This is a genomic window from Microbacterium sp. GXF0217 (assembly GCF_054798195.1).
Window position 1 is genome coordinate 167,504 of sequence record NZ_JBSJZG010000004.1, and the last position, 222,042, is coordinate 389,545.

The following is a 222,042-nucleotide window of genomic DNA, read 5'->3' on the forward strand; positions in this document are numbered from 1 at the left end:
TGGGCGGCGACAGCGGCCGGGTCGGGCGTCCGGCGCGCGCCGCGGTAACCGCCCGGTGGCGGCAGCGGTGGGGCGCCGTCGGAGTTCGTGACGTACCGGGCGCGCTGCTGATCCGGATCTACCATGGCCTGTCCGTCCCCGAGCCCGAACCGTCGCCGTCCTCGTTCTCCTGGCGCTCCTCGCGGCCCTGGTTCAGGCGGTCCTCGATGTCTCCGAGCTGATCGTCGCTGGGGCCTTCCTGCTCCGGCTGCTCCTGCGGCTCCTCGCCCTCGCCGCTGTCCTGCTGCTGCTCCTGCTGCTTCTGCTTGAGCCGCTCCTCGGTCTCGACGAGTGTGTCGCCCATGCTGCGCTCCGGGTCGGAGGACTGCTCGTCGGCCTCTGGGTCGCCGCACTCCGGAGGCGTCTCCAGCGTGACCGTGAGCGCCTCGGCGTACAGCTCGGCCGCGCCGGCGCCGTCGCCCTCGTCGCGCGCCGCGTCGCCCATCTGCTCGATCACGAGCGCGAGGTTGACGCGCACGCCGCAGACCTCGAGGCCGTGCGCGAGGGGTAGCGCCTCCTCGAACTTCGCGCGCGCTTCGGGGAGTTGCAGCGAACCGGCGAGCCCGACTCCGACGTTGAACGGCGCCTTGTACGGCTCGAACCAGTTCAGGAACTCCTGTCCCTGCCCTGCGCGGATCGTCCCCTCGTAGTCGCCGACGACGTACGAGGTGATCGACTGGTGCGCGAACGCGTACATGCTGAGCAGCTTGCCGGTGAACAGCAGCGCGGCGATCGTGAGCGGGAGGGTTCCGATCGCGATCCACTTCCGGATGCTGCGGCGCCGCCGGTTCGCGGCCAGCAGCGCGGCGGCGGCATCCGCCGTCGAGGGAGCGGGCGTGGGAGCTGGAGCGGTCACCGGTCACCTCCCTGGCGCACGGACAGGCCGCGCAGACGCGCCACGCGTGCTGTCGCGACGGCGAGCTCGACCGCGAGCAGGAGCACCATCACGGCCGCGGCGATCCAGTACAGCTCGATGACGTTGCCCACCTCGCCGGAATCGGCGTAGTTCGTGGTCGTCGTGGGTGCCTCCGGCAGGTCGATCGCGGCATCCGCTGTCCGGTGCTGGTACGGGATGCCGAGGTCGTCCGCGATCGTCTGCAGATTGCCCTCGTCGATCACCGACAGTGCGTCGGCACCCTGGTACTGGATGTACGAGCCGCCGGAGTCGCCGAGGGACGTGTCCCGCATGGGGCCGCCCTCGCCGCTGCCGTATCCGAGCACGGAACCGCCGTCGGTGAACTCGGCGCTCGCCGCGAACGATTCGGGTTCGGTGGACGCGGTCTGCTCGCCGTCGCCGAAGTAGAACACCATGCGCGCGCGATCCGGCGACGCGGATGCCGCGTTCTGCAGCGTGTCGGCCACCAGGGTGTTGGCGACGCCGATCGACGACCCCTGCGACTGCGACGTGACCTCCGGGCGCAGCACCTCCATGGCGGACGCGAGAGCCGTGGTGTCGGTGGTCAACGGCATCCGCAGATCGGCTGTCGCGTCGAACGTGACCAGGGCGAAGCGGGCGCCGGGGTACTCATCGATGATCGACTGCACGTCGGCGCGGACGCCGTTCAGGCGCGGCTCGTCGCCGTCCCAGTCCTCGGCCACGATGCTCGCGGTCGTGTCGACGACCAGCACGATGTCGGTGTCGGTCGCGAGGGTCTGGCTCGTCCCGCCCGGGATGCCGGGGCGCAGCAGCAGGGCGCAGCACGCCAGGACGAGGAGGAGTCGCCCGACCCAGAGCAGCCGGGCCCGCAGACCCGGCGCCTTGACCAGGCAGAGCACGGCGACCGCCGCGAGCGGGAGGCAGATCAGGGCGATCAGCCACGGGTTCAGAACGGGCTGGAAGATCACAGTCGCACCCTCCACAGCACCACGATGAGGCCGAGCACGGGGAGCACGAGCAGCACGATCCAGAGGTTCGGCTGATCGCTCCACACGACCTGCGCCTGCCCCTGGAGCTCGGTCGCCTCCTGCTCCTGCACCTGCGTGACAACGTCGTCGACCGTGGTGGTCTCGCGCAACCCGAAGGCCGCGCCGCCGGTGGCCTCGGCGGCGGCGATCAGCTCGGCGCTGGGTCCGGCGTCCTTGCCCTCGACCGGGTTGAGCGCGAACACGCGGATCTGCTGGGATGCCGCGTACGCCGCCGCCTCGTCGAGGGTGACGATCGACGCGCCGTTGACCTCGTTGTCCGTGGCGAGGATGATCGACCGGCTGCGTTCATCTCCCTCGTGGTCGAAGCCCATCGCGCAGGAGGTGAGCCCATCGCCGATGAGCGAGGCGCCTGGGCCGTTGAGCGTGCCGACCCAGTGCTCCGGCACGTCCTGGGCATAGTCGAAGCTCTCGCGGATGCGCTGCAGATGCTCGCGGACGAAGTCGTAGTCGTCCGTCAGCGGAAAGATCTGCACGGCCGAGCTGTTGAAGATCGTCAGCCCGATGCGCTCGCCCTCGAAATCGTCGAGCAGCTCCTCGAAGACCGTCAGCACCTCGACGTCGACGTCGCTCATGGAACCGGAGACGTCAAGGCACAGCATGATGTCGCGGCTGGTGTTGACGGGCTGGATGGTCTGCGACGACATGGGCCTGGCCGCGACGACGCCGGCCAGCAGCACCGTCACCGAGGCGAGCGCGAGGAGGCCGGCGAGCGCCATGGCGCGCCGCCGCACGGCCTGTCGGAACGACGGCAGAGTGCGCAGTCGCTCGGCGCGGGCGATCGGAGCGGCGTCGGCCGCGGCATCCGCTCGGCGACGGCGGAAGCCGACCAGGAGCCCGATGACGACGCCCGCCAGCGCGGCGACGAGGGCGCCGATGAGCATCCAGAGGTTCGCTAGTTCCATGCCGTCACCACCGTTCGCGCGGCGGCGAGGCCCGCGGCCGGGTCGATCGCCGGGCCGCGGCGGAACACGCTCGGGTAGTAGTGCCGGTGCAGGGCATCGATGAGAGCCGGGTGGACGCCGAGGGCGATGAGATCGTCGAGTGCGAGCACGGGGGCCTCGACGCCGCTGTACTCGTTGACGAACGCGCGCACCGTGCGGCTGAGCTCGAGATTGGTGCGCTTGGCGTCGAACTCGCCGCTCGCGTACGACGCCTCGATCCGATCGATCTGCTGCAGGTACTCGGTGCGCAGCACCGCGAGCACCTCCTCGGTCCGCGTCGGCCCGAGCGGGGCAGCGCCGGGGATCTCCAGGCGGCGCCGCGGCCGGGTGAGGGCGACGACGAGCCAGGCCGCCAGGATCAGCAGGCCCAGGATGCCGAGGGCGAGCAGCATCCAACCCCAGCCGTACTGGGCGGGAGGGTAGAGCTCGTCAGAACCGGACATTGGCCCTCCGGTTCAGCATGCGCAGGAGGTCGGTGACGGCGTCGTCCTGCGTGTTCAGGTCGACGCGGCTGATCTCGAGCCGGTCGAGGAGCTGGTCGCGGCGGGCGGCATCCGCGGCGGCGCTCGCCGTCAGCTCGCGCACGATCGCCTCGTCGCCCTGGACGAAGTCCGGCACCTGCCAGCGGCTGTACACATCGGCGCGCACGCGTCCTGTGGTGTGATCGAGCACCGGATCGGCGTCGCGCAGCGCGATCCACAGCACGTCGTGCTGCACGCGCAATCGGCGCAGCAGCCGTTCGGTCTCGTCGGTCACCGGCGCCTCATCCGTGATGACGACGAGGATCATGCGCCGCGAGACGGTCCTGGCGACGTAGCTCAGCAGGCCGTCCCTGTCGCTGGGCGCCGAGCTGACGTCGACGGCGTGGTCGATGCGCCGGAGCGCGTGCTCGAGGGCCCCTTCGCTGCGCGCCGGTGCCATCCGACGGATGCCGGACGCGTCGCCGTGCACGACCGTGAAGTCGTCGCCGTGACGCAGCGACAGGATGCCGAGTGCTCCGGTCGCGAGGATCGCGAGTTCCTTCTTCGGCCGCTCGTCGTGCGCGAGCGCGGTCATGCCTCGTCCGGTGTCGACGACGAACATCACGGTGTGCATCCGCAGCGCCCTGTGGCGCTTGACCAGCGGCGTGCCCTGCTTCGCGGTGGCGCGCCAGTCGATGTCGCGCACCTGATCGCCGTACTCGTAGGCGCGCAGATCCTCGAAGTCGTGGCTGCGTCCGCGCATGAGCGACGCATACGCGCCGTCGAGCGCGTGCATCGACTTCTGCGACGAGTGGATGAAGAGCTTCGCCCTCACCCGCGTGATCAGGCTGGTCATGCGCTACGGGGTCGGCACCGCGGCGAAGATCTGGTCGATGATGTCCTCGCTGCGCACGCCCTCGGCATCCGCTTCGAACGTCAGCAGCACGCGGTGGCGCAGGACGAGATGGCGGAGCGTGCGGATGTCCTCGGGAACGACGTGCGTGCGTCCCATGAGCAGGGCGAGGGCTCTGGAGGCCTGCAGGAACGCGATCGAGGCTCGGGGGCTCGCGCCGTACTTGATGAGGCGGGCGCGCTCCTCGCCGATGTACGGGCCGGGGTTCCGCGTGACGTACGCGAGCTGGACGATGTAGTTGCGGATCGACGCGTCCACGTACACGCGGCTCGCGATGTCCTGCAGCTGCTCGATGTCGGCGAGCGAGACCGCGCTGCCGACATGACGGTCGGGGTCGAGCACGCCGGAGTCGATGCGGTTGAGGATCTCGAACTCCTCGGCGGGGCTCGGGTACTCGACGATCTCCTTGAGGAGGAAGCGGTCCATCTGCGCCTCGGGGAGCTCGTACGTGCCCTCCTGCTCGATGGGGTTCTGCGTCGCGATGACGAGGAATGGCCGAGGGAGGTGGTGCACCTCGCCGCCGATCGTGGTCTGGTGCTCCTGCATCGCCTCGAGCATGGCCGACTGCGTCTTGGCGCTGGAGCGGTTGATCTCGTCGAGCAGCACGAAGTTCGCGTGCACGGGGCCGAGCACGGTGCGGAAGGATCCGGTCGCGGCGTCGTAGATCTGGTTGCCGGTGATGTCGCTGGGAAGCAGATCAGGGGTGCACTGGATGCGCTTGAACTGCGCGCGGACCGTGTCGGCGAGCGTGCTGGCCGCCGTGGTCTTCGCGAGGCCGGGGACGCTCTCGAGCAGGATGTGCCCGCCCGCGATGAGCGAGATCAGCAGGCTCAGGCGCAACCGCTCCTGGCCGACCATCTTCGCGGAGTACGCGTCGGAGATGACCCGCAGGACCTCGGTCGCGTGCGCGAGTTCGGCATCCGTGGTCTGCGGCTTCCCCGATTTCCCAGAGTTCGCGCCCGAACTCCCTGAGCTCCCCAGTGAGCTCCCTGAGCCTGTCGAAGGGGGCATCGGCGGAGGAGGCGGGACCGCCGGGCCGCCGTTCGACGCGGGGTAGGGCTGGTTCATCTCGGTCTCCTCGCTCGCACCCGGGAGACACGTCGATGCCGTCCCCCGGGAAACAGCGTAACCCGCGGGTAGGGAAGGAGTCCGGCGGCCGACGTTCACGCGAACGGGGGATTCGCGCATGGGGGAGGGGGGGAACGTCGGCCGCCGAGTCTGGGGGGAGCGCTGGGTCAGCGGCTCCAGCCGTCGTCATCGCGACGGTCGTCATCATCGCCGTGGCGATGGTCATGGCGGTCGTCACCGCGGTCACGGCGGTCGTCGCCACGGTCACGGCGGTCGTCGCCGCGATCGTCGTCGCGACGATCGTCGTCATCGCCGCCGCGCCAGCCGTCTTCGCCGTCCTCGTCGCCGTCGGACGGGCTGTGCGGCTCGGGGTTGACGCGCGTCGGGCCGTTGTCGCCGTGATCGCGATCCGACTGATCGTCGTCGTCCGGCGTCGTCACGGGCGGGGCGACCGGTGTCGGTTCGGTGTACGCCTCGTATCCGTCGGAATCGTCCTCCTCCGGAACCTGCGGGGCCGGCGGAGGCACCGGCACGGCGGTGGCCACGGGCGTCTGCGCGGGAGTGCGGAGCGCTGTGCTCCGCTCGAGCGCTGGTTCGTCGGCTGCGACGACGTCGGTCACGACGCCTCCGGGGATCACCACGCTGGTCGAATCCGTGCTCGACGTGCCGAACGCGGATGCCACGGCTGGTGCAGTCACGACAGCCAGGCCGAGCGCACCGGCGACGGCAGTCGTCACCAGGGTCTTCCTGTTCATCGTTTCCTCCCCAGGCCGCGCTGAAGCGCTGCGTCTCGAATACCAGGATGCAGGACGCACCTAACAGCCGGGGTAAAGGAACATGAAAGCTCTTTTAGATCCGGAGGGATATGCTCCGGCATCCGCATCATCGACAATGGTTCCCATGTCCGTGCGCGAGTCGATCGCTCCCGACGCGCGCTTCGACGCCGCCGGGTTCTCGGTGCGCGCACGGCTGACGATCGTCATCACCCTCGTCGCCGCGCTCGGGATGCTGGCGGTCGGCCTGGCGGTCTACGCGGTCGAGCGCCATCGCATCACCGAGAGCGTGCAGGACCAGCTCCGCGCGGATCTGGAATCCACGCGCCTGATCGTCGGCACCCCGCCGGCCGGCGGATGGGCCGATGCGACCGATGCGCTCGCGAGCGTCATGCGCGTGCTCGTGCCGGGGGAGACGAGCGGATCGATGGGCCTGGTCGACGGTGAGGTCGCGCTCGTCCCTGGCGTGGGGCGCGCTGTCGACCCCAGTGCGGACGCGGACTTCGTCGCGCGCGTCGTCGACGAGACCGCCGGACGCGATGTCGTCGCCGGCGCATATCGCGAGAACGGGAAGGACTGGTCGTACCTCGCCGCTCCGATCGAGGTCTCGTCCGATCCCGATGCCACAGCCGTGTTCGTGATGGTCTACGACCTCGACCTGGAGTTCGGGGGGCTCGAACTGTCGGCCCGCGCCTACCTGATCACGGCGATCGCTGCGGTCGCGGTGATCGCGGCGGTCGCCTGGTTCGTCTCCACGCGGCTGCTGCGTCCGCTGCGCGAGATGCGCGAGATGGCCGAGCGCGTCTCGGCGCTGTCGCTCGACGAGCGCCTCCCGCTGCGCGGCCGCGACGACGTCTCGGGTCTCGCCCGCACGATGAACGGCATGCTCGACCGCATCGACGAGGCGATGGGCGCGCAGCGCCGACTGCTCGGCGACGTCGGCCACGAGCTGAAGACGCCGCTGACGATCGTGCACGGCTACCTCGACGTGATGGATGTGCGAGATCCCATCGACGTCGAGCACACGCGGCGGCTCGCAGTGGACGAGATCGAGCGCATGGGACGGCTCGTCGGCGACCTCGTCGACGTCGCGGTCCTGCTCGATGACGAGGGCCTTCGACGGGCGCGCGTCCCCGCGGGCGCCCTGCTGCGCACGATCGCGCAGAAGGCGACGATGATCGACGATGCGGATGTCACGCTCGGCGACGTCGCGGAAGCGGATGCCCAGATCGACGCGGCCCGCATCACACAGGCCATGCTGCAGCTCATCCAGAACGCGGCCACGCACGGCGGGGGTGCGGTCGAGCTCTCCTCCGAGCTCGTCGGCGGCACCCTGCTGCTCCAGGTCCGCGACCACGGTCGCGGCGTCCCCGATGACGACAAGCAGCGCATCTTCGAGCGGTTCCAGCGTCTTCAGGAGGGCGGCCGCGGCCCGGACGGCAGCGGCCTCGGGCTCAGCATCGTCCAGCTCATCGCCGAGCAGCACGGCGGCGAGGCGCTGGTCGCGGACGCGGACGGCGGCGGAGCGCTCTTCACGCTGAGCATCCCGATCTCGCCGCCGCCGGCATCCGGTGCGGGCGACGCCGATACGCTGGATCCGCAGGCGCGATCGACAGGAGACGAGTGAGATGCCCTCGATCCTGATCGCGGACGACGAACCGCGCATCGCCGGATTCCTCGAGAAGGGGCTGCGTGCGGCCGGCTTCGCCACGCGCGTCGCGAACAACGGCCGTCAGGCGCTCGAGCTCGCGCTCACGGACGAGTTCGACCTGCTCGTGCTCGATGTCAACATGCCGGAGATGACCGGCTTCGAGGTGCTCGAGCAGCTCAGGGGCTCCGGTTCTCAGCTGCCGATCATCATGCTCACCGTGCGCATCGAACTGCGCGACACCGTGGCCGGATTGGAGGGCGGGGCGGACGACTACATCGCGAAGCCGTTCCGCTTCGAAGAGCTGCTGGCGCGCGTCCGGCTGCGCATGCGGCAGACGCGGACGCCGACCACCAACGAGCTGACGCACGGCGACCTCGTGATCGACCTGTCCGCCCGGCGCGCCAGGATCGACGGCAGCGACATCGACCTCACCGCTCGGGAGTTCGCCCTCGCCGAGGAGTTCGTCCGCCACCCAGGCCAGGTGCTCAGCCGCGAAGTGCTCCTCAGCCGGATCTGGGGATACGACTTTGATCCGGGTTCCAACGTCGTCGACGTCTACATCGGCCATCTGCGCGGCAAGCTGGGGGCCGAGCGCATCGAGACGGTCCGCGGCATGGGCTACCGGATGCCGTGAGGCTCGTCAGGACGCCTCGGATCGGATGCCGCGGCGACGGCCGATCCAGACGACGAACGCGCCGACGGCGACGATGACCACGGCGATGCCGACGACATATCCGGCCACGCCGATGTACCCCTCCGGGACCTCATGCGGGTTGAGGAACGGATACGGATACCACCACGAGACGCCGGTGAGCGGCGCGGTGATGAACTCGGCCCGCACGAGCGTGTAGACGGCCCACGCGAGCGGGAACGCGGCGACGATCCACAGCGCCGACCAGGGCAGGCCGCGCCGCCGAGGGGCGAACAGCACGTCGAGCAGCATCACCAGCGGGATCACGACGTGCAGGGTCTCGTTGGTCCACACATCCGACAGGCCGGCGAGCGGGATGTTGCGCAGCAGGATGTTGTAGACGATGCCCGTGACGATCATGTACGTGCTCGTGCAGACGAGGAGCGTCGCGAGCCACGCCGGTTCGGCATCGGAGGTTCGCCGGTTCCACAGCATCCAGATCGCCCCGATCGCGAGCGCGACCGCCGCGAGGAGGTTGGAGAGGATCGTGAAATAGCTGAAGAAGTTCGTCACCACGGTGGGCAGGTGCGAGCCCCACTCGGTCTCGGAGGCGAGGGCGTTGGCGATGACGAGCCAGGCCTGCCTGGTGAGAGCGGCCGCGCCGAGCACCGCTCCCGCGAGCCGGACGTATGCCCACCAGTTCATATGCGCCTCCGCGCGTCAGCGTAGCGGGCGCCGCCTCGGATGCGTACGGAATCGGTCGCGGCGGTATGTCGCTAGAGCTGTTACAGCGACTCCTTCATCCCCGAGCTGGAAAATCGCGCGGGCGAGGTCTACCTCGCCGGCCGTGACCGTGGCATCCGAGATCCTGACGGTCGTCGCTCGAGATCAAGCGTCAGATGGCGGCGGGGCGGCTGGCAGAGCTCGGGAGCGCGCGACGGGTCATCTCCGAGCGCTGACCTGCGGAAAACGGGCTGTCCGTCCCCCTTCGATAGGATGGAGCCGCCCGAAGCGGGCCAGCTCATCGGCCGGTGCAAACCCGGCGAAAGCAAGGGGGTTCACCCATGCCAGGAATCGTTATCGTCGGCGTCCAGTGGGGCGATGAGGGCAAGGGGAAGGCGACCGACCTGCTCGGTGAGCGCACCGACTGGGTCGTGAAGTTCAACGGCGGCAACAACGCAGGGCACACGGTCGTCGTCGGCAATGAGAAGTACGCGCTGCACCTTCTGCCCTCCGGCATCCTCTCTCCCGGCGTGAACCCGGTCATCGGCAACGGCGTCGTGATCGACCTCGAGGTGCTCTTCCACGAGCTCGAGGCGCTGTCGGCTCGCGGCATCGACGTCTCGCGACTGCGCGTCAGTGCGAACGCGCACATCATCACGCAGTACCACCGCACGCTCGACAAGGTCACCGAGCGCTTCCTCGGCAAGCGTCAGATCGGTACGACCGGCCGCGGCATCGGTCCGGCGTACGCCGACAAGATCAATCGGGTCGGCATCCGCGTGCAGGATCTGTTCGACGAGAACATCCTGCGCCAGAAGGTCGAAGGCGCTCTGGATCAGAAGAACCACCTGCTGGTGAAGATCTTCAACCGCCGTGCGATCACCGCCGACGAGATCGTCGACGATCTGCTCTCCTACGCCGAGCGGCTGCGTCCCATGGTCGCAGACACCGGTCACCTCATCGACCAGGCGCTCGGTCGCGGCGAGGTCGTCGTGTTCGAGGGCGGCCAGGCCACGATGCTCGACGTCGACCACGGCACGTACCCGTTCGTCACGTCGTCGTCCGCCACGGCGGGTGGCGCGTCGACGGGCTCCGGTGTGGGGCCCGGCGCGCTCGACCGCATCGTCGGCATCGTCAAGGCGTACACGACGCGCGTGGGCTCCGGTCCGTTTCCGACTGAGCTGTTCGACGAGCAGGGCGAGTGGTTGCGCAAGCAGGGCTTCGAGTTCGGCACGACCACAGGTCGTCCGCGACGCGTCGGCTGGTACGACGCGCCCATCACGCGGTACGCGACGCGCATCAACGGCATCACCGACCTCGTGCTCACGAAGCTCGACATCCTCACAGGGCTCGAGCAGATCCCGGTGTGCGTCGCGTACGACGTCGACGGGGTGCGCTTCGACGATGTGCCGGTGAACCAGACCGATTTCCACCACGCCAAGCCGATTCTGGAGTACTTTCCCGGTTGGACCGAGGATATCTCGCAAGCGCGAACGTTCGAGGACCTGCCGCAGAACGCGCAAGACTACGTGCTCGCGCTCGAGAAGATGAGCGGCACCCGCCTCTCGGTGATCGGCGTCGGGCCTGCGCGCGATGAGATCATCGTGCGGCACGATCTGCTCGACTGATGACGCGGTTCTGGCTCGGCGGCTACGGCGCGGGCATGGACGGTTCGGCCGATGGCATCGGTCTGCTCGCCGGAGATGCGCAGGCCGCGACGGCGCTCTCGTATCGAGGTGCTGTCGCGGCGGCGCCGTCGCCGTCGTGGCTGGCTCGGCATCCGCGTCTCGACGTCGTCTATGCGGCGCTCGAAGGGGATGCCGCGGTACAGGCCTTCGTGCGCACCGGCGATGCGGCGCTCGCGCCGCTGGGGGATCGTGTTCCGGTCGGGCAGTTCGTGTGCCACCTCGCGGTCGCTCCGTCTGGTGCGTATCTGATCGCCTCCTGCTACGGGGATGGTCGGGTGGTGCGCATCGGGCTCGATGCCGAGGGGCGTCCGGTTCCGGATGCGGTCGACAAGGCGGCGGCGCTGCGTGCGGCGCTGTTCGGCGATGAGCGCGGCGAGGGGGATGGTGGGGCTGCTCGCACGGGCGCGGGGGCTGCGGCATCCGATCCGTATGAGACGCCGGTCGGCACAGAGCCGCGGGTCTCGCACGCGCATGCGGCGGCGGTTCTGCCTGATGGGCGCGTGGCGACGACGGATCTCGGATTCGATCTGGTGCGGTTCTGGCGCCCCACGGCGTCCGGGCTGGCGCTCGATCACGAGGTGGTGCTGCCGCGGGGGACGGGTCCGCGGCACATGGTCGTTCACCCGAGCGGTCATCTGCACGTCGTGACCGAGTACTCGTGCGAGGTCTTCACGCTGGCGGCCGGGCCGGATGGCACGTGGGCCGTCGTGTCCGCGACGCTCGCGAGCCCCGTCGCCGAGGTGGGGACGGATTTTCCGGCTGAGCTCGCTCGCAGCCGGGACGGTCACGTGCTCTACACCGCGCTGCGGGGCAGCAACACGATCGCCGCGCTGCGCGTGCATGGGTCGGGAGATCGGCTGGAGTCGATCGCGTTGGCGGATGCCGGTGTCGATTGGCCGCGTCATCACCTCGTGTTCGAGGGCAAGCTGGTCGTCGCCGGGCAGCGGTCCGACACGGTCGCGCTGCTGGATCTCGATGAGCGCACCGGGGTGCCGCTCGGCGTGCGGCACACTGCCCAGGTTCCGTCGCCGACGCACATTCTGCCGGTGCGCTGACCGCGTTCTGGTCGCCGGAGGCGACGCCGCATGGCTGGCATGGCTGGCATGGCTGGGCTGGGCTGGGCTGGGCTGGGCTGGGCTGGGCTGGGCTCGGCTTGGGCGGCTTGGGCGGCTTGGGCGGCTGAGTGCGTCTACGGTGCGTCTCGTACGCGTTCCGGTGCTCCGGCGCTGGCGCCGAGCGCGAGCCGACGTTCTCGCTTGCGCTCGCTACGGGCGGGGTACTCGATGCTCGCACGGGATGCGGCTTCCGCGGGGCTGCGCGTCGCCGGTCCGGTGCCTTCGTCGCCGACGCGGCCCTGTCAGCACCCTCGCGCCCAGGGTGCACCGGGGTGGTTAGGCGGCGAGTGTGTAGCGGGCGGTTCCGCCGAGGCGTGGTGTTTGTTGGGGGTCGATGTTCGGTGGTGGGATGAACCAGACTTTGGCGGTGGTGGTGCCGTCGATGTGAATGTTCCATCCGTTGTCGTGGATGCGGTGGTGGCAGTTGTCGCAGAGCAGGATGCCGTTGTCGAGGTTGGTTGTGCCGTGGTCGCGGTTCCACCAGTTGATGTGGTGTGCGCGGGTCATGGCGGGTGGGAGGGTGCACATGGCGCATCCGCCGTCTCGTTCGGTGAGGGCGAGGCGTTGGGTCCGGGTGAAGAGGCGTTTCTCTCTGCCCCAGTCGAGGATTTCGCTGTCCGAACCGAGGACGCAGGGGATGACGCCGCCGTTGGCGGCCATCTGGCGGGCGGTGCTGATGCTGATGGGGTGGTCGGTTCCGTCGATGGTCGCGTACCCGGTCCCGTGGGTGAGGTCTTCCAACCCGACGCGGACGATGACGGTGGCTCCGGCGAGGGCGGGGGCGCTGGTGTCGCAGCCGAGGGTGTGGGCGCAGAGGTCGGCGAGGGCGTCGGCCTGCAGGTGCGCGATGGTACGGTGGGCGGCGTCCGGGGCGTCGGGGTCGAGTGCGTTGGCTCGTGCGGCGAATACCGCGGTCACGTAGCCTTCGATGGCGGCTTTGATGGGGGCGGCGGTAGCGACGTCGATGTCTGCGGTGAGGTGCAGCCTCCCATCGCGTTCGCTCAGGAGGAGCCGGTTCTGGGCGCGGGCGGCTTCTTCCCGCGGGAAGACCCCGTCCGGATCCAAGTGCGCTTCCGCGCGGGTGAGCAGTCTGCGGACCTCGTCCAAGGACAGTCCTGCCGCTTTCTCGACGAGCAGTGCTTCGGCTTCGGCGACCCGGTCGGCGTCGATCGTGAGCCGCACCCGGTCCAGCAACCCGATGATGAGCCCCGCGGCCTGCGTCCCGAGCATCCCGCTGGCAAGCGCGGCCCGCACGGCCGGGTATTTCGCCGGGAGTCGTGCGCCGAGGAGGTCGGTGCGGGGTGCGGTCGCTTCTCCCACTTTCACCAGCCGGGTCGCGTCCCCGGTGGACCGGCCGGTCGCAGCCGCGACGAACTGTCCCGCGTTGCGGAACCCCTGCTCTTTCGCCAACGACTCCGCACCCAGCTCGGGTCGCGACTCCGACGCGATCCGAGCCGCGACCTCCGCCTCCAACCCGTCGATGAGCCGGTGCAGCACGGCCAGGGCGGCGTTCGCCTGCACCAGGGCTGCCCGGTCAAGGCCTGTCGCGTCCGCGGCATCCGACCACACCGCGTCGAGGCGGGTGACCGCCTCGTGCAGAGGATCCAGATGCGTCGTCGACATGCCTCCAGACTACGCCGAGGACACCGACAATGGAAGACATATACGAAAGATATCTTCGAATCTACGGGGATGCGTGCATCTCACATGCCCCCCACCCGCTGGATGCCGGGACGATAGCCGCATGACTGCGGAGCGGATCGCGCGTCTCCTCGCACGCAGGCCGAGAGCAGATACGCGCCGGGGACCACTTTCGTGATGGACACGATCCAGCTGCCCGGCAACTCCGGCACCTACCTCGACACGGCGTTCCACCGCTACGAGGGCGGGGCCGATCTCTCCGCCCTCGCCCTCGAGACGCTCGTCGACCTGCCGACCGAGGTGTTCCCCCTCGACGACGCACAGGAGCGCGGCATCCCGGCTTCGGTCTTCTTCGACCGCGACGTCCGGGGCAAGGCCGTGCTGCTGCACACCGGCCGCGACCGCCTCTTCGAACTTCGGAACGTTCCCCGTGCGCGCGTTCGCCCGAGTCCCCGCGGCTTGACCTCAAGCATTGTTGAGGTCCTAGCGTCCTCATCATGACATCGAGAACAGACGCGACGCCGACGGCGGCTCACTCAGCGGGCATCCTCAGCACCACCTACCTGTGGATCACGATCGGCGCGTGCGCGCTCGTGTTCCTCGGAGCCTTCGAATCCTTGGCCGTCACGACCGTGATGCCCTCGGTCAGCGCCGATCTCGACGGTGAGCGGCTGTACGCACTCGCGTTCGCCGGTCCGCTCGCGACCGGCGTCATCGGCATGGTGATCACCGGCAACTGGTCGGATCGCCGCGGACCCGTTGTTCCCCTGTACACCGCGGTCGCCGTCTTCGTGCTGGGGCTCCTCGTCGCGGGCCTCGCCCCGACCATGGAGGTCCTCGTCGCCGGGCGCTTCGCGCAGGGGCTCGGCAGCGGCGGCCTCATGGTCGCTCTCTACGTCGTCGTCGCCCGGGTCTACCCGCAGGCGCTCCACCCCGCGATCTTCGCCGGGTTCGCAGCGGCGTGGGTCATCCCGTCGCTCGTGGGCCCGACCATCGCCGGCCTCGTGGCCGAGCTCTGGGGCTGGCAGTGGGTCTTCCTCGGTGTGGTGGTCCTGGTCGTCGCCGCCCTGCTGATGGTGGTCCCGGCGCTGCGCGGGCTGCACGGCGGCGGAGATCTCACGACGCCGTGGGCGATCGGACGCCTGGGGTGGTCGGTGCTCGCCGCCCTCGCCGTCCTCGGCCTGAACCTGCTCGGCGACATCCCCGGCCCCGGCCCCGCACTCGCGGTCGTCGCGGCGGTCGTGGCGCTGATCGCCGTCCGCCCGCTCGTCCCCCGCGGAACTCTGCGCGCTCGTCGCGGGCTACCGTCCGTGATCCTCGTGCGAGGCATCGCCGCCGCGGCCTTCTTCGGCGCGCAGGTGTACCTGCCGTACCTCCTCACGGATCGGTACTCCCTCACGCCGACGCTCGCCGGTCTCGCCCTCACCGGCGGCGCCCTGGCCTGGTCGGCCGCGGCGACAGCGCAGGGCCGCTGGGGTGCGCGGCTGTCGAGCGTGACTGCCATCCGCGCCGGAACGATCCTCGTCCTCATCGGCATCGCTATCGTCCTGGTGACCGCGCCTCTCGGGCTGTCCGCCGTCCTGATCGCGGTCGCGTGGGTCGTGGCGGGGCTCGGAATGGGCCTGATGAGCCCGAGGACCAGCGCGCTCACGCTGGCGATGTCGACCCCGAAGACGCAGGGCTTCAACAGCTCAGCGATGACGGTCGCCGATTCGTTCGGAAGCGCGCTCGCCCTCGCGATCACGGGGACCGTGTTCACCTCGGTGGCGACTCTGCTCAATCCGTTCACGGCCGTGTTCGCGCTGGCCGTCGCCCTCGCGGTCGCCGCCGCCGTGCTTGCGCCACGCGTGCGCCCGGCCGTCGGCGAGACCCCGTCATCCGACGCCGCGGCGACGTAACCGGCAGCGCGTCGAACCTTACGGTTCGGGGACTTCCGGAACAACCCCCGTGACTCGGCGTTGCACTTGGACAAGACTGGGAAGGTGCAGCGGATGACAGAAGAGTACGACCTCATCGTGATCGGGGCGGGTCCCGTCGGCGAGAACGTGGCGGACCGGGCCGTGCAGGGCGGACTCACCGTCGTCATCGTCGAAAGCGAACTCGTCGGCGGCGAATGCTCGTACTGGGCGTGCATGCCGTCGAAGGCGCTGCTGCGCTCGGGCCAGGCGCTGCGCGCCGCCCTGCGCATCGCCGGCGCCGCCGAAGCCGTCACAGGCGCATTGGATGCCGAGGCGGTCCTCGCCCGTCGCAACTCGTTCACGAGCGACTGGTCGGATGCCGGTCAGGTGTCCTGGCTCGGCAAAGCCGGGATCGACCTGGCCCGCGGTCACGGCCGCATCACCGGTGAGCGCGAAGTCACCGTGACGGACGCGGATGGCGCCACCCGCGTCCTGCGCGCCCGTCATGCCGTCGCCATCAGCACGGGCACGGATGCCGTGATCCCCGGCATCCCCGGCCTCGCGGAGGCGAAGCCGTGGACGAGCCGCGAGGCGACCAGCGCGCAGGAGGTGCCTGGTTCGCTCGCCGTCATCGGCGGCGGCGTGGTCGCGGTCGAGATGGCCACCGCCTACGCCTCCCTCGGGTCGCACGTCACGGTGATCGCGCGCGGCGACATCCTGGGCTCGCTCGAGCCGTTCGCCGGCGAGCAGGTCGCAGCCGGGATGCGCGAGCTGGGCGTCGACGTGCGCACGAACACCGCGACCAGCCGCGTCGACCGCGACGAGAGCGGCGTCACGATCACCCTGGGCGACGGATCGACGGTCGTGGCCGACGAGGTCCTCGCCGCCACCGGCCGCCGCCCGCGCAGCGGTGACATCGGCCTCGAGAACGTCGACCTCGAACCGGGGCGGTACATCGACGTCGACGACACGCTCAGGGTGCCGGGCAGCGACTGGCTGTACGCCGTCGGCGACGTCAATGGACGCGTGCTGCTGACGCATCAGGGCAAGTACCAGGCCCGCGCGGCTGGCGACGTGATCGCCGCCCGCGCGCGGGGCGAGGACATCCACGACGACGCGTGGGGTCGGCACGTCGCGACCGCCGATCATCGTGCGGTGCCGCAGGTCGTCTTCTCCGACCCAGAGGTCGCCGCCGTCGGTCTGACGGCCGCCGCGGCGCAGGAGGCCGGTTTCGAGACCGCCGTCGTCGACTACGATCTCGGCTGGGTCGCCGGAGCGAGCCTTCACCAGGACGACTACCGCGGACAGGCCCGCATGGTGGTGGATGCCGAGCGCGACGTCATCCTCGGCATCACGTTCGTCGGTCCCGACGTCGCAGAGCTCCTGCAGGCCGCCACGATCGCGATCGCGGGAGAGGTGCCGATCTCGCGACTGTGGCACGCAGTGCCGGCGTATCCGACGGTGAGCGAGATCTGGCTCCGCCTGCTCGAGGAGTACGGTCGCCGGTCGGCGTGAGCCGATGGTCGGAAGAACCATCCGATCGGGCATCCGCTCCGAAGGCACAGAGATGAGAGGACGCACGTCGATGCCGCCGATCATGACGCGCCGAGGGACCAGACCCCCGGGTGTCTGTGGCGTCCCCTACGCTCAGAACCTGATCCGAGGAGGACAGAAATGAAGGCTGTACTCGCAGGAACCACGATCGCCGAGGCGGACGAGGGCGACCTGATCCGCATCGAGGGCAACTGGTACTTCCCGCCGGCATCCCTCGCGCCGGACGTCCTCGTCGAGAGCCCGACGCCCTACACGTGCCCGTGGAAGGGCGAGTGCCAGTACTACTCGGTGCGCGCGGGCGGCGACGTCCACGTCGACCGGGCCTGGGCCTACCCTCACCCGTACCCGTCTGCGTTCGATCGGGTGGGGCAGGACTTCTCCGGCTACGTCGCGTTCGCACCAGACGTCGACATCGCACCGTAGCCGCTCCCCGAACGACCGGAGACACCATCGCATGATCGAGTTCCGTTCCGTATCCAAGCGCTTCCCCGACGGCACGCTCGCCGTCGAGGACTTCAGCCTCGTGCTCCCCTCCCGCAAGACGACGGTGTTCGTCGGGTCGTCAGGATGCGGAAAGACGACGCTGCTGCGCATGATCAACCGGATGGTCGAGCCGACCGCGGGCGATGTCGAGATCGACGGGGACAGCGTGCTCGACGGCGACCCCGTCGCGCTGCGCCGTCGCATCGGCTACGTCATGCAGAACTCCGGCCTCATGCCGCACTTCACGGTGATCGACAACGTCGCGACCGTACTGCGCCTCACCGGCGTCGCGAAGAAGCCCGCTCGTGAGCGCGCGCTCGAGCTGCTCGACACGGTCGGCCTCGATCGAGCGCTCGCCGACCGTTACCCGAGCCAGCTCTCCGGTGGTCAGCAGCAACGCGTCGGTGTGGCCCGCGGGCTCGCCGCCGACCCGAACATCCTGCTCATGGACGAGCCGTTCGGCGCGGTCGACCCGATCGTGCGCGCCGATCTGCAGCAGGAGCTGATCCGACTGCAGCAGGAGCTCGACAAGACCGTGGTGTTCGTCACGCACGACATCGACGAGGCCTTCCTGCTGGGCGACCAGGTCGTGATCCTCGACAAGGGGGCGCGGATCGTGCAGGTCGGCACCCCGAGCGAGATCATCGAGAACCCGGCCGATGACTTCGTCGCCGCCTTCATCGGCGCCGAACGCGGACGCCGCGCGTTGCGCCTGAAGCACACGCCGCACGGCACGGTCGTGGTCGATTCGGAGGGGCGGACGCAGGGCGCTCTCATCGAGGACGGCGCATGACCTGGGTCTTCGACAATCTCGACCTCATCCTCGCGCTGAGCGTCGAGCACCTGCGGCAGAGCATCATCCCCATCGTGCTCGGCCTGGTGCTGTCGCTGCCGCTGGGGTGGGTCGCGTGGCGGTACAAGCTCGTCCGCGGTCCCCTCATCGTGCTCACCGGCCTGCTGTACACGATTCCGTCGCTCGCGCTGCTGATCCTGCTGCCTGCATCGCTCGGCTACTCGGCCACGAGCCCGTCCAACCTGATCCTCGCGCTGACCATCTACGCGGTGGCGATCCTGGTGCGCTCGGTCGCTGACGGTCTGGACTCGGTCGACGCCGCCGTCCGCCAGTCGGCCACCGCGGTGGGCTTCGGCGGCGCGCGGCGGTTCTGGACGGTCGACATCCCGCTCGCCGGCCCGGTCATCCTCGCCGGGCTGCGCGTGACCGCGGTGAGCACGATCTCGCTGGCCACGGTCGGCATCCTGATCGGCGTCGAGAACCTCGGGTACCTCTTCACCAACGGCCTGCAGCGCCGCATCATCGCCGAGGTGTTCGCCGGTATCCTCGCGGTCGTCCTGATCGCGCTCATCATCGATCTGCTGCTCGTGCTGGCCGGACGCCTGATGATGCCGTGGACGCGCGCGACCACCGCGACCAGACGCGTCGTCACACCGGTAAGGCCCGCCGCATGAACCTCTTCGCGGATGCGCTGGCCTGGCTGTTCTCCCCCGAGCGGCTGGAGGGTCCGTACGCCCTGCCGATCCTGCTCGGACAGCACCTGTACTACACGATCGTCTCCGTGCTCATCGCCGCCGCGATCGCCATTCCGGCTGGCTGGCTCATCGGGCACACCGGCCGGGGTCGTGAGATCGCCGTTGCGATCTCGGGCGCTGCACGCGCGATCCCGTCCTTCGGTCTGATGATCCTGCTCGTCCTGCTGCTCGGCGTGCTGCGCGTGCCCGAGGCAGCGATCATCACGTTCGTGATCCTGGCGATCCCGTCGCTGCTGGCCGGCGCCTACACCGGGCTCGAGGCGATCGACCGTCGCACGATCGACGCCGCACGAGCCGTGGGCATGACGCCGTGGCAGGTGTTCTGGAAGGTCGAGGTGCCGCTCGGGATGCCTCTGCTCGTCGGCGGCATCCGCGCAGCGCTCCTCCAGGTCATCGCCACCGTCACGATCGCCGCGTACGTCAACCTCGGCGGGCTCGGCTGGCCGATCATCCAGGGCATCCCGCTGCAACGATTCGACCAGGTGCTCGGCGGGGCGATCCTCGTCGCCCTCCTCGCGCTCATCACCGATCTGCTGATGGCCATCGCACAGCACGCGGCGGTGCCCACCGGCATCCGCGTCCAGCAGACCACCAGAGCCGGACGCCGGGCACGTACCACGGCGTCCGCCACCGCCTGAATCAGACCCCCCCAAGAGAGGAACACCATGTTCATCGCACGAAAGTCCCGCATCGCGCTCGCCGGTGTCGCGGCCGTCGCCGCGTCGCTCGTCCTGGCCGGATGCTCGAACAGCAACCCGCTCGAAGAACCGACCGACGAAGGATCCAGCGGCGGCGACACGATCGTCGTCGGCTCGCAGGCCTACTACTCGAACGAGATCGTCGCCGAGATCTACGCTCAGGCACTCGAGGCCGAAGGCTTCACGGTCGAGCGCCAGTTCAACATCGGCCAGCGCGACGCCTACATCCCCGAGCTCGAATCCGGCGCAGTCGACCTGTTCCCGGAGTACACCGGCAACCTGCTCGAGTTCTACGACGACGCAGCCACCGCGACCAGCCCGGACGACGTGTACGCCGCCCTCCAGGAGGCGCTCCCGGAGGAGCTCACCGCGCTCGACTACTCCGAGGCCAGCGACCAGGACACCTACACCGTCACGAAGGAGTTCGCCGAGGCCAACGGTCTCACCACGATCGCCGATCTCGCGAAGGTCACCACTCCCGTGACGCTCGGCGGCGCACCCGAACTGGAGCAGCGGCCCTACGGCCCGGCCGGCGCCAAGGAGGTCTACGGAGTCGACGTGGCGTTCTCGGCCACGGGCGAGACCACGCTCGAGTCGCTCCTGGCCGGCGAGATCCAGGTCGCCGACATCTACACCGCGGCGCCTGCGTTCCAGACCGAGGAGATCGTCGCGCTGGAGGACCCGGAGAACCTGATCCTCGCCTCGAACGTCGTGCCGATCGCGTCGACGGATGTCGCGGACGAGATCGCGGACGTCATCAATGCGGTCAGCGCCGAGCTCGGTGCCGATGACCTCGTCGCCCTCGGCGTCCAGAGCACCGAGGACCAGATGTCGCCGGACGACATCGCGTCGCAGTGGCTCGAGGACGCCGGCCTGAACTGATCGCACCCGCGAACAGACGATGCCCCGGAAGCCGCATGGCTTCCGGGGCATCGTTCGTCGTACGCGGCGCGCGCGTCAGAGCCGCGAGTCCTGCCGCGGCACCCAGACCTTCTTGATGATGATCAGGATGGATGCCGTGACCGGCACCGCGACCAGGGCACCGAGGAGCCCGAGCAGCGTACCGCCGACCATCGCCCCGATGACGACGAGCGACCCGGGCACCGACACCGCCTTGCTCATCACGCGCGGGGTGAGGAAGTACGCCTCGAACTGCATGTACACGAGGTAGATCGCGGCGAAGATGAGCGCGAGCAGCGGATCGCTGAACAGCGCGATGACCGAGCCGATCATCCAGAACAGCACCGATCCGACGAGCGGGATCAGCGTGATCAGGAAGGCGGTCACCGCCAGCAGCAGCGGGAACGGCAGACCGAGCACCGAGTACAGCAGGAGCACGACGAGCGAGTTGATGAATGCCAGCGTCACCATGCCCATGACGTATCCGCCGACCGAATCCGTGATCTGGTCGGTGATGATCTCGGTGTTCGCGCGGTCGCGGGCGGGCAGCAGACGCAGCATCGCCTGCTTCATGCCGGGCAGCGTCGCCACGAAGTAGATGATCAGCACGAGCACGATGATCGCGCCCGAGATGCCGCTCGCGATCGAGGCGCCCACCTGCAGTGCACCGCCGCCGATCGCGGCGATGTTGCCCGGATCGGTGAGGAAGCTCTGGACCTGACCGACCAGATCCTCGAAGTTGTCGCCGAACTGCGCCTCGAGCGTGGCGTACAGATCGCTCGACTGGAAGTCGCGGATCATGCCGGGGACATCCTGGACGAAGCTCGCGATCTGCTGGACGACCACGGGGACGACCGCCCAGATCACGAGACCGAGCAGCACGAGCAGCGAGACCAGTACGGTCACGAGCGCCCACGGCCGCGGCATCCGCTGCCGTTCGAGGAAGCGGACCGCAGGGTCGAGGCCCAGCGCGGCGAACAGCGCGAGCGCGATGTAGATCAGCACGGTCGACAGGTTCGTGATGGCGAGTCCGAGCGCGATCGCGGCGAGCCCGCCGAGGGTCACGAGGAAGCCGAACACGAACGGGCGGTCGATGCGCGTCCAGAACGACCGCGTCGACGGCGTCGGCTCGACGAACGGCCGAGTCGTGAGCTCGGGCTCCGGCTCGTGCTCGCGCTCCTCGCGACGGCGGCGCTTGGACGGCTTCTCGGCGACGGGAACGGAGTTCTCGGTCTCGTCCGCGGGAGTCTCGGTGCTCATCCGTTCACTCTAGGGGAGGGGCGATATCGTGGGGGATATGACAGATGACGCCGCCAGGAACGAACTGCTGCGCCTGCGCGCCAGCATCGACAACATCGACGCCGCCCTCATCTTCATGCTCGCCGAGCGCTTCCGCGCGACGCAGCAGGTCGGACTCCTCAAGGCGCAGCACGCCATGCCGGCATCCGACCCCTCGCGCGAAGAGCAGCAGGTCGCGCGTCTGCGCGCGCTCGCCGAAGAGGCGCACCTCGATCCGGAGTTCGCCGAGAAGTGGTTCAACTTCGTGGTCGCCGAGGTCATCCGTCACCACACCGAGGCAGCGGAAGGGCGCTGACCTCCGTCACTTCGACGTGCCCTGCGACACCGATCCCTGCAGCTGGCGCTGGAACAGGATGTACACGATCAGCACCGGGACGATCGTGATGATCACGGCGGCGAACATCTCACCGAAGTCGAGCGCGTAGCCCGCCGAGGACGCATAGGACGCCATTCCTTGTGAGAGCACGTACTTCGTCGGGTCCGTGTTCAACGAAATCGGCAGCAGGAACTGGTTCCACAGGCCGAGGAAGTTCATGATGGCCACGGCCGCCATCCCCGGCTTCGCCATGGGCAGCATCACCTGGAAGAACGTGCGCCACTCGCTCGCGCCGTCCACGTACGCGGCCTCCTGGATCTCGTACGGCAGCGACTTGAAGAACGAGAACAGGAAGAACACCGTGAACGGCAGCGCGAACGCGACGTAGGTGACGATGAGTCCTGGCAGCGTGTTCAGCAGCCCCATCCCCTGCAGGATGAAGAACAGCGGAACGATCGCGAGGAAGACCGGGAAGGTGAGCCCGGCGAGCATGAGGTAGTAGATGATCCGGCTCCCCGGCAGCGAGAACCGCGCCAGCACGTAGGCGCACATCGCACCCAGTACCATGACGAGCACGAGCGAGACGCCGACGACGATGATCGTGTTGATGAACATGCCGCCGAAGTTGTTGCCCACCCAGGCGTTGACGTAGTTCTCGAAGCTCCACTGCGCCGGCAGGCCGAACGGCGAGGCGAAGATCTCCTTGGTGGTCTTGAAGGAGCCGATGAAGGTCCACAGCATCGGCAGGATCACGACGAGCGACCAGATGGCCAGCACGACGTGGGATGCCCCGCCGACGGCCTTGTCGCTCGCGGTGGACTTCGCCGCGGCCCGTCGTGGCTTCGCCCTCGGGTCGATCGTGATCGCGGCGCGGGTGTCGACGCTCATGCGCGTCCTCCTTCATCCTTGCCGCCGATGAGGCGGAACACGCCGATCACGATCGCGGCGAACAGCAGGGTGATCACGGCGAGCACGACACCCATCGCGCTCGCCAGGCCGAACTGGCCCTTCTCGAACGCGGTGCGGAACAGGTACTGACTCATCACCAGCGTGCTGTTGCCAGGGCCGCCGGTGGAGTTGAGCCCTGCCATGTAGACGAAGGCATCCAGGGCGAGGATGCCGAGGTAGATGTACGCCGTCTGCACGTTGTCGCGGATCTGCGGGAGCAGGATCGAGGTGACGGTGCGGAAGCGCCCTGCGCCGTCGATGCGCGCGGCCTCCAGGGTCTCGCCGGGGATGCCCTTGATCGCGGCGATGAAGAGCACCATGTAGAAGCCGACCATGCTCCACACGATCACGAAGATCGTCGCGGCCATCGCGGTGCGCTCGTCGCCGAGCCAGGCGAAGCCGTTCGTGTCGATCCCGACGACGCCGAGCAGGCCGTTCAGCAGGCCGCTGGGCGTGTAGATCATGTTCCACAGGATCGCGATCACGATCGCGGGGATCACGTACGGGAAGAACGAGACCACCCGGTAGAAGCTCGACCCCGTCAGTCCCCGCACCTGGCCGTGGCTCGGGCCGCCGACCGTGATCATGCTCGCGAAGACCAGGGCGATCACGATCGTGATGAGCGGGACGACGATCGCCAGCAGCAGGTTGTTGCCCATCGCCTGCAGGAACGTCGGATCCCGGAAGAGTCGAACGAAGTTGTCGACGCCGACGAAGTCCATGGTCGGCGAGAAGCCGGTCCAGTTCGTCATCGCGTAGTAGACGGCCTGGATGAACGGCGAGATGACGAAGATCAGGAAGATCGCGACCGGGAGCCCCAGGAACACCAGCAGGAACGAGACGTAGTCGAACGTCATCCTGCGCCGCAGGCCCGCACGGGGCGCCTTGCGGCGTCCCGTGCGGGTGGTGACGACGGCCCTGGTGTCCAGGGCCGCGTCGACCGGGGGAGCGCTCAGGCTCATTTGATCTCGATCTTCTCGATGGAGCTGTCCTCGCGGATCTTGTCCGTCAGCGCCTGCAGCTGCGACGTGATCTCCTCGACCGTCATCTTGCCGTCCAGGAACGAGTTCCAGATCGGCAGCTGGTCGGAGTTCATGCCGTACAGGTTGAAGGACTTGATCGTGAACATGCCGGTTCCGGCGGCCGCGATCATCTCCACCTGCGACACGAGCGCCGTCGAACCGAATCCGTCCTCCGGCACGATGTCCTTCACGACGGTCGGCGCGAGCTTCTCCTTCGAGAACGCGGATGCCGCCTCCTTCGAGAGCATCGTGCGCAGCAGCTCCTTGCCACCGGCGACGTTCTTCGCCTTCGATGGCACGATGAACGGCTCGCCGGCCTCGGCCCGCATGAAGCCGGCCGGCGTCGTCGCATCGCCGTCGAGCGGCATCTCGCGCACGCCCATCATCTGGAAGTTGTCGGCGGTCGTCTTCTTCATCTCGTTCTCGATCCACGATCCAGACGGGTACAGCAGCGCCTCCTGGTCGAGGCTCCACTGCGACTGGGCCTGCGTGAACTGTGTGCCGCCACCGCCCGGCTTGACGAAGCCGGAGGCGATGAGGTCGTGCAGGATCGTCAGGATGGACTGCAGGGTCGGGTGCGACCAGCATCCCTCCTCCAGGTTCTCCAGCGGCAGGCGCACGTCGTCGCCGGACTGGATGACCGCGGAGTCGACGACGAAGGTCTGGTAGTAGGTCGCGGCCTCCTTGCCCCAGAGGAAGAGGTACTTGCCCTTCGCCTTGGCCGCCTCGCCGAGCGGCTTCAGGTCCTGCCAGGTCTGCGGCGGCTCCCAGCCGTTCTCCTCGAACAGGCTGCCGGAGTACCAGACGCCGTACGTGGTGAACACGTAGTTGAGAGCTGCGAACTTGTCGCCGAAGGTGCCGGGGGCCTTCACGCCGTCGAACAGGGTGTCGGCGATCTTCTGCCCCTCGAGGTTCTCGGCTTCGAGGACATCGCTGAGGTCCTCGAGCTGGTCGAGGATCGTGTTCCAGCCGATGGAGTTCGCGCCGGAGTTGTCGACCAGATCCGGCGGGTTGCCGCCGACGAAGCGGGGCTGCAGCTCCTGCGCGATCTTGGTGGATGCCGAGACCTTGGCGGTGACGCCATCGAGTGCGTCGTTGCCGGCCATGATCTTCGCGGCGTTCTCGACGTAGTCGACGCCGTAGCCGCCGTCGAAGATGACCGCGTCGACGGTCGAATTCGCGGCGACGCCGAACGGGTTGTCGGCGGTGACCTCGCCGGCGGGGCCGCTACCGCCGCCTCCGCCGCCGGGTGCGGCGCACGAGGCGAGGGACATGCCGAACGGCAGCAGCAGCGCCGTCGCTGCCGCTCCGCGCAGCAGAGTGCGGCGGCTGATGGAGGATTCGGTGAGTTCCATCTTCGTACCTTTCGTTGGGGCGTCGGTGGAGGCGCCGTGTTCTTGTTCGGGTTTCAGTCGCCGCGTCGGATGCGGCCGCGATAGCGGTCTTCGAGCACGGAGTTGTGCTCGTCGCCGCCGGGGATGTTGGCGGAGATGTACATGGGCGGCACCTCCCCGCGTTCGACGATCCGGTTCGCCGCACCGAGCGTCAGCAGCTGCGCGATGTACGCGCCGGTGATCGACGAGACCGCGCCGGCGCCGATGCTGCCGTCGAGTGCGAGGGTGGTGTCGCCGTACGGGGCGAGGTTGTCGATCACGACGTCGGCGACCTCGCTGAGCCGCCTGCCGGACGGATGCTTCGGCTGCACGCGCGCGGTGTGCTCGAGGCTCGTGACGGCGATCACCGTGTGTCCGCGCTCCTTGGCCCACAGTGCGGTGCCGACGATCGATCCGTTCACGCCCGAGTTCGACGCGATCATGAAGGCGTCGTGCTCGCCGACGGGCACGGTCGCCATGAGTTCGTCCACGACCCAGGGTTCGCGTTCGAGTGCCGCGGTGAGCACGCCGACCTCGCGTTCGCCATGGAGCACGATGTCGCGCAGGGCGAAGCGGTTGGTCGGGATCAGACCGCCCGCGCGCCCCGCGATCTCCATCGCGAACGCCTCGGAGTGTCCGGTGCCGAACGTGTGGATCACGCCGCCGGCATCGATGCACGCGACCATCAGATCGATCGCGGCATCGAGGGCGCCGCCTTCGGCATCCGCGGTGAGACGGGCCAGGCGCCGTGTCGTCTCATGGAGCAGATCGGCAGGGGCGGCGGTCATGCACCCACCTCCTGTGGTGTGGTCGCTCGAGCATCCGATGGGCGGGCCCGGCGGTGCGCGGACACCGCCATGGCGGTGGCGGCGAGCCGGGTCGCGGCCGAGTCGAACATCTGCTGGGCGATGAACAGGTAGAGCAGGTCGATCACGAACAGCTGCGCGTGCTTGACCGACATGTCGTCCGGGCGCAGGTAGCCGACCGGTGCCGCGGTCGTGATCGACACCGCGGCCACCTCGGCGATCCAGCTCTCGTCGTCGTGGGTGATGGCGATCGTGAAGGCGCCGGCCGCGCCGGCCTGATCGAGCATCTGGACGGTCTCCTCGGTCTGCCCCGTGCTGGAGACGCCGATCGCGACCGACTCGGCGCCCTGCAGCACGGCGCTGGCGAGGCCGTCGTGGACGTCGGCCCAGGCGTGCGCGCTTATGCCGATCCGGTGCAGTCGACGCTGGAACTCGTCGGCGATGCCCGCGCTGCCGCCGAGACCGTAGATGTCGACGTGGCGGCTGGCGGCGATCGCCTGCGCGGCCTGGTCGACGGCGACGAGGTCGATGCCTTCCGCCGTGGTCTCGAGCCCCCGTACATGTGCGTTCAAGAGGGTGCGGAGGATCTTCTCCGGCGCATCGGTCGGTGCGAACTCGGCCCCGATGTCGGTGTGCCAGGCCTGCTCGGTGCTGCCGCGCCCGAGCTCGGTCGCGATGGCGACGCGGAACTGCGTGTACCCGTCGAAGCCGAGCGACCGGCAGAAGCGGGTGACGCTCGCCGGCGAGCTGCCGGCCAGTTCGGCGAGCTCCGTGATCGTGCGTTCGACCGGCGCGGTCGGCTGCGAGATCACGAGATCCGCGATCTTCGACAGCGCGATCGGCATGCCGTCACGGCGCGCCGAGATGCGTCCGATGATCGCGCCGTTGTCGGCGTCCAAACTGCGTGGCACCATTGCCTCCAGAACTCGCCGCAGGAAGTTCACGTTGGAGTGAAAACTATTCTCACCGCGGACCGAGGTCAAGTTAGGACGCATAACAAATGGGTCACGACATGGTGATGATCGGCGTGGACGGCGGCGGCACGGCGACGCGCGCCGTGCTCACGACGCGGGACGGGCGCTGCCTCGGCTACGGGGTCGCCGGGCGCGGAAATCCGATCTCGGCCGGTGTCGAGCAGGCGGCCGGTGCGGTCCTGGACGCGGTCAGTGCCGCGGTGGCGATGTCCGGCCGGGCGATGGGTGACGTGTCCATGATCGCCGCGGCACTCGCGGGGCAGGCGGTGAACGGCGCGGGCGCCGCGCTTCTGCGCGCGCGACTGGAAGAGGCCGGCTTCGATGGCGCGCTCCGGTTCGAATCCGACCTGCTCGCGACGTACTTCAGCGGCACGGCCGCCGACTCCGGCTACGCGATCGTGTCCGGCACCGGTGCGTGCGCGATCCGCGTCGAAGACGGCCGGATCGTCGCGACGGCTGACGGCCTCGGCTGGCTGCTCGGCGATCGCGGCAGCGGGTACTGGATCGGACAGCGGGTCGCGAAGGCGGTGATCCGCGATCTCGACGACGCCGGGCCGGCGACCGCGCTCACGCCGCGGCTGCTCGAGCGGTGGGGCATCCAGTCGCACGTCACCCGATCGGCGGGGGCCGAGGGGCGCCCGCTCGCGCTCGAACAGCTCGTCACGACGCTGTACGCGCTGGTGCCGATCGAGCTGGCCGCGCTCGCGCCGCTCGCGTTCGATCATCCGGACGATCCGGTGGCCGCCGGCATCCTGCGCCGTGCCGGTGCGCACCTCGCCGACTCGCTCGTCGCGGTGCTCGCCGCACCAGGACCGCTCGTGATCGGGGGAAGCATCCTGTCGCGCCCAGGGGCGGTGCGCGACGCCTTCCACCGCCGACTGGGCGATGGTGCGGTCGTCGAAGTCAGCCCGGTGGCGGACGGCGCCGTCGGTGCTGCCGTGCTCGCGCTGCGTGCCGACGGCTGCTCCGTGACGCAGGACAGGCTCGACTGTCTCGTCGAAACCGTCGAACGCATGCGGTGACACCTCGTCCATGACCCTCCTCCTCGAGCATCTGACGCCATTCTATGATCTAATGCGTTAGAAACAATCAAAACTTTGCACAATCTCGATGAGGAGAGCCCGATGGTGGATTCGTCGCCCGGTGCGCACATGCGCGTGGAACTGCGGTCGCAACCCGAGACCTGGGCGCGCGCGGCGGAGATGCGCGCCGAGCAGCGCCGCCTCCCGGCGCACGGCGCCCGCATCGCCGTCGTCGGCTGCGGCACGAGCTGGTTCATCGCGCAGTCGTACGCGGCGCTGCGCGAGAGCGCTGGTCTCGGCGAGACCGATGCGTTCGCGGCATCCGAGGCCTTCGTCGATCGCGGCTACGACGCCGTCGTCGCGCTCACCCGCTCCGGAACCACGACCGAGGTGCTCGAGCTCACCGAGCGCATCACGGGCCGGCACACCGGGCGGGTGCCCGTCATCGGGGTGATCGGCGACCCGGCGTCTCCGCTGGTCGACCTGGTCGACGATGCAGTGCTGCTCCCGTTCGCCGACGAGCGCTCGGTCGTCCAGACCCGGTTCGCCACGACCGCGCTGGCGCTGTTCCGTGCCTCGCTGGGAGAGGACCTCACCCGCGCGATCGAAGACGCAGCGGCCGTGCTCGCCGAGCATCCGGATGCCGAGCTCACCACGGCCGAGCAGTACACGTTCCTCGGGCGCGGATGGACGATCGGGCTCGCGCACGAGGCCGCGCTCAAGCTGCGCGAATCGTCGCAGAGCTGGACCGAGTCGTACCCGTCGATGGACTACCGGCACGGCCCGATCGCGATCGCGGCGCCTGGACGCCTCACGTGGCAGTTCGGGGCGGCACCGGCGGGCCTCGCCGAGCAGGTGCAGGCGTCCGGCGGCCGGTTCGTCCAGCACGACATCGACCCGATGGCCGACCTCGCGCGTCTGCACCGCGTCGCTCTCGAGCGAGCGCTGCAGGCCGGCCTCGATCCGGATCTGCCGCGGGGCCTCACCCGCTCGGTGATCCTGGGCGCGTGAGCACGTCGTCGGGCGAGGGCACGGCCCCGATCGGCGCCGGTGCGCCGGTGCTGGCGTTCGACGTCGGCGGGACGGATGTGAAGTCCGCGCTCTTCGACGCCGACGGAGCAGCACTCGGTCTGCGGCGGACACCGACACCGCACCTCCGCGCTGACCCGGCCGCGGCGCTGATCCACGAGCTCGGCGTGCTGGCCGACGAGCTGCGGGTCCGGCATCCGCTCGTCGTGCCGCAGGCCGCCGGCATCGTGGTGCCCGGCATCGTCGACGCGGATGCCGGGGTGGGCGTCTTCGCGAGCAACCTGGGCTGGCGCGCTGCGCCGCTGCGCCGACTCGCTGAGGACCGCCTCGGGCTGTCGGTGGCGTTCGATCACGACGTCCGGACGGCGAGCTGGGCGGAGTACCGGCTGGGTGGGGCGCGCGGCCAGGCGAACGTCGTCGTGCTGATCGTCGGGACGGGGATAGCGGGGGCGATCCTCGTCGACGGCGTCCCGTACACCGCCAGCGGCTACGCCGGCGAGATCGGGCACTCGCCGATCGCGGACGGCCCGCTGTGCGCCTGCGGCGGGCGGGGGTGCCTGGAAGCAGTGGCCTCGGCGGGGGCGATCGTGCGCCGGTATGCCGCAGAGACCTCGACCGTGCCCGAGGGGGCGCGCGACGTCATCGCCCGTGCCGCGGCCGGCGACGCGGTGGCCGCGCGCATCTGGGATGAAGCGCTGGATGCTCTGACGCTCGCGCTCGCCCAGCTCACCGCCGTCCTCGCGCCGGACGCGATCGTCATCGGCGGAGGGCTGTCGCGCGCGGGCGGCGCCCTGTTCGACGAGGTGCGCACGCGTCTGGACGCGCGACTGAGCTTCCACCGCCGCCCCGAGCTGGTTCCGGCGCAGCTGCAGGGCGATGCCGGTCTGATCGGTGCAGCGCTGCGGGCGAGGGAGCGCGCATGATCCTCGCCGTGACCCCGAACCCCGCGGTCGATCTGACCTGGGTGGTCGAGAAGACGGAGATCGGCGGGACGCATCGCGCCGACGCGGCAGCAGTGCGCGCCGGCGGCAAGGGGGTCAACGTCACCAGGGTCGCGCATGCCGCCGGGTTCGCCGCGTCTGCGCTGAGCACATGCGGCGGGGCGACCGGTGCCGAACTGCGCGCGGAACTCGAGGCGAGCGGCGTGCCGCATCGGCTCGTCCCGGTCGCAGCTCCGACCCGTCGCAGCGCCGCCTGGGTGGATCGCTCGCTCGGCGACACGACGATCCTGAACGAGCGCGGGGCGAACCTTTCGGACGAGGAGTGGATGTGCGTGGTCGATGCTGTCCGCGAGGAGGTGACCGCGGCATCCGTGTTGGTGATCGCCGGAAGCCTGCCGCCTGGCGCGCCGCCTTGGCTGCTGCCCCAGCTCATCGGCCTCGGTGCGGGAATCGACGTGATCGTCGACACCGCGGGCCCTGGGCTGCTCGCGGCAGCGGATGCCGGGGCCGCTGTCCTCAAGCCCAATCGCGCCGAGATCGTCGAGGCCACAGGCATCGCGGATCCCGTCGCCGGCGCCCACGAACTGCTCCGCCGCGGTGCCGGTCTCGTGCTGCTCTCGCTCGGTTCAGAAGGGCTGTGCGCGATCGGCGATGATGTTCTGCTGCAGGCCCGGCTGCCCGAACCGCTGGCCGGCAACCCGACCGGCGCCGGTGACGCGGCGGTCGCGGCCGTCGCCTGCCTTCTGGATGCCGGCATCCGCGACACCGAGACGCTCCTGCGCCGCGCCACCGCGTGGTCGGCGGCCGCCGTGCTCATGCCGCTCGCGGGAGAGGTCTCGCCCTGCTGGCGAGAACTCGAACACGCACTCATCGTCGAGAAAACATTCGCCGCATGAGAAACCACGCCAGCGCCGGTTTCTCGCGCGCGGCGTGGTTTCTCGGCTTCCGCTCCCTGGGAAGGACTCCGCATGCCCCTCGTCCCCACCCGCGACCTCGTCGCCGAAGCCGTCGCCGCACGACGAGGCATCGGGGCGTTCAATGTGGTCCACCTCGAGACCGCCGAGGCGTTCGTTTCGGCATCCGAGGCCGCAGGACTGCCCGTCATCCTGCAGATCTCGCAGAACTGCGCCGACTACCACGGCGGGCTCGAGCCGATCGGCCTCGCGACGCTCGCGGTCGCGCGACGGGCCGAGACGCGCGTCGCCGTGCATCTCGATCATGCCGAGCGGCCGGAACTCGTCGATGAGGCGATCGATCTGGGATTCGGATCCGTGATGTTCGACGGCGGTGCGCTGCCCTACGACGAGAACGTCGCCCTCACCGCACAGGTGGCCGCCCGTGCTCGCGTCGCCGACGTCCACATCGAGGGCGAGCTCGGCGAGGTCGGCGGCAAGGACGGTGCGCACGCGCCCGGGATCCGGACGGATCCGGACGAGGCGCAGGCGTTCGTCGCCGCGACCGGGGTGGATGCCCTCGCCGTCGCGGTCGGCAGCTCGCACGCGATGACCGAGCGCAGCGCCGTGCTCGACATCGCGCTCATCCGCCGGTTGCACAGGGCACTCGATGTCCCGCTCGTGCTGCACGGATCGTCCGGCGTCCCGGATGCCGTTATCGTGGATGCCGTGCGCGCCGGTATGACGAAGATCAACGTCTCCACGCGCTTCAACGACGTCTTCACCGGCGCGATCAGGGAGCGGCTGGACGCGGACGCGACGCTCGTCGACTCGCGCCGGCACGTCGGACCCGCTCGTGCGGTGGTCGCCGCCGAAGCCGCCAGGATGCTGCGCCTGTTCGCTCTGACCGGAGCGGCGTGAAGCGCGCGGCGCGGCTGAGCGCGATCCTCGACCTGCTCGCCGCCGAGGGCGAGGTGACGATCGACCAGCTCGTCGAGCGATTCGGCGCATCGCCGGCGACGAGTCGGCGGGACCTGGACAGCCTCGCCGAACAGCGACTGCTGACCCGGACGCACGGCGGCGCGGTGGCACAGTCCGTGGCCTACGAACTGCCGGTGCGCTACAAGAGCCACCTGCGCACCGATGCGAAGGAGCGGATCGCGCGTGCAGCGGCCGCCCTCGTCGAACCCGGCGCGACCGTCGGACTCTCCGGCGGCACGACGACCACCGCGCTCGCCGCCGCGCTGGCCGCGCGCCAGGACCTCGGCGAGATCACCGTGGTCACGAACGCCGTCAACATCGCCGCCCAGCTCGCGACCCGGCCGGATATCAAGGTCGTCGTGACCGGCGGCGTGATCCATTCCCGCAGCTACGAGCTGGTCGGTCCGTTCGTCGAGCAGCTGCTCTCCGGCATCCACCTGGATGTCGCTTTCATCGGCGTGAACGGGATCTCGGCGGACACCGGAGCAACCACCCACGACGAGCGCGAGGCCGCCGTCAATCGGATGATGGCCCAGCGCGCCGAGCGGGCGGTGATCGTGGCCGACTCCGACAAGGTCGGAGCCGTCGCCTTCGCGCAGGTCGGCGATGCGACGCTCTTCCCACTGCTCATCACGGATGCGGGCATCGCCGATGCCGCGGCGGACGCACTGACCGACGCCGGATTCGGGATCCTGCGCGCGGAGTGAACCCAGTAGGGGCGCCGCGGTGTTCCCCGCGACGCCCCCCGAGCAGTCGATGTCGATCCTCTGCGCTCCCCAGCGCGCAACTCCCCAGTATCGAAGATCCCCGCGACCTCCCTCGCGCCTCCCCCTTTGGCGCTTCCGCGTGACATCGTCTGAACATCAAGAGCGGCATCCACCGGATCTGATACATCGAATCGAGAAATTCTTCCGGCGACTTCTCGCCCGGTGAGACGGCGGCTCTCAGAGGGCCGTTCCGTGCACTTGGAACGGCGTCCGCAGGCCGGTCGCATCGGATGCCGCGGCGAGCGCCACCGCGGGATCGTGACCCGCGCTGAGACCGGTGTGCACGGTGGCGAGCAGTTCGCTCGCCACGTCGTCCGCGACCACGGTCGGGGCGGCGATCACCGCGCGGGTGCCGGCGTGCAGCCACACCCGTGTCATCCCGAGCGCCTCCTCGCCCCAGCGCACGGACGAGCGGCCGAGCTCGCACGCGGACAGCACGACGGTGTCCGGAACGCGGGGGATCAGGTCCACGTCGTACCCGAACAGGGTTCCGTCGACGAGCTCGAACCCGGCGAACAGCGGATTGTCCACGGTGTGTCTGCCGTGGGCGGCGATGTGCAGGACGTCGACCCGGTCGGCGAGCGCCGTCACGGCATCCACCCGCGCATCCGATCCGATGAGCACGGTGGCGTCCCGCCAGGCGGACGCCGCGGCGTGCGTCTCCTCGGCCGCGCGCGGGACGCGCGGGCCGGCGGCGAATCCGGCCGATCGCGCGTTCCGTGCGGCGCCACGATCCTCGAACCAGCGCGACACGGAGGGGGCGAGCACGAAGGGGATCCCCGCCACCTGCGGGAGCATCCCCCAGGGGATGCCGCCGAGCGCGCCGGGGACGGTGAGGATGAGGCGGGACGCATCGCCTGCCACCGCGAGCACCGGTGCGAGCAGGGCGTCGCCGAGCACACGCATCCGCTCGTCCAGCGCCCCGCTGACGATCGCCGCCATCGGCCCGGAGCGCACCGCCGCGGCGACGTCGAGGTCGGCGCGCAGACCCCGGGTCGCCCGCTCCACGTCTGCCCAACGCAGCCGGACGATGCGGGCATCGCTCACCGTGGTGATCACGCACACCAGCTCGTCTCCGGTGAAGACGTAGGACAGCACGGCGGTGCCGGCGTCGAGGACAGCCCGCACCTCGTCGACCCCGACGCGGCGACGCGCGTCGCCGGCGCCGGTGGCCGTCCACTGCCGTTCGCGGACCCGGTCGCGCAGCGCGCGCACCTGAGGGTGCGTCGTCCATTCGCTTCCGGTCAGCTCGGCGCGCAGCATCCGCAGTTCTGCCAGATCGGATGCCAGGGTCGGGTCGTGCGGCGGGCGGACGGGGACGACCTGCTGGCTGAGATGCCTGGCTCGTTCCGACCAGTCGAACAGGATGCCTGGATCACCGCTCGCGGCCGCAGAGCGCAGCCCCTGGAAGATGAGCTGCGTGCCGTGCATCGCGACGGACGCCTGCAGGTCGAGCGCGCCGAACGAGCGCTGCCAGTCCGTGAGCAGGTCGAGCCCGTCGGCGACGTGCCGGCGCGACGCGGCACCGCGAGATCGGGCGGCGCGCGCTTCGGCGGCGCGCAGCCTCAGCGGGGTCGGGGCGTGACGAGGCATCCGCGGCAGGGGTTCCGGCGCGCGGCCGCTTCTGGCCGCCGCCACGGCAGCGCTCAACCGTACGGCGGTGGCCTCGGTGGGAAAACCCGCCTCTGTCAGTGCGGCGGCGGCGGCGGCGAACTCCTCATCGCGCGGCGGTGACCCTGAGGCCAGCAGCGCATCGAGTCGGACCGCTGTGCTGCGTGCGGCCCAGCTGTCGCTGCCCTGCGCGCCGAAGCGACGCGCCGCGGTCCCGGCGACTTTCGCTGCCCGTTCCGGATCGTGCTGCAGCAGCGATCGGGCGAGGTGGAACTCCGCCTCTGCCCTGGCCTGACGCATCTTCGCCGCGCCGAAGATCACGGCCACGGACTCGAGCAGATGCTCGGCTTCGTCCACGAGGCCTGCGTCGCGCAGCACCTCGGCGCGGTCGAGATCGCTCATGGCCGCGCTGACATCGGACTCGGCCGCGATCACCGGGCGCGAGCGCGCCATCAGATCGAGGGCAGCGAGCAGATCGCCCGCCAGCAGCGCGGCATAGCCGAGATTGTGCCGGGCTTCGGCTTCGGCGGCGGCATCCCCGGCCGATTCGTAGATCTCCGCGGCCCGTTCGAGGTCGGCGGTGCAGCTTTCGAGCGCACGCCGCTGCATGTGCACGAGCGAGCGGTTCATCAGACAGTTCGCCAGCGCGACACCCGAGAGCCCGTCCACCGCGCGGGTCAACAGGGTCTCGGCCTCATCGAGCCGCCCGGCCCTGGTGCAGATCAGCCCGAGCTGACCGGCGAGGATGGCTGTCGTCTCCGGACTGATGCCGTTGCTCGTGAGAGCCTCCCGCACGAGCGCTTCGCCCCCCGTCGGATCGCCGCTCTGCGCGAGCGCGTACGACATGCTGCCGGCGATGCGAGCTCGCAGATCGGCATCGGCGTCCGGTGCGGCGGCAGCGCGCGTGAGCAGACGGCGCGCCTGAGCGAAGCGCTGCGCGTCGAGCGCTTCGCGTCCCCGCTCCCAGAGCTCCCGGCCCGAATTCCCCATCCGTCCAGGATGCCGTGTTCCCGGCGCCCTCGCGAGCGCATGACGTCGTCGCCGTCACCGATCGTTCACCCGACGTTTCGTTACAAGTACGGCGGTCTCGTAATTCCCGGACACCTCCACGAGTTCGAATACAGGTGTTCTCGCAATTCCCCCCCATTCGAAAGGTTCCGCCATGCGCCGTTACACCCTCCCTGCGGTGGGCATGCTCGGTATTGCCGCCCTCGCCCTGACCGGCTGCCAGTCCCCGGAGGCGGACGCCGCCGACGCGGCTGACGCGCCCATCACGATCGCCACCCTGCCCGCATCCGACGACCCGACCCAGGAGAACCCCATCGAGGCTCTCGTCGAGCTGCTCGAGGCGGAGACCGGCCGCGAGGTCGAGGTCACGGACGTGCCCGATTACCTCAGCGTCGTCGAGGCGATCCGCAACGACCACGTCGACATCGGAATCATGAGCGGCTTCCCGTCCGCGCTCGCGGTCAACACCGGCGAGGTCGATGCGCTTCTCGCGTGGAAAGGCTCGGACGACCCGGTCTCCACGTGCGTCGTGCTGGAGGACTCCCCGATCCAGACGCTCGAGGACCTCGAGGGCAAGACCGTCGCCTTCGCCGACCAGGCGTCCAGCTCCGGCTACTTCATGCCCGTCTACATGCTGCACGAGGCGGGTCTCGAGCAGGGCGAGGACTACGAGGCGATCTTCGCCGGCGGGCACGAGGGCAGTTTCGCAGCCCTCGAACAGGGCCAGGTGGATGCCGCGTGCACGGCGATCATGCTGACCGAGCTGGGCGCACCGATGTTCCCGTTCGCGGATGGCGAGTGGCGCGGCGTCGGCGAGAGTCCGGCCATGGACGTGATGGGCACGGTCCTCGCCCGCCAGTCGCTGGACGACGAGACGCGCACGCAGCTGGAAGAGGCCCTGCCGAAGGCCTTCTCCGAGGAGAACGCCGAAGCGCTCGCCGCCTACAGCTCCTTCATCGGCCTCGAGGTCGAGATCGCACCGGACCCCAGCATCTTCTCCTCCTTCGCCGAGATCGCCTCGGTCGCGGGCGTCGAACTCGAGGACCTGGAATGAGGACGGTGACGACGACGGATGCCGCGGCGTCCGCGCCCCGTCCGACCGGCGTTCCGGTGACGGCGGCCGAACTGCGGCAGGCGCTGCCGCTCGTGACCGTGCGGGATCTGCGGGTGTCGTATGAGAAGAACGCCAAGCCGGTGCTCGACGGCGTCGACCTCGACCTCTTCCCCGGCGAGACCGTCGCCCTGCTCGGCGCCTCGGGCTCCGGCAAATCGACGCTCATGAAGAGCCTGACCGGATTCGCGCCGATCTCGGGCGGATCCGTCCGGGTCGCCGGCCACGACGTCACGAACCTCGCCCGCGGCGAACTGCGGACCCTGCGCAGCGAGGTCGGCCAGGTGTTCCAGCAGTTCAACCTCATCCCGCGGCTCAGCGTGCTCACGAACGTGCTCACCGGCGGCCTGCATGGCGCCGGTGCGATCAACCTCGTGGGCGGATTCTCCACGGCGCAGCGCACGAGGGCGCTCGAACTGCTCGACAGGGTCGGCATCGCGCACAAGGCCACCGAGCCCGCGCGTTCGCTCTCCGGCGGTCAGCAGCAGCGCGTCGCAATCGCCAGGGCGCTCATGCAGCAGCCGCGGGTGATCCTCGCGGACGAGCCGGTGGCGTCGCTCGATCCCAAGCTCGCCGGATCCGTGCTGCGCCTGCTGCGCGAGATCGCCACCGAGGATGGCATCCCGGTGCTGGTCAGCCTGCACGTGCTGCCGCTCGCGCTCGAGCACAGCGACCGCATCGTCGGCCTTAGGCACGGCGAGATGCTTGTCTCCGGTGCGACCGCTGACCTGGATGCCGACGCGCTGTCCGTGCTCTACGACGAGGAGGAAGACGATGACGACGAACACTGAGCCCCGTGCGCGGCGCGAGGCGCCGCAGCTGTCCGAAGCCGAGCGCGATCGCCTGGAGCGCGCGTTCCGGATCCCGCGGACGCGGTTCCTGATCGGCATCCCGGTGGCCATCGGCATCCTGCTGTGGTCGGCGAGCGGCGTCGGGTTCGACTTCGCCGCACTCGCCGACGGCACCGTCAACATGGCCGAGTTCATGTCGCGGCTGTTCCCGCCGGACTTCTCCGACATCGGAACGATCCTCGCGCTACTGGTCGAGACGCTGCAGATGGCGATCATCGCCACCGTTCTGGGTGCCGTGCTGTCGCTGGTCGTCGCGTTCGGCGCCTCGTCGAACATCGCGCCCAAATGGCTGTACTACCCCTCGCGCTGGGCGATGAACATCATCCGCTCGGTGCCGGACCTCGTGTTCGCGCTCATGTTCGTCTCGGCTGTCGGTCTCGGGCCGTTCGCCGGCATCCTCGCCATGACCCTCGGCTCGCTCGGCTCGATCGGCAAGATCTTCGCCGAGGCCATGGAATCGGTCGACGACGGCCCCATCGTGGCGATGCAGGCGGTCGGCGCATCGAAGCGGCAGATCATCCAGTACGGCATCCTGCCGCAGGCCGCACCTCTGCTGGTGTCCTACACGCTGCTGCTGTTCGAGGGGAATGTCCGAGGCGCGACGATCCTCGGGCTCGTCGGCGCCGGCGGCATCGGCCTCGAGCTCACCACGGCGATGCGGATGTACGACTACGGACACCTCAGCGCCATCATCATCTGCATCGTCGTGCTCGTCACGGCGATCGACCAGGGCAGCGCCCTCATCCGAAGGAGAATCACATGACCACCATCGAACTCACCCTGAGCGCTCCGGTGAACCTGCGCGACCTCGGAGGCATCGCCATCGACGGCGGCGTGCTGCGCGAAGGCGTCGCGATCCGCACGGACGACCTCGCCTACGTCACGCCCGAGGTGGCCACGGAGCTCGTCGCGAACGGCCTCACCGCGATCATCGACCTCCGCTCGCCGCTCGAGGTCGAGGTCACCGGCCGCGGTCCGCTCGGCGCGCACCCGATCGCGTACCACCACCTGCCACTCATCGCGGATGTCTCGCAGTCGCATGACGAGGAGGACTTCAGCCACGAGGGCATGGGGCGGATGTATCTGCGCATGGTCGAGGATGCCGCGCCGCAGCTCGTCGTCGCGCTGAACGTCATCGCCTACACCCCGGGTGCCGCGGCGTTCCACTGCGCTGCCGGCCGCGATCGCACCGGCGTCCTCGCCGCGATGCTGCTGCTCGCACTCGGTGCCGGCGACGACGACATCGTCGCGGACTACTCCCGCACGGGAGACAACATGGTCGCGATCATGACGCGCACCGCACCCGTGATGGGGCACATGTGGAAGGCGCTCGGCCACGATGTGGACGCGCTGAAGGCATCGACCGCGCTGCTGGAGGGCTCCATGGCGGTGTCGATGCGGGCGCTGCTCGCGGCGCTGCGCGAACGGCACGGAGACGCCCTGGCTCCCCTGCGGGCCGCAGGGCTGAGCGACGACACTGTGGCGAGGCTGCGCGAGCGGGCGCTGGTCGCATGACGACGACGGATGCCGGGACTGCGGTTCGCCGCGGCCCCGGCCGTCCGCGCGATGAGGACATCGACGTCCAGGTCATCGCTGCGACGCTCGCGCTCATCGACGCTGAGGACGAGGTGACGGTCTCGCGCGTGGTCGCGCGCAGCGGGGTGAGCCGCGCGGCGCTTTACCGGCGCTGGCCGTCGCTGACGGCTCTCATCGCCGCAGCGCTGGACGTGGGCCGCACCGTGCCGCCGGCCGTCCCCACCGACGGCGACCTCCGTGAGGCGGTGTTCACGGCTCTGCTGGGAGCCCCGACCTCCGTCACCGCTGCCGGTTACTCCGAGGTGCGGTTCCGTCAGCGGATCCGGCTCGTGATGGGAGATCGCGCGCTGCAGAAGGCGTACTGGGAATCGCACGTCTCGCGTCGCCGCGTACCAGTGGAGAACGCGTTCCGTGCGGGCATCGAGCGCGGCATCCTGCGCGCGGACCTCGATGTCGCAGCGTGCTTCGATGCGATCGCCGGTGCGGCGTACTACCAGATCGTCGTGCGCGGCGACGGCATGGACGCCCCCGGCACGCGCGAGCGCCTGCACACCGCGTTCGACGTGGTCTGGCGCGGCATGCAGGCGTGACGCCCGATCAGGACATCGGCGCGTCCGGGGGGAGGACCGCCAGCACGGCATCCACCGCTGCCTTCACTCCGGACGTCGGCACCTTCGTCGAGGCGTTGAGCGACGGGGCGAGCGCTGCCGCGATCCGGCCGGCCACGTACGGGGCGGCGAACGACGTGCCGCTCCACGCCGCGAACCCGCCGCGGTAGTCGTCCGGATCGACCGTCTGCCGGTCGAAGCCGTCGAGATCGGCCCTCGTGGCCGCCTGCGCTCCGCCCGTGAACGCGGGCGTCGTGGAGACGACCGCGGCACCGGGGGCGTACGTGCGCACCCACGGGCCGACGTTCGAGAACAGGGCCAGCGACCGAAGCGACGGATTCAACGCACCGACCGAGACGTGCGGCACGCCCTTGTCGCGCTGCAACCCGTTGTCCGCTCCCGGCCAGGCCCAGAGGGACGCCGGGAAGGCAGGGCGATCGACGGCGTCGTTGCCCGCGGAGCAGACGACGACCATTCCGGCCTCCCTCGCCGTGCGCAGCAGCTCGTACAGCGTCAGGGAGAAGCGGCCGTCGGTCGGTGTCTCGTGGTAGTACCCCAGCGAGAGATTGAGGACGTCGATCGGGTGGCCGTCCGCCTCGCCGGAGACCCACCTCCGGTGCAGCTCGATCACAGCGGCGAGCGAGGAGAGGAACGTGCTCTCATCGACGACGCCGAGGGAACCGGCCACCCGGATCGACACGAGATCGGCATCCGGCGCGGTCTGCCGCAGGATGCCGGCGATGAACGTGCCGTGGCCCGCGACGGCATCGATCTCACCGTCGAGCTGGCCGTACAGGTCGGGGTAGCGCTCGGGATCATCGTCCCCGATGAGTCCGATCGGCACGCCGTCCAGGGTGAGGCCCCGGGTCACGATCGTGTCGGGGAGCCAGGCGTGAATGCCGCAGCCGGTGTCCAGGACCGCGATCACCGCGCGACGACCGCCCTTCTTCGGGTGAGGCCCGCGGGCCGGCTCCGGACCGATCCAGGCGATCGGCTGGCGTCCGCCGCGGCCGGGCTCCAGATAGTCGTCCGTGCCCACGGATCCTGCCCCGCGGACGGGGTTGGACCGAGTGAACGGGTTGGATCGGGTGAACGGGTTGGAACGGGTGAACGGGTTGAGCCCGACCGGGTCGATCGACAGCACGTGCTCCAGGCTCGCCCGCGGCATCGGGCCGCCGCTGATCTTGCGAGCGCGCTGCAGCACCCGCCAGGCATCCGGGGCGATCGGTGATTCGCTGCCCTCCAGCTCGTCGGGTGTCGTCAGGTGCGCCCGACGGAGCCCAGGGACTCCGGGAAGGCTGTCCGTGCGCAGACCCGTGCGCACCAGATCGGCCTCCTCGAGGTTCAGCCGCCAGCCGAAGGAGCGGGCGGCGTCGGTGAGGATCTTCAGGTCGCGGTCATAGGCGCCCTGATCCTCCTCGAGTCGCTCGGCGATCAGCATCCGCGTCGGCAGATAGGCCGTGGGGTAGGCGCGGATCCCGTCGACGGGATCGATGCTCGGATCGAGCGCGGTGCCTCGAGGGATCGACCCCTCGGCTCTGTCCTGCCAGCTCCAGTTCCTCGGCTGATCCATGCGTGTCCCCTCCCGGCGGCACAGCCGCCGCGTTCATTCCCCCGTGGAGCTCACACCTCGAACTGAGGCGTGAGCAGATCCTTGGCGTCCCCTGCCGTGACCGCCTGCACGCGGCAGAGCCCCGGCGGCACATCCTCGAATGCGAACCGGCCGTGGTCGGCCGGCTGCGTGGTCCAGGTGCGTTCGCCCTGAGACAGGCGCACCTCCGAGGCATCGGTGTCGATCCACCCGTCGATGCGACGCCGCCCGTTCTCGGCGCGGCTGACATGCAGCAGCACCGTGGCCGAGCCGTCGCTGAACTGCATCGTCGTGGTCTCGGCATCGCCTCTGACCGGCGACTCGATGCCCTCCATCAGTGTGAGCAGCGCGTACTCGCGGGAGAGGTCGGCGACCGCGACCACCGCGACCATGCGGTCGGCGAGATCCGCCGGCATCGGGTCATGGAGGTCAGCGGCTGCCCTGAGGGCGGCGAACAGGTCGTCGTCGCTCATCGCGCACCCCCGGCATCCGTCAGCGCGGTGCGCAGTTTGGTCAGGCACCGTTGCCGCGTCGGGCCGATGCTTCCGATCGGCATGTCGAGGTCGGCGGCGATCTTCGCGTAGTCCGGCCGGTCGTCGAACGCCACCACGCGCAGCAGACGCTGACAGCGGTCGGTGAGCGTGGCGAGGGCGGTCCACAGGCGGGCGGCCTCATCGGCATCGGAGATGCGATCCTCGGTGGACTGCTCGTGCGGAAGCATCGGATCGAGCACCTCATCGGCCGTCGCCGTCGCGAGCCGGTGCTGCTTCGCGACCCGCCAGGCCTCACGGCGGGCCGTGACGGTCAGCCAGCCGGAGATCGCCTGCGGATCCGCAACCGATTCGTGACTGCGCACGAGGGCGAGCCACGTGGTCTGGACGACGTCCTCGGCGAGCGTGCGTTCGAGTCCGTACGCGCGCACGACATGCCAGAGCACGGGCGTCATCAGACGCACCAGCTCGTCCATGGCGCGCGCGTCGCCGGCACGCCAGTCAGCGAAGAGGGCTGCCGCGCGTTCCCAGCGCGCGGTGCCATCGCTGACGGCGCCTTCGGGGGAGGCGTCGGTCATGATGCTCATTGTGCTCACACCTACCAGGAGCAGGGCAAGAGCTTTCTGATACATGGACGGCGTCCGGATACCGTAAAGGGGTGATTCCCCTCGCGATACTCCTGTTCCTGAACGCCGCCTTCAACGTGATCGTGTGGCCCCGCTTCTACAAGCGGGTCGTGCAGGATCCCCGCGCGAGGGATGCCGAGGGCAGGCCGACTGCGTTCTTCAAGGTGCACGTGGTGCTCATCACGATCGCCCTGGTGCTCGCTCTCGTGTCGGCGATCGCCGGGGTGGCGGCGTTGGCGGGGGCGCTGTAGCCGGGCGGTGCGCGGTGCCGGTCTGGAAGGAGAATGCCGCCTTCCGGCCGGGAGAACCGGCGTTTCTCTTTCCCCCGAGCTCGCGGCGTGACCGCGTGTCAGGCACGGGCGACGGGCTGCTGCAGCTCGGTGACCCAGTCGGACTGATCGTCCGAGACCGCGCGGACGTACAGCTCCCGACACGGTCCGGACGGCACGAAGCCGCGCGCGACGATCTCGGTGTGGATCTGTTGCCAGCTCACGGCGATCCGATCCATGGACCCCAGGTGGATGCCGCAAATCGCCAGGTCGGATGCCGGAAGGTCGACGAGTTCGAACCCGTCGCGTGCCGAACCGGCGTACGCGTAGCCGGCGGTGACCTCCGTGCCCTCCTCCGTTGCCGAGTACTGGGCGATCGGCGTGGTCAGCGATCCCTTCTCGTCGCCGATGATGTCGGCGACCGCGTCGAAGGCGGGGCCGACCGCGCCGGCAACCTCGGACTGCGATGCGACGGTCGCGCGACGAGCCGCCAGGCGGACGGCGGGGAGGGGTTTCTCGATGATCTCGATGATGGACATCTGGTTCTCGCTTTCGATGAGGTGGAGCCGCCGTTCCACGTCGACGAGTCGTGCTGCCGCCAGCCGGTGCTCCTGCTCGACCTCGGCCCGGCGGATCCGCAGCAGGGCGCCGATGCGCTCGGCATCCACTCCCTGTTCGAGGATCAGGGCGATATCGTCGAGACCGAACCCGAGCTGGCGCAGCGCCACGATCCGATGCAGCCTGTCGAGCTGTGACGGATCGTACGAGCGGTAGCCGCTGAACTCGTCCACGTGGGCGGGTACGAGCAGCCCGGCGGTATCCCAGTGCCGCAACTGGCGGTGGGACACCTGGCCGATCTGCGCGAACGCTCCGATGGACAACATGCTTCTGTTCTCCCGCCTCACACGGTGTCAGAGTCAAGCATCCCAGGTCAGCGCATCTCGAACTGCTTCGCGTGCGCGGCCCAGCCCGCCTCGGCGGGGAGCGCGTGCAGACCCCGGTTCGCGACGGCCAGGACGACCGACACCGCGCAGAGAGCGGCGGCGAACAGGATCGTGTTCTGCCGCCCGACGAGCGTGAGGCCGAAGCCGGCGATGAGGGGCGCGAGCGGCATGGCGCCCATCCCGAGGACTCCGGCGGCGCTGTTCGCTCTGCCCAGCAGTTCGGTGGGCGTGGCCACCATGAAGTAGCCCATCATCGAGGCGTTCAACGCGGGCAGCAGGAAGACCGCCGCGCCGAGCACTGCCGTGATCCACCACGGGTTCTCGATCACCGAGACCGCCGCAGCGCCCACGGTGGCTGCGATCAGGCCGGTGATCGTCAGCGTGCCGGCCTTGACGCGGGGGACGAGCGCGGGGGCGACCAGCGCGCCGAGGAGCATGACCGCGCCGAGTCCCGCCGACAGCGATCCGATCGTGAGCTCGGAGTAGCCGGACTGCTGCAGTCCGTATACGACCGTGGTGATGGCGGCGTTGAAGCCGAGGTTGATGATCGTCGTGAGCAGCAGCACGCCGCGCAGGTCGGGGCGCGAGAACAACCAGGCGAACCCGTCGCGGATCTCGTGCCAGGCGTTCGGAGAAGCGGGAACATCGGCATCTGCGTCGGCGCCTCGGCCTGCGACGCGGCGTCCGGCGGACATCTCGTCCCGGTTCTCCGAGACGCCAACGGATGCCGCGACATCCGCCGACGCATCGGCAACGCCCTCGCGGCGGACGGAGCGCCGCAGCACCCATGCCGTGGCACCGGAGACGACGTACGCGAGCGTCATCGCGGCGCCGACGAGCCACGCTCCGACACCGAGCAGCAGACCGCCGAGCGGCCCGCCGGCCAGGCGCAGCGCGGCATCCCGCCCCTGGTTCGCCGCCTGCGCCCGACCCATCGTCTCGTCAGGGACGATCTCCTTCAGCGCGCTTTCGCCGGCGGGATCGAACAGCCCCGCGTGGATCATCATCAGCACTTCGATGATCAGGATCGTGGTGAAGGTCAGCGCGTCGGCGACGGCCAGCAGCGTGAAACCCGCCGCGAGGATCGTGGCGATGCCGGCGCCGAGCAGCATCAGTGCGAGGCGGCCGTGTCTGTCGGCGAGGACGCCGCCGTACAGCGTGGTGACGAGCCGCACGACCATGCCGACGCCGGCGATGGTGCCCGCCTGGGCCGGATCGTTCGTCACGGCGAGAGCGATGAGCGGGATCGCGAAACCCGCGAGCGACGCCGCCAGGCCCTTGCCGGTGTCGCTGATGAGCCAGAGCACGTACCGCGCGTTGCTCCAGAGTCCGGCGGGCTTCACTTCTGTCGTGGTCATGACCCCCACGATAGATTCGCAGGTTTATTTGCGCAAGTAAAATCGCGCAAATAAGGCTGGATAGACTTCCGACATGGCTGAGTCGACGGATGGCGGCGAGATCGCCGAGCGGACGATGACGACGGCGATGCTCAAGGTGTTCGCCAACCCGCTGCGTCGGCGGATCATGCGCGTGCTCGCCAAGCGCGAGTTCGTGCGTGCCGCCGACATCGCCGAGGATCTCGGGGAGCCGGCGAACAAGATCAGCTTCCACCTGCGGGTGATGGCGGATGCCGGGCTCATCGTCGAGGCGCCGGAACAGGCCAGGGACGGACGCGATCGCGTGTGGACGCCGATCAAGGACTCGTTGCGCGTCAGGGCCTCGACGACGGACCCCGACGATATGGCGTTGAGCGACGCTGTGATCGCCGCCCTCGCCGAGGATCACCTCGAGATGGTGCATCGCCTCGTGACGCACTCGACCTCGCTCGCTGCACAGGATCCGGCCGATCACGGGACCCTGAGCGTGAGCAATCTGAGTCTGACCGAGGTCGAGTACACGGCGCTGATGGACAAGCTCAACGCCGCCATCATCGACGCGGAGCGCACGCGCGACAAGGGCGCCGCCCACGCGCGCGTCTGGCAGATCGACATCGTCGCCGCTGACGACACGATCTGAGGGTCGGATGCCGCGGCATCCGACCCTCAGATCCGACCGTGCGCTTACGGAATCGTCCTCCGGAAAGCGAGGAACGAGATCACCGAGAGCACCGCCACGGCGACGAGGCCCCAGAGCGCAAGTCCCATCGCCCCGAGGTCGAGGATCCCGACCCAGACGTGACCCCAGAGCTCGAACCGCGTGGCGATGAAGATCAGCCCGAGGAGCACGAGGGCGATCGCGAAGCTCGCGATGATCAGGACCATCTGACCCCAGCTCTTGTAGATCGTCGCCCCGGTGAAGCCGATCAGGAAGAAGAACAGCGCGAGGGTGAAGTAGACCACGAAGGCTCCGAGCGGCCCTGCCTCCCACAGCCACGGCAGATAGAAGACGTACCCGTTCACGCCGTACCCGTTGGTGAGCAGCTCGATGCCGCCGCCGATCAGGAACAGCACCCCCATCAGCGCGCTGCCGAGGATCGCGGTGAGCAGTGTGCCGAGGAAGAACTCCCGCCGGGTGATGCTCATGGCCTGCGAGAACGGGAAGGTGAGGGTCATCGCCGACATCCCGATCGCGAAGAAGTACCACAGTGGCGCCTGGCCGCCACCGCCGTACTTGGGCTCATCGACGGGGATCATCGCGTAGATGAGCACCGAGATGACGACGGCGGCGCCGAGGATCATGAGCGGGTACCAGATGAAGGTCCCCTTGTTGATCAGCTGCAGTCGGATGACGTTGAGCGTGCGCATCAGCGGACCTCCTCCGTGGTCGATGCGGTGCCGGCTTTCTGGGTGAGTCGGACGACGAGCTGCTGCAGTGACACCGGTGCCAGATCCAGACCGGATGCCGCGATGCCGGCGCGTTCGTCGTCGGTGAGTGCGCCGAGCACGGTCACCGAGGCGACCCGGCCGAGCGCCTCGCGGTGCAGGATCTCGCGTCCGACGGCCCAGGCGTCCACCTTCTCGGCATCGCCGATGACGGTGACCGCGCGGTCGCGCACGGCATCCGTGTCCTCATTCAGCAGGATCTGACCGTTGTCGATGACGATGACCTTCTCGATGAGGTTGGAGACCTCGTCGATGAGATGCGAGGAGAGGATGATCGTCCGCGGGTGCTCGGCGTAGTCCTCGACCAGGCGGTCGTAGAAGATCTGCCTGGCCACGGCATCCAGTCCCAGATACGGCTCGTCGAAGAAGGTGATCTCGGCGCGGGAGGCCAGCCCGATGATCACGCCGACAGCCGAGAGCTGCCCGCGGGAGAGCTTCTTGATCGTCGTCTTCATGGGCAGCTGGAACTCGGCGATCAGTTCGTCGGCGAGTTCCTGGTCCCAGTTCTGGAAGAACAGGCTGGCAGCCTTGAACGCGTGCTTCGGATAGGCGTCGTCCGGATACTTCTGGCTCTCGCGTACGAAGCAGATCCGACCGAGCACATGCGCGTTCTCGTACGGGTGCTCGCCGAAGACCTTGACGGTGCCGGAGGACTCGAAGTTCTGCGCCGTGAGGATGGACATCAGCGTGGTCTTGCCTGCGCCGTTGCGGCCGAGCAGGCCGTAGATGGCACCGCCTTCGACCGACAGCGACACGTTGTCGAGCGCGCGCTTGTCCTTGTAGCGCTTGGAGAGGTTCTGCACCTCGATGACGGCGGTCATGCGGGGTTCTTCCCTTCTGTGGTGGTGGATGCTGCCGCGCGTTCGCGCAGCAGTGCGGCGAGGTCCTCTGCGCCGAGACCGAGGGTCCTGGCTTCGGCGAGGAGGGGATCGATGTAGCGGTCGGCGAACGCGGAGCGGCGCTCGCCGAGGAGCAGGTTGCGGGCGCCGGCGGTGACGAACATGCCGATGCCGCGTTGCTTGTACAGCACTCCCTTATCGGTGAGCATGGCGACTCCCTTGGCTGCGGTGGCGGGGTTGATCCGGTAGAAGGCGGCGAGTTCGTTGGTCGACGGAGCCTTGGACTCCTCCGCCAGCGAACCGTCGACGATCGAGTCCTCGATCTGCTCGGCGATCTGCAGGAAGAGCGCTTTGCCTTCTTCGATCACGATGCCTCCGGGTGGTTGGTGGGTTAGTTACTTGACTAGGTAACCATGAAACCTGGCCACGTGTCAAGGGACGTCAGGAATGGCGACCCCGGGTGTGGAACAGCAGTTCGCGGACGACCGGCTCGCCGAATCGGATGCCGGTGCCGACGGGGCGCGCGAACCGGGCGCCTAGGGTGGGGTGGTGTCCGAGTTCCCGTACGAGCGCCTGCGGCGCTTCCCCGACGTCGAAGCGCCGAACCTGCAGGCGCACGATGCGACCGATGTGCTGCTTGTCGAGCGGGGGATCGCCCTCGCCGCTGAGCGCGGACTGACCGGTGCCGACATCGCCGTGATCGGCGACGCGTACGGCGCGATCACGCTTGCCCTTGCCGATGACGGATTCGGGGGAATCCGCGTGCATCAGGACCTCGCCACCGGGCGGCGGGCGCTGCGTAACAACGCCGCCGCTCTCGGTGTGGGCCGACTTCCGGACGCTCACGGCGTGTCGGACGATATCGAGGGCGGACGCCCCGGGGGCCATCCGGAAGTCGGCACGGCGTTCGCACCGCACGAGCTGGATGCCGCGCTGCTGACCGGTGCTCGACTGGTCATGCTGCAGCTGCCGAAGGCGCTCGCCGAGCTCGAGGAGATCGCGGATGCCGTGGCCCGATGGTCCGCGGACGATGTCATCCTCGTGGCCGGCGGCCGCGTCAAGCACATGACCCTCGCGCAGAACGACGTGCTGGGTCGCTCGTTCGCGCGAGTGCAGCCGCAGCGCGCGGAGCGGAAGTCGCGCCTGATCATCGCCGACCAGTCCCGTGGCATGCCCGAGCCGCCGCCGTTCCCCGTGTTCGAGGAGCACGGAGAGTTTGGGCTGACCATCGCAGCGCACGGCGGCGCGTTCGCCGGTGCCCGGATCGACATCGGCACACGTGCGCTCCTCGAGGCGCTCGGCCGCGTCCCGTCCGCCGAGACCGTCGTCGACCTGGGCTGCGGCACCGGGGCGCTCGCCGCCGCCTACGCGCTCGCCCACCCCGATGCCCGCGTGATCGCCACGGATCGGTCGGCGGCGGCCGCGGCATCCGCTCGCGCGACCATGGCCGCGAACGGCCTCGCCGAGCGCGTCCTGGTCACGCAGGACGACGCAGGATCGGAGCTTCCGGATGCCTCGGCCGATATCGTGCTGCTCAACCCGCCGTTCCACCTCGGAACGAGCGTGCACACCGCCGCGGCGACGCGCCTCTTCGAGGCCGCAGCGCGCCTGCTGAAACCGGGCGGCGAGCTCTGGGCGGTGTACAACTCGACGCTCGCGTATCGGGCTGAACTGGCCCGTCTGATCGGGCCGACCGAGCAGGTGAATCGCACCGCGAAGTTCACTGTCACGCGCAGTTTCCGACGCTGAGCCGGATACGCGGATGCATCGCCTAAGTCCCCGTTCAGGCGACGATTCCGAGGGCATCCGACACGCCGTCGATTTGCCCTGACCAGCCATTTTGTTACGGTGGAAGGCGGGCATCATGCCCGAAGACCAGTCCGCGGGCGCGTCCTTCTTTCGATTCTGCAGCAGCTACGAAGAGGCGCGCACGTACGGTCGATGTTCTATGCGGTGGATCCGAAATCCGCCGCCTGTGCCGCCATGCAGCTCTGTCGAAACGGCCTTGTGAACATCACCCGGGCGCAACCGAAGCGGGCTCACCGAGACCCTGAAAACGGTGAGCCGCGGGGGAAACGTGACTGAAACCGCACTTGTTGCGCGCCATCTGTTCAAGGTATTCGGACGGAACCCGAATCAAGCCGTCCGCCGCCTGAAATCCGGCGAAACCCGTGACGACGTCCTCGACGCCGGAACCGCTGCCGTCATCGACGCCAGCTTCTCCGTCAACAAGGGCGAGATCTTCGTCATCATGGGCCTGTCGGGATCCGGCAAGTCCACCATCATCCGCATGCTGAACGGTCTGCACGACGCGACCGACGGCGACGTCACCGTCGGCGGCGACCAGATCACCGGCATCCCGGCATCGCGGCTCCGCGAGATCCGCCGCGACAAGGTGTCGATGGTGTTCCAGCACTTCGCACTGCTGCCGCACCGTACGGTCGCCGCGAACGTCGCCTACCCGCTCGAGCTCCGCGGGGTCGGCAAGACCGAGCGTCTCGCGAAGGCCGAAGAGGTCCTCGCGATGGTGGGGCTGCACGGCTGGGGGGACAAGCTCCCCTCGCAGCTCTCCGGTGGAATGCAGCAGCGCGTCGGCATCGCCCGCGCGCTCGCGGCCGACACCGAGATCCTGCTCATGGACGAGGCATTCAGTGCGCTCGACCCGCTCATCCGCCGTGAGATGCAGGAGCAACTGCTCGAACTGCAGCAGAAGTTGCAGAAGACGATCGTGTTCATCACGCACGACCTCAACGAGGCGATGTTCCTCGGCGATCGGATCGCGGTCATGCGCGACGGGCGGATCGTCCAGATCGGCACGCCGGAGGACATCCTCACCGATCCGGCCAACGACTACGTCGAGCAGTTCGTCCAGGACGTCGACCGCGCACGCGTGCTCACGGCCGCCAACGTCATGGAGCTGCCGCGTCCGGTGGTTGCCGAGACGACGGGCCCCCGCACGGCGCTGCGCCAGATGCGCGACGCCTACATGTCGGCGGCGTACGTGACCGGTCGCGACCGCAAGCTCGTCGGCATCGTCACCGACCGCGACGCGATCAAGCTCGTCCGCAAGGGCGAGACGTCGCTCGCCTCGATCCTCAAGCCCGTCCCGCAGAGCGTGGGCGAGGACGAGGTTCTGATGAACCTGTTCGTCCCCGCTGTGGAGTCTCCGCTTCCGCTGGCGGTCGTCGACGCGGACGGGCGCCTCGTCGGCGTCATCCCGCGCATCACCCTGCTCGCCGCCCTCGGCCCCGGCCCAGGGGCCACCGAGGAGATCACGCTTCCGCTCCGGCCCGTTCCGCAGGCCGAGATCGATGCCGTGCTCGATGAGGCGCAGGATGCCGCGGCCACCGCGGTCGAAGGTCAGGCTCCCGAGAAGGAGGTGCTGTGATGGATGGCTTCCGCATTCCGATCGGAGAGTGGGTCGCATCGGTCGTCGACTGGGTCAAGGACAACCTGGCCGCGCTCCTCGATGTGATCTCGTTCGTCGTCCGCTTCCTCGTCGACGGGCTGACCGACATCCTGGTCGGCACGCCGTTCCCGATCATGATCGTGATCTTCGCGCTCATCGCGTGGCTCGTCCGCTCGTGGCAGATGGCCGTCGGCACCGGCATCTCGTTCCTGGTCATCGTCTCGATGGGCCTGTGGGAACTGTCGATGCAGACGCTGGCGCTCGTCCTGGTGTCGGCGCTCGTGGCGATCGCCATCGCAGTCCCGCTGGGCATCTGGTCGGCGCGCAACGACACCGTCCGGATGATCCTGAAGCCGGTCCTCGACTTCATGCAGACCATGCCGGCCATGGTGTACCTGATCCCGGCGATCGTGTTCTTCAGCATCGGCGTCGTCCCCGGTCTCGTCGCGACCGTGATCTTCGCGCTGCCCCCCGGCGTGCGCCTCACCGAGCTCGGCATCCGCGGAGTCGACTCCGAGACCGTGGAAGCAGGGCAGGCCTTCGGTGCGAAGCCGGGTCAGATCCTGCGCGGCATCCAGCTGCCGCTCGCGATGCCGTCGATCATGGCCGGCGTCAACCAGGTCATCATGCTCTCGCTGTCGATGGTCGTCATCGCCGGTATGGCCGGTGCGGACGGACTCGGCAAGGAGGTCGTCCTGGCGATCTCGACCGTCAACACGGCCAAGGGCGTCGAGGCCGGCCTCGCCGTCGTGCTGATCGCGGTCTACCTCGACCGCGTCACCGCAGCCCTCGGCACGCCGAACGAGTACTCGTCGTCGCTGCTCGGGGCTCTCTCCCGGCGTCGTGCGGCACAGCAGATCCAGGCAGCGGATGCCGCGGCATCCGTCCCGGCCTGACACAGCACCACCTGAATCCATACGGAACGCACCACAGCATACGAAAGGAAGCACCATGAAGAAGTACCGGCACATCACAGCCGTCGCAGCACTCGGAGTCACCGCATCCCTCGCCCTCGCGGGGTGTGCGACGGGCTCCGACGACACCTCGGCCGGGGGCTCGGGCGAGGACAAGGGCACCATCACCCTCGGGTTCCTGCCCTCCTGGACGGACGGCCTGAGCATGGCGTACCTGCTCCAGGACCAGTTCGAGAAGCTCGGCTACGAGGTCGAGTTCGAAGAGCTCACCGAGGCGGGGCCGCTGTACACCGGCCTCGCGCAGGGCGACGTCGACATGTACCCGTCGGCCTGGCCCGAGGTCACGCACGCGTCCTACATGGAGCAGTACGGCGATGACCTCGAGGACCTCGGCGCGTACTACGAGAACGCCGTGCTGACCCTCGCCGTCCCCAGCTACACCGAGATCGACTCGATCGACGAGCTCAAGGGAAACGCCGACATGTTCGACGGCACGATCATCGGCATCGAGCCGGGCGCCGGTCTGACCGCGCAGACCCAGGACGTGGCGATGCCGGCCTACGGGCTGGACGGCGAGTACACGCTGCAGACGTCGTCGACCGCGGCCATGCTGACGGTGCTCGGCGAGGCGATCGACAACAAGGAGGACGTCGTCGTCACGCTGTGGAAGCCGTTCTGGGCGAACAGCTCGTACGACGTCAAGACGCTCGAGGACCCCGAGGGAGCCATGGGCACCCCCGAGACCCTCAACTTCGTCGGTCACAAGGGCTTCGCCGAGGAGTTCCCCGAGGCCGCTGAGCTGGTCGAGCAGATCAAGCTGGACGACGCGCAGTACGGGTCGCTCGAGGACCTCGTCGTGAACGAGTACGGCGAGGGTCAGGAAGCCGAAGCCGTGGATGCCTGGCTCGAGGAGAACGGCGACCAGTTCGACTGGGTCGTCTCCGAGTAACACCCTCCTGCGAAAGGGGGCTTCGCGGCTTCTGCTGCGAAGCCCCCTTCTGCATACCCCGGACACGCATACGCAACGGAAAGACTCTTACGGAACATGACGAAGCACGCACGCATCACCGCCGGCATCCTGACTCTCGGCCTCGGGGGTGCTCTCGCGCTCACCGGCTGCACCAGCGGCGGCGCGGCCGACGCATCCGACGACAGCAAGGGCACGATCACGATCGGGTTCCTGCCGTCCTGGACGGATGCGGTCAACAACGCCTACCTGCTCGAGGATCAGCTGACCAAGCTGGGGTACAACGTCGAACTGGAGACGCTCACCGAGCCGGGCATGCTCTACACCGCACTCGCGCAGGGCGACGTCGACATCTATCCGTCCGCATGGCCGGAGATCTCCCAGAAGGCGTTCATGGAGACCTACGGCGATGACCTCGAGGACCTCGGCACCTACTACGAGGGCGCGCAGGGCTTCCTCGCCGTGCCCGACTACATGGACGACATCGACTCGGTCGACGATCTCCACGGTCAGGGTGACCGCTTCGATGGTCGGATCTACACGATCGAGCCGGGTTCGGGAACGGCGACCATGGCCGCCGAGAAGCTCTTCCCCGAGCACGGGCTCGACGACGAGTACACGCTCACGTCGTCGTCTCTCGCCGCGATGCTGACGGTCGTCGACGATGCCGTCGAGTCGAAGGAGGACGTCGTGGTGACGCTCTGGAAGCCGTTCTGGGCCATCGAAGCGTACGGACTGAAGGAGCTCGAGGACCCGCGCAACGGGATGGGCGATCCAGAGGGGCTGCACTTCCTCGGACACAAGGGCTTCACCGAAGAGTTCCCCGAGGCAGCCGACCTGATCGGGCAGATCACACTCGATGACGAGCAGTACGGCTCGCTCGAGAACCTTGTCGTCAACGAGTACGGTTCCGGCAAGGAGCCCGAGGCCGTCGACGCCTGGCTCGAAGAGCATGGCGCGGACCTGGACTGGGTCGTCGCCGACTGAGCGGATCTCGGCGCGCGGGGGAGGAGCGTAGCCTTCTCGCATGGACGGTTTCGCGGCTGTCGACTTCTCCTTCGCGCGCGAGGTCCTGCAGCGGGGCATCGCGGCGCTGTACCTCGTCGCGTTCGTCTCGACGCTGAACCAGTTCCGCCCGCTGCTCGGCGAGCGCGGCCTGCTTCCGGCGCCTCAGCTGCTGGAGTGGGCCGGCTCGTCGGCGGCGCGGAAGCGGATGCTGCATCCGACGCTCTTCACCCGCATCCGTTACACCGACAAGCGGCTGGTCGCCTTGTGCGCGGCGGGCATCGTGTTCTCGGCCTCGCTCGTGATCGGCATCCCGCAGCAGGGGCCGAGCTGGGTGCCGATGCTGGCGTTCCTCGCACTGTGGGGCGGGTACATGTCCATCGCGAGCATCGGGCAGACGTTCTACTCGTTCGGGTGGGAGATGCTGCTGCTCGAGGCCGGGTTCCTCGCGGCGTTCCTCGGCTCGGTGCACGAGCCGCCGCCGACGGTCGTGATCGTGCTGTTCTGGTGGCTGGTGCTCCGGCTGGAGTTCGGCGCGGGAATGATCAAGATCCGCGGTGGACGGGAGTGGCGCGACCTGACGGCACTCACGTACCACCACGAGACGCAGCCCATGCCCGGCCCGCTCAGCCGGCAGGCGCATCTCCTGCCGCGGTGGTTCCATCAGGGCGAGGTGCTGGGCAACCACGTCGCTCAGCTCGTCGTGCCGTTCTTCCTCTTCGCGCCGATCCTGTCGCTGCTCCTGCCCGGGGCAGGTGCGCCCGCCCTCCTCATCGGAGCTGCTGCCGCCGCGATCGTCATCGCCACACAGCTCTGGCTCGTGCTGACGGGCAACTTCGCGTGGCTGAACTGGGCGACGATCGTGCTGGCGTTCTCGGCGATCGGAATCCCGGGCTCCGGGCGCGACGAGGCCATCCCGCTGTATTGGATCATCGCGACCGTCGCCGTCGGCATCCTGTACCTCGTGCTGAGCTGGCCGGCGCTGCGGAACCTGTTCGCCCGGCGTCAGCTCATGAACGCGAGCTTCAACCGGTGGCAGCTCGCGAACGCATACGGCGCGTTCGGCACCGTCACGAAGGAGCGGATCGAGATCGTCGTGGAGGGCACGACCGACGCCGACCCCGACTCGGCTGAATGGCGGGAGTACGCGTTCAAGGGCAAGCCTGGTGCGCTGCGCCGGGTGCCGGGACAGTTCGCGCCGTACCACCTGCGCCTGGACTGGCTCATGTGGTTCCTGCCGCTCGGACGATCGCTCGACGACTGGTTCACGATGTTCCTCGTTCGGCTGCTGGAGGCGGATGCCCCGACCCTGCGGCTGCTCGCCTCGGACCCATTCGGGGGTGAGCGTCCGCGGTGGGTGCGCGCGGTGTCGTACCGCTATCGGTTCGCCCCGCGCGGCGCGGGTGCTGTGTGGGTGCGCGATCGCCGTCGCGAAGTTATGGGCGCCGTCTCGCTGCGCTGAGGATCACCCCTGCACAGTTGCACGACCCGGGAACGGATGCCGGGGCAGAATCCGGTTCCCGGTCGTGCAGATGTACCGGGGTCGTGCAACTGTTCCTGCGGTCCGAGGGCCCGGCGACCCGAACGCCAGCAACCCGGGGCCTGCACCCCGGGGGCCTGCACCCCGGGGCCTGCACCCCGGGGCCTGCACCCCGGGGCCTGTACCCCGAACGTCGTGCGACCGTTGGCTTCGGTACAGTTGCACGACTCGGGAACGGTTGCACGGCGGATGCCGGCGTTCGGCCGTGCAGGTGTACCGGAGTCGTGCAACTGTGCCGGCGACCCGCGGGCCCCGACGCGAGGGTCGTGCAGGTGCACCCGGGACCCCGCCGCGGGATCCGACCGCTACGGCACGATCGAGTCGATGTAGCCGCCGTCGACGCGCACTGCGGCGCCCGTCGTCGCCGAGGCCAGAGGGGACGCCAGGTACGCGACCATGTTCGCGATCTCCTCCGGTTCGATCAGCCGCTGCAGTAGCGACTGCGGGCGGTGCAGCCGCATGAACTCGCGCTGGGCGTCCTCCCACGGCAGCGCCTGATCGACGAGTTCGTACACGAACGTCTCGACCCCGCCGGTGTGCGTCGGTCCGGCCAGCACGGAGTTCACCGTGACGCCCGTGCCTGCGGCATCCTTGGCGAAACCGCGCGAGACGGCCAGCAGAGCCGTCTTCGACATGCCGTAGTGGATCATCTCGGCGGGGATCACGACCGCGGAGTCGCTCGCGATGTTCAGCACGCGTCCCCAGCCGCGCTCCTTCATACCAGGCAGCGTCGCGCGGATCAGACGCACCGCCGCGAGGACGTTCACCTCGAAGTATCGGCGCCACTCGTCGTCGGAGATGGCGAGCGGGTCTTCGGACCCGAAGATGCCGAGGTTGTTCACCAGCACATCGACGGGTCCGGTCGCGGCGAGCACGGCATCCGTCCCGTCCGTCGTCGTGACGTCGCCCGGGGCCGCGACGAGGTCTCGATCGGCGTTCTGGGACTGGAGCTCGGTGATCACGGATGCCACGGACGAGGCGCTGCGTCCATTGACGGCCACGCGCGCCCCCGCATCCGCGAGCTGCGCGGCGATCGCGCGCCCGATGCCCTGGGTCGAGCCCGTGACGAGGGCGGTTCTGCCGGTGAGGTCGATGCGCATGGGAAGCCTTTCGTTGCTGCTGACCGTACGTGCAACGCATCGGACGCGCCAGACATGCCCGCCTCTGCTGAGCGCATCGCCGACGGGATGGCTGGGGATGCCGCGGCGATCGTCACCCACCACTTCGGTCTCGGCGGCACCGCCGAGGCCCTGATGGTCGCGAAGACGGAGCACGACTCGATGAAGGCGATCATCCACCCGCAGGCGTGAGCGACACGGGTTCACCCGTTGCGATCGACGCGTAGGCGGCCTCAGCGACGGCGATCGCGGCGACGCCGTCTGCGCCGGACACGCGGGCGTCGGCATCCTGTCGGATGGCAGCGACGAAGTCGGCGAGCTGGCTGAGGTACGGACTGTCGTTCGGAGACACCGGCGGCAGATGATCGGTCGCGGCGGATGCCGTGCCGGTGCGTGTCGCGGCATCCGCGGCGCTGTCGTACGTGATGCGGCCGAGGGACCCGACGATCTCGACGCCGGTACGGAACGTGGTGCCCGGTGCGCCCCAGGTCGCCTCCAGATGCGAGCGAGTGCCGTTCGCATGGTTCAGCGCGACCAGGGCGGTGACGGGCGCGGGCACGACATCGGCCTTCGTCGACGGATCCTGCGCCGCGGAGACGCTCACCACGGGGCCGGCGAGCCAGAGCGCCTGGTCGATGTCGTGGATCATGAGGTCGCGGATCACTCCGCCGCCGGTGCTCTCACGGAAGAACCAGGGAACCGTCGGCGCGGTCCCCCTCCGGAAGAGGCGCTGCGACGCCACCGCTCCGACAGCGCCGGCATCGATCTGCGCCTTGACCCTGGCGTACTCGGGGAAGTAGCGCACCACGTGCGCGGGGAACAGCCGCACGCCGCCGGCGGCTGCCGCATCGACGATGCGCTGGGCCTCGGCCGCGGTCGGCGCGAGCGGCTTCTCGCAGATGACGTGGACGCCCGCCTCGATAGCCGCGAGAGCGATGGCGGCATGCGTGCCGCTCGGCGTCACGATGTCGACGACGTCTACCGCGGCGAGCAGGGTCACGATGTCGGGAGCCGTGCTCATGCCGTACTCGGCGGCGAGTTCTTCGGCGCCGCTGTGCGACGCCACCGTCACGTGCGCACCCAGGGTCCGCCAGGCGTCCGCGTGGACGCGTGAGATGCCGCCGGCGCCGATGAGGCCGACTCGGATTTCGGAGGCGCTCACGCCGGCGTCATGCGCGCTCGTCGTCCCGACGCAGCGGCATCCGTTCCGGCTCGGGAGCGGATGCCGGGGCTGCGGGTTCCGGGGCCGCGGTGATCTCGCGGGCGACCTGGTTCTCGAGCACCTGCACCGCCTGATCCGAGAGCACGATCAGTCCGTCGAGTTCTTCGCGCACCCGCTTGTACGCGAGGTTGCGCTCGGCCTGCGTAGCGGTGTCGTCGACGGCGACCTTCAGCAGCTGCTGCGCGCGGTCCAGCTTCTTGCGCTCGGCCTCGGTGAAGGTCGAGTCGCGCAGCCGCCTGGCATCCTTCTCGGCCACTTCGAACGCGACGGCGTAGTTGCCGACGGCATCCAGATACTCGCCGACCTGCTGCTCGCTGATCTTGGCGTCTGCGGATGCCGGGCGCAGCGCATCCGCGGTCTTCTTGGCGCGCAGGAACGCGGCGGTCAACGGCTGGCGTCCGTCGCTCATCGCCGGGAAGGCGATGAGCTTGGCGACGTCGAGCTCGTAGTCCAGCCAGCGGGCGGTGATCTCGTCGTGTTCGGCGAAGAGGCGCTCGACCAACTGGTTCGGCGTGACCTGCGGCTGCGCGGGGATCTGCGTCGGAATCCGGGCCGTGACGGGCGCGGCCTGCCCGCGGGCGGCGATCTGAGCGGCCTTGATCTCACCCTTCATGCGGATGGTCTCGAGGCGCCGTTCGTGGCGCTGCTTCGAGGCGCGCTCCCACGCCTTGCCGAGGCCGCCGAGAACTCCCATGATCGGGAAGATCAGCCACCAATAGTCCCCGGCGAAGGTCCAGAAGCCCTGGAGGAACTCGTCCATGATGGCCTCAGCCTAGCCCTGCCGCTGTCCTCGTGAACCGCTCAGGCGCGGGAAAGCTCGCCGATCTTCGTGCCTTCTCTGTTCATCACGATGAGGGTGTCGCCGTCGAGCCGCGCCGTGCTCAGTCCTCGGAGCCAGTCGTCCACGCCCTGGCACGCCTTGAGGGTGGAGAAGAAGGATGCGATCTCGATCGAGTCGTCGACCACGGTGTACGTGCTGCTGATGCCGTTGCACCCGTCGGTGCCGGTCACCGTGCCCTCGGCGGTGAACTCGAGGAACGGCTGACCCGCGGCATCCGATCCCCAGCTGCCGACGACGTCCGGCTCGTCCGGCGAGGCCGTCGACGTCGGGGCGTCGGACGGTCCGTTCGCCGGTGCGCAGGCCGTCAGCAGAAGAGCGGCTGCGGCCACGACGATGGCCGTTCGGATGCGGTGCGAGGTCATGCGTCGATGCTACTCAACGTGAAGGAATTCGTAATCCGGGTACAACTACCCATTGGAGTCTGTGTGCAAGCTGTGTACCCTGAACGAGGTTTGTGTTTTCAGCGCGAGCCACTGCATGTTCTTCCGGAGCTGTCATAGGGGTACTCGACTCCGGCGGGGGGACACTGCGCATCATTCGCAGCGATAAAGGACTGTCATACATGACTAGAGGGATGGGGCGCCGCTCGCTGGCGCTGACTGCAGCCGCGACGCTGACGCTCGGAGGGCTCGTCTTCGCAGCTCCGGCCGTCGCCGCAGAGACAACGCCGACTCCGGACGCGAGCTCGACTCCGGCCGCGGAGAAGGCTTCCGCACCCAAGGAGACCGAGGCTCCGAAGACCGAGGTCACCGAGGACGAGGTCGCCGAGGCGGCAGAGGCGGCGGCCAAGGCCGACGTCGAGATCGTCGCCGTCGGCGTGAACGCCGCGGGTGATGACCTGATCCTCGTCACCGAGGACAGCATCAAGGCACCGGGCAGTGACGAGGCCATCGAGGCGTTCGCCGACGAACTGGACGTCACGGGTGCAGAGGTCATCACGACCTCGGCGCCGTTCGAGTCCTACGCCACGGGCGATGTCGTCGGCGGCCAGGGCTACGCGATGCTCGAAGAGACCCCTGAGGGCATCTACGCCTACGCGTGCTCCATCGGCTTCTCGGCGTTCACGCCCGAGGGCGACCCCGCCGTGATCAGTGCCGGTCACTGCGCGTTCAACGACGCCGGTGAGAAGTTCACCGACACGTACCTGACCATCCCGGGCGAGGAGCCCGCCGTCGACGGCGAGGGCTACGGATTCGTTGAGCCGCTCGAGCCCTTCGGTGAGTTCGGCTTCGCGCAGTACGGCGGCACCGGCAACTCCGAGGGTGCGGAGAACGACCCCAACTCGACCGACATCGCGGTCATCGACGTCGTCGATGGCTGGAACCCGAAGCCGGTCGTGACCGACTGGTCGACCGCAGGCGCGTCGCTGGACTCGCTCTCCGAGAGCACGACCCCGATCAAGGCGGTCGGCGAGCCCACCGTCGGTTCCGTGTCGAAGGCGGGTCGCACGACCGGTCTCACCACCGGCCAGATCAGCGCATCCGACGTTCTCGACGGATGGGCGCCGGTCGGAGGTCGCTGGGTCCGCGGCTTCTCGAGCGATGTCGGTTCCGACCACGGCGACTCCGGTGGAGCGGTCTTCCAGGGAAGCACCGCCGTCGGCGTGATCAGCGGCGGCAACGACACGATCACATGGGCGACCTCGCTCACCAAGGCTCTCGAGCACACCGACGGCTACACCGTCGCGCTCACGATCGACAAGCCGAAGATCGATGCGGGTGCGACGGCCGAGCGCGGCTCGACCATCACCGGCACCACGTCGACCAACGCCAAGTCCGTCATCATCACGCGTGATGGTGGCGAGCCCACGTCGGTCGACGTCGTGGACGGCGCGTTCAGCTTCAAGCTCCAGAACAAGGGCGACTTCACGTACACGTTCACCGCGGTCAACGGCTTCAGCCGCTCGGCCACCACGAACTGGGATGTCACGGTCGTTCCGCCGCCCGTTGCGGCTCCGGTCATCACGTCGCCGGCTGACGGCTCGACCGTCAGCGCCCCGCTCACGAGCATCAGCGGCACCGGCGTCGCCGGCAACACCGTCGAGGTCTCGCTGGGCACCGGCAACAGCGGTTCCGGCTTCCCGCCGGTCACCGTCGGCGAGGACGGCACCTGGACGATCGACGGCCTGAACGACACGAACTACGGCGAGTACACGATCACGGCGCAGCAGTTCCGCAACGCCGAGGAGTTCTCGGATGTCGTCAGCTCGACGTTCACCCTGGCACCGGCCGCACCGGCGATCACCTCGATCTTCAACGGTCAGGTCTTCGGCCCGACGGAGGGCCCGACGGGCCTGTCCGGCACCGGCATCGAAGGCGCCAGCATCAAGGTTGCTCTGAACGGCACGGATGCAGCCAACGCGATCAGCGCCCTCGCGGCCGAGAGCGGCAGCTACAGCGCGACGGTCGTCGATGGCGAGTGGAGCATCGAGTTCGACGCGGCTCTCGAGCCCGGTTCGTACACGGTCCGCGCCGTGCAGTCCGTCGACGGGGTCAACTCCGCCACGGCAGCTGAACTGGCCTTCTCGGTCTCGGCTGCGGCTCCCGCACCGGCTCCGGGCGGCAACGGCGGCGGCTCCGGCGGTGCTGAGGCTCCGTCCGACGGTGGCGATGGTGAGCTCGCGACCACCGGTATGGACACCATCGTCCCGCTGACGGCTTCGGCCGGAGCGATCGCGCTCATCGCGGCAGGCGTCATGCTGCTCGTGGTGCGTCGTCGCAAGCTCGTGCAGGACTGACGAGACTGACTGATCGAGGGGCGGGCGCCGTGAGGCGCTCGCCCCTTCGTCATGCCTGGAGCGGCGCGTCAGGCCCTTCGGGTCGCGCGCGTCATCGTCCCGACTTCTCGGCGCACGGCACGCACAGCTCCGCGAACTGTCGCGCCTGCAACCGCTCCGGCGGGATGCTGCGACCGCATGCCATGCAGACCCCGTAGGTGCCGGCATCCACTCGCGCCAGCGCGTCTTCGATCTGACGCAGCTCCGCCTGCGCGGCATCCGCGAGGCCGGTAAGCCGCGACCACTCCGACGACAGCGTCACGCCTTCAGGATCGTGCTCGTCATCATCCGTGGAGCCTTCGCGATCGTGCGTGAGCTGAGTCAGTGCAGCGATCGCCGACTCGGCCCGCGCGAGCGCATCGACGCGCAGCTGCTCGAGGCGGGCGCGCGGTTCGGCGGTCATACCGTCATCCTGCCGCACCGGCGCCGTCGAGTGGGTCGGGCGGCTGTGATCGCGCCGCCGGCGCGCGCTCAGCCGAGCAGGAGCGAGAGAACCGTCGCGCCGCCGCCGACCAGGATGAGCGCGGCGATCGTGACCCAGGCGGTGACCCGGATGCGCTTCTGGCGGCGCTCAGAGTAGATCGACAGGTCTTCGGCCTCTTCGTGCTTCTCGGTCATGATGTGCTCCTGGAGTTTCAGGCCGAGACCGACTCGGTCACGGTGGGGCCGAAGTAGCTGGGCAGTGTCGCCTGCGAGCGCTCGCGGAGCTCAGCGGCGGAGACGGTGAAGACGTCCTGCACCTCGAGCTGCGGCTCGGTGTCGGTGACGCCGATGCGCATCACGGGGTAGTCGCGTCCCTCGCAGAGGCCGCGGAACTTCACGTCGTCCTCGCGCGGCACGGTCACGATGACGCGTCCCGTCGACTCGGAGAACAGCGCGGTCGCGGCATCCACTCCGTCTCGCTCGATGATCTCGTTGAGCCAGACGCGAGCACCGACGCCGAAGCGCATGACGCCCTCGGCCAGTGCCTGGGCGAGGCCGCCCTCGGACAGGTCGTGCGCCGACGAGATCAGCCACTCGTCGCGGGCCGCTCCGATGAGACCGGCGAGGCGCTTCTCGGCGGCGAGGTCCACCTTCGGCGGCAGCCCGCCGAGGTGCGCGTGCACGGTCTCGGCCCACGCCGAACCCGAGAGCTCCGTCGACGTCGTGCCGAGCAGGTAGATGTTCTGGCCCTCGTCCTGCCATCCGGACGGGATGCGGCGCGAGACGTCGTCGATGAGGCCGAGCACGCCGACCAGCGGGGTCGGGTGGATCGGGACGTCACCGGTCTGGTTGTAGAACGAGACGTTGCCGCCCGTGACGGGCGTGCCCAGCTCGTAACAGCCGTCGGCGAGGCCGTCGACGGTCTGACCGAACTGCCACATGACCTCGGGGTTCTCGGGGGATCCGAAGTTCAGGCAGTCGGTGATCGCGGTCGGGGTGGCACCCGTGACGGCGACGTTGCGGTAGGCCTCGGCCAGGGCCAGCTGCGCGCCCGCGTACGGGTCGAGCTGGCAGTAGCGGCCGTTGGCGTCGGTCGCGATCGCGAAGCCGAGTCCGGACTCCTCGTCCACGCGGATCATGCCGGCGTCGTCGGGGAAGGCGAGCGCCGTGTTGCCGAGCACGTAGTAGTCGTACTGGTTCGTGATCCAGCGGGTGTCTGCGAGGTTCGGCGACGCGACCAGGTTCAGGAACTGGTCCTTCAACTCGGCAGGGTCGTTCGAGCGGGGCAGGTTCTCGGCGGCATCCGCCTGGAGGGCATCGATCCACGTCGGGTAGGCGACCGGGCGGTCGTAGACGGGGCCATCGACGGCCACGGTGGACGGATCGACGTCGACGATGCGCTCGCCCTGCCAGTCGATGATGAGGCGTCCGTCTCCGGTGACCTCGCCGAGGACACTGGTCTCGACCTCCCACTTGCCGACGACCTCGAGGAAGGCGTCCAGCTTCTCGGGGGCGACGATCGCCATCATGCGCTCCTGCGACTCCGACATGAGGATCTCCTCAGCGGTCAGCGTGGGGTCGCGCAGCAGCACGTTGTCGAGCGATACCTTCATGCCGCTGTTGCCGTTGGCCGCGAGCTCGCTGGTCGCGCACGAGATGCCGGCGGCACCGAGGTCCTGGATGGCCTCGACGAGTTCGCCGCGGTACAGCTCGAGGCAGCACTCGATGAGCACCTTCTCGGCGAACGGGTCGCCCACCTGGACGGCGGGGCGCTTGGTGGGGCCGCCATCGTCGAACGAGTCGGAGGCGAGGATGCTGGCGCCGCCGATGCCGTCTCCGCCGGTGCGGGCACCGAAGAGCACGACCTTGTTGCCGACGCCGGTGGCGTTCGCGAGCTTGAGGTCCTCGTGACGCAGGACGCCGACGGCGAGCGCGTTCACGAGCGGGTTGGCCTGGTAGACGGCGTCGAAGACGGTCTCTCCGCCGATGTTCGGAAGACCCAGGCAGTTGCCGTAGAAGCTGATGCCGGCAGTGACGCCGTGCACGACGCGGGCGGTGTCCGGGTGGTCGATCGCGCCGAAGCGGAGGGCATCCATGACGGCGACGGGGCGGGCGCCCATCGAGATGATGTCGCGGACGATGCCGCCGACGCCGGTGGCCGCGCCCTGGAAGGGCTCGATGAAGGAGGGGTGGTTGTGCGACTCGGCCTTGAACGTGACGGCCCAGCCCTCGCCGACGTCGACGACGCCCGCGTTCTGGCCCATGCCGACCATCAGGCGTTCCTTCATCTCGTCGGAGACCTTCTGGCCGAACCGGCGCAGGTAGTTCTTCGACGACTTGTACGAGCAGTGCTCCGACCACATCACCGAGTACATCGCCAGCTCGCCCGAGGTGGGGCGGCGGCCGAGGATCTCACGGATGCGGGCGTACTCGTCGTCCTTCAGACCGAGGGCGGCGTACGGCTGCTCCTTGTCGGGAGTGGCGACGGCGTTCTCGACGGAGTCGGGGACGTGCTGACGGGCGGATGCTTCAGGGGTGGTCACGCGCACTCCAAGGGAAAGGGCCGAGCGGGGCGAGTCCAGTCTACCGGCGCGGCGTCCTCCCGGTTTCAGCGGGTCGGACGCTGTGCTCGGCATCCGCGGACGGCCCTGCGATCAGGCGCTCCGGAGGTCACTTGCTCCTGCCGTTGCCCTTGCCGCTGCCTTCGCCGTTGTTGTTGCCCTCGCCGTTGTTGTTGCCCTTGCCCCGGTTCTCGTCGCCGTTGCCCTGGTTGGCCGTGCCGCTGCGGTCGTCGGCCTGCTCGATCACGACGTCGGCCGGCGCACCCTGACCGTCGTCGTCCGCATCCGTTGCCGTGTCTGTCGGCTCCGTCACGACGAGGGTCGTGCGCAGCGTCGTCGAGGCGGCGATCCGTCCGGGTTCGTTCGGCGACGGGACGAGGAAGGCGGCGCCGGCGATGAGAGCCGCGAGCGCCAGCCCGGTTGCGCCCAGCATCAGGTGCCGCCGCCGGCGGGTGCTGGATGCCGCGGGCGGGGTGGTGGGGACGGCGGCCGTTGCCGCGGGCAGTGCGGTGGTCGGCCCGGTCGGCGGGGACGGGTCGCCGGCGGGGGTCAGCGCCGCCACCTCGACAGCAGTCGGCCGCTCAGCCGGATCCAGTCGTGTCATCCGCTCCAGCAGGTCGCGCCACGGGTCGTCGACGGCATCCGGAATCGTCGGCGGCCGCAGCAGCCGAGCCATCGCCGCGGAGCGACCGGAGGAGCCCAGCTCCGGGTAGCCGGTCGTGCCGGTCAGGGCCGCGAGCGCGACCAGACCGAGGGAGAAGATGTCGACGGGGGTGCCGGGGTCGGCATCGCGCAGCTGCTCCGGCGCCATGTAGGCGAGAGTGCCGAGCACGATGCCGCGTCCGGTGGAGCGCGACCGATCGATCGCGCAGGCGATCCCGAAGTCGGCCAGCTTCGCCGCCCAGGGGATGCCGGGGTCGCCCGTGCGCGCCAGGAGTACGTTCGACGGTTTCACGTCGCGGTGGACGATCCCGGCCGCATGCGCGGCGGCGAGGCCGTCCGCGAGCTCTCGCGTGATGCCTGCGACTTGACGGGGCGCAAGCGGTCCGTCCGTGATGAGGTCCGCCAGCGTCGGCCCGTCGATGTACTCCATGACGAGGTACCTCGGACGATGCGGTTCGAGCTGTGCATCGAACAGCGTCACCAGCGACGGGTGGTTCAGCGATGCGAGCAGCGCCTTCTCGGTGTGCGCCCGGTCTCCCGAGCCCAGGATGTCGTGGCGGTCGTGGATCATCTTGATCGCCACGGTCCGTCCGAGATGGGTGTCCTCGGCGCGATAGACCGTCGACATCCCGCCCTTGCCGACGGGTTCCTCCAGAAGGTACCTGCTGTCCAGCAGGGCGGCCGTCGGCGATACGACTTCCAGCGTCATCGCGAACTCCTCGTGCGTGCATCCGGGTCATGCATCCGAGAGAAGCTATCGTCCATCGCGGTGATCGTCAGCGGCCTTGACGTCGCGGCGAAAGGATGATTCCGCGGTCCGCCTGGGTCACGGCCTGATATCGTCACGGTGCACGATGCGACCGAGCTCGACGACGTCGCCTGGTAGCTCCCAGTAGTGCAGACGTCGCGCGCCCTCGACGTTCTGCTCGACGCTCGAACGCATGCATCGGGCGCCGTCCTCGCGGACGACGTAGGCGTCGTCGCCGCCCTCTCCGCTGCGCAGCCGATGCAGCTCGCGCGCCGGGATCTCGCGGTCGCGTCCGGTGATCGCGTCCACGCAGGTGCGGATCGCCTTGCTCAGCTGGCTCTCATCGAGGCCCTCGAGGGAGTCGACGAAGTCCGCGCCGAGCGTGTATTCCCGCAGCGGCCATCGCCCTCGTTCTCCGGGTGCGGTGCGGTTGCCCCAGGTGCGGTCGATCTCGAACCGGATGCCGTCGGCCGTGGTGTCCACATGCGAGCGCTCAGCGGCCCGGCGGGCATCGCGCAGGGCCTGGCTCGTCTCGCGGCTGTCCGGTGCGGCATGGCCGGGCTTCGCCTCCGCGTTCGCGCGCTCGGCGGCCAGCTGTGAACGCAGACGTTCGTTCTCGAGGCCTAGCGCCGTGGACTCGGCGTCGGACGCCGTGCCGGACGCATCCGTCGTGCCGGACGCAGCCGCTGATCGGTGATCAGGCGCCGCGCCGCATGCAGGCGCAGTGTCGCCCGCTGCCGCCAGCCGGTGTGCAGACTCCGCCCCACCCGCCGTCGCCCCCTCGACGAGATCGCTCAGCGCCAGCAGGTCGGCTCGAAGGCGAGTGATCGCCCTCGCCAGCACCGCGACGTCGGCGCGAGTCGCATAGTCGTCGCGAGTCGGAACCACGGATGCCGAAACCACGGATGCCGCGATCACCGGCCCTGCCGCCGACGCGTCGGGCCCGGCATCCACCGCGGGTGCTGCCGCCGACGCGTCGGACTCGGCATCCGCCACCGGCTGGAGGTCTCGGACCTCGCTCGGCCAGGGCGCCCCGCCGACGACGAGCGGGAGGGCGGGGACCAGGGGCGCATCAGGGTCGGCATCCGTGCGGCTGAGCGCCAGCGGCCTGCCGGGGGACCGCACGACGCGTACACGGATGACGTCGCCCACCGCGAGCACGTCACCGACCGGCCCGACGCCGTCCAGCTCGCGGCGGAGATGCGCTGCGCGCGGCGCCCAGATGCTCGGCCACGATGTCGAACTGAGCGGACCACAGGGCCATCTCGCCGACTGCCGGCGATCCGCTCGAGTGGATAGCCGCTGAGCGGGGAGGTGAGGGTCATGGGGTGCCCTCGCCGGACAGCTCCTCATCGAGTTCGGAGTAGTCGGCGGTGATGGCGAAGGCTGAGGACGAGAGCGCTGCGGTCGATTCCCAGTACGAGAACACGGCATCGTGCAGCTCGTCGATGCGCCGGTTCAGCTCCGCCCTCAACTGGTTCCTGCCGATCGGGGCCTCGACGCCGGGGTCGTCGCCGATCAGGTTGGTGATGTCGAACTGGAGATCGAGGGCGGCCGTCGAGAAGGCGGATCCCGACTGGGAGAGCTCGGCGTGGAAGATGGCGACGTCTGTCACGAGATCACCCCCGGTCGTCGTGCGAGATCGTGGCGGCGCCACGTGCAGCTTCAGCCTAGGAGGTCGTGCCGGAAGCGGAAGGGGCAGTTCTGCCCGGACACGGTCGGCCGTTTGCCCGTCGTGCGCGCGGTTTCCGGCATCCTGTGCCAGCGTGTGAGGATGACCGACTCTCCGCACGCGCCCGAGGCGAAGCCCGGCCGGATGCTGCCGTTCGTGCTCGGTGTGCTCGGCGCGGTGCTCGGGCTGCTGCCGTGGGTGGTCGCCGGGACGCTGCCGCTGCAGAACCTCTGGGCGGCGCAGACTCTGCCGGAGGGCATGCCGTTCGTGCTGCTGCCGCTGAGTCAGTACTACGCGACGCTGCTGTTCTCGCTCGTGCTGCTCGGGGGTGTCTTCGCCGGCGTCGCCGTACGCGTGGCGCGGCGCCGCCGTGCGGTGTCCGTGTGGCCGGCGGCGCTGGGTGTCGCGCTCGTGCATGCGATCGCCGCGGTGCAGGGCTTCGTCGTGCTCGCCCGCGGCCTCGGGCTGACGGAGAGTGCGGCCGATACCCGCGCGGTGCTGTACTTCGGCGGGATGCTGGGCGGCACCGTCGTGGCGGCGCTGCTGGCGCAGCTGGGCCTGTGGATGACGTCGCATCCGTTGGTCCCGGTCGCGTCCCTCGGGATCGCGCTCGCCGCTGTGCCGTTCGGCACCTGGGCCGTGCGCTGGTTCTCGGCATTCGCCGGGCCGAGCGGGCCATGGATGGTCGTGTCGACCATCGGCTTCTGGCTACCGGCCGTGGTCGTGGGGGCGGCGCTGATCTGGTGCGGGGTGCGGCCGGTGGGTCGCCTCGCGGTGTGGGCGATCGCCCTGCTGTCGCTCTGGGTCGTGCCTGCGGTGTTCACGGCGATCGGGTACGGGCTCGGGATGCGGGTGCTGCAAGGCGATCTGCGCGAGATGGCCGAGGCGTCGATGCAGGTCTTCCCCGTCGCGTTGATGGAGATGTGGCGCCCGGTGGTGCTGGCCGTGCTGATCGCGGTGGTCGGCTCGATCGTGCGCCTGGCCGTCGCGAAGCGGTCGTCTCGTACGGCGGATGCCGCGGTCACATCGTGACCTGCGGCGTGCTGCTCGCACTGCGCCGCGGTCAGCCGCGCAGCAGCGCGCGCAGAGTCTGGATCGTGTCGGCATCCGTCGCGGTCTTGTCCGGCCGGTAGTGCTTCACGCGGGCGAAGCGCAGAGCGATGCCGCCGGGATAGCGCGGTGACCGCTGCACCCCGTCGATGGCGATCTCGACGACGAGCTCGGGGCGGAGGAAGACCGTCGAGGGCGACCGCGTGGTCTCGTAGGACGGGAACGTGTCGGTCTGCCACCGCAGCAGTTCGTCCGTGAGTCCTTTGAAGGTCTTGCCGACCATGACGTACCCGCCAGGGTCGCCGAATTCGCCGTCGGGATCGTACGCGCCGAGATGCAGGTTCGACAGCGTGCCTCGCCGTCGCCCGGAGCCCCATTCGGCGGCGAGCACGACGAGGTCGTAGGTGAGGACGGGTTTGACCTTGACCCAGGACTTTCCTCGTCGTCCCGCGGCGTAGGGGGAGTCGATCGCCTTGACGAGGACGCCCTCGTGTCCGGCGGCGAGGGCCTCGGCGGACAGCTGCTCGGCGGCCGCGGGGTCGGCGGTGATGATGCCCGGCATCCGCCATTCGCCGGCGACCCGGTCGAGCTCTGCGCGGCGGATCGACAGCGGTTCGTCGAGCAGGTCGTGCCCGTCGACGTGCAGCACATCGAAGAACCAGGGTCGGAGGGCGAGTTCGCGTGAGACGTCAGCGCCGAAGCGCGACATGGTCTGCTGGAAGGGTCGTGGACCGCCGTCCTCGTCGAGGGCCAGGGTCTCGCCGTCGAGGATGAGATCGTGTGCCGGCAGCGAGAGGACGATCTCGACGATCTCGGGAACGCGATGGGTGATGTCGGCGAGACTGCGCGTGTAGACGCCGACGTCGTCGCCGTGCCGATGGACCTGAATGCGCGCGCCGTCGAGCTTGTACTCGACGGATGCCTCACCGGTGATCTCGAGCGCCGCCGAGGGTGTCGCGGCGGTCGAGGCGAGCATCGGCAGGACCGGTCGCCCGACCTTCAGCCCGACGGCTTCGAGATCGTCCGCGCTGCCGGTGAGGGCGAGGACGGCGGTCTCGCCCAGGTCGCCGATGAGCATCGCCGCCCGCCGGACGAGTGCCACCGGCCGGTCGGATGCGCGGGCGATCGCATCGACCAGGACGCCGCCGAGGGCGCCGGTGCGCAGCTCGCCGAGCATGGCGCGGGCGAGGAGATCCCACTCCGCGGCGGTTGCGCGAGACGCGAGGTCGGTGAGGGTCGCCGTGCGGATGGCCGCCGATCCGGTGCCGGATGCCGCGGCGAGTGCATCGAGGGCCGCATCGACATCGGTGATCGTCAGGGTGGGGTCGTCGACGTGGGTGACGTCGAGCGCCGTGAGCCCGCGCCATCCGACGCCGAGCCGACCCTGTCGAGGGTTGGCGAGAAGCAGGCCGGTCAGTGGGGCGATCTCGCCCGGTTCGGCGCGGGTGAGCAGGCCGGAGAGCGCGGCGATCTTCGCGAGGCGCGACGACGTCGCGGCGACCTCTTCGGCGGTGGTGACGAGCTCGGCGAGCTTCATGAGGAGATTGTCGCACCGGGGTGGGACACCGAGGCCGGATTTTCGTGTCAAGGGGCTCTTCGCTCGGGGGCAGCCGACGTAGAAAGGAGGAAGAGAGAAGGGAAAACGGCATGGCTGCAGGCGATATCGAGACGTTCCACCGAGACGGCATCTGGTTCAACCGGATCGAGGGGGAGCCCCGCACTCTGGGGGCCAGCTTCACCTCGAAGGCGGAGGCCGCGAAGGTCGGACGCGGGGCGGCTGCGGCGCGCCAGGTGCAGCACACCGTGCGGACCGAGGAAGGCCCGTCGGCCGACGCGAACGTCTACGACCGGCATCCGCGGGAGTTCATGACCTGAGCGGTCGCGCGTCCCGTGGCGGCGTCGTGCCGACGTCATCCGCGGACACGAGACGTGCGCCGGCACGGAACCGTCATTAGATTGAATGTTCCCGCTTGCGAAGGAGCCCCCGCGTGCCCGAGATCCAGACCGCCGACGCGGCCCTGCATCCGTTCGATGCCAGGACCCGCTTCCAGCTCGATCGGCCAGAGAGCCGCAAGTGGAGCCTGCATCCGGGGCGCATCGGCGCCTGGGTCGCCGAGATGGACTTCGGGGTCGCGCCCGAGATCGCCGCGGCGATGCACCGCGCGATCGATGAGGAGAATCTCGGCTACCTGTCGCCTGCGCTGGCGGCGGAGCTGGGGGTCGCGACCGCCGACTGGATGAGTGCCGAGTACGGCTGGTCGATCGACCCGGAGCGCGTGCATCCGGTGTCCGACGTGATGGCCGTTCTGCGGGTCGCGGTCGAGGAATACGCGCCGGCCGGGTCGCCGGTGATCGTGCCGACACCGGCGTACATGCCGTTCCTGTCGTATCTGCCGACCATCGGCCATCCGGTGATCGAGGTGCCGGGTCGCGAGGTCGACGGTCGGTGGCAGCACGACCTGCAGCGCATCGACGAGGCGTTCGCCGCCGGCGCGCGCACCCTCGTGCTGTGCAACCCCCACAATCCGACAGGGACGGTCGCCGATCGGGCCGAGCTCGAGGCCATCGCCGAGATCGTTGAGCGGCACGGCGGGCGGGTGTTCGCCGACGAGATCCACGCGCCGCTGCGGTTCGATGAGCGGCCGTTCATCCCGTACGCGTCCGTCTCGGAGGCGACGGCCGCGCATACGCTCACCGGCACGAGCGCGTCGAAGGCATGGAACATCCCCGGCCTCAAGACCGCGCAGCTGATCACCTCGAACGATGCCGACCAGCAGATCTACCGTGGGTTCGGGTTCTCCGTGCAGCACGGCGCGGCGACGCTGGGCGTGGTGGCCTCGACGGCCGCGTACCGGTCGGGGAAGCCCTGGCTGGAGGGCGTGATCGACTACTTGGACGGCTCTCGATCGCTGCTCGGATCGCTCGTGTCGGAGCATCTGCCCGGAGCCGTGTACCGCGCGCCGGAGGCGACGTACATCGGTTGGATCGATACGAAGGCCCTCGGCATCCCCGGACCGCCCGCGGAGTTCTTCCGCGAGCAGGCCGGTGTCGTCCTCACCGAAGGCCGCCTGCTCGGGCGCGGATACGAGGACTTCGTGCGCGTGGTGTTCGCGACGCCGCGGCCGATTCTCGAGGAGGCGTTCGCGGCCATGGGCGAGGCCGTTCGGCGGGGGTGACCGCCGAACGGCCTCGCGGGCGGTGCTCCTAGAGCTCGACCTTCGCGTTCTCGCCGCCGTCGTACGGCTTTCCGGTGATCTTCGACTTCACGAAGCTGAACGCGCTCGCGATTGTTCCGCCAGGGCTGTCCCAGTACTCCACGGAATCGGCGGTGAACTTCAGCAGGCCGATGGAGGGGTCGTCCTGACCCTCGGGGAACCAGGCCTCCACCACCGGGTTCCACAGTTCTTCGATCTTCTGACGGTCGTCGACGAGTCGTGCCGTGCCGGAGAGCGACAGCCACGAATCGGAGGAGCTGAACGAGACGTTCGCGTCCGCGTCCGCGGCGAGGTCCGCCACGGGAGACGACAACTTCGAGACGAGGAACCACAGGTCGCCGTCGAACTCCGCCTCTTGGACGGTGAGCGGATGGGCGACCAGCTTGCCGTCGGTGTGCCGGGTGACGAACATCGCGAAGCGGAAGTCCTTGATGAGCTCGGCGACCTTCTTGCGCTCGTCGATCGTGTCAGTCATGGTGCCACCTTTCCCTGTCGTTGGATGCTGCACACGCAACGATGCCTGTTCGGCGGGAATGCGCCGAGGGGGTTGAGGGTGGGGCCGACAGCGGCTACGGGTGCGCGGCGATGCCCCGGATGGCTTACTGCACCGACCATCCGCCGTCCGACGCGAGGATCGCGCCGTTGATGTTCACGCCGTCGTCCGAGAGCAGGAAGGTGATCGACGCGGCCAGCTGCTCGGCCGTCGCAACGGTCGGGATCGCCTGCTGGAACGGGGCCAGACGTGCGGAGCCGTACTCCGACATGTTCGGAGGCATCGGGATGCCGGTGGCGACGCCACCAGGCGCGACCGAGTTCACGCGGATGCCCTTCGGTCCGTACATGAACGCGGCCGACTTGGTGACGCCGATGATGCCGTGCTTGCTCGCCGTGTAGGCGTTGCCGGATGCGTTGCCGCGGATGCCGGCCTCGCTGGAGACATTGAGGACCGACCCCGTGCCCGCCGCCTCCATGAGGGGCAGGACGGCGCGCATGAGTTTGAACGGCGCGGTCAGGTTGATGGCGATGACGCGGTCCCACACGGCATCCGTCGTCTCGCCGGCTGGCGAGAAGTCGTCGTTGATGCCGGCGATGTTGGCGAGGCCGTCGATGCGCTCGCCTGCGGCGGCGATGACGGCGTCGATGGCGTCCTGCTTCGTCAGGTCGCCCGCGACGGTGGTGATGTCGGCATCCGGAAGTTCGGCCTTGAGCACCTCGAGCTTGTCGGCGGCGATGTCGCTGGCGATGACGCGGCCGCCTTCGCGGGCGATGCGGGTCGCGGTGGCCTTGCCGATGCCGGATGCGGCGCCCGTGACGATCACGGTCTTGCCGGCGAAGCGGGCTCCGGTCGGAACCTCGGGGGCTGCCTCTTCGACAGGCAGCTCACCGTCGTTCGCGGAGCGGACGAGGTCGTCGACGATCGACTGCGGGAGCGCGCCCTGGCTCATCGCGACGAGCTGCTGCAGCGGCAGGCCGAGGACGGGGGTGAGGACTTCGGGGTCAGCGCCGGTCTTCTCGAACAGGCCGCGGATGAGCGGTCCGCCGGTCGGGTCGTTCAGCCATTCGCCGATGGTGGAGTGTGCGGTCAGGGCCATGTCTTCTCCTTGCTCGGGTATTTCGCAACGGTGCGTCTACTTATATTCCAGTCTACGCCTGGTTACGCTCGGAGGGTGCCTCGTCCTCGCAGTGAGAGAGCTCGCCAAGCCGTGCTGGCGGCAATGCGTCGCGCCGTGGCGGCGGACGGGTATGCGGCGGTCTCCATGGAGGGACTCGCCGAATCGGCCGGGGTGTCGAAGCAGACGATATATCGGTGGTGGCCGTCGAAGGCGGCGGTCCTCGGGGAGGCGCTTCTGGACGGCGAGCTTCCCGGCGCGGACGTCGCTCTCCCGCACTCCGCGGACCTCGAGGCCGACCTGCGGGCGTGGTTCTCGGCGATGTCGGCTGCCCTCGGCGATGCCGACGGTGTGGCGCTCGCGCGAGCGCTGATCGCCGTGACGGCGACGGATGCCGAACTGGGCGCCGCGCTGAACGAGAAGTTGGCCGCGCCGATCCGCGGATGGGTGTCGCAGCGGCTGGATCGGGCGATCGAGACCGGGGATGTGCGGCCGGATGTGGATGCCGCCGTGATCGCGGATCAGTTCGTAGCGATGGCCTCGTATGCGGCTCTTCAAGGGAAGGTGCTCGGGGCCGATCAGATGGATGCCGTCGTGGGGGTCCTGATGCGAGGGATCGCCCGATAGCTCGTTGACCCCCAAGCTCGCTGGGGCGTGGGAAACGGGGCGCGTGGAATTCTGAAAGCGGGGCGACGGCAGTTCTGGATGCGGTGGTACGGCTTGCGGAGTTCTAGGCCGTCGGTGACGCGGAGCCCCAGAGGGTCGCGTACTCGTCGCGCACCTGCGGCCAGACAACTAGGAGGCCACCTTCGACAGAGTGCACCGTTCGCGCGGTCGCAGCAAGCAGCACGAAATCGTGCATGATCGGACGACCCGAGCGATAGACCGTTCCGAGACGGTCATCACGCCCATGATCGGACAGATCGTGTAAGCCGTGAGCACCAGCCAACTCCGTGGACGAGGTGCTGCCTGCCAGCCAGCGCCTAGGGCTCGGTTCGCCCATCCCGCGCGATGCACGTGGCTCTCGGTTGCGAGGAGATACCGCTGTTCAGCTGAGACGAGCGGCGGAGGCGCGAGCCGTTCGGCGAGCACATAACTAACGAACCCCAGAAGGATCGCGAAGGCGACGTACGCAGCAGATGGCGGTTCAGACCAAATCATCACGGCTGCGACGCTGAGAATGACGGTCATGGCGAGTTGTAGAGCACGGGCGATCTTCCTGTTCCCCTCGGCGGAGTCGTCGTTCACGGGTTGGCCGCTGAGGGCCGCGAGCAAACTGAGGACCGTCGTGAAGAAGAGCAGTTCCGTCGAGTGCAGCGGACTGACGAACGTGTGCAGGAGCTGCAGCGAAACATCGATCGGAACCGTGAACGGAGGCAACGCCGACATCATCAGCACAGCGAAGACGATTGTGACGTTTCCAGCAGCCGCAGGCACGAACCACGCTGCGACTCTCTTGTTCAATGACGTTGCCTGTCCGCTCATGCACACGGGTTTAGCAGCAGGCGCCGACATCTCCATCGCACTACCGTTCTGCGCCATGATGGGAACGGCGCGCGTTCGGCGCCAGGGACAGGGGCATTCTTCGTGGTCAATCACGTCAACTTCATCTGGAACATCGCCGAGTCGCTGCGGGGGCCGTTCAAGCCGTCGGAGTACGGATCGGTGGTCTTGCCGTTCACGGTGCTGCGGCGTCTCGACGCAGTGCTGGCAGAGACGAAGTCGACGGTCGCCAACGTCGCCAAAGCGACCGAGACGATGCCTGATGTGCTGCGGCACCTGCGCCTGACGGAGGCTGCCGGCCACCAGTTCTACAACACGAGCACGTTCGACTTCGCGAAGCTCGTTGCCGACCCGCAAGATCTCCGGTCCAACTTCTCCGCCTACCTGGCCGGGTTCTCGGAGAACGTGCGCGACATCTTCGAGCGCTTCGAGTTCGAGAAGACGCTCAACAAGCTGGCCGAGAAGAACAAGCTCTACTCGGTGACGGAGAAGTTTGCGCAGGCCGACTTCCACCCCAACGTGGTCAGCAACATCGAGATGGGTCTCATCTTTGAGGAACTGATCCGGTGGGCCAACGAGCGCTCGAACGAGACCGCGGGTGATCACTACACGCCCCGCGAAGTGATCGCACTGATGGTGCAGTTGCTGTTCGCGCTCGACGACGACGCGTTGTCGAAGTCAGGTGTGGTGCGTTCGATCTACGACCCGACGGCGGGCACTGGCGGGATGCTGTCGGTCGCGGACGAGTACCTGCGGAAGATGAACCCCGACATTCAGTTGAACCTGTACGGGCAGGACTACAACGACGCCTCCTACGCGATCTGCAAGGCCGACATGGTCATCAAGGGGCAGGATGTCGACAACATCGCGCTTGGCGACACTCTCACCGAGGATGCCTTCGACGAGAAGAAGTTCGACTACGGGCTCTCCAACCCGCCGTTCGGTGTCGATTGGAAAGACCAGCGCGCCTACGTCGACGAGGAGCACGCACGCCTGGGGTTCAACGGGCGCTTCGGGCCCGGCACCCCCGCGGTCAGCGATGGGGCGATGCTCTTCTTGCTGCACCTGGTGTCGAAGATGCGCAAGAGGGAAGACGGCGGATCTCGCGTCGCGATCGTTCTCAACGGGTCACCGCTGTTCTCCGGTGGTGCCGGCGGTGGCGAGTCGAACATCCGCAAATGGCTGCTCGACAACGACCTCGTTGAGGCGATCATCGGGCTGCCAAAGGACATGTTCTACAACACCGGCATCTCCACCTACATCTGGGTGCTCACCAACCGTAAGGACAATGACCGCCAGGGCCAGGTGCAGCTCATCGACGGTCGCGAGATGAAGGAGAAGCTGCGCAAGGGCCTCGGCTCGAAGCGCAACGAACTTTCGACTCACAACATCAAGGACCTCGTCACCCTTTACGCCGGATTCGAGGACGGCGAGCACTCGAAGATCTTCCGCAACGAGGATTTCCTGTACCGGACGATCACGGTCGAACGCCCGCTCAAGCTCAACTGGCAGGCCACCCCCGAACGGATCGATGCGGTCTTCGCGGCGAAGGCGGTGCAGAAGCTCAAGGAAGCGGATGCTAATGCACTGCGGGCCACGCTCAACCGACTGGGCTCAGACACGGTGTGGAAGAACCGGGGCGCGTTCCAGAAGGCGTTGAAGGATGCCGCGAAGGTCGAAGGTCTCGCCCTCCCGGCGCCGCTTCTGAAGACGGTAACGAACGAACTCGGTGAGCAGGATGACACAGCCGACGTTTGCACCGACGCGAAGGGCAAGCCCGAACCGGACGCTTCGCTCCGCGACACCGAGAACGTGCCGTGGGACGAAGACGTCGACGCCTACGTCGCGCGCGAGGTTCTGCCGTACGCGGCCGACGCGTGGGTTGACCACACGAAGACCAAGGAAGGCGCGGAGATCCCCTTCACCCGCCACTTCTATCAGTACGTCCCTCCGCGGCCGCTGGAAGAGATCGACCGCGACCTGGATGCGGTCATGGACCAACTCCGCGCAATGCTCGTCGAGGTCGAACGGTGACTGCAAGCGATTGGATCGGCGAGCTTCCAAAATCGTGGAAGCTGTCGACGATCGGTCGGCTTGCTAGCTTGCGAGCCGGCGGAACACCGGCGTCTACCGACGAGGATTACTGGGACGTGTCGGCGGGGACACGTTGGCTTTCGATCGCTGACATGGGTGGTGTCGAAGCGGGGGCTGACCACAGAGGGCGATTCCTGACTCCGGCGGGAATGTCGGCGTCGCGGCTCCAACCGAGCAAGCGCGAGACCGTGCTGTTTGCGATGTACGCGAGCGTCGGTGCGGTCGCGTACTTGCGTGACTCGGCAGTTTGGAATCAGGCCATCGTTGGTCTGGAGGCGCGGGAGCACCAGGCCGATTCCCGCTACCTGTACTGGGTCGCGAGAGCTCTCAAGCCGACGCTGCCATTCCACTTTCGGAGCAATACCCAAGACAACTTGAACGCAGAGCAAGTTCGTTCGTTCGTGGTGCCACAACCGCCTCTTGTCGCTCAGCGGGCGATTGCGGACTATCTGGATCGGGAGACGGCACAGATCGACGCGTTCATCGCGAAGAGCCAGGAACTCATCACCCTCCTCACCGAACGCCGCTCAGCATTCATCGCGCGGTCCGTGTCTCGAGGCGTCAGAGATGGGGGCCCGCTTAAGTCGAGCGGGACGGAGTGGGCGACCGAGGTCCCCTTACACTGGCAGGTCGGAAACATCCGTCGGTTCGCATCGATGAAGACCGGGCACACGCCGAGCCGGCAGCACCCGGAGTACTGGATCGACTGTGATATCCCCTGGTTTACGCTCGCCGACGTGTGGCAGCTTCGGCAAGGGAGGCGAGACATGGACGAGACGAGCGAGAAAATCTCGCCTCTCGGACTTGCGAATTCTGCTGCGGAGCTACTGCCGGCCGGGACGGTCGCGCTATCGCGCACTGCGTCCGTGGGTTTTGCGGGGATCATGCCCGTGGACATGGCGACCAGCCAGGACTTCTGGAACTGGGTTCCCGGTGGGAAATTGCTTTCGGCGTATCTCTGGTACCAGTTCCAAGCGATGAAGCCTGAGTTCGAGCGGCTGATGACCGGCTCGACTCATCGGACTATCTATCAGGCCGATGCGGCGTCGTTCACGATCATCGTCCCGCCGCTCGGCGAGCAACACGAGATCGTCGAGCGGTTGGATAGCATCACCAAGCGCATCGACGGCGCGATCGCTGTCGCTCATCGCGGTGTGGCCTTGGCAAGGGAGCGCCGTGCCGCGCTGATCTCGGCAGCGGTGACCGGCAAGATCGAGGTCGGTGCGACGCGATGACAGGAGAAGCCTCATGACCAACGCTGAGCGGTTCATCGACGCGTACAACCGGATCGATCGAAAGCTTGAGGACGGTTCCAGCGGTACCGATTATGTGAGCTTTACTACTCGCGTGCGAAAGAGCAAGTTGCTGGTGGACTCTGAGCGAGATTTCCTTCTGGATATCGGCCCATTGCGAAACGCGATAGTTCACACGAGGGGTTCGCATTCGGGCAATCCGATCGCGGATCCGCGTATCGACGTCGTGGAGAAGCTCGAAAAGCAGGCGTTGCGTCTCGAGGACCCTCCCCGCGTGCTCTCTGTGCTGCGATCGGCAGCTCCCACGGTCCACGAGGGCCGGGCCGATATCGGAGACTTTCTTGCTGTGGTCACCGAGAAGAACTTCTCGCAATCCGTCTATCGAGATTCCGCGGGAGAGCTTCGTCTGATCACGACCAACGCCACCGCGCGCTGGTTCGCCGCGGAGTATGTCGCGTCGACCGGTGTGGCGCTGGAGTCGGCGTCGATTGCTCACGTTGCGACTTATGGGGAGACCGGTGACGGATTGGTCGTGCGGGATCGTGACATCACAGTCGTGTCCGCGTGGCGACTGTTCGCCGGTCTCGACAGAGTCACACCCCCAGCTGCTTTGGTGCTCACCCACAGTGGTAAGGCAACGGAGAAACCGCTCGGCATCTGTTCTCGGTCGGATGTTCCAGGCATGCTCCGCGCGATTCTCGAGTAGAGCAAGGTGGAGATCATGAACGGAGCGCATCTCGAGTCGGTGCTGGAGAACGAGATCGCGGAGCATCTCGACGCGAACGGCTGGCTGTACTCGCCGAACGATGCCGGCTACGACCGGGAGCTCGCGTTGTTCCCTGAGGACGTGCTCCGATGGTTGGAAGATTCGCAACCGACCGAGTTCGAGAAGGTGGTTCGTCCCAACGACACAGAATCCCAGCGCGACGCCGCCGGTCGCGACGTCCTCGCTCGCCTCGCGAAGTCGCTGGACCTGGACCCGTTGAAGAACGGCGGGACGATCCGCATTCTGCATGAGGGATTCACGATGGTCCCTCAACAGGGTGGTGCGGTGAAGTTCCGCCTCGCTCAGTTCCGCCCGGTGACGACGAACAACCCCGACACCCTGGACGCGTACGCGAAGATGCGCGTGCGGGTGATGCGTCAGGTGCACTACTCGACGAAGAATCCGAACAAGGCGTTGGACCTGGTGCTGTTCGTCAACGGCATCCCGGTCGCCACGGTTGAGTTGAAGACGGACTTCACCCAGTCGATCGGTAATGCCGTGAACCAATACCGGTTCGATCGTTCACCGTCGGGAGAGCCGCTGTTTGCGTTCGCAAAGCGGTCGCTCGTGCACTTTGTCGTCTCGAACAGTGAAGTGCGGATGACGACGAAGCTGGCCGGCGCGGATACGCGGTTCCTGCCTTTCAACCGCGGGCACGACCAGGGCGCCGGGAACCCGCCGAACCCGGCCGGTTCCGCATCCTCGTACTTCTGGGAAGAGATCCTGCAGCGCGACACGTGGTTGCAGGTGCTCGGCTCGTTCGTGCATCTGCAGGTGGAGGTCGACGTTGACCCCGACACGGGAAAGAAGACGCGCACGGAGAAGATTCTGTTCCCGCGCTACCACCAGTGGCGTGCCGTGAATCGCCTGGTGGCGGCAGCACGAGAAGAAGGCGCCGGCCGCCGCTACCTCGTCCAGCATTCGGCTGGTTCGGGAAAGACGAACTCGATCGCGTGGCTCGCGCACCGGCTGTCGCAGCTACATGACGAGCAGAACGAGAAAGTCTTCGCTACGGTGGTCGTCGTCACTGACCGCACTGTTCTGGACAAGCAGCTTCAAGATGCGATCGCCCAGTTCGAGAAGCACGCTGGCGTCGTGCAGTCGATCACGCGCGACGGCGGCGAATCGAAATCGAGCGAGTTGGCCTCAGCGCTGACCGGCGGCAAGCAGATCGTGATTGTGACGATCCAGACGTTCGAGGCGTTGATCACGACGATCCAGTCGAAGCCAGAATTGCGGGGTCGCAGATTCGCCGTGATCGCTGACGAGGCGCATTCGTCACAGACCGGGTCGACGGCAGGCGCGCTGACGAAGGTGCTCTCGCCGCAAGAGCAGGCGGCGGTGGCCGAGGGCGCGCCGATCGACTCGGAAGCGTACTTGCAATGGGCGATGGAGGTGACAGCGAACGCTTCAAACATCTCCTACTTCGCGTTCACCGCGACGCCGAAGCCGAAGACGCTCGAGCTGTTCGGTCGTGAGCCCGTCGGCGGGGGAACGCCCGAGCCTTTCGACCTGTACTCGATGCAGCAGGCGATCGAGGAGGGGTTCATCCTCGATGTGCTGCAGAACTACACGCCGTACAAGGTGGCGTGGCAGCTCCAGCATCCGGGCTCTGACTACGACGCGCCTGGCGAAGTAGACGAGTCGACCGCGGTGAAGGCGCTCGTTCGGTACGTGCGGCTGCATCCGACGAACATCAGCCAGAAGGCGAAGATCGTCGTCGATCACTTCCGGCAGTTCGCGCAGCCGCTGCTCGACGGCAAGGCGAAGGCCATGGTCGTGACCGGGTCTCGCGTGGAAGCCGTGCGCTGGAAGAAGTACCTCGACGCGTACCTGTCGGACTCGCACATTCTGGGCGTGAAGGCACTGGTGGCTTTCTCCGGCACGGTCGAAGACCCGACGGATGTGGGCGAGGGGCTGACGGAGAAGACGCAGAATCCTGGCCTTTGGACGTCCGACCTCGCGGCGGCCTTCAAGCCGTCGACGTACAACGTGATGATCGTCGCGGAGAAGTTCCAGACCGGATTCGATCAGCCGCGTCTCGTGGCCATGTATGTGGATCGCAAGCTCGGCGGAGTGCAGGCGGTGCAGACGCTATCGCGGCTTAACCGGACGTACCCGGGCAAAGACAAGACGTTCGTGCTCGACTTCGTGAACGAACCCCTCGACATTCTCGATGCGTTCAAGGATTACTACCGCAAGGCGGAGCTCACCGCGACGACGGATCCCAACCTGATCTACGACCTGGTCGCGAAACTCGACAGCGCGGGCATCTACACGATGGCTGAGGTGTCACAGGCGTTCGATGCCGCACTTGCCGCTGGCGTGAACGCCAATAGTGCGGTGAGCGCGGCGACCGCGCCGGCCGTCGACCGGTTCGCGAAGCGCTGGTTCAACGCGGTCACTGACGGGGATGCTGCCGAGCAGGAAGAACTGAAGCTCTTCAAGAGCGATGCCGGCCAGTTTGTGAAGTTCTACGACTTTATCTCGCAAGCGCGGAATCTCGAGGACACGGATCTGCCTCGCCGGCACTACTTCTTCCGCCGCATCCTTCCGCAGCTCGTGACAGCGACCTGGGAAGAGCCGGTCGATATCTCGAAAGTGAAGTTGTCGGAGTACAGCGTCACTCCGGGCGAGGCCGTCAAACTCAACCTCGAACAGGGCAAGGGCCTGGAGCCGATCACCGCGATCGGCTCGGGCGCTATCCACGAGAAACACCGCAGTGCGCTCGAAGAGATCATCGGCAAGCTCAACGACCGGTTCGGCGACAAATACGGATTGGGAGCCGTTGACCTCACGGTGAATCACATCGTCGGGAAGCTAGCGGTCGATTACGATCTCGCGCGTCAGGCCGAGGTGAATACGCCTCAGCAGTTCGCCGAATCACCGGCACTGCCGAAGGCGTTCGCAAAGGCCGTGATCGAGGTGCGGGATGAGACGCCGATGCTCGTCGATGACATGCTCAGTGACAACGGACTGTTCGCCGAGTTGAGTAAGGCCTTGCCGGCGATGCTTTACGAATTCTTGAGCGGTAAACAGTCCAAGGAAAGCGGCGTGGAGTGAACGTCTGGGGAGTGCACAACGACTCGTTGACGAACGAACTGGTCGACGAAGGATTCATCAGCATCGGCTGGGATCGGCTCGGTGCTCTGTCCGAGATCAGGCAAGGCCGCGAGGGGCTCAAGCGAGCGCTCACAAACCTCGACCCCGATGCCAAGCCGCGCTCGATTGCGGGTCAGGCCGGTGTGTTGGTGCGATTCCGTGACGAGATGAAGCCGGGTGATGTCGTCGTTGCACCGTACAAGCCCACGTCGACGATCAACATCGGCGTGCTCGTCGACGACTACTACTACGACGAATCGGCAGAGACGCATCGGCACCGCCGGCGGGTCGAATGGCGCAAGACAGAGCTTCCGCGAACGGTATTCTCACATTCCGCGCTGTACGAGATCGGATCGGTGCTCACGGTGTTCCGCGTGCGCAACCATGCGGAAGAGTTCCTCGCGGCGCTGGGGGAAGAGGGGCAGACAGTTGAGCGGCTCGCGCACAAGGTCGATCAGATCAGTGATGAGCGAGCAGCTGATGAAGAAGCAGATGATGAGCCTCGGGCATCGCGTATTGAGCGTCACACCCGTGATTTCGTCCTCAATGCTCTGCACCGAAAACTGACGCACCAGGAGTTCGAGGAGTTCACCGCGGAGCTTCTGCGCGTCTTGGGCTATCAAGCCCGCGTCACGCAGTACTCGCAAGACGGTGGCGTTGACGTGATCGCGCATCGCGATCCGCTGGGCGTAGAACCTCCGCAGATCAAGGTGCAGTGCAAGCACCACACGGGAACGATCTCAGCTCCCGAAGTCCAGCAATTGGTTGGGACGCAGGGGCCGAACGAGCTTTCCCTTTTCGTGACGCTCGGCAACTACTCGCGGGACGCGCGGATGATCGAACGGCAGCGCACCGGTCTGCGGCTGCTCTCCGGCGAAGATGTCGTGTCGTTGGTGCTCGAGCACTACAGCGATCTCCCGGAAGAGCGGCGCGCCTTAATGCCGCTTACCCCGGTGCTCGTTGTCGCCGATACGGCCGACATGTGAGTTTTCGGGAGGATGCGGCCGGCTGACGTGACGCTGACGTGAGCGCAGAACTAGCCCTCACGGCGAATCTACACGGACAGATCCGCTCGCCGGCGACTCTAGGCGTGGGTGGGTGGCGAGGTCCAGGCCGAGCGCTACCGTGATCCCATGCCGCCCACCGTCCCCACCTTCACCGCCGCCCAGGTCCGCGTTGCCGAGGCGCCACTTCTGGCGGCCGGCATTCCGCTCATGCGACGCGCGGCGGCCGCGCTCGCCGAGGTGATCGTCGAGCACGCGCCGACGCGGATGCTCGTCCTCGCGGGAGCGGGCGACAACGGCGGCGACGCCCTCTTGGCGGCCGCGACGCTCGCCGCTGCCGATGTGCGCGTCGACATCCTGCGCACCTCCGACCGCGTCCACGCGGAGGCGCTCGCCGCTGCGACGGACGCCGGGGCCGTCGAGATCGCGCTCGACGCCGTCCACCCCGCCGCTTACGACCTCATCGTCGACGGCATCCTCGGCATCGGCGCGCGCGGAGGGCTGCGAGGTCGGGCGAGGGATGCCGTGGCCGCAGTGCTTCCGGCATCCACTCGCGTCATCGCTGTCGACCTGACGAGCGGACTCGACCCCGACGACGGATCTGCCGACGACGTCGTGCTCGCCGCGACAACCACGGTGACGTTCGGCGCCGTCAAGGCCGGCCTCGCGCGCGGCGACGGACCACGACTGACGGGTCGACTCGTGCTCGTCGATCTCGGACTCGACCTTTCGATCGAGGATGCCGTGGGCGCAGCATCCGTCGATGAGGTGCGGCAGGGATGACAACCATCGACCTGCATGTCGACCGTGAAAGCGTCGCGGCGGGCGACGACGTCGACTCCCACGCCCGAGTGGTGACGGTGTCGCGCGCCACGCTCCTCAGCGCGGCGATCGAGCACGCTTCCCCCGAGATCAAGGCGCGGGGCTGGTCGTGGGTCGTGATGGTCGACCGCGAGGTCGCCGGGGTGTGGTCGGTGGACTTCGGCGTGCAGCTGCTGATCGCGGATCGCACCATCCGGAGCGGCCCGGTCGACATCTACTTCCGCTACTTCACTCAGATCGACCCGGCCTGGCTGTTCGAGCGACTCGCCGCCGGCGCGCCCGTGAACACTCGCGACCTGGAGGCAGCGTACGCGCCGATCGCTCGGGAGAAGTACCGCGCCGAGCTGCGCCGCCGCGAGCGCGACATCGAGGAGCGCTTGCTCAGCAGCGATTGCATCGCCGCCCTCGGTCACTATGGCGCCGACATCACGCTGCACGCCGACATCGCGTGCGACTTCACCGTTGCGGGCGAGGAATGGAAGGTTCGGCGCGCCGACACCATGCTGCAGGTCTTCACCGGGGGCGGGCTTCCTGACGCGTCGATCCGGCCAACAGCGATGGGCGAGGCCTGGATCGTCGGGATGCTGGCGGCCACCGCGCGAGTCTCGGCCGGTCTTTCGGCGGTGCCGGATGTTGCCGTGATTCCCGGGCTCGACCTCCCGCAGGTCGGTGAGCGCTGGATGTCGAGCGGGGTCGTCGTCGTGCAGGTGCGCACGGAACATGCCGCGCGCGTGGCTCGAGCTGTGCACGGGCGGTCGGTCGCTGAGGTCTGCGCGCTCTTTGGGGCATGAGTTATCCACAAGCTCGAATAGTTCTACGTCTGTGTCTGTGGCTCTCGCTATCGTAGAGTCATGACCAAGTTGACCGCCCTGCATGAGGCTATGACTAGCCTCTCTCAGTTGTGGGGTGATGCCGACGAGTCGAATAAATTTACGAGGAATCGACTGCTTTCGGTGCTCGATGCGCTCGCGACTGTGCAGCGGCGGTTGGATGCGGTGCAGATCGACGTGGCGGCAGGGCTGGCGCGTGAGTCCCGGCCGGAACTCGGGGCCGAGTCGCTGGCGAAGCAGCACGGCTTCCGCACTCCGGCCAAGATGCTGTCCACAACGATGGGGGTCTCGACGGGTGATGCGCTCCGGCTGATCAAGGTGGGGGAGAGCACGGCGACCCGTTCCGACCTGCTGGGGGCGCCGCTGCCGGCGAAGTACCCGGTGGTGCGCGCGGCTCTGGATGCCGGTGAGCTCAGTGCGCAATCGGCTGCGCTGATCACGGGTCTGCTCGATCGGTGTCGCATTGCTGCGGGTGCGGAGCGCGTGGCCGAAGGGGAGAAGCTTCTTGTCGAGAGCGCTGTCGGCCTCGGGCTCGATGACGTGCGCAAGCTGGTCGTGCGGGCGGAGGCGTGGCTCGATCCCGATGGTCTCGAACCGCGTGAGGACGAGCGGCGCGCGCAGCGGTCGCTGACGATCTTCGAGCGCGACGGCTTCGTGCATCTGAACGCGAAGATGGATGCCGCGGACGCCGCCCCGGTCGTCGCCGCGCTGCGCGGGTACGTGAGTGCGGCGTTCGCCGCGCGCAAGGATGCCGTCGACCCTGATGCTCCGGATGCCGATCACCGCACGGTTCCGATGATTCAAGCCGATGCCCTCGTGGCGTTCTGCGCGCATGTTGTCGGGTGCGAGGAGAAGCGGGTTCCGCTCGCCGGCGCGACGGTGGTTGTGCGGCTGAATCTCTCGGATCTGGAATCCGGTCGCGGATCGGCCACGATCGACGGTCTCGATCAGCCGATCAGTGTCGCTGCGGCGCGTCGGATGGCGGCGGGTGGGGGAGTGATCGCGTGCGTGCTCGGTGGGGACGGTGAGATCCTCGATTGGGGGCGCGAGAAGCGGTTGTTCACTAGGGCGCAACGGCTCGCGCTGGTCGAACGCGACGGTGGGTGCGCGATGTGCGCCCTCCCACCGGAGATGACGAAAGCGCATCACATCCGATGGTGGCGACGCGATCACGGGCCGACCGACATCGCCAACGGAGTCCTCCTCTGCGAGACCTGCCACCACCGAATACATGACAACGGGTGGGAGGTGCGCGTCGACGGCACCGGTCGTGCGTCGAACGTGTGGTTCATCCCGCCGCCGTATGTCGACCCCGGCCAGAGGCCGAGGCTCGGTGGGCAGGCGCGCTTCGATATCGCGACGCGGGCGGCGTGATGCGTGCGGGCGGGGTGCGCGCGAGCCGGGTGCCGTACTCGATGCCGATAGGCGCGAGAGCGACTTGATAGGCAGTGTGGGCATTCGGGCAACATTTTGGTCATTTCCCGAGCGGTCAGTCTTGTCACTCTGATCCCTGATTTTGCGCAGTCACGGCTCGCGGCGCATACTCATGGCGTCCCGCTCCCGACCGTACGGATCCGTCATGCCCGCCGAATCTGCCCCCGCTGCGGCATCCACCGTCGCCGTGATCGGCGCCGGCCGGCTCGGCCGCGTGCTCGCAGCCGCACTCGCAGACGCAGGGTATGACGTGCACGGTCCGCTCGGCCGAGACGACGTCCACCCCGCCACCGACATCGCCCTGCTCAGCGTCACCGACGCCGCGATTCCGGATGCCGCGGCCACCGCCCGCGCGCAGGCATGCGTCATCGGACATGTCTCCGGCGCTACGGGTCTCGACGACGTCGACTTCAGCATCCATCCGCTGCAGACCTTCACCGGAACCGAGACGCCGGCCGTGTTCCGCGGGATCGGCGCCGCAGTCGACGGTCGCACGTCCGACGCGCGAGAGATCGCCGAGCAGCTCGCCCGGGCACTCGGCGCCACCCCGTTCCGCGTGCAGGACGCCGACCGGCCCGCCTACCACGCGGCATCCGCCCTCGCCTCGAACCTGATCCTCCCTGTCCTCGACGCCGCCGAACAGGTTGCGCTGAGTGCCGGCGTCCACGACGCACGCGCCCTGCTCGCCCCGCTCGTGCGCCGCGCCGTCGACAACTGGGTCGAGCGGGGAGCGTCCGAGGCGCTCACCGGACCGATCGCCCGGGGTGACGAGTCGACAGTAGAGCGGCACCGCGCCGCCATCGATGCTGCGACACCGCAGTTTGACGCGCTGTTCAATGAGCTCGTCGCCGCGGCGCGCGCCCTTCACTGCCGCGTAGATCGCCCGTCCGCCGAGGTTGACGCGGCTTCCGCACGCATCACCACGCCCGGCGCCATCACTGAATCGCCGTCCGCTGACTCGGCGCCATCTGTCAGCGCAGCCGTGATAACCGGCCCTGCCGCCGAGGAGGCCAGCGCTTGAAGATCCTCCGCACGATCGCCGACGTCCGCGACACCGTCCGCCAGGCCAGGCACGAGAACAGGACGGTCGGCCTCGTCCCCACCATGGGCGCGTTTCACGAGGGGCACCTCTCCCTCATGCGCACCGCCCGCGCGCAGAACGATCTCGTCGTCGTCTCGCTCTTCGTCAACCCGACGCAGTTCGGTCCGAACGAAGACCTCAACACGTACCCCCGCAACGAACAGGCCGACGCAGGACTGGCCGAACATGAGGGCGTCGACATCCTCTTCGCCCCAGACCCGGCCGAGATCTACCCAGACGGCTTCGCCACGACCGTCCATGTCGCAGGGATCACCGAGGTGCTGGACGGTGCGAGCCGCGGCATCCACCATTTCGACGGCGTCGCGACCGTCGTGACCAAGCTGTTCGGCATCGTGCGCCCCGATGTCGCCTACTTCGGACAGAAGGATGCCCAGCAGGTGCTCGTCGTCCGCCGGGTCGTGCGCGACCTGAACCTCGACGTCCGCATCGAGGCCTGCCCGATCGTGCGCGAACCCGACGGGCTGGCGATGAGCTCGCGCAACGTCTACCTCGACTCCGACGCCCGCGCGCAGGCCACCGCGCTCAGCCGCGCTCTCGACGCGGCGCATGCCAAGCACGAGGCCGGGGAGCGGGATGCCGAGGCGATCCGCGCCGCGGCCGTCCAAGTGCTCGAGGCTGCCGGCATCGCGCCGGAGTATGTCGAACTCCGCGACGTCGACACCCTGCATCCCGTCTCCGACACGACCAGCGACACCCTGATCGCCGTTGCTGCCCGCGTCGGAGCCGCCCGGCTGATCGACAACCACACCCTGAGAGGCGACGCCTGATGCGACGCACCATGCTGAAGTCGAAGATCCATCGCGCGACCATCACGGGCAGCGATCTGAACTACGTCGGATCCATCACGATCGATCCCGACCTGCTCGAAGCCGCCGACATCCTCCCGCATGAGCAGGTCCACGTCGTCGACGTGGACAACGGAGCCCGCTTCGTCACCTACACGCTCGTCGGCGAGCGCGGATCCGGTGTCATCCAGGTCAACGGCGCCGCCGCCCGACTCGTGCACACCGGCGACACGATCATCGTGATCTCCTACGCCGAGTACTCCCGCAAGGAGCTCGCGGCCTACGAGCCCGTCGTCGTGCACGTCGATCGGACGAACGCGATCGTGCGGGTGGACGACGCCGTCGGTGAGCTGGTCACCTCGTGAGCGCCCGCGGCGTCGAGAAGCGCGTCACTCTCGCCGGCCTCGCCGAACGTGAGGCCCCGATCGTCATGGTCACCGCCTACGACTACCCGAGCGCGCAGATCGCGGATGCCGCGGGCGTCGACATGGTGCTCGTCGGCGACTCCGGCGCCATGACGGTGCTCGGCTACGACTCGACCGTGCCCGTCACCGTCGACGAGATGCTCATGCTGGCCAAGGCCGCCCGTCGCGGACTCGACCGTGCCCTGCTCGTCGCCGACCTGCCGTTCGGCTCGTACGAGGCCTCCGACGAGATCGCGATCGCGACAGCGCAGCGCTTCGTCAAAGAGGCCGGCGCCGACCTCGTCAAGATCGAACGCGGCGGCACGACGGTGCAGCGCACGAAGGCGCTGGTGGATGCTGGCATCCCCGTCATCGGACACATCGGTCTCACGCCGCAGACCGCGACGAGCTACCGAGCACAGGGCCGCACGGCCGACGCGGCGCTCGCCCTGATCGATGACGCCCTCGCGCTGCAGGATGCCGGATGCTCCCTGCTCGTCGTCGAAGCCGTGCCGTCCGAGGTGACCGCGGAGCTCGTGTCACGGCTGAGCATCCCGGTGATCGGCATCGGTGCAGGCCCCGCCGCCGACGGCCAGGTTCTCGTCTTCCACGACCTGCTCGGCATCTACGACGGCCCCGCGGCCCGGTTCGTCAAGCGTTACGCCGATCTGCGGACGGATGCCGTCGCCGGCGTCACGGCATACGCCGACGAGGTCCGTTCGGGGGCGTACCCGGCCTCGGAGCACGCCTACGGGATGCCGGAAGACGAAGCCGCTCGGTTCGAGGAGTTGCTCGCCGGGAGGTGACGCTGCCGTCCTGTACAGCTGTCGGTCGCGACCACGGATGTCGGTCCGATCCGGGCTTCTGGACTGACATCCGTCATCTGCGCCGACATCTGTGGCCTACCGCCCTCGGCCGAAACCCGATTCACTCCCCGGCATCCTCCGGCACCCACCGCAGCAGATCGCCCGGCTGGCACTCCAGCACCTGGCACAGCGCGTCGAGAGTCGTGAAGCGCACGGCCTTGGCACGACCGTTCTTCAGCACGGCGAGGTTCGTCGGCGTGATCCCGATGCGGTCGGCGAGCTCACCGACCGCCATCTTGCGCCGCGCGAGCATGACGTCAATGTCGACGATCACCGGCATCAGATCACCTCTCCGAGCTCGGAGCGCAGCGCCTGCGCCTCGGTCTCGCGTTCGATCGCCTGTCGCAGCAGCGCCTTCATCACCACGACGAGCAGCGAGATGCCCGCCAACACGAGCGCGCCACCGCAGATCATCGCGACGACCCCGGGTGCCATCTCCCCAGGTGCGAGCAGCACTGCCAGTGCCAGAGCGATCACGGAGGCTGCCGCGAAGGCGCCGATGATCACATTCACCCACACGAACGAGGACGCCGAGAAGATCGATCCTCGTCGCACCTTCGTCAGCAGCATCCACACCGACACGGCGAAGAGCTGCATCGTCAGGATGCCGAGCACCATGATGCCCACCGCGGCTATACGCCCCCACAGCTCCTCGTCGGCTAGATCGAGCCACAGCAGCGGAACGATCAGCGCCTGCACCGCGATGGATCCCACCAGGGCCAGCGCGATCACGACCTTCAGGACAGCAATGGTGATGTTTCCCACGACACAGCCTCTCATCGAAGAACGGTAACAATCTATCGTTAATCGTTCGATCTGGGAATGGGCTGAGCAAACCGCAAACCCCTTTCCCTCGCGCCGCTAACGACATATCGTTGAGTATCGCTCACAACGAGGAGGTCATCATGAACGGTTCCTTCAACACCCCAGGCTTCGGTTCGGTCTTCGGTTCACACGGCGCAGGCCCGTCGATCTTCGACGCCTTCGAGCAGTTGCGGCAGACCTTCGAGCAGCGCCCCGACGGCCAGACCCGTGCACCCCGCGGCGACGTGCGCGCGGCGGTCATCGCGCTGCTCGCCGAGAAGCCGATGCACGGCTACCAGATCATCAGCGAGATCGCCGATCGCACCGGCGGGGCATGGAAGCCGAGCGCCGGCTCCGTCTACCCGACCCTCCAACTGCTCGCCGACGAAGGACTCATCACGGCAGAGGAGCAGAACGGCCGCAAGACCTACTCGCTCACAGATGCGGGTGTCGCCGAGGCCGAGGCTGCGGCAGACAAGGCCGCCCCATGGGAGGCCTTCGGCGGGCGCACGGCATCCACCCTCACCGCGCTGCCCAAGGCGGGCATGGAGCTCGCCGGCGTCGCCGCGCAAGTCGCCCGCACCGGCAGCCCTGAGCAGGTGCAGAAGGCGGTCGATGTGATAGACGAAGCACGTCGTAAGCTGTACGCGATTCTCGCCGGCGACTGATCGGAGCGCGCATGGAGTCGGATGGTCGTGCGGAAAGCAGCGCGCTTCGACAGGCTCAGCGGGATGAGAGCGCGGCACGACACGACGAGCGCGAGGTTCCGCCCGCACCTCCGCTTCGCGCGCCCGAACGCGATCGTGCGCGCTACCGTCGCATCGTCGGATTCGCCGCGCGCGAGTTCCTGAAGGTCTGGTGGTACGAGCTCATCCTGCCGCGAATCGGGATGGCGTCGGTCGCCGAGCGCACGCGTGCGGCACGACTGCAGCGCTTCGCCCGGCGGTTCCACGTCCTCGCGGTCGGGCTCGGTGGACTGATGATCAAGGTCGGGCAGTTCATGTCGTCCCGCCTCGACGTCCTGCCACCGGAGATCACCGCCGAGCTCGAGGGGCTGCAGGACGAGGTGCCGGCGGTTGCATTCTCCGACATCCGGAGAGCCGTGGAGGCCGAGCTCGGAGTGCCGCTCGAGCGCGCCTATGACTGGTTCGATGAGACGCCGTTGGCCGCGGCATCCCTGGGTCAGGCGCATCGCGCGCGACTCTCGGATCAGGATGCCGAGGACACGGGGCTCCGTGACGTCGTCGTGAAGGTGCAGCGGCCCGGTATCGACGGCATCGTCGCGACCGACCTCGCAGCCCTCCGGCGCGTCGCCGGCTGGGCGAACCGGTTCCGCGTGGTGCACTCGCGCGTGGATGCTCCGGCGCTCATCGAGGAGTTCGCGCACACGTGCGCGGAGGAGATCGACTACCTGCACGAGGGTGCGGGTGCCGAACGGTTCGCGACGGACTTCCGCGACGACCTTCGCGTCGCTGCCCCGGTCGTGGTGTGGGAACGCACCACGCGCCGCGTGCTGACGCTGGAAGACGTCACGGCCATCAAGATCAACGACATCGAGGCATTGCGCGCGGCGGGCATCGACCCGCACGACGTCGCGAACGTGTTCGCCGACGTGATGCTCGATCAGGTCTTCACCCACGGGTTCGTGCACGCCGACCCGCATCCGGGCAACATCTTCGTCACGCCACTGCCCGCCGAGCTCGGCACCCCGGCGTGGCGGCTGACCTTCATCGACTTCGGCATGATGAGTGCAGTCCCCGACGAACTGCGTGCAGGTTTGCGCACGTTCGTGATCGCCGTCGCCGCGCGCGACAGCAAGGGGCTGGTGGATGCTGCGCAGCAGATCGGCGTGCTCCTTCCCTCTGCGGACACCCGCGAACTCGAACGCGCACTCACCGCTCTGTTCGCCCGATTCGGCGGTATGGGTTTCGCCGAACTGCGCGACGTCGACCCGCGCGAGTTCACCGGCTTTGCGACCGAGTTCTCCGAGACGGTTCGAGAACTGCCCGTGCAGCTCCCCGAGAATCTGCTGCTGCTCATCCGCGCGGTCTCGCTGACCTCGGGTCTCTGCAGTGCGCTCGACCCGGCCTTCAACCTGTGGGATCCCGTCGAGCCGTACGCTGCGCGACTGCTCAAGGACGAGGGTGGCAACCTCGTGCAGGACTTCACGCGTCAGACGGCGGCGAACGTCGGCATCCTGTGGCGGCTGCCTAAGAGGCTGGACCATGTCATCTCGCGCGCGGACGACGGCACCCTGTCGTTCGACACGTCACGACTCGAGCGCCGTCTGGACGTGCTGGTCGGCATCGGAAAGCGCGTCGTCTCCGCCGTGCTCTTCATGGCGCTCGTGATCGGTGGCGCGCTGCTTGTCATCGCCGCAGCTCCCGTTGGATGGGCCCTGATCATCGTGTCGGTGCTGCCGCTTCTGCACGCACTGTTCGCGGGGGTGTTCGCCCGGAACGGCCGACACTGAGCCCGGGGTGGATGCCGGGGGTCAGTCCACCGTCGCCGCCGCGGATTCATTTGCGGAACCCTCGCTGCCCGACTCCTCCGCGACGGCGGTGATGCGGGCCGCCATCCCGGTGAAGATCGAGCCGTGGAACGGGAGCACGGCGAACCAGTACAGCCGCCCCACCAGGCCGCGGGGGAAGAAGATCGCGCGCTGCTCATAGCGCGCGCCCGCTCCGTCTGGCACGGAGCGCAGTTCGAGCCAGGCCTCTCCCGGCACCTTCATCTCTGCGCGCAGACGCAGGAGTCCTGCCTCGTGGTCACCCGTGCCCGGGGCGTCGGCGGCTTCCACGCGCCAGAAGTCGATCGCGTCGCCGAGGCGTGCGCGCGTTCGGCTGCGGCGGCCCCGGCGCAGGCCGACTCCGCCCTGGAGCACATCCATCCACCCGCGGATCGCCCATAGCGCGGGGGAGGAGTACCAGCCGTTCTGACCGCCGATACCGGTGATGACCTGCCAAAGTGCGTCGACACCGGCCTTGGTCTGCAGCGACCGCGTGTCGGTGAACACCGTGCGACCGGCCCAGTCCGGATCGCTCGGCAGCGGGTCGCTCGGTGCGCCGAACACCTCGGCATCCTGCCAGCTCGTCTCGACGGTGTCGGCATCCACGCGTCCGAGCGCCAGTCGAACGGCGGTGCGGTAGGGCGTGAGTCCGTCGGCAGGGCGCGGGATGAGCGTGTCGATCGCGTCATCCTTCACGACGCATTCGTTCTGCAGGGAGGCCACCAGTGGTCGGGCGATGGATCGCGGAACGGGTGTCACGAGGTTGACCCAGAGCGATGCCAGGCGCGGAGTCAGTACCGGCAGTGCGGCGATCGCCCGCTGCCGCAGGCCCGCTTCGAGCGCGTAGCCGTTCATCATCTGTCCGTAGCGCAGGACGTCCGGTCCGCCGATGTCGACGGCGCGATTGACGTCGGCATCCACGCGCGCAGCTCCCAGCAGGTAGTGCAGCACGTCGCGGACCGCGATGGGTTGGATGCGATTGCGCACCCACTTCGGGGCAGGCATGTACGGCAGCACGTCGGTGAGGTGTCGGATCATCTCGAACGAGGCCGAACCGGAACCGATCACGACACCCGCCTGCAGTACGAGCGACGGGACGCCGGAGCGTAGGAAGATCTCGCCGACGTGCACACGAGATCGCAGGTGCGCCGACAGCTTCGCGTCGTCGGGATGCAGGCCGCCCAGGTACACGATGCGTCGCACGCCGGCGTGAGCTGCGGCCTGCGCGACAGTCGTGGCAGCGCGCTCATCCTTCTCCTCGAAGTCCGCGCCAGCGCCCATCGAGTGGATCAGGTAGTAGACGACGTCGACGTCGGTCATGGCCTCTGCCACGGCATCCGCATCGTCGGCCGAGCCCTCGACGAGCTCGCAGTCGGGGCCCCAGGGGAACGTCGCCGCGCGGGCGGCGTCGCGCGCGAGAACGCGCACCCGGTACCCGGCGTTCAAGAGACGTGGAGTAAGGCGCCCCCCGATGTAGCCGGTCGCGCCGAGCACGAGGGCGCGCGGGGCTGAGCCGTCTTCACGGGGAACGGCTCGCAGTGCTTCTTCGTAGCCGGTGGGCTGAGTGAGCTCTGTCATGCCCCGAGCGTACGGCGGAGCCGGGCGAATCTCACCAGGGTGGCACTTTGCTAGTTCATCTAGTAATCTGTGCGTCGAGGAAGGTGATGATGTGTCCGACACAGTGAGAACCCGCACCCAGCACTATGCCGTGAGCCTCGAACCGCGGTCGGCGCGAGACGCGGTCGGTCGCGCCACCGGCCTTCGACGCAGCGCGCTCCCCGTGGCACGTACTCGGCGTTTGCGCACCGTCGGCGCGCTCGGCCTCGCCGCCATGGTCGCCGCGGCAGCGTTGCCGTTCGTCACCGAGCTCGTCGCGTCTGTCTGATCACAGGCGCCGCGCCCAGACCGCCGCAGGAAGAGAGAAAGGGATCCCCATGGGACTCGATGACAAGATCAAGAACACCGCTCAGGATCTCACCGGCAAGGCGAAAGAGGGCGCCGGAAAGCTGACTGACAACGAGAAGCTCGAGGCGGAGGGCAAGGCCGATCAGGCCAAGGCTGCGGTCAAGAAGGCCGGCGAAGACATCAAGGACACCCTCGACGGAGACCGCTGAACCTGGTCCGGGGATGATCCGGCTCACAAAGAGCCGAGCTGGGTCACTCCCCGGCGGGTTCGGCCTTGTCCTGCGACGGAACGACGTCGCGGAGTTCCTGGTCGAGATCTGCGGCTTCCTCGACTGCGGAGGTCATTCCCGCGAGGAAGCGCGTGACAACAGCGCGCTCCTTGTCGCTGAGCTCATCGACCAGGCTGAGCATGCGGCGGTGCATCGCGCCGAGCGTCGCCCTCACTTCGTCGTCACTGCTGACGGTGGGAACGACGACGCCGGCGCGGCGGTCGGTGGGGTGCGGTTCGCGGCGGGCATGACCGCCCCTCTCGAGTCGGTCGATGAGGGTGGTGGTCGACGCCGTCGAGATGTCGAGCATGCGAGCGATGTCGATGGGGCGCACGATGCGGCCGGCGCGTTGCTCGCGCAGCAGGAATCGAAGGGCGACGAGGTCGGTCTCGTTCATGCCCATGGACGAACGGGTTCGGGCGCGCATGGCCGTCTCTGCAGCGCGGTATCGACGCAGGAGGTTCAGCACATCCACTGTGCTGGCGGTGTCGGCCTCCGGATACCAGTAGCCGGAGCGTCCATAGTCGTGGGAGTTCTCCATCAGGCCACCTCCTCGTCGCCGCTCAGACGGGTGTGCTCACGGGTGAGCATCTCGATCGCCCCGGATTCGACCTCGGCCGGAACGATGTGCAGGATTCCGCCGGTGATCGCCTCGTTCTCGGCGCTCACGATCTGCTCGAGTCGCCATGTCGGGGTCGACGGGAAGCGCTCGCGCAGGCGTTCGAGCAGGTCGGCGTACATCACGTACCCGGCCTCCTCGATGGTGTATCGCTCGACCATGGATTGTTTCCTCCGAGGTCTATCTTCGCATCCGTCGGAGTGGCTGTTCACCTCCCATTTCGCTAGGCTATCTCGTTACGTGGCAGTCAAGTAGAATCATGACTGTGGGGGTGGAGATGGTGAACGGGGATACCGCCGGCGCGGTGCTCCTGGCTGCGCGCGTGGAGGAACTTCGTCGCGCCGAGGCGCAGCTCGCGCGACGCCTGACCTCGCTGCGCGCCCCCAACGACACCGATCGTGAGGCGATGAGGTTCATCGCCGGCGCGCGCGAGGGTGCGCCCGCGACACCCGGTGGCCTCGCGGCGCACTTGAATGTCAGCACCGCCGCCGTCACCAGTGTGCTGCGCCGCCTGCAGGAACGTGGCCAGATCGTCATCGCACCGCATCCCTCAGACGCGCGATCGAAGATCCTTCGACCGTCTCTTCGCGACCTGCATTCACCGGTGGATGAGCTGACCCAGCGCATCTCCTCGATCTCCGACGAGTTCAGCGTCGACGAGGTCGCGACCATCGATCGATATCTGCGTCGTCTGACGCAGGAGATCGGTGAGCTTCCATCGCAGACTGTCATTTAGCTAGGTAATCTAGTAATCTTTCTCTCGAGATAGTTCTGATGAGGGAGACATCGTGGGATCGCTGATCTACGGAAACGACACCACTCCGTTCGAAGTGGAAGACGAACTGCTCGCGCACCTGCGCCTGGTCATCGTCACGAAGTTGCGTCGCAACGAGTCGTTCGCGCTGACGCTTCGTGACGAACGCGGCGCGCTCGAGACGCTGTGGCTCCACGCAGCCATCCCCCTTCGATTCATCCTGGATGAGAGCCTCGAACTGCATCGCCCGCTGGTCGTCGAGATGATGAACGCAGCGAGCTCGAGCGGCGGCCTCGATCTGACCCGCGACATGTTCACCGCTGACCGGGCGCGCCCGCGTGAGCTTCAGCCGATGGGGGCGTGACGCCGTGTTCGCACGAGGGAAGAAAGCGCCTGCCCCCGCGGCGCGCTCGGTATCGCGTTCGCGTGGCCTGTGGGTCGAGGTCGATCCAGGCTTCTACGTCGGCAACGATGGGCGGCAGTTCCTTGGTTCGGTGAACGGCACGCCCGGAGGTGGATTCAGCGCGTTCAGTGCGCGATCGGAGTTCATCGGTCGCTTCGACGATCTCGACCAGGCGAGGGATGCTGTCGTGGCAACCGCCCGCTCGACATCCTCGGTTGTCGCACCCGAGCGGGTGCCGAGCTGATCGTCGGCTGATTCGAGACCGGGGAGCTCGGCCGGTAGCATCGGCGCTGTGACGGGCAACGAATCGATTCGACCTTCGCGGCCCGACCGCGACGCACGGCGCGCGCGCATCGCCGTCTCCGCGCTGTTCCTCACCAACGGTGCTCTGTTCGCCAATCTCCTGCCGCGCTACCCGGAGATCAAATCGGCGCTCGAGCTCGACAACGTCGCGTACGGTGTCGCGGTCGCGGCGTTCCCGGCCGGTGCGATCTTTGCAGGGCTTGCCGCCGCCGCACTGATCCGTCGCGTCGGGTCGGCCAGAGTCGCCGTCTTCGGGACGATCCTCACCGGACTCGGCCTGCTGTCGGCATCCGTTGCGCCATCGGTGATCTTCTTCGCCCTGGCGTTGTTCATCGGTGGTGCATCGGATGCGATCACCGATGTCGCCCAGAACGCTCACGGACTGCGCGTGCAGAAGCGCTTCGGCCGGTCGATCATCAACGGCTTCCACGCCATCTGGTCGATCGGCGCCGTGCTGGGCGGATCGATGGCGGCGGCGGCCATCGCGCTGCAGATCCCGATCGGGGTTCACCTGTCCATCTCGACGGGGCTGTTCGTCGTGGTCGCGCTCGTCGCCCTGCGCTTCTGCCTGCCGGGTCATGACGAACAGGCCCTTCCCGATGCTGCCGATGCCGTGGTCGCGCCCGCTCGTCGGGGCATCAGCCCGCGCACCGTCTGGATGCTGATCGCCCTGACGCTGATCGCGATGGCCGGCGCCGTGGCCGAGGATGCGGGCAACACCTGGGCGGCCCTCTACCTGTCGGACTCGCTCGGAGCGCCGGCGGCCATCGCATCCCTCGGCTTCATCGCACTCGTCGGCGCACAGTTCATCGGACGGCTTCTGGGCGACCCGTTGACCGATCGGTTCGGGCAGCGGGCCGTGGCCAGGGTCGGTGGCCTGATCGCCGCGGTCGGCATGGGGTTCGCGCTGGCGTTCCCCAGTGTGCCGGGCACGATCGCCGGCTTCGCGGCCGTCGGATTCGGCATCGCGACGCTGATCCCCGCCGCCATGCACGCCGCGGACGAGCTGCCCGGCCTGCGTCACGGTGCCGGCCTCACGGTCGTGTCGTGGCTGCTGCGGCTCGGGTTCCTGTTGTCACCGCCGTTCGTCGGATTCATCGCCGACACCGTGAGCCTCCAGGCCGGGCTGCTCATCGCTCCGGTCGCCGGACTCGTCGCGTTCGCGCTGGCCGGTGTGCTGGAGAAGCGGCCGGAGCGCCGGTGACCATGTGCCGGTGACCATGTGCCGGTGACCATGTGCCGGTCGGCGACAGAGGTCGCGGATTGCAGATGTCGGCGGTGAGCGGCGATCTGAACCGACATCCGTGACCGCGCCCGACATCTGTACCAGCGCAGGATGCTGACAGCGCCCGTCGGTCACCCCTGGATGCGGGAATGCTCCCCGAGGCGGTGCCAACCGCGATTGTGATAGACCAGCGCGTCGCCCGGCTCGCCGGGGTCGATGTCGCGTTCGATGCGGGACTCCAGTGCGTGCGCGGCGATGACGGTCGACGTTCCGGCATCCATGCGGTTGATGACCGCGCAGCGCACCCACGCGCGGACGCCGTCGAACACCGGCTCGCCCGTGGCGAGACGTGTCCACGTGTGCGCCTGGGCGAAGCGATCGATGCCGGGCGTCGCGCCGAGCTTGGCGAGCTCGAGATCGTGGGTGTCCAGCAGGTGCACGACGACGGTCTCCGCGCGCGAGAGCACGACGGATGCCGATGACAGGGCCGAGACGGAGAAGATCAGCAGCGGCGGCTCGGCGCTGACCGATACGACCGACGTGGCCGTCAGCGCTACCGGCCCGTCGCCCGCATCCGCCGTGATGACGGCGACGCCGCCCGGGTGGCCGCGGAACAACGCCTTGAACTCGTCAGCCGAGAGCGATGACGAGAAGCCGGGTTTCGAAGCCGGGACCCACGCATCAGCAGGGTACGCGTGGAACATGCTCACGCCACGCGGCTGGCGGGGCGGGACAGCTCGTCGCGAACGATCCCCGCACCCGCGCTGAGCGCACTCAGCTTGGCGAGGGCGATGTCGCGCCGGAACGGTGCCATGCCGCAGTTCGTGCTGGCGATGAGCTTGTCCGCGTCGACGAAGTCGAGCGCCTTCCTCAGTGTGTCCGCGACTTCCTCGGGCGTCTCGACGGCCTCATCGGCCACGTCGATCGCGCCGAGCATGACGTTCTTGCCGCGGAGGAGTTCGATCAGCTCGACCGGCACGTGCGAGTGGTGCGACTCCAGCGAGACGGTGTCGATGCTGGAGCGCTGAAGCAGCGGGAAGGACTCCTCGTACTGGCGCCACTGCGACCCGAGTGACGCCTTCCAGTCGTTGTTCGCCTTGATGCCGTAGCCGTAGCAGATGTGCACGACGGTCTCGGCGCGCAGCCCTTCGACGGCCCGTTCGAGCGCCGCGACGCCCCAATCCTTGAGCTCGTCGAAGAAGACGTTGAAGGCCGGCTCGTCGAACTGGATGATGTCGACACCTGCGGCTTCGAGTTCGCGCGCCTCCTGGTTGAGGATCGTCGCGAACTCCCACGCCAGCTTCTCGCGGCTCTTGTAGTGGGCGTCGTAGAGGGTGTCGACCATGGTCATCGGGCCGGGGAGCGCCCACTTGATCGGACGATCGGTCGCGGCGCGGAGGAACTTCGCGTCCTCGACGAAGACGGGCTGCTTGCGCTCGACCGCGCTGACGACGGTCGGCACGCTCGCATCGTAGCGATCGCGGATGCGGACGGTCTCGCGGTGCTCGAAGTCCACGCCGCTGAGATGTTCGATGAACGTGGTGACGAAATGCTGCCGCGTCTGCTCGCCGTCGCTGATGATGTCGATGCCACGGGCGGTCTGCTCCTGCACTGCGGCGCGCAGAGCATCGTGCTTGCCCTCCACCAGTTCGGCGCCTTCGAGCCGCCAGGGCGACCACAGGGTCTCGGGCTGTGCGAGCCACGACGGCTTGGGCAGGCTGCCGACGATCGAGGTCGGCAGGAGAGAGTTCCCGGTCATGCGACGGGAACCAGATAGTCGGCGGCCCACTGCTCGAGAACATCCCGGTGCGGCGTGATGAAGTGCTCTTCGGTGTACTTGCCCTGAGTGATCGCAAGCTGGCTGCGCTCGGCGCGGTCGTAGGAGATCCGCGTCTGGGAGTAGTCGTCCTGCTGCAGGCTCGGTCGGTAGACGGCAGGGGCCGCGGAGTTCGCGTTGTAGATCTCTGGACGGTAGATCTTCTGGAACGTCTCCATGGTGCTGATGGTGCCGATGAGCTGCAGATCCGTGTAGTCGCTCAGCAGATCGCCGCGGAAGTAGAACGCCAGCGGCGCTGCGCTGCCGCGGGGCATGAAGTAGCGAGCCCGAAGGCCCATCTTGCCGAAGTAGGCGTCGGTCAGAGCGGGATCGCCGTCCTGCTGGTACTCGATGCCGAGCACGGGGTGGTGGTTTCCGGTCCGACGATACGTCCGGCTCGTCGAGACGCTGATGCAGATCACGGGCGACGTCGAGAAGCGCTCCTGGTAGGCGGTGGAGCCGAGGAAGTGCTCGAAGAGCTTGCCGTGCAGATCTCCGAAGTCGTCAGGGATCGCAGGCGCTCCGGCACTCGCCTTGGCGGCGGGCAGAAGGACGCTGAAGTCGAAATCGCGGACGTAGGACGAGAAGTTGTTGCCCACGATGCCGTGGTGGCGGGCGCCCGTCAGCCGGTCGACGATCCAGACGTCGAGGACCTCGATCAGCGGGAACTGCCGATCGGCTCCTTCGGCGGAGAACTCCAGCTGCACGGAGATGATGTCTAGCTCCACGGAGTAGCGGTCGCCGTGCGGGTTGTCCCAGTGCGCGAGATCGTTGAAGCGGCGATCGATCATCGTCAGAGCGTTGCGGAGGTTCTCCTGGCGGTGCTCACCGCGGGCCAGATTGGCGAAGTTCGTCGTGGCGCGGGAGCTCTCCGACGGCGAGTAGTCCTCGTCGAAGCGCGTGGTCGTGATGCTGAAAGCGAATTCGTCCGCCATGTGTGGCCAATCCGGTTGCTCTGCGGCCGGGGTCGGCCTTCGAAGGGGGATGCATCCATCGTGAACGAGCGCCGCGGATATCAGGTAACTCGGCTTGGCTATAGGTTCGTATAGAGTCTGCCTATGGCACAAGGATCCAGCGGTCTCTCGCTGCAGCAGCTGCGCTATTTCATCGAGGTCGCCGCGGAAGGCTCGATCTCCGCGGCGGCCGACCTTCTGTACGTCGCGCAGCCGACGATGTCCGCGGCGATGAAGGATCTCGAGGCTCGTGTGGGCCGCGCCCTCCTGGTCCGCTCGGCACGTGGCGTCACGCTCACCCCCGATGGCGCCGAGTTCCTCGGGTACGCGAGGCAGGTCGTCGAGCAGGTGGTGCTTCTCGAGCAGCGCTACCTCGGTCGGCCGCCCATGCGACGATTGCTCGGGGTCTCGACTCAGCATTACTCGTTCGCCGTGGATGCGTTCGTGCGCATGGTCAAGGCGAGTGGCGCGGCCGAGTACGAGTTCTCGCTGCGCGAGACGCGCACGTGGGACATCATCGAGGATGTCCGGACGCTGCGCAGTGAGGTCGGCATCCTCTATCGGAACGAGTTCAACCGGAGAGTCATCGACAAGCTGCTCCGGGATTCGGGTCTCGCGTTCCATCCGCTCTTCCGTGCCGAACCGCACATCTTCATCTCGCGGAGCAACCCGCTCGCCGGTCGGAGCCGAGCGACCCTCGAGGACCTCGCGGATCTGCCGCGGCTCACGTTCGATCAGGGCTCCAATAACTCGTTCTACTTCGCGGAGGAGATCCTCTCCACCATGTCGAGCAAACAGGAGATCCGGGTCTCGGACCGCGCGACGATCTTCAACCTCATGATCGGCCTGGATGGCTACACGATCTCGACGGGCATCATCAGCGACGAACTCGACCCTGAGATCATCGCGATCCCGCTCGACGTCGACGAGCGCATCGAGATCGGCTGGATCGACCACGCCTCGATCCCGCTCACCGATCAGGCGCAGCGGTACCTCGAAGAGGTGCGGGCGGTCGTCGCGGGGTTCGGGGTCGAGGTGCTCGCGTAGCCGTGGCTGCGTGACTCGAATCCCCGGAGCGGATGCCGGTGGTGGTCAGCGCCGGGCGTCGGCGGCGACCAGGCCCGCCCGCATGGCCTCGCGGTCCGCGGCGTCCCACGGGCCGGAGGCGGCCAGGGGGATCTCGGTCATGAAGCGGCGCTGATCCTCGGGGATGCGGGCGACCAGGGCATCCGGATCCGCCGCGGCCGTCGCGTAGAGCGCCGGTCCGTCCGCGTAGAACGGGTCGGTCAGGACGAGCCTGCCGTCGGATCCGCGCATGACGTTCGACGGGTTGTCGTCGATCGGTCCGCACCAGGGCAGCTCTGCGATGGCTCGCGCGTGGATCTCGTGCAGGATGCCGGTCAGCTCGGCGACGCTCTCGTCCTCTTCCGCGATGAGGCGGTGCAGTCCTGCGGCATCCGCGGGATCGACCGGATGCAGGCGCTCCATGAGCAGGAGGTCTCCGCCGCCCGCGAGGCGACGATGCGCGAGCAGTCGCGGCACGAGCAGGGTGTGCTCGGCGCGGCGGTACAGCTCGGCCGTGTACGGCGCGGTCGGGTCGAATGGGCTGATGCGTGCGACGGCTCGCCCGTCCGGCGACAGCAGTGCGATGGCCCAGTCGCCCGCGCCGCACGGGGTCCAGCCGGCGTCGGTGAAGGCATGTTCGGCGTCGCGGTGGTCGGCGTCCTGACGGAGTGCTGGCGTGGGATCGGACATCGCCCCAGTCTCCCGCACCGCGATCCCGACAAGAATCTCTTGACACGGCATCCGCTCTGGCATAACGTACAACCAAATGGTTGCACAAACAGAACTGAGCGAAGCGGAGATCGACCGTGTGTTTCACGCACTGGCGACGTCGACGCGGCGTGACATCCTGCGCAGGACGATCGAGCAGGAGCAGTCCGTCTCGACTCTCGCCGCCGAGTACGACATGTCGTTCGCGGCCGTCCAGAAGCACGTCGCCGTGCTCGAGGCCGCGCACCTCATCATCAAGCGCGCCGAGGGACGCGAGCGGCTCGTCCGCGCCGACCCCGCGATGATCGCCCGCGCCAGGGCGCTCCTCGCCCGATACGAAGAGCTGTGGCGATCGCGCATCGCCCGGCTCGACGACCTGCTGGCCGAGACGCCAGCCGGTCGCGACACCGACACCACCGACACCCACCAGCAAGGAGACTGAAATGCCTGTCACCGACGTCACCACCGATGTCGACGCTCTCACCATGACCGTCGTCGCGGACTTCGCCGCACCGATCGAGCGCGTCTGGAACGCCTACAGCGATCCGCGCCAGCTCGAACGCTTCTGGGGTCCTCCTGGATGGCCCGCGACCTTCACGACCTGGGACCACACGGTCGGCGGCCGCGCCGTCTATGCGATGAACGGCCCTCGAGGCGAGAAGTCGTCCGGTTCGTGGGAGTTCGTCGCCATCGAGGAGCCGCACCGCTTCGAGGTCCTCGACTCGTTCGTCGACGACGACGGCAACCCGCTCGACGGCTTCCCCGCGCAGCGGATGTCGTTCGCCTTCGAGTCCACCGCCGGCGGCACGCGCATGACGACCACGAGCCACTTCGACTCGGTCGACGCCCTGGAGCAGGTCGTCGAGATGGGACAGGTCGAGGGCATCAAGATGGCGATGGGGCAGCTCGACGCCGTCCTGCAGGACCTCCGCGAGTACGCACAGGGCAAGGGCACGCAGGTCGAGCTTCTCGACGACACGCACGTCCGCATCACCCGGCTCGTGAACGGTCCGCGCGAGCTCGTCTGGCGCGCGCACCATGACCCCGAACTGCTCGAGAAGTGGATGCTGGGACCCGATGGCTGGGAGATGACGGAGAACATCCCTGGTACCGAGGTCGGCGCCTCCTATCGCACGTCGTGGGCTCCGGTCGGCGACACCGAGGGCGAGCCGTTCGGCTTCGAGGGCGAGGTCCTGCTGTTCGACCCGCCGCGTCGTTCGGTCACCACCGAGCGCATGCAGGGGATGCCGACCGAGACGCTCAACGACCTGAACCTCTATGAGGAGGACGGCGCCACGCTCATCACGCTGCTCATCGAGTACCCCGACGTCGAGACGCGGGACATGATCCTCGCCACCGGCATGGCCGACGGCATGGAGTCCTCCTATGCACGTCTGGAGAGCACCCTGCTCACCGTCTGATCGAAGCGATTCAGAGACCGGTCGTCCCCCGCGCGGGGCGGCCGGTCTCGTGCGTCGGGAACCGTCAGCCTCGCCCCTTCTTCGTCGACCAGAGCGCGAGCGCGATGAGCACCGGCTGGAAGAACAGCCGTACGAAGCGCTTCATGTCGGTGTCGAGTCCGAAGCCGTCGCGCTGGTGCATCCACTGAGACACGTTGCCGGGGAACACTGCGAGGAAGAACAGTGCAGCGACCTTTCCGACGAGGCTGCGGCGTCGTCCGGCGAACAGCAGCGCGGCGCCGAGGCCGACCTCGACGACACCCGATGCGACGACCGTCGTGTCCGGGTCGAGGGGCACGGATTCCGGCACCTGCGCGCGGAACTCCTCACGGGCGAACGTGAGGTGCGAGACGCCCGCGAACACGAGCGCGGATCCGAGGAAGAGGCGGCCGATGGTCCGTGCGGGAGACGACATGGTGCGAGTGTACGCGCCCGATCGGCCGTTCCGGGCGGCTCGCATCCGGTTGCCGGGGCGACGTACGGTGGAGTGATGATCGATTGGACCTCCTGGACCGGAACAGCCGTCGCTATCGCCATCGCTCTGCTCGCCGCCGTCATCGCCGTGGTGCTGACACGGCTCATCGCGACGATCGTGAGTCGCAAGGTCCCGTGGGTCGCCGACCTGGATCGCCGCATCCGCCGGGCCTGGGCCGCACTCTGCGCGGTCATCGCCCTGTGGATCGCCTGCGCGGTCTCGCAGCCCTTGGAGGAGCAGTGGTGGCCGGGGGTCGCGCGGCTCTTCCTCATCCTCACGATCCTCTTCGGCGCCTGGTTGATCGCAGCACTCGTGTCGTTCGGCTTCGAACGCCTCCTGCTGCGCAACGACGCCACGCTCATCGGGGCCGACATGCGCCGCCGCCGCACCCAGGTGATCGTGATCCATCGCCTGGTGCTGGTGCTCATCGGCGTCGCGGCCGTGGGGACCGCCCTGTTCACCTTCCCCGAACTGCGCGTCGTCGGGACCAGCCTTCTTGCATCCGCCGGAATCGTCAGCATCATCGCGGGCCTCGCCGCCCAGTCGATCTTCGGGAACCTCATCGCGGGCATCCAGATCGCCTTCACCGACGCGATCCGCGTCGGCGACGTGGTCGTCGTCGAGGACGAATGGGGCACGATCGGCGAGATCAACCTGTCGTACGTCGTCGTCTACATCTGGGACGAGCGCCGACTCGTCGTGCCGTGCAGCTACTTCACCACCAACCCGATCGAGACCTGGACCCGCCACTCGGACAAGATCCTCGGCACCGTCTACATGGACCTCGACTGGCGCGTCCCGATGGATGCCGTGCGCGAGAAGTTCCTCGAGATCGTCGAGGCCGCCCCCACCTGGGACGGCCGTTCCGCTGGCGCCGTCGTGACCGATTCGGTCGGCGGGCACGTCACGGTGCGGTTCGTGATGTCCGCGAAGGACTCCTCCGACCAGTGGGATCTGCGCTGCCACGTCCGCGAGAACATGATGGCCTGGCTGCAACAGGAGCATCCAGAGGCTCTGCCGCGGACGCGGGTGCTCGTCGACGCACCGGCGACGTAGCCGATCGCGACCACGGGGGCCGCAACGACCCTCTGCTAGCATCGTCCCGACCACACGGGTGCCCGAGCACGGGCTGAGATCTGGCTGATGCTGCCTGCGACCGTCGAACCTGTCCGGGTAATGCCGGCGTAGGAAGTAGGACCCCAGTGAGCACCCCCATCGGGGTGCGCGTTCCCGCGCACCCTCACGACGCCCGGCGTCAGACGATCTCGGGCAGCCGCGCGCGCAGTCGACGTGCGGACTCGGCCGGATCGTCCGCTTCGGTGATGGCGCGGACCACCACGATGCGCTGCGCCCCGGCATCCACGACCTCGTCGACCGTGTCGTGATCGATCCCTCCGATCGCGAACCACGGGCGCACGGCTCCGTCGCGCCGGTCGGCCTCGGCCGCCGCGCGCACGAGATCGAGCCCGACGCCCGGCCGGCCAGGCTTGGTCGGCGTGGCCCACACGGGGCCGACGCAGAAGTAGCCGAGATCGGCTTCAGCTCTGGCGGCGTGCAGCTGGGCGGTGTCGTGCGTCGAGAGGCCGAGAGCGACGGTGTCGCCGACGATCCGCCGCGCGCTCGGCCTGGGCAGGTCGCCCTGCCCGAGGTGCAGGACCGGGGATGCCGCGGTGGCGGCGATGTCGGCGCGATCGTTGACCGACCACAGTCGGTCATGGCGTTCGGCGATCGCGCGCAGGATGCTCAGGAACTCGAGCTCCTCAGCGGCCTCGAGCCGCTTGTCGCGCAGCTGGATGATGTCGACGCCGCCGGAGAAGGCAGCATCGACGAAGGCCGCGAAGTCTCCGCGGTCGCGGCGGGCATCGGTGCAGAGGTACAGCTGGGCATGGGCGAGGAGCACCCGGCGAGTGTATCGGCGTCTGCGGAGGTCGTCGTCATCGGCGGCGGGGTGATCGGCCTCGCGATCGCATGGGAGCTCGTGCGGGCCGGTCGGGACGTGCGGGTCGTCGACCCTGCGCCGACAGCGGGGGCGACGTATGCCGCAGCGGGCATGATCGCTCCGATCAGCGAGGAACGGCTCACCGAGCCGGCGCTGCACGCACTGGCGGTGGCCTCATCGCAGCGCTACCCCGAGTTCCTTCAGGGCGTTCCACGCGGTGGCGCGTGCGGATACGAGGAGGCCGCGACGCTGCTCGTCGCGGTCGACGACGCCGATCGCCGGATGCTGGACGATGTCGCCGCACGGCATCCGGATCAGGTCGAAACTCTCACGACGCGACAGGCCAGGCGCCTCGAACCGCTGCTGGGTCCGCGCGTTTCGGCGATCCGTCGGGTCCACGAGCATCGGGTGGACCCGCGGGCGCTCGTCGCGCGCCTGCGTGCGGCCCTGGGCGACCGGGTCATCGTCGCACGGGCCACCGGCATCCGGCATGCCGATCCGACGGATGCCGCCTCGCCGGCGACCGGCGTCGATCTCGCCGGCACCGGCTCGGTCGCAGCGCACGAGGTCGTGGTCGCTGCCGCGCTCGGCGCCGCGGAGTTGAGCGGGCTGCCGAACGCCGTGCACATGCGGCCCGTGCACGGCGACATCCTGCGCGCGAACGTACCCGCGCGGCTGCAGCCCTTTCTCGCGCATACCGTCCGCGCGCGCGTCCGGGGCGCGTCGGTGTATCTCGTGCGCCGCCTCGACGGGACTCTCGTGATCGGAGCGACGCAGCGCGAGCACGGTGGCGGCGAGGTCTCGGTCGGCGGCGTGTACGAGCTCCTCCGGGACGCAGCGACGGTCGTCCCCGCGGTCCTCGAGCTGTCGCTGCGCGAGGCCACGGCGCGTGCGCGTCCGGTGACCCCGGACAATGCGCCGCTGCTGGGGCGGCTCGCCCCCGGCCTGATCATGGCGACCGGTTTCGGGCGGCACGGCGTGATGCTCGCGCCGATCGCCGCTGCCGTGGTCGACGCGCTCGTCGCCGGAACCGGGACGCCGATGATTGATGCGTTCCGGCCTGATCGATTCGACACGGCACAGCTCTCTTCGTCCGCTCCTGCTCACCCGATCAACACCGTGGAGGCACCATGATCGACATCCTGCTCAACGGGGCACCGGCCCAGGCCGCCGGCACCGTGACCGACCTGATCGCCGACCTCACCGGCCGCGCGATCGGAGCGGACGGCATCGCGACAGACGGCTCACCGCTCGGCATCGCCGTCGCGGTCAACCAGGCCGTCGTTCCGCGCAGCCGGTGGAGCTCCGCCGCGCTGGCCGCGGGCGACGAGGTCGAGGTCCTCACGGCGGTGCAGGGTGGCTGACCTGATCGACGACCCGTTCGAGGTGGCCGGCGTCGCGCTCGGCTCACGGCTCATCATGGGCACCGGCGGTGCCGAGAACCTCGCCGACCTCGACGCCGCTCTCACGGCGAGCGGTACAGAGCTCACGACCGTCGCCGTCCGACGGTACGCACCAGGTGAAGGGGCGGCGCTGTATCCGATGATCGCGCAGCGCGGCATCCGGCTGCTGCCGAACACGGCCGGATGCTTCACCGCCCGCGAGGCCGTCCTCACGGCGGAGCTGGCCCGCGAGGCGTTCGAGACCGACTGGATCAAGCTCGAGGTGATCGCGGACGAAGACACCCTCCTGCCCGATGCCCTCGAACTCGTGGATGCGACCGAGCAACTGGTCCAGCGCGGGTTCCAGGTGTTCGCGTACACGAACGACGACCCGGCGCTCGCGCTCCGCCTCGAGCATCTCGGAGCCGCGGCTGTCATGCCGCTCGGAGCTCCCATCGGCACTGGCCTCGGCATCCTGAACCCGCACAACATCGAACTGATCGTCTCGCGCTCGTCGGTTCCCGTGGTGCTGGACGCCGGTATCGGCACCGCCTCGGATGCCGCGCTCGCCATGGAACTCGGCTGCGACGCCGTGCTCCTCGCGACCGCGATCACCCGGGCCGATCATCCGGACCGGATGGCCGCCGCGTTCCGCCACGCCGTGATCGGAGGACGTCTGGCTGCGCGCGCCGGACGGATCCCGCGCCGCGAGCACGCACTGGCGTCGTCGACCATGGCCGGCAGGCCGGACCTGTGAGCGGGGCACTGATCGCACCGGCCGCGCCGCTCGACGACGCGGCACGGTCGCGGTATGCGCGGCAGATCGCCCTGCCCGGTTTCGGCGAGCTCGGCCAGCGCCGACTCGCCGCTGCGCGCGTGCTCGTGATCGGTGCCGGAGGGCTTGGAACCCCCGTGCTCGCCGCGCTCGCGGCGGCGGGTGTGGGAACCATCGGGATCGTCGACGACGACGTGGTCGAGGTCGCGAACCTGCACCGTCAGCTGCTGCACGGAACGGGCGACGTCGGGCGGGCGAAGACCACATCGGCGCACGAGGCGATGTCCGAGATCAACCCGCACGTGCGGGTGCAGGAGCGCCGGGTCCGGCTGAGCGACAGGAACGCCGAGCGGATCCTGGCCGACTACGACGTCGTCGTCGACGGCTCGGACAACTTCGCGACGCGCTACCTCGTCGCGGATGCCGCCGAGCGGCTCGGCATCCCGACCGTGTGGGGTGCCGTGCTCGGGTACACCGGGCAGGTGAGCGTGTTCTGGCCGCCGCACGGTCCGAGCTATCGCGACCTGCATCCTGATGTTCCGGATGCCGCGGCGACGTGTGCGACCGGGGGAGTGCTCGGCATGGCGTGCCACGCGATCGGGGCCATGATGGCTGCCGAGACGGTCAAGCTCATCACCGGCGTCGGCGATGCGCTGCTCGGCCGAATCATGCTCCTCGACGCGCTGGATGCGACCTGGCGGACCTTCTCCGTCGTGCCGGATCCGAGTCGAACTGCCGGGCCGAACATGTCCCTGCTGGCGGATCGGAGTCCAACGATCGGGCAGGCGGGTGGCTCGGGATGCCGCGCGGGTGTCGGTGCGGGTGCGGGTGCCGGAGCGACCGCCGTGCTGCCGTCCGCGCTCGCCGCTGAGCTCGCGGGTGGGCGCGCGCCGATCGTGATCGACGTGCGCGAACCGCACGAGACGGACGGGATCCTCGCCGGTTCCCTGCGGATCCCGCTGGCAGAGGTCGCCGGGTCGCCGCCGAAGGCTCTCGCGCCGACGGATGCGGTCGTGCTCGTCTGCGCGTCGGGAGTGCGCGCCCAGCGCGCGGCTGGACTGCTCGTCGATCGTGGTTTCCGTGATGTGCGCTGGCTGACCGGGAGTGTCTCGGCCGTGCAGATCTGAGTGTCAGGCGGCCTCAGATCAGTCGGCGCAGCGCCTCTTCGAGCGAGATGCCCTGCGCGTCGGCGCGGTCGCGCAGGCGCGCGTGCTGCTCCGACGTGAGCGGGACGACGAGGTCGATCGCCTCGGCCGCCGGGGCGTCGAGCCCGGCCAGCAGATCGGATGCCTCGGCCCACAGTGGCGCGGCCAGTGACGCCGCCGCTGCGGGGGACGGCGCAGACGAGGCTGCGGCTGCCGCGACGCTCGACGCGGAGGAGACGGCGATGCGCGACGCCGAGGAAGGAGCGGTGTCGGGTCGTGCGCTCGCGGCGACGGCTGCCGAACCGGCGACGGCGTCCCTGGCATCCGATGCCAGCGTGAAACCCGGACCGCGGCGCGGCTCGACCTTCAGCTGGTAGGCCTTGGCCGCGGCGTTCGCCCGCTCGTCGGCCGCTTCGTTCAGTGCGTGGCCGGCGTGACCCTTGACCCACGAGAAGGAGACGTCGCGTCCGCGCATCGCCTCGTCCAGCGCCTCCATGAGGTCGCGGTTGAGCACGGGACCACCGTCGGACTTGCGCCAGCCGCGGCGCTTCCAGCCCGGCATCCACTTGGTGATCGAGTCGATGACGTACTTGCTGTCGCACTCGATCACGAGCTTCTCGTCCGTGCCGGCCGTCGCGCGCAGCAGCTCGAGCACCGCTTGCAACTCACCCTGGTTGTTGGTGCCGTGCGGGGAACCGCCCGCTGCCCAGTTCGCGTCGTCGATGTACCAGGCCCAGCCGTTCGGGCCGGGATTGCCCAGGGCGGAGCCGTCTGCGGCGGCGGTGATCGTCATCCTTCGAGCGTAGCCGCGCGGCGCCGGTGCCATTCTGCACGGTGCGATCAGAATCCCGGCGCGCCCTGCTCGGCGAGGAAGGCCTCCAGGCGGTCCCTGGCGTCGATCGCGGCGAACGAACGGCAGTCGTAGAGCGGCCGGCCCAGCTCGGCATCCCGGAATGCGTCGTAACCCAGGGCCGGGATCTCGAGAAGCAGCGCATCGAGGTACTGGGCGTCCGCGAGCTCCCAGCTGTTCGAGTGGAAGCAGCACTCGAAAGCCGAGATCGATCGCTCTTCGAGGGCGGTGTCCGCCTCGTGGATCGCCAGTGCGATGTCGACCGCGGTGTAGTCCGGCGTCGTCGGCACCAGGTCGACGTAGATCCGCTGGCACAGCCCTTCGCACGGCTTGGCATCGGCTCGGACGCTCGCCTCCAGGCCGTCCTGCACGTCGGAGACGCGCTCCGAGATCTGCCCCAGCGCCTCGTCGTCCAGCGACTCGGGGATGCCGAGGGCACCGCACCCCGTCAAGGCGACGGCCAGGCCGGGCAGGAGCAGGAGAGGCCGAATCGTGTCGCGGATCACAGGAACATCAGATCATGAACCGGCGCCACCGCAGGCGCGCCCTGCCCGCGGGCTACGGACCGACGACCCGGTCGACCGCCTCGCGGATGAGGGCGCGATCGGTCGGCGTCACATCCAGAGCGCTGTGGATGCTGACGCCCTCGATCAGCGCATCGAGCAGCTGCGCGGTCATCGGGTCGAAGTGGCGTTCGAGCACCACGCGGCTGCGGCTCATCCACGCGCCGGTCAGCTCCCGATAGCGCTGGTCGCGCGCCGCGAGCGTGTACAGCTCATGCGAGAGCACGAGCTCTCGGTGTCCGGCGAAGACGTCCTGCTGGATGAGATCGACCACGGCATCCTTCGCTTCCTCCCGGGTCATCTCGCGTCCGAGCCTGGCCTCGAAGCCGTCGGCGACCTCGTGCGAGAAGCGCGTGAAGGCCGCACGGAGCAGATCGTCCATTCCGTCGAAGTGATACGTCATCGACCCCAGCGGGACCCCTGCCGCCTCGGCCACGCGCCGGTGCGTCGTGCCGGCGACACCGCGTTCGGCGATGACGTCCAGGCACGCGTCGATGATGCGGTCCCGTCGTGCGGGGTCGTAACGGGGGTTCGTCGCCATCAGATGCTCCGGATGACCTTGGCCGGGTTGCCGACCGCGACGACGTCCGCCGGAATGTCCCTGGTCACGACGGATCCGGCGCCGATCACGCTGTTGTCGCCGATCGTGACGCCGGGGCACACGATGACGCCGCCGCCGAGCCACACGTTGTCGCCGATCGTGATCGGCTGCGCGGCCTCGAGCTTGTCACGTCGGGGCTGAGGATCGACCGGATGGGTCGGCGTGAGCAGCTGGACGTTCGGCCCGATCTGACAGTCGGCGCCGATCGTGATCTTCGCGACGTCGAGCGCCGTCAGGTTGAAGTTGATGAACGTGCGCGCACCGATCGAGATGTGCTCGCCGTAGTCGACGAACAGGGGAGGGCGGATCACGGCATCCGGGGCGAGATCCCCGATGAGATCCTGGAGCCAGCCGCGGGCGGCCGGATCGCCCGAGATCACCTGGCGGTGGTAGAGATCAGCCAGGCGCGCCGCGCGCGCCGACCGCTTCTCGATCTCGGGATCGTCGGCGATGTAGAGGTCGCCAGCCAGCATCCGCTCATGGTTCGTCCGAGGGTCACCGAGGAAGTAATCCTGCATGCGTACGAGTGTACACATGCAGATCGGTCAGGTGGTCGTCGGCGGCTCGCCGTCGCTGTGATCGGATGCTTCGGGCGACGGAGGCGCGACCGGGAAGACGATCGATTCGACGGAGGCGCCGAGGCCGATGCTCAGCGGATCGATGTCGCCGGAGGGGAGCACGTCCGCGGCATCCGACTCCACCGGCTCGCCGGGCAGAGCCGCCCACGTGCTCTTCTCCTCGGGGCGCTGCGAGAACATTCCCATGCGACCATTGTGCGCTCGATCGAGGGTCAGTAGTCCGCGATGACGATCTTCTTCTGCTGCATCATCGTGTCGTAGGCACCGGGCCGCGCCATGAGCTCGCCCATATTCGCGGGCACGATCTGCCAACTCACGCCGTAGCGGTCGGCGAGCCAGCCGCACTGCTCGGCTTCAGGCACCGCGCTGAGCGCCTCCCACAGCCGGTCGATCTCGGCCTGATCGGCGCAGCGCACTTCGAGCGAGACACCGTAGCCGAACGTGAAATCCTGCTCGACGGCCGAGTCCATCATCGCGAACGGCTGTTCGGCGAGCTGGAACTCGCCGAACATGACGTCGCCGGCGGCGGCCGGCCCGGTCGGTGCCGGATACTCGGCGATGAAGCCGAGGCGTGCGTCGTCGAACAGGGAGACGTAGAACTCGGCGGCCTCCTGCGCCTTGCCCTGCACCGGGCCCGCGAACATGAGCTGAGGGATGACGAAGGGCCGCGGCTCGCCCTCCGGGTCGGTCAGGATGAGCTGCCAGCTCACGCCGAAGCGGTCCTCGACCCACCCGTAGCGGCGACTGAACGGATACTCGCCGAGCTCCATCAGGACGCGACCCCCGCTCGACAGTCCCTCCCAGGTCTCGTCGAGCGCCCGTCTGGCCGCATCCGCATCGTCGTCGAACGCCAGTGGATCGAAGTTCAGCATGAACGAGATCGACGGATTCGGACGGAACGCGTCGTCCGCGTTGATGAGGGCGATCAGGTAGCCGTCGACGTCCAGATCGACCACGAGGGTCTCGCCGGCGAACTCCGCCTGCCAATCAGGAACCTCGTCGGGATAGCGCGCGCTCACCGTGGAACCCGTGTTCGGGAGCACCTCGCTGTAGAAGCCGCCCGCCTCGTCGGCGTTGCGGGTGAACCAGAGATTGGGGACGATCTTCTGCGCCATGACTTCTCCGTCGCTCGATGTGCTTCCAGAGTGCGCCAGCCGCGCCGTCGGTGCAAGGGCGTCTGCGTCGTCAGCCCGCGGATCGGACGGCGTCGACGAGTACTCGCCACGGACCGACGAGCTCGGGCTCCGGTAGCTGCCGTTCGAGTCGCTGCTGCGGCGTGTGCGCGCGGATGCTCCAGACGAACCGGTCGGCGCCGCGGGACGCTTCGCGACCGACCGCGGGATCGGATGCCGGAGTCGGAGTCGGTGTCGGTGTCGGAGTCGGTGTCGGTTCGGTGCGCGGGGCCGGTGCGGGGGCGGGGGCGACGTCGGGGTCCGTGCCCGGCTCGAGTCCAGGCGTTCCCTCCGATTCTTCGGCGCCATCCTGCTGCCCGGGCGCAGCGTCGTTCGGGGCGGATGCGGCCGGAGATGGGTCGTCCCACGGGCAGGCGTCAACCAGGACGAGCCATCGATCGGCGTCGTCGCTGGCGGCATCCACTGTCCATCGGCGTCGGCGACCGGCGAAGCCGCCGGTGCGCACGACGACGATCGTCACGATGTCATCGTGGTGCTGATCGCTCATCCTCGTACACGCCGACCGTCGTCCACGCCGTGCGGACGGCGGTCGTCACCTCCGATTCCTCACCGTACAACTCGGTCGCGGCATCCGCAGTGGCATCCGCGAACGTCCGGAAATCCGCCGTGCTCGACAGTCCGCCGGTCAGCGCGCGGTACCAGACCTGCCCCGCCCGCTCCCAGGCGTGGCCGCCCAGCTCCCGCGCCGTCAGCGCGAACGCGCGGTTCGGAATGCCCGAGTTGATGTGCACGCCGCCGTTGTCCTCCGTGGTGTTCACGAAGTCCCGCATGTGCGCGGGCTGCGGGTCCTTGCCGAGTTCGTCGTCGTCGTACGCCGTGCCCGGCTCGATCAGGGAACGCAGCGCGCGGCCCTGCACCTCGTCGGTGAAGATGCCCTCGCCGACCAGCCAGTCGGCCTGCTCCGAGGTCTCCCCGGCGGCGTGCTGTTCGGTCAGTGCCCCGATCACGTCGGCGATGGACTCGTTGAGCGCACCGGACTGCCCCTGGTACTCGAGGCCAGCAGTGTGCTGGATGACGCCGTGCGCGAGCTCATGACCGATCACCGACAGCGAGCCGGTGAAACCGCGGAACACCTCGCCGTCGCCGTCGCCGAACACCATGCGCTCGCCATCCCAGAAGGCGTTGTCATAGTCGACGCCGTAGTGCACGGTGGCATCCAACGGGGCGCCGGCATCGTCGAGCGAGTTGCGGGCGAAGGCGCTGAGCAGCAGCTCGAAAGTCGCGCCGAGACCGTCGAACGCCTCGTTCACCGCGGCATCCTCGACGGCGTCGTCGTCCTCGGAGCGCACGATGATGCCCGGAAGCGTCTCGGCGTTCTGCGCGTCGCTGATCGTGCGGTTCGGGGCGTCCGAGAGCTGGGCGACGAGCGAGCCGTCCGCGTCGATCGACAGATCGATGCGCCCGCGGAACGCGGGCCGGCCGGCGAGGAGCGTCTGCCGCGCGGCATCCGCAGCACGGGGGAACCGCCCCGATTCGGCGAGGCGTGCGAGCAGATAGGCGGGGACGATGCCGGGGGATGTTGTGCTCATGACAACGACCGTACGCCGGACCGGCGACATACAGGTGGCTCGCGTAAAATCGGCGCAATGACCGATGCCCCTGACCCCGTGCTGGACTCCGGCATCGACCCCGCCGACCTCGAGACGACGCTGCGCGTGCTCGGCGCTCTGCACGAGATCGATCAGGAGCACCCTGACTTCATCACCGTCCGGCGCGCGACGGCCACGATGTTCAAGGCGGCCAAGCGGGTGCGTCGCAAAGAGATCCGAGACGCGATCGCCGAAGCGGACAAGGCCGTCGTCGCCAACACCGCAACCGGAGCACCGGACCGCATCGACGACGAGACGCGGGGCATCCCGCTCGCAGCATCGACCGAGGCGCCAACCGCAGGAACCCTGCTCAAGCCGCGCAACTGCTACATCTGCAAGCAGCCGTACACGCAGGTCGACGCGTTCTACCACCAGCTCTGCCCCGACTGCGCACGCTTCAGCCATGCGCGTCGCGATGCGCGCACCGACCTCACCGGGCGCCGCGCTCTGCTCACCGGCGGGCGCGCCAAGATCGGCATGTACATCGCGCTGCGTCTGCTGCGTGACGGCGCGCACCTGACGATCACGACGCGGTTCCCGCGCGATGCCGTCCGCCGCTTCACCTCGCTGCCGGACTCGTCGGACTGGATCCACCGCCTGCGGATCGTCGGGATCGACCTGCGCGACCCTGCCCAGGTGATCGGCCTGGCCGATTCGGTCGCGGCGCAGGGTCCACTGGACATCCTCATCAACAACGCTGCCCAGACGGTGCGGCGCTCGCCGGGTGCGTACTCGCTGCTGGCGGATGCCGAGCTGCAGCCGCTGCCGGACGGACCGCTCCCCGAGATGGAGACCTTCGGACACACGGCCGACCCGCACCCCCAGGCGCTGCAGGCGTCGGTGGATGCTCATCCGCTGCTCTCGGTCGCCGCGCTCGCCGGGACCGTCGCCGAGCAGGGGGGACAGGCGCTCACCGCCGAAGAGCTCGCGAAGCTCGCCATGGCGCCGGGATCATCGTCGCTCGAGAAGCACGCGGACGGCACGGCGATCGATGCCGGCGGTCTCGTGCCGGACGTCAACCGCAGCAACAGCTGGGTGCAGTCGGTCGACCAGGTCGACCCGCTCGAGATGCTCGAGGTGCAACTGGCGAACACGACGGCCCCCTTCCTGCTGATCAGCCGGCTGCGGGCGTCGATGACGGCATCCGGGTTCGACAAGAAGTACATCGTCAACGTGTCCGCCATGGAGGGCCAGTTCTCGCGCCGATACAAGGGGCCGGGGCATCCGCACACGAACATGGCGAAAGCGGCGCTGAACATGCTCACGCGCACGAGCGCGGGGGAGATGTGGGAGACCGACCGCATCCTCATGACCGCGGTCGACACCGGCTGGATCACGGACGAGCGCCCGCACTACACCAAGGTGCGCCTCGCCGCGGAGGGCTTCCACGCTCCGCTCGACCTCGTGGACGGCGCCGCACGCGTGTACGACCCGATCGTGCAGGGCGAGGCGGGCAACGACCTCTACGGCGTCTTCCTCAAGGACTACAAGCCGAACCCCTGGTGACGTCTCCGCCATCGCTCGGGCGGCTCGCCGTGTCGGCTCGCCGTGTCGGCCCCCGTGGTGGCGTCACCCGCGTTCGCACCAGGCGGCGCTGTCCGGGAACGGATGCACGGCCCGGGAACGGATGCACGATGAATACCGGCATCCGGTCGTGCATGTGTTCCCGGATCGTGCAACTGTCCCGCCGGCGCGGCGAGACGCGCGGCATCCGGACCGCCCCGGTCAGTGCGCCTGCGCGCCCAGATTCGCCGATGCCCACCGGCCGAGCTGATCGAGGATGGGCAGCAGACCGCGGCCGCTCTCGCTGAGCTCGTAGGACACCGAGACGGGAGGGCCGGCGTCGACCGTGCGCACGACGAGCCCCGCCTGTGCGAGCTCGGACAGGCGGTCGGAGAGAACGGTGTCGCTGATGCCGTCGACGGCTCTGCGCAGTGCGGCGAACGAGGTCGCGCCGCCGCCGAGCGTGGCGACGATCATTCCGTTCCAGCGCTTTCCGAGCACGCTGAAGGCCAGAGTGACTGCGGCGTCGCAGATCTGGACGCTCACCTCGGTCTCGGCCATGACCACAGTCTAACGGTGCTAGTCTGTCCGCAGTCGCTAAGAAAAACAGAGCGACTACGAAAAGAGAAAGGACTGCCCCTCATGTCGCTGTTCCGTCTGGATGCCAGCATCCTGCCCGCGAGCTCCGCCAGCCGTTCGCTCGCCGACCTCGTCGAGGCCGAGTGGACCGCCGCGCACCCGGATTCGACCGTCACGCGTCGTGATCTGGCACTCGATCCCGTCCCGGCGACCGCCTGGGCCGATGCCGTCACCGGCGGCTTCGTCGACGCCGCACAGCGGACCGACGCGCAGAACGCCGCCCGCGAACTCGCGACGACGTTCGCCGACGAGCTCATCGGCGCCGACGCGCTGCTGTTCGCCGTCCCGCTCTACAACTACGGCGTCTCGCAGCACTTCAAGACCTGGTTCGACCTGGCCTACACCGACCCGCGCATCGACCCGGCCGGCACCGCGCTGAACGGCAAGCCTGCCACGCTCGTCACGGTCCTCGGCGGCAACTACGCCCCCGGCACCCCGAAGGAGGGCTGGGACCACTCCACCGCGTGGCTGCGGCGCGTCCTCGAAGACGTCTGGGGCCTCGACCTCCGCGTCGTCCAGCGCCCGTTCACCCTGGTGGGCGTGAACCCGGCGATGGATGCCTTCGCCGACGCCGCTCAGGAGCTGAAGCAGGCGGCGGAGGAGTCCGCCCGCACGTACGGTCGCGAGATCGCGGCGAAGCGCGGCGCCGCGGCCTGACATCCCCCTCGCGAGGACACCTGCACGATCGGGGCACGGATGCACGGTGGATTCCGGCATCCGGTCGTGCAGGTGTTCCCGCGTCGTGCAGGTGTACCAGCGGCCCGGAGCCGAGGCATCCACATGCCCCGCGTCAGATCAGGGCGCGCGGCAGCCAGACCGTGACGACGAGCCCTCCGCCGTCACGCGGCGACAGCACGAGTTCGCCGTCATGCGCCTCGGCGATCCGCCGCGCGATGGCGAGACCGAGTCCGACCCCGACGTGATCATCGGTCCGCGCGCGCTCGGCGCCGCGCTGGAACGGCTCTGTGAGCGTCTCGATCATCGCCGGCGAGAGCGGCGGTCCGGTGTTCTCGACCACGAGCGCGATCGCTCCGGGGAGCGCATGCGAGCGCGCCGCAACGGTTCCTCCGGCCGGGACGTTGTGCACGATCGCGTTGTGCACGAGGTTCGTGACCAGCTGCTGCAGCAGGGCAGGCGAGCCGATCACGGTCCCGGCATCCCCTCCGACATCGATCGTGACCCCGTGCCGGTCGGCCAGCGGAGCGAGAGTCTCGACCGCCTCCTCGCACAGCAGCGAGACCTCGACGCTCTCCCTGGCGAAGGCGCGCCGCTCGGCGCGGCTGAGAACCAGCAGCGCCTCGGTCAGCTCGATCGCACGGGCGTTCACCTGCTGCAACCGGTCGATCAGGGCGTCGACGTCGCGCTCGGGATCGGTGCGGGCCACCTCGAGCATCGTCTGCGAGATCGCCAGCGGCGTGCGCAGTTCGTGCGACGCGTTCGCAGCGAAACGCTGCTGCTCGGCGACATCGGCCTCGAGCCGATCGAGCATCGAGTCGAACACATCGGCGAGGTCGCGGAACTCGTCGCCCGGTCCTTCCATTCCGACGCGCTGCGACAGCGAACCCTGCGCGACGGCGCGGGCGACAGCTCCGATCCGATCCAGGGGGGCCAGCATCCGACCGGCCAGCCACCATCCGCCGCCGAGTCCGAGCCCCAGCAGCACGAGCATCACGAAGATCGCAGAGGGGATGAACGCCCGAGTCAGGTCGCCGCGATTGGGGAAGAAGTCGACGGCATCCGGTACATACCGCAGAAGGAATACAGCTACCGCGGCGAGCAGCAGCACGCCGGACGTCACGACGACGGCCGCGTAGCTGAGGGTGAGCTTGAGGCGGGCGCTCATGCCCCGCGGCCTAGGCATCGGCATCCGTTCCGATCCGGTAGCCGACGCCGGGGACCGTGACGATGAGCGCCGGATCACCTAGTCGCTTGCGCAGCGATGAGACGGTGATCCGGACGGCGTTCGTGAACGGATCGGCGTTCTCATCCCATGCGCGCTCGAGCAGCTCCTCGGCGCTCACGACCCCGCCGCCTGCGCCGACGAGCACCTCGAGTACCGCGAACTGCTTGCGGGTGAGCGACACGTACCGCTCGTCGCGGAACACCTCGCGTCGGAACGGGTCGAGTCGGAGCCCGGCGATCTCGAGCACGGGAGGTCGGACATGCGCGCGTCGGCGGTCCAGCGCACGCAGCCGCAGGATCAGTTCGCGCAGCTCGAACGGCTTCGTCAGATAGTCATCCGCGCCGAGCTCGAACCCGGACGCCTTGTCGTCGAGCCGGTCGGCCGCGGTCAGCATGAGGATCGGGATGCCGCTGCCCGACGCCACGATCCACTTCGCCACGTCATCGCCCGACGGGCCGGGGATGTCGCGATCGAGCACGGCGATGTCGTAGGCGTTGATGCTCAGCAGCTCGAGCGCGGTGTCGCCGTCGCCGGCGATGTCCGATGCGATCGCCTCGAGACGGAGGCCGTCTCGGACGGCTTCCGCGAGGTAGGGCTCGTCCTCGACGATCAGCACGCGCATTTCTGCATCCTACGCAGACGCGCATATCGGGAGCATATGAGAAATCGCATACGCCCCCGCAACACGTCGGTGCGTTCACTGGAGAGCATGAACGATCCTTCTGCGCGGCTCCGCATCCGTCGGCGTGCCGTCACCCTGTCCGCCGCCCTCGCCGTCGCCGCGGTCGCGACAGTCGTCGTGCTGCAGGCGATTCCGGGGGTGAACGGTGCCGTCGCAGTGGCGGACGATGCATCCGTCGACACCGTCGTGTTTCCGCCGGGCGCCGATGACGGATTCATCCCGGAGGACGCGCGACCGACCGTCTTCGACGACACCGTGCCGGCCGTGGCGAACCTCAACCCCGATCTTCTCGCCGCGCTCAGGGCGGCGGCCGAGCGCGCCGAGCGCGACGGCGTCGAGCTGCGCGTGAACGGCGGATGGCGGACCCCGCGCTACCAGCAGTGGCTGCTCGACAATGCGACCGCCGAGTACGGCTCGAAGGATGAGGCCGCGCGATGGGTGGCCACGCCGGATACCTCGGCCCACGTCACCGGAGACGCCGTCGACCTCGGCCCCGATTCGGCGCTGGATTGGCTCGCTCAGCACGGCACTCGGTTCGGTCTGTGCCAGATCTACGCGAACGAGCGCTGGCACTACGAGCTGCGAGCGGATGCCGAGGAGCAGGATTGCCCGGCGATGTACGGCGATCCCACCGATGACCCGCGGATGCGGTCATGAGCGCCGTGCTGCCGATGGCGCTCCCGGCGGGTGCCGCGGACGCCACGGGAACGGGTGACACAGTTGCACGACACGGGAACGGATGCACGACCGATTCCCGGGACGGAGCCGTGCAACTGTTCCCGAGTCGTGCAGCTGTACCGGGGGACCGGACCACGGCGACCACGGCTGCGCTCCCGATGACCGCTCCGACGCTGCGCCTGGCCCCCTCCGCCGTCGCCGCGAACCTCGCAACCATGCGCCGCGCCGCATCGTCCACGATCATGGCCGTCGTGAAGGCGGACGGATACGGCCACGGAGCCGTCGCCGTGGCTCGGGCGGCAGTGGCCGCCGGCGCCAGCTGGCTCGGCATCACAGACGTCGCTGAAGCCACCGCGCTCCGTGATGCCGGGCTGGACGTGCCGATCCTCTCGTGGCTGAACCCGGCCGGAGCGGATGCCGCGCTCGCCGCGAACCTGCGCGTCGACGTGGCCGTCGGCTCGGTCGACGAGCTGCGCGAGCTGATCGCCGGCAGCGCCGAAGCCGACCGTCCGGTCCGGGTGCACCTGCACGTGGACACCGGAATGGCGCGTGGTGGCAGTCCGCTGGCCGAATGGCCGCAGTTGCTTCGCGTGGCTCGAGAGGGCTGCGGCCGCATCGAAGTCGTCGGGGTCATGGGTCATCTCCCGCTCGCCGACCGTGCGGATCCGGCGGCGAACGCCCCGGCCGTGCTGCGCATGCGCCATGCCAGGGACGCCGCGCTGCGTGCGGGTTTCGGACCCCTCATCGTGCACCTCGGGGCGACGGCGGGGACGCTCACGGATCCGTCGACGCATTTCGATCTCGTCCGGATCGGCGCTGGACTGGTCGGGATCGACCCGTCCGGCACGGCCGAACTCGCGGGAGCCGGGACGTTCACGGCTCCGGTCGTGCACTCGGCGCGCGTCCCTGTCGGCACCCCGATCGGCTACGGACACGAGGCGGTCACGCGCACCGACACGCACCTCAGCATCATCGGGGTGGGGTACGCCGACGGCATCCCTCGCGAGCTCGCCCCCGAGGCGTGCGTCGCGATCGACGGGACGCGGCATCCGATCGTCGGACGCGTGTCGATGGATCAGATCGTCGTCGACACGGGTGCCGTCGCGATCGAACGCGGTCGGCGAGCGACCGTGTTCGGGTCGGCCGGCACCGCAGCACCCACGATCCAGGAGTGGGCCAGGTGGGCGGGAACCATCCCGCACACCATCGTCACCGGCATCGGTCCGCGTGTGAGAAGGAGCATCGGATGAATCAGCATGTCGTCGTCATCGGCGGGGGAGAGAATGCGGAGCACGACGTGTCGATCGCGTCTGCGGCCGGGGTGGTGCAGGCGCTGCGCGCACGCGGATGGGCAGTGGATGCGCTGACGATCGGCCGCGACGGAAGCTGGTGCTCGGAATCCGGTCCGCTGGGGTTCGGGGTGTCCGACTCGTTGGCCGCCGCGGTCGCACTTCTCGGGCGGGCGGATGCTGTATTCCCCGTCGTGCATGGAAGTCTCGGCGAGGACGGGGCGCTGGCAGCTCTGTGTGCGCTCGCGCACGCGCCGGTCGTGGGGTCGGGGCTGGGCGCCGGTGCGATCGGCATGGACAAGTGGGCGACCAAGCTGGTCGCCCAGGCGCTCGGCATCCGCGTGGCGCGGGGGCGGCTCGTCTCGGCATCCGATATCGGCGATGAGGAGTACGACGGTCCGGTGGTCGTGAAGCCGGTGTCTGCGGGGTCGAGCTTCGGGGTGTCCCTGGTCTCGGATGCCGGTGAGCTGCGCGAGGCGCTGCGCACCGCAGCCGAGTTCGATCGTCGGATCCTCGTCGAGGAGGTCGTGCGGGGGCGCGAGATCGACGTCGCCGTGCTGCGTGAGGCCGACGGAACGCGCTGGGCCGCGCCGCCGCTCGAGATCCGCACGAGCGGACTCTTCGACACCGCGACCAAGTACGACGGCTCGGCGCAGTTCACGGTGCCGGCTGCTCTGGATGCCGTCGAGCACGCGTCCCTGACGCAGGCGGCGCTGGCCATGTTCGATGCGCTCGGCTGTTCGGGCGTCGCGCGGATCGACTTCTTCCTCACACCGGAGGGACCCGTGCTCAACGAGGTGAACACGATGCCGGGGATGACCGCGGCCTCCCAGGTGCCGCGGATGTTCGCCGCGGCCGACGTCGGCTACGAGGACCTGGTGGGGCGCCTCGTGGCCGGAGCGCGCGTCCCGACGACGCGGTCGGTCGGCTCCGCCGTCTGACGGGCACGCTTGCACGATCTGGGTACGGATGCACGGGGGAATCCGGCATCCGGTCGTGCAGCTGTTCCCGGGTCGTGCAGGTGTCCCGGTAAGGACAGTGGCACGAAGGCCGGACTACAGCCGGTCGACCGCAGTCACCGTCACGACGGCCTCGCCTGCCTCATCCGAGGCGGCGAGGTCGATCGTCGCGGCGATGCCCCAGTCGTGGTCGCCTGCGGGGTCGTCGAGGATCTGGCGCACGGTCCACGCCTCACGGCCCTCGGTGATGAGGAGCAGCTTCGCGCTGCGGGCGTCAGGGCCGGTGAGGATCTCGTCGTGATCGGCGAAGTACCCGTCCAGCGCGGCATCCCATGCGGCGGCGCCGAAGTCCGCATCCAGCAGGGCGAGCGCGTCCACGTCCTCGCGGGCCGCGAGCTGGACGCGGCGGAACATCTCATTGCGCACCAGGATGCGGAACGCGCGCACGTTCGAGGTCAGGCGCTTGGGTGCCGGCGGGATGATCGGCTCGTCGCGCTTCGACAGCGCCTCTCCGAGGTCGACCATGCCGTTGTCGGTGCCGGCCCGCAGCTCCTCCCATTCGTCGAGCAGGCTCGAGTCGACCTGGCGGACGAGCTCTCCGAGCCACTCGATGAGGTCGCGGAGCTCCTCGGTCTTGAGATCTTCGGGAATCGTCTGGGATGCCGCGCGAAACGCATCGGACAGGTAGCGCAGGACCACGCCCTCGGAACGGGCGATCTTGTACTGGGCGACATATTCCCCGAACGACATGGCTCGCTCGTACATGTCGCGGACGACCGACTTCGGACGCAACTCGAAGTCGCGGATCCACGGCTGCGCCGCACTGTAGGTCTCGAAGGCGGCATCCAGCAGCTCCTGGAGCGGCTTCGGATATGTGATCTGCTCGAGAAGCTCCATGCGCTCCTCGTACTCGATCCCCTCCGCCTTCATCGACGCGACCGCCTCGCCCCGCGCCACGAACTCCTGCTGGCTGAGGATCGCCCGCGGGTCGTCCAGGGTGGACTCGACGATCGAGATCATGTCGAGTGCGTACTGCCCGGTCCCTGAGCCGACCGCCGGGTCAGGGTCGAGCAGCTCGAACGCCGCCAGGGCGAACGGCGAGAGGGGCTGGTTGAGGGCGAAGTTCGGCTGCAGGTCGACCGTGAGGCGGATGCCGTCGACGTCGTCCTCCACGACACCGGACTCCCGCAGGGTGCGGTAGATCCCCAGAGCGCGGATCGCGAGCACGCGCTGCCTGGCTCGGGGCTCGTGGTTGTCGAAGACGAGCGAGCGGATGTTGGCGAACACGTCGCCGCCGCGGGCGATGACGTTGAGCATCATCGCGCTGGTGATCTGCATGTGCGAGGTCAGCGTCTCCGGCTCGGCGGCGATGAGCTTCTGGAACGACGGCTCTCCCCAGGACACGAAGCCGTCCGGCGCCTTCTTGCGAATGATCTTGCGCTTCTTCTTCGGGTCGTCGCCGGCTTTCCGGACGGCGGCGATGTTCTCGGACTCGTGCTCCGGCGCCTGGGCGACGACGGTGCCGGCCGTGTCGAAGCCAGCGCGGCCTGCTCGGCCGGCGATCTGATGGAACTCGCGCGCGTTGAGCTGCCGCATTCGGGTGCCGTCGAACTTCGTCAGCGCCGTGAGCAGCACCGTGCGGATCGGGACGTTGATGCCTACACCGAGCGTGTCGGTTCCGCAGATGACGCGCAGGAGACCGCGCTGCGCGAGCTGCTCGACCAACCGGCGGTACTTCGGCAGCATCCCCGCGTGATGCACGCCGATGCCCGCGCGGAGGAAGCGCGAGAGCGTCTTGCCGAACGACGTCGTGAACCGGAAGTCCTTGATGAGCTCGGCGATCTCATCTCGCTGCTCCCGCGTGGCGATTTTCGTGCTCGACAGCGCCTGCGCTCGCTCCATGGCCGCGGCCTGCGAGAAGTGCACGACGTAGATGGGCGCCTGGCCGGTCGACAGCAGCTCCTCGACCGTCTCGTGGATCGGCGTGGTCTCGTAGTAGTAGTGCAGGGGCACCGGACGTTCGACTCCGGTGACCGTCGCCGTCTCGCGCGACGTTCGGCGGGTGAGGTCTTCCGCGAGGTCGGTCACGTCGCCGAGCGTCGCCGACATCAGGATGAACTGCGCCTGCGGCAGCTCGAGCAGCGGCACCTGCCAGGCCCAGCCGCGATCGGGATCGCCGTAGAAATGGAATTCGTCCATCACGACCTGGCCGACCGCGGCATCCGTCCCCTGGCGCAGCGACAGATTCGCGAGGATCTCCGCGGTGCAGCAGATGATGGGGGCATCCGCGTTGACGGCGGAGTCTCCGGTGACCATGCCGACGTTCTCCGGGCCGAAGACGTCCACGAGTGCGAAGAACTTCTCGCTGACGAGGGCCTTGATCGGAGCCGTGTAGTAGCTGCGGCGGCCGTCGACCAGAGCCGCGAAGTGCGCGCCGATCGCGACGAGAGACTTCCCGGTGCCCGTGGGCGTCGACAGGATCAGGTTGTTCCCCGAGACGATCTCGATGACGGACTCGTCCTGCGCCGGATACAGACGGATGCCGGTGGACTCGGCCCACTCGACGAACGCCAGGTACACGGCATCCGGATCGGAACCGTCCTGGACGAGGGAGGGATCGAGCCGCGGAGAGGAAGTCATGGTCCTTCGATCATCCCCTACCGGGACCGTGTCGCCGCCACGCTCCGCTACCACGGACTGCAGAGCGGTTCAACGGTCTGTGCTCATCGTGACTCGGCCTGAAGAGTCGACGCATGACCACCAACGACACCTTCACCCAGGCCACCACGACCGACGGCCAGGCGATCTGCGATCGTCTGGATGCGATTCACGCCGATCTGCAGACGCTCATCACCCAGCAGGGAACACACGGATTGGGGTGGAGCGGCGCCAAGACCACGACCGAAGAGGACGCACCGGGCGCGCCCGCGGTGTGAGCCGTCCTCAGCCCTCGCGTCGACGGACGATCTCGGCGATCCAGCTCGGCGCGAACGGCGACGTGCATCCCGGAGCCGTCGGATAGTCCGCCAGCACCTGCAGAGCGTCACCGATCGCCAGCGCACGGTCGCGCAGCTCGGGGTGGTAGATGCCGATCTGGGCAAGCGTCTCGTTCATCGCCCACTGCAGGCGCGACGGGGCATCCTTCATGTCGCGTTCGATCAGATCCAGCAGCACGGACAGGTCAAGTCCCTCCGGGGTCTTCGCGACGCGGACGCTGGTCAGCGACCAGGCCGCCGCGGCGACGGTCGGATCGGCATCGTCGAACCAGCGCAGCCGGAGCTCTTCCGCGTGCGGCGACTTCTTCGCGAGGTAGTTCACGAACCAGTCGTTGACCTTCGGAACCTCGGTTTCGCGGACCATCGCGTCGAGGTCGTCGGCGGAGAAGTCCTTCACCCGGCAGATCAGCATGGACAGCAGCCGCGGGGCGGTCTCGCCGGTCGCCCACAGCTGGATCGCGAGCTCCTGATCCGTCTTGATCCGCTTCGCGAGCGCACGCATCTGCGACAGATTGATCCCGTGGTCGTCGCCGCGCTTCTCGTTCGCGGCGCGCATCTTCGGGTCTTCGAGGGCGGCGAGATCGCCGAGGGCCTCATCCAAGCGGGTCATGCACTCAGCGTACGTCGGGCGCGTTCGTGCTGCGCGGCACCCGCATCGACCCACCGCCTATGGCAGGGTTGACGCAGGGATCAGACGTCGGAGGGGGCGGTTGTGAACAAGGTCTTTCAGCGATTCGTGGGGCTCGCGGTCATCGTCATCGTGCTGCTCGCGGCCGGGCTGCTGTGGTGGGGGATCGCGGCGACCGATCCGCCGACGCTGTGGGACCCGGCGCACCTCACGCTCGCCGGCGTCTGGCAGGTGATGTACAGCACCGAGCTGCCGAATCTCGCCGTGCTCGCGACGGCCCTCGGCATCGCGCTGGTGCTCGTGCTGTTCGTCGTCGTCAGCGAGCGGATCGTCGCGAGCCGGTACCGCCGCGCCGGGGTCGAGGTCACCAAGCTCACGCTCGCACCCCGCGCCGTCATGGAGCGCACCCGCGGAGTGTTCGCCGGAGAGGTCACGGTCACGGTGCTGATCCCGGCGTACAACGAGGAGGCGTCGATCGGGGAGACGCTGCGCTCGCTGCAGCAGCAGACCACGCCGCCGACGCGCGTGATCGTCGTGGCCGACAACTGCACGGACGGCACGGTGCGCGTCGCACGAGAGCACGGCGCGGATGTCTTCGAGACGGTCGGGAACACGCACAAGAAGGGCGGCGCGCTCAATCAGGCGCTCGCCGACCTGCTGCCGGTGCTCGGCGACAACGACACGGTCATGGTGATGGACGCCGACAGTCAGATCGGCGTCGGCTATCTCTCCGAGGCCGTCCGTCGCTTCACGGCCGACCGTGCGCTCATGTCGGTCGGCGGCCTCTTCGAGGGCGAGGAGGGCCACGGGCTGCTCGGACAGTTCCAGCGCAACGAGTACTTCCGCTATCAGCGCGAGATCCAGCGCCGTGACGGCCGCGTGTTCGTCCTCACCGGTACGGCTTCGGTCTTCCGTGCGTCCGCCCTGCGCGCCGTCGCCGAGGCCAGAGGCACGCAGCTCCCCGGCCGAACCGGCGACGTGTACGACACGTTCGCGCTCACCGAGGACAACGAGCTCACGATCGCGATCAAGTCGCTGGGCGGTCTGACGATCTCGCCGCGGGAGTGCAGCGTCGTCACCGAGCTCATGCCCTCCTGGCGGATGCTGTGGGCGCAGCGCCTGCGCTGGCAGCGCGGAGCCCTGGAGAACCTCGGAGCATACGGCGTCACGCCGCAGACGCTGCGCTACTGGGCTCAGCAGATCGGCATCGGCTACGGCGTGCTCGCGCTGTTCGCCTACTTCGCGCTCATCCTACTGATGATCGTCGCGATGGACACCTGGGTGTGGTTCCCGTTCTGGCTCGGGATCGGAGTCCTGTTCGCTGCCGAACGGGTCATCACGGTCTGGCGGGGCGGGTGGCGCGCCCGGATCGTCGCGGCTCTCGTGTTTCCCGAACTCGTCTACGACTGCTTCCTCAATCTCGCGTTCCTGAGGGGCGTGTTCGAGATCGCGTTCGGACGCAGCGCGACCTGGAAGCACGTCGAGCACGGCTCCGCGAAGGGGGCGACCGCATGATCCTGCTGGCGACGGATGCCGTGCGCACCGGATTCCTGCTGCCCGAGTCGATTCTCTACTCCGACTGGTTCAGCGTCTTCGCGACCTTCGTCGCGATCAACACCGTCATCTATGTCGTGCTCGGCATCATCAAGGTGCTGCCGAAGGTGCGCCGCCGCAGTCGGGGTGGCGCGAGCCGCAGGTCAGAGACCCGGAGCATCCACCCCGACGCTCCGGCGTAGGTCCTCGAGCGCGGTCGCCATCTGCGCGGCGCCGGTCGGCATGCCGAGGTGGAACCCCTGAGCGAGGTCGGCGCCGAGTTCGCGCGCCAGGTCGACGTGCTCGGGGTCCGATACGCCCTCCACGAGGACGCGCGCGTCGGCGGCCCTGGCCGCGTCGATCAGGGGGCGCAGCCGTGCGCGAGCATCCTCGTCCGTGCGCACCTCCCAGAAGAGTCCGCGGTCGATCTTGACGACGTCGGGGCGGAGGGTGGTGATGCGCGCCTCATCGGCGGATGCGGCGCCGGCGTCGTCGACGAGGAGCTGGCCGCCCAACTTCGTCACCAGTTCGCGGATGGTCGGCAGATGCGCCGGCGTCGCACCCTCGTACAGTTCGAGTCCCCATGGGCGATCGGATGCCGCCAGGATCGCGGACAGCTCGTCACGCAGCATCGTCGTTCCTGAGGCGTTCATGGTGATGAACAGGTCATCGGGCAGCGGCGTCGCCGCCTCGACGGCCATCGCGATCAGCTGCAGCTCGAATTCTTCGCGAACGCCCTGGCGTTCGGCTTCGGCCAGCAGCACCGGCGGGGGAGTTCCGTCGGCGAATCGGGCCAGTGCCTCGAAGCCGACGACCTTCCACGCGACCAGGTCGACGATGGGCTGGAAGACGATTCGAGCACCCAGGGCGTGGGGGGAGGCGAGGGGCTCGTGTTTCATCACGGTTCAGTGTAGACCTGCGGAAACGTCGTACTCTAGGGGTGGGGAAGGGCTCTGGGGAGGGTCCTGGGAGAGGGACTCATGGTCGTACAAGGAATTCGGGCTGCGGATGCCGAGGAGCTCCGCTGGCTGCGCACGGGGTGGCTGCGGCATGCGCGCGAACGCACCTCGATCTACTCGGTGGTCACGGCGGGCGTCGCCCTGCTGTTCGCGTCGCTGGGGGCGTTGGAGCTCTTCGAGACCGACATCACCACGTTCGAGGTCTGGCTGTCGATCGGCATCCTGGTCGCCGGTCTCGGTGTCGCGGCGGCCGTCGTGTTCAGAGGGATGGAGCTTCCGAGGTGGCTGGGCATCGCGCTGGTCGCCCTGCACGCGGCGGTGTCCGTCTACTACCTCGGTTTCTCGGACGAGCGGCAGAACGCCGTCGCCGCGCTGCAGGAACTGCCGATCATGGCGATGTACTTCTCCTGGTTCTACGGCGCCAGGATCGCCCGCACCGGCGAGCTGATCATCGTGATCGCGGTGGGCGCTGCAGCGATCTCTGGTCCGTTCACCGGCGAGGTCGGCGGCCCTCCTGGTCCGCTGGGGCCCGCGAACCTCATCGGGGCGGCGCTGTTCACCGGTCTCTGCCTGGAGGCGGGTCTCTACGTCCGTCACCGCATCCTGCTCGAGGCGCACACCGACGAGCTGACCGGGGTGCTCAACCGCCGCGGGTTCGTCGGCAAGTCGCAGATGGAGTTCCGTCGCGCCGCACGGCACGCGCGGCCCCTGGCGATCGCCGTGCTCGACCTCGACAAGTTCAAGGAGATCAACGACGAGGCGGGGCACGCCGCGGGCGACGATGTGCTGCGGGTGCTGACAGCGCAGTGGATGTCGTTGTCGCGCACCACCGACATCGTCGGGCGTCTCGGCGGCGACGAGTTCGCCATGCTCCTGCCGGAGACAGAGGCCGATCAGGCCAAGGAGGTCATGCGCCGGCTGCGCGACTTCGCGCCGCATCCGTGGTCGTGGGGCGTCACTGACGTCCGCCCGGACGACACCTTCGAGAGCGCCATGGCCCGGGCCGACCGGGCCATGTACGACGACAAGCGCCGCTGACACGACCTCGCGACGCGGCGTCTACTGCTCGCCGACGAGTTCGCCGCGGATGCGACGGAGATCCTCCAGCAGCGATCCGATGAGGATCCAGTGCGCGGATGCCGGTGGCGCCACCTCGAGCGGCGCGGTCAGTGCGGGGATGGCCGAGGTCAGCGCCTCGGGCTCCGGTGCGACATCGGCGATCTGCACGGCGAGCCGCACGTCGTGACCGGCACGACGCAGCTGTTCGGCGATCGCATGGACGGTCGGTTCGTCGCCGAGCGAATCGTCGTAGTGGTCGAAGTACGCCCTGGTCATCCCGATCACCTGCGTCACGATGGGCGTCAGCCTGGTGAGCAGCGCGCGCATCTCGCGCAGCTCGTCGCGGTGCGAGGAGCGCCGCGGATTGAGTGTCAGTGATTCCTCGCCGGAGGCGATGGATGCTTCGGCCGATGCCTGCATGGGGCGCAGCAGGCGCGCCTGGAGCATGAGCTCCTGCAGCTGCGCCGTCGTCCTGGCCGAGGGCAGGCTCTCGGCCAGTCGGTCAAGGCTCGCTGCGAGCTCGGCGCCGAGCAGGCCGAGGTCGCGCCGCGCGGGGGCGACGAGCACCGGCGGGACGATGAGCACATTCACGACGATGCCGATCGCGACGCCGATCAGGGTCTCGACGATCCGGTCCACGGCGTACTCGGGGCTGTCCGAGCCGAGCGCGAGCACGAGCATCGCCGAGATCGCGACCTGGTTTCCCGTCCCCGGTGTCGCCCTGAACACCCAGGCGACGAGCATCGCGACGACGATGGCGAGCAGCACCACCCAGCTCTGCGGACCCAGCAGCAGACTGAGTCCGACCGCGATGAGCACGCCGGCGATCACGCCGATGCTGCGCTCGAGGGCCTTGGCGAGCGACTGGTTCACGCTCGGCTGCACGACCAGCAGAGCGGCGATGGCCGCGAACACCGGAAGCGGACCGGGGATCAGCCACCCCGCGATGAGCCAGGCCGAGATCGTCGCGACCGCGGACTTCACGACCTGCAGCAGAGGTCCGCGCTTCGCGCTGCGCACTGCCGCTGTCATCCGCATGATTCCACGCTAGTCCGCGCGCGCTTCGACAACCGGAAGTGAGGTGAGCCTAAGTCTCTGCTAAATTAGGCGAGGCTTACCAAAGCATTCGCTCGGCAGAACGCGACCGAGCAGACACCCCGAACCCCGACCCGAAAGGGATTCCGTGCGCACCTCTCGTCTTATCGGCCTCGGCGCCGCCGCAGTGCTGGCCATCGGCCTGGCCGCCTGCTCGTCGTCCGCCCCCACCAGCACCGACTCCGGCTCGGACGCCGCCGACTCGGACGGCGTCTTCCCCGTCACGATCGAGCACGTCTACGGCGAGACCACCATCACGGAAAAGCCCGAGCGCGTCGCGACCGTCGCGTGGGCCAACCACGAGGTTCCGCTCGCCCTCGGCATCGTGCCGGTCGGCATGAGCAAGGCCACCTGGGGCGATGACGATGACAACGGCATCCTGCCCTGGGTCGAGGACAAGCTCGAGGAGCTGGATGCCGAGGAGCCGGTGCTCTTCGACGAGACCGACGGTATCGACTACGAGGCCGTGGCCGACACGAAGCCCGACGTGATCCTCGCCGCGTACTCCGGCCTCACGCAGGAGCAGTACGACACGCTCTCCAAGATCGCGCCCGTCGTCGCTCAGCCCGGCGTCGCCTGGGGCACCTCGGTCGCGGACATGGTGACGATGAACGCCACGGCCCTGGGCCTTGCCGAAGAGGGCGAAGCGCTCAACGCCGACCTGCAGGCGCAGACGGATGCCGCACTCGAGGCGCATCCGGCGCTCAAGGACGCGAAGCTTCTGTTCGCCTACCTGGACCCCAGCGACCTCAGCCAGATCGGCTATTACACCGCGGCCGACACGCGCCCCGGATTCCTGCACGCGAACGGGCTGCCGCTGCCGTCCATCGTCGAGGAGAACGCCGACAGCACCGAGTTCTACCTGACGACGAGCGCCGAGAACGCCGAGGCGCTCGCCGACGTCGACGTCTTCGTCTCGTATGGCGACGAGTCGACCATTCCCGCACTGCAGGCCGACCCGCTGCTGTCGAAGATCCCGGCGATCGCCGCCGGCCAGATCGCCGTCCTCGGCGACGCGACCCCGCTGGCGGCCTCCGCCAACCCGTCGCCGCTGTCCATCCCGTGGGGAATCGACGAGTACTTCGCGCTCCTCGAGGCTCCGCTCGTCTCCGAGTGATTCGCCCCGAGTGACCTCAGCAGCCATCACCGCACCGCCGGGCGCCGCCGATCTGCGGCGCCCGGCGGCGGTGCGCGTGCTCTGGGTGCTCGCCGGGCTCGGCGTGATCGTCGTGCTCAGCATCCTGTCGCTCTCGTTCGGCGTCAAAGCCGTGACGATCGACGACATCGCCGCCGCGTTCGCGGGTCACGACGACACGATCGCCCAGGCGGCGGTCATCAAGCGGATGCCGCGCACGGTGCTCGCGATCCTCGTGGGCGCCGCCCTCGCACTGTCCGGCGCAACCATGCAGGCGGTCACCCGCAACCCCATCGCCGACCCCGGCATCCTGGGCGTCACGACCGGAGCGTCGCTCGCCGTCGTGATCGGCATCGCGTTCCTGGGTCTTGCCGATGCGACCGGAACCCTCTTCGTGGCGATCCTCGGCGCGGCCGTCGCCGCGACGTTCGTGTACACGGTCGGGTCTCTCGGCCGCGGCGGAGCGACTCCCCTCAAACTCGCGCTCGCGGGAGCCGCGACGTCGGCGGCATTCGCGTCGCTGATCAGCGCCATCATGCTGCCCCGCGTCGATCTGCTGCAGTCCTTCCAGTCCTGGCAGGTCGGCGGTGTGGGAGGCGCTGAGTGGCCGCGGATCGCGATCACCGCGCCCGTGCTGGCGATCGGCGCGATCATCTGCTTCGCCTCCGCTCGGGGCATGAACTCGCTGGCCCTCGGCGATGACATGGCCAAGGGTCTCGGCGAGCACGTCTTCCGCACCCGGCTCCTCTCGGCGATCGGCGCCGTGGTCCTCGCGGGCGCCGCGACGGCCGTGGCCGGCCCGATCGGCTTCGTCGGCCTCGTCATCCCGCACTTCTGCCGGATGCTGCTCGGCACCGACCATCGCTGGCTGCTGCCGTTCTCGGCCATCGCCGGAGCCGTGCTGCTGCTCGCCAGCGACATCATCGGTCGCGTGATCGCCCCCTCGGGCGAGGAGATCCAGGTCGGCATCATCACCGCACTCGTCGGCGCACCGTTCTTCATCTGGATCGTCCGCCGCCAGAAGGTGCGCGAGCTGTGAGCGTCATGGACATCAAGCAACTCCCACAGGTCCCTGAGCCCGTCGCAGGGCGCCCGGACGTCGCCGCTGTCATCGCCGGTCGCCGCGGGCGTCACCGCCGCCACGCGATCGCCGTGATCGTGCTCGGCGTCGCGGTCTTCGTGCTCGCCGCGGTCGCCCTCATGGTCGGCGACACGTTCTACACGCCGAGCGAGGTCATCCGCGTCATGTTCGGCGAGACCGTTCCCGGTGCATCGTTCACGGTCGGCGAGCTCCGGCTGCCGAGGACCGCGCTCGCGATCCTCGCCGGTGCCGCCTTCGGCATCGCGGGCGTCTCGTTCCAGACCCTGCTGCGCAACCCGCTGGCCTCGCCGGACATCATCGGCATCACGGAGGGCGCCAGCGTCGCGGCCGTCATCGGCATCATCGTGCTGTCGCTCGACGGCCCCGTCGTCTCGGCCATGGCGCTCGCCGGGGCGCTCATCACCGCCCTGGCGATCTACCTGCTCTCGAACAAGGGCGGCTTCGCCGGCACGCGACTGATCCTCATCGGAATCGGCGTCGCTGCCATGCTGCAGAGCGTGATCTCGTACCTGCTGTCCCGGGCGGCGCAGTGGGATATCCAGACGGCCATGCAGTGGATGACCGGCAGCCTGAACAACGCCTCCTGGGAGCGCGTGACGCCGCTCGCGATCGCGAGCCTCGTCATCCTGCCGCTCCTGTTCTCGCAGGCGCGATCGCTCGGGATGCTGCGCCTCGGCGACGATTCGGCTGCCGGCCTCGGCGTGCGGGTGACCGGCACGCGGCTGCTGTTCATCGTCGGCGCCGTCGCGCTGCTCGCCTTCGCCACTGCCGCGACCGGGCCCATCGCGTTCGTCGCGTTCATGGCGGGGCCCATCGCCTCCCGCATCACGGGCCCCGGCGCGAACCTGCTGCTGCCCTCCGCGCTGATCGGTGCACTTCTCGTGCTGGCCGGCGACCTGATCGGCCAGTTCCTGCTGCCCGGTCGCTACCCGGTCGGTGTCGTCACCGGCATCCTCGGCGCTCCGTATCTCATCTACCTGCTCATCCGCACCAACAGACAGGGGGCATCGCTGTGACCGATTCCCACCAGCTCAGCGCCGAGGGCGTCACCCTCGCGTACGGCGACCGCACCATCATCGACGGCCTCGATCTGTCGATCGCGCCGGGGAAGATCACGACGATCGTCGGCGCCAACGGATGCGGCAAGTCGACGCTGCTGCGCTCCCTCGCGCGGCTGCTGTCGCCCAGCGCGGGGCAAGTCGTGCTGGACGGCAAGTCGGTGCACGCTCGACCGACCAAGGAGGTCGCTCGCATCCTCGGCCTGCTGCCGCAGTCGCCTGTGGCACCGGAGGGCATCGCCGTCGCCGACCTGGTCGGCCGCGGACGGCATCCGCACCAGAAGGTGCTCGCGCGCTGGAGCGCGCGCGACTACGAAGCGGTCGCCGACGCGCTTGCCGCGACCGAGACGACCGAGCTCGCCGACCGCAGCGTCGACGAGCTCTCCGGCGGTCAGCGCCAGCGCGTCTGGATCGCGATGGCGCTCGCGCAGGAGACCGACATCCTGCTGCTGGACGAGCCGACGACGTTCCTCGACGTCGCCCACCAGGTGGAGGTGCTGGACCTGCTCACCGACCTCAGCGTCTCGCGCGGAACCACAATCGTCATGGTGCTGCACGACCTCAATCTCGCTGCCCGCTACTCCGACGAACTCGTCGCGATGAAGAGCGGGCGCGTGCATGCCACCGGAACCCCGACCGAGGTCGTCACCAGCGCCCTCGTCGAGTCCGTGTTCGGCATGGCCAATCAGATCACCACCGACCCGGTTTCCGGAAAGCCGATGGTCACGCCAATCGGGAGGCACCATGTCCGCTGAGACGACCACCAAGCAGAAGCCCTCGTACGTCCTCGGGCGCGCCGAGGTGCGCTCGGTCGAACGGGTGTCGCCGAACTTCGTGCGGATCACGTTCGGCGGCGCGGAGATCGCCGACTTCGGCACCCCGGGCGACGTCTTCGACGCGCGCATCAAGCTGATCTTCCCGCCGGCCTCCGGCATCCTGCCTCCGCTCGATCGCGAGACCGACGACTGGTGGGGCGCCTACCTCGCTGTGCCGGAGGAGGAGAGGGGCTCGATGCGCACCTACTCCGTCCGGGAGCTGCGGGTGTCGGATGCCGGTGACACCGAGGTCGTCATCGACTTCGTCCTTCATCTGGCGCCGGGGCTCACCGGCCCTGCATCGCTGTGGGCGAGCTCGGCCGAGCCGGGCAAAGAGCTGTTCCTCATCGGACCGCGACGCGGCCGTGAGGATCGCGGCGGCATCGAATACGCACCGGGGGGCGCGTCTTCGGTGCTGCTCGCGGGGGATGAGACGGCGGCGCCGGCCATCGCCCGCATCCTCGAGGACGCACCGCGGGATCTCCGCGGTCACGCGTTCATCGAGGTTCCGGTCGCCGAGGACATCCTCCGGATCGACGCGCCGTCGGGGGTCGAGGTGCACTGGCTGCCGCGTGGGGACGCGAACCACGGCCTGCGTCTGATCCCGACGGTGCTGGACTATCTGGGGGATGCCTCGGCGGACGAGATCGTCGTCACCGACATCGATGGCGAGGATCTCGTGTGGGAGACGCCGGTGTACTCGGGGACGGGGGAGGCCTTCGAGAGCACCGGCGCTTCCGCCGACCGCTACTTCTGGATCGCCGGCGAGAGCGGCGTCGTCACGACGCTGCGCCGTCACCTCGTGAAGGACCTCGGGATCGATCGGTCGCAGGTGGCGTTCATGGGGTACTGGCGTCGCGGCGTCGCGATGCGCGGCTGAGGGGGTGCGGGGCGGGCGCGGGCTGCGTGCCGGCGCCGTCAGGGGCAGGGCCGAGTCGAACACGTTCTCGGCCGTCGCCGCGGGTACAGCTGCACGACCCGGGCACGCCTGCACGGCCGAACCGGTGAATCGGTCGTGCAGCTGTTCCCGGGTCGTGCATCTGTTCCGCTGGATCGCGCGTGACCGACGGATGCGCTTGATTCTGCGGGTCGGCGACGTCGGCGGGGCATGGTTCTATGGAGACATGGACGAAGGGAAGCGGATGCTGCAGGAGACCCGGGCGATCTGGGCCACCGCCATCAGCTTCCTGGTCGGCACGGTGATCGGCACGATCGCGCTGTGGGGGAATCCGCGGCCGATCGCCGGGGACGGTTCCGTCGGCATCCCCGCGGCCGTGATCGCCGGCGTGATCGCCGCCGCATCGTTCGTCGCCAGCACGTTCCTGCACCGGCGCGGCGAGACCCGGCCGATGCCGCGCTGGCAGGCCGCGGTCTCCGATGCCTCTGCGGTCGCGCTGACGATCGCCTTCGCCGGCGTCACGGCGCTCGGCGTGCTGCTCGCCGGTGAGATCCTGGGCGTCGGCCTGCAGGGGCTCGAGCTGCCGGCGATCGGCGGCGGCATCCTCACCGGAGTCGCCTCGGCGGTCGGCGGGCGCCTCGCCTTCGCCGCTGGCGTCGGGCTCGAGACGGGCGACCTCGCCGGACTGCTGTTCAGCTACCTCGTGATCGGCACGGTGTTCGCGATGCTGACGGCGGCCGACCCCGACTGGTGGGCGCTGAACTTCTCCCAGCTCGGGATCGGGGCCGGGTCATGGGCGTTCAACGGCACGCTCGTCGTCGCAGGACTGCTCGTCGCGACCGTCGGTGCATACATCGGCCGCGACCTGCACCGGATCCTCGGCGACGGCCGGTTCCGGCAGATCCTCTGGGTCGTGGCGCTGTGGGCCGGCGCTGGCATCGCGCTGGCCTGCGTCGGGATCTTCCCGATCCACCGCATCGTCCTGGCGCACAACATCGCCGCCTTCGCGACGCTCGCCCTGTTCCTCGCGGCGGCCGTCGTGACGACGATCGCGATGCCGGGTCCGCCCAAGCCGCTCGTGTTCACCACGATCGTGGTCGGGGTGCTGCTCGTCATCGCCTTCCTCCTGTGCGATCCGCTGCAGGTGTACTCGCTCACGGTGCTCGAGGTGATCGCCGTCGGTCTCGGCCTTCTCTGGATGACCACGCTCGTGCGCATCCTCGCCGTGCTGTCGCCCGTGCAGTCGCGCCCGTCCGCGCGCCCGACGCTGCGCGCACGCTGAGGCGCGAACCCCAGCATCCATGGCCGTCCGGCCTCGGCCGAGATCAGGAGACCGAGCCGAGATCAGGAGAACTCCGGCCAGAATCTCCTGATCCGGGGCGATCGTCCTGATCTCAGCGCCGGGATTCGCCTCACTTGGCCAGGAAAGCGCTCAGCGCCGCATTGACCTCGTCGGCGTGCGTCCAGAGCAGTCCGTGCGGTGCGCCGTCGACCTCGACGTAATCGGCCGCCGGCACCGCCTGGTGGAACCGACGGGCAGTGGCGTCGATCGGAAGGATGTTGTCCTTCGTGCCGTGCAGGATCAGAGTGGGCTTGTCGGTATCGCGGACTGCGTCGACGTCCGCACGGAAGTCCTCGATCCAGGCCGCCACCACCGCGTAGGCCGCGACGGGAGCACTCGTGACCGAGAGGTTCCAGTTGGCGGTGACGACCTCCTGGCTGATGCGCGCGCCGAGGTTCTCGTCGAGGTTGTAGAAGTCGTTGTAGAACTGCGTGAACCACGCATACCGGTCGCCCCTGGCCGCGGCGGCGATGCCGTCGAAGACCTCCTGCGGCACACCCTCCGGGTTGTCGTCGCGGGCGACGAGGAACGGCTCGAGCGAGGCGAGGAACGCGAGCTTCGCGACGCGCTCGTGGCCGTAGCGCGACACATAGCGTGCCAGTTCTCCCGTGCCCATCGAGAAGCCGACGAGCACGACCTCGCGCAGATCGAGGGTCTCGAGGACCGTGTTCAGATCGGCGGCGAAGGTGTCGTAGTCGTATCCGGTGCCGACCTTGGACGACTGCCCGAAGCCGCGGCGGTCGTAGGTGATGACGCGGTAGCCCGAAGCGAGCAGTTCACGCGTCTGCCGCTCCCAGCTGTGGCCGTTGAGGGGGTAGCCGTGGATGAGCACGACGGGCTGTCCCTGGCCCTGGTCCTCGTAGTACAGCTCGATCGGCGTGCTGTTCTCCTGGCCGACGGTGATGTAGCCCATGATGTCTCCTCTGTCCGGGTGAGAACGATCGTTCTCGCTGATGACTCCGACACTAGAGAACGAGCGTTCTCATGTCAAGTACACTGATCGCATGGACGAGAGCGAGGCGCGTGAGCGCATCCTTGCCGCCGCGGAGGAGCGCTACTACCGCAAGGGCTACGCCGCGGTCGGGATGGATGAGCTGCGCGCGGCGGCCGGCGTGTCGTTGCGACGTCTGTACGCGCTGTATCCGTCGAAGGACCAGATCGTGTCCGCGGTGCTGGAGCGCAAGCACGCCCAATGGGACGCGGCGCTGGCCGGCGCGGTGGCGACTGCCGGTGCCGACCCGCGCGATCGGCTGCTCGCGGTCTACGGCTATCTCGAGGACTGGTTCTGCACCGACGGCTTCCGCGGGTGCGCGTTCATCAACGCGTTCGGCGAGCTCGGCGGCACCCACCCAGAGGTCGCCCGGATCGTCCGCGAGCACAAGGCCTCGTTCCAGCGCTCGATGGCAGAGCTCGTCGAGGATGCCGGTGGCACGACGGCGCTCGCGGCGCAGCTGTCCATCCTCGCGGAGGGCGCGCAGAGCACGGCGGCGATCTCCGGCGATCCGCAGGCGGCCGTCCAGGCCAGGGACGCCGCGGAGGTGCTCATCTCGGCGGCGCTCGGCTGACACGCCGGGCGGTCGCGTCGGCAGGAGGGGTGGCCCTCGGCATCCGGCCCTGACAGGATCGGAGGACTCGCCGCACGACGGAAGGGACGACGATGTCCGACCAGGTGTTCATCTTCATCGCGCTGGGGCTGTACTTCGCGGCCATGCTGATCATCGGCTACGTGGCGTTCAAACGCACGACCGATCACGAGGACTACATGCTGGGCGGCAGGAACCTGCCGCCGTGGGTGGCTGCGCTCAGCGCCGGGGCATCCGACATGTCCGGCTGGCTCGTCATGGGGTTGCCCGGCGCGATCTACCTCTCCGGTCTGATCGAGGCGTGGATCGCGATCGGTCTGACGATCGGCGCGTATCTGAACTGGCTTCTCGTGGCGCCGCGGCTGCGAGCCTACACGCAGGTCTCGCGCAACTCGATCACGGTGCCGAGCTTCTTCGAGAACCGGCTGCGCGACTCGTCGCGGCTGCTGCGGATCCTCGCCGGTGTGGTCATCCTGGTGTTCTTCACCCTCTACATCTCGTCCGGGATGGTCGCGGGCGGCGTGTTCTTCGAGAGCTCCTTCAACTCCGACTATCTGCTCGGGATGGCGCTCGTGGCCGGTGTCACGCTGCTGTACACGCTGTTCGGCGGCTTCCTCGGCGCATCCTTCACCGATGTCGTCCAAGGGCTGATGATGCTGATCGCCCTGATCGTCGTCCCGGTGGCGGCGGTCGTGGCGGTCGGCGGCTTCGGCGAGGTCGGCGCCTACGTGCAGGAGCTCGCGCCCGACCACATGTCGTTCCTCGGCGGCACAGCGCTGACCGGCGGAACGCTGCTCGCCATCATCTCTTCGCTGGCGTGGGGGCTCGGCTACTTCGGCCAGCCCCACATCATCGTGCGGTTCATGGCGCTGCGCAGTCCTCGTGAGGCCAAGAGCGCGCGTCGCATCGGCATGACCTGGATGGTCATCTCGCTGGTCGGAGCCGTGTTCTCGGGATTCGTGGGCATCGCCTACATGGCGTCGCAGGGCATCGACCTGGCGAACCCGGAGACCGTGGTTCTGGTGATGTCGCAGACGCTGCTGCATCCCTTCGTCGCCGGCCTCGTGCTGGCTGCCGTCCTCGCAGCGATCATGTCGACGATCTCGAGCCAGCTGATCGTGTGCTCGTCGGCGCTGGTCGAAGACCTCTACAAAGTGATGCGCAAGACGCCGCCGGACGGGAAGCGCATGGTGCTGCTCGGGCGCATCGCCGTGCTCGCTGTCGCGATCATCGCGGCGGTCCTCGCGCTCGTCCCCGACGACACCATCCTCGGGCTGGTGTCGTTCGCCTGGGCCGGGTTCGGTGCGGCGTTCGGGCCGCTGATCCTGCTGAGCCTGTTCTGGCGCCGACTGACGAACTGGGGAGCGCTCGCCGGCATGTTCGTCGGTGCGGCAGGCGTGTTCATCTGGGATGCCGTCTGGCCGGAGATGTACGAACTGCTGCCGGCCTTCGTGTGCGCGATGATCGCCGCCGTCGTGGTGAGCCTGCTGACGCACCGCGCGGACTCCGAGCGTCAGCGGGAGATCCTGCAGGAGTTCAGCGACACCGGTGCGCTGCTCCTCGTCAACGGCGTCGGACGGGGTGCGCGGGGCGACCGCATGACGCCCTGAGTCGCGCGTGGCACCCGCACGGAGCGGGGCGTGCCGTGCCAGCGTGCGGACTCTCCGGTCGCACTTCACGTCGTTCGGTTGCGGTTCGGGCTGTTCCGGTCGCACTCCGTGTCGCTTGCGCGCGAGCTTTCCGACACGAAGTGCGACCGGAAGCGCGGTCAGTGCACGAGTGCGCCGCCGCGCGGCGGCAGGTCGCCGTCGCGGCGTTCGATTCCACGGAGGGATGCCGCGACGAACGCCGCGATCTTGCGTGCACCCTCGATGCGGAAGTGGGTGTCGTCGGTCAGCCCGTCCGGCCACGCCGTCGTCTCGCCCGGCGCGTAATGCGAGAGCAGTCGGGCAGACCCCTCGTCGCCGAGATCCTCGTAGAGCCAGGTGGTGAACACCGACAGGTCGATCAGCGGCACATCGAGCTCATGGGCGAGGTCGCGGACGGCGTTGGGGTAGTCGCCGTGCGTCGGTGTGACGCGGTCGCCGTCGAACCAGCGGCGCGCGCAGGACGTGCAGAGCACGGCATCCGCTCCGCGCTCGCGCACGTCGGAGACGAACCGTCGCAGGCGATCCTGGTAGCCGCCGCGAGAGGCGAGCAGCTCAGGTTGCTTCTGATCGTTGTGCCCGAACTGGATGACCACGGTGTCGCCGGGGCGGACATCGGCGATCAGACGCTCCCAGGAGCCGGACTCGATGAACGACTCGGTCGTCGCACCGCCGAACGCGTGGTTGCGGGTGGGGACGCCAGAGGCCTCTTCGAGGAACTGGCCCCACCCGGTCAGCGGAATCTCTTCAGGCTTCATGGGGGCGACGGTCGAGTCGCCGGCGAGGTGATAGGTCACGGATCGAGTCTGGCACGGGAAACGTTTTCTTGCGACCGGGCGGGCACGTCCGTGACCATGAGACTTACTTTGCGAGGTGAGACCGCGTCAGCCTGGATGCGTCTCACGGCGCAGAGCTCTCATGCGGTGAGGTACGACGCCCCACTGGCGCGGCGGGGTGTCGCCGCGCGGAGAGAAATAGGGCATTCGCCCGATGTCCGGCGGGTGCCTTAGAGCGGAGTGTGGAGACATCCCAACCGAGGAGTCACCATGTACGAGCACCCGTCTCTCACGATCACCGCCATGCTCGAGGAGCAGCAGATGCTCAACCGTGCGGTCGAGCGTCGGCGCGCGATTCTCGAACGACTCGAGACGCAGGGTATGCTGCGGCCCAGCTGGTTCGAGCGCATCCGTGCTGCACTGCGACCGGGCACGCGAAAGTCGGCAGTGCGACCTGCCGAGTTCGCGTCGAGCGACAGCGCGGGCCGAACACCCGCACCCGCCCCCGCACGGTGACGAGCACAGCCGCGGTCCTCACCGCGTCCGCCCCGGACGTCCGTGGGCAGTGGCACGATGAAGGCATGTCCCTCGCGACGCTCACGTCGACGATGGTCGGCCGCGACGCCGATCTCGCCGATGTCGTGCGTGCGTTCGAGCGCGCTGACGGCGGCGACCCGACCGCCGTCCTCGTCGAAGGCGAGGCCGGCATCGGCAAGACCCGACTGGTGCGCGAGTTCCAGGCATCCGTCGGCGATCGGGCCGATGTCCACGCCGGGTGGTTCCTCGACCTCGGGGCCGCCCGCACGCCCTTCGGCCCGCTGATCGGCATCCTGCGCTCGCTCGTGTCGGTCCTCGGGCCCGACGACGCGCTGGCCGCGGTCGGCGCGGGCGGCGAGGCGCTGCGCATGCTGCTGCCCGAGCTCTCGACAGAGGCGGTGCGGCGCGAGCGCACCAGCCCAGAAGCGCTGCGCGACGCGATCGCCACGCTGATCGAAGCCGCGGCGATGCGCCGTCCGCAGATCATCCTCGTCGAGGATCTGCACTGGGCGGACGACTCCACTCTGGCGCTGCTGTCGTTCCTGCTGCGCACCCTCGAGCGCGGTCGTGTCTTGATCCTGCTGACCTGCCGCTCCGAGGACGTCCGGCGCGGAGACGCCACCAGCCGCTTCATCGCGGACGTACGGCGGGCCCGGCTGGTCGAACGGATCGTGCTCGACCGATTGGATGCCCAGGCCACCCGCTCCCTCGCTGAGCAGCTCTCAGGGCGACCGCTGAGCGATGCGGCACTGGAGCGCATGCACGAGCGCGCCGAGGGAGTGCCGTTCTTCATCGAAGAGCTCGCGTGCTGCGCGAACGAGCCTCTCCCGGAGAGCCTCAGCGGTCTGCTGCTCACCCGTTTCGACCGGCTCGCGGATGACGCCAGGACCGTCGTGCGCATCGCCGCTGGAGCAGAGCGGGCGCTGTCGCATCCGCTGCTCGCACGGCTGACCGGATTCGACGACGAGCGCCTCGACGCGGCGATTCGAGAGGCCGCCGTGAGCGGCATCCTGGTGATCGACGACGAGCACTACCGCTTCCGTCATGCTCTGCTGCGCGAAGCGGTGCACGACGATCTGCTGCCCGGCGAGCGCGCGCGGCTGCATCGCTCATACGCCGAGGCGCTCGAAGAGCACGGGTCAGGCAACCACGCTTCGCTCGCGTACCACTGGCGCCTCGCGCAGGATCGCCGGCGCGCGCTCGCGTCGGCCGTGGCGGCGATGCGGCAGGCCAAGTCCGGTTATGCGTTCGCCAGCGCCGCCCGGTTCGGCGAGCTGGTGCTGGAACTCTGGGAGCAGGTCCCGGATGCCGAGGACGCGGCGGGCGTCGACCGCATCGCTCTGCTCATCACGCTCGGGTCGGTCCTGCGCAATGCGGGCGATGACGAGCGGGCACTCGCCGTCGTTCAGCTCGGCCTGGACGAACTCGATGAGCAGTCCGTCGATCCCGTGCAGCACGTCCGCCTCGTGCGCGACCGGTCTCAGTACCTCTCGAACCTCGGACGCCCAGGGCCCAGGGCCGGGTACGAGCGCGCCTTCGCGCTGCTCGATGAGCACGGGATCGACGACGGCCATCTGCGCGCCACGGTGCTCAACGGGCTGGCGAGCCGGCACATGCTCGCGGGAAGGGTGGTCTCGTCGGTCATCGCGGCGACCGCCGCGGAGCGTGCGGCGACATCGGCAGCCGATGAGAGCGAGCGTTCGATCGCGCTGAACCTGCGCGCCTGCTCTCTCATGCTGCTCGGCGAATTGGAGTTCGGCCAGCAGGCGTTCGATGAGGCCGAGCAGCTCGCACAGGACGGGCGGGCGGGAGTGCAGTTCCGCGTCAACTACTCGGACTCGCTGACGCTGCGCGGGCACTATCGCGCGGCACTGCGCGTGGCCGAGGAGGGGCTCGAGCGCGTGCGGAAGCTCGGAGTCCTGCGCAGCTCGGGCGGTGCTCTCACGCAGAACATGATCGAACCGCTGATCGCGCTCGGCGAGATCGATCAGGTGGAGGGTCTGCTCGCGACGGTGCCGGATCGTCACATCGTGCAGCGCTCGGGGCTGTATCTGTCGACGTCGCGCATCCGCGCGCTGGCTTGGCGGGGGCGGGTCGATGACGGCGATCAGGTGTGGGCGGAGTGGATGCCGGCGCTGCTGCGGACCGCGCCGATGGAACGGCAGGTCTGGTACTACGCGATCGAGGCGGACTTCGCCCTGGCGATCGCCCGCGGCGACTGGTCCGGCGCCCTCGGCGTGATCGACCGGATGACCGCTGACGAGGGGCCCGCGCTGGCGAACCAGCGCCGGCTGCTGCTCGAGGGAGCCTGGGCCGTCGCCGAGGCGCGAGCCGCCGGGGTTCGGTCGGATGCCGCAGCCGCGGCGATCCACGACGCTTGGGCGACGCAGCCAGAGTCGCTGCAGGATGCCGCCTGGGCGGAGGTCCTGCATGCTCTCCTCGGCGGCGAGCGGTCCGCGCTCGAGCAGGCCATGGTCGCCGGCGATGCCGACGACATGCCTGCCGTCGTGCGGGTGGCTGTCCGTCTGGAGCTGGCCCGTGCCCTGCTCGCGGATGGCGATCGCGCGGGCGCGACCGTTCTGCTCGACGACGCAGCGCGCATCGCCGCGGAGATCGGCCACGATCGGTTGCAGCGCTCCGTGGCGGAGCTGAGCGCAAGGACCGGCACGCACGCGGCGGCCGCCCAGGGCTCCGAACTGACGGCCCGAGAGCGCCAGGTGCTCGAACTCGTCGCGGAAGGGCTCAGCAACCGTCAGATCGGCGAACGCCTGTTCATCAGCACGAAGACGGCCAGCGTGCATGTGTCGGCGATCCTCCGCAAACTGGGCGTCGCGACGCGCACCGAGGCGGCGCTGGTGCTCGCCCGCCGCTGAGCCTCCGCTCACGGGGTAACCGACGGAGCCGTCCCGGGCTTGGCTCGCCCGCTTCGATAGGTTAGGCTCTCCTAACGTGAATGCACCCGATCCTCACGCTCCCGCCAGCGCCCTGCGCGGCGCGAACCTGGCACTCGGGTACCGCAAGGATCGTGTCGTCCACGACGTGTCGCTGCAACTGCGCCCTGGCGCCGTCACTGCGCTCATCGGCCCGAACGGCAGCGGCAAGTCCACGGTGCTGCGTTCGCTGGCGCGGCTGCACCCGATCGACGCGGGCAGCGTGCACGTCGGAGACGCCGAGTCGCGCACGCTCAACGCCCGGGAGTTCGCGCGGACCGTCGCCATGCTGTCGCAGTCGCGACCGCATCCGTCCGGCTTGGAGATCCGCGACGTCGTCGCGTTCGGACGCCACCCGCACCGCGGCCGGTTCTCGGGCGTGAGCGATGCCGACCGCGCGGCCATCGACCGAGCGCTGGCTCTCACCGGGCTCACGGAGATGGCGCACCGCGCTGTCGACGAACTCTCCGGCGGTGAGCTGCAGCGCGTGTGGCTGGCCACCTGCCTCGCCCAGGACACCGGCATCCTTCTCCTGGACGAGCCGACGAATCATCTCGACCTGCGCTACCAGATCGAGACGCTCGAACTCGTGCGCGACCTCGCCGACCGCGGCACCGCGCTCGGCGTCGTGCTGCACGATCTCGACCACGCGGCATCCGTCGCCGACGAGGTCGTCCTCGTGAACCACGGCCGCGTCCACGCGGCCGGATCCCCTGAACACGTGCTCACTTCCGACAACCTCTCCGAGGTCTACGGACTGCGCATCGACACCGTCGTCGACGCCGAGACAGGCCACGTCCGCGTGTACCCGCGCGGGCGTCACCAAGAGCGGCGCCGCTCGGCATCGGATGCCCTGGCCGCCGCCTCGACGATCTGAACAGAGGAATGATGAAGAAGGCACCCCTCGCCTCGCTCGCGGCGCTCGGCGTCCTCGCGCTCGCGCTCTCCGGCTGCGGAACCACCGACGTCGCCGCGGAGGACACCGCTGCCCCCGAGACCGTCGCCAGCGCGGACTGCTCGGCCGACGACACCGCGACCTCCACCGATGCGGTCACTCTGACCGATGACTACGGTCGCACCGTCGAGCTCGACAAGCCGGCCGAGCGCGTCGCCATCCTGGAATGGCAGCAGATCGAGGACGCCCTCACGCTGTGCGTCACGCCGGTCGCCGTCGCCGATGTCGAGGGCTACTCGACCTGGGACACCGCAGAGGTCCTCCCCGAGGGCGTCGCCGACGTGGGCACGCGCCAGGAGCCGAACCTCGAGGCCCTGTTCGCCACCAATCCCGACCTCGTGATCGTCGAGGCATCCAGTGCGGACGACGAGATCATCGCGCAGCTCGAGGCGTACGACGTGCCCGTGCTCGCCACCATCGGCGCTGACGCCGCCGACCCGATCGCCAAGATGCTCTCGACGTTCGACCTCATCGCGCAGGCGACCGGTCGCGAGGAGCGCGCCCAGGTCGTCACCGACGAGTTCGACGCCTACCTGGCCGACGCCAAGGGCGAGCTCGCGGACGCCGATCTGGCCACGACCGACTTCGTCTTCTTCGACGGCTGGATCGACGGCGGCAACGTCGCGATCCGTCCGTTCGGGCAGGGATCGCTCATCGGTGAGCTCGGTGAGGAGCTCGGGCTCACGAACGCGTGGACCGGAGAGGTCGACGCCGCCTACGGCCTCGGTCAGACCGACATCGAAGGCATGGTCGCCGTCGGCGACGCGAACCTGCTGCACACCGGCACCGTCGATGACACCGAGGATGACTTCGTCACCGCGCTGAACAGCAACAGCGTCTGGGCGTCCCTCCCCGCCGTCACCGAGGAGCGTGTCTACAGCTTCCCGGCCGGCATCTGGACCTTCGGTGGTCCCCGCTCGGCCCAGCAGATCATCGACGCATACGTCGGCGCGCTGAGCAAGTGACGCTCACCGAGACGCGCGGCGCGCCGGTCGGGGCGGATGCCGCGACCGGTCGACGCGCCGCGCGTCTCGGTCCTGTCGCTGCGCTCGTCGCGCTCGGCGTCCTGCTCGTGCTGGTGTCGCTGTGGCACTTGACGCAGGGGACCAGCGGCGCCGTCTTCGCCGACGAGACCGTGCTGTGGGGTTCGCGCATCCCGCGCCTCGCCGCCGGGGTGACCGTCGGCATCGCGCTCGGCGTGGCCGGAACGCTGCTGCAGTCACTGGCGCGCAATTCGCTGGCCTCCCCTGACACGCTCGGCGTCACGGCCGGCTCGTACCTCGCCGTGACGATCGTGACGGCGTTCGGGATCGCCGTGCCGATCTGGGCGTCCGGCACCGTGGCGTTCGCCGGCGGGCTGGTCGGCGCGGTGATCGTGCTCGGGCTCGCCGGCGGTGCTGCCTCCTCGACCACTCGGCTCGTGCTGGCCGGATCCGCGCTCGCGATGGCGTTCCAGGCCGGGACGTCGACGCTGCTCATCCTGTTCCAGGAGGAGACCGACGGTCTGCTCGCCTGGGGGAGCGGCTCGCTCACGCAGCTGAATCTGGATGCCTTCCTGCAGGCCGCTCCGATCGTCCTGCTCGTGCTCGCCGTTGCGATCCTGATGGGGCGGCGCTTCGACGTGCTCGCGCTCGGCGACGACACTGCCTCGTCGCTGGGCGTTCCGATCCGCTCGACGCGCGCGGTCGGCATCCTGTTCGCGGTCGCGCTGACGGCGATCTCTGTGACGCTCGCCGGTCCGCTCGGTTTCGTCGGGCTGTGTGCGCCCGTGCTCGCCCGTCTGCTCACCCGTGTGATTCCGGGTCTCGCACGACACGTCTTCCTGCTGCCGGCATCCGGCCTGATCGGCGCCCTCGTCGTCATCCTCTCGGATGCCATCCTGCGCGCGCTGCTCGGGGCCGAGCAGGCCATCAGCATCCCGACCGGCGTCGCGACGACGCTGCTCGGCGCCGTCATCCTGGTGCTGATGGCGCGCAGGCTGAGGGATGCCGGCCCCACCCGCGAACCTCCGTCCGTGCGCTTCGGGGTGCGCAGCACGACCCGGTTCTGGACGGTGCTCGCCCTGTCGATCGTCGGCGTCGTCGGCATCGTGATCGCGGGTCTCCTGCTGGGTGCCTCGTTGCTGCGCACCGGGGACGTGGCCCTGTGGTTGCAGGGCGACGCGCCGCCGCAGATCGCCTTCGCCCTCTCCGAACGTGCTCCGCGCATCACGGCAGCGGTGTGCGCCGGCGCGGCGCTGGCGCTCTCGGGCACGCTCATTCAGGCGGTCAGCCGGAACCCGCTGGCCGACCCCGGCATCCTCGGGGTGACGGGCGGTGCGGGTCTCGGCGCCGTCATCGTGGTGACGAGCGCTGTCGCCTCCACCGCGGGGATGGTCGTCGCGGCTGTCGTCGGGGCGCTGCTCGCCTTCGCCCTCGTCTACCTGCTCGCCTGGCGACGAGGGCTCAACGCCGACCGTTTCATCCTGATCGGCATCGGCGTCTCGTACGGGACCGTGGCTCTGACGACGTTCGTGCTGCTGCGGGCCAACCCGTGGGACACCCCGAAGATCTACACCTGGCTGTCCGGGACGACGTACGGGCGGGTCTGGGAGCAGATCGTCCCGATCGCCATCGTCCTGCTGATCGCTCTGCCGCTCGCGTTCGCGCTGCGCCGCGAGGAAGACGTGCTCGCGCTCGACGAGGACACCCCGCGCCTGGTCGGCATCGGCCTCGAGCGCACGCGACTCGTGCTGCTGGTGACCGCCGCGGTGCTGGCGGCGCTGAGTGTCACCGCGGTCGGCGTGATCGGCTTCGTCGGCCTCGTGGCCCCGCATGCGGCGCGGGCGCTGGTGGGGGCGAAGCACGCGCGGGTGATCCCCGTCGCCGTTCTGCTCGGGGCCCTGCTGGTGGGTGCCGCCGACACGATCGGGCGGACGGTCATCGCGCCCGAGCAGCTGCCGGCCGGCCTCGTCGTCGCGCTGCTGGGTGCGCCGTACTTCGTCTGGCTGCTCTGGCGGTCGCGCGACGCTTGAGTTGGCGCATTTCGACTCGCTCCGCTCGCTCAACGAGCGAGGGAGGTCGCGCTGGGCGCGTGACCGGTCGCGTTCGGTCGCCTCGGACGCGGTGAGACGACCATTCGCGACCCCCGCGCGGAGCAAGAGAACAGGCAGCGCGTCTAGAGCACCAACCGGTAGCCCATGCCCGACTCGGTGAGCAGGTGCACAGGCGCGCTCGGCTCCTGCTCGAGCTTCTTGCGCAGTTGCGACATGTACAACCGCAGATAACCCGAGTCCGCGACCTGCTCGGTTCCCCAGATCTCCTTGAGCAGCTCCTGTCGGGTGACGAGGGCGCCGGGATGCCGCGCCAGATGCTCCAGCATCCGCCACTCCGTCGGCGTCAGATGCACGCGGTCGCCGGCACGTGTGACCATCCGCGCCGACAGGTCGACGACGACGTCGCCGAACGATACCGTCGACTCGCCCCCGGTCGGCGCCGCGCGCCGCGAGAGTGCGCGCAGCCGGGCCAGCAGCTCATCCACCTGGAACGGCTTGGTGACGTAGTCGTCGGCCCCGGCATCCAGAGCATCCACCTTGTCGGCGGAACCGGTGCGCCCGGACACAACGATGATCGGGACGGTCGTCCATCCCCGCAGCGCCTGGATCACCTCGATCCCGTTCAGCCTCGGCATCCCGAGGTCCAGGAGGATGATGTCGGGGTGCGCCTGCGCGGCCATGGCGATGGCCGCGGCCCCGTCCGCTGCGGCGACCACGTCGTAGCCGTGCGCGGCCAGAGTGATGCGCAGCGCGCGCACCATCTGCGGATCGTCATCGGCGATGAGGAGCTTCATCCCGCGGTTCCTCCTCCGTCGATGTCGGGCTCTGCCAGCGGGAGCGAGACGACCATGGTCAGGCCTCCCCCGGGGGTGTCCTCGGGGCTCAGGGTACCGCCCATGCCCTCGGTGAATCCGCGCGAGAGGGCGAGCCCCAGCCCGAGCCCGGTCGAGTTGTCGGTATCGCCCAGCCGCTGGAACGGCTGGAACATCGTTCCCTGTCGCTCCTGCGGGACGCCGACGCCTCGATCGACGATGCGGATCTCGGCTCTCGTCCCCAACCGGCTCGTCGACACCAGCACGCGCTCGCCGTCGGGGGCGTGGCGGAACGCGTTGGCGAGCAGATTGACCAGCACACGCTGCAGCAGCACGGGGTCCGCGCTGAGCGGCGTCAGCTCGGCGTCCAGCGCGAGTTCGACGTCCGCCGGCCCGAGAGACAGCTCATCGAGAGCCGCGAGGATACTGCCGCTGGCGTCCACGTGCGTCGTCGACACCGCCAGGACGCCGGCCTGCACGCGGCTCACGTCCAGCAGGTCGGTGACGAGCTTCGACAGGGTTTCGAGACTCTCATCGGCCGTGGCGAGCAGCTCGGCGCGATCGGCGGCGGACATCCGGCCGGCTCCGCGCAGGCCGCCGATCGCCGCGACAGCGGAGGCGAGCGGGCGACGAAGATCATGGCTCAGCGCCGAAAGCAGAGCGCTGCGCACCTGATCCGTCTCGGCGAGGGCCTCGGCCTCCCGCGCCGTCGCGCTGAGGTCGGTGTGCTCGATGGCAGCGGAAAACTGGGCGATGATCACGTCGAGCAGACGGCGTGACGGTGCGTCCAGCGGCTCGCCGTGCAGTTCGAGCGTGGCGCGTGGTTCGCCGTTCGCATCGCCGACCGGATACGTCGTCGATCGCCCGTCGCGCAACGGCTCGCCATCGCGGGCGATCACATCGCCGTCGCGGGCCACCAGCCGCACCCCGCTCAGACCGAACGCCTCGCGAGTGCGAGACACGAGGGCGAGCACGGCGCTGTCACCGCGGAGGACGTTCCCAGCCACCGAAGCGAGCAGTTCGGCCTCTGCCGTCGCCCGCTGCGCGTCTCGCGCACGCCTGGCGGCCTGGTCGACGATGATGCTCACCAGGATCGCGATCGTGACGTACAGCAGCAGCGCGATCGCGTGCAGCGGATGCGCGATCGTCACCGTGTACAGCGGCGCGACGAACAGCACGTCCAGCGTGATGCCGGACAGTACAGCGGCGAACACCGCCGGCCGGATGCCGCCGATGAGGGCGACGATGACCACGAGCAGCTGATACGCGAGGACTTCGGACGTGATCGATTCGGGACTGCGCAGCGAGAACAGCAGCCAGGACAGCAGCGGCCCGAACACCAGTGCGACCGCGAATCCGAGCAGCTGCCGACGCCAGCCGAGAGCGCCCCCGGTGATCCGCGGCAGCCTGGCCCGCCCGCCGGCCGCGGCGTGCGTAACGATGTGCACGTCGATGTCGCCGGACCGGCGGATCACCTCCGTGCCGACGCTGGGACCCGTCAGCGCTGCGGCGACGCGGCCGCGCCGGCTGACGCCGATCACGAGCTGCGTGGCGTCCACGGTGTGCGCGAATTCGACCAGGGCCTCAGGCACGTCGTCCGAGACGATCTGGTGGTAGGTGCCACCGAGCGACTCGACGAGCGACCGCTGCGTCGTCAGCGCCCCCGGCACGTCGCGACGCAATCCGTCCTGCGAGTACACGTGCACGGCGAGCAGCTCGCCGCCGGCCGACCGAGCCGCGATGCGCGCCCCCCGGCGCAGGAGCGTCTCGCCCTCCGGCCCTCCGGTGAGTGCGACGACGACGCGTTCACGAGCCTGCCAGCTGCCTTCGATCCCCTGCTCGGCCCGGTAGCTGCGCAGGGCGCTGTCCACCTCGTCGGCGAGCCACAGCAGCGCCAGCTCTCGCAAGGCGGTGAGATTTCCGAGACGGAAGTAGTTCGACAGTGCCGCGTCGATGCGCTCGGCCGGGTAGACCAGCCCCGCAGCCAACCGGTCACGCAGGGTCTGCGGCGCGAGATCGACGACCTCGATCTCGTCAGCGCCGCGCACCACGGCATCCGGGATGGTCTCCTGCTGGGCGATGCCGGTGATCTTCTCGACGACGGCGTTGAGCGATTCGATGTGCTGCACGTTGACCGTCGTGATCACGTCGATCCCGGCGTCCAGCAGCTCGTCGACGTCCTGCCAGCGCTTGGGGTTGCGTGAATCCGGCGCGTTCGTGTGCGCGAGCTCGTCGACGAGCGCGATCTGCGGCGCGCGGGCGAGCACGGCGGCCACGTCCATCTCGGTCAGATCGACACCGCGATGCCGTTCGACATGCCGCGGCACCACGGGCAGCCCCGCCGCCTGCGCAGCGGTCGCGCTGCGCCCGTGCGCTTCGACGTACGCGATGACGACGTCGACGCCGTCCTCCCGGAGCCGATTGCCTTCCACGAGCATCTCGAAGGTCTTGCCCACGCCGGGGGCCGCCCCGAGCAGGACTCGGAGGCGGCCGCGACGCGTCGTGCGCCCTCCCGTCATGAGCCCTCCTGCCCGTCGAGTGCGAGGTTCAGCTCCACGACGTTGATGCGCTCCTCGCCGAGGAACCCCAGGTCCCGCCCTTGAATCCTAGACTCCACGAGGGTGCGCACCTCGGTCTCGTCCATGCCGCGCTCCTCGGCGACGCGAGGCACCTGCAGCAGCGCGTAGTCGACGCTGATGTGCGGGTCCAGCCCTGACCCGGACGAGGTCACCGCGTCCGCCGGGACCTCCTCGACAGGCACGCCCTCGCGTTCGGCGATCGCGTGCCGCTGCTCGTCGATCGCGGCGACGAGCTCGGGGTTCTCGGGCCCCAGGTTGCTGCCCGTCGAGCCGCGTCCGTCGTATCCGGCAGCCGACGGGCGGGACTGGAAGTACTCCGGCAGGGCCTCTCCGGCCGCATCGGTGAAGGACTGCCCGATCAGGGCGCTGCCGACCACGTCGCCCTTCTCGTCGGCGACGGGGGAGCCGTTCGCCTGCCAGGGCATCGCGAGCTGTCCGATCCCGGTGATGACGAGCGTGTACCCGACACCGAGGACGAGTGTGAAGACGAGCATCGCGCGGACCGCGACGCCGATGGTGCGCACTGTGGTGCGGGGCTGGGACATGGTGTGCCTTTCCTGGGGGCGTCAGAAGCCGGGGAGCAGGCTGACGACGAGGTCGATGAGTTTGATGCCGATGAACGGCGCGATGACGCCGCCGAGGCCGTAGACGAGGAGGTTGCGCTGCAGGATCTGCGCGGCGCCGGCCGGCCGATACGCGACGCCGCGCAGCGCGAGCGGGATGAGGAAGACGATCACGATCGCGTTGAAGATGATCGCGCTCGTCACCGCGGATGCCGGTGAGTGCAGCTGCATGATGTTCAGCGCGGCGAGCCCGGGGAACACTCCCATGAACATGGCGGGGATGATCGCGAAGTACTTCGCGATGTCGTTCGCCAGGGAGAAGGTCGTCAGCGCTCCGCGCGTGATGAGCAGCTGCTTCCCGATCCGGACGATGTCGATGAGCTTGGTCGGATCCGAGTCGAGATCCACCATGTTGCCGGCCTCTTTCGCCGCCGACGTGCCCGTGTTCATCGCCACGCCGACGTCCGCCTGTGCGAGCGCGGGTGCATCGTTCGTGCCGTCGCCCGTCATCGCGACGAGCCGTCCGCCCTCCTGCTCCCGTCGGATCAGGGCGAGCTTGTCCTCCGGAGTCGCCTCGGCGAGGAAGTCGTCGACACCGGCCTCCTGCGCGATCGCCGCAGCGGTGAGCGGGTTGTCGCCGGTGATCATGACGGTGCGGATGCCCATCGATCGCAGCTCATCGAACCGCTCGCGCAGACCCGCCTTGACGATGTCCTTGAGGTGCACGACGCCGAGCACGCGTCCCGTGCCGTCCGCGGTCTTCACCGCCACGACGAGCGGGGTCCCGCCGCTGCCGGCCACGGCATCCGTCCGGCGGGTGAGCTCGGCATCCGCACCGCCCAGGCCGAGCCAGCCGCTCACGGCGGAGCCGGCACCCTTGCGGATCTGCGTGCCGTCCGCGAGGTCCAGGCCGCTCATCCGGGTCTGCGCCGTGAACGGCACGACGACGGCATCGGACGGCTGATCGATCCGGATGCCGCGTGCTCCGGCGAGGTCGACGATCGATGCGCCCTCCGGGGTCGGGTCGGCCAGGGACGACAACGCGGCCGTGCGGAGCAGTTCTGCGTCGTCGACGCCGTCGAGCGGCAGGACCTCGTCGGCGCGGCGGTTGCCGTACGTGATCGTGCCGGTCTTGTCGAGCAGCAGGGTCGTGACGTCGCCTGCCGCCTCCACCGCGCGTCCGGACATCGCCAGCACATTGCGCTGCACGAGCCGGTCCATGCCGGCGATGCCGATCGCCGAGAGCAGCGCGCCGATGGTCGTCGGGATCAGGCAGACGAGCAGGGCGATGAGCACAGGGATGCTGACGGGGGATGCCGCGAAGGCCGCGATCGGATTGAGCGTGAGCACCGCGACGACGAACACGATCGACAGGCTCGCGAGGAGGATGTTCAGCGCGATCTCATTGGGCGTGCGCTGCCGGTTCGCGCCCTCGACGAGCGCGATCATGCGGTCGACGAACGTCTCGCCCGGCTTCGACGTGATGCGCACGACGATCCGGTCGGACAGCACGCGCGTCCCGCCGGTGACGGCGCTGCGGTCGCCGCCGGATTCGCGGATGACCGGTGCGCTCTCGCCCGTGATCGCCGATTCGTCGACGGTCGCGATGCCGGCAACGATGTCGCCGTCTCCGGGGATCAGTTCGCCGGCCTCGACGACGACCACGTCATCCCGTTGCAGTTCCGACGAGGCCACCTCGGCGGTCTGTGCGCGAAGCGCATCGGCATCCGTCGTCGCGTCGTAACCGACCACGCGACGGGCGAGTGTGCTGGTGCGGGTCTTGCGCAGCGTCGCGGCCTGCGCCTTGCCGCGGCCCTCGGCCACGGACTCGGCGACGTTCGCGAAGAACACGGTCAGCCACAGCCAGGCGGCGATGCCCCAGGTGAAACCGGCGGGGAGCGGCGCGCCGCCGGATTCCGCGGCTCCCGCGAGGAACGGCTCGACGACGGCGAGGATCGTGGTGAAGGCGGCGCCCGCCCAGACCAGCAGCATCACGGGGTTGCGGACCAGCGCGGCCGGGTTCAGTTTGCGAGCGGCGCCGGGAAGGGCCTGGACGAGGGGCCGCCAGCCGAAGGCCCGGCGCGGGGCGGATGATGCGGATGCCTCGCCGACGAGTTCAGCCGTCGGGGTCTCAGGGGAGGGGGAGGTGAGCAGTGCCATGTCAGACGAGTCCTTCGGCGAGGGGTCCGAGAGTGAGGACCGGGAAGTAGGTGAGCGCCGTGACGATGACCGCGACGGCGGTGAGCAGACCGACGAACTGCGGCCGGTGGGTGGGCAGGGTCCCCGTGGTCGCGGGGATGCGCTCCTGTGCGGCCAGGGATCCGGCCAACGCGAGCACGAGCACGATCGGCAGGAACCGACCGAGCAGCATCGCGATCCCCAGGGCCGTGTTGAACCAGGGCGTGTTCGCGGTGAGACCCGCGAAGGCGGAGCCGTTGTTGTTGGCGGCCGATGTGAACGCGTAGAGCACCTCGCTCATGCCGTGCACGCCGGGGTTCAGGATGCTCGTCGACGCGACGTCCTCGCGGATGCCGGGGAGCGCGAAGCTCAGCGCCGTGCCACCGAGGACGAGGACAGGCGTCACCAGGATGTACAGACTGGCGAGCTTGATCTCACGCGGTCCGATGCGCTTGCCGAGGTACTCCGGGGTGCGGCCGACGAGCAGCCCGCCGATGAACACCGCGATCACCGCGAGCACGAGCATGCCGTACAGGCCCGATCCGACGCCGCCGGGGGCGACCTCTCCGAGCATCATGTTGATCATCGGCATCATGCCGCCCAGCGCCGTGTACGAGTCGTGCATCGAGTTCACGGCGCCCGTCGATGTCAGCGTCGATGCGCTGCCGAACAGGGCGGAACCGAGGATGCCGAAGCGCTGCTCCTTGCCCTCCATCGCGGCGCCGGCCAGTTCGGGCGCCGCGCCGCGGCCGGCCAGTTCGAACGCGGACAGTGCGAAGGTCGATGCGAGGAAGATCACACCCATGGCCGCGGCGATCGCGTATCCCTGACGGTCATCGCCGACCATGCGCCCGAAGGCGCGGGGCAGCGAGAACGGGATGACGAGGATCAGCACGATCTCGAGCAGGTTGGTCCACGCCGTCGGGTTCTCGAAGGGGTGCGCCGAGTTCGCGTTGAAGAATCCGCCGCCGTTGGTGCCGAGCAGCTTGATCGCCTCCTGGGAGGCCACGGGGCCGCCGGGAATCGCCTGCGCAGCCCCCGAGAGCGAGGTCGCATCGGTGAAGCCGGAGAAGTTCTGCACCACTCCGCCCGCGATGAGCGCCACCGCGCCGAGCGCGGCGAGCGGGAGCAGGATGCGCACGAGGCCGCGGGTAAGATCCACCCAGAAGTTGCCGATGCTCGTCGAGCCGCGCCGGGCGAAGCCTCGGATGAGCGCGACGGCGACGGCGAGGCCCACGGCGGCCGAGACGAAGTTCTGCACGGTGAACTCGGCGAGCTGCACCGTGTAGCCCATCGTCTGCTCGGGCGAGTAGGACTGCCAGTTCGTGTTCGCGACGAACGAGGCGGCGGTGTTGAAGGCCAACCCCTCCGGCACGGCCGGCAGCCCGAGCGATTGCGGAAGCACCGCCTGCACGCGCTGAAGTGCATAGACCAGGAGGAGTCCGGTGACCGAGAAGATCAGCACGCCGCGGGCATACGCCCGCCACGTCTGCTCCGATTCGGCGTCGACGCCGATCACCCGGTAGGTCAGGCTCTCGACGCGCAGATGCCGAGGGGAGGCGTAGACGCGGGCGATGTAGTCGCCGAGCGGGCGATACAGCACCACGAGCACGGCGACGAGGGTCGCCGCCTGCAGGATGCCGAGCCAGATCGTGGCGGTCATCAGAAGCGCTCCGGAAGGACGAGGGCGATGACGAGGTAGACGACGGCGGCGAGGGCGAGAGCCACGGCCGCGATCTCGAAGAGAATCAAAGCCGTTCCACCCCCTTCGCGACGAGGGAGATGGCGGCGAACAGCGCGAGAGTCAGCGCGAGATAAAGGAGATCGAGCACGAGACCCGATACAACTCCCGCGCCGTGCGGGACGCATCGATCCTCACGGCATCCCTACGAGATCGGGCCGGAACCATGCGGGATGCTCACGCTCCGAGGTCCGGCGGTCCCGCCGGACGGTGCGCACGACGGCCGTTCGCGACAACCGGTCGGCCGGCCCGCTCCTGTCCAGGCACGGGACGCGAGCGGCGCCCGTAGATGATCTCGGACGAATCCAGCAGCCAGGGCACCAGCGTGATCGTCACGCCGTGCACGAGCATGAGCTGCGAGGCCACTCGACGTGCCCGTCGATTGTGCAGGAAGCTCTCCCACCAGTGCCCGACGATGTACTGCGGAAGGTAGACGGTGACGACCGACGGGCCGTGCTTGTCGCGGTACTGCGCGATGAACTGCGCGATGGGCTCGGCATAGGAGCGGTACGGCGACTGCAGGATGATCAGCGGCACCGGCATGAGGTGATCCGCCCACTCCTGCTGCAGTTGGGCGGCCTCGTCGCCTTCGACGGCCACGTGCACGGCGACGGTCTTGCCGTGCTTGGCCGCGACTGCGTAGTCGAGCGCCTTCACGACTGGCTTCTGCAGCTTGTTGACCAGGACGAGAGCCACGTCGCCGGTGGAGCCGAAGCGGGTCGTGTCGTCGATCGCGATCTCGTGGTCGACATCGCGGTAGTAGCGCTTCACGCCCATCATGAGGAAAGCCAGGATCGGAATCGCGAAGAACACCAGGTACGCCCCGTGCGTGAACTTCGTGATCGTGACGATGACCAGGACGAGGACCGTGAGCGTGGCGCCTGCGGAGTTGATCACGAGCCCCAGCCGCGCTCCCCGGCGATCGGATGGCCCGACCGCCGCCGACCGGAGCATCCGACGCCAGTGGCGCACCATCCCGATCTGCCCGAGCGAGAACGACACGAAGACGCCGATGATGTACAGCTGGATCAGGGTGGTCAGGCGCGCCTGGAACACGATCAGCACGGCGATCGCGGCCACGCCGAGCAGGATCATTCCGTTGGAGAACACCAGCCGGTCGCCGCGGGTGTTGAGCGCCTTCGGCGCGTAGCCGTCACGGGCGAGGACGGCCCCGAGCAGTGGGAAGCCGTTGAAGGCGGTGTTCGCGGCCAGCAGCAGCACGCAGGCGGTTGCCGCCTGGACGATGAAGAACAGGATGCTGCCGCCGCCGAACGTCGCAGACGCGACCTGGGCCATCAGGCTCGGCTGCGGGGTCGCGCAGTCGAAACCGATGAGAGCGCACGGATCCTCCGCGTAGTGCACGCCGCTGATCAGCGCCAGCGCCGTCAGCCCGGCGAACAGGCAGATGGCGATCGAGCCCATCAGCACGAGCGTGGCCTGGGCATTGCGCACCTTCGGCGCCCGGAACGCCGGGACCCCGTTGGCGACGGCCTCGACACCGGTGAGCGCCGAGCATCCGCTGGAGAACGCGCGCAGGATCAGCAGGATCACGGCGGCCTGGCTGAGATCCTCGGCGTGCACGGCGAACTCGGCGCTCGACGCGACCGGAGCATCGCCGAGGAACGTCCGGATCAGCCCGGTCGCGATCATGACGCCGACGGATCCGATGAAGATGTAGGTCGGGATCGCGAACGCGAACGAGGCCTCCCGGACGCCGCGAAGATTCACGATGATGATGAGCACGACGAATCCGACGGCCAGCTCCACCCGTGCCGGGTCCAGCCCGGGGATCGCCGAGATGATGTTGTCGACTCCTGATGCGACGGACACGGCGACCGTGAGGACGTAGTCGACCAGCAGCGCGGATGCCACGACGACCCCGGGGATCTCGCCGAGGTTCTTGCGCGCCACCTCGTAGTCGCCGCCGCCGGAAGGGTACGCCTTGATGAGCTGACGGTAGCTCAGCACGACGACGATCAGCAGCACGACGACCGCGACGGCGACGATCGGTGTGAACGAGAGGAACGTGAGCCCGCCGATCAGCAGGATCATCACCAGCTCCTGCGGCGCATAGGCCACGGAGCTCAGCGCATCGGACGCGAAGATGGGCAGCGCTCGCCGCTTCGGCAGCAGCTGCTCGGCGCTCTCCTCCGACGAAAGTGGGTCGCCGAGCAGGATGCGCTTGACCAGTTGCGGATCACGTGTCTCGTTCGTCACGTCCGGTGACGCTACGCCGCTGTGCGGCATCCGGGCGCGATCCTCACGGAATCCCTACGGGGCGTCACGGCTCCCCTACGGAATCCTCACGTCTGTCGCCCTCAGCACGGACGCACAGCCGATTCCGATCACGAACCCGTAACGTCGATCCCATGACGACCGTTGACGTCACCGAGGACACCATTCGCCAGACGAAGGAACTCCGTGACGAGTTCCAGCGCTTCCTGCGGGAGTACGAGTTCGGCATGCGCGAAGTCGAGACGAAGATCTCGATCCTGCGGGACGAGTTCACGCACGACCACGCGTACAACCCGATCGAGCACGTGAAGAGCCGGTTGAAGTCGCCGGACAGCATCGTGGAGAAGATCGCCCGCAAGGGGATCGCGGAGCCGGACTTCGACCGCATCCGCGCCGAGATCACCGACATCGCCGGCGTCCGCGTGACCTGCAGCTTCGTCGCCGACGTCTACCGCCTGTTCGATCTGCTCACCGCGCAGAACGACATCACCGTCCGCGTCGTCAAGGACTACATCGCGAACCCGAAGCCGAACGGCTACAAGAGCCTGCACGCGATCCTCGAGGTGCCGGTCTTCCTCTCCACCGGCGCGCTTTCGGTCCCGGTCGAGGTGCAGTTCCGGACGATCGCGATGGATTTCTGGGCGAGCCTCGAGCACAAGATCTACTACAAGTTCTCGAATCAGGTTCCGTCGCACCTGGTCGACAGTCTTTCGGATGCCGCGGATGCCGCCGCCGAGCTCGATGTCCGGATGGAGCGCCTGCACCGCGAGGCGCACGGATCGCCGAGCCGGCAGCTCGCCCCGCCGCCACCGCGCGTCGTCGAGGTCTGAGCCCCGGCCTCAGCCGAGGAACTCCCTGGCCCAGACGCGGAATCGGTTGCGGCGTTCTCCGGTACAGCTGCACGACCCGGGAACGGATGCACGGCCGAACAGCGGTTTCTGGCCCCGCGGGCGTTCCCGGCTCGTGCAGGTGTACCCGGCTCAGCCGAGGAACTCCCTGGCCCAGACGCGGAATCGGTTGCGGCGTTCTCCGGTACAGCTGCACGAGCCGGGAACGGATGCACGGCCGAGAATCGGTTTCTGGCCCCGCGGGCGTTCCCGGCTCGTGCAGGTGTACCCGGCTCAGCCGAGGAACTCCCTGGCAGCGGTCGTCAGAGCCGTCACGCCGACCTCGATCGTCGGGTGGATCTCGGGGGCATACAGCGGCGAGTGATTCGTGGGGATGTCCTGCGCGATCGTGTCGTTCGCCCTGGCCGCGGCGAATGTCGCCGGGTCGACGCCGCCCAGGAACCAGAACACCAGCGGCGCGCCGGCATCGCGCGCGAACCAGGAGACGTCCTCGCTGCCGGTGATCATGCCGGGGTCGATCACGGCTGCTTCCCCCAGCTCGCGCTGGAATGCCGTGGTCACGCGGGCCACGGCATCCGCGTCGTTGATCGTCGGCGGCAGGGTGTGATCCGTGCGGATCTCGGGCTCCTGCTCGGCACCCGACGCCAGTGCCTCGGCGCGCACGATCCGCTCGACGCTGGCGAGCACGGCGGCGCGTGACGCGTCGTCCGCGTAGCGCAGGCTGAGCTCCAGCGTCGCCTCGGTCGGGATGATGTTGTTCTTGAGCCCGGCGTGGATCGAGCCGACCGTGACGACTGCGACGCCCTGCGGGTCGGTCTCGCGTGACGCGATGGTCTGCAGACGCATGACGGTGGCGGCGGCCATGACCACCGGATCGATCGTGGTGTGCGGGCGTGAGCCGTGCCCGCCCCGGCCGTGCAGGGTCACGGTGAGGCCGTCGGATGCCGCCATCTGCGTGCCGCTGCGGACGCCGATGATGCCGGCGGGCAGCGGGGTGACGTGCTGACCGAGCACGATGTCGGGCTTCGGGTACCGATCGAGGATGCCGGCATCCAGCATCGCTCGTGCTCCGGCGCCGTACTCCTCGGCCGGCTGGATCAGGACCACGACGGTCCCCGTCCACTCGGCGCGCGTCGCGACGAGTCGCTCGATCGCCCCGATCATCGCCGTGACGTGCATATCGTGCCCGCACGCGTGCATGACGGGAACCGTGTTCCCTGCCGGGTCGATCCCGGTCGCGGTGCTCGCGTAGGGGAGCCCGGTCTGCTCCTCGACAGGCAGGGCGTCCATGTCAGCGCGCAGCCAGATGGTCGGCCCTGGTTCCCCGTCCGACGAGGGGTTCGCGAGCAGGCCGACGACACCGGTGATGCCGACGCCCTCCTCGACCTCGAGCCCGAGATCGCGCAGGTGCTGGGCGGCGATGCCGGCCGTGCGGGTCTCCTGGAAGGACAGCTCGGGATGCCGGTGCAGATCGATGTACAGGGCTTCGAGGTCGATCGTCATGGCTTCACCCTAGCCCCGCGGGTCACCGCCTGACGTAGTCCGTCAGCTCCGGACCCGGGCGCACCACCGCGTTCACGATCGCGCGGATCGCGAACGCGCTCGCCTCGCCGAGCTCGATGATCTCGGGGTGCAGCAGCCACTGCAGCTGCAGTCCGTCCATGACGGCCAGGATCGCAGCGGATGCCGCGGCCACCGTCTCGGTGTCGGTGACGCCCTCCTGGTCGCAGAGGTCGGCGAACGCGCTGGAGACTTCGCGCCGCAGCGTCGTGTAGCGCTCCTCGAAGTAGTCCCGGCCCGGATGCTCCTCCGTCACGGATTCGGCGGACAGCACCGTGTACGCCTGCACGATGCCTGGGCGCTTCTCGTTCTCGAAAGCCGTCTTGACGAGGTGCACGAACAGTTCGGGCCCGTCCGGAATGCGCTGGGATTCGAGATCCTGCACGTCGGCCTGGTCGCGGTACGCGAGCACTTCGAGCAGCAGCTTCTGCTTCGATCCGAAGTGGTGCAGGACCCCGGCGTGCGTGATGCCGACCTGCTCGGCGACGTCGGCGAGCGTGCCGTTCGTCGACCCCTTGCTGCCGAAGATCTCGACCGCCGCCTTGAGAATCTGCTCGCGCTTCGCGCGGGTCGCAGGGCGGGTGCGCACGGCATCCTCGCTGTGTGCCACGATCCCTCTTCTCCGTTGCCGTTCTGTGACTTGCCATAAAGCTTACCGATGGGTAACCTCACATCATCTTACTTTCTCGCCAGTAAGTTACACCCACAGCACGATGACGTGTCCAAGGAGAAGCAATGAAGCTCAGGAAATCCCTCATCGCCGGGTTCGCCGTCGCGGCCCTCGGCGCCTCGGTTCTCGCCGGCTGCGCGTCCGGCGGTGGTGATGACGGCGGCGATGCCGGTGGCGACCTGCCGGCGCTGACGATCGCCAAGCCGGACGGCGCGATCACGACCGAGTCGCACAACCCGTATCTGGGCGACTCCTCCGCATCGAAGTACGGCTACGCCAAGGTCATCTTCGAACCCCTCGCCCTCGTGAATCCGACCGGCGATCTGGGCACGACCCCGTGGCTCGCGGAATCGGTCGAATGGAACGACGACTACACAGAGCTGACGGTCATCCCTCGCGCCGACGTCACCTGGAGCGACGGCGAGCCGTTCACCGGCGACGACATCGTCTTCACCTTCGACCAGTTCCTCAGCGGGAAGCTGACCGACTCCGCAGGACTCAACTACCAGGGTGCGACCGTCGACGGCGACAGGATCACGCTCAAGTTCGGGAACTCGAAGTACACCGCGCAGGCACGCGTACTGCACACGCCGATCGTCCCCCAGCACATCTGGGAGGGCATCGAAGACCCCAACACCGACCCGCTCACGGCGGACGGCCTCGCCGTCGGCACGGGGCCCTACGTGCTCGACAACTGGACCACCGAGTCCGTCACCCTCGTCGCGAACGAGGACTACTGGGGCGGCGCACCCGTCGTCCCCGCGCTGAACTACGTGTCCTACGGCGACAACGCGGCCCTGACCACGGCGCTCGTGTCCGGAGACGCCGACTGGGCGCAGGCCTTCATCCCGCAGATCGAGGACAGCTACCTCGCCGCCGACGAGGACAACCACTTCCTCGTCTCGCCGACCGCCGGCGCTGCGACCGTGTTCTTCAACCTGCAGACCAAGCCGTTCGACGACCCCGCACTGCGCGAGGCGCTGGCCTGGACGATCGACCGCCAGGCCTACGTCGACGTGTCGCGCGAAGGTGCGAGCGAAGCGGTGTGGAACGTCACGGGTCTCGGCGACCTGCTGGCGGACGAGGTCATCGACGACTTCGCGACCACGGAGTACTCGGTCGACATCGACAAGGCGCGCGAGGTCCTGACGGATGCCGGGTACACGTGGGCCGATGAGAAGCTCGTCGACCCGGATGGCGAGCCCGTCAGCTTCTCGATCTCGGTTCCCGCCGGCTGGAGCGACTGGAACACCGAGCAGGCGCTGATCGCTGAGGAGCTCGACGCCGCCCTCGGCATCGAGGTCAAGGTCGACCAGCCCGACTGGGGCGGCTGGGATGCCGCACGTCAGGAGGGCACGTTCCAGGCGATCATCCACTGGCTCGAGGACACCGGCAACGCGTACGGCCTGTACACCTCGACCATGGACCCGAAGTGGATCGTCGATGGAAAGGCCCAGTTCAACTTCGGCCGCTACGACAACCCCGCGGTCACCGAGGCGCTGAACACATACGCGAACGCCGCATCCGACGACGAGCGCGCGGCTGCATCCGCTGTGCTGCAGCAGGCCTTCGCGGAGGACGTCCCCGCGATCCCGCTGGGCGCGCACCCGCTGCTCGGCCAGTTCAACACCCGCAACTACGTCGGGTGGCCGAGTGAGGATGACCAGTACGCCTCCGGAGACCCGACGCAGCCCGGCATCGTGCAGATCCTCTCGAAGCTGACCGCGAAGTAATCCCCTTCACCCACCGAGCGGGGCCTCCGCGGCCCCGCTCGGTGCGTCGACGGCGGAAAGGACCACCCATGCCGCACCCCCTGCTCACCGTGGACGACTTCTCGGTCGTGTACGACGTCGACCCGCCCGTGGCGGCGGTGAAGAACGTGACCCTCGAGCTGCAGCGCGGCGAGATCCTCGGTCTCGCCGGCGAATCCGGCTGCGGCAAGACAACGCTCGCCTACGGCATCCAGCGACTGCTGCGCGCACCCGCCGTGATCACCGGCGGATCCGTCGTCTTCCACGACGCCGCCGAGGGCGACATCGATATCAACACGCTGGACGCAGAGCAGATGCGGCGCTTCCGGTGGGACAAGGTGTCGATGGTGTTCCAGGGCGCGATGAACGCCCTGAACCCGGTCGCGACGATCGGCTCGCAGCTGGAGGACGTGTTCGAGATCCACCGGCCGCAGCTCGGCGCACGCCAGCGCCGCGCCGAGGCCGCCGAACTGCTCGAGATCGTGAAGGTCGGCGCGGATCGCGCCCGGTCGTTCCCGCACGAGCTGTCCGGCGGCATGCGCCAGCGCGTCATGATCGCGATGGCGCTGGCACTCCGCCCGCAGCTGATGGTGATGGACGAGCCGACGACCGCGCTCGACGTGCTCGTGCAGCGCGAGATCCTCAGCCAGATCTCACAGCTGCGGCACGAGTTCGGCTTCTCGGTCATCTTCATCACGCACGATCTGCCGCTGCTGCTCGAGATCAGCGACCGCATCGCGATCATGCGCGACGGCGAGATCGTCGAGCTCGATGCCGCGGAGCGGATCTGGAACGATCCGCAGGACGACTACACCCGGACGCTGCTGGCATCCTTCCCGCGGCTCACCGGGGAGAAGGGGATGGTGGCGCGATGACTGTGCTCGAGTTCTCGCATGTGACCAAGGTCTACAACGTCCGCGGCGCCGGTCAGATCAAGGCGCTCGACGACGTCAGCTTCACGCTGCGCTCCGGCCAGACGATCGGTCTGGTGGGTCAGTCCGGCAGCGGCAAATCCACGATCGCGAAGATCCTCACCCAGCTGGAATCGCCGACGCAGGGTCGCGTGCTGCTGGACGGCGTCCCTGTTCCGCGTCGCGGTAAAGGGCTGCGCAACTACCGCCAGCACCTGCGCATGGTCTTCCAGGATCCGTTCGCCTCGCTGAACCCGTACCACTCGATCGGGTACCACATCGAGCGGCCGCTGAGCCTGCACGGGGTCGTCCCGAAGGCCCAGCAGGATGCCGAGGTGCGGCGCCTGCTCGAACGCGTCCGTCTGGTTCCGGATGCCGTGATCGACCGCCGCCCGCACGAACTGTCCGGCGGTCAGCGCCAGCGCGTGGCGATCGCGAGGGCCCTCGCCTCCCGGCCGTCGCTGCTCGTCGCTGACGAGCCGGTGTCCATGCTCGACGTGTCGATCCGCCTCGGCGTCCTGAACCTGCTCGCCGACCTGCAGCGGGAGGAGGGGCTCGGTGTGCTCTACATCACGCACGATCTCGCGACGGCCAGGCACTTCAGCGACGAGATCATCGTGCTGAACCAGGGGAGGGTCGTCGAGACGGGCACCGCCGATGACGTCATCCTGCGCCCGCAGGACCCGTACACGCAGGAGCTGCGCGCCGCGTCGCCCGACCCGGACAAGCACTTCGCCGGGACGTCGACCGCCGGCTCGCTGCGCGAGCGGAGCGAGTCGCCGAGCGCCTCGGCATCCGGAATCCAGGGAGCAGCGCGATGACCGTCACCGAACCCCGCACCGAACCGCTGCAGGTCGACGCGGTCGCCACGGGGACGACCGCCACCCGCGTCGTCTCCGCCAGGGCGCGCGTGCCGTGGCGCTTCATCGGCAGCCGCGCGGCGTTCTACCTGTTCACCCTGTGGGCGGCTCTGACGATCAACTTCTTCGTGCCGCGCATGATGAAGGGCGACGCGGTCGATCAGTACCTGGCCCGCAACCGCAACGTGTCGCCGGAGGCGGCGGACGCGCTCCGGTCGCTGCTGGGGCTCGACACCGACAAGTCGATGTTCCAGCAGTACCTCGAGTACTGGGGGCTGCTGCTGCGCGGAGACCTGGGCGTCTCGCTGCTGCACGGCCTCCGCCCCGTCACCGAGGTCATCTCGCAGGCGCTGCCGTGGACGATCGGCCTCGTCGGGTTCGCCACCGTGATCTCGTTCGCGATCGGCACGATCGGCGGCGCGATCGTCGGATGGCGGCGCGGCAGCCGTGCCGACGCGCTCATCCCGATCACGACGTTCCTCGGGACGATCCCGTACTTCTGGCTCGGACTCCTCGCGATCGCCCTGTTCTCGGTGAACCTCGGCTGGTTCCCGATCGGCAAGGCGTACGGCGTCGGAACGAAGCCGGAGTGGTCGTTCGAGTTCATCGGGGAGGTGATCCACCACGGCACACTCCCCGCCGTGACCATCATCATCGCGTCGCTGGGCGGCTGGATGCTCGGCATGCGCAACATGATGCTGACGGTCCTCGACGACGACTACATCACCGTCGCGCAGGCGAAGGGCATGACGAACAAGCGCGTGCTGTGGAGCTATGCGGCGCGCAACGCGGTGCTGCCGCAGATCCAGAGCTTCGCGCTCTCGATCGGATTCATCGTCGGCGGAACGATCGTGATGGAGATGGTGTTCAGCTACCCCGGTGTCGGCAAGCTCCTGCTCGACGCCACAAACGCCAAGGACTACGCACTCATGCAGGGCGTGTTCCTGGTGATCACGCTGTCGGTGCTCGTGGCGAACATCCTCGCCGACGTCGCCTACGCATTCCTCGACCCGCGCACGCGCCAGACGGAGGCCTGAGCATGAAGGCATCGACCCCCACCCGCAGCCCCGCGGCGGAGGATACCTCCGCCGACACCTACGCCGTGCGGACGGCTGTCCCGCGGGAGAAGCCGTCGGGCACGTTCTGGTCGAAGACGGCCGGCGCCTTCACGATGTTCCGCAACGGCAAGTCGCTGACCGGGCTCGCGATCATCGCCTTCTTCGTTCTGATCGCGATCTTCGCCGACGTGCTGGCGCCGTACTCGCCGACGCAGGTCGACAACACCCGCCGCTTCGAGCCGCCGTCCGCCGATCACTGGCTGGGCACGACCCACATCGGCGAGGACGTCCTGAGCCAGGTCATCCACGGCACGCGCGGCGTGATCGTGGTCGGCTTCCTCGCGGCGGCGATCGCGACCGTGATCGCCATCACGGTCGGCGTGATCGCCGGCTACATCCGCGGGTGGAAGAGCGAGTCGCTTTCGGCCATGACGAACGTGTTCCTCGTCATCCCCGGCCTGCCGCTCATCATCATCGTCGCCGCGATGTTCGAGGATCCGCCGCTGTGGGTGATCGCTGCCGTGCTGGGCCTCACCGGCTGGGCCTGGGGCGCCCGCGTGCTGCGTGCGCAGACGATGTCGCTGCGCAATCGCGACTTCATCCAGGCCGCCCGCGCGAACGGCGAGCCGCTGCACCGCATCATCACCGTCGAGATGCTGCCCAACCTCATGGCCCTGATCGCGGCCAGCTTCGTCGGCACCGTCACCGCCGCCATCCTCGCCCTCACGACGCTGTCGTACATCGGCGTGATCCCGGTCACGACCTACAACTGGGGAACCATCCTGAACTGGGCATCCGCTCAGGGCGCGTTCCGGCAGAACCAGTGGTGGTGGTATCTGCCTCCAGGGCTCTGCATCGCGTTCATCGGCGTCGCCCTCGCGCTGATCAACTTCGGCATCGACGAGTACGTCAACCCCCGACTGCGCTCCGCCGGGGAGCGCGCCCGTGCCATGAAGAAGAAGGGGCTCGACGTCAACGACGCCGTCACGGCCGTCCGACCCGTTTCCGAGCCGACCGAGACGAACACGAAGAGATGACCCTGCAGACCGAGACCCTCCCGTACCTCGACCCCTCGCTCTCCGTCGCTGACCGCGTCGACGATCTCCTGCGCCGCATGACGGTGGAGGAGAAGGTCGGACAGATGCTGCAGCTGGATGCCCGCGACGACATCGACGATCACATCCTGCGCCGTCACGTCGGCTCGATCCTGCACACGTCGCCGGAGCGCATCATCCGCGCGCGCGAGCTGACGCTCGAGACGCGCCTGCGCATCCCGCTCATCGTCGGGGAGGACTGCATCCACGGGCACTCGTTCTGGCCGGGGGCGACGATCTATCCGACTCAGCTCGGGATGGCCGCCTCCTGGGATGCGTCGCTCGTCGAGAAGGTCGCTCGGGCGACGGCGGAGGAGGTCGCCGTCACCGGCATCCACTGGACCTTCTCGCCCGTGCTGTGCATCGCACGGGATCTCCGCTGGGGGCGGGTGAACGAGACGTTCGGCGAGGACCCGTTCCTCATCGGCGAGCTCGCCAGCGCCATGGTGCGCGGCTACCAGGGGACGGGGCTCGACGATCCGACAGCGATCCTCGCCACCGCGAAGCACTTCGCGGGATACTCCGAGACGCAGGGCGGTCGGGATGCCTCGGAAGCCGACATCTCACGACGCAAGCTCCGCAGCTGGTTCCTGCCGCCGTTCGAGCGCGTCGCCCGCGAGGGATGCCGCACGTTCATGCTCGGATACCAGTCGACCGACGGCGTGCCGATCACCGTGAACGACTGGCTGCTCAGCGACGTGCTGCGCGGCGAGTGGGGCTATGCGGGCACCCTCATCACGGACTGGGACAACGTCGGCCGCATGGTGTGGGAGCAGCACGTGCAGCCCGACCACACGCACGCTGCTGCGGCCGCGGTACGGGCCGGCAACGACATGGTGATGAACACGCCCGACTTCTTCGAGGGGGCTCTGGATGCCGTCGCCAAGGGCCTCCTGCCCGACGACGCGTTCGATGCGGCCGTCGCCCGCATCCTCACTCTGAAGTTCGAGCTCGGACTCTTCGAGGACCCGCGTCTGCCCGCCGACGATGTGGAGGTCGTCGTCGGGAGCGCAGCTCACGCCGCGCTCAATCTCGAGGTCGCACGGCGTTCGCTCGTGCTGCTCGAGAACGACGGAACGCTGCCGCTTCGGCCGGCTGCGCCTAGAGGGCCGCTTCGGCCGGCGGCGCCTGGAGGGCCGCTTCGGCCGGCTGCGCCGCTGCGCGTCGCGGTGGTCGGTCCGCTGGCCGATGATGCCCAGGAGCAGCTCGGAGACTGGGCGGGAGGTTCCGGTCAGGCCGGCTGGCTCGACGAGCAGCCGCGCGCGATGACCACCACCGTGCTGGACGGCCTGCGCGCCGTCGACGGCTGGTCCGTGACCGCGGCGCGCGGCGCCGACATCGTCGCATTCGAGAACCCTGACGAGGAGCGGAATCCCGTCCCGTGGGATCGGGCTTTCCTCCCCGCCGCGCCGGATCCGGCTCTGATCGACGAGGCGGTCGCGCTCGCCGAGGCATCCGATGTCGTCGTCGCCGTCGTCGGCGACCGCGTCGAGCTCTACGGCGAGGGGCGCTCCACCGCGACGCTCGAACTCGTCGGGGGGCAGAACGCGTTGCTGGACGCGCTCATCGCGACCGGAAAGCCCGTGGTCGTGGTGCTGCTCGCATCGAAGCCGCTCGTGCTTCCGGCGTCGGCGTCGCAAGCCGCTGCGGTGATCTGGGCCGCGAACCCGGGGATGCAGGGCGGGCGCGCGATCGCCGAGCTGATCACCGGGGCGATCGAACCCTCCGGACGTCTGCCGATCTCGTTCGCCCGGCACGCCGGGCAGCAGCCGACGTACTACAACCAGATCCGCGGTCAGCACGGTCACCGCTACGCCGATCTCACCCAGGCTCCGGCATGGGCGTTCGGCGACGGGCTGTCGTACACGACGGTGGAGTACTCCGACCTGTCGGTGTCGGTGTCCGGCGATGTCGTGACCGCCGACGTGACGGTCGCCAACACCGGAGCCCGCCCCGTGCGCGAGACCGTGCAGGCCTACGTCCGCGACGAGGTGACTTCGGTGAGCTGGGCCGATCGTGAACTGAAGGCGTACCGCCAGGTCGAGCTGTCGCCGGGGGAGTCCGCGCGCGTGCGCATCGAGGTCCCGGTCGCGGAGTGCACGATCGTGGATGCCGCGGGCGCGCGCATCGTCGAGTCGGGCGCGTTCAGCCTGCTCGTGGGCCCATCGTCCCGCGTGGAGACGCTGCTGAAGGCATCCTTCGTTCTGGAGTGAAGGGAGGGGCCGATCGCCGCGGCAGATGGCCTCCGGTCGACGCAGGAGTGAACCGATGCGCGGGGTCAGATCCGGTCGAGCTGCTCGAGGAACTCGTCGGCCATCTCGAGCTGCGCGGCCAGCCGGTCGCGCCGTTCCGCGGCATCCGCGCGGAAGTCCTGCAGCACGGTGCGCGCTTCGGCTGAGTCGTCGCCGGCATCCGCGGCGTCCAGAACCCGGAGCAGATCGCCCATCTGCTCCAGCGAGTAGCCCAGCGGTTTCATGCGGCGGATCACGAGCAGGCGGCGCAGGTCGTCGTCGGTGTAGAGGCGGAACCCGCCGTCCGACCGACCCGAGGGGGTGAGCAGGCCGATCTCGTCGTAGTGGCGGAGCGTGCGCAGAGACATGCCCGTCCGGTCGGCGAGTTCGCCGATGTGCATCGTCTCCGGCATCCGCAGTCCTCCTAACCCTCACGTTACGTTAGGGTTTCTGTGTCGGGTGATCCGCCCGGCCGATCCATGCTTTCACAGCCACGGGGAGTCCTATGTCCGCGTCAGCCGCCGTCGACGACCGCGCCCGCTACCGCGACAACCCGTCGGTGCTCTCCGTGCTGAAGCGTCCGCGGCTGCTCACCCGCGAGGTGCTCGCGGGTCTCGTCGTCGGTCTCGCCCTCATCCCCGAGGCGATTGCGTTCTCGGTCATCGCCGGCGTCGACCCGAAGGTCGGTCTGTTCTCATCGTTCATCATGGCCGTCTCGATCGCCTTCCTCGGCGGGCGTCCTGCCATGGTCACGGCTGCCACAGGCGCCGTCGCGCTCGTGATCGCGCCGGTGGCTCCGACCTACGGCCTCGACTACCTCATCGCCACGATCATCCTCGCCGGCGTCTTCCAGATCCTGCTCGGCGTGCTCGGGGTCGCGAAGCTCATGCGGTTCATCCCGCGGAGCGTCATGACCGGGTTCGTCAACGCGCTCGCCATCTTCGTGTTCAGCTCGCAGATCCCGCACCTCGTCGGCGTTCCGTGGCTCGTGTACCCGCTCGTGGTGCTCGGCATCCTCGTCATGATCGCGATGCCGCGTCTCACGAAGGTGATCCCGGCGCCGCTCATCTCGGTGATCATCGTCACCGCTGTCGTGCTGGTGTTCGCGATCCACGTGCCGACCGTCGGCGACCAGGGAGAGCTGCCCGAGACGCTGCCCTCGCTGTTCCTGCCGAACGTCCCGCTGACGTGGGAGACGTTCACGATCATCGCCCCGTTCGCGCTGGGCGTCGCTGTCGTCGGCCTGATGGAGACGCTCATGACGGCCAAGCTCGTGGACGAGATCACGGACACGCACTCGAACAAGACGCGTGAGAGCTGGGCGCAGGGCGCCGCGAACGTGCTCTCCGGCTTCCTCGGGGGCATGGGCGGATGCGCGGTGATCGGTCAGACCATGATCAACGTGAAGTCCTCGGGTGCGCGCACGCGCATCTCGACGTTCTTCGCCGGGGTGTTCCTGTTCCTGCTCGTCGTGGTGTTCGGCGACTTCGTCGCGACGATCCCGATGGCCGCCCTCGTCGCGGTCATGATCATGGTCGCGATCGGGGCATTCGACTGGCACAGCGTGCGTCCGTCGACGCTGAGGCGGATGCCGAAGAGCGAGACGTTCGTCATGATCTCGACCGTCGTGCTCGTGCTCCTGACCCACAACCTCGCGGTCGGCGTCGTCGGCGGAGTGTTCATCGCATCGGTCCTGTTCGTCCGCCGGGTCGCGCACGTGGTCGCCGTGACGCGGACGGTCGACGCGGATCGCGCGCACTACGTCGTGGACGGCGAGCTGTTCTTCGCGTCGAGCAACGACCTGACGACTCAGTTCGAATACGCCGCCGATCCGGATCGGGTCGTGATCGACCTGTCGCGCTCGCACGTGTGGGATGCTTCGACGGTCGCCGCCCTCGACGCGATCGAGACGAAGTACGCGCAGCACGGCAAGACGGTCGAGCTCGTGGGGCTGAACGAGGCGAGCGGCATGTTCCACGGTCGCCTCTCCGGTGGGTTCCCACCGGCGTGATCAGGCCGTTGCGTCGTCCTCGAGTCGTCGAGGGCCCGCTCCGGATGCGCCGAGCGCATCGTCAGGGTTCAGCAGTCGGCATGCCTTCATCGACAGGCAGCCGCAGCCGATGCATCCGGTGAGCTCGCGCTCCAGCCGTTCGATGCCCTCTCGCCGCTTCTCGAGCTCGTGCTTCCAGCGGCGGGACGCGCGCTGCCAGTCCTCGTGGCTGGGCGTCTCGGCCATCGGAACGTCGGCGAAGACGTCCTGCACTTCGGACAGGGGGATGCTGAGCCGCTTGGCCACCGCGATCAGTGACACCCGTCGCAGCATGTGCCTGGCGTAGCGCCGCTGGTTGCCGGGCGTGCGGGTGGAGGCGATCAGCCCGAGCTGCTCGTAGAAGTGCAGCGCGGACACCGCGACCCCGGTGCGCCGGCTCATCTCGCCGACCGTGAGCAGGTCATCCGGTGCGTGTGGAGCTTCGGCCATGGCGCCTCCCGATTTGACCTCAAGCATACTTGAGGTTTTATCGTTGACAGGTGATCCGAGAGACAGCTGCGACCGCCCCCACGCCCACTCCCGTCGGAGAGGGGCTCAAGGCGGCCTTCCGAACCCACCCGTCCGGTGTCGCGATCATCACGGCGAACGTCGATACCGGCCCCGTCGGGCTCACGGCATCCAGCGTCGCGTCGGTGGCCGTGGATCCCGCGGCGATCATGTTCTCGGTGACGCGGGCAACAGGCAGCGCCGGAGCGCTCCTCGCCGCCGACACGTTCGTCGTGCACCTCATCGACGATGCGCACGTCGACCTCGCCCAGGCGTTCGCGACCAGCGGCGCCGAGCGTTTCACCGCGGAGCAGGGCTGGCGCACCCTGTCGACCGGCGAACCGCACCTCACCGCGGCCAGGGCCGCACTCCGCAGTCGCGCGCTGCAGACCGTCCCCGTCGGCTCGTCGACCGTCGTCATCGCCGAGGTCCTCGAGGTCCTCGACGGTCCGCTCGGCCGACCAGTGGTCTACTTCGATCGCCGCTTCCACGCGCTGCCCGCCGCCTGATCCGCGACCGCGCGGCGCGCGCGCTCAGTCCTCGGTCGGCTCGAGCGCGGCGAGTTCCTCCGCCTTGCGATAGCGCCGGTTGCGCAGCCCGAGGACGATCGCGGCGAGCAGCGCGGCCAGGACGGATGCCGCCAGGATCGCCACCTTGCCGTGGTCGTAGTGCGTGCTGCCCTCGTCGAAGCTCAGCTCCGAGACGAGCAGCGACACCGTGAACCCGATGCCGCCGAGCACGCCGACTCCGGCGATGTCGATCCACCGCAGCGACGGATCGAGGTTGATCCGCCTGATCCGGGTGATCAGCCAGGTGGCGACCGTGATGCCGAGCGGCTTGCCGACGACGAGGCCGATCACGATGCCGATCAGCACGGGGTCGCTCAGCGCCGACAGAAAGCCCTCAGGGCCACCGATCGCGACACCGGCCGAGAAGAACGCGAACACGGGCACCGCGAATCCGGCGGAGAGAGGGCGGAAGCGGTGCTCGAAGAGCTCGGCGAGGCCCGGCCCGGCATCCTCCGACCGATCCGCCTTGCGGTGCAGCACCGGGATCGTGAAGCCGAGCAGGACACCGGCGATCGTCGCGTGGACGCCGGAGGCGTGCATGAGCGCCCAGGCGACGAAGCCGAGCGGCAGCAGGATCAGCCAGGCGGCGGCCGGGCGCACATGGAAGAACTGTCGGAAGCGCTGCGCGACGACGCCGTAGACGGCGATCGTGACCAGCGCGAGCAGCAGCGGCATGATCTCGATCGACTCGGTGTAGAAGATCGCGATGATGCCGATCGCGATGAGGTCGTCGACGACGGCGAGGGTCAGCAGGAAGATCCGCAGAGCGCTCGGCAGGTGCGATCCGATGATCGCGAGCACGGCGACGGCGAACGCGATGTCGGTCGCCGTCGGGATGGCCCAGCCGTGCGCCTCGCTCGATCCGACACCCACCACGGCGATGTACAGCAGGGCGGGAACGGCGACGCCGCCGATGGCCGCGACCACCGGGACGATCGCCGTACTGGGGGAACGCAGGTCACCCGCGACGAACTCGCGCTTGAGTTCGAGACCGACCAGGAAGAAGAAGATCGCCAGCAGTCCGTCGGCCGCCCACGCGCCCAGCGACAGCTTCAGATGCCATGGCTCGTAGCCGATCTCGAAGTCGCGGATCGCGAAGTACGACTCAGCCAGCGGGGAGTTCGCCCAGATCAGCGCGATGGCGGCGAAGGCGACGAGCAGCATGCCGCCGACCGTCTCCTTGCGGAGGATCTCGGTGATGCGGCGGGACTCAGCGCGGGATGCCGAGGGGAAGATGGTGCGGAGGCGAGAGGCAGAGCGCGACATCGGCGCCTTTCTGGTCGTGAACGGGGCCGTCGACCAGGCTTCCCGACACTCCGCATCCCATTCTAGTCGAAGGGCGGTCGGCTGACCTGTCGAAACGTCAGCGCAGCTGCGCGAAGCGCTCGACCTCCCTGGTCGGTCCGACGACCAGCACCGTGTCACCGTCGCGGAGCACTGTGTCGGCCTGTGCGTTGCGCCACTCGCCGTCGGCGCTGCGATAAGCGGCGATCGTCACGGCATGCGTCTTGCGAACAGCGCCCTCGGCGAGGGTGATGCCGTGCAGGAACTGCGGTGCCACGGTCTTGACGACGGCGCAGCCCTTGTCGATCTCGAGGTAGTCGGCCGCGGCTCCGCGGACGAGGTGCGCGACGCGGCGCCCCATGTCCTTCTCGGGGTAGATCACCTTGTGCACCCCGAGTTGCGCGAGAACGGCGCCGTGCTGCTCCTCGACCGCTTTCGCCCAGATCACCGGGACGTTCAGCTGCAGCAGGAGGGATGCCGTGAGGATCGACGCGGTGATGTCGCTGCCGATCGCGACCACGACGCGGTCGAACTCGCCGATCGCCAGCTGCTGCAGCACGTCGAGCCTGGTCGAATCGGCGCGCACGACTTGGGTCAGTGCGCCGTTGAGCGACTGGACGACGGCCTCATCGGCATCCACACCGCTGAGCGATGCCGGTATGAACCACAAGAGGGCACACTACGGGAGCATTCCGGCGCTGTTCCCGGTCCTAACGGGATCCATACAGCGCGCTCATCACCCCGCGTCCGCGCCGACGGAACGACGTGCGTTCGAGTGCACGGCCTGCACGCGCGCGCAGGCCGCGCACTCGACGCGATGCCGCTCGCTCGCGGAGGGCGTCAGCCCACCAGGTCGGCGACCAGCGCGGCGATGCGGTCGCGGATCTCGTCGCGGATCGGGCGCACCGACTCGATCCCCTGTCCGGCCGGATCGTCGAGCTCCCAGTCCTCGTAGCGCTTGCCGGGGAAGAACGGGCACGCGTCGCCGCATCCCATCGTGATCACGACATCGGATGCCTGCACGGCCTCGGTGGTGAGGACCTTGGGAGCCTCGGCGGTGATGTCGATGCCGAGTTCGGCCATGGCTGCCACCGCGATCGGGTTGATCTGCTCGGCGGGCATGGATCCGGCGGAGCGCACCTCGACGCGGTCGCCCGCCATGTCGCGGAGGAACCCGGCGGCCATCTGGGAGCGTCCGGCGTTGTGCACACAGACGAAGAGGACGGAGGGCTTGGTGGTGGGTTCGGTCATCGTTTCTCCTGATCGAAGGGGATGGGTCAGCCTGTGAGGTCGTCGACGAGGATGCGCACGCGGTCCGCGATGTCGTCGCGGATGGCGGCGACGCCTTCGGTGGAGGCGAGCGCCGGATCTCCGACGGCCCAGTCGTCGTAGCGGACGCCGGGGATGATCGGGCAGACGTCGCCGCATCCCATCGTGATGACGACGTCCGCTGCGCGGACGGCATCGTCGGTGAGCGGCTTGGGGAAGCGCTCGGCCGCGAGCTCACCCTCGATCTCCGCGAGGATCGAGCGCACGTGCGGGTGGATGACGTCCGCGGGGCTGGACCCTGCGGAGCGCGCGACCACCTTTCCGCCGGCCATCTGATTCACCAGCGCTGCGGCGAGCTGCGACCGCCCGGCGTTCGCGACGCACACGAACAGCACCTGCGGCACCGACGCGTCGCGGTCGCGGGTGAGGTCCGCCAGGCGCTGACGAGCAAAGCGCTCGGTCAGCGGGACGAGCGCGGAGTGCACGCGCGCCGTGCGGGCGAGTGCCGTATACGACTCGCGGACGATCGTGAGGACGACGTTCGGATCGAGGTCCGGGACCTCGACGGAGAGCTCGTTCGCCAGGCGCGTGATCCGCGCGTCGAAATCGGGACGGCCGGCATCCTCATCGGCATCGCTCCAGGGTGCCACGGTCGCGGGAGCGAACGAGTCCAGAAGAGCGGTGACCGCACCGCGGCGGTTCGGGTTGATCCGGTACCAGACCCAGGTGCCGCGGCGCTCCGACGTCAGCACGTCGACGTCCTTGAGCACCTTGAGGTGATGCGACACGGTCGGCTGCGAGACCTCGGCGAGTTCGGCGAGATCGCACACGCACGATTCGCCGCGGGGATCGGAGGCGATGGCCGACAGCATCCGCAGCCGCAGCGGATCCGACAGGGCCTTCAGCGTGGAGGCGACGGATGCCGCGGCATCCGCACCGATGGCATGGGTGGCGACCGGGCTGCAGGTGTCCTCGACGGTCGGCGCGACGTTCATGACGGCATCCTCTCTGCGGTGTACGGATCGGTGTGGAACCAGCGCCGCGCCGTCCAGAGCGAGACGTAGACGAGTCCGACGAGCACAGGCACCTCGATGAGGGGGCCGACGACGCCCGCCAGCGCTTCACCCGACGTTGCACCGAACGTGCCGATCGCGACGGCGATCGCGAGCTCGAAGTTGTTGCCCGCGGCGGTGAACGCCAGTGTCGTGGAGCGCGCATAGCCGAGACCGAGCGCCCTGCCGGTCAGGAGCCCGGCGAACCACATGATCGCGAAGTAGGCCAGCAGCGGCACCGCGATGCGCACGACATCCCACGGGTGCTGCGCGATCTGGTCTCCCTGCAGTGCGAACAGCAGCACGATCGTGAACAGCAGACCGTACAGCGCCCACGGTCCGACGCCGGGGAGAAAGGCCTCCTCGTACCATTCGCGACCCTTGCGGCGCTCGCCGAGGTAGCGCGAGGCGAATCCCGCGACCAGAGGGATGCCGAGGAAGATCAGCACGTTGAGGGCGATCTGCCAGACCGAGATCTCGAGCCCCTGGGTATCCAGGCCCAGCCAGCCGGGAAGGACCGTGAGGTAGAACCAGCCGAGCAGCGAGAAAGCGATCACCTGGAAGACGGAGTTGATCGCGACGAGCACCGCCGCGGCCTCCCGGTCGCCGCACGCGAGGTCGTTCCAGATGACGACCATGGCGATGCAGCGTGCGAGTCCGACGATGATGAGCCCGGTGCGGTACTCGGGCAGGTCTGGCAGGAACGTCCACGCGAGCGTGAACATCAGCGCTGGTCCGACCAGCCAGTTCAGCACCAGCGACGGGATCAGGAGCCTCTTGTCGCCGGTGACGGCGGCGACCTTGTCGTAGCGGACCTTCGCGAGCACCGGATACATCATCACGAGCAGCCCGATGGCGATCGGGATCGAGATCCCGCCGACCTCGAGGGCGGCCAGCAGGCCGGAGAGTCCAGGGACGAAACGGGCCAGCAGGAGGCCGGCGACCATCGCCAGGCCGATCCAGAGCGGCAGCCAGCGGTCGAGCGTCGACAGCTTCCTGGTCGCTGGGGTGGTGGTCGTCGCGGTGGTCATGCGAAGACCTCCTCGGCCTCGGGCAGAGCGGGACCGGCGTTCTCGAGAGCGGCCAGGTAGTGCTGGGCATCCTGCGCGGCGGCGCAGCCGGTTCCGGCTGCGGTGATCGCCTGGCGGTAGGTGTGATCGACCAGGTCGCCGGCTGCGAAGACGCCGGCGACGCTGGTGCGGGTCGAGGGGTGGTCGACGAGGACGTAGCCGTCCTGGTCGGTGTCGACGAGGCCCGCGATGAGTTCGGAGCGCGGGTCGTGCCCGATCGCGATGAACGCACCGGTCGCCGCCAACTGGCGCTCGTCGCCGGTCACCGTGTCGCGCAGCGTGACCAATTCGAGCTTCTCGGCGCCGTTGAGGCGCGCGATCTCGCTGTCCCAGGCGACCTCGATCTTCGGGTGATCCAGCACGCGCTGCACCATGATCTTGGAGGCGCGGAACTCGTCACGGCGGTGCACGATCGTCACCTTGGCAGCGAAGCGGGTCAGGAACAGGGCCTCCTCCATCGCGGAGTCGCCGCCACCGACGACGACGATCTCCTGCTCGCGGAAGAAGAAGCCGTCGCACGTGGCGCACCAGGACACGCCGTGGCCGCTGAGGCGCTCCTCATCGGCGACGCCGAGCTTGCGGTAGGCCGATCCCATCGTCAGGATGACGGCGCGGGCGCGGAAGGTCTCTCCTGAGCCGGTTTCGATGGTCTTGATAGGCCCTTCGAGATCGACCTGAATCGCATCGTCCAGGAGGATGCGGGCGCCGAAGCGCTCGGCCTGCGCGCGCATCGACTCCATGAGCTCGGGGCCCTGGATGCCGTCGACGAAGCCGGGGAAGTTCTCCACCTCGGTCGTCGTCATGAGGGCGCCGCCTGCCGTGACGGACCCGGCGAGCACGACGGGCGCCAGCCCGGCGCGGGCCGCGTAGACGGCTGCGGTGTAGCCCGCAGGGCCGGGGCCGATGATGGCCAGCTCAACCTCTTGAATCGACATGTGTCTATATTGACATCGATCGAATCAATCGGCAACCCTCGTCGAAGGAGTTCACCGATCGGCTACCTCGGGTCGTGAGGATGAGCAAGACCCGCTGAGCTGAAAACGAAAGAGTCGTCATGTCCCGGCCTAAGACCGTGCTGTTCATCTGCACCCACAACGCCGGGCGCTCGCAGCTCGGCGCCCATCTCCTCTCGCACGTCGCCGACGACCGGCTCATTGCGACCAGCGCGGGGGTGAGTCCTGCGGACGAGATCAACCCCGCTGTCGCCGCATCGTTGCAGGAGCTCGGCATCGATACCTCGGCGGCCCAGCCTCGCGCCGTCACGGCCGACGACCTGCAGAACGCGGACGTCGTCGTGCTGATGAAGCCCGGACTCGCTCTGCCAGGGCCCGTCGCCGGCGAGCTCGTCGAGTGGTCGTTCCCCGACCCGTCCAACTGGGAGGCGGACGGCGTGCGCGGGCTCCGCGACGCCGTCGCGGATCGCGTTCGCGGTCTCGCGGCCCGCGTCGTCGGCTGACGGCTCCGCGCGTCAGCCGACGTTTCGCCGCGTCAGCCGACGGCGACCGGTCGCGCGCCGATCTGCAGTACGGTCGGTGCTGCGCAGCAGCTGCCGCCGTTCTCGTCGAAGTCGCCCGATCCGCCGCACACTCCGGTGTCCGGCAGGACGAGTTCGCTGCGGGCGGCCGCCTCGTGGTCGCCAGCGAGGTGCGCTGCGATGCTGCGCACCTGCTCGTATCCCGTCAGCGCGAGGAAGGTCGGCGCGCGTCCGTAGGACTTCACGCCGGTGATGAAGAAGCCCTGCTCTGGTTGCGCGAGTTCGCGTGCGCCGGTCGCCGAGACGGATCCGCAGGAGTGGATGTTGGGGTCGATCTCGGAGGCGATTCCCGCGACGGCTTCCAGCGCGGGGTCGAGATCGATGCGCAGTTCCCGCAGTATCTGCGTGTCGGGGCGGAACCCGGTGAGCGCGAACACGTGCGACACCTCTGCGACCTCGCGCCCGTCCTCGGCGGCGATCGTCAGGTCGTTGCCGACAGCGCGGAACGCGGCGACGCGGAATCCGGTGACCAGGTTCACAAGGCCCTCGTCGATCACCTTGCGGGCGCGGGAGCCGAGTGCCGCGCGCTCCGGAAGCTCATCGGCGGCTCCGCCACCGAAGACGTTCGTCGCGCTGCCGCGGCGCAGCAGCCAGGTGACCCGCGTTCCCGGCGACCGTCGGGCCAGCTCGCCCAGCCGGAGCACGGCGTGGGCCGCGGAGTGGCCGGCGCCGACGACGACCGCGTGCGAGCCGGCGAACTCGGACGCGTCGTCGGGGATGCGGTACGAGATCCGCTCGGATGCCTCCGCCTCACCGAGTGCGGGGAAGCCATCGGCGCCAGCGGGATTCGGGAGGCCCCACGTGCCGCTCGCGTCGATCACGGCGCGGGCGCTCAGCCGGCTCTCGCTGCCGTCGGCGTGACGGAGGTGCACGACGAACGGCTGACTCCGGCGACCGCCGTCGACGACCTTGTCGCGACCCTGACGCGAGATTCCGGTCACGGTCGCGCCGTAGGTGATGCGATCGCCGAGGGCATCGGCGAGCGGTGCGAGGTACTCGCTCACCCACTCGGCGCCGGTCGGATAGCCCGAGGCCGGTGCGCTCCAACCGGTCGCTTCGAGCAGGCGTCGTGCCGCGGCATCCGTCAGCTCTGGCCATGCCGAGAACAGGCGGACGTGACCCCACTCGGAGACGGCGGCGGCCGGCGTGCTCCCGCGTTCGATGACCGTGACGGGGATGCCTCGCTCGGTCAGGTGTGCGGCGGCGGCGAGACCCTGCGGGCCTGCTCCGACGATGGCGACGGGCAACTCGGACATCACATCTCCTCGGATCGAGAAACGTCAATATGAAGACTGTTGCGCACCTATCGAAGAATGTCAATACGTGGCAGACTGGGGGCATGGCGCTCCCCGTGACGATCGAAGCCCGCACCTGCTGCATGCCGCGCGTCGCCGATGTGCTGTCGGTCGACGAGGCGACGGAGGTCGCTCGCGTCTTCAAGGCGCTGGGCGACCCCACCCGCGTGCGCCTGCTCTCGCTGATCGCCGCGGGCGACGGCGGCGAGGCGTGCATCTGTGATCTGATCGAGCCCGTCGGCCTGTCGCAGGGGACGGTCTCGCACCACATGAAGCTGCTCGCCGACGCCGGCCTCGTGACCAGGGAGCAGCGCGGCCGATGGGCCTACTTCCGGCTCGTTCAGCCCGCACTGGATGCCGCGGCCGACGCGCTGCGCGCCTGAGCCGCGCCTCCTCAGCGCCGCTTCACCGGCAGATCGATCGGGCCGGTCACCGAGAGCTCGTCCTCCCAGCACTGGATGCCGGTGACCTCCGGCATCCTGGCTCTGGTGAAGACGGGATCCAGGCCCGCCTTTCGCTGCTGCGAGTAGTCCTTCAAGAGTTTGAAGGCGACGCCCGAGAGCAGAGCGATGGCCACCAGGTTGATCAGTGCCATGATGCCCATGATCCCGTCGGCCGTGTTCCAGATGAGATCGGCCGACGCGATCGAGCCGAGGAACACGACCGCGACGACGACGAAGCGGAACGTGGTCAGCACTGCCGGTTTCGTGTTGAGGAACTCGATGTTCGCCTCGCCGTAGTAGTAGTTGCCGAGGATCGAGCTGAACGCCAGCAGGAAGACGATCACGCTCAGAAGCACGTTCGACCAGGGGCCGAGCGCGCTGACCAGGGCGTTCTGCGTCAGCGAGATGCCCTGCTCGGCGTTCATGAGATCCGGTGTCGACACGAGGACGATGAAGGCCGTGATGGAGCAGACGAGGAACGTGTCGAAGTAGACCCCGAGCGTCTGCACCAGGCCCTGCTTGACCGGGTGTGTGACGGCGGCGGTCGCTCCCGCGTTCGGGGCCGAGCCGAGGCCAGCCTCGTTCGAGAACATGCCGCGCTTCGCACCCACCATGATGATGGCGCCGATCGTACCGCCGGCGACCTCTTCAGTGCCCCAGGCCTGAGTGTAGATCGATGCGAACACTGCGGGCAGCTGATCGATGTGGATCCCGACGATCACGAGCCCGAGGATCAGGTAGAGCAGTGCCATCGCCGGGACGACGGCCTGCGACACGGAAGCGATCCGCCGAACACCGCCGAACACGACGAGCCCGGTCAGGATCGCGAGCACTCCACCGACCACCCAGGGGATCCATCCCACTTCGCCGCCGAAGCTGCCGGACAGCGTGGCGCTGATGGTGTTCGCTTGCAGGGAATTGAACGCGAGCGGGAAGCACAGGATCAGCACGATCGCGAACAGGATGCCCATCCACCGCGCCTTCAGACCGTGCTGCATGTAGTACGCCGGTCCGCCGCGGAAGCCGTCCTTGTCGCGCACTTTGTACGCCTGCCCGAGGGTCGACTCGATGAAGCTCGAGGCGCCGCCGATGAACGCCATGGTCCACATCCAGAACACCGCACCGGGGCCGCCGATCGCGATCGCCGTGCCGACACCGGCGATGTTGCCCACACCGACGCGCGAGGCCGCCGAGATGGTGAACGCCTGGAACGCCGACACCGACTGCGGCTCGCCGTTCGCGTCTCGCGGCGTCTTGTCCGTGAGCGTGCGGAACATCTCCGGGATCATCCGGAACTGCACCACGCCGGAGCGGAGAGTGAAGTAGACGCCGAGAAGGACGAGCACGGGAAGAACGATCCAGGTCCAGAGCTTGTCGCCGTAGTCGAGCACGAAATCGTTCAGAGCGTCCATCGGCCCAGTATGTCGGTCGGCATGCCGTCGTGGCCAGAGGCCCGGCCGGAATCGCGGCGAACGGAGGTCGCGTCAGCCGGCCGACAGCAGCCGGGAGGTCGTTCCCCGCACGATGAGCTCGTACGGCAGTTCACCGTGAGAGCCCGTCGGGGCGGCATCCTCGAGACCGGAGAGCACCGCGGCGGCGGCGAGCTCGCCCTGCCCGATCGGGAACTGGTCGACCGTCGTCAGACGGAAGAACTCACCGAGTTCGTGCCCGTCGATGCCGACGATCGAGAGGTCCTCAGGGACGCGGAACCCCAGGTCGCGCGCCGCGAGGATCGCTCCGATCGCCATCTCATCGGATGCCGCGAACACTGCCGTGGGGCGCGGACCCGGCCGCCCCAACAGTTGCTTGGCCGCACGGTAGCCCCCCTCGACCGTGAAGTCTGCGGGCTCCAGGAAGAGCGGATTCAAGGGGATGCCGGCATCCGCCAGTGCCTTCTCGAACCCCTGCCGGCGCTGGGTCGGGATGTGGAAGTCGAGGTCGAACTCCGGGTTCGCGCCGATGTGCGCGATGTCGGTGTGCCCGAGACCGAGCAGGTGCCTGGTTGCGAGCTCGGCGACGGCGACGTCGTCGACCGTGAGGGTGTCCAGGCGCGGGTTCGGTCCGCCGATCGCGATGACAGGAAGGCCGAGGCTCAGCAGCTGACTCGTCTCGTCGTCGTCCAGCTCGATCGAGACCGCGATGATCGCGTCGACGCGCTGGCGGCGCAGCGCGGTCGAGAACACCTCACGGCGCACATCCCGGTCGGCGGTGATGTTGTAGAGCGTGATGTCGTAGCCGTGGCGCATGAGCGCGCTGGAGACGCCGGACAGCACGGTGCTGAAGAACCAGCGGTCGAGGAAGGGCACGACCACACCGATGTTGCGGGTCCGCCCAGAGGCCAGCGACGACGCGCGCGACGATACGACATAGCCGAGCTTGTTCGCCGCGGACAGCACGCGCTCGCGGGATGCCGCAGACACGTGCCCGCGGCCGCTCAGAGCGCGCGACACCGTCGCTGTGGAGACTCCGGCCAGCTGGGCGACCTCGTCGATGCTCGTCATCGTGCAATCTCTCGTTCAGGATCGCGAGACGTGCGTTGCGGGATGAGACGTACGTTGCGTGGGTACGTCTCACCCCGCAGGTCACTGCTCGCGGGCGATCGTGCCGCTTCGGCGGTCAGGCGACGGTGTACCAGGCGGCGGTGTCGACCGGGAGGGTCGTACCCTCGAACGGCTGGCTGCGCACGACGAAGGTCGTGCCAGCCGGCAGCTCGATCGGCGCCGTCCCGAGGTTCACCGCGACGTGCAGGTCGCCACGGCGGAAGGCCACAGCATCCGGTCCGAGGTCCTCCCAGACCAGCGTTCCCGAACCCAGATCGTGCTCGCGGCGCAGACGCAGCAGCTGCTTGTACAGCGCGAGCGTCGACGTCGGGTCGTTCTCCTCGGTGGAGCGGGCGTACGCCGCCCACTCGTCCGGCTGCGGCAGCCAGGAGGCGCCGGTCTCGTTGAAGCCGAACGCGGGGGCGGTGGCGTCCCAGGGCAGCGGCACGCGGCATCCATCGCGCCCGTAGCGCTTGCCCTCGGTGCGGAACCAGGTCGGGTCCTGACGGAACTCGTCGGGGATCTCCATGGCCTCGGGAAGCCCGAGCTCCTCACCCTGGTAGATGTACGACGAGCCGGGCAGCGACAGCATGAGCGTCGTCGCGGCGCGGCCGCGGGCGAGCCCGATCGCGGTGTCCGGCTTGTTCGGGGTCAGCGGGCCGATGCCCTCGCCCTGCGGGTTGTCGCCCGTGAGCGCGAGCCGAGTCGCATGGCGGACGACGTCGTGGTTCGAGAGCACCCAGGTGCTGGGGGCCCCGACCTTGCCGAACTCGTCCAGCGACTCGCGGATGACCTCGCCCAGCTGCTTCGCATCCCACGGGGTCATCAGGTAGGGGAAGTTGAACGTCTGATGCATCTCGTCCGGGCGTACCCAGAGGGCCGTCTTCTTCAGCGTGGGAAGCCAGGCCTCGCCGCACAGCGCGCGGTCGCCGTCGTACTCGCCCAGCACCTTGTGCCAGTCGCGGTAGATGTCGTGGACCTCGTCCTGGCCCCAGTAGGGCACGTTCTCCTCGCCACCCCCCATGGAATCGGCGTCGGCGACCGGAGCGTAGTCCGGCAGGCCGGCCTCTTTGGCCATGCCGTGCGCGACGTCGACGCGGAAGCCGTCGACCCCGCGGTCCAGCCAGAAGCGCAGGATGGAGCGGAACTCCTCGCGCACCTCTTCGTTGGTCCAGTCGAAGTCGGGCTGGGTCGCGTCGAAGATGTGCAGGTACCACTGCCCCGGCGTGCCGTCCAGCTCGGTGATGCGCTCCCACATGCCGCCGCCGAAGACGCTCTCCCAGTTGTTCGGGGGCAGTTCGCCGTTCTCGCCCTTGCCGTCGCGGAAGACGTAGCGGGCGCGCTCCGGGCTGCCCGGTGCGGCCTTGAGCGCCTGCTGGAACCAGACGTGCTGGTCGGAAGAGTGGTTCGGGACGAGGTCGACGATGACGCGGATGCCGCGGGCGTGCGCCGCTTCGAGCATCGCGTCGAAGTCGGCGAGCGTGCCGAACAGCGGGTCGACGTCGCGGTAGTCGGCGACGTCGTAGCCGGCGTCGCGCTGCGGCGACGTCATGAACGGGCTCAGCCAGATGGCGTCGATGCCGAGTTCCTGCAGGGACTCGAGGCGGCTCGTGATGCCGGGGAGGTCGCCGATGCCGTCACCCGATGCGTCCGCGAACGACCGCGGGTAGATCTGGTAGATCACGGCGCTGCGCCACCACTCGGCTCCGGGTGCGGCGGACTGTTCAAGCTGAGTCATGCGAAGAGCCTACTGCAAGCGCTTACAGTTTTGCGAGCGTCTGTGCGCCGCAGGTCACTCGCGCACCAGGTTGATCGGCTCGTCACCGGCCAGCATGCGCTCGATCTGGGTGCGGACCAAGCGGGCGATGCGCGGGTGCATGGCGTCGGAGGACCCGCCGACGTGCGGCGCGATCAGGATGCCGGGGAGGCTCCACAGTGGGTGGCCGTCGGGCAGCGGCTCTGGGTCGACGACGTCGATCGCGGCGCGGATGCGTCCTCGACGCGCATGATCCACCAGCGCGTCGGTGTCGACGAGAGCACCGCGCCCGACGTTCACGACGAGGGCGCCGTCCGGGAGGGCGGAGAGCGCGGCGTCGTCGATGGTGTGGCGCGTCTCGGGCGTGTACGGCAGCCCGAGGATCACGATCTCGGCATCCGGCAGCAGCGTGGGAAGTTCATCGATCGCGTGCACGTCGACGGAGCCGAGCGTCTCGTGCTCGACCGTGCGCGCGCTGCGCGCCACGACGGTGAGCGCGACCTCGAAGCCGACGAGCCGCTCGGCGATCGCCTGACCGACGCCGCCGAATCCGATCAGCAGCACCCGCCGGTCGGCGAGGCCGGGGGACCACAGCCGTTCCCAGGCGCCGCGGTCCTGCGATCGGACGAACTCGGGGATGTGCCGCTGTGCGGCGAGGGCGAGCGCGAGCGCCTGCTCGCCGGTCGCCGTCTCGTGCACGGTCGCCGCGTTCGCGAATCGGACGCCGGCCGGGATCTTGTCGATGACGCTCTCGTACCCGATCATCTGCCCTTGGATGAGGCCGATCTCCACATCGGCGAGGGCATCGAGCGCCTCTCCGGTGTTCATATACGGTGGCACGACGATGTCGAGGTGCGCGTGCGGCGCGGGGCTCTGCATGTCCCACACCAGGACCTCGACTCCGTCGGGAATCGGGGCGAGGTCGTCGACGAGGCGGGCGGTGGGAACGGTGACGATGAGACTCACGGTGCGAGCCTATCCTCGGGCGTCCGACACGGAGTAGCGTCGGGGTCACGCTTCGACGTGAGGATGCCGAGATGATTCCGGAGATCAACTACTGGGCCGTGCTGCTGGCGACCGCGTCGAGCATGGTAGTCGGTTCGATCTGGTACGCCCCGAGCGTGTTCGGCAAGCGCTGGGCCAGGCTCGCGCATGTCGACCTGGAGAATCCGTCGCGCGGGGCGCTCTGGCCGATCGTGACGACGATCCTCGTGAGCTTCGGCACCGCGTGGGTGCTCGCCGGCGCGGCCGCGATCGCCTGGCACTTCTACCAGGGCTCGTTCTTCGCTGCGACGTTGGTGACCGCGATCATGCTGTGGGGCGGATTCACCGGTGCGCGGTTCATCACGCACGACGCGTTCGAGGGGCGACCCACGCAGCTGACCACGCTGAACATCGCTCACGAGCTCGTGACGATCGTGATCATGGCGGTCATCATCGGGGTGTGGCCGCCGCCGCTCGGCTGACGCGCGCCGGGCGGCCCGATCGCATCATCCCGGGTACGCCTGCACGACGCGGGTACACCTGCACGGTCGGATCGGCGGATGCATCGTGCAACTGTTCCCTGATCGTGCAACTGTCCGGGCGGGCGGATGCCGCAACCGGGTGTTCCCTGGTCGTGCATCCGTCCCGGGTGGACGGTTGCCGCAGCCCGATCCCTAGGCGGCGACGCGGGCGACCGCGGCGATCGCGCTCGTGAAGAAGTCCAGACCGTCCACACCGCTGCGCATCGCCGAAGCGGTGTCGGGGCCGAAGCCGGGCTCGGTGGCGTGCTCGGGGTGCGGCATGAGACCGACGACGTTCCCCGCCTCGTTCGTCACGCCGGCGATGTCGCGCAGCGATCCGTTCGGGTTCACACCCGCATAGCGGAAAGCGACGAGTCCCTCGCCCTCGAGACGATCCAGGGTCTCCTCGGAGGCGATGTAGCCGCCTTCGCCGTTCTTCAGCGGGATGACGATCTCCTGGCCGCGGCGGAACGCGTTGGTCCAGGCCGTGTCGGAGTTCTCGACCGTCAGCTTCTGGTCGCGGCGCACGAAGTGCTGGTGGTCGTTGCGGATCAGGCCGCCGGGCAGCAGGTGCGCCTCGACGAGCATCTGGAATCCGTTGCAGATCCCGAGCACGGGGAGGCCCTTCGCCGCGGCATCCTTGACCTCGGTCATGATCGGCGACAGGGCCGCGATCGCACCGGAGCGCAGGTAGTCGCCGTAGCTGAATCCGCCGGGCAGGACGAGCGCGTCGACGCCCTCGAGATCGTGTGACCCGTGCCAGAGCGCGACCGGTTCGGCTCCGGCGAGGCGCACGGCGCGCTGGGCGTCGCGGTCGTCCAGCGAACCGGGGAACGTGATGACCCCGATCCGGATGCTCATTCGACGACCTCGATGCCGACGACGTCCTCGATCACCGAGTTGGAGAGAACGTCCTCGGCTACGCGCTTCGCCTCGGCGAGCAGTTCGTCCGTGACCTCGCCCTCGATCGTGAGCTCGAAGCGCTTGCCGATGCGGACATCGCTGAAGCCCTCGACGCCCGTGCGCGCGAATGCGCCGGCGACGGCCTTCCCCTGGGGGTCGAGCAGTTCGGACTTGGGCATGACGTCGACGACGATGGTGGGCATCTGGATCCTCCTGGCGGCCGCAGGCCGCTGCTCTCGGTCGTTGAGCGACGAGCGTGCCGAGGAGTCGAGACGCCAGAAGTCGCGGGAAGGCGGGCATCGCCCAGTCTACTGGCCCCGCGGGCCGGGCATTGCGGGAAGACGCTGACGCGCAGGCCGCAGCGGGAAGACGCTGACGCGCAGGCCGCAGCAGGAAGCCGCAGCCAAGCTGAGTCCGGTCAGGCGTGGAAGACCGTGTGCAGGTCGCCGATGATGTCCCGCCCGCCGAGCCCATCGATCTCGAACAGCACCGAGATCCCCGCGACGTGGCTGCCGAGGCGCTCGATGAGCTGGCGCCCTGCCGCGAGGGTGCCGCCGGTGGCGAGCACGTCGTCGATCAGCAGCACGCGGGAGCCGGCCGGAAGGTCGTCGTGTATCTCGATCGTGGCTGTGCCGTATTCGAGTGCGTAGTCCACGGATGCCGCAGGCCGGGGGAGCTTTCCCGCCTTGCGGATCGGGATCAGGCCGACGCCCGCCGCGATCGCCGCAGCCCCCGCCAGCAGGAAGCCCCGCGCCTCGACGCCGGCGACGACGTCGAACTGCCCGGCGAACGGCTCCAGGATCGCGTCCGTGGTGGCACGCAGCGCATCGGCGTCCGCGAGCAGAGGAGTGATGTCGCGGAAGACGATGCCGGGCTCGGGGTAGTCCGGGATGCTGCGGATCAACGACTCGGCGCGGACGAGGGCGGGGGAGAGTTCGGTCGGTGGCACCGACCAAGGCTATCCCGGCTTTCGGCTTGACACCCGTGGGAGCGCTCCCATAGAGTGACTCCTCAGTTTGTGGGAGCGCTCCCACAACATCCCGAAGCACGAAACCACTGCAACAGATTCCGCACAAAGGAGTGACACCGTGAACACACGCGCAACGCGCAGGATGCTGGTCGCCGCATCCGTCGCCTCCGTCGCAGCTCTGGCTCTTGCCGGCTGCTCGGCGAGCGACGAGCCCGCCGAAGGGAGCTCGGACGAGGAGGTCACGCTGACCGTCACCACGTTCGGCACCTTCGGTTACGAGGACCTCTACAAGGAGTACGAGGAGCTGCACCCGAACGTCAAGATCGAGGCGTCCAACATCGACACCGGCGGCAACGCTCGCACCGACGCGTTCACCAAGATCGCGGCCGGCTCCGGCCTCAGCGACATCGTCGCGATCGAGGAGGGCTGGCTCGGCGCCATCATGGAGGTCTCCGACACGTTCGTCGACCTGAAGGACTACGGCATCGAGGACCGCAAGTCCGACTGGGTGGACTGGAAGTACGCGCAGGCCACGGATGCCGACGGCCGGGTCATCGGCTACGGCACCGACATCGGCCCGACCGGCATCTGCTACAACGGCCCCGCCTTCGAAGCGGCAGGCCTCCCGAGCGATCGCGAGTCCGTCGCCGAGCTGCTCAACGGCGACTGGGACAACTACTTCGCCGTCGGCCAGGCGTACACCGACAAGACCGGCAAGGCCTGGTACGACCACTCCGGCTTCGTCTGGAACTCCATGGTCAACCAGCTCGACGAGGGCTACTACACCGCCGACGGCGAGCTGAACGTCGAAGGCAACGACCTGCTCAAGGAGCGCTTCGAGCTTCTCGGCGCCGCCACCGAGGGCGGCCAGTCCGCGGCTCAGGCCGCGTGGGACTGGAACGGCGGCAAGTCGTTCGTCGACGGCACCTTCGCGACGTTCGTCTGCCCCGGCTGGATGCTGGGGACGATCGCCGGTCAGCTCGAAGCCGGTGGCGGCGACGCGTCGACCGGCTGGGACTTCGCCGACGTCTTCCCCGGTGGCGCGGCCAACTGGGGCGGCGCCTGGCTGTCCATCCCTGAGTCGTCCGAGCACAAGGAAGCGGCCGCCGAGCTCGCCGACTGGCTGACGCAGCCCGAGCAGCAGGTGAAGCAGTCGGCCGCCGCGGGCAACTTCCCCTCGACCGTCGAGGCTCAGGAGACCCTGGCCGCCGAGGCCACGCCGAACGAGCTGTTCAACGACGCGCCCACCGGCGCGATCCTCGCCGAGCGCGCGAAGGGCGTCGTCGCCCAGTTCAAGGGACCGGACGACTCCGTCATCCAGGAGAACGTGTTCGGCCCCGCGCTGAGCTCGCTCGACCGCGGTGAGACCGACACGGCGGGTGCCTGGGACCAGGCGCTCTCGCTGCTCAACGAGCTCGTCGGCTGACACCCCTCCCTCCGGTCGCAGTTCGCGTCGCCTCGGCATCCGCCGGAGCGGCACGGACTGCGACCGGAACCACGTCCGATCGCCCCAGACGGGAAAGACCATGACCCTCACCGCTCCGCCCGAGGAGCGCGTCGCCGCGGCATCCGCCCGGCCCGCCGCCCGCCCCTCCTGGCGTCACCGCGTCTCACGGTTCGACCAGAACGCGTCGCCGTACTTCTACGTCTCGCCGTTCTTCCTGCTGTTCGGCCTGATCGGGCTGTTCCCCCTGATCTACACGGTGTACGTCGCCGTGCACGAATGGGACCTCCTCAAGGGGGAGGGGCCGTTCGTCGGATTCGAGAACTTCTCCGAGATCCTCGGCGATCCGATGTTCTGGAACTCGATCTTCAACACGCTGAGCATCTTCCTGCTCTCCGCGATCCCGCAGCTGTGCGTCGCGCTCGTGATCGCGTATCTGCTCGACCGCGGCCTCCGGGCTCCGACCTTCTGGCGGATGAGCGTGCTCATCCCGTTCGTCGTGACGCCGGTGGCGGTCGCCATCATCTTCTCGAGCGTGTTCAACGAGGCCGATGGTCTGGCCAACAACCTGCTCAACCTCATCGGCATCGCCGACCTGGAGTGGAAGCACAACACCTTCCTCTCGCACATCGCGATCGCCACCATGGTGAACTTCCGCTGGACCGGATACAACGCCCTCATCCTGCTCGCCGCCATGCAGGCCGTGCCGCGCGATCTGTACGAGTCGGCCGCGCTCGACGGCGCAGGCTCGGCCCGACGGTTCTTCTCGATCACGATCCCGACGATCCGTCCGACGCTCATCTTCGTCATCATCACCGCCACGATCGGCGGCCTGCAGGTCTTCGCCGAACCGCGCCTGTTCGATGTGTCCACCGCCGGCGGCATCGGCGGCAGCGATCGTCAGTTCCAGACCACCGTGCTGTTCCTCTGGGAGCTGGCGTTCTTCCGCCGCGACCTGGGCGAGGCATCCGCTGTGGCGATCCTGCTCTTCCTGCTCATCGTCGGCATCGGCGTGATCAACTTCCTCATCTCGCGCGGCATCGCCTCCGGCGATGCGCCCAAACGCAACCGCGCCGCCCGTCGCGCCGCCCGCACGACCGCCACCAAGGAGGACGCCCGATGACCGCCACGCAGGCCATGAGCGTGCCCGAGCGCATCCGTCGCCGTCGCAGCTCGAGCTCGGGCACCGCCGGCATCGGCAGCCGTCCCGGGTTCCTCACCTACGGGCTGCTCGCGGCCTTCATCATCGGCAGCGTGTATCCGCTCTGGTGGTCGGTCGTCGTCGCCTCCGGAGACAACTCCACTCGCGGCGAGACCCTGCCGCTCATCCCGGGCGGGAACTTCTTCACCAACGCGGCGAAGGTCTTCGACGCGATCCCGTTCTGGCTGGCGCTGGGCAACTCGGTCATCATCTCGACCGTGATCACGATCTCCGTCGTGACGTTCTCCACGCTCGCCGGCTACGCGTTCGCCAAGCTGCGCTTCCGCGGCCGCGACGGGCTCATGGTGTTCGTCATCGCGACCATGGCGATCCCGACGCAGCTGGGCATCATCCCGCTGTTCATGCTCATGCGCGAACTCGGCTGGACCGGTTCGATCGGTGCCGTCATCGTGCCGACCCTCGTCACTGCGTTCGGCGTCTTCTTCATGCGCCAGTACCTCGTCGACGTCATCCCCGACGAGCTCATCGAGGCCGCCCGCATGGACGGGGCGAACCAGTTCCGCACGTTCCTCACCGTCGGCATCCCTGCGGCGCGACCCGCGATGGCGATCCTCGGCCTGTTCACCTTCATGACCGCGTGGACCGACTACCTGTGGCCGCTGATCGTGCTCTCCCCCTCGAACCCGACTCTGCAGACGGCGCTCAGCCAGCTGCAGTCCGGGTACTACGTCGACTACTCGATCGTGCTCACCGGCGCGGTGCTCGCGACTCTGCCCCTGCTCATCCTCTTCGTGGTGGCGGGCAAGCAGCTGGTCAGTGGCATCATGGCCGGCGCGGTGAAAGGATGACCCCTATGAATTCTCGGCCGTTCCCGGACGACTTCCTCTTCGGCGCAGCGACCGCGGCGTACCAGATCGAAGGCGCCGCCTTCGAGGAGGGGCGCACGGCGTCGATCTGGGATGCCTTCGCTCGCGTCCCCGGCGCCGTCATGGGCGGCGACAACGGCGACGTGGCGTGCGACCACTATCACCGCTATCCGCAGGATGTCGCGCTCATGAAGCGCCTCGGCCTGCAGACGTACCGGTTCTCCACCTCCTGGTCGCGCGTACGGCCGGACGGCGGGGCGGTCAACCCGCAGGGCGTGGACTTCTACGAGCGCCTCGTCGACGAACTCCTCGGGGCCGACATCCTGCCCTGGCTCACTCTGTACCACTGGGACATGCCGCAGGCGCTGCAGGATGCCGGCGGCTGGACCGACCGGGACACGGTCGACCGCTTCCTCGAGTACGCGGGAACCATGCACGACGCGCTGGGCGACCGGGTGAACGTGTGGACGACGCTCAACGAGCCGTGGTGCTCGTCGTTCCTCTCCTATACAGGGGGCGAGCACGCACCGGGGCACACCAGCGTCGCCGAGGGGCTGCTCGCAGCGCACCACCTGCTGTTGGCACACGGATCGACCGTCCAGGAGCTGCGTTCGCGTGACGCGTCGCTCAACCTGGGGATCACCCTCAACCACACGGTCGCCGACCCGGTGGATCCGCAGAACCCGGCCGACGTCGATGCTGCGCGCCGCATCGACGGGCAGTTCAACCGCTGGTTCCTCGACCCGATCTACCGCGGCGAGTACCCCGCCGACATCGTGGAGGACATCCGCGCGGTGGATGCCGAGGCGGTCGACCGTTTCGAGGCTGCGGTGCAGCCGGGCGATCTCGAGATCATCTCGACTCCCATCGACACGCAGGGCGTCAATTACTACCACGGCGACTACGTCTCCGGCACGGCACCCGAAACTCCTCCGGCGTCCGGCGGCCCGCGCACCGAGCGGCGGGGCCGCAGCCCCTACCCGTCGGATGCCGGCATCCACTCTGTCGAGCGCGGCCTGCCCCGCACCGCGCAGAACTGGGAGGTGCAGCCGGAGGGGCTGACCCGCCTGCTGCAGCGGGTGTGGACCGAGTACGCGCAGCCCGCAGGCGTCGTGCTCTACATGACCGAGAACGGCGCGGCCTACGACGACGTCGCGGTGATCGAGGACGGCGAGACGCGCGTGCACGATGCGGATCGCGCCGAGTTCCTCCGTCTGCATCTGGGCGCTGTCCTGGATGCCGCGGATGCCGGTGTCGATGTGCGCGGGTACTTCTACTGGTCACTGTTCGACAACTACGAGTGGGCGTGGGGCTACGATAAGCGGTTCGGGATCGTGCGGGTCGACTACGACACGCAGGAGCGCAGCCTCAAGGACTCGGGCCTCGAGTACGCGAGGATCATCGCGGCGCGCGCACTCTGAGGCGCGCCGAGGCCGTCGAGTGCGGCACGACGGGTCAGAATGGGCGAATGGAAGAGCGTGCGATGACGGCGTCACGGGCGACGATCGAAGAGGTGGCCGCTGCGGCAGGGGTCTCCCGTTCGACGGTGTCGCGCGTCGTCAACGGATCGACCTCCGTCAGCCCTGAGGCTCTCGAAGCGGTCGAGCGGGCGATCGCCGCGATGAACTACGTGCCCAACAGGGCCGCGCGTTCGCTCGCCTCACGGCAGACGCACGCGATCGCCCTCATCGTCCCCGAGGACACCACGCGCTTCTTCGGCGACCCGTTCTTCGCCGCGATCGTCGCGGGGATCACCGGCGCGCTCGGCGGATCGGACTACCTGCTCAACCTCCTCATCGCGAGCGATGACCCCGGCGACAAGATGACGAGCTTCGTGCGCAACGGCGGCGTCGACGGCGCGCTCATCGTGTCCCATCACTCGAGCGACGCGTACATCGAGCGGATCGCGGATGCCGTGCCGGTGGTCTACGGCGGCCGGGCGTTCCACCTGCGCGACACCGACTACGTCGTCGACGTGGACAACGTCGCCAGCGCGCGGCTCGCCACGCAGCATCTGATCGATACCGGGCGGACCAGGATCGCGACCATCACGGGCCCGCTCACCATGCTCGCCGCTCAGGACCGCGCACAGGGCTTCCGTGCCGCACTCGCGGATGCCGGCCTCGCGCCCTTCGCCGAGGCCGAGGGCGACTACAGCGAATCCGGCGGTGCGGATGCCGCGCGCCGCATCCTCTCGGCCGGCGCACCAGACGCGATCTTCGCGGGCAGCGACCTGATGGCGCGCGGCGCGATCAGCGTTCTGCGTGGCGCGGGGCTGCGCGTTCCGGACGACGTGGCCGTCGTCGGGTTCGACGACTCCTCGGTCGCGCTCACGACCGATCCGAAGCTGACGACGATCCGCCAGCCCATGTACAAGCAGGGCGAGACGATGGCCGCCGTGCTCCTGGAGCACCTCGCCGGCGGCTCTCCCGAGCGGACGACGATCCTGTCCACCGAGCTCGTGGTGCGCGGCTCGGCGTGAGGTGGCGACGAATAACGGATGCGGTGACGAATCACGGACGGATTCACCGGATTCGTCCGTGAATCGTCACACGGTTCGTGAAACGTCGGCCCCGGCTCCGATAGCCGATCGGATGATGTGCCGCGGCATCCGTCGTCCGTAGGCTGAGGGCATGACTGGCCGGCCTCCGCCGTCGTCGCGGTGATGACGGCGGTCGTGATCATCGCCGAGTTCCGACTGGCCGATGAACCGGACCCGACCATGATCGCCGGCCCTATCGGGATCGCCTTCGCGACGGTCGTCGCGTATCGCGCCCTGGATCGGGAGGCGCGGGCCAGGCAGCAGCTGGTCGATGAGCTCACCGCGCAGCCGGATGAACTGCGCGTCGACGTCCGGGACGACGGCGTCGGATTCGACATCCGTCCGTCCGCACGTCGCGAGAGGCTGCGCCAGCGCCGTGCGTCCGGGCGCGGGCGGGGGATCGCGGGCATCGAGGAGCGCATCATCGCGCTCGGGGGAACGGTCGAGATCGAGTCCGCGCCGGGCGAGGGAACGACGCTGTCCGCGGTGTTCCCGGCATCCGTGCTCGCCGCCGGGTCGGACTCGTCGGTGTTCGGAGAGGAAGATATGCGATGACGCTGCGGCTGGTGCTGGTCGACGATCATCCGGTGGTGCGCGCCGGGCTGCGCGCGTTCATCGAGTCCAGCGACGACCTGCGCGTGGTCGGCGAGGCATCGGATGCCGCCGGTGCGGTCGAGATCGTCGCCACCGAGCAGCCGGACGTGGTGCTGATGGATCTCAGCCTCGGCGACGGCGTCGGGGGGGGGTCGAGGCCACGCGCCGCGTCACCGCTCTCGACGACGCTCCCGCCGTTCTCGTGCTGACGACGTACGACACGGAGTCCGACATCCTGCGCGCGCTGGATGCCGGCGCCGCAGGCTACCTGTTCAAGGACGCCCCGCCGGCGGACCTGTTCGCCGGGATCCGTGCGGTGGCGAAGGGCGAGCCGGCGCTCGCGCCGTCGGTGGCCGCGACGCTCATGCGGCGCGCAGCCTCGCCAGTGCCGCGGATGACCGAGCGCGAGGTGCAGGTGCTCGAACTCCTCGCGGACGGCCAGGGCAATCGTGAGATGGCACAGGTGCTGTTCGTCTCAGAGGCGACGGTGAAATCCCATCTGTCGCACATCTACACCAAACTCGGCGTCGACACGCGCGCCGGCGCCGTGGCCGCGGCGATCGAGCAGCGCATCATCCGACGCTGACGGTTTCGAGGATGCTCGGTCCCGCCCCCCGGCGAAGACCGAGCATCCTCATCATGAGGTCAGCGATGAGGCACTCACCGCGTCACGCTGGAATCCCCTCCGATACGTTCCGTGCGACGCGGTCCGCGGGCTCGACACCGAGCCCGGTGCCTCGGCATGCACGAGACGCCCCCGCGACGTCGGCGCGCATGACTGAACACTCATTCAGTCAGTACGATAGCGGGAAGCCGGGGGAATGGGAAATGGACCGGAAGGATGCCGAATGGCGCGCTCCGAGGAGCAGAATCGAATCGCGCGCGAGCGCGCGCGGGAGAGCCTCTTCGCTGCGGCGATCGAACTGTTCGCCGAGCGCGGTGTCCATGGCGCGACGATCGCCGAGATCACCGGCCGAGCCGGAGTCGCGCAGGGCATGGTGAATTACCACTTCGGTGGGAAGGACCAGCTCGTCGGCGAGATCGTCGACCGGTGGTTCCGCCTGCTGGTCGGATTCCCCTCGGCGCGTTCCGGTTCACCCGATGAGCGTCTGCGGGGCATCATCGACAGTTCGCTCGTGGCGGCGTCTGGCAACCTGCCGCTGCACCGCGCCGTTCTGACGATGCAGCAGGACCCGGCGCAGCTGCGCTTCTTCGCCGAGGCAGCGGCGCGCAACGCCGAAGCCGTCGCGGCCGCCGAGCTCGCCGTCCGGGCGATCTTCGTCGAGCGCGGGGCGGCGGATCCCGTACTCGAGGAGGTCATGCTCCGCACGACGCTGGAAGGCGTCGTGATCAAGTACGCCGCGGTCGGCGGGGCGTTCCCGCTCGACGCGGCGCGCGGCTGGGTGCTCGGTCTCTACGGTCTCGGCGCGGAGTGACCCGGCGTCAGGCGGATGCCGCGTGCAGCGTATTGCTCCACGGATCGGAGAACGTCAGCGTGCGGCCGTCATCGGCGACCTGAGTGCCGAGGTGGGCCAGGCGTTCGCCGAGCTCGCCGAGTGCCTCGGCATCCGGCAGGGTAAGGTCGACGCGGCCGAGGCCGAGCGCGGGCATCCGCGGGCCGGCGCCGCGCGAGTTCCACACGTTCATCGCCATGTGGTGGTGGTAGCCGCCGGCGCTGACGAACAGCGCCTGATCGCCGAGTGCCGCCGTGGTGTCGAAGCCGAGCCGATCGACGTAGAACTCGCGTGCGGTCGCGACGTCGCCGACCGACAGGTGCACGTGTCCGATGTCGGCTCTGGCATCAGCGGGCGTCTGCTCATCGAGATGCTCGGACAGGAACGCATTCGGATCCAGGTACAGGGTGGCCATCTCGACCTGGCCGTGCGACCAGGACCACTCGCTGCGGTCGCGATCCCAGTACAGTTCGATGCCGTTGCCCTCTGGGTCAGTAAGGTAGAACGCCTGGCTCACGAGGTGGTCGGCGCTGCCGGTGAACGTGTGCGGGGCACGCCGCGCGACCGAGTGCAGGGCGGTGGCCAGGGCGGCCTGCGATTCGAACAGGATGGCCGTGTGGAAGAGCCCGGCTGAGCCCGGTGCGGCATGGCGCAACGTGGGCTCGTGGCGCAGGATCACGAGTTCGCGTCCGGCGCGTCCGAGCGCCACGTCGTCGCCCTCGGCCCGCACGACCTGCAGCGTGATGACATCGCGGTAGAACGCCGTCATCGCATCGAGGTCTCCGACGAGAAGCGTCACTGCCCCCATGGAGGTTGCTGCGGCAAGCTTCGTGGTCATGACGGGGAGAACGGGCCGGCTCGCGGACCTATTCCCGTCCGGGGCCGCGTCCGGTGCGGGATATGGTCTCCCCATGCCCACGATCGACCTCAACGCCGACCTCGGCGAGAACGAGCCGCAGCGCATCGTCAGCGATGACGCCGGGATGCTCGACCTCGTGACGAGCGCGAACGTGTCGTGCGGGTTCCACGCCGGCACCCCGGAGGGCATCCGCGCGACCCTCGCCGAGGCGGTACGACGCGGAGTGGTGATCGGTGCGCACCCCGGATACCCCGACCGCGAGAACTTCGGACGCGTCGCGATGCAGATGGATCCGACGGTGCTGCAGGCGCAGGTCGAGTACCAGCTCGGGGCTCTGAGCGCTTTGGCCGATGCCGTCGGCGGCTCGGTCGCCTACATCAAGCCGCACGGCGCGCTCTACAACACGATCGTGCGGGATGAGTCGCAGGCACGAGCGGTCGTCGCCGCGGTGCGGGCGGTCGCTCCCCGCCTCGTGCTGCTGGGCCTGGCAGGCGGCATCGTGCTCGACATCGCCGAGCGCGCCGGCCTCGCCGTCGCTGCCGAGGCGTTCGCGGATCGCGCGTATCTCCCCGACGGCGCTCTCGTGCCGCGGACGCGTCAGGATGCCGTGCTCCACGACCCAGCGGTCATCGGCGAGCGGATGGTGCGCCTGGCCACCGAGGGCCTGATCCGTGCGGTCGACGGCACGGACATCGCGCTGTCCGCGCAGTCGATCTGCGTCCATGGCGACAGCCCGGGCGCGGTCGCGATGGCCGCCGAGACGAAGCGGATGCTGACCACCGCCGGCATCGGGATCGCACCGTTCGCGGGGGTGGCGTGAGCACGCGCCCGGCCGGCGCCGTCGCGCATGTCGTGACAGCAAGCGCGTCGATGATCCGATGCGCGTCTGCCCGAACGGATGCGGCGGCCAGCGGCTGATGCGAGTGCTCCGGGCATCTGCGCGGGCGGTGCTGGTCGAGGCCGCCGATCTCGACGAGGCCATGCGCGTCAATCTCGTCGCATCCGATGTCTTCGGCATCGTCGAGCGGGTCCCTGCGGCACGCACGGTGCTGGTGCGCTTCGACCCGCTGCTCACTACGGCGGACGCGTTGGCCGAGGCGCTCGTCTCCATGAGCCTCGCGCGAGAGCTCCCGTCGGATGCCGCGGAGGTGACCGTGCCGGTGCGATACGACGGCGAGGACCTCGACGAGGTCGCCGGACTGCTCGAGATCTCAGCCGAAGACCTCGTGAACAGGCACCTCGCCGCGCATTGGCGGGTCGCGTTCTCGGGCTTCGCGCCCGGCTTCGGCTATCTCGTGGGTGACGACCCGCTGTTCGACGTGCCGCGCCGGTCGTCTCCGCGCACGCGGGTTCCGGCCGGCGCGGTCGGTCTGGCCGGCGAGTTCACGGGCGTGTATCCGCGGGAGTCTCCGGGCGGCTGGCAGCTGATCGGACGTACGGATGCCGTGATGTGGGACATCGACCGCGACCCGCCGGCGCTGCTGGCGCCCGGTGCGCGCGTGCGTTTCGAACGGGCAGCCGCCACGGCATCCGTTCTTCCGACGAAGCGGATGGCGGCGCAGGGCCACGCGCACGACAGGGCCATCGAAGTCGTCAGCCGGTCGCTCCAGCTGCTCGTGCAGGATGCCGGTCGGCCTGGTCTCGCGGCACTGGGTGTCTCGGCATCCGGAGCGGCCGATCGAACCGCGATGCGCGACGCGAACCGCGCGGTCGGCAACGCGCGCGACGCCGCCGTGCTGGAGTGCGTCGGCGGAGTCGAGCTGCGCCTGCGCGGCGCGGGAGTCGCCGTCGTCACGGGTGCGACGGGCGAGCTGGAGGTGACGGATGCCGCGGGCATCGCCCGTCGGCCGGCGCACGGCTCGCCGTTCGCGACGGCGGACGGCGACCTGCTGCGGCTCGGGCATCCGGAGCGCGGCATCCGGTACGTCATCGGGGTGCGCGGCGGGGTGGTCGCGGCGTCCGCACTGGGCAGCAGTGCCACCGACATTCTGGCCGGGCTCGGGCCGCGACCGCTCACCGTGGGCGACGTCGTCGGCGTCGGCGATGCGGCCGTCGCGGCCGTCGACGAGGGGGTTGCACCGCGTGCCCTGCCGGCGCCCGGAGAGCTCGTCGAGCTGGGGATCGCCCTCGGGCCGCGCGATGACTGGTTCACGACCGAGGCGCTCGCCGTCCTCACGGGGCAGGAGTGGCTCGTGACGGCGCAGTCCGATCGTGTGGGCGTGCGCCTGCACGGCGAGATCCCGCTGGCGCGAGCCATCCAGGGCGAGCTGCCCAGCGAGGGAGCCGTGACCGGGGCGATCCAGGTCCCGCCGGACGGGCAGCCGGTGGTGTTCGGGCCGGATCACCCGACGACCGGCGGCTATCCCGTCGTCGCCGCGCTCGCGGAGCGAGCGCTGGACATGGTCGCCCAGCTGCCGCCCGGTGCCCGCGTGCGGTTCCGCGTGAGCTGACGCCGGCATCCGGTGTCTTTTCGGGAGGCGACAGTCCGTAGGGAAGGGGCGGACGACGATCCTGATCCTCCCGAACGGGGTGCTCCTGTGGAGCGGATGCCGCGGCTACCGCGGCATCCGCTCGAGAGTCACTCCGGGTCGCCGCCGAGCGGTCCGACCGCCGGGATGGGGCCGCCGTCATCGGCGCCGGTCCTGCGCCACCGGGCGATCGCGTTGCCCACGTGGTAGATGAGCAGTGCCGCGACGGTGCCGATCACGATGGCGCCGAGCTGGAAGCTGCCCCAGCCCATCGCGAAGCCGGCGATCGCGGTGACGAACGACACCGCCACTGTGTACTGGTTCACGGGACGCGAGAAGTCCACGCGGTTGTCGACCCAGATCTTGATGCCGATCACGCCGATCAGGCCGTACAGCGCGGTCGTCACGCCGCCGAGGACGCCGGCGGGGATCGTGTTGAAGATCACGCCGACCTTGGGCGAGAACGCGAGCAGGATCGCCACGATGCCCGCGACCCAGTAGGCGGCGGTCGAGTACACGCGCGTGGCCGCCATGACGCCGATGTTCTCGCCGTACGTGGTCGTGCCCGAGCCGCCGAAGCCGCCGGCGATCGTGGTGGCGATGCCGTCCGCGATCAGGGCGCGGCCGGTGTGCTTGTTGATCGACGGGTCCTCGGTCATGGTCGCGACGCCGCGCACGTGGCCGACGTTCTCGGCGATGAGGACGAGCACGACAGGCAGGAACATGGGCACGAGCGCCCAGGCCGCCGGGTCCGTGATCGCGGCGAGATGGAAGTCGGGAAGGCCGACCCACGCGGCATCCCCGACCTTCGAGAAGTCGACCTGCCCCGTGAAGGCGGCCACGATGTAGCCGACGATGACGCCGAGGAAGATCGAGATGCGGCCGAGGAACCCGCGGAACAGCACGCTGAACAGGATCACCGCGATCAGGGTCACCGAGGCGAGTTCCGGCTGGAGCTTGAAGTTGTTCCACGCGGCCGGGGCGAGGTTGAAGCCGATCAGCGCGACGATCGAGCCGGCGACGACGGGCGGCATGAGCTTGTCGATCCACCCGGTGCCGACGGCCTGGACGAGGAAGCCGATTCCCGCGAGCAGGATGCCGGCGGCGGCCACACCGACCAGCGCCTGCGAGATCTGCGCGCCGGTCTCGAGCGTCTGGCCGGCGTTCACGGCGGTGATCGGCGCGATGAACGCGAACGACGAGCCCAGGTAGCTGGGCAGGCGGTTGCGGGTCAGGAGCAGGAACAGCAGGGTGCCGACGCCCGAGAACAGAAGCGTGGTCGACACCGGGAAGCCGGTGAGGATCGGGACGAGGAACGTGGCGCCGAACATGGCGACGACGTGCTGGGCGCCGATCGCGATCGTCGCCGGCCAGCTCAGCCGCTCGTCGGGTTTGACGACCTGGCCGGGGGCGACGGTGCGGCCGTCGCCGTGGATCTTCCACGCGGGCATGAGGGCTCCTCAGTGATCGGGGGCTGCGAGGGATGCTGGGGCAACACTACCGATTCCTGGGCGTTCGCTGGGAAGCGTGCTAGGCGGTCAGCCGCTCGAGAAGCTCCCGGTAGCGGTCGGCGGTGCGCTGCACGATGTCCTCGGGGAGTGCGGGCGGCTCGCCCTGCTTGTCCCAGTTCGAGGCCAGCCAGTCGCGCACGATCTGCTTGTCGAAGCTCGCCATGCGGGCGGACGGCGTCGTGCCGGTCTCCCACGCCTCGGCATCCCAGTACCGTGACGAGTCGCTCGTCAGCACTTCGTCCGCCAGGCGCAGCGAGCCTTCGGCATCCGTCCCGAACTCGAACTTGGTGTCGGCGAGGATGAGACCCTTGGCCTCGGCGATCTCGGCCGCGCGGGCGTAGATGCGCAGCGATGCGTCGCGCAGCTCGGTCGCCCTGTCCTCGCCGACGAGCTCGATCGTGCGCTCGAACGTGATGTTCTCGTCGTGCTCGCCCATCGGCGCCTTGTACGCGGGGGTGAACAGCGGCTCTGGCAGGCGGTCGCCGTTCTCGAGTCCGGCCGGCAGCGGGATGCCGCAGACGGTGCCGCTCTCCTGGTACTCCAGCCATCCGGATCCGGTGATGTAGCCGCGGACGACGCACTCGATCGGGAGCATCTCCAGCGACTGGGCGAGCATCGCCCGATCGGCGACGGATGCCGGGAGCTCGCCGTCGGCGAGGTGGTTCGGAACATCGTCCAGCTGCGCGAACCACCAGCGGCTCAGGCGGGTCAACAGCGCCCCCTTCTGCGGAATCCCGGGGGACAGCACGAAGTCGAACGCGCTGACGCGGTCGCTCGCGACGACGAGGATGCGCGGGTCGGCGGCATCCTCCGAGGCATACAGGTCACGGACCTTGCCCGAGTAGACGTGCCGCCAGCCGGGGATTCGCATCGCTTCGCTCACCAGGCCATCATCCCAGACCGTTCAGTGGGTGTTGAGCACGGCCCGTCGATGTCTGAACCCGGGTGTAGCTTTGCCGAGTGACACCAGAGCAGACACCGTCCACCGGCACGTACGCGGTCGGCCACCGGCCCCGCAGCCCCTGGCCCGCCCTGTGGGCGATGGTCATCGGCTTCTTCATGCTCCTCGTCGACACGACGATCGTCTCTGTCGCCAACCCCGCCATCAAGGCGGCGCTCGATCCGGACACGAGCAACCTCGACCGTGTGGTCTGGGTCACCAGCGCTTACCTGCTCGCCTACGCCGTCCCGCTGCTCATCACCGGGCGCCTCGGCGACCGGTTCGGGCCGAAGAACATCTACCTGATCGGCCTGGCGGTGTTCACCGCGGCATCCCTCTGGTGCGGTCTGTCGACGACGCTCGAAGGGCTGATCGCGGCGCGTGCCGTGCAGGGCCTGGGGGCTGCCTTCATGACGCCGCAGACCATGGCCGTGATCACCCGGACGTTCCCTCCGGAGCGCCGAGGGGCTGCAATGGGCCTGTGGGGCGGCACCTCAGGCGTCGCGATGCTCGTCGGGCCGCTGGCCGGCGGGTTCCTCGTGGACGGCTTCGGCTGGGAGTGGATCTTCTTCATCAACATCCCGGTCGGCATCGCCGGGTTCGTGCTCGCCTGCATCTACGTGCCCAGGCTCCAGACGCATCCGCATCGCTTCGACATCCCCGGTGTCTTCCTCAGCGCGATCGCCCTCTTCCTCATCGTGTTCGGACTGCAGGAGGGCGAGGCCTACGACTGGGGGATGATCTGGGGCCCGATCTCGGTCTGGGGCCTGATCATCACGGGTGTCGTCGTGCTCGCGCTGTTCATCTGGTACCAGGCGCGCACCAAGAACGAGCCGCTCGTGCCGCTGGGGCTGTTCCGCGACCGCAACTTCTCATGGGCGAACATCGCGATCGTCACGGTCGGATTCACCGTGACAGCCCAGTCGCTGCCGCTGATGTTCTTCCTGCAGCTCGCGCGCGGACTCACCCCGACCGAGTCTGCGCTGCTGATGATCCCGATGGCGCTCATGGCCGGATTCCTGTCGCCGTTCGCCGGAAAGCTGCTCGATCGCATCGATCCGCGTCTCATGCTCGTGCCCGGTCTGCTGCTCGTCTCGGTTTCGCTGTTCCTGTTCGCGGTGATGATGGACACCGACACCGACGTGCTGTGGATGCTCATCCCCTCGGCGATTCTCGGCATCGGCAACGCCGGCATGTGGGGTCCGCTCGCGACCACAGCCACGCGGAGTCTTTCGCCGCGACAGGCAGGCGCCGGAGCCGGCATCTACAACACGATGCGCACGATCGGCTCGGTACTGGGGTCGGCCGCGATCGCCGCGTTCATGCAGAGCCGGATCGAGGCGAACCTTCCGGGCGCGGCTGAGGCTCCCGGCGGGTTCGGAGGCGCTGCGCTTCCGGATGCCGTGGCCGAGCCGTTCGCCGTCGCGATGGCGCAGACCATGCTGCTTCCCGCGGCGTTCATCCTGCTGGGCGTCGTGGCTGTGCTGTTCCTGCGCCCCCGGGCGCAGCCTGAATATCCCGCTGCGGAGCGTCCCCTCGCCCGCGCCTGAGCATCCCTCGGTCGGAGAAATCCGCACTGTCGGACGGGAGCGGGCGATTGCGTCCGACGGACGGGAATTCTCCGACGCAGCGTATGCCGCGTTGCGCGAGGCCGAGCGGTCTGGTGTGCTGAAGCGATGACGATTGAACTCGTGCGCCCGACCACCGACCTCTTCGAAACCTGGGCGGCCGCGGTCGCCGAGTTCGACGGCGGTCACATCGACGGCGGCGGGTACGAGGCCGGTTTCACTCCGGATCGGGCGGCGTGCGAGGCATTCGTCGAGAAGGCGCGGCTCTATGCTGACCCCGGCGCGACGCTGCCCGACGGGCATGTGCCGTGCGACTTCTTCTGGATCGTCGAGGCCGACCAGGTCGTCGGGTTCATCGCGTTCCGGCGCGAGCTCAACGACTGGCTGCGCCGGTTCGGCGGGCACATCGGCTACTCGGTGATCCCATCGCGTCGCCGGGAAGGGATCGTCAAGGACGCACTGCGTCAGGTGCTGGCGATCGCCAGGGTCGACGGCTACGAGCGGGTCATGCTCACCTGCGATGACGACAACCCGGGTTCCTACCGCACGATCGAGGGCGCCGGCGGCGAGCTCGAAGACATCATCGACGCAGCGGATGCCGGGCACGCGCGCCTCCGCCGCTACTGGATCGAGCTGTAGCCGGCGGCGTCCACCCCGCAACGTCGGAGAGATACCCGGCGTCGGACGCATTGACCGGATCGCGTCCGACGGACGGGATTTCTCCGACGCGGGCCGATTCAGACCTCGGTCCACCCGGCGCCGGCGGAGGCGCTGCGCTCCACGGCATCCAGCACGCGCTGCACGTGCAGCCCTTCGGTGAACGTCGGGCGCGGGTCGTGCCCGTACGCGACGGCCTCGATGAAGTCCTTCGCCTGGTGCGAGAACCCGTGCTCGTAGCCCAGCATGTGACCGGCCGGCCACCATCCTTCGAGGTACGGATGCTCGGGTTCGGTCACCAGGATCCGGGTGAAGCCCTGCTCGAGCGGGGGACGCGTGGCGTCGTAGAACTCCAGCGCGTTCAGATCCTCGAGGCTCCAGTGCAGTGCACCGGCATCCCCTGAGATCTCGATGTCGAGGGCGTTCTTGCGTCCGGTGGCGAAACGCGTGGCCTCGAAGCTCGCCAGCACGCCGGAGTCGAATCGGCCGTGGAACAGGGCGAGATCGTCGACGGTCACCGTCCCTCGCTCCGCACCGGCCGTGCCGCCGAGTCCGATCGACTCGGCGAGCACCGGGCGTTCGGTGACGATCGTCTGCAGGGCGGCGGAGACCTCCGTCAGCGTCTGCCCGGTCACGAATTGGGCCATGTCGACGATGTGCGCGCCGATGTCGCCGAGCGCGCCGGAGCCGGCGCGATCCTTGTCGAGCCGCCAGGTCATCGGCGACTCCGGATCCGCGAGCCAGTCCTGGCGGTAGCTCGCGCGCACCTGCCGCATCGTGCCGATGCGCCCGGCCGCGATCATGTCGCGCATCAGGGTCACCGCAGGGACGCGGCGGTAGGTGAAGCCCACCATCGCCCGGATGCCGTGTGCGGCGGCATCCTGTGCGGCCTGCCGCATCGCCTCCGCTTCGCGGACCGAGTTCGCCAACGGCTTCTCGCACAGCACGTGCTTGCCCGCGGCGAGAGCGGCGAGAGCGATCTCGGCGTGCGTGTCTCCCGGCGTGACGATGTCGACGACGTCGATGTCGTCACGATCGATGATCGCCCGCCAGTTGGTCGAGGATTCCGCCCAGCCCCATCTGCGGGCGGAAGCAGCCGTCGTCCCGGCATCGCGGCCCACGAGCACCGTCATGCGCGGCGCCAGCGGGAGCTCGAACGCTGCCGGGGCCTGGCGCCACCCGACGGAGTGTGCCGCTCCCATGAATCCGTGACCGATCATCGCCACGCGCAGCTCGGTTGCCATCGTTCCTCCCGGGGAGACGGTGCGGGGCGAGCGCCGCAGCGCCCGCCCCGCAGGTGTGATCAGGACTCGAATGCGAGATCGATGAACTCGTCGACGTTGTCCTTGGTCACGACGGGGGCATCCAGCACGATCCGGTACGGGACGCTCGGGGTGACCAGGTCGCTCATCGTCTTGCCCTGAGCGACCAGGCGCGCCAGCGCGATGCCGTCGGCGGCCTGCGTCGACGGGTAGATGACCGTCGCCTTGACGACCGTGTCATCCGCCTTGATGTGATCCATCATGTTGACGCTGCCTGCGCCGCCGACCATGAAGAACTCGTCGCGTCCAGCCGCGTCGATCGCCGCCAGGACGCCGACGCCCTGGTCGTCGTCGTGGTTCCAGATCGCGTCGATCTGCGGGTTGGCCGACAGCAGCTGCGAGGTCGCGCTCTCTCCGCCGGCGACGGTGAAGTCGGCGGCCACGCGCGGGCCGACCTCCAGACCGCACTCGTCCAGAGCATCCTTGAAGCCCTGCGAGCGATCCTGCGTCAACGGCAGCGAGTCGATGCCGGCGATCTCGGCGACGACGGCGTCGCTCTGGCCATCCAGCTGCTCGCAGATGTAGGTGCCTGCGCTGACGCCCATGCCGTAGTTGTCGCCGAGGATCGTGACGCGCGAGGCGAACGTGCTCGAGAACTCGCGGTCGACGTTGATGACGGGGATGCCGGCATCCATCGCCTTCTGCGCGACCTGGGTCAGTGCTGCACCGTCCGTCGGCAGGAGCACGATCGCGTCGACGCCCTCGTTGATGAACTGCTCGACCGCCGCGATCTGCTGGTTGGCGTCGTTCGTTCCCTCGGCCTGGCGCAGCTCGACGTCGTCGAATCCCTCCGCCGCGCTGATCGCGCCCGAGTTGATGGCACCCAGCCAGCCGTGGTCGGCCTCAGGGCCCGACCAGCCGATGACGACGGTGTCGCCGGATGCCGTGTTCTCCTCGCTCGTGGTGCCCTGGTTGCCCGAGTCCTCTTCGCCTTCGCTGCCGTCGCTGGTGCACCCGGCCAACAGAGAGACGGCGACAAGTGCTGCCGCTCCGACCATCAGTGGGCGAAGCCCGCGTTTGCGCATGCCGTGCATGTCTTTCCTCCTTGAAATGTGATGCAGATGCGTGCGGTGCGAGCCGGGCCGACGAGGCCCGGGTCGGTGCGCACCGGCGCTGTGGGTCAAGTTAGCAGAACATGCCACGATCTGAACAGCTTTTGTTTGCAAGCAATCAGAAGTCAACAGGCCTTTCGTGGGCGTGGAGTGACAGTCATCGCGGTCGGTTCACGACGGCTCACGTCGCGAAGTCGCGTGGCAACGGATGCTCGCGTTCACGAATCGAGCATGTTATGTTCATCGCGTGATCAAAGATGACCATGCTTCGGCATTACTCGAGATGCGCGGTGTCGAGAAGAGCTTCGTCGGCGTGCGTGCCCTGCGGGGCGTCGAGCTCGACGTGTACCCCGGTGAGGTGCACTGCCTGCTGGGCCAGAACGGCGCAGGCAAGTCGACGCTGATCAAGACGCTCGCCGGCGTCCACAAGCCGGATGCCGGTGAGATCCGCTGGATGGGCGAACTCGTCGAGATCGAGAACCCGCAGGCGGCGATCTCGCTCGGCATCTCGACGATGTACCAGGAACTCGATGTCGTGGACGGGCTCACGGTCGCCGAGAACGTGTTCCTCGGCCACGAGTTCGATCGCTTCGGGTTCACCAGGCGACGCCAGCTCATCCAGCAGACGCGAGCGCTGCTGCACCGTCTCGGCCACGGCTCGATGTCGCCGTACGCCGAGGTCGCCACCCTCAGCGCGGCCGAGAAGCAGATCGTCAGCATGGCCCGTGCCCTGTCGCACGACGCGCGGCTCATCATCATGGACGAGCCCAGCGCAGTGCTCGATTCCGAAGAGGTGCGCAACCTGTTCGCGGTCGTCCGAGAGCTCACGGTGCAGGGCATCGCCGTCGTCTACATCACCCACCGCCTCGAGGAGATCCGCGAGATCGGCGACCGCATCACGGTCCTGAAGGACGGCGCGACGGTCGCGAGCAACCTGCCGGTGGCAGATACGCCGACGGCGGAGTTGATCAAGCACATGACCGGGCGATCGGTGCAGAACGTCTTCCCGCCTGCGGAACCCATCGCCGCGGATGCTCCAGTGCTGCTCGAGGTCGAAGGACTCGCGCTGGCCGGGGTGTTCGACGATGTGTCGTTCTCGGTGCGCGCGGGCGAGATCATCGGCCTCGCCGGCCTCGTGGGGTCCGGTCGCAGTGAGATCGTCGAGACGATCTACGGTGCCCGCAAGGCATCGCGCGGCACCGTCAGGGTCTCGGGCAAGGAGCTCCCACGCGGTTCGGTCGCCGCATCCGTGTCCGCCGGCGTCGGGCTCAGCCCCGAGGAGCGCAAGTCCCAGGGGCTCGTGCTCGGCGAGCCGATCTTCAAGAACGTGACGCTGTCGTCGTTCACCCGCTTCGCCAAGGGGCCGTGGCTGGACGAACGCAGCGAGCGCAGCGTCACGAAGGAGCAGATCGCGGCACTCGAGCTGCGACCCGCTGACCCCGATCGGCCAGCCGCAACGCTGTCCGGCGGCAACCAGCAGAAGATCCTGCTCGCCCGCTGGCTCGTGCGCGGCAGCTCGGTGCTGCTGCTCGACGAGCCCACCCGCGGTGTCGACATCGGCGCGCGCTCCGAGATCTATGCGCTGATCCGCCGACTCGCGACATCCGGTCACGCCATCGTCGTCATCTCCAGCGAGATCGACGAAGTCCTCGGCCTCTCGGATTCGGTCCTCGTCATCGGCGACGGCCGCGTCCTCAGTACTGTCCCCGCATCGCAGATCGACGAGCACGGCGTGCTCGATCTCGTCATGAAAGGAGTCGCCGCGTGAGCGTGCAGACCCCCACCGCGCCGGGCCAGGCCCCGGACGAAACCGTATCGCCGGTGCGCAGGCTGCTCTCCGGGTCTTTCGGGCGCAACCTCGGGCTGGTCCTGGCGCTGCTGGTGCTCATCATCGTCGGAGCGGTGACGTCCGACAACTTCCTCAACTTCGACAACGCGCTCGTGATCCTGCGCCAGGCGTCGATCGTCGGCGTGGTCAGCGTCGGGATGACCTTCGTCATCATCGCGGGCGGCATCGATCTCTCTGTCGGTGCCGTACTGGCGCTGGCATCCGTCGTCGCGTCGCTCGCGGCCATCCAGGACATCGCGAGTTCGACGCATTGGCTCGTCATCGTCGTCGTCGCGCTGCTCGTGGGCGTCGGTGCCGGGCTCATCAACGGTGTCGTGATCGCGTACGGCAAGGTCGCCGCCTTCATGGCGACGCTCGCGATGATGGTCGGTGCGCGAGGACTCGCCGAGATCCTGGCGAACAACCGCACACTCGTGCTGAGCGACCGGGAATTCGTCAAGGCCATGAACGTCGACCTGATCGGCATCGACATCCTCATCTGGATCTTCGTCGTCGTCGCCGTCGCCGGCTGGTTCGTGCTCAACCGCACGACCTTCGGGCGACGCACGGTCGCGATCGGCGGCAATCCCGAGGCTGCGCGTCTGGCCGGTATCAAGGTGAAGCGCCACACGCTGTGGCTGTACGCGCTCGTCGGTCTGACCGCGGGGATCGCTGCCGTCATGTTCCTCGGACGTACGACGGCGGGCACCTCGACGCACGGCACGCTGCTCGAGCTGGATGTGATCGCCGCCGTGGTCGTCGGCGGCACGCTCCTCGTCGGCGGCCGAGGCACGATCACCGGCACGGTGTTCGGTGTGCTGATCTTCGCGACGCTGTCGAACGTGTTCGTGCAGAACAATCTCACCTCCTCCGCGCAGGCCGTGGCCAAGGGCGTGATCATCGTCGTCGCCGTGCTGCTGCAGCAGCGTTTCGCCGTCGGCCGAATCCCGCGCAAGCGCCTGCGGCCGGCAGGTCAGGCGACGCCTCCCGCGTAGAATCGACAGACGCGGAAGCGCTGGAACGACGGCCTCGATGGCGTGGATGCGGAGCCGCTGCGGCGGCGGGCCGTTCACGAGAAGTGCAGGGTGAGAATGGCAGGTAACATCAACTCCGCCGGTGTCGGCGAGCTGTTCCAACTGCTGCGCGACGGCGAACCGCGCACGCGTGCCGAGTTGGCGAAGAGTTCGGGACTGGCCCGCTCGACGGTCGCCGCCCGGGTCGACGAGCTCATGCGCACGGGCCTCATCGCTCCGGTGGCCGATGCGGCGTCGACGGGCGGACGCCCGCCGTCGCAGTTCGCGCTGAATCCCTCAGCCAGGGTCGTGATCGCGGCGGACATCGGGGCTTCGCACACGACCGTCGCCGTGACGGATCTCGCCGGTACGGTGCTCGCCGAACGCACCGGTCGGCTCGCCGTATCGCTCGGTCCTGAGCCAGTGCTGTCCTGGCTCGCCGAGACGGCCACCGAGCTGATCGCCGAAGCAGGGCTGAGCCACGACCGCGTCGCCGCCGTCGGCGTCGGCGTTCCAGGGCCCGTCGAGCACGCCACCGGGCGCCCGGCCAAGCCGCCGATCATGCCGGGCTGGGACGGCTTCGACGTGCCGGGGTGGGTGCAGCAGCACCTGCAGGTTCCCGTGCTCGTCGACAACGACGTGAACGTGTCGGCGCTCGGCGAGCGCGCTGCGGCCTGGCCGACCACCGATCACCTGATCTTCGTCAAGGTCGCCACCGGTATCGGCGCCGGCATCATCTCGGACGGGCGCCTGCTGCGCGGCGCGCAGGGCATCGCCGGCGACTTCGGGCACGTGCGCGTCGCGCGCGGCGCGGACGTGCCGTGCCACTGCGGCAACACCGGATGCCTGGAAGCGCTGGCCTCGGGCCCGGCGATCGCGCGCTCGCTCAGCGAGCGCGGTATCGCGGCGGCCGACGGCGAGGACGTCATCGCGCTCGTGAAGGCGGGCAGCCTCGAGGCGATTCAGGCCGTGCGTCAGGCCGGTCGGGATCTCGGCGAGGTGCTCACGGCATCCGTGAGCCTGCTCAACCCTTCGGTCATCACGATCGGGGGCGCCATGGCGCGCGTGGGCGAGCACCTGATCGCCGGCGTCCGCGAGGTCGTGTACCGGCATTCGATGCCGCTCGCGACCGAGCATCTCGCGATCGTGCAGTCCGTCACGGCGGGGGAGGCCGCGGTGCGCGGCGCGAGCCTGCTCGCGGTCGAACACGCGCTGAGCCCCGAGATCCTGCCCCGCAGCTTCAGCTTCGCCGAGTGACTACTCTGCGACGCGCGCGGCGATGTCGGTGCGGAAGTGCGCACCCTCGAGAGTGATCCGCCCGATCGCGTCGTAGGCCGCAGCGCGTGCCGTGGTGAAATCGGATGCCGTCGCCACGACGTTCAGCACTCGACCACCGGTGGCCACCAGGTCGCCGCCCGGTGCATCAGGGCCCGCAGTGGCGGCGTGCACGATCCGCACGCGTTCGACGGATGCCGCATCGCCCAGTCCCTCGATCGGCCGGCCCGTCTTCGGCGCCTCCGGGTAGCCCTCGCTCGCCAGGACGACGGTGATCGCCACGTCATCCGAGAACTCGGGCTGCGGCTGATCCTCCAGCGTGCCGGATGCCGCGGCGAACAGCAGTTCGGACAGCGGCGTCACCAGGCGCGGCAGCACGACCTGCGTCTCGGGGTCGCCGAACCGGGCGTTGAACTCGATGACGCGCACGCCGGACTCCGTGAGGATGAGCCCCGCGTACAGCAGCCCGATGAACGGGGTGCCCTCGGCATCCAGCTGCCGGATGACGGGAAGGGCGACCTGCTCGGTGACGAGCGAGACGAACTCCGCTTCGCTGCCGAACTGCTCGGACAGCCAGGGGAGCGGCGTGTAGGCGCCCATGCCGCCGGTGTTGGGTCCTTCGTCGCCGTCGTAGGCGCGCTTGAAGTCCTGCGCCGGGCTCAGGGCGCGCACGGTGTCGCCGTCGCTGAGGAAGAAGAGCGAGACCTCGGGGCCGGAGAGGAACTCCTCGACGAGCACGGGGCCTTCGGGCAGGTAGTGCGCCGCATGCGCCAGCGCCTCCGCCCGGTCCGAGGTCACGACGACGCCCTTGCCGGCCGCCAGCCCGTCGGCCTTCACGACGTGCGGTGCGCCGAAGTCGTCGAGCGCCGTTTCGACGTCGGCGATCGTCGCCGCGCGCACGGCGCGACCGGTGGGGACGCCGGCGGCATCCATGATCCGCTTCGAGAAGGCCTTCGAGCCCTCCAGCTGGGCGGCCGCCTTGCCGGGGCCGAACACCGGAATGCCCCGCTCACGCAGCACATCGGCGACACCAGCGACGAGCGGTGCCTCCGGGCCGATCACGACGAGGTCGATCGCGCGCGTGTTCGCGAACGAGGTGACCGCGGCGCCGTCGAGCGGGTCGAGGGACGCGAGGGTCGCGTCCTGCGCGATGCCGGCGTTGCCGGGCGCGGCGAAGATCTCATGCTCCGCGCTCTCCGCTCGAAGGGCGAGGATGATCGCGTGCTCACGGGCACCGGAACCGAGGACGAGGATCTTCACCCCTCCAGACTACCGACCCGGCGTGCGACGCTTCAGATCGTGACGGGGCGCTCGTCGCCGTGATTCCACGGGACGTTCCACCCGCAGGCCTCGAAGAGCCCGTCCAGCACCATCGCGGTGAAGCCCCACACGATCGTGCCGTCCACGTCGAAGGCCGGACCGCTGAACCGCAGGCCGCCGCGCTCGATCACGGAGGTGAACCGCGTCGCCGGATCGAGCAGCTGCGCCACCGGGACCCGGAACACCTCGACGGTCTCGGCGTGATCGACGGCGGCGACGTCGGACGGTCGCCGCCACCAGCCCAGCACCGGTGTCACCCGATGGTTGCTCGCCGCGAGCGGGATCTCCGGCAGCGTCGCCAGAATCTCGACGCCCGTCGGGTCGAGCCCGGTCTCCTCTTCGGCCTCGCGCAGGGCCGTCGCCGCGGCATCCGCATCACCGTCCTCGCGTCCGCCACCCGGGAAGGACACCTGGCCGGGGTGCGAGGACAGCGTGGGCGCTCGCCGCTGCAGCAGGACATCGAGATCGCGGGCGACCGCGGCACCCGGTGCCGACGACGGGATGCTGTCGAGCACGCCGAACAGGATGAGCACGGCCGCTTCGCGCGCCGCGTCCGGGTCGGCGAGCCGGGGGAACGGACCGCCCCAGTCGTGCGCAGCGGTCGCCGCCAGCAGCTCGGCTCTCGCGCCGGCCGGATGCTGCGGATCGGTCATTCCCCGAGCCTACGACGCGGTCCGGACACCGGCACCCACGACCGGCACAACCGTAGGCTTCCGGTATGAGGAGATCGGCACGCGCAATCGCACTCGCCGGCGCCATCTGTCTGCTCGCCGGATGCGCTTCCCCGTCGGAGCCGCTGCCCAGCGGGGCGCCGCTCGACGCGAGCGCCGACGGCCCGCGCGCGGAATTCGTGGATGCCGGCGCCTCCGGGGTGGCGATCGTCGACGGCGACGACTGGACGCTCCCGGCATCCGCCCTTCCTGTGTCGAACTCCGGATTCTTCTCGGAGGAGACGAACGACGACGAGCGCGTTCTCGTGCACGCGGTCGATGTGACCTGGGCTCAGCTGCAGCCGACCGAGGAAGGGCCGATCGATCGCACAGCGACCGGCGAGGCGCAGGGGATGGACCTCGCCTCCCTGGATGAGCAGCTCGCCGAACCAGGCGACTTCTGGATGCGTCTGTTCGCGAGCGGGGAGACCTGGGCGCCGGAGTGGGTCGCGGACGGCTGCGACGTCTCCGCCTACGGTCCGGAGGACGGTCAGGAGCATCTGCCGATCTGGGATGAATGCGTCTGGGGCCACCTCCTCGACACCTACCGCGCGGTCTTCGTCGAGCTCGGCCTCGCCGACGATCCGCGGCTGCGCTTCGTCTACGTCCCCGGTGCGTTCGACTGGGCCGAGTTCGACTACGACATCGTGTCGGATGCCGTGGACGCCGGCGACCTCGACGAGGAGAACTATCTCGACTGGTACGACCACGCCTGGACCGACCTCGTCGACCTGTTCGGCGAGAACGCGGACAAGCTCGTCTTCACCGGGGAGGACTATCCGTGGGGGCCGTTCGGCGCGGCCGACGACCTGCTCGCAGCGGATGCCGTGGCCGAGGGGCTCGGCATCCGCAACGGCATCACCGAGGTGTCCAACTTCCACCTCTCCGAGGCGCCGGCGTTCGGCTCGGCCGTGCAGCCGGACGGCCATCTGGTGGTCGACGAGTCGTTGCCGATCCACGCGGGCGACCGGATCGTCGCGACCGAGAACGAGTGCTTCGACGACTGCGGCTACTTCACGAGCGATCCGTACTACGCGATCCGCCAGGCGAACCTGAAGGCGCTGCAGCTCCGCGTGAATTGGCTGTACGTCGTGCCGGAGGACTCCTCCCTCGCCGAACACCCGGAGCACTGGGACTGGGTGCGCCTCTCGCTGGGTCAGAAGCCCGAGACCTCGGCCGACGCGTGGGCGGCTTTCCGCGACGCCGAGGACACCTTCTGGGCCGACCAGGAGTTCCCTCGTGCGTGGGAATCTCAGCCCTGGGTGCGCAACCTCGAACGCTGGCTCGTCCAGGTGGATGAGCCGGGATCCATCGCGCACCGCACCGACGCCGATGTTCATGCCGGTGAGGTCGAAGCCGAGAACGGCACGGCCCATGAAGGACTGTCGACCGATGTCGGTGCGGGCGACACCGGATTCGTGCTGGAGGTGGACGAGGACTTCGCGGCATCCACGATCGGCGACACGGTGCTCAAGGTGACCTTCCTCGACGCGGGCACCGGCCCCTTCGCGATCGAGACCGAGGCCGGGGCATCGGTGCAGGTCGAGCGCACCGGCGGCGGCGGATGGCGCACGGCGACCGTCGCGCTTCCCGACGGCGCAGTGAAGGCCGACGCGACCCGCCTGCGGATCTCGCTCGCCGCCGGTGCGGACGATCTCGTCGTGCGCTTCGTCCGGCTCGTGCGCGACCCCGCCGCGTAGCTTCAGAACAGTTCTCTCGCGACGAGGGCTCCTAGAGTGGACGCATGGCGCGGAAGATCGACATCGTGACGGGGCGGGCGGCGCTCGCCGCCGTCGGCGCCGCCCGCGAGATCGACACGGCCCCCGCCCGCACCGACCTCGCCACGGCCGTGCGCTACCTGCTGCAGCTGCTCGACGAGAAGGCTCCGGGCAACAGCGTCGAGGTCCGCGTACCGCCCTTCGGTGCGGTGCAGGTCGTGCAGGGTCCGCGGCATACGCGGGGGACTCCGCCGAACGTGGTCGAGATGGACGCCGCCACCTGGATCGACGTCGCCACCGGTGCCGAGGCCTGGACGGCTGCCGCGGCATCCGGGCGGGTGAGCGCCTCGGGCATCCGCGCGGATCTCGCCGATCTGCTGCCACTTCGGCCCTGAGCCGCGCGCGGGCGCACGCACAGCCGCGCGGTGGGAGAATAGAGGCATGAACTCCACCGAATCCCACGAGACCGTCGAGGCGACCGTCCGGCGCGTACCGCGGTTCGGCGTGTTCATGGGCCTCGGCATCGTGCTCGGCATCATCGCGGCCGGGATCGTCACGATGACCGGCAGCTATGAGGAGTCCGCGGCGCTCGGCGTCGTCTACCCGCCCAGCCAGGTGTTCGGCTTCGCGCTGCTGTGGACCGTGCCGATCGGCCTCGCTCTCGGTGGCGTCGCAGCGCTCGTCCTCGAGCGCGTCGCACGTCGCCATGACCGCGTCGTGCGCGTCGACCGCGAGACCGTGGTCGCTGACGACGAGACCGCCTGACGCTCAGGCGAGTTCGGCGATCACCGGCCGAATCGCGGTGTCGAACGCCACGACGTCACGCCGCAGGCCGTCGGTCACGGCGACGGTGAGCGCCCCGATCCACCAGATCCCGCGCTGCGAGAACGGCAGCACCTGCACGTTCAGCTCGAACGAATGCGCTCGGCGCCCGATGTCGCGCTCGAACTCCGCGATCGCGGACGCGTACGCACGGTAGGCATCGCCGCCCGTGGCATTGCGCATGGTGTCCGAGTAGCGGCGGTGCGCGTTGCGCGCGTAGCGCAGGGTCGCCTCCGCATGCGGAGCGATCGCCGCGCGCAGCTCCTCAGCGCCGGCCTGGGGGAGCGCCACCAGGGTGTCGAAGCCGTCGACCAGTTCGAGCGGTACGGATGCCGGGTGCGCACGCGGCTCGACCGTCATGTCCCAGTACTCCCGCCACTGCCGCTCGAGCGGGGGCGTGGCGTCCACGGCATCCGGAGCGCGCACCGTCAGGTCGCGCAGCATGGGCAGATCGTCCGGAACGCGGATGCCCAGCTCCTGGCGCAGAGCGAGCGCGACGAGCACAGGGACGCTCGCATCCTCGCGAATGAGCCATTGCGGCTTCTCGGACATAGACCCATCGTAGGAGGACTGGCAGTCCCTGGGCATCCGCGGATTCCCGGGGCCCTCAGCGGCGGTAGTCTTGAGGGGTGGCTGCCTCTCCCACCAATCCCTATGCCGAAGCCGGTGTCGACACCGCTGCCGGTGATCTCGCCGTCGAACTCATGAAGTCGTCCGTGCGCGCGACGCACGGTCCCGAAGTGCTCGGCGGTGTCGGCGGATTCGCCGGCCTCTTCGACGCGTCGGCGCTGCTGAGCTATCGCAAGCCGCTGCTCGCGACGAGCACCGACGGCGTCGGCACAAAGGTCGCGATCGCGCAGGCGATCGACAAGCACGACACGATCGGCCAGGACCTCGTCGGCATGGTCGTCGACGACATCGTCGTGGTGGGTGCGAAGCCGCTCTTCATGACCGACTACATCGCCTGCGGCAAGGTGGTGCCCGAGCGCATCGCGGACATCGTCCGCGGCATCGCCGACGGCGCAAAGGCCACCGGAACGGCGCTCGTCGGCGGCGAGACCGCTGAGCACCCCGGACTCCTCGGCCCCCGCGACTACGACGTCGCCGGCGCCGCCACCGGCATCGTCGAAGCGGATGCCGTACTGGGCGCCGAACGCGTCGTCGACGGCGATGTCGTGCTGGCGCTGGGCTCCAGCGGGTTGCACTCCAACGGCTACTCCCTCGTCCGGCACATCGTCGCGGGCGCCGGCCTCGGCTACGGCGACAACGCCGCCGACTTCGGTGCCACCTGGGGTGAGGTCCTCCTCGAGCCGACCCGCCTGTACACGCTGCCGCTGCTGCGCCTCATCGAAGCACTCGGTCCCTCGGCAGGCGCGGGGGTCGGGGCGGTCCACGCGCTCAGCCACGTCACCGGTGGCGGCATCGCCGCCAACCTCGCGCGCGTCCTGCCGCAGGGCAGCTGGGCCGAGGTCGACCGGTCGACCTGGTCGCCCAGTCCCGTCTTCCGCGTGCTGAGCGACATCGCCGGTGCGTCGCTCGAGTCGACGGAGGGCACCTGGAACCTCGGCATCGGGTTCCTCGCCGTCGTCGACGCCGCGAAGAAGGATGCTGCGATCAGCGCCCTGGCCGCCGAGGGCATCCCCGCCTGGCAGGTCGCGACGGTCTCGATGTCCGGCCGACCGGACGGTCATTTCGAAGAGGGCGCCAAGGGCGTCGATGGCGGAGCTGTGCGTCTGGTCGGCGCATACGCGGACGGAGCGAAGTAACACCCCATGTGCGGCATTGTCGGAATCGTCGGGAACGCCCCGGTCAACCAGGACATCTACGACGCTCTGCTGCTGCTGCAGCACCGCGGTCAGGACGCGACGGGCATCGCCACGGCCGAGTCCAACGGCGTCATGCACATGGCCAAGGCATCAGGAATGGTGCGCGAGGCGTTCCGCACCCGCGACATGCGGTCCCTGCTCGGCAACGTCGGCCTCGGTCACGTCCGCTACGCCACGAAGGGCACGGCGTCGAGCGAGGAGGAGGCACAGCCGTTCTACGTGAACGCGCCGTACGGCATCATCCTCATCCACAACGGCAACCTCACCAACACGCGTGAGCTCACCGCGGACATGGCGCACCGCTACCGCCGTCATCTGAACTCCTCGAGCGACACCGAACTGCTGCTGAACGTGCTCGCCGGCGAACTGCAGGAGACCACCTCGCTGGTCGACCTCGACCCCGAGCGCATCTTCGAGGCCGTCGCCCGCACGCACGAGCGCATCGAAGGCGCCTACGCCGTGATCGCCGTGATCGCCGGTTACGGCCTGCTCGCGTTCCGCGATCCCTTCGGCATCCGTCCGCTCATCCTCGGCAAGCGACCGTCGACGGTCCCCGGCGCCGAAGGGCGCGACGAGTGGGTCGTGGCGAGCGAGTCCCTCGTGCTCGAGAACGGCGACTACGAGGTCGTCCGCGACGTCGAGCCCGGTGAGGCCGTGTTCATCACGACCGAGGGCGAGCTCTTCTCGCGTCAGTGCGCACCCGCGACGCAGCTCGCCCCATGCGCGTTCGAGTACGTCTATCTCGCCCGCCCCGACTCGATCATGAACGGCATCTCGGTCTACGAGTCGCGCCTGCGGATGGGCGACAAGCTCGCCGACACGATCGCCAAGCACGTGCCGCTCGACGAGATCGACGTCGTCATGCCGATCCCGGACTCCTCGCGCCCCGCGGCCATGGAGGTTGCCCGCAAGCTCGGCATCGAGTACCGCGAGGGCTTCTACAAGAACCGCTACGTCGGACGCACGTTCATCATGCCCGGCCAGGCGGTTCGCAAGAAGAGCGTGCGGCAGAAGCTGAACGCCATGTCGACCGAGTTCCAGGGCAAGAACGTCCTGCTCATCGATGACTCGATCGTCCGCGGCACCACGAGCAAGCAGATCATCCAGATGGCACGGGATGCCGGGGCACTGTCGGTGACCTTCGCGTCTGCGGCTCCGCCCATCCGGCATCCGCACGTCTACGGCATCAACATGCCGTCGCGTCACGAATTGGTGGCCTACGGTCGTACGATCCCCGAGATCGCCGAGGCGCTGGGCTGCGACCACCTGGTCTACCAGGAGGTCGACGACCTCAAGGCGGCGATCACCGAGGGGTCGGCTGTCAGCGACCTGGACCTCAGCCCGTTCGACGGGCAGTACGTCACCGGCACCGTCTCGGACGAGTACCTCGGCTGGGTGGAAAGCACGCAGACGTCGTGAATCCCGACGTGAGTGCGCGTCCGCTCTGGCGAGGACGAGCACTCGCCGTCCTCGGCATCGTCCTGTGCGCGTTCTCGCTGCGCTCCGCTGTCGCGTCGCTGTCTCCGCTGATCGACCACATCGCGGCGGACTTCCCGCTGTCGTCGACCGTGGTCGGACTCATCGGGACCGCGCCGCCGGTGTGCTTCGCGATCTTCGGCCTGGCCACGCCATCGCTGGAGCGCCGCCTCGGGCTGGAGCGCGTCATGCTCCTTGCGCTCGCCGCGATCACGGCCGGGCTCGTGCTGCGTGCGCTGTCGGTCGATGCCGTGACGCTCATGCTGACCACGGCGCTGATCTTCGCGGGCGTCGGCATGGGCAACATCCTGGTCCCGCCGCTGGTGAAGAAGTACTTCCCCGACCGGCTCGGGCTCATGATGACGCTGTACACGACCGTGATGTCGGTGTCGACCTTCGTGCCTCCGCTCATCGCGGTTCCGGTGGCGGATGCGTCGGATTGGCGCCTCTCGCTCGGGCTGTGGAGCGTGTTCGCCCTCGCGGGTCTCATCCCGTGGATCGTGATGCTCGCGCGCGCCCGCACGGAAGCCGTGGATGCCGTGCCGGTGCGGGCGACGACGGCCGACGAGGGCGGGCTCGATCCGGTCACGCTCGCCACCGGTCCGATTCGGATCGCGCCAACGGGGGCCCGTGTGTTCGCCCGCCTCGCCCGGCTCCCGCTGGCCTGGGCGATCGCGATCGTGTTCGGCACATCGTCGACCATGGCGTACGTCTCGTTCGCCTGGCTGCCGAGCATCGTGACCGGTGTCGCCGGCGTCGACGCCACCACGGCAGGGCTGCTGCTCTCGCTGTTCGCGTTCATGGGCTTGCCGTCATCGCTGCTCGTGCCCGTGCTCGTGGTGCGGTTCCAGGCGACCAGGGCCATCTTCCTCGTCGCCGCGGTGAGCGGCCTCGTCGGAATCGTCGGGCTGCTGCTCTTCGCGAATCCGGTGACGGTATGGATCTGGATCGCCCTGTTCGGTCTGCTGCCGATGATGTTTCCGCTGGCGCTCGTACTCATCAGCATCCGCGCGCGCACGCCGGAGAGTGCGGTTGGGCTGAGCAGCTTCGTGCAGAGCATCGGCTACCTGCTGGCGGCGGCCTTCCCGTTCATCGTCGGCATGCTGCACGACGCGACGGATGCCTGGACCGCCCCGCTCCTTCTGCTGGCCGCCGTGGTGATCGTGGCGGTGCCGTTCGGTCTTATCACGGCGCGCCGCCGCACGGTCGAGGACGAGTGGGAGTTGCGGCACGGCCGCTGGTGACCACGACGGCGCGGTTGATAGGTTCGATTCCGACACGGCCGCGACACGAAACGGATGCCATGGAACTCAACGTCAGCCCGCTCACCCTCGGTACGTCCGGTCTCGGACGCAATACGGAACCGGGCTCGGCCGAAGAAGAAGCGGCCGTCGCGACGGCGATCGATCTGCTCACCAGCGGTCACGCGTTCGTCGACACCTCCAACAACTACGCGGCGACGCGCTCGGAGGCCGTGCTCGGCCTCGCGATCGCCCGGCTGGGTGCGGATGCCGGGACGAAGGTGATCTCGAAGGTCGACTGCGATCCGGCCACCGGCGCCTTCGACCGCGACCGCGTTCTGCGCTCCTTCGACGAGACGACGGCGCGACTCGGCGTCGACCGACTGCCGCTGCTGCACCTGCACGACCCTTACACGGTGACGTTCGAGGAGGCGATGCAGCCGCAGGGGGCCGTCGCCGGACTCATCGAGCTGCGCGACTCCGGCCGCGTCGGTGGGATCGGCGTGGCCGCGGCACCCATCCCGCTGATGGCACGCTACGTCGGCACCGGGCTCTTCGACGCCGTGCTCATCCACAACCGCTTCACCGCGGTGGACCAGTCCGCGGCCCCCGTGTTCGCCGATGCGCGCGAGCGCGGGATGACGGTCTTCAACGCCGCCCCGTTCGGCTCGGGCATCCTGGTGAGCGGCGCGCGCGAGGGTGCCATCTACGAGTACCGGGCGGCATCGCCGGAGCTCATCGCCTGGGTCGAGCGGCTGGAGCAGGTGTGCGCCGTGCACGCGGTGCCGCTCGCCGCGGTGGCGCTGCAGTACTCGGTGCGTTCAGCACTCGTGGACTCCACCGTCGTCGGCGTAGCGAAGCCGGGGCGCCGGGCGCAGTCGGACGAGCTTCTGGCCACCCCGATTCCCGATGCGCTCTGGACCGAGCTGGAGGCACTCGGCGCAGCTCCGTCGCCGATCGACGACAGCCGCTACGCCTGAGCCGGCAGGCTCAGCCCCGTACGACCGCATCGCCGAGACGGATCACTCCGCCCCGACCGGAGGCGTCGTCGACGTCTCCGCTCACACCGGGCAGCAGCAGGAGTCGACCCAGCGTCGGCTCCTGCTGGCCGATGCGCGACGTGAGCGTCGTGAGGACCTTGGCGTCGCGGATGCCGGTGTCCGGGTTGGCGTGCGTCGCGAGGCAGCGGACGATGGGTCCGGCGACGGCGAACCGCACCTCGCCGATGCGCACCTCGCCCGTCCAGTCGAGCTCGTCCCACGCCTCCACACCGTCGATCACGATGTTGGAGCGGAAGCGGCGGTCTTCGATCTCCTGCTCGAGCGCCGAGCCGAGAGCCGCGACACTCGCCGTGCTGTGCACGGACACGTAACCGCGGTCGCGATCCTGGAACCGCGCGCGCTCACCGTCTCCCACCAGCACGATCGGCAATCGCCCAGGACGCCGCAGCCGCTTCGCCTCGGCTGACTCGTTCACGAACGCGGTCACCGCCTCCGACAGCTCGCGCCGGCCGTCGGCATCCAGGCCCGCGTCGACGAGCAGACGGTCTCCGCGCATGATGCGCACCCGCTTGGCGGCGTCGTCGTACGTCAGGCGCAGCTCGGCGAGCGTCGGGAAGGTCTCCAGCGCGAGCCCTTTGGACTTCGGCCACGAATCCAGGCCGTCCCGTATCTCGGGGGTGGCGGCGTCCGCGAACCGGAATGCGAGCACGCGGTCGCCCGCGACGCGGCCGTCCGGCTGGATCGTCAGCGCATCGCGCGAATCAGGCGTGAAGCCTTTGATGGGGTGACGGTAGAGCGCGACGACGCGGGGCATGACAGCATCCTTCCATCCCGGGCGTGCTGCTCGCGGGTACGGCGATGACCCCGCCGCGGGTGCGACGGGGTCATCGATGAACGAACTCGGCGGCTAC

222 protein-coding genes, 1 pseudogene and 1 riboswitch (2 of these 224 only partly in view) are annotated in these 222,042 nt (G+C 68.8%); of the genes and pseudogenes, 121 read left to right on the forward strand and 102 right to left on the reverse strand.

All coding sequences use genetic code 11. The annotated features are described in order from the left end of the window. From ACWAT3_RS09920 to ACWAT3_RS09955, 8 genes are all read right to left on the reverse strand, one after another. Positions 1-125 carry the 5' end (the start) of a hypothetical protein gene (locus tag ACWAT3_RS09920; protein ID WP_460798033.1) on the reverse strand. 970 nt of this gene lie to the left of the window's left edge, so 125 of the gene's 1,095 nt are visible here — the first part of the coding sequence; the start codon lies at positions 123-125; the stop codon falls past the left edge of the window. After that, positions 119-895 carry a hypothetical protein gene (locus ACWAT3_RS09925; RefSeq protein WP_460798035.1) on the reverse strand — a complete coding sequence of 259 codons (777 nt, stop codon included), beginning with the start codon at positions 893-895 and terminating at the stop codon, positions 119-121. Before ACWAT3_RS09925 ends, ACWAT3_RS09920 begins: the two co-directional genes overlap by 7 nt. Continuing rightward, the gene (locus tag ACWAT3_RS09930; protein WP_460798036.1) at positions 892-1,899 is read right to left on the reverse strand and encodes a vWA domain-containing protein; all 1,008 of its coding nucleotides are present in this window, start codon (positions 1,897-1,899) and stop codon (positions 892-894) included. Before ACWAT3_RS09930 ends, ACWAT3_RS09925 begins: the two co-directional genes overlap by 4 nt. Then, positions 1,881-2,867 carry a VWA domain-containing protein gene (locus tag ACWAT3_RS09935; protein WP_460798038.1) on the reverse strand — a complete coding sequence of 329 codons (987 nt, stop codon included), beginning with the start codon at positions 2,865-2,867 and terminating at the stop codon, positions 1,881-1,883. Before ACWAT3_RS09935 ends, ACWAT3_RS09930 begins: the two co-directional genes overlap by 19 nt. Beyond that, positions 2,858-3,349 (reverse strand): hypothetical protein, encoded by a 492-nt coding sequence (locus ACWAT3_RS09940; protein WP_460798040.1) that lies wholly within the window; start codon positions 3,347-3,349, stop codon positions 2,858-2,860. The genes ACWAT3_RS09935 and ACWAT3_RS09940 overlap by 10 nt, the downstream gene beginning before the upstream one ends. Continuing rightward, complete coding sequence (locus tag ACWAT3_RS09945) at positions 3,336-4,223, reverse strand: DUF58 domain-containing protein (RefSeq protein WP_460798042.1); 888 nt, start codon at positions 4,221-4,223, stop codon at positions 3,336-3,338. The genes ACWAT3_RS09940 and ACWAT3_RS09945 overlap by 14 nt, the downstream gene beginning before the upstream one ends. Positions 4,224-4,226: 3 nt before the next feature. Then, entirely contained in the window at positions 4,227-5,291 is a 1,065-nt protein-coding gene (locus ACWAT3_RS09950) for an AAA family ATPase (protein ID WP_460798044.1), read from the reverse strand. Between the two features lie 224 nt (positions 5,292-5,515). Then, the gene (locus ACWAT3_RS09955) at positions 5,516-6,103 is read right to left on the reverse strand and encodes a hypothetical protein (protein ID WP_460798046.1); all 588 of its coding nucleotides are present in this window, start codon (positions 6,101-6,103) and stop codon (positions 5,516-5,518) included. A 145-nt stretch (positions 6,104-6,248) separates the two neighbouring features. On the opposite strand from ACWAT3_RS09955, the gene ACWAT3_RS09960 reads away from it, so the two are divergent. Together ACWAT3_RS09960 and ACWAT3_RS09965 are read left to right on the forward strand one after the other, a co-directional pair. Then, positions 6,249-7,748 carry a sensor histidine kinase gene (locus tag ACWAT3_RS09960; RefSeq protein WP_460798047.1) on the forward strand — a complete coding sequence of 500 codons (1,500 nt, stop codon included), beginning with the start codon at positions 6,249-6,251 and terminating at the stop codon, positions 7,746-7,748. Position 7,749: 1 nt separating this feature from the next. Beyond that, on the forward strand, positions 7,750-8,406 hold the full coding sequence (locus tag ACWAT3_RS09965) for a response regulator transcription factor (protein WP_460798048.1): 657 nt from the start codon (positions 7,750-7,752) through the stop codon (positions 8,404-8,406). 6 nt (positions 8,407-8,412) lie between these two features. Here the strand turns inward: ACWAT3_RS09965 and ACWAT3_RS09970 are convergent, their stop codons facing one another. After that, entirely contained in the window at positions 8,413-9,108 is a 696-nt protein-coding gene (locus ACWAT3_RS09970; RefSeq protein WP_460798050.1) for a Pr6Pr family membrane protein, read from the reverse strand. A gap of 359 nt (positions 9,109-9,467) precedes the next feature. Here ACWAT3_RS09970 and ACWAT3_RS09975 point away from each other — a divergent pair, with 359 nt between their 5' ends. Next, on the forward strand, positions 9,468-10,754 hold the full coding sequence (locus ACWAT3_RS09975; RefSeq protein WP_460798052.1) for an adenylosuccinate synthase: 1,287 nt from the start codon (positions 9,468-9,470) through the stop codon (positions 10,752-10,754). Then, positions 10,754-11,869, forward strand: a complete 1,116-nt coding sequence (locus ACWAT3_RS09980) for a lactonase family protein (protein WP_460798053.1) — start codon at positions 10,754-10,756, stop codon at positions 11,867-11,869. Before ACWAT3_RS09975 ends, ACWAT3_RS09980 begins: the two co-directional genes overlap by 1 nt. Positions 11,870-12,205: 336 nt before the next feature. On the opposite strand, the gene ACWAT3_RS09985 is transcribed toward ACWAT3_RS09980, so the two are convergent. Further along, on the reverse strand, positions 12,206-13,552 hold the full coding sequence (locus ACWAT3_RS09985) for a DUF222 domain-containing protein (protein WP_460798055.1): 1,347 nt from the start codon (positions 13,550-13,552) through the stop codon (positions 12,206-12,208). A 195-nt stretch (positions 13,553-13,747) separates the two neighbouring features. Here ACWAT3_RS09985 and ACWAT3_RS09990 point away from each other — a divergent pair, with 195 nt between their 5' ends. The 8 genes from ACWAT3_RS09990 to ACWAT3_RS10025 all read left to right on the forward strand — a co-directional run bounded on the left by ACWAT3_RS09990 (position 13,748) and on the right by ACWAT3_RS10025 (position 20,633). Further along, complete coding sequence (locus ACWAT3_RS09990) at positions 13,748-14,071, forward strand: hypothetical protein (protein WP_460798057.1); 324 nt, start codon at positions 13,748-13,750, stop codon at positions 14,069-14,071. Next, positions 14,068-15,468, forward strand: coding sequence for an MFS transporter (locus ACWAT3_RS09995; protein ID WP_460798058.1), 1,401 nt, complete (start codon positions 14,068-14,070; stop codon positions 15,466-15,468). Before ACWAT3_RS09990 ends, ACWAT3_RS09995 begins: the two co-directional genes overlap by 4 nt. A gap of 93 nt (positions 15,469-15,561) precedes the next feature. Further along, a complete protein-coding gene (locus tag ACWAT3_RS10000) occupies positions 15,562-16,983 on the forward strand; it encodes a dihydrolipoyl dehydrogenase family protein (protein WP_460798059.1) in 1,422 nt (473 codons plus the stop codon). 159 nt (positions 16,984-17,142) lie between these two features. Then, positions 17,143-17,445: a DUF427 domain-containing protein gene (locus tag ACWAT3_RS10005; protein ID WP_460798061.1), complete on the forward strand. Its 303-nt coding sequence runs from the start codon at positions 17,143-17,145 to the stop codon at positions 17,443-17,445. 31 nt (positions 17,446-17,476) lie between these two features. Then, on the forward strand, positions 17,477-18,298 hold the full coding sequence (locus ACWAT3_RS10010; RefSeq protein ID WP_460798062.1) for an ABC transporter ATP-binding protein: 822 nt from the start codon (positions 17,477-17,479) through the stop codon (positions 18,296-18,298). Continuing rightward, entirely contained in the window at positions 18,295-18,972 is a 678-nt protein-coding gene (locus tag ACWAT3_RS10015; RefSeq protein WP_460798064.1) for an ABC transporter permease, read from the forward strand. Before ACWAT3_RS10010 ends, ACWAT3_RS10015 begins: the two co-directional genes overlap by 4 nt. Continuing rightward, the gene (locus ACWAT3_RS10020) at positions 18,969-19,691 is read left to right on the forward strand and encodes an ABC transporter permease (protein ID WP_460798066.1); all 723 of its coding nucleotides are present in this window, start codon (positions 18,969-18,971) and stop codon (positions 19,689-19,691) included. Before ACWAT3_RS10015 ends, ACWAT3_RS10020 begins: the two co-directional genes overlap by 4 nt. Positions 19,692-19,718: 27 nt before the next feature. Further along, on the forward strand, positions 19,719-20,633 hold the full coding sequence (locus ACWAT3_RS10025) for an ABC transporter substrate-binding protein (protein WP_460798068.1): 915 nt from the start codon (positions 19,719-19,721) through the stop codon (positions 20,631-20,633). A 75-nt stretch (positions 20,634-20,708) separates the two neighbouring features. Here ACWAT3_RS10025 and ACWAT3_RS10030 read toward each other — a convergent pair whose 3' ends face one another. Further along, entirely contained in the window at positions 20,709-21,911 is a 1,203-nt protein-coding gene (locus ACWAT3_RS10030) for an AI-2E family transporter (RefSeq protein WP_460798070.1), read from the reverse strand. A 37-nt stretch (positions 21,912-21,948) separates the two neighbouring features. On the opposite strand from ACWAT3_RS10030, the gene ACWAT3_RS10035 reads away from it, so the two are divergent. Continuing rightward, the gene (locus ACWAT3_RS10035) at positions 21,949-22,245 is read left to right on the forward strand and encodes a chorismate mutase (protein ID WP_429462572.1); all 297 of its coding nucleotides are present in this window, start codon (positions 21,949-21,951) and stop codon (positions 22,243-22,245) included. Positions 22,246-22,251: 6 nt separating this feature from the next. On the opposite strand, the gene ACWAT3_RS10040 is transcribed toward ACWAT3_RS10035, so the two are convergent. The 5 genes from ACWAT3_RS10040 to ACWAT3_RS10060 form a co-directional block, all read right to left on the reverse strand. Further along, the gene (locus ACWAT3_RS10040) at positions 22,252-23,154 is read right to left on the reverse strand and encodes a carbohydrate ABC transporter permease (RefSeq protein ID WP_460798072.1); all 903 of its coding nucleotides are present in this window, start codon (positions 23,152-23,154) and stop codon (positions 22,252-22,254) included. Beyond that, positions 23,151-24,071, reverse strand: a complete 921-nt coding sequence (locus tag ACWAT3_RS10045) for a carbohydrate ABC transporter permease (RefSeq protein ID WP_460798571.1) — start codon at positions 24,069-24,071, stop codon at positions 23,151-23,153. Before ACWAT3_RS10045 ends, ACWAT3_RS10040 begins: the two co-directional genes overlap by 4 nt. Before the next feature lie 101 nt (positions 24,072-24,172). Beyond that, positions 24,173-25,591: an N-acetylglucosamine/diacetylchitobiose ABC transporter substrate-binding protein gene (ngcE, locus tag ACWAT3_RS10050; RefSeq protein WP_460798074.1), complete on the reverse strand. Its 1,419-nt coding sequence runs from the start codon at positions 25,589-25,591 to the stop codon at positions 24,173-24,175. Between the two features lie 53 nt (positions 25,592-25,644). Beyond that, complete coding sequence (locus ACWAT3_RS10055) at positions 25,645-26,397, reverse strand: sugar isomerase domain-containing protein (RefSeq protein WP_460798075.1); 753 nt, start codon at positions 26,395-26,397, stop codon at positions 25,645-25,647. After that, a complete protein-coding gene (locus ACWAT3_RS10060) occupies positions 26,394-27,326 on the reverse strand; it encodes a MurR/RpiR family transcriptional regulator (protein ID WP_460798077.1) in 933 nt (310 codons plus the stop codon). The genes ACWAT3_RS10055 and ACWAT3_RS10060 overlap by 4 nt, the downstream gene beginning before the upstream one ends. An 89-nt stretch (positions 27,327-27,415) precedes the next feature. Here ACWAT3_RS10060 and ACWAT3_RS10065 point away from each other — a divergent pair, with 89 nt between their 5' ends. From ACWAT3_RS10065 to ACWAT3_RS10090, 6 genes are all read left to right on the forward strand, one after another. After that, positions 27,416-28,411, forward strand: a complete 996-nt coding sequence (locus ACWAT3_RS10065; RefSeq protein ID WP_460798079.1) for an N-acetylglucosamine kinase — start codon at positions 27,416-27,418, stop codon at positions 28,409-28,411. Positions 28,412-28,513: 102 nt separating this feature from the next. Continuing rightward, a complete protein-coding gene (locus tag ACWAT3_RS10070) occupies positions 28,514-29,422 on the forward strand; it encodes an SIS domain-containing protein (protein ID WP_460798081.1) in 909 nt (302 codons plus the stop codon). Continuing rightward, a complete protein-coding gene (locus ACWAT3_RS10075; RefSeq protein ID WP_460798082.1) occupies positions 29,419-30,363 on the forward strand; it encodes an ROK family protein in 945 nt (314 codons plus the stop codon). The genes ACWAT3_RS10070 and ACWAT3_RS10075 overlap by 4 nt, the downstream gene beginning before the upstream one ends. After that, positions 30,360-31,277, forward strand: a complete 918-nt coding sequence (locus tag ACWAT3_RS10080) for a 1-phosphofructokinase family hexose kinase (RefSeq protein ID WP_460798083.1) — start codon at positions 30,360-30,362, stop codon at positions 31,275-31,277. Before ACWAT3_RS10075 ends, ACWAT3_RS10080 begins: the two co-directional genes overlap by 4 nt. A 72-nt stretch (positions 31,278-31,349) precedes the next feature. Beyond that, the gene (locus ACWAT3_RS10085) at positions 31,350-32,195 is read left to right on the forward strand and encodes a class II fructose-bisphosphate aldolase (RefSeq protein WP_460798085.1); all 846 of its coding nucleotides are present in this window, start codon (positions 31,350-31,352) and stop codon (positions 32,193-32,195) included. Continuing rightward, positions 32,192-32,962, forward strand: coding sequence for a DeoR/GlpR family DNA-binding transcription regulator (locus ACWAT3_RS10090; protein ID WP_460798087.1), 771 nt, complete (start codon positions 32,192-32,194; stop codon positions 32,960-32,962). Before ACWAT3_RS10085 ends, ACWAT3_RS10090 begins: the two co-directional genes overlap by 4 nt. 237 nt (positions 32,963-33,199) lie before the next feature. Here ACWAT3_RS10090 and ACWAT3_RS10095 read toward each other — a convergent pair whose 3' ends face one another. Beyond that, positions 33,200-35,623 (reverse strand): CHAT domain-containing protein, encoded by a 2,424-nt coding sequence (locus tag ACWAT3_RS10095; protein WP_460798089.1) that lies wholly within the window; start codon positions 35,621-35,623, stop codon positions 33,200-33,202. A gap of 172 nt (positions 35,624-35,795) precedes the next feature. On the opposite strand from ACWAT3_RS10095, the gene phnD reads away from it, so the two are divergent. Genes phnD through ACWAT3_RS10120 form a run of 5 tightly spaced genes read left to right on the forward strand, consistent with a single transcriptional unit; the run spans position 35,796 to position 39,729 of the window. After that, positions 35,796-36,695 (forward strand): phosphate/phosphite/phosphonate ABC transporter substrate-binding protein, encoded by a 900-nt coding sequence (gene phnD / locus ACWAT3_RS10100; protein WP_460798091.1) that lies wholly within the window; start codon positions 35,796-35,798, stop codon positions 36,693-36,695. Further along, positions 36,692-37,543 carry a phosphonate ABC transporter ATP-binding protein gene (locus ACWAT3_RS10105; RefSeq protein ID WP_460798093.1) on the forward strand — a complete coding sequence of 284 codons (852 nt, stop codon included), beginning with the start codon at positions 36,692-36,694 and terminating at the stop codon, positions 37,541-37,543. Before phnD ends, ACWAT3_RS10105 begins: the two co-directional genes overlap by 4 nt. Beyond that, positions 37,527-38,366, forward strand: coding sequence for a phosphonate ABC transporter, permease protein PhnE (gene phnE / locus ACWAT3_RS10110; RefSeq protein WP_460798095.1), 840 nt, complete (start codon positions 37,527-37,529; stop codon positions 38,364-38,366). Before ACWAT3_RS10105 ends, phnE begins: the two co-directional genes overlap by 17 nt. Then, a complete protein-coding gene (locus tag ACWAT3_RS10115; RefSeq protein WP_460798097.1) occupies positions 38,363-39,118 on the forward strand; it encodes a tyrosine-protein phosphatase in 756 nt (251 codons plus the stop codon). Before phnE ends, ACWAT3_RS10115 begins: the two co-directional genes overlap by 4 nt. Then, positions 39,115-39,729 (forward strand): TetR/AcrR family transcriptional regulator, encoded by a 615-nt coding sequence (locus tag ACWAT3_RS10120; RefSeq protein WP_460798098.1) that lies wholly within the window; start codon positions 39,115-39,117, stop codon positions 39,727-39,729. Before ACWAT3_RS10115 ends, ACWAT3_RS10120 begins: the two co-directional genes overlap by 4 nt. A 7-nt stretch (positions 39,730-39,736) precedes the next feature. Here ACWAT3_RS10120 and ACWAT3_RS10125 read toward each other — a convergent pair whose 3' ends face one another. The 3 genes from ACWAT3_RS10125 to ACWAT3_RS10135 are packed head-to-tail and all read right to left on the reverse strand — an operon-like array spanning position 39,737 to position 42,407. After that, complete coding sequence (locus tag ACWAT3_RS10125) at positions 39,737-41,320, reverse strand: S8 family peptidase (RefSeq protein WP_460798100.1); 1,584 nt, start codon at positions 41,318-41,320, stop codon at positions 39,737-39,739. A gap of 50 nt (positions 41,321-41,370) precedes the next feature. Next, positions 41,371-41,811, reverse strand: coding sequence for a hypothetical protein (locus ACWAT3_RS10130; RefSeq protein WP_460798102.1), 441 nt, complete (start codon positions 41,809-41,811; stop codon positions 41,371-41,373). Next, positions 41,808-42,407 carry an RNA polymerase sigma factor gene (locus ACWAT3_RS10135; RefSeq protein ID WP_460798104.1) on the reverse strand — a complete coding sequence of 200 codons (600 nt, stop codon included), beginning with the start codon at positions 42,405-42,407 and terminating at the stop codon, positions 41,808-41,810. The genes ACWAT3_RS10130 and ACWAT3_RS10135 overlap by 4 nt, the downstream gene beginning before the upstream one ends. Before the next feature lie 80 nt (positions 42,408-42,487). On the opposite strand from ACWAT3_RS10135, the gene ACWAT3_RS10140 reads away from it, so the two are divergent. Further along, on the forward strand, positions 42,488-42,706 hold the full coding sequence (locus tag ACWAT3_RS10140) for an SCO4848 family membrane protein (RefSeq protein WP_460798106.1): 219 nt from the start codon (positions 42,488-42,490) through the stop codon (positions 42,704-42,706). 98 nt (positions 42,707-42,804) lie between these two features. Here ACWAT3_RS10140 and ACWAT3_RS10145 read toward each other — a convergent pair whose 3' ends face one another. Then, positions 42,805-43,608 (reverse strand): MerR family transcriptional regulator, encoded by an 804-nt coding sequence (locus ACWAT3_RS10145; protein ID WP_460798108.1) that lies wholly within the window; start codon positions 43,606-43,608, stop codon positions 42,805-42,807. A 47-nt stretch (positions 43,609-43,655) separates the two neighbouring features. Next, positions 43,656-45,026 carry an MFS transporter gene (locus tag ACWAT3_RS10150; protein WP_460798110.1) on the reverse strand — a complete coding sequence of 457 codons (1,371 nt, stop codon included), beginning with the start codon at positions 45,024-45,026 and terminating at the stop codon, positions 43,656-43,658. Between the two features lie 73 nt (positions 45,027-45,099). Between ACWAT3_RS10150 and ACWAT3_RS10155 the strand changes: the two genes are divergently transcribed. Next, complete coding sequence (locus ACWAT3_RS10155) at positions 45,100-45,684, forward strand: ArsR/SmtB family transcription factor (RefSeq protein ID WP_460798111.1); 585 nt, start codon at positions 45,100-45,102, stop codon at positions 45,682-45,684. Between the two features lie 44 nt (positions 45,685-45,728). On the opposite strand, the gene ACWAT3_RS10160 is transcribed toward ACWAT3_RS10155, so the two are convergent. The 3 genes from ACWAT3_RS10160 to ACWAT3_RS10170 are packed head-to-tail and all read right to left on the reverse strand — an operon-like array spanning position 45,729 to position 47,697. After that, entirely contained in the window at positions 45,729-46,412 is a 684-nt protein-coding gene (locus tag ACWAT3_RS10160; protein WP_460798113.1) for a hypothetical protein, read from the reverse strand. Next, positions 46,412-47,311 carry an ABC transporter ATP-binding protein gene (locus ACWAT3_RS10165; RefSeq protein WP_460798115.1) on the reverse strand — a complete coding sequence of 300 codons (900 nt, stop codon included), beginning with the start codon at positions 47,309-47,311 and terminating at the stop codon, positions 46,412-46,414. Before ACWAT3_RS10165 ends, ACWAT3_RS10160 begins: the two co-directional genes overlap by 1 nt. After that, on the reverse strand, positions 47,308-47,697 hold the full coding sequence (locus tag ACWAT3_RS10170; RefSeq protein ID WP_460798116.1) for a GntR family transcriptional regulator: 390 nt from the start codon (positions 47,695-47,697) through the stop codon (positions 47,308-47,310). Before ACWAT3_RS10170 ends, ACWAT3_RS10165 begins: the two co-directional genes overlap by 4 nt. Positions 47,698-47,878: 181 nt before the next feature. On the opposite strand from ACWAT3_RS10170, the gene ACWAT3_RS10175 reads away from it, so the two are divergent. The 6 genes from ACWAT3_RS10175 (at position 47,879) to ACWAT3_RS10200 (ending at position 55,086) form a co-directional block, all read left to right on the forward strand. After that, the gene (locus ACWAT3_RS10175) at positions 47,879-49,078 is read left to right on the forward strand and encodes a class I SAM-dependent methyltransferase (protein WP_460798118.1); all 1,200 of its coding nucleotides are present in this window, start codon (positions 47,879-47,881) and stop codon (positions 49,076-49,078) included. Positions 49,079-49,406: 328 nt separating this feature from the next. Beyond that, positions 49,407-50,717, forward strand: coding sequence for a quaternary amine ABC transporter ATP-binding protein (locus tag ACWAT3_RS10180; RefSeq protein ID WP_460798120.1), 1,311 nt, complete (start codon positions 49,407-49,409; stop codon positions 50,715-50,717). After that, on the forward strand, positions 50,717-51,634 hold the full coding sequence (locus tag ACWAT3_RS10185; protein ID WP_460798121.1) for an ABC transporter permease: 918 nt from the start codon (positions 50,717-50,719) through the stop codon (positions 51,632-51,634). Before ACWAT3_RS10180 ends, ACWAT3_RS10185 begins: the two co-directional genes overlap by 1 nt. Positions 51,635-51,689: 55 nt before the next feature. Continuing rightward, positions 51,690-52,601: a glycine betaine ABC transporter substrate-binding protein gene (locus ACWAT3_RS10190; protein WP_460798123.1), complete on the forward strand. Its 912-nt coding sequence runs from the start codon at positions 51,690-51,692 to the stop codon at positions 52,599-52,601. 96 nt (positions 52,602-52,697) lie between these two features. Continuing rightward, the gene (locus ACWAT3_RS10195; RefSeq protein ID WP_460798124.1) at positions 52,698-53,606 is read left to right on the forward strand and encodes a glycine betaine ABC transporter substrate-binding protein; all 909 of its coding nucleotides are present in this window, start codon (positions 52,698-52,700) and stop codon (positions 53,604-53,606) included. 40 nt (positions 53,607-53,646) lie between these two features. Continuing rightward, complete coding sequence (locus ACWAT3_RS10200) at positions 53,647-55,086, forward strand: lipase maturation factor family protein (RefSeq protein ID WP_460798126.1); 1,440 nt, start codon at positions 53,647-53,649, stop codon at positions 55,084-55,086. Between the two features lie 383 nt (positions 55,087-55,469). Here ACWAT3_RS10200 and ACWAT3_RS10205 read toward each other — a convergent pair whose 3' ends face one another. Then, a complete protein-coding gene (locus tag ACWAT3_RS10205) occupies positions 55,470-56,264 on the reverse strand; it encodes an SDR family NAD(P)-dependent oxidoreductase (protein WP_460798128.1) in 795 nt (264 codons plus the stop codon). A 54-nt stretch (positions 56,265-56,318) separates the two neighbouring features. Here ACWAT3_RS10205 and ACWAT3_RS10210 point away from each other — a divergent pair, with 54 nt between their 5' ends. Next, on the forward strand, positions 56,319-56,474 hold the full coding sequence (locus ACWAT3_RS10210; RefSeq protein ID WP_460798129.1) for a hypothetical protein: 156 nt from the start codon (positions 56,319-56,321) through the stop codon (positions 56,472-56,474). On the opposite strand, the gene ACWAT3_RS10215 is transcribed toward ACWAT3_RS10210, so the two are convergent. Genes ACWAT3_RS10215 through ACWAT3_RS10225 form a run of 3 tightly spaced genes read right to left on the reverse strand, consistent with a single transcriptional unit; the run spans position 56,455 to position 58,707 of the window. Beyond that, on the reverse strand, positions 56,455-57,444 hold the full coding sequence (locus tag ACWAT3_RS10215; RefSeq protein WP_460798131.1) for a Gfo/Idh/MocA family protein: 990 nt from the start codon (positions 57,442-57,444) through the stop codon (positions 56,455-56,457). The two genes, ACWAT3_RS10210 and ACWAT3_RS10215, sit on opposite strands and share 20 nt — an antisense overlap. A gap of 7 nt (positions 57,445-57,451) precedes the next feature. Further along, a complete protein-coding gene (locus ACWAT3_RS10220; RefSeq protein ID WP_460798132.1) occupies positions 57,452-58,264 on the reverse strand; it encodes a hypothetical protein in 813 nt (270 codons plus the stop codon). Between the two features lie 41 nt (positions 58,265-58,305). Next, positions 58,306-58,707 carry an META domain-containing protein gene (locus tag ACWAT3_RS10225; protein WP_460798134.1) on the reverse strand — a complete coding sequence of 134 codons (402 nt, stop codon included), beginning with the start codon at positions 58,705-58,707 and terminating at the stop codon, positions 58,306-58,308. Positions 58,708-58,907: 200 nt separating this feature from the next. Between ACWAT3_RS10225 and ACWAT3_RS10230 the strand changes: the two genes are divergently transcribed. Then, a complete protein-coding gene (locus ACWAT3_RS10230) occupies positions 58,908-61,082 on the forward strand; it encodes a S1 family peptidase (RefSeq protein WP_460798136.1) in 2,175 nt (724 codons plus the stop codon). A 91-nt stretch (positions 61,083-61,173) separates the two neighbouring features. Here the strand turns inward: ACWAT3_RS10230 and ACWAT3_RS10235 are convergent, their stop codons facing one another. The 6 genes from ACWAT3_RS10235 to ACWAT3_RS10260 form a co-directional block, all read right to left on the reverse strand. Next, complete coding sequence (locus ACWAT3_RS10235) at positions 61,174-61,524, reverse strand: TraR/DksA family transcriptional regulator (RefSeq protein WP_460798137.1); 351 nt, start codon at positions 61,522-61,524, stop codon at positions 61,174-61,176. A gap of 68 nt (positions 61,525-61,592) precedes the next feature. Beyond that, a complete protein-coding gene (locus ACWAT3_RS10240) occupies positions 61,593-61,739 on the reverse strand; it encodes a hypothetical protein (protein WP_460798139.1) in 147 nt (48 codons plus the stop codon). A 17-nt stretch (positions 61,740-61,756) separates the two neighbouring features. Next, entirely contained in the window at positions 61,757-64,180 is a 2,424-nt protein-coding gene (purL, locus tag ACWAT3_RS10245) for a phosphoribosylformylglycinamidine synthase subunit PurL (protein ID WP_460798140.1), read from the reverse strand. A gap of 34 nt (positions 64,181-64,214) precedes the next feature. Continuing rightward, positions 64,215-65,477: a serine/threonine-protein kinase gene (locus ACWAT3_RS10250; protein ID WP_460798142.1), complete on the reverse strand. Its 1,263-nt coding sequence runs from the start codon at positions 65,475-65,477 to the stop codon at positions 64,215-64,217. A 117-nt stretch (positions 65,478-65,594) separates the two neighbouring features. Further along, positions 65,595-66,668, reverse strand: a complete 1,074-nt coding sequence (locus ACWAT3_RS10255) for a hypothetical protein (RefSeq protein WP_460798144.1) — start codon at positions 66,666-66,668, stop codon at positions 65,595-65,597. 169 nt (positions 66,669-66,837) lie between these two features. After that, positions 66,838-67,131: a hypothetical protein gene (locus tag ACWAT3_RS10260; RefSeq protein WP_460798146.1), complete on the reverse strand. Its 294-nt coding sequence runs from the start codon at positions 67,129-67,131 to the stop codon at positions 66,838-66,840. 159 nt (positions 67,132-67,290) lie between these two features. Here ACWAT3_RS10260 and ACWAT3_RS10265 point away from each other — a divergent pair, with 159 nt between their 5' ends. Continuing rightward, on the forward strand, positions 67,291-68,220 hold the full coding sequence (locus ACWAT3_RS10265) for a hypothetical protein (RefSeq protein WP_460798147.1): 930 nt from the start codon (positions 67,291-67,293) through the stop codon (positions 68,218-68,220). Between the two features lie 31 nt (positions 68,221-68,251). On the opposite strand, the gene ACWAT3_RS10270 is transcribed toward ACWAT3_RS10265, so the two are convergent. Continuing rightward, on the reverse strand, positions 68,252-69,775 hold the full coding sequence (locus tag ACWAT3_RS10270; RefSeq protein ID WP_460798148.1) for an ATP-dependent DNA ligase: 1,524 nt from the start codon (positions 69,773-69,775) through the stop codon (positions 68,252-68,254). A gap of 110 nt (positions 69,776-69,885) precedes the next feature. On the opposite strand from ACWAT3_RS10270, the gene ACWAT3_RS10275 reads away from it, so the two are divergent. Together ACWAT3_RS10275 and ACWAT3_RS10280 are read left to right on the forward strand one after the other, a co-directional pair. Continuing rightward, on the forward strand, positions 69,886-70,113 hold the full coding sequence (locus ACWAT3_RS10275) for a hypothetical protein (RefSeq protein ID WP_460798150.1): 228 nt from the start codon (positions 69,886-69,888) through the stop codon (positions 70,111-70,113). 113 nt (positions 70,114-70,226) lie between these two features. Continuing rightward, the gene (locus tag ACWAT3_RS10280; RefSeq protein WP_460798151.1) at positions 70,227-71,414 is read left to right on the forward strand and encodes a MalY/PatB family protein; all 1,188 of its coding nucleotides are present in this window, start codon (positions 70,227-70,229) and stop codon (positions 71,412-71,414) included. 28 nt (positions 71,415-71,442) lie between these two features. Here ACWAT3_RS10280 and ACWAT3_RS10285 read toward each other — a convergent pair whose 3' ends face one another. Next, entirely contained in the window at positions 71,443-71,928 is a 486-nt protein-coding gene (locus ACWAT3_RS10285; protein WP_460798153.1) for a pyridoxamine 5'-phosphate oxidase family protein, read from the reverse strand. Positions 71,929-72,052: 124 nt separating this feature from the next. Beyond that, on the reverse strand, positions 72,053-73,045 hold the full coding sequence (locus ACWAT3_RS10290) for an SDR family NAD(P)-dependent oxidoreductase (RefSeq protein ID WP_460798154.1): 993 nt from the start codon (positions 73,043-73,045) through the stop codon (positions 72,053-72,055). A gap of 123 nt (positions 73,046-73,168) precedes the next feature. Between ACWAT3_RS10290 and ACWAT3_RS10295 the strand changes: the two genes are divergently transcribed. Then, entirely contained in the window at positions 73,169-73,690 is a 522-nt protein-coding gene (locus ACWAT3_RS10295) for a TetR/AcrR family transcriptional regulator (RefSeq protein ID WP_460798156.1), read from the forward strand. A gap of 168 nt (positions 73,691-73,858) precedes the next feature. Here ACWAT3_RS10295 and ACWAT3_RS10300 read toward each other — a convergent pair whose 3' ends face one another. After that, positions 73,859-74,548 (reverse strand): hypothetical protein, encoded by a 690-nt coding sequence (locus ACWAT3_RS10300; RefSeq protein WP_460798157.1) that lies wholly within the window; start codon positions 74,546-74,548, stop codon positions 73,859-73,861. Positions 74,549-74,650: 102 nt separating this feature from the next. On the opposite strand from ACWAT3_RS10300, the gene ACWAT3_RS10305 reads away from it, so the two are divergent. The 12 genes from ACWAT3_RS10305 (at position 74,651) to panB (ending at position 88,968) form a co-directional block, all read left to right on the forward strand. Beyond that, positions 74,651-76,600, forward strand: a complete 1,950-nt coding sequence (locus ACWAT3_RS10305) for a type I restriction-modification system subunit M (protein WP_460798158.1) — start codon at positions 74,651-74,653, stop codon at positions 76,598-76,600. Beyond that, entirely contained in the window at positions 76,597-77,895 is a 1,299-nt protein-coding gene (locus ACWAT3_RS10310; RefSeq protein WP_460798160.1) for a restriction endonuclease subunit S, read from the forward strand. The genes ACWAT3_RS10305 and ACWAT3_RS10310 overlap by 4 nt, the downstream gene beginning before the upstream one ends. Positions 77,896-77,908: 13 nt before the next feature. Next, the gene (locus ACWAT3_RS10315; RefSeq protein ID WP_460798161.1) at positions 77,909-78,619 is read left to right on the forward strand and encodes a hypothetical protein; all 711 of its coding nucleotides are present in this window, start codon (positions 77,909-77,911) and stop codon (positions 78,617-78,619) included. A 39-nt stretch (positions 78,620-78,658) separates the two neighbouring features. Next, positions 78,659-81,742: a type I restriction endonuclease subunit R gene (locus ACWAT3_RS10320; protein WP_460798163.1), complete on the forward strand. Its 3,084-nt coding sequence runs from the start codon at positions 78,659-78,661 to the stop codon at positions 81,740-81,742. A gap of 26 nt (positions 81,743-81,768) precedes the next feature. Then, positions 81,769-82,767 carry a restriction endonuclease gene (locus ACWAT3_RS10325; protein WP_460798164.1) on the forward strand — a complete coding sequence of 333 codons (999 nt, stop codon included), beginning with the start codon at positions 81,769-81,771 and terminating at the stop codon, positions 82,765-82,767. 147 nt (positions 82,768-82,914) lie between these two features. Then, positions 82,915-83,568 (forward strand): NAD(P)H-hydrate epimerase, encoded by a 654-nt coding sequence (locus ACWAT3_RS10330; RefSeq protein WP_460798166.1) that lies wholly within the window; start codon positions 82,915-82,917, stop codon positions 83,566-83,568. Continuing rightward, entirely contained in the window at positions 83,565-84,398 is an 834-nt protein-coding gene (locus ACWAT3_RS10335) for a hypothetical protein (protein WP_460798168.1), read from the forward strand. The genes ACWAT3_RS10330 and ACWAT3_RS10335 overlap by 4 nt, the downstream gene beginning before the upstream one ends. Before the next feature lie 90 nt (positions 84,399-84,488). After that, positions 84,489-85,811, forward strand: a complete 1,323-nt coding sequence (locus ACWAT3_RS10340) for a DUF222 domain-containing protein (RefSeq protein ID WP_460798170.1) — start codon at positions 84,489-84,491, stop codon at positions 85,809-85,811. A 205-nt stretch (positions 85,812-86,016) separates the two neighbouring features. Further along, entirely contained in the window at positions 86,017-86,892 is an 876-nt protein-coding gene (locus ACWAT3_RS10345) for a DUF2520 domain-containing protein (protein WP_460798172.1), read from the forward strand. Next, positions 86,889-87,740 carry a pantoate--beta-alanine ligase gene (gene panC / locus ACWAT3_RS10350; protein WP_460798173.1) on the forward strand — a complete coding sequence of 284 codons (852 nt, stop codon included), beginning with the start codon at positions 86,889-86,891 and terminating at the stop codon, positions 87,738-87,740. The genes ACWAT3_RS10345 and panC overlap by 4 nt, the downstream gene beginning before the upstream one ends. Then, entirely contained in the window at positions 87,740-88,123 is a 384-nt protein-coding gene (gene panD / locus ACWAT3_RS10355; protein WP_460798175.1) for an aspartate 1-decarboxylase, read from the forward strand. The genes panC and panD overlap by 1 nt, the downstream gene beginning before the upstream one ends. Then, positions 88,120-88,968: a 3-methyl-2-oxobutanoate hydroxymethyltransferase gene (panB, locus tag ACWAT3_RS10360; protein ID WP_460798177.1), complete on the forward strand. Its 849-nt coding sequence runs from the start codon at positions 88,120-88,122 to the stop codon at positions 88,966-88,968. Before panD ends, panB begins: the two co-directional genes overlap by 4 nt. Positions 88,969-89,089: 121 nt before the next feature. On the opposite strand, the gene ACWAT3_RS10365 is transcribed toward panB, so the two are convergent. Both ACWAT3_RS10365 and ACWAT3_RS10370 read right to left on the reverse strand, forming a co-directional pair. Further along, the gene (locus ACWAT3_RS10365; protein WP_460798178.1) at positions 89,090-89,308 is read right to left on the reverse strand and encodes a helix-turn-helix domain-containing protein; all 219 of its coding nucleotides are present in this window, start codon (positions 89,306-89,308) and stop codon (positions 89,090-89,092) included. Further along, positions 89,308-89,793 carry a DUF2975 domain-containing protein gene (locus tag ACWAT3_RS10370; RefSeq protein WP_460798179.1) on the reverse strand — a complete coding sequence of 162 codons (486 nt, stop codon included), beginning with the start codon at positions 89,791-89,793 and terminating at the stop codon, positions 89,308-89,310. The genes ACWAT3_RS10365 and ACWAT3_RS10370 overlap by 1 nt, the downstream gene beginning before the upstream one ends. A gap of 140 nt (positions 89,794-89,933) precedes the next feature. Here ACWAT3_RS10370 and ACWAT3_RS10375 point away from each other — a divergent pair, with 140 nt between their 5' ends. Both ACWAT3_RS10375 and ACWAT3_RS10380 read left to right on the forward strand, forming a co-directional pair. Then, complete coding sequence (locus ACWAT3_RS10375) at positions 89,934-90,500, forward strand: PadR family transcriptional regulator (RefSeq protein WP_460798181.1); 567 nt, start codon at positions 89,934-89,936, stop codon at positions 90,498-90,500. An 11-nt stretch (positions 90,501-90,511) separates the two neighbouring features. Continuing rightward, on the forward strand, positions 90,512-92,305 hold the full coding sequence (locus ACWAT3_RS10380; protein WP_460798182.1) for an ABC1 kinase family protein: 1,794 nt from the start codon (positions 90,512-90,514) through the stop codon (positions 92,303-92,305). Positions 92,306-92,326: 21 nt separating this feature from the next. Here ACWAT3_RS10380 and ACWAT3_RS10385 read toward each other — a convergent pair whose 3' ends face one another. Further along, positions 92,327-93,919 (reverse strand): SDR family oxidoreductase, encoded by a 1,593-nt coding sequence (locus tag ACWAT3_RS10385; RefSeq protein ID WP_460798183.1) that lies wholly within the window; start codon positions 93,917-93,919, stop codon positions 92,327-92,329. A gap of 91 nt (positions 93,920-94,010) precedes the next feature. Between ACWAT3_RS10385 and ACWAT3_RS10390 the strand changes: the two genes are divergently transcribed. Together ACWAT3_RS10390 and ACWAT3_RS10395 are read left to right on the forward strand one after the other, a co-directional pair. Next, positions 94,011-94,226: a hypothetical protein gene (locus ACWAT3_RS10390; RefSeq protein ID WP_460798185.1), complete on the forward strand. Its 216-nt coding sequence runs from the start codon at positions 94,011-94,013 to the stop codon at positions 94,224-94,226. 49 nt (positions 94,227-94,275) lie between these two features. Then, the gene (locus ACWAT3_RS10395) at positions 94,276-94,455 is read left to right on the forward strand and encodes a CsbD family protein (RefSeq protein ID WP_460798186.1); all 180 of its coding nucleotides are present in this window, start codon (positions 94,276-94,278) and stop codon (positions 94,453-94,455) included. Positions 94,456-94,498: 43 nt separating this feature from the next. Here ACWAT3_RS10395 and ACWAT3_RS10400 read toward each other — a convergent pair whose 3' ends face one another. Beyond that, complete coding sequence (locus ACWAT3_RS10400; protein WP_460798187.1) at positions 94,499-95,056, reverse strand: MarR family winged helix-turn-helix transcriptional regulator; 558 nt, start codon at positions 95,054-95,056, stop codon at positions 94,499-94,501. Next, complete coding sequence (locus ACWAT3_RS10405; RefSeq protein WP_460798189.1) at positions 95,056-95,295, reverse strand: hypothetical protein; 240 nt, start codon at positions 95,293-95,295, stop codon at positions 95,056-95,058. Before ACWAT3_RS10405 ends, ACWAT3_RS10400 begins: the two co-directional genes overlap by 1 nt. A 98-nt stretch (positions 95,296-95,393) precedes the next feature. On the opposite strand from ACWAT3_RS10405, the gene ACWAT3_RS10410 reads away from it, so the two are divergent. From ACWAT3_RS10410 to ACWAT3_RS10420, 3 genes are all read left to right on the forward strand, one after another. Continuing rightward, entirely contained in the window at positions 95,394-95,870 is a 477-nt protein-coding gene (locus ACWAT3_RS10410; RefSeq protein ID WP_460798191.1) for a MarR family winged helix-turn-helix transcriptional regulator, read from the forward strand. A 52-nt stretch (positions 95,871-95,922) separates the two neighbouring features. Further along, a complete protein-coding gene (locus ACWAT3_RS10415) occupies positions 95,923-96,252 on the forward strand; it encodes a DUF7882 family protein (protein ID WP_460798193.1) in 330 nt (109 codons plus the stop codon). A gap of 331 nt (positions 96,253-96,583) precedes the next feature. After that, positions 96,584-97,798: an MFS transporter gene (locus ACWAT3_RS10420; protein ID WP_460798195.1), complete on the forward strand. Its 1,215-nt coding sequence runs from the start codon at positions 96,584-96,586 to the stop codon at positions 97,796-97,798. 152 nt (positions 97,799-97,950) lie between these two features. On the opposite strand, the gene ACWAT3_RS10425 is transcribed toward ACWAT3_RS10420, so the two are convergent. Genes ACWAT3_RS10425 through ACWAT3_RS10435 form a run of 3 tightly spaced genes read right to left on the reverse strand, consistent with a single transcriptional unit; the run spans position 97,951 to position 100,570 of the window. After that, positions 97,951-98,523, reverse strand: coding sequence for a flavin reductase family protein (locus ACWAT3_RS10425; protein WP_460798573.1), 573 nt, complete (start codon positions 98,521-98,523; stop codon positions 97,951-97,953). A 2-nt stretch (positions 98,524-98,525) separates the two neighbouring features. Next, positions 98,526-99,578 carry a methionine synthase gene (locus ACWAT3_RS10430; RefSeq protein WP_460798197.1) on the reverse strand — a complete coding sequence of 351 codons (1,053 nt, stop codon included), beginning with the start codon at positions 99,576-99,578 and terminating at the stop codon, positions 98,526-98,528. Then, positions 99,575-100,570: a DUF1852 domain-containing protein gene (locus ACWAT3_RS10435; RefSeq protein ID WP_460798198.1), complete on the reverse strand. Its 996-nt coding sequence runs from the start codon at positions 100,568-100,570 to the stop codon at positions 99,575-99,577. The genes ACWAT3_RS10430 and ACWAT3_RS10435 overlap by 4 nt, the downstream gene beginning before the upstream one ends. A 123-nt stretch (positions 100,571-100,693) precedes the next feature. Between ACWAT3_RS10435 and ACWAT3_RS10440 the strand changes: the two genes are divergently transcribed. Further along, a complete protein-coding gene (locus tag ACWAT3_RS10440; RefSeq protein WP_460798200.1) occupies positions 100,694-101,635 on the forward strand; it encodes a LysR family transcriptional regulator in 942 nt (313 codons plus the stop codon). A 45-nt stretch (positions 101,636-101,680) separates the two neighbouring features. Here ACWAT3_RS10440 and ACWAT3_RS10445 read toward each other — a convergent pair whose 3' ends face one another. Further along, a complete protein-coding gene (locus ACWAT3_RS10445; protein WP_460798202.1) occupies positions 101,681-102,343 on the reverse strand; it encodes a hypothetical protein in 663 nt (220 codons plus the stop codon). A gap of 76 nt (positions 102,344-102,419) precedes the next feature. On the opposite strand from ACWAT3_RS10445, the gene ACWAT3_RS10450 reads away from it, so the two are divergent. Both ACWAT3_RS10450 and ACWAT3_RS10455 read left to right on the forward strand, forming a co-directional pair. Next, a complete protein-coding gene (locus tag ACWAT3_RS10450) occupies positions 102,420-102,803 on the forward strand; it encodes an ArsR/SmtB family transcription factor (protein WP_460798204.1) in 384 nt (127 codons plus the stop codon). Position 102,804: 1 nt separating this feature from the next. Further along, positions 102,805-103,782 carry an SRPBCC family protein gene (locus ACWAT3_RS10455; protein ID WP_460798206.1) on the forward strand — a complete coding sequence of 326 codons (978 nt, stop codon included), beginning with the start codon at positions 102,805-102,807 and terminating at the stop codon, positions 103,780-103,782. Positions 103,783-103,846: 64 nt separating this feature from the next. On the opposite strand, the gene ACWAT3_RS10460 is transcribed toward ACWAT3_RS10455, so the two are convergent. After that, positions 103,847-104,236 (reverse strand): DoxX family protein, encoded by a 390-nt coding sequence (locus tag ACWAT3_RS10460; protein ID WP_460798208.1) that lies wholly within the window; start codon positions 104,234-104,236, stop codon positions 103,847-103,849. 75 nt (positions 104,237-104,311) lie between these two features. On the opposite strand from ACWAT3_RS10460, the gene ACWAT3_RS10465 reads away from it, so the two are divergent. Then, positions 104,312-105,352, forward strand: a complete 1,041-nt coding sequence (locus ACWAT3_RS10465) for a mechanosensitive ion channel family protein (RefSeq protein ID WP_460798209.1) — start codon at positions 104,312-104,314, stop codon at positions 105,350-105,352. A 44-nt stretch (positions 105,353-105,396) separates the two neighbouring features. Then, positions 105,397-105,504: riboswitch (TPP riboswitch) on the forward strand. A 47-nt stretch (positions 105,505-105,551) separates the two neighbouring features. Here ACWAT3_RS10465 and thiE read toward each other — a convergent pair. Then, a complete protein-coding gene (gene thiE, locus ACWAT3_RS10470) occupies positions 105,552-106,196 on the reverse strand; it encodes a thiamine phosphate synthase (RefSeq protein ID WP_460798211.1) in 645 nt (214 codons plus the stop codon). Here thiE and ACWAT3_RS10475 point away from each other — a divergent pair. The 4 genes from ACWAT3_RS10475 to ACWAT3_RS10490 are packed head-to-tail and all read left to right on the forward strand — an operon-like array spanning position 106,182 to position 109,519. Beyond that, complete coding sequence (locus ACWAT3_RS10475; RefSeq protein ID WP_460798212.1) at positions 106,182-107,369, forward strand: FAD-dependent oxidoreductase; 1,188 nt, start codon at positions 106,182-106,184, stop codon at positions 107,367-107,369. The two genes, thiE and ACWAT3_RS10475, sit on opposite strands and share 15 nt — an antisense overlap. Continuing rightward, a complete protein-coding gene (thiS, locus tag ACWAT3_RS10480; protein ID WP_460798214.1) occupies positions 107,366-107,599 on the forward strand; it encodes a sulfur carrier protein ThiS in 234 nt (77 codons plus the stop codon). Before ACWAT3_RS10475 ends, thiS begins: the two co-directional genes overlap by 4 nt. A gap of 55 nt (positions 107,600-107,654) precedes the next feature. Next, positions 107,655-108,374, forward strand: a complete 720-nt coding sequence (locus ACWAT3_RS10485; RefSeq protein ID WP_460798574.1) for a thiazole synthase — start codon at positions 107,655-107,657, stop codon at positions 108,372-108,374. Next, complete coding sequence (locus tag ACWAT3_RS10490; RefSeq protein ID WP_460798216.1) at positions 108,371-109,519, forward strand: ThiF family adenylyltransferase; 1,149 nt, start codon at positions 108,371-108,373, stop codon at positions 109,517-109,519. The genes ACWAT3_RS10485 and ACWAT3_RS10490 overlap by 4 nt, the downstream gene beginning before the upstream one ends. Positions 109,520-109,532: 13 nt before the next feature. Here ACWAT3_RS10490 and ACWAT3_RS10495 read toward each other — a convergent pair whose 3' ends face one another. From ACWAT3_RS10495 to ACWAT3_RS10530, 8 genes are all read right to left on the reverse strand, one after another. Then, positions 109,533-110,330 (reverse strand): ribonuclease H family protein, encoded by a 798-nt coding sequence (locus ACWAT3_RS10495; protein WP_460798218.1) that lies wholly within the window; start codon positions 110,328-110,330, stop codon positions 109,533-109,535. 47 nt (positions 110,331-110,377) lie between these two features. Then, complete coding sequence (locus tag ACWAT3_RS10500) at positions 110,378-110,893, reverse strand: hypothetical protein (RefSeq protein WP_460798220.1); 516 nt, start codon at positions 110,891-110,893, stop codon at positions 110,378-110,380. 52 nt (positions 110,894-110,945) lie between these two features. After that, positions 110,946-111,491 (reverse strand): TetR/AcrR family transcriptional regulator, encoded by a 546-nt coding sequence (locus tag ACWAT3_RS10505; RefSeq protein ID WP_460798222.1) that lies wholly within the window; start codon positions 111,489-111,491, stop codon positions 110,946-110,948. After that, positions 111,491-112,069, reverse strand: a complete 579-nt coding sequence (locus ACWAT3_RS10510; RefSeq protein WP_460798223.1) for a sugar O-acetyltransferase — start codon at positions 112,067-112,069, stop codon at positions 111,491-111,493. The genes ACWAT3_RS10505 and ACWAT3_RS10510 overlap by 1 nt, the downstream gene beginning before the upstream one ends. Positions 112,070-112,096: 27 nt before the next feature. After that, on the reverse strand, positions 112,097-112,315 hold the full coding sequence (locus tag ACWAT3_RS10515) for a hypothetical protein (protein ID WP_460798225.1): 219 nt from the start codon (positions 112,313-112,315) through the stop codon (positions 112,097-112,099). Between the two features lie 26 nt (positions 112,316-112,341). Then, positions 112,342-113,244 (reverse strand): VOC family protein, encoded by a 903-nt coding sequence (locus ACWAT3_RS10520; protein WP_460798227.1) that lies wholly within the window; start codon positions 113,242-113,244, stop codon positions 112,342-112,344. 70 nt (positions 113,245-113,314) lie between these two features. Further along, a complete protein-coding gene (locus ACWAT3_RS10525; RefSeq protein WP_460798228.1) occupies positions 113,315-113,809 on the reverse strand; it encodes a hypothetical protein in 495 nt (164 codons plus the stop codon). Beyond that, a complete protein-coding gene (locus tag ACWAT3_RS10530) occupies positions 113,787-114,851 on the reverse strand; it encodes a M4 family metallopeptidase (RefSeq protein ID WP_460798229.1) in 1,065 nt (354 codons plus the stop codon). The genes ACWAT3_RS10525 and ACWAT3_RS10530 overlap by 23 nt, the downstream gene beginning before the upstream one ends. Before the next feature lie 57 nt (positions 114,852-114,908). Between ACWAT3_RS10530 and ACWAT3_RS10535 the strand changes: the two genes are divergently transcribed. Further along, positions 114,909-116,417, forward strand: coding sequence for an SDR family NAD(P)-dependent oxidoreductase (locus ACWAT3_RS10535; protein ID WP_460798231.1), 1,509 nt, complete (start codon positions 114,909-114,911; stop codon positions 116,415-116,417). Between the two features lie 219 nt (positions 116,418-116,636). Here ACWAT3_RS10535 and ACWAT3_RS10540 read toward each other — a convergent pair whose 3' ends face one another. Then, positions 116,637-116,975 carry a winged helix-turn-helix transcriptional regulator gene (locus ACWAT3_RS10540; protein WP_460798232.1) on the reverse strand — a complete coding sequence of 113 codons (339 nt, stop codon included), beginning with the start codon at positions 116,973-116,975 and terminating at the stop codon, positions 116,637-116,639. An 81-nt stretch (positions 116,976-117,056) separates the two neighbouring features. Between ACWAT3_RS10540 and ACWAT3_RS10545 the strand changes: the two genes are divergently transcribed. Beyond that, complete coding sequence (locus tag ACWAT3_RS10545) at positions 117,057-117,710, forward strand: FMN-dependent NADH-azoreductase (RefSeq protein WP_460798233.1); 654 nt, start codon at positions 117,057-117,059, stop codon at positions 117,708-117,710. A gap of 133 nt (positions 117,711-117,843) precedes the next feature. Here the strand turns inward: ACWAT3_RS10545 and ACWAT3_RS10550 are convergent, their stop codons facing one another. After that, on the reverse strand, positions 117,844-118,896 hold the full coding sequence (locus ACWAT3_RS10550) for a sensor histidine kinase (protein ID WP_460798235.1): 1,053 nt from the start codon (positions 118,894-118,896) through the stop codon (positions 117,844-117,846). Positions 118,897-118,906: 10 nt separating this feature from the next. Further along, the gene (locus ACWAT3_RS10555; RefSeq protein WP_460798236.1) at positions 118,907-119,578 is read right to left on the reverse strand and encodes a response regulator transcription factor; all 672 of its coding nucleotides are present in this window, start codon (positions 119,576-119,578) and stop codon (positions 118,907-118,909) included. 87 nt (positions 119,579-119,665) lie between these two features. Between ACWAT3_RS10555 and ACWAT3_RS10560 the strand changes: the two genes are divergently transcribed. Genes ACWAT3_RS10560 through ACWAT3_RS10570 form a run of 3 tightly spaced genes read left to right on the forward strand, consistent with a single transcriptional unit; the run spans position 119,666 to position 122,546 of the window. Beyond that, complete coding sequence (locus ACWAT3_RS10560) at positions 119,666-120,295, forward strand: M15 family metallopeptidase (RefSeq protein ID WP_460798238.1); 630 nt, start codon at positions 119,666-119,668, stop codon at positions 120,293-120,295. Then, on the forward strand, positions 120,292-121,566 hold the full coding sequence (alr, locus tag ACWAT3_RS10565; RefSeq protein ID WP_460798240.1) for an alanine racemase: 1,275 nt from the start codon (positions 120,292-120,294) through the stop codon (positions 121,564-121,566). The genes ACWAT3_RS10560 and alr overlap by 4 nt, the downstream gene beginning before the upstream one ends. Further along, complete coding sequence (locus ACWAT3_RS10570; protein ID WP_460798242.1) at positions 121,563-122,546, forward strand: D-alanine--D-alanine ligase family protein; 984 nt, start codon at positions 121,563-121,565, stop codon at positions 122,544-122,546. The genes alr and ACWAT3_RS10570 overlap by 4 nt, the downstream gene beginning before the upstream one ends. A gap of 114 nt (positions 122,547-122,660) precedes the next feature. Here the strand turns inward: ACWAT3_RS10570 and ACWAT3_RS10575 are convergent, their stop codons facing one another. Further along, entirely contained in the window at positions 122,661-125,204 is a 2,544-nt protein-coding gene (locus tag ACWAT3_RS10575) for a DEAD/DEAH box helicase (protein WP_460798244.1), read from the reverse strand. Positions 125,205-125,317: 113 nt separating this feature from the next. On the opposite strand from ACWAT3_RS10575, the gene ACWAT3_RS10580 reads away from it, so the two are divergent. After that, complete coding sequence (locus ACWAT3_RS10580; protein ID WP_460798246.1) at positions 125,318-125,500, forward strand: hypothetical protein; 183 nt, start codon at positions 125,318-125,320, stop codon at positions 125,498-125,500. Positions 125,501-125,507: 7 nt separating this feature from the next. Here the strand turns inward: ACWAT3_RS10580 and ACWAT3_RS10585 are convergent, their stop codons facing one another. After that, on the reverse strand, positions 125,508-126,170 hold the full coding sequence (locus ACWAT3_RS10585; RefSeq protein ID WP_460798248.1) for a DNA alkylation repair protein: 663 nt from the start codon (positions 126,168-126,170) through the stop codon (positions 125,508-125,510). A gap of 102 nt (positions 126,171-126,272) precedes the next feature. Between ACWAT3_RS10585 and ACWAT3_RS10590 the strand changes: the two genes are divergently transcribed. Both ACWAT3_RS10590 and ACWAT3_RS10595 read left to right on the forward strand, forming a co-directional pair. Further along, entirely contained in the window at positions 126,273-127,703 is a 1,431-nt protein-coding gene (locus ACWAT3_RS10590) for a glycosyltransferase family 2 protein (RefSeq protein ID WP_460798250.1), read from the forward strand. Next, positions 127,700-127,924, forward strand: a complete 225-nt coding sequence (locus ACWAT3_RS10595; protein WP_460798252.1) for a hypothetical protein — start codon at positions 127,700-127,702, stop codon at positions 127,922-127,924. Before ACWAT3_RS10590 ends, ACWAT3_RS10595 begins: the two co-directional genes overlap by 4 nt. On the opposite strand, the gene ACWAT3_RS10600 is transcribed toward ACWAT3_RS10595, so the two are convergent. Then, positions 127,886-128,620 carry an EAL domain-containing protein gene (locus tag ACWAT3_RS10600; protein WP_460798253.1) on the reverse strand — a complete coding sequence of 245 codons (735 nt, stop codon included), beginning with the start codon at positions 128,618-128,620 and terminating at the stop codon, positions 127,886-127,888. The two genes, ACWAT3_RS10595 and ACWAT3_RS10600, sit on opposite strands and share 39 nt — an antisense overlap. 81 nt (positions 128,621-128,701) lie before the next feature. On the opposite strand from ACWAT3_RS10600, the gene ACWAT3_RS10605 reads away from it, so the two are divergent. Further along, the gene (locus tag ACWAT3_RS10605) at positions 128,702-129,718 is read left to right on the forward strand and encodes a GGDEF domain-containing protein (RefSeq protein WP_460798255.1); all 1,017 of its coding nucleotides are present in this window, start codon (positions 128,702-128,704) and stop codon (positions 129,716-129,718) included. Positions 129,719-129,739: 21 nt separating this feature from the next. Here the strand turns inward: ACWAT3_RS10605 and ACWAT3_RS10610 are convergent, their stop codons facing one another. Continuing rightward, the gene (locus ACWAT3_RS10610) at positions 129,740-130,777 is read right to left on the reverse strand and encodes an FUSC family protein (RefSeq protein WP_460798257.1); all 1,038 of its coding nucleotides are present in this window, start codon (positions 130,775-130,777) and stop codon (positions 129,740-129,742) included. Between the two features lie 145 nt (positions 130,778-130,922). Here ACWAT3_RS10610 and ACWAT3_RS10615 point away from each other — a divergent pair, with 145 nt between their 5' ends. The 6 genes from ACWAT3_RS10615 (at position 130,923) to ACWAT3_RS10640 (ending at position 137,124) form a co-directional block, all read left to right on the forward strand. Beyond that, positions 130,923-131,951, forward strand: coding sequence for an iron-siderophore ABC transporter substrate-binding protein (locus ACWAT3_RS10615; RefSeq protein ID WP_460798258.1), 1,029 nt, complete (start codon positions 130,923-130,925; stop codon positions 131,949-131,951). A 10-nt stretch (positions 131,952-131,961) separates the two neighbouring features. After that, a complete protein-coding gene (locus ACWAT3_RS10620) occupies positions 131,962-133,008 on the forward strand; it encodes a FecCD family ABC transporter permease (RefSeq protein ID WP_460798260.1) in 1,047 nt (348 codons plus the stop codon). Positions 133,009-133,013: 5 nt separating this feature from the next. Further along, positions 133,014-134,087 carry a FecCD family ABC transporter permease gene (locus tag ACWAT3_RS10625; protein WP_460798576.1) on the forward strand — a complete coding sequence of 358 codons (1,074 nt, stop codon included), beginning with the start codon at positions 133,014-133,016 and terminating at the stop codon, positions 134,085-134,087. Beyond that, complete coding sequence (locus ACWAT3_RS10630; RefSeq protein WP_460798261.1) at positions 134,084-134,884, forward strand: ABC transporter ATP-binding protein; 801 nt, start codon at positions 134,084-134,086, stop codon at positions 134,882-134,884. The genes ACWAT3_RS10625 and ACWAT3_RS10630 overlap by 4 nt, the downstream gene beginning before the upstream one ends. Then, on the forward strand, positions 134,874-135,824 hold the full coding sequence (locus ACWAT3_RS10635) for a siderophore-interacting protein (RefSeq protein WP_460798263.1): 951 nt from the start codon (positions 134,874-134,876) through the stop codon (positions 135,822-135,824). Before ACWAT3_RS10630 ends, ACWAT3_RS10635 begins: the two co-directional genes overlap by 11 nt. 244 nt (positions 135,825-136,068) lie before the next feature. Continuing rightward, positions 136,069-137,124 carry a DUF998 domain-containing protein gene (locus ACWAT3_RS10640; RefSeq protein WP_460798265.1) on the forward strand — a complete coding sequence of 352 codons (1,056 nt, stop codon included), beginning with the start codon at positions 136,069-136,071 and terminating at the stop codon, positions 137,122-137,124. A gap of 130 nt (positions 137,125-137,254) precedes the next feature. Here the strand turns inward: ACWAT3_RS10640 and ACWAT3_RS10645 are convergent, their stop codons facing one another. Further along, a complete protein-coding gene (locus ACWAT3_RS10645) occupies positions 137,255-138,097 on the reverse strand; it encodes an alpha/beta fold hydrolase (protein WP_460798266.1) in 843 nt (280 codons plus the stop codon). Positions 138,098-138,188: 91 nt separating this feature from the next. On the opposite strand from ACWAT3_RS10645, the gene ACWAT3_RS10650 reads away from it, so the two are divergent. Continuing rightward, the gene (locus ACWAT3_RS10650) at positions 138,189-138,749 is read left to right on the forward strand and encodes a TetR/AcrR family transcriptional regulator (protein ID WP_460798268.1); all 561 of its coding nucleotides are present in this window, start codon (positions 138,189-138,191) and stop codon (positions 138,747-138,749) included. A 92-nt stretch (positions 138,750-138,841) separates the two neighbouring features. After that, on the forward strand, positions 138,842-140,377 hold the full coding sequence (putP, locus tag ACWAT3_RS10655; protein WP_460798270.1) for a sodium/proline symporter PutP: 1,536 nt from the start codon (positions 138,842-138,844) through the stop codon (positions 140,375-140,377). Positions 140,378-140,535: 158 nt separating this feature from the next. On the opposite strand, the gene ACWAT3_RS10660 is transcribed toward putP, so the two are convergent. Further along, complete coding sequence (locus tag ACWAT3_RS10660) at positions 140,536-141,210, reverse strand: rhamnogalacturonan acetylesterase (protein WP_460798272.1); 675 nt, start codon at positions 141,208-141,210, stop codon at positions 140,536-140,538. A 249-nt stretch (positions 141,211-141,459) separates the two neighbouring features. Between ACWAT3_RS10660 and ACWAT3_RS10665 the strand changes: the two genes are divergently transcribed. The 5 genes from ACWAT3_RS10665 to ACWAT3_RS10685 all read left to right on the forward strand — a co-directional run bounded on the left by ACWAT3_RS10665 (position 141,460) and on the right by ACWAT3_RS10685 (position 148,624). Further along, positions 141,460-141,705 (forward strand): hypothetical protein, encoded by a 246-nt coding sequence (locus tag ACWAT3_RS10665; protein ID WP_460798274.1) that lies wholly within the window; start codon positions 141,460-141,462, stop codon positions 141,703-141,705. A 65-nt stretch (positions 141,706-141,770) separates the two neighbouring features. Beyond that, entirely contained in the window at positions 141,771-144,599 is a 2,829-nt protein-coding gene (locus tag ACWAT3_RS10670; protein WP_460798276.1) for an ATP-binding protein, read from the forward strand. A 76-nt stretch (positions 144,600-144,675) separates the two neighbouring features. After that, positions 144,676-145,533 carry an ABC transporter ATP-binding protein gene (locus tag ACWAT3_RS10675; RefSeq protein WP_460798278.1) on the forward strand — a complete coding sequence of 286 codons (858 nt, stop codon included), beginning with the start codon at positions 144,676-144,678 and terminating at the stop codon, positions 145,531-145,533. 8 nt (positions 145,534-145,541) lie between these two features. Next, positions 145,542-146,576, forward strand: a complete 1,035-nt coding sequence (locus ACWAT3_RS10680) for an iron-siderophore ABC transporter substrate-binding protein (protein ID WP_460798280.1) — start codon at positions 145,542-145,544, stop codon at positions 146,574-146,576. Continuing rightward, entirely contained in the window at positions 146,573-148,624 is a 2,052-nt protein-coding gene (locus ACWAT3_RS10685) for an iron ABC transporter permease (RefSeq protein ID WP_460798281.1), read from the forward strand. Before ACWAT3_RS10680 ends, ACWAT3_RS10685 begins: the two co-directional genes overlap by 4 nt. A gap of 143 nt (positions 148,625-148,767) precedes the next feature. Here the strand turns inward: ACWAT3_RS10685 and ACWAT3_RS10690 are convergent, their stop codons facing one another. The 7 genes from ACWAT3_RS10690 to ACWAT3_RS10720 all read right to left on the reverse strand — a co-directional run bounded on the left by ACWAT3_RS10690 (position 148,768) and on the right by ACWAT3_RS10720 (position 158,765). Beyond that, positions 148,768-149,439 (reverse strand): response regulator, encoded by a 672-nt coding sequence (locus tag ACWAT3_RS10690; RefSeq protein WP_460798283.1) that lies wholly within the window; start codon positions 149,437-149,439, stop codon positions 148,768-148,770. Continuing rightward, entirely contained in the window at positions 149,436-151,976 is a 2,541-nt protein-coding gene (locus ACWAT3_RS10695; protein ID WP_460798284.1) for an ATP-binding protein, read from the reverse strand. Before ACWAT3_RS10695 ends, ACWAT3_RS10690 begins: the two co-directional genes overlap by 4 nt. Beyond that, positions 151,973-152,581: a potassium-transporting ATPase subunit KdpC gene (gene kdpC, locus ACWAT3_RS10700; RefSeq protein ID WP_460798286.1), complete on the reverse strand. Its 609-nt coding sequence runs from the start codon at positions 152,579-152,581 to the stop codon at positions 151,973-151,975. The genes ACWAT3_RS10695 and kdpC overlap by 4 nt, the downstream gene beginning before the upstream one ends. Before the next feature lie 21 nt (positions 152,582-152,602). Next, a complete protein-coding gene (gene kdpB, locus ACWAT3_RS10705; RefSeq protein WP_460798288.1) occupies positions 152,603-154,759 on the reverse strand; it encodes a potassium-transporting ATPase subunit KdpB in 2,157 nt (718 codons plus the stop codon). Between the two features lies 1 nt (position 154,760). Then, complete coding sequence (gene kdpA / locus ACWAT3_RS10710; RefSeq protein WP_460798289.1) at positions 154,761-156,440, reverse strand: potassium-transporting ATPase subunit KdpA; 1,680 nt, start codon at positions 156,438-156,440, stop codon at positions 154,761-154,763. Beyond that, the gene (locus tag ACWAT3_RS10715; protein ID WP_460798290.1) at positions 156,440-156,529 is read right to left on the reverse strand and encodes a potassium-transporting ATPase subunit F; all 90 of its coding nucleotides are present in this window, start codon (positions 156,527-156,529) and stop codon (positions 156,440-156,442) included. The genes kdpA and ACWAT3_RS10715 overlap by 1 nt, the downstream gene beginning before the upstream one ends. Before the next feature lie 166 nt (positions 156,530-156,695). Next, positions 156,696-158,765 carry an APC family permease gene (locus tag ACWAT3_RS10720; RefSeq protein WP_460798292.1) on the reverse strand — a complete coding sequence of 690 codons (2,070 nt, stop codon included), beginning with the start codon at positions 158,763-158,765 and terminating at the stop codon, positions 156,696-156,698. A 122-nt stretch (positions 158,766-158,887) separates the two neighbouring features. On the opposite strand from ACWAT3_RS10720, the gene ACWAT3_RS10725 reads away from it, so the two are divergent. Beyond that, positions 158,888-159,583 carry a GTP pyrophosphokinase gene (locus ACWAT3_RS10725; RefSeq protein WP_460798293.1) on the forward strand — a complete coding sequence of 232 codons (696 nt, stop codon included), beginning with the start codon at positions 158,888-158,890 and terminating at the stop codon, positions 159,581-159,583. A 291-nt stretch (positions 159,584-159,874) separates the two neighbouring features. On the opposite strand, the gene ACWAT3_RS10730 is transcribed toward ACWAT3_RS10725, so the two are convergent. Beyond that, entirely contained in the window at positions 159,875-161,104 is a 1,230-nt protein-coding gene (locus ACWAT3_RS10730) for an amidohydrolase (protein ID WP_460798295.1), read from the reverse strand. Between the two features lie 22 nt (positions 161,105-161,126). Beyond that, the gene (locus ACWAT3_RS10735; protein WP_460798297.1) at positions 161,127-161,771 is read right to left on the reverse strand and encodes a TetR/AcrR family transcriptional regulator; all 645 of its coding nucleotides are present in this window, start codon (positions 161,769-161,771) and stop codon (positions 161,127-161,129) included. Between the two features lie 125 nt (positions 161,772-161,896). Here ACWAT3_RS10735 and ACWAT3_RS10740 point away from each other — a divergent pair, with 125 nt between their 5' ends. The 6 genes from ACWAT3_RS10740 to ACWAT3_RS10765 all read left to right on the forward strand — a co-directional run bounded on the left by ACWAT3_RS10740 (position 161,897) and on the right by ACWAT3_RS10765 (position 169,718). Continuing rightward, the gene (locus ACWAT3_RS10740) at positions 161,897-163,564 is read left to right on the forward strand and encodes an ABC transporter substrate-binding protein (RefSeq protein WP_460798299.1); all 1,668 of its coding nucleotides are present in this window, start codon (positions 161,897-161,899) and stop codon (positions 163,562-163,564) included. A 68-nt stretch (positions 163,565-163,632) separates the two neighbouring features. After that, entirely contained in the window at positions 163,633-164,457 is an 825-nt protein-coding gene (locus tag ACWAT3_RS10745) for an ABC transporter ATP-binding protein (RefSeq protein WP_460798300.1), read from the forward strand. Further along, positions 164,454-165,314 (forward strand): ABC transporter ATP-binding protein, encoded by an 861-nt coding sequence (locus ACWAT3_RS10750; RefSeq protein WP_460798302.1) that lies wholly within the window; start codon positions 164,454-164,456, stop codon positions 165,312-165,314. Before ACWAT3_RS10745 ends, ACWAT3_RS10750 begins: the two co-directional genes overlap by 4 nt. Then, positions 165,311-166,390: an ABC transporter permease gene (locus ACWAT3_RS10755; RefSeq protein ID WP_460798303.1), complete on the forward strand. Its 1,080-nt coding sequence runs from the start codon at positions 165,311-165,313 to the stop codon at positions 166,388-166,390. Before ACWAT3_RS10750 ends, ACWAT3_RS10755 begins: the two co-directional genes overlap by 4 nt. Positions 166,391-166,524: 134 nt before the next feature. Continuing rightward, on the forward strand, positions 166,525-167,448 hold the full coding sequence (locus tag ACWAT3_RS10760) for an ABC transporter permease (RefSeq protein WP_460798578.1): 924 nt from the start codon (positions 166,525-166,527) through the stop codon (positions 167,446-167,448). After that, positions 167,445-169,718: an exo-beta-d-1,3/1,6-glucosidase gene (locus ACWAT3_RS10765; protein WP_460798305.1), complete on the forward strand. Its 2,274-nt coding sequence runs from the start codon at positions 167,445-167,447 to the stop codon at positions 169,716-169,718. The genes ACWAT3_RS10760 and ACWAT3_RS10765 overlap by 4 nt, the downstream gene beginning before the upstream one ends. A gap of 65 nt (positions 169,719-169,783) precedes the next feature. On the opposite strand, the gene ACWAT3_RS10770 is transcribed toward ACWAT3_RS10765, so the two are convergent. Further along, positions 169,784-170,149 carry a MerR family transcriptional regulator gene (locus tag ACWAT3_RS10770; protein ID WP_460798307.1) on the reverse strand — a complete coding sequence of 122 codons (366 nt, stop codon included), beginning with the start codon at positions 170,147-170,149 and terminating at the stop codon, positions 169,784-169,786. Positions 170,150-170,241: 92 nt separating this feature from the next. Here ACWAT3_RS10770 and ACWAT3_RS10775 point away from each other — a divergent pair, with 92 nt between their 5' ends. Then, positions 170,242-171,747, forward strand: coding sequence for a SulP family inorganic anion transporter (locus ACWAT3_RS10775; RefSeq protein ID WP_460798308.1), 1,506 nt, complete (start codon positions 170,242-170,244; stop codon positions 171,745-171,747). Here ACWAT3_RS10775 and soxR read toward each other — a convergent pair whose 3' ends face one another. Continuing rightward, positions 171,748-172,215, reverse strand: coding sequence for a redox-sensitive transcriptional activator SoxR (gene soxR, locus ACWAT3_RS10780; protein ID WP_460798309.1), 468 nt, complete (start codon positions 172,213-172,215; stop codon positions 171,748-171,750). A gap of 50 nt (positions 172,216-172,265) precedes the next feature. On the opposite strand from soxR, the gene ACWAT3_RS10785 reads away from it, so the two are divergent. After that, positions 172,266-172,781 (forward strand): flavin reductase family protein, encoded by a 516-nt coding sequence (locus tag ACWAT3_RS10785; protein ID WP_460798311.1) that lies wholly within the window; start codon positions 172,266-172,268, stop codon positions 172,779-172,781. 24 nt (positions 172,782-172,805) lie between these two features. Here ACWAT3_RS10785 and nhaA read toward each other — a convergent pair whose 3' ends face one another. The 6 genes from nhaA to trxB all read right to left on the reverse strand — a co-directional run bounded on the left by nhaA (position 172,806) and on the right by trxB (position 178,451). Further along, on the reverse strand, positions 172,806-174,107 hold the full coding sequence (nhaA, locus tag ACWAT3_RS10790) for a Na+/H+ antiporter NhaA (RefSeq protein ID WP_460798313.1): 1,302 nt from the start codon (positions 174,105-174,107) through the stop codon (positions 172,806-172,808). Between the two features lie 97 nt (positions 174,108-174,204). Next, a complete protein-coding gene (locus tag ACWAT3_RS10795; RefSeq protein ID WP_460798315.1) occupies positions 174,205-174,795 on the reverse strand; it encodes a potassium channel family protein in 591 nt (196 codons plus the stop codon). 170 nt (positions 174,796-174,965) lie between these two features. Further along, on the reverse strand, positions 174,966-175,376 hold the full coding sequence (locus ACWAT3_RS10800) for an arsenate reductase ArsC (RefSeq protein WP_460798317.1): 411 nt from the start codon (positions 175,374-175,376) through the stop codon (positions 174,966-174,968). 26 nt (positions 175,377-175,402) lie between these two features. Further along, complete coding sequence (locus ACWAT3_RS10805) at positions 175,403-176,389, reverse strand: metalloregulator ArsR/SmtB family transcription factor (RefSeq protein ID WP_460798318.1); 987 nt, start codon at positions 176,387-176,389, stop codon at positions 175,403-175,405. Further along, positions 176,386-177,477, reverse strand: a complete 1,092-nt coding sequence (gene arsB / locus ACWAT3_RS10810) for an ACR3 family arsenite efflux transporter (RefSeq protein WP_460798320.1) — start codon at positions 177,475-177,477, stop codon at positions 176,386-176,388. Before arsB ends, ACWAT3_RS10805 begins: the two co-directional genes overlap by 4 nt. After that, on the reverse strand, positions 177,474-178,451 hold the full coding sequence (gene trxB / locus ACWAT3_RS10815) for a thioredoxin-disulfide reductase (RefSeq protein ID WP_460798322.1): 978 nt from the start codon (positions 178,449-178,451) through the stop codon (positions 177,474-177,476). The genes arsB and trxB overlap by 4 nt, the downstream gene beginning before the upstream one ends. 119 nt (positions 178,452-178,570) lie before the next feature. Between trxB and ACWAT3_RS10820 the strand changes: the two genes are divergently transcribed. After that, positions 178,571-178,972 carry an arsenate-mycothiol transferase ArsC gene (locus tag ACWAT3_RS10820; RefSeq protein ID WP_460798323.1) on the forward strand — a complete coding sequence of 134 codons (402 nt, stop codon included), beginning with the start codon at positions 178,571-178,573 and terminating at the stop codon, positions 178,970-178,972. A gap of 32 nt (positions 178,973-179,004) precedes the next feature. Here ACWAT3_RS10820 and ACWAT3_RS10825 read toward each other — a convergent pair whose 3' ends face one another. Continuing rightward, positions 179,005-180,306 carry an FAD-dependent oxidoreductase gene (locus tag ACWAT3_RS10825; protein ID WP_460798325.1) on the reverse strand — a complete coding sequence of 434 codons (1,302 nt, stop codon included), beginning with the start codon at positions 180,304-180,306 and terminating at the stop codon, positions 179,005-179,007. A gap of 83 nt (positions 180,307-180,389) precedes the next feature. Here ACWAT3_RS10825 and ACWAT3_RS10830 point away from each other — a divergent pair, with 83 nt between their 5' ends. Next, positions 180,390-180,728 carry an ArsR/SmtB family transcription factor gene (locus ACWAT3_RS10830; protein ID WP_460798326.1) on the forward strand — a complete coding sequence of 113 codons (339 nt, stop codon included), beginning with the start codon at positions 180,390-180,392 and terminating at the stop codon, positions 180,726-180,728. An 11-nt stretch (positions 180,729-180,739) separates the two neighbouring features. Here ACWAT3_RS10830 and ACWAT3_RS10835 read toward each other — a convergent pair whose 3' ends face one another. The 4 genes from ACWAT3_RS10835 to ACWAT3_RS10850 all read right to left on the reverse strand — a co-directional run bounded on the left by ACWAT3_RS10835 (position 180,740) and on the right by ACWAT3_RS10850 (position 186,050). Next, entirely contained in the window at positions 180,740-182,200 is a 1,461-nt protein-coding gene (locus tag ACWAT3_RS10835) for an alanine/glycine:cation symporter family protein (protein WP_460798328.1), read from the reverse strand. 72 nt (positions 182,201-182,272) lie between these two features. Beyond that, positions 182,273-183,289 (reverse strand): LacI family DNA-binding transcriptional regulator, encoded by a 1,017-nt coding sequence (locus ACWAT3_RS10840; RefSeq protein ID WP_460798329.1) that lies wholly within the window; start codon positions 183,287-183,289, stop codon positions 182,273-182,275. A gap of 115 nt (positions 183,290-183,404) precedes the next feature. Next, a complete protein-coding gene (locus ACWAT3_RS10845; RefSeq protein WP_460798331.1) occupies positions 183,405-185,066 on the reverse strand; it encodes a glycoside hydrolase family 13 protein in 1,662 nt (553 codons plus the stop codon). 54 nt (positions 185,067-185,120) lie between these two features. Next, positions 185,121-186,050 carry a 2-hydroxyacid dehydrogenase gene (locus ACWAT3_RS10850; RefSeq protein ID WP_460798332.1) on the reverse strand — a complete coding sequence of 310 codons (930 nt, stop codon included), beginning with the start codon at positions 186,048-186,050 and terminating at the stop codon, positions 185,121-185,123. Positions 186,051-186,121: 71 nt separating this feature from the next. Here ACWAT3_RS10850 and ACWAT3_RS10855 point away from each other — a divergent pair, with 71 nt between their 5' ends. Beyond that, complete coding sequence (locus ACWAT3_RS10855) at positions 186,122-186,550, forward strand: DUF1761 domain-containing protein (RefSeq protein WP_460798334.1); 429 nt, start codon at positions 186,122-186,124, stop codon at positions 186,548-186,550. 192 nt (positions 186,551-186,742) lie between these two features. Here the strand turns inward: ACWAT3_RS10855 and purQ are convergent, their stop codons facing one another. The 3 genes from purQ to ACWAT3_RS10870 all read right to left on the reverse strand — a co-directional run bounded on the left by purQ (position 186,743) and on the right by ACWAT3_RS10870 (position 188,441). After that, positions 186,743-187,444 (reverse strand): phosphoribosylformylglycinamidine synthase subunit PurQ, encoded by a 702-nt coding sequence (gene purQ / locus ACWAT3_RS10860; RefSeq protein ID WP_460798580.1) that lies wholly within the window; start codon positions 187,442-187,444, stop codon positions 186,743-186,745. Positions 187,445-187,446: 2 nt separating this feature from the next. Continuing rightward, positions 187,447-187,695: a phosphoribosylformylglycinamidine synthase subunit PurS gene (purS, locus tag ACWAT3_RS10865; protein WP_460798335.1), complete on the reverse strand. Its 249-nt coding sequence runs from the start codon at positions 187,693-187,695 to the stop codon at positions 187,447-187,449. Between the two features lie 215 nt (positions 187,696-187,910). Next, a complete protein-coding gene (locus ACWAT3_RS10870) occupies positions 187,911-188,441 on the reverse strand; it encodes an adenine phosphoribosyltransferase (RefSeq protein ID WP_460798337.1) in 531 nt (176 codons plus the stop codon). Positions 188,442-188,580: 139 nt separating this feature from the next. Here ACWAT3_RS10870 and ACWAT3_RS10875 point away from each other — a divergent pair, with 139 nt between their 5' ends. The 8 genes and pseudogenes from ACWAT3_RS10875 to ACWAT3_RS10910 all read left to right on the forward strand — a co-directional run bounded on the left by ACWAT3_RS10875 (position 188,581) and on the right by ACWAT3_RS10910 (position 196,506). Further along, a complete protein-coding gene (locus ACWAT3_RS10875; RefSeq protein ID WP_460798338.1) occupies positions 188,581-189,888 on the forward strand; it encodes an ABC transporter substrate-binding protein in 1,308 nt (435 codons plus the stop codon). 100 nt (positions 189,889-189,988) lie between these two features. Next, positions 189,989-191,029, forward strand: coding sequence for a carbohydrate ABC transporter permease (locus ACWAT3_RS10880; RefSeq protein WP_460798340.1), 1,041 nt, complete (start codon positions 189,989-189,991; stop codon positions 191,027-191,029). Next, on the forward strand, positions 191,026-191,916 hold the full coding sequence (locus ACWAT3_RS10885) for a carbohydrate ABC transporter permease (RefSeq protein WP_460798342.1): 891 nt from the start codon (positions 191,026-191,028) through the stop codon (positions 191,914-191,916). Before ACWAT3_RS10880 ends, ACWAT3_RS10885 begins: the two co-directional genes overlap by 4 nt. A 5-nt stretch (positions 191,917-191,921) precedes the next feature. Then, positions 191,922-193,355: a GH1 family beta-glucosidase gene (locus ACWAT3_RS10890; protein WP_460798343.1), complete on the forward strand. Its 1,434-nt coding sequence runs from the start codon at positions 191,922-191,924 to the stop codon at positions 193,353-193,355. Between the two features lie 47 nt (positions 193,356-193,402). After that, positions 193,403-194,416 carry a LacI family DNA-binding transcriptional regulator gene (locus ACWAT3_RS10895; RefSeq protein WP_460798345.1) on the forward strand — a complete coding sequence of 338 codons (1,014 nt, stop codon included), beginning with the start codon at positions 193,403-193,405 and terminating at the stop codon, positions 194,414-194,416. 183 nt (positions 194,417-194,599) lie between these two features. After that, positions 194,600-195,031: an ATP-binding protein gene (locus ACWAT3_RS10900; RefSeq protein ID WP_460798347.1), complete on the forward strand. Its 432-nt coding sequence runs from the start codon at positions 194,600-194,602 to the stop codon at positions 195,029-195,031. Further along, positions 195,028-195,656: pseudogene (locus tag ACWAT3_RS10905) on the forward strand (response regulator). Before ACWAT3_RS10900 ends, ACWAT3_RS10905 begins: the two are co-directional and overlap by 4 nt. A gap of 262 nt (positions 195,657-195,918) precedes the next feature. Beyond that, positions 195,919-196,506, forward strand: coding sequence for a TetR/AcrR family transcriptional regulator (locus ACWAT3_RS10910; RefSeq protein ID WP_460798349.1), 588 nt, complete (start codon positions 195,919-195,921; stop codon positions 196,504-196,506). Positions 196,507-196,513: 7 nt separating this feature from the next. On the opposite strand, the gene ACWAT3_RS10915 is transcribed toward ACWAT3_RS10910, so the two are convergent. After that, entirely contained in the window at positions 196,514-197,362 is an 849-nt protein-coding gene (locus ACWAT3_RS10915) for a VOC family protein (protein WP_460798351.1), read from the reverse strand. Positions 197,363-197,435: 73 nt separating this feature from the next. Between ACWAT3_RS10915 and ACWAT3_RS10920 the strand changes: the two genes are divergently transcribed. Together ACWAT3_RS10920 and ACWAT3_RS10925 are read left to right on the forward strand one after the other, a co-directional pair. Next, positions 197,436-198,203: a LamB/YcsF family protein gene (locus ACWAT3_RS10920; protein WP_460798352.1), complete on the forward strand. Its 768-nt coding sequence runs from the start codon at positions 197,436-197,438 to the stop codon at positions 198,201-198,203. A 97-nt stretch (positions 198,204-198,300) separates the two neighbouring features. Continuing rightward, positions 198,301-199,833, forward strand: a complete 1,533-nt coding sequence (locus ACWAT3_RS10925; RefSeq protein WP_460798354.1) for a 5-oxoprolinase subunit B/C family protein — start codon at positions 198,301-198,303, stop codon at positions 199,831-199,833. A gap of 128 nt (positions 199,834-199,961) precedes the next feature. Here ACWAT3_RS10925 and ACWAT3_RS10930 read toward each other — a convergent pair whose 3' ends face one another. Further along, positions 199,962-201,302 (reverse strand): uracil-xanthine permease family protein, encoded by a 1,341-nt coding sequence (locus tag ACWAT3_RS10930; protein WP_460798355.1) that lies wholly within the window; start codon positions 201,300-201,302, stop codon positions 199,962-199,964. A 79-nt stretch (positions 201,303-201,381) separates the two neighbouring features. Continuing rightward, positions 201,382-202,233, reverse strand: coding sequence for a phosphoribosylaminoimidazolesuccinocarboxamide synthase (locus tag ACWAT3_RS10935; RefSeq protein WP_460798582.1), 852 nt, complete (start codon positions 202,231-202,233; stop codon positions 201,382-201,384). A gap of 170 nt (positions 202,234-202,403) precedes the next feature. Between ACWAT3_RS10935 and ACWAT3_RS10940 the strand changes: the two genes are divergently transcribed. Together ACWAT3_RS10940 and ACWAT3_RS10945 are read left to right on the forward strand one after the other, a co-directional pair. Further along, on the forward strand, positions 202,404-203,852 hold the full coding sequence (locus ACWAT3_RS10940) for an MFS transporter (RefSeq protein ID WP_460798583.1): 1,449 nt from the start codon (positions 202,404-202,406) through the stop codon (positions 203,850-203,852). Positions 203,853-203,978: 126 nt separating this feature from the next. Next, entirely contained in the window at positions 203,979-204,509 is a 531-nt protein-coding gene (locus ACWAT3_RS10945) for a GNAT family N-acetyltransferase (RefSeq protein WP_460798356.1), read from the forward strand. Positions 204,510-204,607: 98 nt separating this feature from the next. On the opposite strand, the gene ACWAT3_RS10950 is transcribed toward ACWAT3_RS10945, so the two are convergent. Both ACWAT3_RS10950 and ACWAT3_RS10955 read right to left on the reverse strand, forming a co-directional pair. Next, positions 204,608-205,771: a Gfo/Idh/MocA family protein gene (locus tag ACWAT3_RS10950; RefSeq protein ID WP_460798358.1), complete on the reverse strand. Its 1,164-nt coding sequence runs from the start codon at positions 205,769-205,771 to the stop codon at positions 204,608-204,610. A gap of 59 nt (positions 205,772-205,830) precedes the next feature. Further along, the gene (locus ACWAT3_RS10955; RefSeq protein ID WP_460798360.1) at positions 205,831-206,883 is read right to left on the reverse strand and encodes a substrate-binding domain-containing protein; all 1,053 of its coding nucleotides are present in this window, start codon (positions 206,881-206,883) and stop codon (positions 205,831-205,833) included. Positions 206,884-207,184: 301 nt separating this feature from the next. Between ACWAT3_RS10955 and ACWAT3_RS10960 the strand changes: the two genes are divergently transcribed. From ACWAT3_RS10960 to ACWAT3_RS10970, 3 genes are all read left to right on the forward strand, one after another. Then, the gene (locus ACWAT3_RS10960) at positions 207,185-208,669 is read left to right on the forward strand and encodes a sugar ABC transporter ATP-binding protein (protein WP_460798585.1); all 1,485 of its coding nucleotides are present in this window, start codon (positions 207,185-207,187) and stop codon (positions 208,667-208,669) included. Positions 208,670-208,671: 2 nt separating this feature from the next. Beyond that, a complete protein-coding gene (locus tag ACWAT3_RS10965; protein ID WP_460798587.1) occupies positions 208,672-209,724 on the forward strand; it encodes an ABC transporter permease in 1,053 nt (350 codons plus the stop codon). Positions 209,725-209,820: 96 nt separating this feature from the next. After that, positions 209,821-210,999: an ROK family transcriptional regulator gene (locus ACWAT3_RS10970; RefSeq protein WP_460798362.1), complete on the forward strand. Its 1,179-nt coding sequence runs from the start codon at positions 209,821-209,823 to the stop codon at positions 210,997-210,999. Here ACWAT3_RS10970 and purD read toward each other — a convergent pair whose 3' ends face one another. Next, a complete protein-coding gene (gene purD, locus ACWAT3_RS10975; protein ID WP_460798364.1) occupies positions 211,000-212,277 on the reverse strand; it encodes a phosphoribosylamine--glycine ligase in 1,278 nt (425 codons plus the stop codon). 32 nt (positions 212,278-212,309) lie between these two features. After that, entirely contained in the window at positions 212,310-212,990 is a 681-nt protein-coding gene (locus ACWAT3_RS10980; RefSeq protein ID WP_460798366.1) for an NUDIX hydrolase, read from the reverse strand. Between the two features lie 65 nt (positions 212,991-213,055). Here ACWAT3_RS10980 and ACWAT3_RS10985 point away from each other — a divergent pair, with 65 nt between their 5' ends. The 3 genes from ACWAT3_RS10985 to ACWAT3_RS10995 are packed head-to-tail and all read left to right on the forward strand — an operon-like array spanning position 213,056 to position 215,530. Beyond that, positions 213,056-214,747, forward strand: a complete 1,692-nt coding sequence (locus ACWAT3_RS10985) for a hypothetical protein (RefSeq protein ID WP_460798368.1) — start codon at positions 213,056-213,058, stop codon at positions 214,745-214,747. 44 nt (positions 214,748-214,791) lie between these two features. Next, positions 214,792-215,160, forward strand: coding sequence for a sterol carrier family protein (locus ACWAT3_RS10990; RefSeq protein ID WP_460798370.1), 369 nt, complete (start codon positions 214,792-214,794; stop codon positions 215,158-215,160). A gap of 46 nt (positions 215,161-215,206) precedes the next feature. Beyond that, a complete protein-coding gene (locus tag ACWAT3_RS10995) occupies positions 215,207-215,530 on the forward strand; it encodes a potassium transporter Trk (protein ID WP_460798372.1) in 324 nt (107 codons plus the stop codon). Positions 215,531-215,533: 3 nt separating this feature from the next. On the opposite strand, the gene ACWAT3_RS11000 is transcribed toward ACWAT3_RS10995, so the two are convergent. Then, positions 215,534-216,139, reverse strand: a complete 606-nt coding sequence (locus ACWAT3_RS11000) for a zinc-binding alcohol dehydrogenase (RefSeq protein WP_460798373.1) — start codon at positions 216,137-216,139, stop codon at positions 215,534-215,536. Positions 216,140-216,216: 77 nt separating this feature from the next. Between ACWAT3_RS11000 and purM the strand changes: the two genes are divergently transcribed. Genes purM through ACWAT3_RS11020 form a run of 4 tightly spaced genes read left to right on the forward strand, consistent with a single transcriptional unit; the run spans position 216,217 to position 221,110 of the window. Next, positions 216,217-217,353, forward strand: a complete 1,137-nt coding sequence (gene purM / locus ACWAT3_RS11005) for a phosphoribosylformylglycinamidine cyclo-ligase (RefSeq protein ID WP_460798375.1) — start codon at positions 216,217-216,219, stop codon at positions 217,351-217,353. Between the two features lie 6 nt (positions 217,354-217,359). After that, positions 217,360-218,832 (forward strand): amidophosphoribosyltransferase, encoded by a 1,473-nt coding sequence (purF, locus tag ACWAT3_RS11010; protein ID WP_460798376.1) that lies wholly within the window; start codon positions 217,360-217,362, stop codon positions 218,830-218,832. A gap of 8 nt (positions 218,833-218,840) precedes the next feature. Beyond that, entirely contained in the window at positions 218,841-220,133 is a 1,293-nt protein-coding gene (locus ACWAT3_RS11015; RefSeq protein ID WP_460798378.1) for an MFS transporter, read from the forward strand. 59 nt (positions 220,134-220,192) lie between these two features. Further along, complete coding sequence (locus ACWAT3_RS11020) at positions 220,193-221,110, forward strand: aldo/keto reductase (protein ID WP_460798380.1); 918 nt, start codon at positions 220,193-220,195, stop codon at positions 221,108-221,110. 10 nt (positions 221,111-221,120) lie between these two features. Here the strand turns inward: ACWAT3_RS11020 and ACWAT3_RS11025 are convergent, their stop codons facing one another. Both ACWAT3_RS11025 and ACWAT3_RS11030 read right to left on the reverse strand, forming a co-directional pair. Beyond that, complete coding sequence (locus ACWAT3_RS11025) at positions 221,121-221,945, reverse strand: MOSC domain-containing protein (RefSeq protein WP_460798381.1); 825 nt, start codon at positions 221,943-221,945, stop codon at positions 221,121-221,123. 93 nt (positions 221,946-222,038) lie between these two features. Continuing rightward, positions 222,039-222,042 carry the 3' portion of a DUF3073 domain-containing protein gene (locus ACWAT3_RS11030; protein ID WP_429461679.1) on the reverse strand. 188 nt of this gene lie beyond the right edge of the window, so the window shows 4 of its 192 coding nt (coding positions 189-192); its start codon lies beyond the right edge, outside the window — the gene reads right to left on this strand; its stop codon occupies positions 222,039-222,041.

Excerpts from the sequence above, each read along its gene's own strand:
- ACWAT3_RS09935 (WP_460798038.1), bottom strand. The coding sequence starts at position 2,867 with ATGGAACTAGCGAACCTCTGGATGCTCATCGGCGCCCTCGTCGCCGCG.
- ACWAT3_RS09940 (WP_460798040.1), bottom strand. The coding sequence starts at position 3,349 with ATGTCCGGTTCTGACGAGCTCTACCCTCCCGCCCAGTACGGCTGGGGT.
- ACWAT3_RS09945 (WP_460798042.1), bottom strand. The coding sequence starts at position 4,223 with ATGACCAGCCTGATCACGCGGGTGAGGGCGAAGCTCTTCATCCACTCG.
- ACWAT3_RS09950 (WP_460798044.1), bottom strand. The coding sequence starts at position 5,291 with ATGCCCCCTTCGACAGGCTCAGGGAGCTCACTGGGGAGCTCAGGGAGT.
- ACWAT3_RS09955 (WP_460798046.1), bottom strand. The coding sequence starts at position 6,103 with ATGAACAGGAAGACCCTGGTGACGACTGCCGTCGCCGGTGCGCTCGGC.
- ACWAT3_RS09960 (WP_460798047.1), top strand. The coding sequence starts at position 6,249 with ATGTCCGTGCGCGAGTCGATCGCTCCCGACGCGCGCTTCGACGCCGCC.
- ACWAT3_RS09965 (WP_460798048.1), top strand. The coding sequence starts at position 7,750 with ATGCCCTCGATCCTGATCGCGGACGACGAACCGCGCATCGCCGGATTC.
- ACWAT3_RS09970 (WP_460798050.1), bottom strand. The coding sequence starts at position 9,108 with ATGAACTGGTGGGCATACGTCCGGCTCGCGGGAGCGGTGCTCGGCGCG.
- ACWAT3_RS09975 (WP_460798052.1), top strand. The coding sequence starts at position 9,468 with ATGCCAGGAATCGTTATCGTCGGCGTCCAGTGGGGCGATGAGGGCAAG.
- ACWAT3_RS09980 (WP_460798053.1), top strand. The coding sequence starts at position 10,754 with ATGACGCGGTTCTGGCTCGGCGGCTACGGCGCGGGCATGGACGGTTCG.
- ACWAT3_RS09985 (WP_460798055.1), bottom strand. The coding sequence starts at position 13,552 with ATGTCGACGACGCATCTGGATCCTCTGCACGAGGCGGTCACCCGCCTC.
- ACWAT3_RS09990 (WP_460798057.1), top strand. The coding sequence starts at position 13,748 with ATGGACACGATCCAGCTGCCCGGCAACTCCGGCACCTACCTCGACACG.
- ACWAT3_RS09995 (WP_460798058.1), top strand. The coding sequence starts at position 14,068 with ATGACATCGAGAACAGACGCGACGCCGACGGCGGCTCACTCAGCGGGC.
- ACWAT3_RS10000 (WP_460798059.1), top strand. The coding sequence starts at position 15,562 with ATGACAGAAGAGTACGACCTCATCGTGATCGGGGCGGGTCCCGTCGGC.
- ACWAT3_RS10005 (WP_460798061.1), top strand. The coding sequence starts at position 17,143 with ATGAAGGCTGTACTCGCAGGAACCACGATCGCCGAGGCGGACGAGGGC.
- ACWAT3_RS10010 (WP_460798062.1), top strand. The coding sequence starts at position 17,477 with ATGATCGAGTTCCGTTCCGTATCCAAGCGCTTCCCCGACGGCACGCTC.
- ACWAT3_RS10015 (WP_460798064.1), top strand. The coding sequence starts at position 18,295 with ATGACCTGGGTCTTCGACAATCTCGACCTCATCCTCGCGCTGAGCGTC.
- ACWAT3_RS10020 (WP_460798066.1), top strand. The coding sequence starts at position 18,969 with ATGAACCTCTTCGCGGATGCGCTGGCCTGGCTGTTCTCCCCCGAGCGG.
- ACWAT3_RS10025 (WP_460798068.1), top strand. The coding sequence starts at position 19,719 with ATGTTCATCGCACGAAAGTCCCGCATCGCGCTCGCCGGTGTCGCGGCC.
- ACWAT3_RS10030 (WP_460798070.1), bottom strand. The coding sequence starts at position 21,911 with ATGAGCACCGAGACTCCCGCGGACGAGACCGAGAACTCCGTTCCCGTC.
- ACWAT3_RS10035 (WP_429462572.1), top strand. The coding sequence starts at position 21,949 with ATGACAGATGACGCCGCCAGGAACGAACTGCTGCGCCTGCGCGCCAGC.
- ACWAT3_RS10040 (WP_460798072.1), bottom strand. The coding sequence starts at position 23,154 with ATGAGCGTCGACACCCGCGCCGCGATCACGATCGACCCGAGGGCGAAG.
- ACWAT3_RS10045 (WP_460798571.1), bottom strand. The coding sequence starts at position 24,071 with ATGACGTTCGACTACGTCTCGTTCCTGCTGGTGTTCCTGGGGCTCCCG.
- ngcE (WP_460798074.1), bottom strand. The coding sequence starts at position 25,591 with ATGGAACTCACCGAATCCTCCATCAGCCGCCGCACTCTGCTGCGCGGA.
- ACWAT3_RS10055 (WP_460798075.1), bottom strand. The coding sequence starts at position 26,397 with ATGACCGCCGCCCCTGCCGATCTGCTCCATGAGACGACACGGCGCCTG.
- ACWAT3_RS10065 (WP_460798079.1), top strand. The coding sequence starts at position 27,416 with ATGGGTCACGACATGGTGATGATCGGCGTGGACGGCGGCGGCACGGCG.
- ACWAT3_RS10070 (WP_460798081.1), top strand. The coding sequence starts at position 28,514 with ATGGTGGATTCGTCGCCCGGTGCGCACATGCGCGTGGAACTGCGGTCG.
- ACWAT3_RS10080 (WP_460798083.1), top strand. The coding sequence starts at position 30,360 with ATGATCCTCGCCGTGACCCCGAACCCCGCGGTCGATCTGACCTGGGTG.
- ACWAT3_RS10085 (WP_460798085.1), top strand. The coding sequence starts at position 31,350 with ATGCCCCTCGTCCCCACCCGCGACCTCGTCGCCGAAGCCGTCGCCGCA.
- ACWAT3_RS10095 (WP_460798089.1), bottom strand. The coding sequence starts at position 35,623 with ATGGGGAATTCGGGCCGGGAGCTCTGGGAGCGGGGACGCGAAGCGCTC.
- phnD (WP_460798091.1), top strand. The coding sequence starts at position 35,796 with ATGCGCCGTTACACCCTCCCTGCGGTGGGCATGCTCGGTATTGCCGCC.
- ACWAT3_RS10105 (WP_460798093.1), top strand. The coding sequence starts at position 36,692 with ATGAGGACGGTGACGACGACGGATGCCGCGGCGTCCGCGCCCCGTCCG.
- phnE (WP_460798095.1), top strand. The coding sequence starts at position 37,527 with ATGACGACGAACACTGAGCCCCGTGCGCGGCGCGAGGCGCCGCAGCTG.
- ACWAT3_RS10115 (WP_460798097.1), top strand. The coding sequence starts at position 38,363 with ATGACCACCATCGAACTCACCCTGAGCGCTCCGGTGAACCTGCGCGAC.
- ACWAT3_RS10120 (WP_460798098.1), top strand. The coding sequence starts at position 39,115 with ATGACGACGACGGATGCCGGGACTGCGGTTCGCCGCGGCCCCGGCCGT.
- ACWAT3_RS10125 (WP_460798100.1), bottom strand. The coding sequence starts at position 41,320 with ATGGATCAGCCGAGGAACTGGAGCTGGCAGGACAGAGCCGAGGGGTCG.
- ACWAT3_RS10130 (WP_460798102.1), bottom strand. The coding sequence starts at position 41,811 with ATGAGCGACGACGACCTGTTCGCCGCCCTCAGGGCAGCCGCTGACCTC.
- ACWAT3_RS10135 (WP_460798104.1), bottom strand. The coding sequence starts at position 42,407 with ATGACCGACGCCTCCCCCGAAGGCGCCGTCAGCGATGGCACCGCGCGC.
- ACWAT3_RS10145 (WP_460798108.1), bottom strand. The coding sequence starts at position 43,608 with ATGTTGTCCATCGGAGCGTTCGCGCAGATCGGCCAGGTGTCCCACCGC.
- ACWAT3_RS10150 (WP_460798110.1), bottom strand. The coding sequence starts at position 45,026 with ATGACCACGACAGAAGTGAAGCCCGCCGGACTCTGGAGCAACGCGCGG.
- ACWAT3_RS10155 (WP_460798111.1), top strand. The coding sequence starts at position 45,100 with ATGGCTGAGTCGACGGATGGCGGCGAGATCGCCGAGCGGACGATGACG.
- ACWAT3_RS10160 (WP_460798113.1), bottom strand. The coding sequence starts at position 46,412 with ATGCGCACGCTCAACGTCATCCGACTGCAGCTGATCAACAAGGGGACC.
- ACWAT3_RS10165 (WP_460798115.1), bottom strand. The coding sequence starts at position 47,311 with ATGACCGCCGTCATCGAGGTGCAGAACCTCTCCAAGCGCTACAAGGAC.
- ACWAT3_RS10185 (WP_460798121.1), top strand. The coding sequence starts at position 50,717 with ATGGATGGCTTCCGCATTCCGATCGGAGAGTGGGTCGCATCGGTCGTC.
- ACWAT3_RS10190 (WP_460798123.1), top strand. The coding sequence starts at position 51,690 with ATGAAGAAGTACCGGCACATCACAGCCGTCGCAGCACTCGGAGTCACC.
- ACWAT3_RS10195 (WP_460798124.1), top strand. The coding sequence starts at position 52,698 with ATGACGAAGCACGCACGCATCACCGCCGGCATCCTGACTCTCGGCCTC.
- ACWAT3_RS10200 (WP_460798126.1), top strand. The coding sequence starts at position 53,647 with ATGGACGGTTTCGCGGCTGTCGACTTCTCCTTCGCGCGCGAGGTCCTG.
- ACWAT3_RS10205 (WP_460798128.1), bottom strand. The coding sequence starts at position 56,264 with ATGCGCATCGACCTCACCGGCAGAACCGCCCTCGTCACGGGCTCGACC.
- ACWAT3_RS10210 (WP_460798129.1), top strand. The coding sequence starts at position 56,319 with ATGCCCGCCTCTGCTGAGCGCATCGCCGACGGGATGGCTGGGGATGCC.
- ACWAT3_RS10220 (WP_460798132.1), bottom strand. The coding sequence starts at position 58,264 with ATGGACGAGTTCCTCCAGGGCTTCTGGACCTTCGCCGGGGACTATTGG.
- ACWAT3_RS10225 (WP_460798134.1), bottom strand. The coding sequence starts at position 58,707 with ATGACCTCGCACCGCATCCGAACGGCCATCGTCGTGGCCGCAGCCGCT.
- ACWAT3_RS10230 (WP_460798136.1), top strand. The coding sequence starts at position 58,908 with ATGACTAGAGGGATGGGGCGCCGCTCGCTGGCGCTGACTGCAGCCGCG.
- ACWAT3_RS10235 (WP_460798137.1), bottom strand. The coding sequence starts at position 61,524 with ATGACCGCCGAACCGCGCGCCCGCCTCGAGCAGCTGCGCGTCGATGCG.
- ACWAT3_RS10240 (WP_460798139.1), bottom strand. The coding sequence starts at position 61,739 with ATGACCGAGAAGCACGAAGAGGCCGAAGACCTGTCGATCTACTCTGAG.
- purL (WP_460798140.1), bottom strand. The coding sequence starts at position 64,180 with ATGCCGAGCACAGCGTCCGACCCGCTGAAACCGGGAGGACGCCGCGCC.
- ACWAT3_RS10250 (WP_460798142.1), bottom strand. The coding sequence starts at position 65,477 with ATGACGCTGGAAGTCGTATCGCCGACGGCCGCCCTGCTGGACAGCAGG.
- ACWAT3_RS10265 (WP_460798147.1), top strand. The coding sequence starts at position 67,291 with ATGACCGACTCTCCGCACGCGCCCGAGGCGAAGCCCGGCCGGATGCTG.
- ACWAT3_RS10270 (WP_460798148.1), bottom strand. The coding sequence starts at position 69,775 with ATGAAGCTCGCCGAGCTCGTCACCACCGCCGAAGAGGTCGCCGCGACG.
- ACWAT3_RS10275 (WP_460798150.1), top strand. The coding sequence starts at position 69,886 with ATGGCTGCAGGCGATATCGAGACGTTCCACCGAGACGGCATCTGGTTC.
- ACWAT3_RS10285 (WP_460798153.1), bottom strand. The coding sequence starts at position 71,928 with ATGACTGACACGATCGACGAGCGCAAGAAGGTCGCCGAGCTCATCAAG.
- ACWAT3_RS10290 (WP_460798154.1), bottom strand. The coding sequence starts at position 73,045 with ATGGCCCTGACCGCACACTCCACCATCGGCGAATGGCTGAACGACCCG.
- ACWAT3_RS10295 (WP_460798156.1), top strand. The coding sequence starts at position 73,169 with ATGCGTCGCGCCGTGGCGGCGGACGGGTATGCGGCGGTCTCCATGGAG.
- ACWAT3_RS10300 (WP_460798157.1), bottom strand. The coding sequence starts at position 74,548 with ATGAGCGGACAGGCAACGTCATTGAACAAGAGAGTCGCAGCGTGGTTC.
- ACWAT3_RS10315 (WP_460798161.1), top strand. The coding sequence starts at position 77,909 with ATGACCAACGCTGAGCGGTTCATCGACGCGTACAACCGGATCGATCGA.
- ACWAT3_RS10330 (WP_460798166.1), top strand. The coding sequence starts at position 82,915 with ATGCCGCCCACCGTCCCCACCTTCACCGCCGCCCAGGTCCGCGTTGCC.
- ACWAT3_RS10335 (WP_460798168.1), top strand. The coding sequence starts at position 83,565 with ATGACAACCATCGACCTGCATGTCGACCGTGAAAGCGTCGCGGCGGGC.
- ACWAT3_RS10340 (WP_460798170.1), top strand. The coding sequence starts at position 84,489 with ATGACTAGCCTCTCTCAGTTGTGGGGTGATGCCGACGAGTCGAATAAA.
- ACWAT3_RS10345 (WP_460798172.1), top strand. The coding sequence starts at position 86,017 with ATGCCCGCCGAATCTGCCCCCGCTGCGGCATCCACCGTCGCCGTGATC.
- panD (WP_460798175.1), top strand. The coding sequence starts at position 87,740 with ATGCGACGCACCATGCTGAAGTCGAAGATCCATCGCGCGACCATCACG.
- ACWAT3_RS10365 (WP_460798178.1), bottom strand. The coding sequence starts at position 89,308 with ATGCCGGTGATCGTCGACATTGACGTCATGCTCGCGCGGCGCAAGATG.
- ACWAT3_RS10375 (WP_460798181.1), top strand. The coding sequence starts at position 89,934 with ATGAACGGTTCCTTCAACACCCCAGGCTTCGGTTCGGTCTTCGGTTCA.
- ACWAT3_RS10380 (WP_460798182.1), top strand. The coding sequence starts at position 90,512 with ATGGAGTCGGATGGTCGTGCGGAAAGCAGCGCGCTTCGACAGGCTCAG.
- ACWAT3_RS10385 (WP_460798183.1), bottom strand. The coding sequence starts at position 93,919 with ATGACAGAGCTCACTCAGCCCACCGGCTACGAAGAAGCACTGCGAGCC.
- ACWAT3_RS10395 (WP_460798186.1), top strand. The coding sequence starts at position 94,276 with ATGGGACTCGATGACAAGATCAAGAACACCGCTCAGGATCTCACCGGC.
- ACWAT3_RS10400 (WP_460798187.1), bottom strand. The coding sequence starts at position 95,056 with ATGGAGAACTCCCACGACTATGGACGCTCCGGCTACTGGTATCCGGAG.
- ACWAT3_RS10405 (WP_460798189.1), bottom strand. The coding sequence starts at position 95,295 with ATGGTCGAGCGATACACCATCGAGGAGGCCGGGTACGTGATGTACGCC.
- ACWAT3_RS10410 (WP_460798191.1), top strand. The coding sequence starts at position 95,394 with ATGACTGTGGGGGTGGAGATGGTGAACGGGGATACCGCCGGCGCGGTG.
- ACWAT3_RS10425 (WP_460798573.1), bottom strand. The coding sequence starts at position 98,523 with ATGTTCCACGCGTACCCTGCTGATGCGTGGGTCCCGGCTTCGAAACCC.
- ACWAT3_RS10430 (WP_460798197.1), bottom strand. The coding sequence starts at position 99,578 with ATGACCGGGAACTCTCTCCTGCCGACCTCGATCGTCGGCAGCCTGCCC.
- ACWAT3_RS10435 (WP_460798198.1), bottom strand. The coding sequence starts at position 100,570 with ATGGCGGACGAATTCGCTTTCAGCATCACGACCACGCGCTTCGACGAG.
- ACWAT3_RS10440 (WP_460798200.1), top strand. The coding sequence starts at position 100,694 with ATGGCACAAGGATCCAGCGGTCTCTCGCTGCAGCAGCTGCGCTATTTC.
- ACWAT3_RS10445 (WP_460798202.1), bottom strand. The coding sequence starts at position 102,343 with ATGTCCGATCCCACGCCAGCACTCCGTCAGGACGCCGACCACCGCGAC.
- ACWAT3_RS10450 (WP_460798204.1), top strand. The coding sequence starts at position 102,420 with ATGGTTGCACAAACAGAACTGAGCGAAGCGGAGATCGACCGTGTGTTT.
- ACWAT3_RS10455 (WP_460798206.1), top strand. The coding sequence starts at position 102,805 with ATGCCTGTCACCGACGTCACCACCGATGTCGACGCTCTCACCATGACC.
- ACWAT3_RS10460 (WP_460798208.1), bottom strand. The coding sequence starts at position 104,236 with ATGTCGTCTCCCGCACGGACCATCGGCCGCCTCTTCCTCGGATCCGCG.
- ACWAT3_RS10465 (WP_460798209.1), top strand. The coding sequence starts at position 104,312 with ATGATCGATTGGACCTCCTGGACCGGAACAGCCGTCGCTATCGCCATC.
- ACWAT3_RS10475 (WP_460798212.1), top strand. The coding sequence starts at position 106,182 with ATGGGCGAGGAGCACCCGGCGAGTGTATCGGCGTCTGCGGAGGTCGTC.
- thiS (WP_460798214.1), top strand. The coding sequence starts at position 107,366 with ATGATCGACATCCTGCTCAACGGGGCACCGGCCCAGGCCGCCGGCACC.
- ACWAT3_RS10485 (WP_460798574.1), top strand. The coding sequence starts at position 107,655 with ATGGGCACCGGCGGTGCCGAGAACCTCGCCGACCTCGACGCCGCTCTC.
- ACWAT3_RS10495 (WP_460798218.1), bottom strand. The coding sequence starts at position 110,330 with ATGACGATCACCGCCGCCGCAGACGGCTCCGCCCTGGGCAATCCCGGC.
- ACWAT3_RS10505 (WP_460798222.1), bottom strand. The coding sequence starts at position 111,491 with ATGGCGACGAACCCCCGTTACGACCCCGCACGACGGGACCGCATCATC.
- ACWAT3_RS10510 (WP_460798223.1), bottom strand. The coding sequence starts at position 112,069 with ATGCAGGATTACTTCCTCGGTGACCCTCGGACGAACCATGAGCGGATG.
- ACWAT3_RS10515 (WP_460798225.1), bottom strand. The coding sequence starts at position 112,315 with ATGGGAATGTTCTCGCAGCGCCCCGAGGAGAAGAGCACGTGGGCGGCT.
- ACWAT3_RS10520 (WP_460798227.1), bottom strand. The coding sequence starts at position 113,244 with ATGGCGCAGAAGATCGTCCCCAATCTCTGGTTCACCCGCAACGCCGAC.
- ACWAT3_RS10525 (WP_460798228.1), bottom strand. The coding sequence starts at position 113,809 with ATGAGCGATCAGCACCACGATGACATCGTGACGATCGTCGTCGTGCGC.
- ACWAT3_RS10530 (WP_460798229.1), bottom strand. The coding sequence starts at position 114,851 with ATGAGCACAACATCCCCCGGCATCGTCCCCGCCTATCTGCTCGCACGC.
- ACWAT3_RS10535 (WP_460798231.1), top strand. The coding sequence starts at position 114,909 with ATGACCGATGCCCCTGACCCCGTGCTGGACTCCGGCATCGACCCCGCC.
- ACWAT3_RS10540 (WP_460798232.1), bottom strand. The coding sequence starts at position 116,975 with ATGGCCGAGACCGAGGTGAGCGTCCAGATCTGCGACGCCGCAGTCACT.
- ACWAT3_RS10545 (WP_460798233.1), top strand. The coding sequence starts at position 117,057 with ATGTCGCTGTTCCGTCTGGATGCCAGCATCCTGCCCGCGAGCTCCGCC.
- ACWAT3_RS10550 (WP_460798235.1), bottom strand. The coding sequence starts at position 118,896 with ATGAGCGCCCGCCTCAAGCTCACCCTCAGCTACGCGGCCGTCGTCGTG.
- ACWAT3_RS10555 (WP_460798236.1), bottom strand. The coding sequence starts at position 119,578 with ATGCGCGTGCTGATCGTCGAGGACGAGCCCTACCTCGCGGAAGCCGTC.
- ACWAT3_RS10560 (WP_460798238.1), top strand. The coding sequence starts at position 119,666 with ATGAACGATCCTTCTGCGCGGCTCCGCATCCGTCGGCGTGCCGTCACC.
- alr (WP_460798240.1), top strand. The coding sequence starts at position 120,292 with ATGAGCGCCGTGCTGCCGATGGCGCTCCCGGCGGGTGCCGCGGACGCC.
- ACWAT3_RS10570 (WP_460798242.1), top strand. The coding sequence starts at position 121,563 with ATGAATCAGCATGTCGTCGTCATCGGCGGGGGAGAGAATGCGGAGCAC.
- ACWAT3_RS10575 (WP_460798244.1), bottom strand. The coding sequence starts at position 125,204 with ATGACTTCCTCTCCGCGGCTCGATCCCTCCCTCGTCCAGGACGGTTCC.
- ACWAT3_RS10580 (WP_460798246.1), top strand. The coding sequence starts at position 125,318 with ATGACCACCAACGACACCTTCACCCAGGCCACCACGACCGACGGCCAG.
- ACWAT3_RS10585 (WP_460798248.1), bottom strand. The coding sequence starts at position 126,170 with ATGACCCGCTTGGATGAGGCCCTCGGCGATCTCGCCGCCCTCGAAGAC.
- ACWAT3_RS10595 (WP_460798252.1), top strand. The coding sequence starts at position 127,700 with ATGATCCTGCTGGCGACGGATGCCGTGCGCACCGGATTCCTGCTGCCC.
- ACWAT3_RS10600 (WP_460798253.1), bottom strand. The coding sequence starts at position 128,620 with ATGAAACACGAGCCCCTCGCCTCCCCCCACGCCCTGGGTGCTCGAATC.
- ACWAT3_RS10605 (WP_460798255.1), top strand. The coding sequence starts at position 128,702 with ATGGTCGTACAAGGAATTCGGGCTGCGGATGCCGAGGAGCTCCGCTGG.
- ACWAT3_RS10610 (WP_460798257.1), bottom strand. The coding sequence starts at position 130,777 with ATGCGGATGACAGCGGCAGTGCGCAGCGCGAAGCGCGGACCTCTGCTG.
- ACWAT3_RS10625 (WP_460798576.1), top strand. The coding sequence starts at position 133,014 with ATGGACATCAAGCAACTCCCACAGGTCCCTGAGCCCGTCGCAGGGCGC.
- ACWAT3_RS10635 (WP_460798263.1), top strand. The coding sequence starts at position 134,874 with ATGTCCGCTGAGACGACCACCAAGCAGAAGCCCTCGTACGTCCTCGGG.
- ACWAT3_RS10640 (WP_460798265.1), top strand. The coding sequence starts at position 136,069 with ATGGACGAAGGGAAGCGGATGCTGCAGGAGACCCGGGCGATCTGGGCC.
- ACWAT3_RS10645 (WP_460798266.1), bottom strand. The coding sequence starts at position 138,097 with ATGGGCTACATCACCGTCGGCCAGGAGAACAGCACGCCGATCGAGCTG.
- ACWAT3_RS10650 (WP_460798268.1), top strand. The coding sequence starts at position 138,189 with ATGGACGAGAGCGAGGCGCGTGAGCGCATCCTTGCCGCCGCGGAGGAG.
- putP (WP_460798270.1), top strand. The coding sequence starts at position 138,842 with ATGTCCGACCAGGTGTTCATCTTCATCGCGCTGGGGCTGTACTTCGCG.
- ACWAT3_RS10665 (WP_460798274.1), top strand. The coding sequence starts at position 141,460 with ATGTACGAGCACCCGTCTCTCACGATCACCGCCATGCTCGAGGAGCAG.
- ACWAT3_RS10670 (WP_460798276.1), top strand. The coding sequence starts at position 141,771 with ATGTCCCTCGCGACGCTCACGTCGACGATGGTCGGCCGCGACGCCGAT.
- ACWAT3_RS10680 (WP_460798280.1), top strand. The coding sequence starts at position 145,542 with ATGATGAAGAAGGCACCCCTCGCCTCGCTCGCGGCGCTCGGCGTCCTC.
- ACWAT3_RS10690 (WP_460798283.1), bottom strand. The coding sequence starts at position 149,439 with ATGAAGCTCCTCATCGCCGATGACGATCCGCAGATGGTGCGCGCGCTG.
- ACWAT3_RS10695 (WP_460798284.1), bottom strand. The coding sequence starts at position 151,976 with ATGACGGGAGGGCGCACGACGCGTCGCGGCCGCCTCCGAGTCCTGCTC.
- kdpC (WP_460798286.1), bottom strand. The coding sequence starts at position 152,581 with ATGTCCCAGCCCCGCACCACAGTGCGCACCATCGGCGTCGCGGTCCGC.
- kdpB (WP_460798288.1), bottom strand. The coding sequence starts at position 154,759 with ATGGCACTGCTCACCTCCCCCTCCCCTGAGACCCCGACGGCTGAACTC.
- kdpA (WP_460798289.1), bottom strand. The coding sequence starts at position 156,440 with ATGACCGCCACGATCTGGCTCGGCATCCTGCAGGCGGCGACCCTCGTC.
- ACWAT3_RS10720 (WP_460798292.1), bottom strand. The coding sequence starts at position 158,765 with ATGCCGCACAGCGGCGTAGCGTCACCGGACGTGACGAACGAGACACGT.
- ACWAT3_RS10725 (WP_460798293.1), top strand. The coding sequence starts at position 158,888 with ATGACGACCGTTGACGTCACCGAGGACACCATTCGCCAGACGAAGGAA.
- ACWAT3_RS10730 (WP_460798295.1), bottom strand. The coding sequence starts at position 161,104 with ATGACGATCGACCTCGAAGCCCTGTACATCGATCTGCACCGGCATCCC.
- ACWAT3_RS10740 (WP_460798299.1), top strand. The coding sequence starts at position 161,897 with ATGAAGCTCAGGAAATCCCTCATCGCCGGGTTCGCCGTCGCGGCCCTC.
- ACWAT3_RS10745 (WP_460798300.1), top strand. The coding sequence starts at position 163,633 with ATGCCGCACCCCCTGCTCACCGTGGACGACTTCTCGGTCGTGTACGAC.
- ACWAT3_RS10750 (WP_460798302.1), top strand. The coding sequence starts at position 164,454 with ATGACTGTGCTCGAGTTCTCGCATGTGACCAAGGTCTACAACGTCCGC.
- ACWAT3_RS10755 (WP_460798303.1), top strand. The coding sequence starts at position 165,311 with ATGACCGTCACCGAACCCCGCACCGAACCGCTGCAGGTCGACGCGGTC.
- ACWAT3_RS10760 (WP_460798578.1), top strand. The coding sequence starts at position 166,525 with ATGTTCCGCAACGGCAAGTCGCTGACCGGGCTCGCGATCATCGCCTTC.
- ACWAT3_RS10765 (WP_460798305.1), top strand. The coding sequence starts at position 167,445 with ATGACCCTGCAGACCGAGACCCTCCCGTACCTCGACCCCTCGCTCTCC.
- ACWAT3_RS10770 (WP_460798307.1), bottom strand. The coding sequence starts at position 170,149 with ATGCCGGAGACGATGCACATCGGCGAACTCGCCGACCGGACGGGCATG.
- ACWAT3_RS10775 (WP_460798308.1), top strand. The coding sequence starts at position 170,242 with ATGTCCGCGTCAGCCGCCGTCGACGACCGCGCCCGCTACCGCGACAAC.
- soxR (WP_460798309.1), bottom strand. The coding sequence starts at position 172,215 with ATGGCCGAAGCTCCACACGCACCGGATGACCTGCTCACGGTCGGCGAG.
- nhaA (WP_460798313.1), bottom strand. The coding sequence starts at position 174,107 with ATGTCGCGCTCTGCCTCTCGCCTCCGCACCATCTTCCCCTCGGCATCC.
- ACWAT3_RS10800 (WP_460798317.1), bottom strand. The coding sequence starts at position 175,376 with ATGACCGAACCCACCACCAAGCCCTCCGTCCTCTTCGTCTGTGTGCAC.
- ACWAT3_RS10805 (WP_460798318.1), bottom strand. The coding sequence starts at position 176,389 with ATGAACGTCGCGCCGACCGTCGAGGACACCTGCAGCCCGGTCGCCACC.
- arsB (WP_460798320.1), bottom strand. The coding sequence starts at position 177,477 with ATGACCACCGCGACGACCACCACCCCAGCGACCAGGAAGCTGTCGACG.
- trxB (WP_460798322.1), bottom strand. The coding sequence starts at position 178,451 with ATGTCGATTCAAGAGGTTGAGCTGGCCATCATCGGCCCCGGCCCTGCG.
- ACWAT3_RS10820 (WP_460798323.1), top strand. The coding sequence starts at position 178,571 with ATGTCCCGGCCTAAGACCGTGCTGTTCATCTGCACCCACAACGCCGGG.
- ACWAT3_RS10825 (WP_460798325.1), bottom strand. The coding sequence starts at position 180,306 with ATGTCCGAGTTGCCCGTCGCCATCGTCGGAGCAGGCCCGCAGGGTCTC.
- ACWAT3_RS10830 (WP_460798326.1), top strand. The coding sequence starts at position 180,390 with ATGGCGCTCCCCGTGACGATCGAAGCCCGCACCTGCTGCATGCCGCGC.
- ACWAT3_RS10835 (WP_460798328.1), bottom strand. The coding sequence starts at position 182,200 with ATGGACGCTCTGAACGATTTCGTGCTCGACTACGGCGACAAGCTCTGG.
- ACWAT3_RS10840 (WP_460798329.1), bottom strand. The coding sequence starts at position 183,289 with ATGACGAGCATCGACGAGGTCGCCCAGCTGGCCGGAGTCTCCACAGCG.
- ACWAT3_RS10845 (WP_460798331.1), bottom strand. The coding sequence starts at position 185,066 with ATGACTCAGCTTGAACAGTCCGCCGCACCCGGAGCCGAGTGGTGGCGC.
- ACWAT3_RS10855 (WP_460798334.1), top strand. The coding sequence starts at position 186,122 with ATGATTCCGGAGATCAACTACTGGGCCGTGCTGCTGGCGACCGCGTCG.
- purS (WP_460798335.1), bottom strand. The coding sequence starts at position 187,695 with ATGCCCACCATCGTCGTCGACGTCATGCCCAAGTCCGAACTGCTCGAC.
- ACWAT3_RS10880 (WP_460798340.1), top strand. The coding sequence starts at position 189,989 with ATGACCCTCACCGCTCCGCCCGAGGAGCGCGTCGCCGCGGCATCCGCC.
- ACWAT3_RS10885 (WP_460798342.1), top strand. The coding sequence starts at position 191,026 with ATGACCGCCACGCAGGCCATGAGCGTGCCCGAGCGCATCCGTCGCCGT.
- ACWAT3_RS10890 (WP_460798343.1), top strand. The coding sequence starts at position 191,922 with ATGAATTCTCGGCCGTTCCCGGACGACTTCCTCTTCGGCGCAGCGACC.
- ACWAT3_RS10895 (WP_460798345.1), top strand. The coding sequence starts at position 193,403 with ATGGAAGAGCGTGCGATGACGGCGTCACGGGCGACGATCGAAGAGGTG.
- ACWAT3_RS10900 (WP_460798347.1), top strand. The coding sequence starts at position 194,600 with ATGACGGCGGTCGTGATCATCGCCGAGTTCCGACTGGCCGATGAACCG.
- ACWAT3_RS10910 (WP_460798349.1), top strand. The coding sequence starts at position 195,919 with ATGGCGCGCTCCGAGGAGCAGAATCGAATCGCGCGCGAGCGCGCGCGG.
- ACWAT3_RS10915 (WP_460798351.1), bottom strand. The coding sequence starts at position 197,362 with ATGACCACGAAGCTTGCCGCAGCAACCTCCATGGGGGCAGTGACGCTT.
- ACWAT3_RS10920 (WP_460798352.1), top strand. The coding sequence starts at position 197,436 with ATGCCCACGATCGACCTCAACGCCGACCTCGGCGAGAACGAGCCGCAG.
- ACWAT3_RS10925 (WP_460798354.1), top strand. The coding sequence starts at position 198,301 with ATGCGAGTGCTCCGGGCATCTGCGCGGGCGGTGCTGGTCGAGGCCGCC.
- ACWAT3_RS10930 (WP_460798355.1), bottom strand. The coding sequence starts at position 201,302 with ATGCCCGCGTGGAAGATCCACGGCGACGGCCGCACCGTCGCCCCCGGC.
- ACWAT3_RS10935 (WP_460798582.1), bottom strand. The coding sequence starts at position 202,233 with ATGCGAATCCCCGGCTGGCGGCACGTCTACTCGGGCAAGGTCCGTGAC.
- ACWAT3_RS10940 (WP_460798583.1), top strand. The coding sequence starts at position 202,404 with ATGGTCATCGGCTTCTTCATGCTCCTCGTCGACACGACGATCGTCTCT.
- ACWAT3_RS10945 (WP_460798356.1), top strand. The coding sequence starts at position 203,979 with ATGACGATTGAACTCGTGCGCCCGACCACCGACCTCTTCGAAACCTGG.
- ACWAT3_RS10950 (WP_460798358.1), bottom strand. The coding sequence starts at position 205,771 with ATGGCAACCGAGCTGCGCGTGGCGATGATCGGTCACGGATTCATGGGA.
- ACWAT3_RS10955 (WP_460798360.1), bottom strand. The coding sequence starts at position 206,883 with ATGCACGGCATGCGCAAACGCGGGCTTCGCCCACTGATGGTCGGAGCG.
- ACWAT3_RS10960 (WP_460798585.1), top strand. The coding sequence starts at position 207,185 with ATGCGCGGTGTCGAGAAGAGCTTCGTCGGCGTGCGTGCCCTGCGGGGC.
- ACWAT3_RS10970 (WP_460798362.1), top strand. The coding sequence starts at position 209,821 with ATGGCAGGTAACATCAACTCCGCCGGTGTCGGCGAGCTGTTCCAACTG.
- ACWAT3_RS10980 (WP_460798366.1), bottom strand. The coding sequence starts at position 212,990 with ATGACCGATCCGCAGCATCCGGCCGGCGCGAGAGCCGAGCTGCTGGCG.
- ACWAT3_RS10985 (WP_460798368.1), top strand. The coding sequence starts at position 213,056 with ATGAGGAGATCGGCACGCGCAATCGCACTCGCCGGCGCCATCTGTCTG.
- ACWAT3_RS10990 (WP_460798370.1), top strand. The coding sequence starts at position 214,792 with ATGGCGCGGAAGATCGACATCGTGACGGGGCGGGCGGCGCTCGCCGCC.
- ACWAT3_RS10995 (WP_460798372.1), top strand. The coding sequence starts at position 215,207 with ATGAACTCCACCGAATCCCACGAGACCGTCGAGGCGACCGTCCGGCGC.
- ACWAT3_RS11000 (WP_460798373.1), bottom strand. The coding sequence starts at position 216,139 with ATGTCCGAGAAGCCGCAATGGCTCATTCGCGAGGATGCGAGCGTCCCT.
- purF (WP_460798376.1), top strand. The coding sequence starts at position 217,360 with ATGTGCGGCATTGTCGGAATCGTCGGGAACGCCCCGGTCAACCAGGAC.
- ACWAT3_RS11020 (WP_460798380.1), top strand. The coding sequence starts at position 220,193 with ATGGAACTCAACGTCAGCCCGCTCACCCTCGGTACGTCCGGTCTCGGA.
- ACWAT3_RS11025 (WP_460798381.1), bottom strand. The coding sequence starts at position 221,945 with ATGCCCCGCGTCGTCGCGCTCTACCGTCACCCCATCAAAGGCTTCACG.